This window comes from Cupriavidus sp. P-10, from assembly GCF_003402535.2.
GTDB lineage: Bacteria > Pseudomonadota > Gammaproteobacteria > Burkholderiales > Burkholderiaceae > Cupriavidus.
Map to the genome: position 1 here is coordinate 1,976,688 of NZ_AP025170.1, position 226,261 is coordinate 2,202,948.

Here is a 226,261-nt window from a genome sequence, read left to right on the forward strand (position 1 = left end):
AGGAAGCTCTCCTTGTCTTCGCCGTCGGCCACCAGTACCGGCCGGCCGAAGGTCACGGTGCACAGCAGCGGCACCGGCACGACCTCGCCCTTGGGCATGACGCGGTTGAGGTTGTCGATCCAGACCGGCACGAACTCCACCGCCGGGCAGGCGCGCGCCAGGTGGTAGATGCCGCTCTTGAACGGCAGCAGCCGCGCCTCGGTGGTATTTCGGGTGCCCTCGGGAAACAGGATCAGCGAATCGCCACCCTCCAGCGCGCCGCGCATCAGCGCCACCGGATCGCTGCCGGGATCGCTATGGGTGCGGTCGATCAGCAGCGCGCGGAACACGTCACGGCCGATAAAGCGCCGCAGCGGCGAGCAGTCCCAGTAGTCGGCTCCCGCCACCGGACGCGTGCCGGTGCGCAGGTCGGGCGGCAGGCAGCCCCAGATCAGCACGAAATCGCCATGGCTGCTGTGGTTGGCAAAGTACACACGCTGCACCGCGGCGGGAAAGCAGCCCTGCCAGTTGGCGCGCATGCCGGTCAGCAGGCGCGCGAAAGCGATGATGGCGTGCGCGGTGGCACGGGCGACCCACATGGTGTTTTTCACCTCAGCAGCAAGATCAACAGGGACAGGCACAGCTGGAGCGCGGCCAGTAGCGCGCTGGCGCGTACCAGCCGCATCGCGCCGCGTGCGCGTTCGCGCAACGGACGGCCAGCGCGGTCGGGCGTGATCCAGCCCAGTCCGGTCAGCGCGCCGTCGAGGCCGGCCAGGTCCGCCTGGCCGTCACGGTCGGCCGACGCGGCCAGCGCGTCGAACAGGCGCCGGTCGATCGCCACGCGCAGCAGCAACCATAGCTGAGCCAGCGCCACCAGCAGCGGCAGTGCAGACAGTGCGGGACTGGCAGACAGCCATGCGGAAGCCAGCGCGAAGGCCAGCCCGGCCACGCCGATCCAGAACGCACCGGACAGCGCGCCGGTGACGGCATGCGCGATCCAGGCATCGGTGGTACCGCAGCGGGCGGCGTCAGCGGCCATCGGCAGCCTCCGGTGCCGGATACTGGTCCAGCCACGCCTGCAGCGCCGCGGCGTGCTCGCGTCCCAGCACCACCGCAGGCCGGTGCGCGCGCAATGCGGCCAGCGCCGCCGGAGCGGCGCGCAGCCCCTGCCGGCGCGCCATCCACGCGGCGGCCACCAGCGCGCTGCGTGAATAGCCCAGGGCGCAACTCACCAGTATCCGGCGCCCCTGGACGTGCCACGCGTCGAGTTGCGCCACGGCCTGCTCCAGTTGCCGCGCGGTTGGCACGGTCAGGTCCAGCACCGGCACGCAGCAATAGGCCAGTCCGGGACCGGTCGCGGCGCGCGGCAGTTCGGCGCTGAGGTCGAGCACGGCATCGGCGCCCAACGCCCGCAACTCGGCATCGGTCGGGAAGCGGCCGACCCAGACGCCGTCGGCGATGCGGCTGGCCTGCGGCGCGCGCCGTGTCCACCAGCGCGAATTCAGGAAGGCGCCGAACAGGTAAGGCGCCAGCACCCAGCGTGCCGCCTGCGCCATGGTGCCGTCGGCGTTCTTCTGGAACCACGCCGGCGCGGCCAGCGCGTAGAGGCGGGCGACGCAGGCCAGCGCCAGCGCGGCCCACAGCAGCAGGAAGGCCAGCGTCACGGATGCTCCCACCGCCAGCACCGCGCACAGCAATGCGATGACGACGCCAAGTGCGTACCGCCGCGAAAGCTGCCGGGTGCGCGCATCGGGCAAGCCCGCCGCAACGCCCGGCAACTGCATCGGAAACAGGTAAACGCACAGCCAGCCAACCAGCGCCCCGGTCGGCACGTCGATCAAGTGGTGCTGCCACGTGGTCAGCACCGACACACCGATCAGCGCGAACCAGCCATGCAGCAGCCAGCGCCAGCCGCCGCGCAGGTGCGCCGCGTACGCTGTCCACAGGATCACCAGCAGGCTGATATGCAGCGACGGCGCCTGGTTGAACGGCAGGTCGAAGCCGCCCAGCAGCGCGAACAGCTGGCCAGGCAGCCCGTCCGCTTGCGGCCGCTCGAAGCTGAAGCGCAGCGGGAACGCGATGAAGCACGCGACCGACACCAGCTGCGCCAGCACCAGCCGCTTGACGTGCGTGACCAGCGCCGCGCGCGTGCGCCACAGGAAGAAGGAGATGCCATACAGCAGGTCGATCGACCAGTACGGGATGATGGTCCACGGCACGAACGGGATGCCGCGTTCCCAGCCGAAAAAGACCGACGGCACCTGCGCGCGCTGGCTCGCGAGCCAGTTGGCAAAACCGTAGCTGGAAAAGAAAAACGCGCCGGCCAGCGCCAGCAGCAGGAAGGCCAGCCCCCAGGGGCGCTCGCCCCGGGATGCCGCGGCAGCGGCTCCGGCGGGCAGCGTGCTCATGCTTCGCGCCTGCGCGCCAGGCTGACGGTGAAGATGCCCCACGGGTCGATGCGCTGGGTCACCTTGTCGAAGCCGGCGGCGCGCACCAGCTCGTCCATCTCGGCCTGCGAACGGCGGCGCATCACCCAGGCGGCGCCGCCACGGTGGCTGGTCAGCGCGCGGGCGATGAATTCGAGCTGCGGATGCCAGGGCTGGCCCGTGTAGACCAGATAACCGCCCGGCGGCACCGCGCGCGCCAGGCCTTCCAGCGAGCGCCGCACCATCGCGTTTTCCGGGAACAGCTCGTACAGGCCGGACACCACGGCCAGCGTCGGCGCCGGCATCAGCGCTGCCAGGCTGTCGGCGTCGAAGGCATCGCCCTGTTCGAAGCGGGCAACCCCTTGCAGTCCCTTGGCCGCGATCAGCGCCCTGCCCTGTTCGACATTGAGCTGGCTGTAGTCGCGCAGCAGGATCGATTCCACCGCGGCCGCACCACCGTCCAGCGCGCCCAGCGCCTCCAGCACATAGCGCCCGTGCCCGGCGGCGATATCGACCATGCGCACCGGCATGCCGGCCGCGCGTAGCCGCCGCACGGCCTCGGCGATCAGCGCTTCGGCGTGGACCTTGCGCTGGCGGATGCCGCGCCAGCCGATGGCGCCGAGGTATTGCTCGTCGGCCAGCCGGCCCAGCCGGCCTCGGCCCGAGGGGGTATTGCGGTAAACGTAGTCGAGCGTCGAACCCGAGTCGAAACCCGTCTCATGCCCCAGCCGCACGCCATCCGACAGCATGCCACCGAGCTTCAGGTTGGCGCGCGCCGCGCGCCAGTACCAGGCCGCCAGCCCACCCGGCGCCGACGCCAGCCGGTCCGATTCTTCCCGGAACGGGCCGATCTGGTCGGCATCCAGCAGCGAACGCGGCCGTGACGGCGTGTCGAACTCGCGCACGATAAAGCGTCGCGCCGCATCCACGGCCAGCTTGCGGTCGCGCTCGCCCAGCGTGTCGTGGAAGAAGCCGTCCAGCACGATGCGTTCCTTGGTGCGCGCGCCCAGCCGCTCGTAGAAGCGGTCCTGCGGCCCGCGGTGCACGACCCAGTCGGCGCCGGAGATCAGCAGCTGCGTCGGCACCGTGATCGCGGCGGCATCGGCGACGATGCGTTCCGCGGTCTCGTACAGGTCCAGCAGGATATTGACCGCGATCGGCCGCGTGATCAGCGGGTCGGTGTCATAGCCGGCAATGCGTTCGGGATCGTGCGTCAGGAACTTCGCCTTGACGTAGCTGTTGACGAAGAACCTGCCGCGCAGCCGGTGCATCAGCTTCAGCCCCGGCCGCGCGAACGGCACGTACAGCTTGACCTTGAACGCGGGCGAGGCCAGCACCAGCGCGCGGATCGGCGGCGCGTAGTCGTGCACCCAGGTGGCGGCCAGCACCGCGCCGACGCTTTGCGCGACCACCGCGGTGCGCTCCAGCGGGATGCCGTGTGCGTCGGCGATATGCTGGGTAAACGTCTGGATGTCGCGCACCGAATCCGCCAAGCTGGGGCTGTAGCCGCGCTCGCCGGGAGAGCGCCCGTGGCCGCGCGCGTCCCAGGCAAAGATGTCGTATCCGGGCAGGTTCAGTTCGTCGGCCAGGTGGGCGACACGGCCGGAATGCTCGTGGCCGCGGTGGAACAGCACCATGGCGCCGCGCGCCGGGCCCTCCACCGCCGGCCAGTGGCGGTAGAACAGCGCCTGGCCGTCATGGGTCTGGAAAAGCCGCTCCTGCGGCTGGCGGATAGCGGCTCGGTCCATGGGCTTAGCCTGCGGTGAGGGCACGCGCCTCGGCAACGCCGCGGCGCACGCGATTGGCGATGGTGTACATCGACAGCAAGGACAGCGCCAGCCACAGCCAGGAAGCGGCACCATTGAAGCCAAGGCCGAGCCCCGCCCACAGCGCGATGGCCCCGACCGCGAAGGCACGGTCGCTCTTGCCAAGCGGACCGTCGTAGCGCCGGCTGGCGCCGGCAAGCGGCCCGATCAGGCCGGCGGCCTCGACCATCACCGCCAGCAAGGCAAAGGTGCCGACCTGCGCCAGCCCGAAATCCGGCAGCGCCGCCAGCGGCAAGATCAGCGCCAGGTCCGAGACGATGTCGCCGAGTTCGTTGAGGTAGGCGCCAAGCGCGCTCTGCTGGCCGTGCTCGCGCGCCAGCATGCCGTCGATGGCGTTGAGCGCCATGCGCAGGAACAGCCAGAGGGGAAACAGCAGGAACAGCGCCGCGGTTTCGGCCACCAGCATGCCGGTGGCGGCAAGCACGCCGACCGCGAGCGAGCCGGCGGCCGCGGCCACGGTGACCTGGTTGGCGGTGGCGCCGCGATGGGCCAGGTCGTGCACCACCGGGCGCAGCCATGCCTGGAACCTGGGCTTGAGTTCGTAGAGCGTCATCGCGCCGGCCTCCCCGCCGAGCTGATGCCGGAAGCGGCGCCGCGCGCCTTGCCGGGCCCGGCGCGTGCGCTTTTGCCGCTGACCGGCCGGGATACCCCTTCCGTCTTGTTCTTGGTGGTCGTGTTGTCCTGCCTGCCCGGGGCCGCGGCTGGCAGACAGCTGTCGCTGCTGCCGCAGCGGTGCCTTTGACGGCACTCTACAGCCAAGCCCGAGACATTACCAGAAGCGGCTTACGCCCTGTATTGATGGATTTCGAATGCGAGATGCGCCCCGCTCAGGCCCGCCCAGGCCCCCTCAGGCCGCGGCCAGCGTGCTGCGCACGGCGTCGGTCACCTGCGTCACCACGCCGTCGCGCCAGTCGTCGGCATCGCCATAGAAGGCCTGCCACATCGCCTGGCGCACCAGCGCGCGCTGGTTCTCGTCCGCCTCGGGATGCTGGTGCAGCCAGTGGTCGCCGCGCAGCGCGTCCAGCACCTCGCCCACCGGCAGCGTGCCGAATTCCAGCGCGATGCCGGCATAGTCGACGCCCGGCAACGTCTGCGGCACCGACTGCCAGGCCAGTCCGGTCAGGTTGGCCGAGGTCGACGAACCGTCATAGATCGACGTCACCCGGCTGCCCCAGATCGCACGCGTGCGCGTCACGGACTCGGGCGTGTCCGGGCCCATGTGGATCGGCTCGCCATAGCCCCACGGCCCCAGGCCGGTGTGCACGTCGATCCAGCGCAGCGTCTCGCGCCCGGCGCCAAAGCGCGCCAGGATGCGGCACAGGGTGTAGTTGCTCCAGGTCGCCTTGGTGCCGCCGAAGAACATGCCCTCCGGGTCCTGGTACTGGCCGCCGCTCAGCGCGGCCTGGTACCACGCCATGCCGCGCTCGGCCACGGTCTTCATCAGCCGGGCCTGGTCCTCGCCCGAGGGCGGCCACTGCGCCGGCAGCAGCATCGGCGCGATCTCGGCATAGGGCGCGTTGTGCGGCAGCGGCTGCGTGAAATCCATGAAGTTGCGGTTCAGGTCGACGTTGTCTTCGTTGACCCGGCGCAGGTGCGAGAAGCCGTAAGGGTTGATGGCATGGACCAGCAGCAGGCTGGTGCCGGCGGCGGCGCAATCGGCCAGCAGCGCGGCGTCGTTCAGCATCGCAATCTGCGCACCCGAGCCGGCGAAGCCCTCGGCGCCATGCGTGCCGGAGGTGACCATCAGGCACTGGCGCGCGCCAGGCTGGCCCACCTGCGCCACGTCGATCGCCAGATCCTCGCCGGCGCTGCCGCGGCGGGTCGGGTGCGGGAACTGTGCCAGGTCAGCCCCGACCGCACGCGCGGCATCAAGGAATTTCTGGCGGGCTTCGGCGTAGCTGCGCGAAAAATGGCTCATGGCGTCACCGGCGGATGGCGATGCAGGCATTAGACGCCATTTCCGCCGGTCTTGCCAGCGGGGCTAGAACAGCGAGCCGGTCGGGTCGGAACTCGCCGGCGCCGGACTTGCCGCTTCCGCCTCCGGGCCCCAGATGCCGGGCGAAGTGAAGGCCTGCGGGTGCATCTCGATCCCCGCCGCGGCCAGCTGGCTGGCGGTCATCACCAGGTGGCGCGCCAGCCAGTCGTGCAGGCTGCGCAGGAAGCGGATGTTTTCAACGCTGTTGGACGCGGCGATCAGCCGCTCCAGCTTGACATGGGCGGTGTAGACGTCGAGCAGGTTGGTGGCACGCAGCCGCGGCGGCGTGCTGGGGGCACGCTCGATCGCCAGGATGCGGCGCACCTGGGCGCTGGCGAGGTCGCCGGTACGCAGGTATTGCTCGTAGATCGCCTCCAGCGCGGGAAAATGCACCGTGGGTTGCACGCGCGGCACGGCGGCCACCTTTTCCATGCGCAGCACCAGGTAGCGGATGGCGGCGAGGCGCTCGGCCGCCGCGGTTTCGGCCGCGCTGCGGCGTCCGCGCCGGGCGCCGGCGGGGATGGGGTCGGGCAAGGCCGTGCGCGGCACCACGTCGCGCTCGGTGTAGTCCGGCACCTGCTGCAGCAGCCCGGGATGCGCCACCGCGGCGCGCGCGCAGTCTTCGCCGAACGGGTACTCATGTCCGGCGGCGTCGCGCAGGATGTAGGCCTGTCCGTGGGGGAAACCGTGGTGCCGGCGGCTGTTGGCGCGCGCCTGGCAGCGGGTGTCCAAGTCGACGAAGTCCTTGCGTACGGGGATCCAGCCCCCGTCGTGTGCCTGGGTCATGCGGAATTGCGTAATGCTGGTTGGCTGCGGACCCGCTATTGTCGCCGATCCGCACGATCCGCCGCCCGCAGGCGCTACTTCAGCATGAACGACATCGCCGACAGGCAGTTGAGCATGCGCACCGCGGCCTGCACGGAATCGGCCTGGAAGCCCAATGTCACGCCGTCCAGGCGCTCCAGCGACGGCCACTGGCAGAACAGGTCGGCATGCGCCGGCGTCAACGTCTGCAGCCGGGCGCTCACCGGCGCGTCGAGCCGCAGGCATTGCGCCTGCGCGGCGGCGCGCACGCCCTCGGCCGCGGCCGCTTCGATCGCCTCGCGCGCAGCCGCCGGCGACAGCGTGGTGCCGCTGCCGAAGCCGCCGGCACGCTTGGTCTCGACAAAGCGCACCCACGGCATCAGCGGCCGGGTCTCGTGCACGAAGACATCGTCGCCACTGGCCATCAGCACCGGCACGCCCAGTTCCCCGGCCAGCGCGCCGTAGAGACCGGCCTCGCCCAGCTCCATGCCGTTGAGCCAGACCCGGGCAAAGGCGCTGCTGTTGATGGTGTGCGCCAGCACGCCGCGGCTCTGTGCGCGGCCGTGATAGCCGATCATCAGCACGCCGTCGGCGCCGTCCTCGATGCCGGCCATCATGCCGAGGTAGCGCGGCTTGCCGAGCACCAGCCGCGCGCGCGGGTCGATCTGGTCCGGCAGCAGGTTGCGAAAGCCGCCGTGCGAGTCGTTGACCAGCACTTCGGTGGCGCCGCCGGCAAAGGCGCCGGAGACGGCTGCGTTGGCCTCGGCGGTCATCCAGGCGCGGGCGCGCTCGTATTCGCCGTTGCCGGCACGGGTCTGCTCGGCGTGGAAGACGCCGGCGACGCCTTCGATATCGGTGGAAATCAGGATCTTCATCAGGCGGTCTGGCGCAGTTCTGGCATCACCTCCAGCAAGGCGCGGCGGGCATGGCCATCGCGGCCCTGCACCATCGCCGCATGCCAGAGCGCATGCACGATGGCCTGCTCGACACTATCCGCGGCGGCGCGGAACAGCGGATCAAGCAGCGCTTCGTGGAGCATGGCAACGGCGGGCATCGCGCGCCCAGCCTCATGCGGCACGGTATAAGCGGTCGAAAAAGCCAGCGCGATGTCGCCCGAGCCGTGCCCGAATACCGAGCCGGTACGGGCCAGCCCCGCTCCCGCGCGCAGCGACAGCCGGCGCAACTGGCGCGCGTCCAGCGGCGCGTCGGTGGCCACGACCATGATGATCGAGCCCTTTTCAGGCTGCGCCACCACGTCGGGCTGCGCCAGCCGCCGCACCAGTTCCGGCCCGACCAGCTTGCCCGCCAGCGTCAGCGACTCCGGCGTGCCGAAGTTGGCCAGCACCAGCGCGCCGACGCAATAGCCTTGCGCCATGCGCGATGCCGTGCCGATGCCGCCCTTGACGCCGAACGACGACATGCCGCGTCCTGCGCCGATTGCGCCCTGCGCGACATCCGCGCCGGCACCCGCCAACGCGGCGTCATGGTGGCTGCCGTCCAGCGCCATGCGCTGGATATCGTTCAGGTAGCCGTCATTGCATTCGAACACCAGCGGATTGACGGTAGGCCACGCGCGCCCGATCTCCGGGTTGGCGGCGACGGCGGCGCGGATCTGCGCCTGCGCGACGGCGCCGACCGAGAAGGTGTTGGTCAGCGCAACCGGCGTCTCCAGCACGCCCAGTTCGTCCACCTGCACCAGCCCCACGCTCTTGCCGAAGCCGTTGAGCACGGTAGCCGCCGCGGGCACCTTGTCGCGATACGGATCACCGCCGTGCGGGCGGATCACGGTCACGCCGGTCTGCACCGCATCCTGCGACAGCGTGCAGTGGCCCACGGTCACGCCCGGCACGTCGGCGATGCTGTCGCGCGGCCCTGCCGCCAGGCTGCCGATGCGCGGTATGCCCTGTGTCGGTGTCTGCATGGCTCAGCGGCGGTCGATCTTGGGATCCAGCGCGTCGCGCAGGCCGTCGCCAAGCAGGTTGAATGCGAGCACCGTCAGGAAGATCGCCAGGCTCGGAAAGATCGCCACGTGCGGTGCGGTCACCATGTCGGCGCGGGCCTCGTTCAGCATCGCGCCCCACTCCGGCGTGGGCGGCTGCGCGCCCAGCCCCAGGAAAGACAGGCTGGCCGCGGTGATGATCGAGGTGCCGATCCGCATCGAGAAATACACCACGATCGACGACACCGTGCCCGGCAGGATATGGCGCATCAGGATGGTCCAGTCCGACGCGCCGATGCTGCGCGCGGCTTCCACATAGGTCAGCCGCTTCAGCATCAGCGTATTGCCGCGAACCAGCCGCGCGAACGCCGGGATGCTGAAGATCGCCACGGCAAAGATCACGTTGGTCATGCCATTGCCCAGGATGGCGACGATGCCGATCGCCAGCAGGATCCCCGGGAAGGCGAACAGCACATCGGAGATGCGCATCACGATGCGGTCCCACCAGCCCTCGTAGTACCCCGCCAGCAGGCCCAGCACGGTGCCGATCAGCGCGCCGATGATGACCGACAGGAAGCCGGCCGCCAGCGAGATGCGCGCGCCGGCCAGGATACGGCTGAAGATATCGCGCCCGAGCGAATCGACGCCCATCCAGTGCGCAGCCGACGGGCCGGCGTTGAGCGCGTCGTAGTCAAAGAAGTTCTCGGGGTCGTACGGCACGATATGCGGCGCCAGGATGGCGACCAGCACCAGCAGCAGCACGAACACGCCGGCGCCGAGCGCCAGGTGCTGCTTGCGGAATTTGCGCCAGAACTCGGTCCATGGCGTGCGCACGGCCTCCACAATGGGAGCGGAGGGGGCGGTGGCGGGTGCCGCTTCGCTTGCGGCGGGCGTGGAAAGTTCAGTCATGCCGGCCTCACTTGTAGCGGATGGTTGGGTTGATCACGGTGTAGAGCATGTCCACCACCAGGTTGATCAGGATGAATTCGAGCGAGAACAGCAGCACCTCGGCCTGGATCACCGGGTAGTCGCGCATCTCGACGGCATCGACCAGCAGGCGCCCGAGGCCCGGCCAGTTGAACACCTTCTCGACCACGATCGAGCCGCCCAGCAGGAAGCCGAACTGCAGGCCCATCATCGTCACCACCGGGATCATGGCGTTGCGCAGGCCGTGCTTGGCCACCACCACCGTCTCGTGCACGCCCTTGGCGCGGGCGGTGCGGATAAAGTCTTCCTGCAGCACCTCGACGAACGAGGCGCGGGTAAAGCGCGCCATCACCGCCGCCACCGCGGCGCCCAGCGTGATCGACGGCAGCACGTAGTGCTTCCAGCTGTCGGCGCCGATCGACGGCAGCCAGCCCAGCTGCACGGAGAACACCTCCATCAGCAGCATGCCGAGCGCGAAGGCGGGGAAAGAAATGCCCGACACCGCCAGCGTCATGCCGAGCCGGTCCGGCCAACGGTTGCGCCACACCGCAGAACCGATGCCGATGGCCATGCCGAACACCACCGCCCACGCCATCGACGCCACCGTCAGCAGCAGCGTCGGCATGAAGCGGTCGCCGATCTCTTCGCTCACCGGGCGCTTGGTGCGCAGCGAATTGCCGAACTCGCCGCGGATCGCATTGGAGAAGAAGTTGACGAACTGCTCGGGCAGCGGCCGGTCCAGGCCCAGGTCCTTGCGCACCAGTTCGACCGTGGCCGAGTCGGCCTCGGGGCCCGCCGCCAGCCGCGCGGGATCGCCCGGCAGCAGGTGGACGAACAGGAACACCAGCACTGCCACGATCAGCAGCGTGGGGATCACGCCCAGCACTCGTTTGAGGAAGTAGTTCAGCATTGCACACCATGAAGAAGGGCCGCAGGCCGCCTGCCTGCGAACCCCGCGTCGCGGGCAGGCGGCCACCATCGGCTTACTGCTTTACTGCTTTGGTTGAGGGAGTTGTGGCGGAGTGAGGCTCAGCGGTGCTGCCACCGCCTGCCCTCTCCCCCGCCCCTCTCCCCGGAGGGACCGGATGGAGAGGGGAGAAAACCCTCGCGGCTCAAGACATCACCCGCTGTTTGCTCCCCTCTCCCGCACGCGGGAGAGGGGCCGGGGGAGAGGGCCGGAGCATCCACGAAGTCCGCCCCTCTCACACTCCATCACTGCTTGATATCGATCTCATCAAAGTTAAACGACCCATCCGGCATCACATACGCACCGGTCAGCCGCTTGCTGCGCGCGAACAGCACCTTCTCCGTCACCAGGAAGGCCCACGGCGCATCCTTCCAGATGCGTTCCTGCGCGTCCTTGTACAGGCGCGCCTTCTCGCTGCGGTCCGTGGTGCGCAGCGCGCCCGCGATGTCCGCATCGACCTGGTCGTTCTTGTAGTACGCGGTGTTCAGCAGCTTGGGCGGCATCGATTCCGAAGCCAGCAGCGGCCGCAGCGCCCAGTCCGATTCACCGGTCGACGACGACCAGCCCACGTAATAGATACGCACGCCGGCGTCTTCCGGCTTCTGCACGCTTTCGACCTTCTCCACGCGCTGGCCGGCTTCCAGCGCCTGCACCTGCGCCTTGATGCCGACCTGCTGCAGCTGCTGCTGCACGAACTGGATCACCTTCTGCGCGGTGGTGTGGTTGTAAGCCGACCACAGCGTGGTCTCGAAGCCGTTCGGGTAGCCGGCTTCCTTGAGCAGCGCGCGCGCCTTGGCCGGGTCATACGGCCACGGGCCCAGCTTCTCCGCAAAGTCAACGCCCGGCGGCACCACGCCCTCGGCCGGCACCGCGTAGCCAGCAAAGGCCACCTTGGCGAGCGCGTCCTTGTTGATCGCGTAGTTGATGGCCTGGCGCACCTTGGGGTCGTTGAACGGCTTGACCGTGGTGTTCAGGCTCAGGTAGCGCTGGATGATCGACGGCGACGAGATCAGCTCGACCTTGGGGCTGTTCTTCAGCACCGCGGCCTGCTCGAACGGGATGCTGAAGGCAAAGTCCGCCTCGCCGGTCTGCATGATGGCCGCGCGCGTGTTGTTGTCGACCACCGGCTTCCAGGTGATGGTGTCGATCTTCGGGTAGCCGGTCTTCCAGTAGCCGGCGAACTTCTTGCCCTTCAGGTGATCGGGCTGCTTCCACTCGACGAACTCGAACGGGCCGGTGCCGACCGGGTGGAAGGCAATCTCCTTGCCGTACTTCTGCAGTGCGGCCGGCGAGATCATCACTGCAGACGGATGCGCCAGCACGTTGATGAACGGCGAGAACGGCTCCTTCAGCGTGACCTTGACGGTATTGGCATCGACCACGTCGGTCTTGGCGACGCGGTTGAACAGCGTATAGCGCTTGAGCTTGTTGGCCGGGTTGGTGACGCGGTCCAGGTTGGCCTTGACGGCGGCGGCATCGAAGGTGGTGCCGTCGTGGAACTTGATGCCCTTCTTCAGCTTGATGGTGTAGACCAGCCCATCCTTGCTGACGTCATAGCTGTCGGCCAGCACGTTGACCAGCTTCATGTCCTTGTCCATGCCGAACAGGCCCTGGTAGAACGACTTGCTGGCCGCCTGCGACAGCGTGTCGTTCGCATCGTACGGGTCCAGCGTGGTGAAGGTGGAATACACCGCCATCACGGCATCCTTGGCCGCAAAGGCCGGGGCAGCGGCCAGCATGCCGAGCGCGCCGGCGGTAAAGGCGCCGGCCATCCATCGGGGCGAAACCATACGTGCAGACATCGTCGAATCTCCTTGGTAACTGCGGAATTTCCTGGACTTCAATAGGCGCCGCCGACGGCATGCCGGGCGACATAGTGGCCAAGCGCGCCGCTGCCGGCGACCTGCACCAGCGGCTGCACCACCGGCTCGTCGCCGACCGCGCGGATCGGGCTGGGAATCTCATCGTTCAGCGGCTCGCGCCGCAGGTGACGCCGCGCCGGATCGGCGATCGGCACCGCCGACATCAGCTTGCGCGTGTACGGGTGCTGCGGGTTCTCGAAGATCGCGCGGCGCGGGCCGATCTCGACGATCTGGCCCAGGTACATCACCGCCACGCGGTGGCTGACGCGCTCCACTACCGCCATGTCGTGCGAGATAAACAGGAAGGCGATGCCCAGCTCGCGCTGCAGGTCCAGCATCAGGTTGACGATCTGCGCCTGGATCGACACGTCGAGCGCGGAGACCGATTCGTCCGCCACCACCACCTTGGGGTTCAGCGCCAGCGCGCGTGCAATGCAGATGCGCTGGCGCTGGCCGCCGGAGAACTCGTGCGGGTAGCGTGCCGCGTGCGACGGGTCCAGCCCCACCTTGTCGAGCAGCCACGCCACGCGCTGCTCGGCTTCCTTGCCGCTGGCCGCCTTGTGCACCAGCAGCGGCTCCATGATCGAATAACCCACCGGCACGCGCGGATCGAGCGAGGCGAACGGGTCCTGGAAGATGAACTGGATATTGCGGCGCAGGGTCTGCAGCGCCGGGCCTTCCATCTTGCTGATGTTCTGGCCGTTGAACTCGATGGTGCCGCTCTGGCTTTCCACCAGCCGCAGCAGCGAGCGGCCCGTGGTGGACTTGCCGCAGCCGGACTCGCCCACCAGTGCCAGCGTTTCGCCGGGATAGAGATCGAAGCTGACCTGCTCGACCGCATGCACGCGGCGCGTGACGCGGCCGAACAGGCCGCCGGGCACGTCGAAGCGCGTGACCAGGTCCTGCACGCGCAGGATCGGCGCGACGCCGGGCCTGACCGTGTCCTGCGGCGCGGCCTGCTCCGCACGGGCGCTGTCCACGCGCAGCAGCGGGAACTTGGCCGGCAGGTCGGTGCCGCTCATCGCGCCCAGGCGCGGCACGGCCGACAGCAGTGCGCGCGTGTAGGGGTGCGCCGGCGCGCGGAACACATCGTCGGAACTGCCCTCTTCCACCTTCTCGCCGCGGTACATCACCAGCACGCGGTCGGCCACCTCCGCCACCACGCCCATGTCGTGGGTGATGAAGACCACGCCCATATGCATTTCCGCCTGCAGGCCGCGGATCAGCTGCAGAATCTCTGCCTGGATGGTGACATCCAGGGCGGTGGTCGGCTCGTCGGCGATCAGCAGTGCCGGCTTGCATGACAGCGCCATCGCGATCATCACGCGCTGGCGCATGCCGCCGGAGAGCTGGTGCGGGTAGCGCTCCAGCACGCGGCGCGCCTCGGGGATGCGCACCAGCTCAAGCATGCGCAGTGCCTCGGCACGCGCCGCGGCGCGGCTCTTGCCCTGGTGCAGCCGGATCGATTCGGCGATCTGCTCACCCACCGGGAACACCGGGTTGAGCGAGGTCATCGGCTCCTGGAAGATCATCGCCACGTCGGCGCCGCGCACGCCGCGCAGCGTCGCGTTATCGGCGCGCGCCAGGTCGATGACCTCGCCGCCGCGCCGGCGCAGCAGCATGCTGCCGCTGGCGATCTTGCCGCCGCCATGCTCGACCAGCCGCATCAGCGCCAGCGACGTGACCGACTTGCCCGAGCCCGACTCGCCCACCACCGCCAGCGTCTCGCCGCGGTCGACATGGAACGACAGGTTGCGCACGGCCTCGACGGTACGTTCGGAGGTGGCAAAGCGCACGCTCAGGCCGTTGACCGAGACGACGCGCTCGGGCGGCAGGACAATGCCGGAGGCGGAAGCGTGCGATTGCGCAGGGGTAGTGGCCACTGGAACTCCTTGTTTGCTGCGAGTGCTGAGACTTGCCGGTGCGGCGTGGGTCAGCCGTAGATGGAGACGTCGACCGCCTCGCCCACGCGGGCAAAGCCGCGGTACATGCCTTCGGTGTTGAACGGCAGCGTGACGTTGCCAGCACGGTCAACCGCGATCAGTCCGCCGCGGCCTTCGATGGCAACGAGTTTTTCCATCACCACGCGCCGTGCCGATTCTTCCAGCGACAAGCCGGCATAGCGCATCTGCGCCGAGACATCGTGCGCGGCCACGGTGCGGATGAACATCTCGCCGGTGCCGGTGGCGGACACCGCCACCACCTCGTCGGCATAGCAGCCCGCGCCGATGACCGGGGTATCGCCCACGCGTCCCACTTTCTTGTTGGTCACGCCGCCAGTGGAGGTCGCCGCAGCGAGGTTGCCGCGGCTGTCGCACGCCACCGCGCCGACGGTGCCGAACTTGCTGTCCGGATCGATCGGGTCGGCCGGCTCGGCTGGGTTCTTGCGTGCCGCCAGTGCGGCTGCGTCATGGTCGAGCAGCGCCATGCCGGCGGTACCGCGGGCGCGCTGCCATTGTTCATGGCGTGCCTGCGTGAAGTAGTAATCCTGTTCCACCAGCTCCAGCCCGTGTGCGGCGGCGAAGGCCTCCGCACCGGCACCGGCAAACAGCACGTGCTCGCTGTGGTCGAGCACCGCGCGCGCGGCCAGCACCGGATTGCGCAGGCGCGTGACACAGGCGACCGCGCCGGCGTCGCGGGTGGCACCGTCCATCACGGCCGCGTCGAGTTCATAGGTGCCGGCGTGGGTCAGCACGGCGCCCTTGCCCGCGTTGAACAGCGGGCATTCCTCCAGCAGGCGCACGGCCTCGGTCACGGCGTCGAGCGCGCTGCCGCCATCGGCCAGGATGCGCTGGCCGGCTTGCAGCACGTGTTCCAGCGCCTCGGTGTATTCGCGTTCGCGCGCGGGATCCATCGCCTCGCGTGTGATGGTGCCGGCGCCGCCGTGGATGGCAATGACTGCTTGTTGCATGGAATGGCTCAGGACTTCTTGAGGTTGGACACGCGGCGGCGCGTGGTGCCGGCCGCCTGGTCTTCGGTAGGCTGCGGCGCGGCTGGCCCGGCACGGCCGGCGCGTTCTGCGCCCGGCGTGCCATACAGCCACGGCAGCAGGAATTCGGTCATTTCGGCGGCGGCCTTGACCGGCCGCTCGGCGCGGTGCGCGACTGCGCCGCACAGCGCTTCGATCAGCGCCAGCACCGTCGCATCGGAGTTGGCCGAGAGCCGGTTGGCGGCCTGCGCGTACAGCGCGATATCGGCCAGCGGCGCCAGCGGCGAGGTCGGCCCGTCGGTCAGTGCCAGCACCCGGCCGCCGTGCGCCTTGACGCGCTGCGCCAGCTCGATGGTGTCGGTCACGTAGCGCGGGAAGGCGATCACGATCAGCAGGTCGCTCGGCTGCAGCTTGAACAGCTGGCGCGCCGCATGCGAGGCGCCGCCGGCGCCGGCCACCGAGGTCACCATGCGGCAATGCATCTCCAGCCCGTGCTGCAGCAGGCCGGCCAGGAAGCCGCTGGCGCCGAAGCCCGCCACGTAGACCCGCTGCGCGCCCAGGATCGCCGAGACCGCGCGCTCGCACGCCTGCGCGTCGATGCCGCGCCGCGTGGCTTCGGCATTGGCGGCCGCATCCTCAAGCGAGGCGGCGAACACCTCGGCCACGGTGGCGGGCCGCTCCAGCTCGCTGCGCAGCCGCTCGACCGGCGCCAGCGTGGCCTCGAAGCCGCGCACCAGCTCGGTACGGAACTGCGGGTAGCCGTCAAATCCCAGCGCCCGCGCAAAACGGTTGGCGGTTGCTACCGACACATCCACCGCCGCGGCGAACTCGTCGATGCGCATCGTGGCCGCGCGGAACAGGTTGGCCAGCACGTATTCCGCCATGCGGCGGTGCGCCGGCGTCAGCGTGGGCAGGCTGCGCGCAATACGGTCGGAAATCGAATGGCCTTGGGTCATGGGGGTCGGTATGGCGTTCGCACGGGCGACGCTGCCAGTTACATCGTGAAAAATTCGTGAAAATGAATTTACACTCAACCAACCCACAAGAAAATAGAGTTTTGTCCGATCAAGGGTAATCCCTAGCAGCTGCCGCCATGCGGCGCACCGGGGCGGTGCGCAATGTCGCGGCATTTCTGGCGTTTCGCCATTCGCGGGCATGCCCCGCACCGGAAACGCTACAATGCCGGCCAGCGCCGCCAACCCGCCTTGGCCGGCTTTTCCGCGTAGTTGCCCGTTCCCGTTCAGAAGTTTCCCCGCCCGTGATCCGAATCGACCAGCTTGTCCTCCAGCGCGGCACCAAGGTGCTGTTCGACCACACCACCGTGACGCTCAACCCGGGCGAGCGCGTGGGCCTTGTCGGCGCCAATGGCAGCGGCAAGTCGACGCTGTTCGCGCTGCTGCGGGGCGAGCTGCATCCGGACGGCGGCGATCTCAGCGTCCCGGCGCAATGGCGTATTGCGCACGTAGCGCAGGAAACGCCGGCGGTCAGCCGCAGCGCGGTGGAGTACGTGATCGACGGCGACACCCGCCTGCGCGAGATCGAAGCGGCCATCGCCGCCGCACAGGCCAGCGGCGACGGCACCGCCGAGGGCGCAGCCCACGCCGCCTATGCCGATGCCGACGGCTACACCGCCCCCGCCCGCGCCGAGGCGCTGCTGCTGGGGCTGGGCTTCACGCTGCCCCAGGTGTCGCAGCCGGTGTCGTCGTTCTCCGGCGGCTGGCGCATGCGCCTGAACCTGGCGCAGGCGCTGATGTGCCCGTCTGACCTGCTGCTGCTCGATGAACCGACCAACCACCTGGACCTGGACGCCATCGTCTGGCTGGAAGACTGGCTGGCGCGCTACCCGGGCACGCTGGTGATGATTTCGCACGACCGCGAATTCCTCGACGCGATCTGCAATGTCACCGTGCATATCGAGAACCAGCAGTTGCGCCGCTATGGCGGCAACTACACGCTGTTCGAGACCCTGCGGCTGCAGCAGATGGCGCAGCAGCAGTCCGCCTATGTGCGCCAGCAGAAGGAGATCGCGCACCTGGAGTCGTTCATCACGCGCTTCAAGGCCAAGGCGACCAAGGCGCGCCAGGCGCAGAGCCGGGTCAAGGCGCTGGAGAAGATGGAGCGGCTGGCGCCGGTGCATGTCGCCGCCGGCTTTGCCTTTGAATTCCGCGAGCCCGACGCCGCGCCCAATCCGATGATGGTGCTCGACGGCGTCGACTGCGGCTACGCCGAGGCCGAGCCCCCGGTCACCATCCTGCACAACCTGGCGCTGTCGATCCAGAACGGCCAGCGCATCGGCCTGCTGGGTGCCAACGGCCAGGGCAAGTCGACGCTGGTCAAGACGCTGGCCGGCACGCAGGATCCGATGACCGGCAAGCTGCGCCTGGGCAAGGGCCTGCAGATCGGCTACTTCGCGCAGCACCAGCTGGAGACGCTGCGCGACCATGACTCGCCGCTGCAGCACCTCGCGCGCCTGGCCCCGGATGTGCGCGAGCAGGAACTGCGCGACTTCCTCGGCAGCTTCAATTTCCGCGGCGACATGGCCACGTCACCGATCGAGCCTTTCTCCGGCGGCGAAAAGGCGCGGCTGGCGCTGTCGCTGATCGTCTGGCAGAAGCCCAACCTGCTGCTGCTCGACGAACCAACCAACCACCTGGACCTCGACACCCGCGAGGCGCTGACCATGGCGCTGGCGCAGTTCGAAGGCACGCTGATCCTGGTCTCGCACGACCGCCACCTGCTGCGCGCCACCGCCGACCAGTTCATGCTGGTCGCCGACGGCACCATCAAGCCTTTCGACGGGGACCTTGACGACTACCGCGACTGGCTGCTGCAGCAGGCCGCCGCCAAGCGCAACGCCGCCACGGCCGCGCACCTGGCGGAAAGCGGTGGCGACGCCGCCACGGTCAACCGCAAGGACCAGCGCCGCGCCGAGGCCGACGAGCGCCAGCGCTTGTCGGCATTGCGCAAGCCGCTGACGAAGGAACTGGAGAAGGTGGAGAAGCGGATGGCGGTGCTGCAAACCGCCAAGGAGGAGGTCGACCGCTTTATGGCCGATGAGAGCAGCTATGCCGAAGCCAACAAGGCGAAGCTGATGGAGATGCTCAAGCGCCAGGGCGAGGTCAATGGCGAGCTGGAGACGCTGGAAGAGAAGTGGCTGGAACTGCAGGAGCAGATCGAGCAGATTGCGTGAGGGCTGTCTGTTCAATGAAAAACCGGCGCACACAGCGCCGGTTTTTCATTTCAACTCCGCCATCCTTCAACGGAAATTCTTCTCCCGCCGGATCAACCCCACCGCCAGCGTCAGCGTCAGGATAAACAGCCAGATCAGCGACCACGCCGGCACCGACAGGCCCAGCACCGGCGGCAGCGGCGCCGCGCACAGGCCATCGGCATAGAACACCTGCGGCAGCACCTTGGCAGTCGGCAGCGCGTTGACCCAGTTCTCCAGCGGATCGATGCCGCAGGTTGCCTTCGGGTTCAGCAACAGCGAAACATGGTAAACGGCCACTGCAATGCCGGCGATGCCGGACAGCATGCCCAGCCCTTGCCACAGCGAACGCGTGTTCTGCGCCACCACGGCGAGCAGCGAGAAGATGCCGATGCCGATAAACGCAAAGCGCTGCATCACGCAAAGCGGACAGGGCTGGTAGCCCATTTCAAACTGCAGGTAGAGCGCAACGCCGACCAGGCCGAAGGAAACCAGGGCGATCAGCAAAAAATAGGCGCGGGAATTGGCTTGCATAGCGGTGATAGAGGGTGATCCGGTAAACAGTGCAGTGCCGTCAAGTGGCTTCAGTACGGGGAGCGGCATTGCTGCGCATTATTACCGATTTTTCCGCGCCCGCCTTGGGCGCCACATCGGCTGCGCATCCCCTGCCCTGTGGCGGATTGACGCAGGGCACTATGCCGCGCTCGCCTGCCACGTGGCGCGGGGCAATCGATACAGGCAATGGGGACGCAGCGGATGCCCCGGCGGCAGCGCCGGATGCTCGAACCCCAGCGCATCCTCGCGCATGCCCAGCCGTTCCATCATCGCGCGCGAGCGGCGGTTTTCCAGCGTGGTGAAGGAAACGATCTCGTCCAGGCCAAGCGTTCCGAAGCCATATTCCAGCGCCGCGCGCGCCGCTTCGGTGGCAAGACCGCTGCCCCACGCATCGCGTGCCAGGCGCCAGGCGATTTCGACACATGGCGAGAACGGCAGCGCGGCGGCCGGTTCGTGCAAGCCGACAAAGCCGATGAAGGCGCGGTCCAGCTTGCGCTCGACGGCCCACGGCCCCCATCCACGCCCGGCGATCAGCGCCCGGCAGCGGTCAGCCATCGCATCGCTTTCGGCGCGCGTCAGCGGCGCGGGGAAAAAACGCATCACCTCCGCATCGGCATTCAGCACGGAGAATGGCGAGTAGTCGGCATCGCACCACTGTCGCAGGCGCAGCCGCGGGGTTTCCATTTCCATGGCGATCGCGCCCGCATCCATGCATTACTCCAGGTGGCGCACGCGGTCGATGGCCTGCTCGATGCGCTCCACCGCGATCACTTCCAGGCCGTCGATCTTCTGCTTGGGCGCATTCGCCTTGGGGATCACGGCCAGCGTGAAGCCCAGCTTGGCGGCTTCCTTCAGGCGCTCCTGGCCTCGCGGACTGGGACGGATTTCGCCCGCCAGGCCGACTTCGCCAAAGACCACCAGGCCGCGCGGCAGCGGCTTGTTGCGCATCGACGAATGGATCGACAGCAGCACCGCCAGGTCGGCGGCCGGCTCGGTGATCTTGACCCCGCCCACCGCATTCAGGAACACATCCTGGTCAAAGCAGGCAATGCCCGCATGCCGGTGCAGCACCGCCAGCAGCAGCGCCAGCCGGTTCTGCTCAAGGCCCACCGCCAGCCGGCGCGGGTTGGGCACGTGCGCGGTATCGACCAGTGCCTGGATCTCCACCAGCAGCGGGCGCGAGCCCTCCTGAGTCACCAGCACGCAGGAGCCCGGCACGGTCTCTTCATGGTGCGACAGGAACAGCGCCGACGGGTTGCTGATGCCACGCAGCCCGCGCTCGGTCATGGCGAACACACCCAGTTCGTTGACCGCGCCAAAACGGTTCTTGAAAGCGCGGATCAGCCGGTGCGAGGAATGCGTATCGCCCTCGAAATACAGCACCGTGTCGACGATATGCTCCAGCACGCGCGGCCCGGCCAGGCTGCCTTCCTTGGTCACGTGGCCGACCAGGATGATGGTGATGCCGCTGCTCTTGGCGATGCGCGTCAGCTGCGCCGCGCATTCGCGCACCTGCGCGACCGAGCCCGGTGCCGAGGTCAGCGCCTCGGAGTACAGCGTCTGGATCGAGTCGATCACCGCCACTTCCGGCTTCTCGGCTTCGAGCGTGGCCTGGATCTTCTCGAGCTGGATTTCGGCCAGCAGCCCCAGCGCCGGGCTCTCCACGCCGAGCCGCTGCGCACGCAAGGCGATCTGCGCGCCCGATTCTTCGCCGCTGACATAGAGCACGCGGCGCTGTCCGGCCAGGTTGGCCAGCGCCTGCAGCAGCAGCGTGGACTTGCCGATGCCTGGATCGCCGCCGATCAGCACCACGCCGCCCGCCACGAGCCCGCCGCCCAGCACGCGGTCAAATTCGTCGATGCCGCTGGAAAAGCGCGGCACGTCGGCGGCGTCGATCTCCGACAGCTTGCGCACCATGGCCGACGCAGCCAGCGGCTGGAAGCGCTTGGAAGCGGCCGTCTCGGCCACCGTTTCCACCAGCGTGTTCCATTGCTGGCAATGCGGGCACTGGCCGGCCCAGCGCGGCGTGGTACCGCCGCATTCGGTACAGGTGTAGACGGTCTTGGTCTTGGCCAACGGAAAATCCTTGCGGGAAAGAACGAGCCGGGCGCACAAGTGGCCCGGCCCTCACAATAGCCGGCGGCAGCCGCTGCCGGCAGGTCTCGCTTTCAACCCTTTCAACCTTTCACACTACGGCCGGCGCGGCGCTGTCGGATGCCGTGATGGTCGCCACCGTGGTCGGCACGCGCGGCGCCAGCGCGCACATCAGCTCATAGCCGACCGTGCCGCTGGCCTGTGCCACCTCGTCGATCGGCAGGCCCTGGCCCCACAACGTCACCGGGCTGCCGACCCGTGCCTTCGGGCACGGCGTCAGGTCCACGCACAGCATGTCCATCGACACGCGGCCGATCAGCTCGGTACGCACGCCGTCGACCAGCACCGGCGCGCGCTGCTCGCCCCAGCCTGACGCATGGCGCGGGTAGCCATCGGCATAGCCGCAGGCGACCACGCCGATGCGCATCGGGCGGTCCGCCGTAAACAGCGAGCCGTAGCCGACCGTATCGCCCGGCTGCAGGTCCTGCACCGAGATCAGTTCGCTGTGCAGCGACATGGCCGGCTGCAGGCCCGTGCCGGCGATATCGGCCTCGCGGCCGGTCGGCGAGGCGCCGTACAGGATGATGCCCGGACGCACCCAGGCCCGGTGCGCCTGCGGATGCCACAGCACCGCGGCCGAGTTCGACAGGCTCGCCTCGCCCGGCAGGTTGGCCGTGGCGGCATCGAAGGCCTCGATCTGGTGGGCGATGCCTCGGGGACTATCCGCATCGGAAAAATGCGTCATATGGACGATACTGCCCACGCAGGGCATGGCGCGGGCGCGCTCCCAGGCGGCGCGGTACTGGGCCGGATGGAAGCCGAGCCGGTTCATGCCGGTGTTCAGCTTGAGCTGGATCGCCAACGGTCCCCTGGGGCGCGCGCTTTCCAGCATGCGCAACTGTTCGTCGCAGTGGATCGCGGTGGTCAGCCGGTATTGTTCGATCAGGGCAATGTCCTGCGGCTGGAAGAAGCCCTCCAGCAGCAGGATCGGCCCCTGCCAGCCCAGGTCGCGCAGCAGCACGGCTTCGTTCAGGTCCAGCAGGCCGAAACCGTCGGCGCCGCGCAGCGCGGCAAAGACGCGGCGGATGCCGTGGCCGTAGGCGTTGGCCTTGACGACCGCCCAGATGCGCGAGCTCGGCGCGCTGCGGCGGATGACGCCCAGGTTATTGGCCAGGGCGGGTTGGTGGATCACAGCGTTGATGGGTCTTGGCATGGAGTCACATCTCGTAAAGCGGGCAACGCGGGGCGTGCGGTAGCGCGGTGGCGCATCAGGCGCATCGGTCGCATCACCGGCGAGGACTGGAGGGACGGCTCTGTCTCTGTCTCAGTTTCAATGGCGCAAACGTCACCTGTCGGTAGGCGATGACACGTAGAAGTATGCGGAGTGCTTCATATAGCGGGCATGTCGCGCTAAGGTGACCGGCCATGGGTACTGCGTTCGCCTGGTCATGCGGATGTCGCCCGGCGGCGATAGTGTCGTGCCGTTGCACCAGATCAGGGAAGACCCGGTCCTCTGACCGGGATCGCAGCCGTTATTTGAACACATCCGGATGCCGCTGCCGGGGGTCTTCAGGGAATCGGCGCGGCAATTTGCAGTCAAAAAGGCACCTTGCCGGGGTTCGGGAATGTCATGTTTTCGTGATATAAAGCCGGACGCTCCGGCCATGTTCTAAAAGCGAAGCATTATGTCAATGACTGTCAGGCAAGCCGCACGACGCCGTAGTGCAGTGCACCCGAGACATTTCGACACGGCCGCGGCGCAAGGTTCCCTGCAAACCATAGCCTCCCCAGCCGGTGCCACCCTGACCGGCGTGACGGAAGTCCGCGATGGAGACAAAGTCGAAAGCATGAAGAAGGGTTTTTACACCATCATGGCCGCGCAGTTTTTTTCGTCGCTGGCCGACAATGCGTTACTGATCGCCGCCATCGCCCTTCTCACCGAATTGCATTCCCCGCAGTGGATGACCCCGCTGCTCAAGCTGTTCTTCGTTCTTTCTTACGTCATCCTCGCCGCCTTCGTCGGCGCCTTTGCCGACTCGATGCCCAAGGGGCGGGTGATGCTCATCACCAATGCCATCAAGGTGGTCGGCTGCGCGATCATGATGTTCGGGCTCCACCCGCTGCTGGCCTATGGCGTGGTGGGCTTCGGCGCGGCCGCCTACTCGCCGGCCAAGTACGGCATCCTGACCGAGCTGCTGCCGCCTGAGAAGCTGGTGTTGGCCAACGGCTGGATCGAAGGGTTGACGGTGGGCTCGATCATCCTTGGCACGGTGGTGGGGGGCGCACTCATTTCGGTGCACGTGTCGGAAATCCTGATGCGGCTCGACCTGCCCTACATCAATACCGGCATCGACACGCCGGCCGAGGCCGCGATGGTCGTGATCATGCTGTTCTACGTGATCGCGTCGGTGTTCAACCTGTTCATTCCGGATACCGGCGCCCGCTACCCGCAGCAGGAAAAGAACCCGATCAAGCTGATCGCCGAGTTCGGTGACTGCTTCCTGGCGCTGTGGCGCGACAAGCTGGGCCAGATCTCGCTGGCGGTGACGACCCTGTTCTGGGGTGTGGGCGCGACGCTGCAGTTCATCGTGCTGAAGTGGGCGGAGAAGTCCCTGGGCCTGAACCTGTCGCAAGGCGCGCTGCTGCAGGCGGTGGTAGCCGTCGGCGTGGCCGTGGGCGCGATCGGCGCCGCCGCGCGCATTCCGCTGCGCAAGTCGCTGTCGGTGCTGCCCTTCGGCGTGGCGATGGGCGCGACCGTGATGATCATGGCCTTCTACACCAAGGACGCCATGCCCCAGGTGACGCTGCACATCCTGGGCCTGCACATGCCGCTGTACATGGCCATCGCCTATGTGTTCCTGATGCTGGTGGGCGCAATGTCGGGCTACTTCGTGGTGCCGATGAACGCGCTGCTGCAGCACCGCGGGCACGTGCTGCTGTCGGCCGGCCACTCGATCGCGGTGCAGAACTTCAACGAGAACGTATCGGTGCTGCTGATGCTGTGCCTGTACGCGCTGCTGATCAAGCTGAACGTGCCGATCGGCGTGGTCATCATCGCGCTGGGCCTGTTTATCTGCGTGACCATGATGCTGGTGATCAAGCTGCACAAGTACAACGTGAGCACCTTCAACTCTCTGGCGATGATCGGCGAGGACAAGCACCACTGAGGTCCCCTGGCCGGCGCGACCCGTTCAGGGCCCGTCGGCCAGCGCTTGCGGACCCTGCCGCGGCGGCTCCGCCGCCCGCGCCATGGCCCGTGCCTCCCATCCCTGCGGCACCACGAACCCGCGCGAGCATTCGCGCCACCAGCCGTGGCCGGCCGGTTCCAGCTCGCATAGCATGACCGGCGCTTCGCGGCGCCAGCCGTGGTCGTGGCGCGGGTCGGCAAAGCGCTGCGCCAGCGCGGCATACAGCGCATCGACCTCCTCTATGCCGCTGTCAGGCACCAGCGCCCCCGACAACCATCCCGAACGCGGCAGCCGGCACCAGCGCAGGCCCGGCCGTGCCGCCGCGCGCGCCCGCCAGCCGTCCAGCGGCGACCACCAGCCGCGCAAGTGGTCCGGCGCGATGCCCAGCGCGTCAAGTCCCGCCGGCACTTGCCCGTCCCGGTAGAACAGCCAGCCAAGCAGGTAAACCTCGCTGCGGTCGACGACATGGCCGAGCAGCGCACGCGCTTCCGGCGTGCGTCCCAGCGGCAGCTGGCGCCCGACCACGTGGCCGAGCTTGTCGCCCAGCCGGTCGACCATGTTTGGCCCGACAAAATCGTGCAGGGTCGGCGCCGGCACCGCGCCGGCCATCAGATAGAACTTGGCGGCCATCTCCCAGTGCACCACTTCGCCGGAAGCCTGCTCGCGCCAGACGAAGTCCAGTTCGCCCAGCGTGCGGATGCCGTGCGCGCCGGCGCGCCGCACCGGCACATTGGCCGCCAGCAGCGACAGTCCCTGCATATGGCGCAGCGCAAAATGCAGCAGCCGCTCGGCATGGCGCCCGAGCCGCAGGCTGCGGCTGGCGGGGTCCTGCACATGCTGCATGGCGGCAGCCGGGCCGGGAGCGGGATTGGGAGCGGGATTGGGAACGGGATCGGAAGGAAAGGCGGCATGGCCGCCGGCCAGCTCGTCGATGGTGGCTGGCAGCGCCGCCGGGTCGGCGGTTTCCAGCCAGTGCTGCCAGGCCGCCAGCGTACCGGCGGGCCAGCGCGCGGGCGCGGCGCCCGTTACCGCGGACAGCAGCGGCGGCGACAGCGTGGTCCAGGCAAGGTCGCGCGTGCGCGGCGACAAGGCGCGGCGCCACAGCGGCGGCTCCGACGGCAGGTTGCCGTCGCCGCCGCGATGCAGCGAAAGGTCAGGCCCCAGCTCCCGCACGGTCATGTACCTCGCGGGCCAGGCACAGGTCTTCCCATGCGCGCGCCTTGTCGGTCAGCGTGCGCAGCAGGTAGGCCGGGTGGTAGGTCACCACCACCGGGATGCCTTCATAGGTATGCACGGTGCCGCGCAGCTTGCCGATCGGCGTGGTGGTGCGCAGCAGCGACTGGGCGGCGAAGCGGCCCAGCACCACGATGACCCGGGGGCGCACCAGCGCGATCTGGCGGCGCAGGAACGGCTCGCACTGCGCCACCTCGGCCGGCTCGGGATTGCGGTTGCCCGGCGGGCGGCACTTGAGCACGTTGGCGATAAAGACGTTGCGCCCACGCGCCAGGCCGAGCGCGCCCAGCATGTTGTCGAGCAGCTTGCCGGCCTGGCCGACAAAGGGCTCGCCCTGCAGGTCTTCGTTCTCGCCCGGGGCCTCGCCGACCAGCATCCATTCCGCTTGCCGGTCGCCAACGCCGAAGACGGTATTGGTGCGGGTCTGGCACAGTCCGCAAGCCGTGCAGCCGGCTACCGCGGCATCCAGCGCGGGCCATGCCATGGCGCCGATGGCAGCCTCGCGCCCGGCCCGCGCCGGGTCGGGGTCCGGGCCGGCCGGCACCAGCGAAGGTTCGGCTGGCGCCCGCGAGACAGGCGTCACCACAGGGGCGACAGGCACCGCCGGGATGGCGGTTTCGATAGCCGGCGCGGCTTCCAAGACTGGCGCAGCGGCCTGCGCGGCCACCGTGACGGGCTCGACAATGACCTCGGCAAGGGGCTCAGTAACGAGCCCAGTAACGGGCTCAGTAACGGGCTCATTAACCGCTACGGCCTCTGACACCACCTCGGCCTGCGGTGCGCCCTCGCGCGCCCGCGGCAGCCATTCGGCCGTGATGCCCAGCGCCTCCAGGAATCGTGCGCGGCGGCTCATGCGCGGCCCTCCCCGCTTTCCCTGCCATCCCTGCCTTCCCCGGCGACCTCGTCATGCCAGCTCCGGCGCAGCACCAGCGCGTCTTCGCGGGTCCGGCCCACCGCCGGGTAATAGCCCTTGCGGCGGCCGATCTCGGCAAACCCGGCGGCCTCGTACAGCTCGATCGCACCGGTATTGGACGGACGCACCTCCAGCAGCATGGTGTGGATGCGGTGCGCGTGCGAGGTCGCCAGCACGACCGACAGCATCAGCCGCCCCAGCCCCTGGCGCTGGCGCAGCGGCTCGACGGTGATATTGAGCAGGTGCATCTCGTCGACCACCGGCATCAGCACGGCATAGGCCACCAGCGTGCCGGCGGGATCGCGCAGCGTCAGGCCAAGATGCCCGGCCTTGACCGAGTTCTCGAAATTGCCGCGCGTCCACGGATGGCTGTAGGCGCGCGCCTCGATGCCGGCTACCGCCTCCAGGTCGAGCGCGCTCATCCGGCCGAGTGTGAAACCCTGGGGCAGAGGCGGCATGGCGGGCACGGCCGGCCAGTCGGCACGCTCTTCCAGAGGATAGGCGGCGCTCACGATGCGCTCCCGGCCGTGGCCGCGGCGCGCGCGGCGGCGGTAGCTTCGCGTTCGGCGATGGTTTGTGCCACCTTGTCGCGGAGGTAAATCGGCATGGCGCGGTCGGCGTCGATGGCATCGCCTCGCGCCAGCGCGCGCAGTGCGATGGCTACCATCGGCTGCGCATGGGGCATCGCTTCCGGCAGCACGCGTTGCGCGCGCGCCAGGCCCGCAAGGCGTTCGCCGAAGACCGTGGCGGCATTGCCCGCCAGCCAGAATTCGCCGTCCGGCAACTGCACGGTTTCCGGCGCGCTTACCAGCATCGGCGTGCGCTCCGCCCACTCCTGCGCGGCGGCATCCCAGCCGAAGGCGCCGGCATAGGCTTCGTCCATGCGTGCGTCGAGCGCGACCAGCACCGCGGTGCCAGCGGGCAGCGGCGGCTCGGCGGCGCGCACGCGTTCGGCACAGGCCATCAGGGTATTGACCGGCACCACCGGCAGGCCGGCACCGAAGGCCAGCCCTTGCGCCACGCCACAGGCGGTACGCAGACCGGTAAACGAGCCGGGACCGGCGCCGAAGGCGATCGCGGCGCAATCGGCCAGTGCGATGCCGGCCTCGGCCAGCAGCTCGCCGGCGGCGGGCAGCACGCGTGCAGAGGAGCGCGCACCGGTGTGCTCATGGCGCACCAGGCACTCGATGCCGGCGCCGGCCACGGCACGTCCGAGCGCGACCGAGCACCACTCAGTAGAGGTTTCAACAGCAAGAATCCAGGACATGGCGCGATTGTAGCCGCTGGCGCCCGGAACCGAGGGCTTCTTCGGTTTTATGCGACCGGTCCGGCGCGCTGGCGCGGCTATCATCGGGCTGCACTTTTACCTTGATCCAGCTTATCCCCACGGAGGAACCCATGAGCGACCTGCAGGCACGCTTCGACCAGGCCCAGATCGACGTCAAGCAACTGAGCGAGCGTCCCAGCAACATGACCCTGCTGCGCCTGTACGCGCTGTTCAAGCAAGGCAGCGAAGGCGATGCCCATGGCGACAAGCCGAGCATGACCGACTTTGTCGGCCGCTACAAGTTCGAAGCCTGGGAAGCGCTGCGCGGCACGGCGCGCGAGCAGGCGATGGAACAGTATGTCGCCCTGGTAGAAGAACTGCGCAGCGGCGCGACCAGCTAAGCCCCCCGCCCGCCACGCAAGCCGGCGGCCTCAGCCCGCCGGCAGCGGCCTGGGCCGGATCCGCCAGGCCGCGAACATGGCACTGGCGATCACCACCCCGACCGCCAGGAAGGTTTCATCGAAGGCGCGGATGCGCGCCGCCTGCAGCGCGGCGTCGCCCGCCTGGCCCAGCACCGCGCCGTGCTGGGCCAGGCGCCACTGCAGCCCCACGCCGGCCAGGCTCACGCCGATCGCGCCACCCAGCTGCCGGATAAAGTTGATGCAGCTCGATCCCTGCGCGATCAGCGAGAAATCCACGCCCCGCATCGATCCCAGCGTCAGCGACGGCAAAATGCAGCCGAGCCCGATCCGCCCCAGCACGGCCAGCGCGACCAGCATCAGGTAAGGCGTAGAGCGCGAGCCCAGCGCCATCAGCAGGAACGACAGCGCCAGCAGCGCCAGCCCGAACGATACCTGGACATGCGGCGCGATCCGATGCGTGAAGCGGCCCGCCACCGCGATGGTCAGCGCCAGCATCACGCCCGCCGGCAACAGCACCAGGCCAGCGCGCGAGGGCGTGTACTCCAGCGCCATTTGCATGTAGACCGGCAGCAGGTAGGTCGAGCCGAACAGTCCCGCGCCGTAGATAAACGCCACCACCGCACCCGCGGAAAACTGCCGGTAGCTGTACAGCCGCATGTTCATCAGCGGATGCGGCGCGCGCAACTGCCACAGCACGAACGCGGCCAGCATCAGCACGCCAAAGCCCGCCAGCGCCATGCCCGCGGCAACGCTGTTGCGCATCTCGACCACGCCGTTGAGCAGGCTGACGGTGGCCACGCCGGCCAGCGCCAGGCCGCGCCAGTCCAGCGGCTCGCGCTCGCCCATCATGATCGAGTCCACCGCCATGAAGCGCCGCGCCATGAACGCGCCGAGCAGCGTCAGCGGCACTACCACGAAGAAGATCGAGCGCCAGCCGAACGCCTCGACCAGGAAACCGCCCAGGCTGGGCCCCAGCGCCGGCGCCAGCACCACGCCGAAGCCGAACATGCTGATGGCCTTGCCCTGCTCGCGCTCCTCGAACACGCGCAGGATCAGGATATTGGGCAGCGGTTGCATGATGCCGGCGGCGGCGCCTTCGGCCACACGCATGGCGATCATCACGCCATAGGTCGGCGAGAACCCGCCGAACAATCCGCCGGCACCCAGCAGCAGCAGCGACCCCAGGAAGGTGCGGCGCAGCCCGTAGCGGTTGAGCAGCCACGGCGTCAGCAGCATCGACAGCGTCATCGCGATCATGAAGCTGGCTGCGACCCATTGCGCCCGCTCCTGCCCCAGCACGAAATGCCGGCTCAGGTCGGGGATGGCAACGTTGATGATGGTGGACGAGACGATCGACGAGACCGTGCCCAGCATCAGCGTCATCAGCACCAGCCAGCGCAGGCGGTCGCCGTAGCGGGCACGCAGCGCTGCCCGGGTCAGTGCGTCCGGCTGCTTGCCGGGACCCTTCGGCGTGCCGGGGCCCTCGCTCACCCGAGCCGTCCGGTGTCGGCGATCTCGCGGATCTTGCGGACGGTGTCGAGGTCGGCCTCGTGGTACGCGGACTTGACGATCTCGGCGTAGCGGTCGTCGCCGCTTGCGTCGACGGCCGGCATGGTGGTGTCGTAGATGAAGCGCAGCAGCAGCGCGCCCGGACCGGGGGTTTCGATCACCATGGTCAACGTGCCGCCAGCGTGCTCGGCCGTGGCGGCGGTTTCATAGCGTACCTGGCGGCGCGGCTCGAACACCACGCGGTCATGGATGGACGCCTGGCCAAAATGCAGCACGCGGTCGATCCAGTTGTCGCCCCGCGCCACCACTTCGGCGCTGTCCAGACCCAGCACGAACAGTTCGGGCGACTCGGTGCGCAACACCAGGCCTTGCCAAAGCTGGTCAGGTGTCAGCGGATCCAGTTGAGGGTTGCCTGGATCGTTGATTTCCACCAAGTGCTCGAAGCGCAACTTCTTTCTCCCTGTCTTCAATAAGTCGATATTATGAAGTCTCCGCGTGTTCGGGAGACGTTTTTGTCTGCGCAGTGCAACATTACTGTGACAGCCCTTCCCGCTGGATATCGACCGCCCGTCAACTTCCCTGGAGTCCGCGCATGCCCGCCGCGACGCTGGCCGACACCGATCCGCTGCAAGTCCTTGTCTATGCCGATTCACTGTCCTGGGGGATCGTCCCCGGCACGCGCCAGCGGCTGCCGTTCCCGGTGCGCTGGCCGGGCCGCCTGGAACTGGCACTGAATGCCGACGGCGGCACGCCGGTGCGCATCATCGAAGACTGCCTGAACGGCCGCCGCACGGTCTGGGATGATCCCTTCAAGCCCGGGCGCAACGGGCTGCAGGGGCTGGCGCAGCGTATCGAGATCCACTCCCCGCTGGCGCTGGTGGTCTTGATGCTCGGCAACAACGATTTCCAGTCGATGCATCCGCACAATGCCTGGCACGCCGCCCAGGGCATCGGCACCCTGGTGCAGGCAATCCGCACCGCGCCGATCGAACCGGGCATGCCGGTGCCGCCGGTGCTGGTAGTAGTGCCGCCGCCGATCCGCACGCCGCGGGGGCCGCTGGCGCCCAAGTTCGCCGGTGGCGAGCACAAATGGACCGGCCTGCCGCAAGCGGTTGCCGAGGTCTGTGCACAACTGGACTGCCCGATGTTCGATGCTGGCTCGCTCATCCAGAGCAGCGCCGTCGACGGCGTGCACCTCGACGCGGAGGCGCATCTGGCGCTTGGCGACGCGTTGGTCGCGGTCGTGCGCGAACTGCTGCCGCGCTGACCAATACGCCTGTCGGCATCCCAGCTGCGGCCGGCCGAAACATCACTCCTGACAGCAGTTGTCAGGAGGGCCGGCGCACAATGCGGCCGCTCTCACACGGAACGCCGCAAGGAGGCTGTCATGGAGTTGCTGATCAATATCGATGTCGACGACCTCGCGCGTGGCATCGCCTTTTACGAGCAAGGCCTGGGATTGAAGCTGCAACGCCGCTTGTTCGACGGCACCGTCGCAGAAATGCTGGGCGGCAATACCCCGATCTATTTGCTCGCCAAACCCGCCGGCACCCGCCCCACCAGCCGTTCCGATACCCGTCGCGATTACCGCCGGCACTGGACGCCGGTGCATCTCGACTTTGTCGTGGCCGACCTCGAAGCCGCAATTGAACGGGCGCTGGAAGCGGGCGCCGAGATCGAGGATTGGCCGCAGGATTTCGACTGGGGCAGGCAGGCCACCCTGTCGGATCCGTTTGGGCATGGGCTTTGTTTTATTGAGTGGAGGGGGGAGGGGTATGGAGCTGTAACCGGCTGAGGCCAACCTGCTGGGTTTCGGAAAAGTCGCCTGTCCGAGACCAAGCCCCGATGTCACATTCCCCTTCAGGCTTGCGCGGCCTATCCTTGACCCCGGCGACGTTATAACATTGTGCTACTTATCGCCGCAGCGATAGTGACAAGGACAGGCAATGAAAGCGACGATCCGAAAAATGGGCAACTCACAGGGGGTCCTGATCCCCAAGGCAATCCTGGCGCAACTGGGCCTGGAGGATGAAGTGGAAATGGATATCGTGAACGACACGCTGGTGATTCGGCGGCCGAGAAATACGCCACGCGAAGGCTGGGCCGAAGCGAGCCGCGCCATTGCCGAAGCCGGTGACGATGTGCTGGTTCTGGGCGAATTTCCCAACGCGGACGATGCGGAGCTGAAATGGTAGTGCGGGGTGAGGTCTGGCTTGTAGCCCTTGACCCAGCCGTAGGCAGCGAAATCAGGAAGGCGCGCCCGTGCGTCGTCGTCTCGCCGCCGGAGATGCATGACTACCTGCGAACAGTCACCGTTGCTCCCATGACTTCCGGTAGCCGGCCCGCACCCTTCCGGGTCGGCGTGACGTTCCAGCGCAGGCACGGGCTGATTCTCCTCGACCAGATTCGTGCCGTCGACAAATCTCGACTGATAAAGCGGGCTGGGGAACTCAATGAGAACACCCTGCGCGAAACCCTTCGCGTCTTGCGCGAGTGCTTCGCCGACCAGAACTGAAGCGGCAATTTATGCCGTCGAATCAGCCTACCCCGACTTCATAAGCATATGAAAAAGAAATAGACGCCAGATCTGTTCCCGCCGTTCCATTTACACGCAATTGCGCTAATCTGTGGCCTCGCTGGCGCAGGCGATCCCTGCCAAGGCGCAACTGTCTCACTCGCCACACAATCAAAAAACTACAGAACTCCTATGCGCAGCACGTCCCTTATCAAGCGCCTGGCGGTTGCCGTCTCCGCAATCGGCTTTATCGCCGCCGGCAGCGCCTCGGCCCAGGAACAGACCATCCGCGTCGGCACCGTCAGCGGCCCGGACGCCGAAGTCTGGCAAGTCGTCCAGAAGGTTGCCAAGCGCAACGGCCTGAACGTCAAGGTCGTGGAATTCAACGACTACGTGCAGCCTAATGCCGCACTGGACGCCGGCGACCTGGATGCCAACAGCTTCCAGCACCAGCCCTACCTGGACAGCCAGGTCAAGCAGCGTGGCTACAAGATGCAAAGCGTCGGCTACACCTATATCTCTCCGCTGGGCATCTACTCGAAGAACCTGAAGTCGCCCAAGGACCTGCCGCAAGGCGCCAAGGTGGCCGTGCCCAACGACCCGTCCAATGAGAACCGTGCGCTGTTGCTGCTGCAGTCGCAGGGCGTGATCAAGCTCAAGGCCGGCGCCGGCACCAATGGCAACAACGCCACGCCGCTGGACGTGGCCGAGAACCCCAGGAAGCTGAAGATCGTGGAACTGGACGCCGCCCAGCTGGCGCGCGCCCTGCCCGATGTCGGCGCCGCGGTGATCAACACCAACTACGCGCTGGCCGCCGGCCTGCAGCCGACCAAGGATGCGATCGCGCTGGAAGACATCCACAGCCCGTACGCCAATATCATCGTGGTGCGCACGCAGGACAAGGACAAGCCGTGGGTCAAGAAGCTGGTCGCTGCCTACCAGTCGGAAGACGTGCGCCAGTTCATGAAGGCCCAGTTCAAGGGCGCGATGGTGCCGTCGTTCTGATCGGACCCATCCAGCCACTGCAAAGTCGCGCTTGCAAATTCCGTCGCCTTCGGTAGAATGCGGCGCTCACCTTGCCCAGGTGGCGGAATTGGTAGACGCACTAGGTTCAGGTCCTAGCGGTGGCAACACTGTGGAGGTTCGAGTCCTCTCCTGGGCACCAAGGTTTTAAAGCGAGAAGCCCGCACGAAAGTGCGGGCTTTTTGTTTTTCCGAACCGTCCAGTCAATCCACCGGGGATCAGGGCTTCGCGACTTGCCCGAGCACTGGCGGCGCCGGGGGCGGCAACGGCGTGGCGACCGGCTCCAATCCGGTTGTCCGTACGATCGTGGCCGCTGCGGGTGAAGCCAGGAACCGCACAAACCGCGCGACCGCCGCGGTCTGCCGACCGGCGGCCGTTCCGGCGGAGAAGAACACCGCCTGCTGCAGTTCGGCGGGCAACGCCCCGACAAAATCCAGTTCCTTGAACGGCAGCAACTCGCTGATCTGCTGGAACCCGATTTCCGCATCGCCGCGCGCCACCACCGTGCCGACGCGCTCGCTGTAGATCTTGCGGGCTTTGTCCTTGACCTGGTCCGCCACGCCAAGCCGGTGGAACAACTCGGTGGAGAGATAGGTGCCACTGGCACTGGCGGAGTACGCAATCGACTTCGCGTCGAGCAAGGTCCGCTTCAGTGCCTCGGGCGTGCTGATATCCGGCTTCGGCGTGCCCTTGCGGACCGACATGCCGATCAGCGACCGGGCCAGGTCCACCCTGCTCCCGTTCGCCACCTTCCCTTCGGCGATCAGCTTGTCAAGGCCGGAGTCCGCAAGGATCACCACATCGAACGTCTCGCCGCGGGCAAGCCGGCTGGGAATGGAATCCGGGGCGTTGCCCATCGAAGCGCCATAGGCGGTGATGACCCGGTCCTGCGTAGCGGCCTCATACAGCGGCACCAGTTGCTGGTACGCAGCGGTGAAGCCGCCTGAGGTAATCACGCGGATATCGTCGGCCCAGGCCGGGCCGGCCAGCCATACCAGCAGAACGAAAGCGGCCTTCCTGGCGGCCATTGCGGTCAGGTACATGTGGTCTCCATGATCATGTTGCCGGCGTACGGTGCCGCCAGTCAGTCTTCTTTCATGTTGGCAGCGCGCGCGATCGGGCCGAGGCGCGCTTTCTCGTCTGCCAGGAAACCTGGTGTGTCCGCCCAGGTTTGTGCGCGCCGAACCGCCCCGCAGGGCGCAATGTTCGGCCATTGCAAGCGTACGTCCGTACCACTAATCTGTGAATTGCAACGTTCTGATGGATTCATGCATGTCACGCATCAATTTCGCACTGGAGGACTTGCAGGCCTTTGTCGCCACGGCGGACAAGGGCAGCTTCCGGATGGCGGCCGAAACGCTCCATATCTCGCAGCCCGCGCTGAGCCGCAGGATCGACAAGCTGGAAAAGACGCTCGGCTCGCGCTTGCTGGAGCGCACCACCCGGCGCGTGGAAACGACCGCAATCGGCAAGCAGTTCCTGGAGGAAGCGCGTGCCGCGCTGGATATCCTCGACAGCGCGGTATTCCGACTTGGCGACGAAGCCGCGCTGCAGCGCGGATTGGTGACAGTGGCCGCGATCCCGTCTGCCGCGATGCATCTGCTCTCTGATGCCATCGGCATATTTGCAGGCCGTCATCCGGGCGTACGCGTGCGGGTCATCGATGAAAGCGCAAACGTCGGGCTGGCCAGTGTGCTGTCGGGGGAATCGGATTTCGGCATCAACTTCATGGGCGCGCAGGAGCCGAATATCGAGTTCCGCACGATCCGCACCGAGCCCTACCGGCTGGTGCTGCAGCGCGACCATGCCTGGGCCCGTCGCCAGTCGGTGGCATGGCAGGAACTCGCCGGGCAGCGCATGGCCGGCGTATCGAAGCAAAGCGGCAATCGCGCCCTGATCGAACATGCCATCGCGCATCTCGAGCAGCGGCCGACCATTTACTATGAAGCCAACCATGTCGTGGGCGTGTTGGCGCTGGTCGAAGCGGGCCTCGGCATGGCGGTGCTGCCGGGCCTGGCGTTACCGCCCGATCATCCGCGGCTGCGCGCCATCCCGCTGGTCGAGCCTGCCGTGGACCGGATCCTGGCGCTGATTCGCCGCCGCGACAAGGCGCTGCAGCCCGCGGCCAAGGCGCTGTTTGAAATTCTTGCCGACGGCTCGCCGCCGGCCTGACCGGCGCCGTGTCCCGGCACAGGAATTTTTGCAAGGATTGCCTTGCAGGCCCTTGCAAAATCCGACGCGCCCTGTAGAATGCGGCGCTCACCTTGCCCAGGTGGCGGAATTGGTAGACGCACTAGGTTCAGGTCCTAGCGGTGGCAACACTGTGGAGGTTCGAGTCCTCTCCTGGGCACCAAGGTTTCAAAGCGAGAAGCCCGCACGAAAGTGCGGGCTTTTTGTTTTGGCGAGCGGATCCCGGCCAGCCATTCTCCTGTCCGCCCCCGACCCACCAAGCTTGCATCGCCTACAGTAAATCCCACAGGCGCCGTAGCGCCGCCGTCGGGAGACCTGCCGTGAGCAAACTGCAACAGCGTCGCCGTTTCCTGGGAGCCGCGCTGAGCGGCCTGGTCGCACCGGCCCTGCCCGCCTGCGGCGGCGATGACGATCCGGAGCCGACGCCCGCCCCCATCCCGGAAGCGCAGATCACCGCCGCCATCGCCCAGGTCGAAACGCTGGCCACCAACCTGATGGCCAGCTCGCGCGTGCCCGGCATGGCCATCGCAGTGGTGCGCGGCAACCAGGTCGTCTTCGCCAGGGGCTTTGGCCGCCGGCTGGTGACCGATCCCGCGCCGGTCGATGCCGATACCGTGTTCCAGCTGGCCTCCGTGTCGAAGTCCATCGGCGCCACGGTGGTGGCACGGCAGGTGGGGCGCGGCAGCATCGGCTGGGACACCCCGGTCATCCGGCACCTGCCATGGTTCGCGCTGGCCGATGCGGAAACGACTGAAGCCGTCACCGTCGGCGATCTCTATGCGCATCGTTCCGGCCTGCCCGACCACGCCGGCGACCGGCTCGAAGACATGGGCTACGATCGCCGCGAGGTGCTGACCCGCCTGCGCTTCCTGCCGCTGCATCCGTTGCGCGCGGTCTACGAGTACACCAACTTCGGCATGACCGCCGCGGCCGAGGCGGTGGCGAACGCCGCGGGCATCGACTGGGCCACGCTGTCCGAGCAGGCCATCTACCAGCCGCTGGGCATGACCCGCACCAGTTCGCGCTACGCGGACTTTGCCGCGCGCGACAACCGCGCGCTAGGCCACGTCAGGGTCAACGGCAGCTGGGTGCAGGGCATGGGCACCATGCCCGATGCGCAATCGCCCGCGGGTGGCGTCAGCGCCTCGGTCAACGACCTGGGGAAATGGCTGATCATGGTGCTGGCAAAAGGCGAGTTCGCCGGCCAGCGCGTCGTCGACGCCGCGGCGCTCGCCCCGGCGCTGTCCCAGCAGATGCAAAGCGGCCCGCCCGTGCAGGGCCGCCCCGCCAGCTACTACGGCTACGGCTTCAATATCGGCACGACCGAACTGGGCCTGACCAACTACAACCATTCCGGCGCCTTCGCGGTCGGCGCGGCCACCAGCTTCACCGCGGTGCCGTCGCTGAACCTGGCCATCGTCACACTGACCAATGGCTACCCCATTGGCATCCCGGAAACACTGAACGCGCAGTTCTTCGACCTGGTCCAGTACGGCGCTTTTCGCCGCGACTGGGGCGCGATCTTTGCCGATGCCTTCGCGCCCTTGCTGCTGCCCGAAGGCAGGCTGGTCGGCCAGTCGCCGCCGGCAAGCCCATTGCCCGCGCGCGCGTTGTCCACCTATGCCGGCACCTATCGCAACGACTACTACGGCCCGCTGCAGGTCGCCGAACAGGGCGGCGCGCTGGTAATGACGCTGGGCGCGAGGCCGCTGGTCCTGCCGCTGACACACTGGGACGGAGATGTCTTTACATTCACGCTCCATAACGAGAACGCCAACCCCGGCACGATCTCGCAGGCGGTATTTGCCAGCGACCGGGTATGGCTGGAGTACTACGACCATGAAGGGCTGGGCGTCTTTGTCCGCTGAGCCGTGCCGGCGCGCTGGGCAAGGGGAATGCCCGGCGCGGCCGCGTCAGGCCGCCTGCACGGCGGCGCCGCGCATCGCGGCACCGCTCTCGCCATTGCCCCCGCCCTCCCCTTCGATCCGCAGCCGCGGCAGATGCTGCGGATATTCGCGCTGCATGAAGTCGATCAGCCCTTCCCGCACGACGCAGCGCAGGTCCCACGCCAGCCCGGACGAGGCCGCGGTGCACAGCACGCGTAGCTGCATGGTGCGCTCCGTGGCGTCGGTCACCACCAGGTTGAAGAAGCGCCGGTCCCACTCCGGCGCCGCGTGGACGATGCGCTCCAGCTCCTTGCGCAACGGTGCCAGCGGCATGCCGTAGTCCACGTGGAAGAACACCGATCCCATCAGTTCTGAACTGCTGCGGGTCCAGTTCTGGAATGGCTTCTCGATGAAATACTGCAGCGGGATGATGAGGCGGCGATCGTCCCAGATCCGCAGCACGACGTAGGTGCCGGTGATCTCCTCCACGCGCCCCCACTCGCCTTCGACGATCAGCACATCGTCGAGCCGGATTGGCTGGGTCAGCGCCAGTTGCAGGCCGGCGATCAGGTTGCTGAACACCGGCTTGGCGGCAAAGCCCGCGATCAGGCCAACCACGCCTGCCGAGGCCAGCAGGCTGGCGCCGACCTGCCGCGCACCCGGAAAGGTCATCAGCAGCATCGCCGCGCCCATCACGATCACCAGGGACATGGCAATGCGCGACAGCACCCGCGTCTGCGTATGGATGCGCCGCGCGCCCATGTTGTCCGCCACGTCGACCGGGTGCCGTTCCAGCACGCCTTGCGCAAAGCCCGCGATGATGCGCGCCGCCAGCCAGGTGGTGGCAACGATCATCAGCAGCCCGTTGAGATGCCGCACATTGCCGATCCAGCGCAGGTCGTCCGGCGCCGCCTGCCACACCGTCTGCAATGCCAGCAGCGGCAGCACCGCCTTGGCCGGTGCGCGCGCCTTGATGACGATGGCATGCAGCACCGGCGCGGCGCGGGTAATGCGCAACAGCAGCAGGCCGCCAAGGCGATGCGCGATCAGCGCGACGATGACGGCGACCAGCGCCGCGGTCCATGTGCCAAACCAGGGATGATCGAGGAGGAGTTCAAGGTTCATGCGTCGTCCTGTGTCATTGCGGGTTGCACGGCCATGGAGCTAACGACACGGGGCGCCGGCAGAAGTTCGGCCCCGGCCGCCGGCACCGTTGCTGGCGCCAGCCATTTCGGCCACGCGTGCCGGGGCAACCACGCACTGCGCGCGGGCTATTCCGCCTGCACCTGGTTATCGTCCGCCCGCCATTGCCGGCGCTGCCGCCGCCAGCGGTTCATCGCGGCGAGGCCGAGCCGCCAGAACCGGCGCGGGTGCGCGTGCGCGTGCGGGTGCGGATGGGGATCGACCAGCAGGCTCAGGGCGCGCGCATAGTCGCGCACCAGCCCCGGCGTCCACGCCATGGTCTTGCCGCGCTTGCGGATCTGCGCGGCAAGCCATAGCTCGGGCATGCACAGCGTCTGCAGCAGCAGCGTCCACGACTGCCGCTGGCCGCGTATGCCGAGCCTTCCGCGCCTGCGCATCAGCGCGCCTTCCACGGCGGCTTCCAACGCACGCGCCACGCTGACGGCGCAATTGCGATAGGTCAGGTTGTAGGTGGTATCGGCACGCCAGGCATGCCAGAAGCGCTGCAGGCGTGCCGCGTCGTAGTTGCGCAGGTGCACGCGCACGGTGGAGTCGCCGCGGCGCGACGCCTCGGTGGCATAGTCGGGCTCGAACACGCCCGGCACATCGTTGTCGGCGGATGCGCGCAGCGCCTGCGTCACGCTTTCCGGCGTGCGGCTGAGCGGCTCGGCCGGATCGAAGCTGATGTAGACCCCTTCGGGCGCCTCGAGCGCCGTATGGCCGGTCCAGATCGCACCGTTGGCGTCAACGGCGGCGATGTAGCGGTCGAATACCGGGCGGCGCCGCAGCGGCTGCTGCACGGAACCGGATGGCGTCCAGACATGCACGGTCAGTCCGGGCGCGCCTTCGTCGGGCAGGTGTGCCGCGTGCTCGGCCGGCGCGAACAACAGCGTCTTGGTGACCCTTCTGGCCGGGGCATGCGATGCGTCCGTCCAGTGGGAACCGCCGTGGCTCGCGGCGTCGCCCCGGCGCCGGCGCGGCCCGTGCATCAGGCTTTCGATCGTGGCGGTCTCCGGCACGCGGATGGCGCGGTAGGCAAGCATGACCATGCTCCAGCCGCCGAACAACAGCCATAGCGACAGCGCATAGGGCACGGTGCCCTGGTAGTTGGTGGGATACGGCTGGTAGAAGAAGATCGCGATCAGCACTTCCAGCATGCCCGTGCCGACAGCCCAGCGCCAGCGCGGAAAGCGAACGACCGATGCCGACACGCATTGCAGCAACCCGTCGGCCAGGAACAGCGTGCCAAAGATCATCGACAGCCAGAAGTGCCCGTGATGATGCCCGGCCAGCACCAGGGACGCTGCCAGCACCAGCGCCAGGCCCTTGAACAGGCGCATCGTCTTCAGGCCGCCGGCGCCCACCAGGGCAACGACCAGCGTGCCGAGGCCGCCCGCCAGCAACAGGCCGGCGAACCATTCCAGCGGGAAGAAGCGCGCACTGTCCAGTCCGTCGACGAACAGCACGACCCCTGCCAGCAGGAACCCGATGCCGAGCCAGAACATGCCGCGCGCGCGCTGGCGCAGGTAGTCAAACCCCAACAGGATCAGGACAAGGCGGATCATCGTTTCGCAGCGAGATCGTGGATCGTCTTGGCGGATTCTAGCCACAACATGCGGTCAGCGCGAAATTATGGCGTGGTCGGCACATCGACGCTCCATGCGGTTGACGGCCCGGAAACCGGGCCTTCGCGGTGGTAAGCTACCAGACCCCATCCCCCTCGCCAATCCGCAGCGTCCCCGTCCCATGCGCCTGACCAAGGTCTCCGCCATCTCCTTCGATCTCGACGACACCCTGTGGCCGTTCGGCCCCGCCGTGGCCCGCGCCGAGGCAACGCTGCTGGCCTGGCTGCTGCAGCACGCGCCGAAGACGGCGGGAGTGCTGACCTCACCCGAGGTGCTGCGCGAGTTGCGCGCCAGCTATGAAGGCGAGAACCCGCATCTCGCGCATGACTACCGGGCCCTGCGCCTCGGCTCGATCCTGCTGGCGCTGGACATGGCCGGCGAGGACGCCAGCCTGGCCGAAGACGCGTACGACGCCTTCTTTGCCGCGCGGCAGCAGGTCGAATTCTTCGAGGACGCGCTGCCCGCGCTGGAATGGCTCAGCGAACGCTTCCCGCTGGTGGCCGTGTCCAACGGCAACGCCGACCTGAAGGTCACCGGCGGCCATCACTTCTTCCGTGCGGCGCTCAGCGCCGGGACGTTCGGCACGGCCAAGCCGGCGGCGGCGATCTTCCACGCGGCGGCGGCGGCAGTCGATACGCCGCCGGAACTGATGCTGCATGTCGGCGACGATCCCGACCTCGACGTCGTCGGCGCACTCGGCGCGGGACTGCAGGCCGCGTGGCTGGTGCGCCCGGACGGCCCGCACACCGCGCAATGGCAACGCAGCGGCGCGCACCCGCACCTGATCCTCAGTGACCTGCAATCGCTCTGCCGCGCGCTGGCTGGCTAATCGCGCCGCGCGCCAACGCGACCATACGCCCCGCCCGACGGCGATATCGGGCCAACGCATACCTAATATGCGAAAATGTCGTTTCGCGACCAGGGCCGAAGCCCTGCGCTTGCCTCGCCACCGCACGATCCAGACGTTCCCCGCCATCCGCTCCGGGCCGTTCCAGTGCCCGACACCGCCGCAATCCGCCAGGTTCACAGGCAGCAAGCCAGGGTCCGCCCCGCAAGATTTCGATCGAGGAGAAACAAGATGTTGAAGGCCCTCTTTGCCGCACTGCTGGTGGCATGCGGACTGACGAGCGCGCTCGCGCAAACCCCCGCCAGCTTTCCGACCAAGCCGATCCGGCTGGTAATTCCGTTCCCGCCCGGCGGCGGCACCGACATCCTGGCCCGGCTGGTGGCAACCCAGGTCAGCCAGGCCACCAAGTGGAATTTCGTGCCGGACAACAAGCCGGGCGCCGGCGGCACGCTGGGCATCGCCGAAGCGGTCCGGGCAGCGCCGACCGGCTACGAGCTGGTGATGGGCCAGAAGGACAACCTGGTGGTCGCGCCGTGGCTGTACAAGTCGGTCAACTATGTGCCGAACCGCGACCTGATCGCCATCAGCCATGTCGCCTACACCCCGATCGTGATCGTCACGTCGGCCAATTCGCGCTTCAAGACGCTGGCCGACGTGGTCACCGCCGCGCGCGGTGCGCCGGGCGCGGTGAAGTACGGCTCGCCGGGCAATGGCACGACCATCCACCTGGCCGCCGAGATCTTCAGCCATGCGGCGGGGATCAAGCTGCTGCACGTGCCCTACAAGGGCTCCAACGCGGCGATGATGGACGCGCTGGCCGGCAACGTGGACCTGATGGTGGCATCGGTGCCGTCGGCGCTGGCGCAGGTCAAGGCGGGCAAGCTGCGCGCGCTGGCCGTGACCTCGGCCACGCGCAGCACGTCGCTGCCTGACGTGCCCACCGTCGCGGAAAGCGGCTACAAGCAGGTGGACGTCAGCACCTGGTACGGCCTGTTCGCCCCGGCCAAGACGCCGCCCGAGGTGGTCAACCGCATCCATGCCGAAGTGAACAAAGTCCTCGCCACGCCGGCGATGATCCACGCGATCCAGGAGCAAGGCGCGGAAGCCAGGCTGATGACGACCAAGGAGTTCTCCGACCTGGTGCAGTCTGACTACAAGAAATGGAAGGACATCGTCGAGCGTTCGGGGGCGAAGCTGGAGTAAGCCCGGCGCTCCGCCACCGTTTTCGTTATCAGGGAATGCCCGCCGTTAATCACGGCGGGCATTTTTTTGGTCCATCGCCGAATTCGAAGGATTCGCCTGGGAACCCCGGAAGCGGGGAAGATCCTGAGGACGCAACGGCAGCCGTCGACTATATTATGCGCAGCACTTCAACCACCGAAGGAGCCTCCCGATGAGCAAGACACGAGTCTTCACCCTGACGGCGACAGCGGTCGTGCTGCTGGCCGCCTGCGCAACTGGGCCGACAACTGGGCCGACAAGCGGGCCGACAACCGGGCCGACCTCCGGGTCGACCTCCGGGCCGACCACCGGCCCGATGAGCTTCTTCGTCACCAGTGTCGGCACCGGCAAGGGCGGTGATCTCGGCGGTTTGAGCGGCGCAGACGCTCACTGCCAACGCCTGGCGGCTGCCGCTGGCGCCGGCGGCAAGACCTGGCGCGCCTACCTCAGCGCGCCGGGCACCATCGCGCAGGGCAGCACGCCGGCGGTGCAAGGCACGCACGCGCGCGACCGCATTGGCGCCGGCCCCTGGTACAACGCCAAGGGCACGCTGATCGCGCGTGACATAACCGCGCTGCACAACAATGCCAACATCACCAAGGACACCGCGCTCGACGAGAAGGGCAACACGGTGAAGGGCCGCAGTGATCAGCCCAACGAGCACGACATCCTGACCGGCTCGCGCGCCGACGGCACCGCGTTCGCGCCGCAGACTGACACCACGTGCAAGGCGTGGACCAGCAGCAGCGACGGCTCGGCGATCGTCGGTCACCACGACCGCTCTGGCCCGCTGCAGGACAACTGGTCAACGAGCTGGAACTTCTCGCATCAAACGGCCGGCTGCAGCCAGGAAGCGTTGGTGCGCACCGGCGGCGCCGGGAAGTTGTACTGCTTCGCGACCAGCAACTGACGGCGCAGCGGCATCGATTACTTGAGGGGCATCGGACGCATCCAGCGCCAGATGCCCGGCAAGCGCCGTCAGAAGATATGCTTCATCCCAAGCATGGCGCCAAACTGATTTCCGCCGGCTTTGGGATTCGCTCCCGTTGCGCCACTGCTCACCGACATCGCAAGCTGGCCGCCGTTGTCGATCAATCCCGCAGTGGCGTAGACGGAGCTGCGCTTGGAAAATGCGTACGTTCCTCGTAACGCCCAAAGCGTCGCCCTGTCGTCGCTATGATGGAAGCGCAGGTAATACATCTGATTCTCCTCCGGGCGCTTGGGGTGAAAGGCTTCGCCACCGCAGCAGGGCGCCGTTTTCTTATGTCGCAGGCAATAGCTGGGCGCCACACAGCGTGTGGAGCTTCAATGCAATGCGTATTCCAGCGTCTTGATTGCCGCGCGGCCGCAAACTGTGCTGGATCGCGCGGCAGTAACGAACCGTCTATGACTTCCCGACGGTCCCGCCATATGCTGGTGGTCGCTGGATTGCCGGTGCGCCGGCAGACAAGATGTCTTCCCGGTTGCCGGTTCTTGGCGGGTAGATACGTTCGCGGTTGATGACGATCTTCGTCTGCTTGGCCACTGCGCCCTCCGCCACCAGGCGCCGATCCCATCCTTCCGTGTAGACCGCTCCCCAAGGGCCGAGGTCGAGGATCGTCGTATACCAGTCGATGTTCAATGGCAGCATTGGCAGGCCCAGCAACTCGCTTGCCGCGTTGTGGCCCGCAAAACGTCCCATCGGCCGCGCGTGCTGGCACGACATGACGGAGGCATGTTCGCCATCGATTTTTGCGTTGGCGGCGTCGCCGGCGGCGAAGACGTTGCTGATCCCCTCGACGCGCATAAAGTGGTCGACAGGCACGCGTCCCAGCCTGTCCAGTTCCACGGCGAGGCGTTCATTCAACGGATGTGCGCGCATCCCGCCGCACCACACCACCGTCGACGCAGGCACCTGCTCGCCGCTGGCCAATATGACATCAGACTTGCCAATGGACATTCAGATTATTTATTTTAGGTTTTGCCTCCATTTTCAAAAATCCAGAGCGGAATCCGTCATAGCCATTTGCACTGATTTAATGTCCGCCCTTGAAAGGGGACCGAACTCGTCTGAGTCTCAACCTCGGAGATCTCATGGCTACGAGCGGGACATTGGCTGATCGCCTCTCATTCACTGCGGATGCGCACCTGGCGGCGTTGATATCGCCATTTGCCGCTGCCAGAAGGCGTCAGGCAGCCTTGATGTTGAGGCGGTTAATGAGCTGCTTGAACGTGGCGTTGTCGCGGGCGATCACGCGCTTGAAGTCCGGCTCGTCGAGGTAGCCCTCTCCCATGTTCTGCTTCGCCATGGTCTCGCGCAGCCCCGGCTCCTGCATGGTCTTGGCGATGGCGGCGCGCAATACGGCTACCACTTCCGGCGGCGTGCCCTTCGGGGCCGCGATGCCGCGCCAGCCGTTGATCACGAGGTCGATCTTCCGTTCCTTCAGCGTGGGCACGTTCTCCCAGCCCGACTTGATACGCGTCTCGGACATCACCGCCAGCGGACGCACCTTGCCTGCGGCCACATAGGTGGCAACTTCGACCGGCGTGACGGCCACGGCTTCGATATGGCCGCCCAGCAAGTCCAGCACTGCGGGGTTGGCGCCGCGGAACGGCACATGGTTGAACTGGACGCCGGCCTTTTCTTCCAGCGCTGCGGCCGAGAGGTGCCCAAGCGAGCCGGGACCGGCGTTGCCCACGCGTACCATGCCGGCCTGCTTCTTCGCGGCGGCCAGGAATTGTTCAATGGTCTGGTACGGCGAATCGGCGCGCACGGCGATGGTTGCCGGGTCGGCGTTCAGGCGCGCGATGGGGACCATGTCGTCGGCCGTGAATTTGATCAGACCCATGTGCGGGATCATGGTCAGTTCCACCGTGATGACGGCCAGCCGGTAACCGTCCGGCGGGGCGCTGACGAGGTCGGACCAGCCCACCCCGCCGCTGGCACCGGACTTGTTCAGGATGACAATGCTCTGCGGCAGGTGCTTGCGCGCGGCTTCGGCAAACGCGCGCGCCAGCACGTCAGTGCCGCCACCCGGCGCGAACGGTACGATCAGCTCGATCGGACGGGACGGATACGTGCCGCCCTGCGCGAAGGCGGGGCAAGCCGCCGTGGCGGCCATGGCAGCGATGCCGCGCAGTGCGGCGCGTCGTTGGAGATTCGGTCGGCTCATGAGTGGAACCCTGTTTTGCGAAAGAGGTAAGGAAAGGCGGGGGCGCTCGCGGAACGTCTTCGGGCGATTGGGGCGATTGGGGCGGCGTTGTCCGGGTGCCGGACGGCGGTCAGTCCAGCCGGATGCCAGCGGCCTTGATCACGCCTGCCCACAGCTTCTGCTCGCTGTGTGCGAACTGGGTGAACTCCTGCACGGTCATTGGCATCGGCTGGATGCCCAGTTCTTCCAGCCTGGAGCGGGTCTCAGGGTGCTGCAGCGCTGCCACAAGTTCCTTGTTCAGCCGGTTCACCACCGGTGCCGGCATCTTGGCGGGCCCGACGAACCCCTGCCAGGCGTAGGCTTCGAAGCCGGACAGGCCCGCCTCGGCCATGGTCGGCACGTCTGGCAGGATGGCGAGCCGCTTGGGCGTGGCCACCGCAAGCACGCGGATCTTGCCGGTACGAATCAGCGACAGGCTCGGCGGGAGGTCGACGAACATCGCCTGCACCTGTCCGGCCATCAGGTCCTGCAACGCGGGCGACGATCCCTTGTACGGAACGTGCAGGATGTCGAGTTTCGTGCGCTGCTTGAACAGTTCCAGCGCGACGTGCAGCGGCGAGCCGGGCCCGGACGAGGCCGACGTCACCTTGCCGGGCGTCTTGCGGGCCAGCGCCATGAATTCATTGAGGTCGCGCGCCGGGAACGACGGGTTGACCGCCAGCACCAGCGGCATGCGTCCCAGCCCGCCGATGAAGGTGAAGTCCTTGTCGGCGTTGTACGTGAGGGAGGCGTACATCGCCGGATTGAATGCCAGCGTGCCGGAATCGGCGGTGCCGACGGTATAGCCGTCTGCCGCCGAGCGGGCGATGGCAGTCGCGCCGATGATGCTGGCCGCACCCGGGCGGTTCTCCACGACCACAGGCTGGCCCAGGTCCTTGCCCATCTGTACCGCAAGACCGCGGGCGATCACGTCGGTGGTCCCGCCCGGGGCGTAGGGCACGATCCACTTGACCGGCTGGCTGGGGAACGTCTCGGCGTGCGCGGCGGCGCAGCCGGCGGCCAGCAGCGTGCAAGCCAGCACGCGGGCAAAGATGCGCTTCATGGTGTCTCCTTGATTGTGTACAGGTGGGAATCGTTGCGTTCCCTTGTGAAACAGCGTTGGCTTGTCAGCGGGTGAGCATCCACTCGTGGGCGGGATCGTTCCGGAATGCCCAGCGGCGCTCGGGCCCGGCCATCGTGTTCAGGTAATACAGGTCGTAGCCATACGGCGCGCAGCACGGGTGATAGCCGCGCGGCACCAGCACGGTGTCGCGGTGCTCGACGGCCATGGCCTCGTCCAGGCTGCGGTCGTCGGTGTACACGCGCTGGAAGGCAAAGCCCCGCGGCGGGTTGAGCTGGTGGTAATACGTCTCTTCCAGCGCCGTTTCCGCTGCGCCAGTGCTGTCATGCTTGTGCGGCGGGTAGCTGGAGGAATGGCCCGACGGCGTGATCACCTCCACCACCAGCAGCGACTCGGCCGGTTCGCTTTCCGGCAGGATGTCGCAGACGTAGCGCGTGTTGGCGCCCTCGCCTCGCACGCTGCGGCGCATCTGGCCGGGTTCGATGACCCGGGCCGGCAGACGGCCCTGGGCCGGGGCGGTGCTGAGTGCCACCTCCGCGCCACCGCGTGCGTCGATGCGGACCTCGCGCCCCGGCGGCACGTAGACGGCGTACGGCGACTGGTCCTCGAACACGGACTGGCGGCTCCCCAGCGCCGAATATCGCTGGTCGCCGACGTGGACGTCGACCTCACCGGACAGCACTGTCACGCACAGTTCGCGTGCCGCGGTCGCCAGGGATTCCGTTTCGCCATCGGCAAGGCGCAGCGCCTTGAAGCCGATATACGTCCATCCGGCCGACTGCGGCGTGACGTCGACGATCACGCGTTCAGCCTGCGCCCCCTTCACGAGGAGACTCGGCCGCGTGGCGGCCACGGCGCGAGGCGTCACGCTTGGGTCTGCGCGGTTCATTGCACCCCCTGTTCGATAGCTGCCTCGGTCGGTGCCACCGCACGGCTGGCCCGCCACCCGGCGATCAGGCGGCGGAAGTTCGCCGCCACCTGCCGGCGGAACGCGGCATCGTCGATCTCGTTGCGCAGCCAGGCCTGGCTGGCGTCGGCCCAGACCGTGCGGCCAATCATGAAGCCCTTTACCAGCGGCGACGTCGCCTGCGCGAAGCCCGCCACCAGCTGGTCGACCGGCTGGTTCAGGCCGAGGATCACGGCGCCACGGCACCAGGGATCGCGCGCCTGCACCAGGGCTTCGAGCGCCTGCCATTGGCGCCCGGACATCGCGCCGACCTTCCACCATTCCGGCTTCAGACCGATGTCGTAAAGGTGGCGGATCGCGCCGACCACGGCCTGGCCCTCGTCGTCGGCCGCCAGCGTGTCCTTGGGCGGGATGACTTCCAGCAACAGTTCGTGACCGCTGTGCCGGGTGGCTTCCCACACCACCTGCAAGGCTTCGTCCTGCTCGGCGCGCAGCGCGGCGGGATCGTCCGGGTGGTAGAACACCAGGCACTTGACCACCTGCTCGCGCGGCCAATGAGCCAGTTCCGAGGCAAGCGAGCGCGTGCCGTCGAAGCGCAGCGGCCGCGAGCCGGGCAATTCAATGGGGCGGCCCACCCACCAGCCGCGGCCGGTGGCGCCGTGCAGCGCGGCTTCGCCGAGACGGCCGTCTATCAGCACGCCGATCTTTCCGCGGCAGCCGTTGTCGCCTTCGACCTCCGCCACGACTTCATTGATGAGTGTCTTGAGAGCCGGAATCCGGCTGGGGTCGGCATCCGCCGCGCGGGCCAGGTCTTCGAACTGGGCGCGGTGATCGTAGGCGAGTACATATAGTTCCGGCCACGCTGGGCGGGCCACCGACACGCGGTGCAGGTGTGCAAGCTGCGCATCCTGGTCGGGGCGCGGATGGCGGTTCCCGGAGAACCAGTGTTCCAGCTCGGCCGGCGTCGGCATGGCGGGCGCGCAGCCATGGCGCGACACCACGATGGCGCCACAGGCGTTGGCGATGGCCGCAGACTCGCTCCAGCCGTTGCCACGCAGCAACCCGGACAGCAGGCCGGACGCGAACGCATCGCCGGCGCCCAGCACGTTGAGCACCTCGACGCGCTCGCCGTGGACGGTCAGCGCATCGTCGATGCGGGCCGGAATGTCGCCCTGCACGATGGTGCAGCCGAGCGGGCCGCGCTTGACCACCAGCGTGGCGCTGGTGCACGTGCGCACCTGGCTCAGGCTGGTCATCAGGTCATCGGAGCCCCCTGCGATCATCCACTCTTCCTCGGTGCCGATGATCAGCTCGAAGGCGCCGAGTTGCTCCTGCAGATGGCGGCTGACGCTGGCGTTGCCGATATAGCGCGTCTCGCCGTCGCCCTTGCCGGTCAGGCCCCACAGCACCGGGCGGTAGTCGATGTCGAGCACGCGCACAAGGCCATGGCGCCCGGCGATCTCCAGCGCACGCCGCGAAGCGGCCAGCACGCCCGGTGTGCTCAGGTGCGTGCCGGTGATGACAAGGCTGCGGCAGCGGGCAAGGAAGGCTTCGTCGATGCCATTGGCGTCCAGCGCCATGTCGGCACAATTCTCGCGGGCGAAGAGCAGCGGGAAGGTGTCCTGATCCTTGATGCCAAGGAGTACCATGCCGGTCAGCCGTTCGGCATCGACCTGCACCTGGCTCACGTCGCAGCCCTCCCGGCGCAGCGTGTCAAGCAGGAAGCGGCCGTTCTGCTCATTGCCGACCCGGGAGATCATGGCCGAGCGCAGGCCCAGCCGCGCGGTGCCGAACGCGATATTGGCCGACGAGCCGCCGAGGTACTTGGCAAAAGTGCTGGCCGATTCCAGGCTGCAACCGATCTGCTGGGCGTAGAGGTCGACGGCGAGCCGGCCGAGGCAGGCTACGTCGAAGTCGCGGTCGGCGGGAAAATTTGGAAGGTGCATGCTGGTTGTGGGTTCGACTCGGGCGTCAGCAAGGGGGTCGGAGGCGCTGCCAGGGCATGCGTTTGATATGCCGTTGTTCGCGCAGGGTGAGGCCATCATAGCCCAGACTTAGAAAATTTGTTCTGTTTTTTTGTTTGTGCGAAAATATTTTCTATTCCGCACTTCGACCAGCTTGCACCGCCGCCCCCAGCTACGCTTTTCTACATTCCGCCCGATGAACACTGCCCCATGAGCACTGAGCACCCCTTCCCCGACGCCGACGCCTTCCTTGCCGCGATGCAAAGCGGTTTCCCCGCGCTCAGCAAGCAACTGAGGGCGATTGCACAGTATGTGGAGGCCAATCGCGAGCGCCTGGCGCTGCAGGGCGTCAACGACATCGCCCGGCAATGCGAGGTCCAGCCGTCCGCGATCATCCGCTTCGCCAAGCACTTCGGCTTCTCCGGTTTCTCGCAGATGCAGCGGCTGTTCCGCGACAGCGCCGCGCGACAGCTCGCACCCAATGCCAACTACCAGGACCGGCTGCGCGACCTGATCCGTACCACCGGCGGGCCACTGACGGGCAGCGGGATCGCGCATGAGGTGATTGCGGGCAGCATCGAAAGCCTGGAGGCCCTGCAGCGCGGCGCGGCGGACATGCCGTTTGACCAGGCGGTGGAACTGCTGGTCCAGGCGCCTTCCGTGTGGCTGATGGCCTCGCGCCGCGCCTTCCCGGTGGGCGCGTACCTCGTCTACGCCCTGCAGCACACCGGCAAGCCAATCCAGTGGCTCAATGGCCTGGGTCAAATGCAGCAGGGACAACTGCGGGCGCTGCGGCCGGGCGATGTGATGGTGGCAGTGTCGTTCGAGCCGTATGCGCAAGAGACGCTGCTGGCGGTGCAGGACGCCGCCGCGCGCGGGGCCCGCATCGTTGCGATCAGCGACAGCCAGTTGAGTCCGCTGGCCGACCATGCCGAGGTGCTGCTGCCGGTGCAGGATGCCGCGACGTTCGGCTTTCGCTCGCTGACCAGCACGCTGTGCCTGGCGCAGTCGCTATTCCTGGCGCTGGCCTATCGACTGGAGATCGCGTACACGCAGCCGGAGTCGGCGCCGCTGTCCCCGTCATCGCCGTCATCGCCATCATCGCCTTCATCGGCACGCAAGGCATCAACGAAAGCTTCGTAACCCATCCTCCATGTCCGGGCCGCTGCGCCACGCTGTGCACCGTCAAGCCAAAGCCAATGAGCTACCCTCCCCTGCAACCCAAGCCCCCAAACCTCCTGACCTCCTATTTCTGGAGCGGCGACGCCATCCGCAGTCGGGGCGTCAGTGACATCGTGCTGTCAGGCAAGGTCGACGTGCCTGAGCCGCCGGCGCGTCTGCTCGCGGATTGGGCCAGGGAGATATCGTCCCGCATGACCTTGGAACCCGGAGATGTCGAGATGTTGCCTCTGGCACGGGCACGAGCGCGCTGGCCGGCCTACTCGCAATGCGTGCAGGCAGTGTCTGACTGGGCGAGCACGCTTGGACTGCCCGGAGTACTTGCCTCCGGTGACGTCGCCCTCATGGCTTGCCGCGGCGCGAGGTATCACCATGACGGAGAGCAGTACGGCGGTTCGGCCTTCTGCAATCTCTTCCTGAGCGAGGACAAGGGGCAGGACGTACATTTTCCGTCCTTGGATCTTCGAATCCCCCTGACCCGTGGTTCGGTCCTGATATTCGATACCTGCCAGCCTCATGGGGTCATTCAACGCGGCAGCAGCGGCTTTGATGTGGCCGACTTCCCGCCCGACCAGGATTGCACGCAGCTATTCCTCACCTGGGAGCTTCCCATTGAGGATGTCCATGTCATGCGGGCGCTCAATGTCGCCTTCGACATTGACCTTGCGACCTCGCCGAAGGTGAATGAGGAGCAAGTCCGGCTGAATGATGAAAGGGTCAGCGTGCGTCACGAGTCAGGTCAGTGGCACCGGGCTGACTAACCGTCGGGACTGGTCACGATCCCAGCTGGCGCACGACGGCCGGAACTCACTCGCTGCGGCGGGACCCGACCCTCGCCACGCGCGCCAACGGCGTCTGAGCTGCACTACAGTGATGGGCCGTCACGTTGAACTACATCTGGGCTTCGGTCCATAAGATCGTTACTTGCAGTCGCTATTCATCGTTCGATGAAGCGTTCGTCAAGGGCCTCTCTGGTATGCCTTGCAATCATCAGTTCCTCATTGGTCGGGATGACCCAGACCGGTACCCGGCCCGAGGCCGAACTGATGCGCGGTCCGTCGCCCGCGTTGGCTTCGGCATCGACACTCAAGCCGAGCCATGCCGCCAGCCGGCATACGCGTTCGCGGATGGGCGCCGCATGCTCGCCGATGCCTGCGGTGAAGACCAGCGCGTCCAGCCCCTGCGCGGCAGCGGCGAGCGAGCCAAGTTCGCGGGCAATGCGATACGTGTACAACTCGACCGCAAAGCGCGCCTGAGCATCGTCGCTGGCGAGCAGCGCGCGCATATCGCTCGACACACCGGAGACGCCAAGCAGGCCGGATTTGCGGTAGATCAGGTCCTCGATGGCGCGGGCATCCATGCCGAGTTCGCTGATCAGGTACAGGATCACGCCCGGGTCGAGGCTGCCGCAGCGGGTTCCCATCGGCAGGCCGTCCACCGCAGTGAAGCCCATGGTGCTGGCCACGCTGCGGCCCGCCACCAGCGCGCACATGCTGCTGCCATTGCCGAGGTGGGCCACAACGGTGCGGCCCGCGGCCGCGCCCGCATCCACGCCTGGGAGGACACTCGCGATGTACTCGTAGGACAGTCCGTGGAAGCCGTAGCGCCTGACGCCTCGCGCAGTTATCTCCGCTGGCAATGCAAATGCCTGTGCCACTTCCGGCTGCGCCCGGTGGAAGGCGGTGTCGAAACAGGCGACTTGCGGCAGTTCCGGACGCCGCTCGGCGAGGATGCGGATGGGCTTGAGGTTGTGGGGCTGGTGCAAGGGCGCGAGCGGGCAAAGCGTACCCAGTTCCGACAGTAACGCGTCGGTCACCCTTGCCGGCTGGGTGAAACGTACCCCGCCGTGCACCACCCGGTGCCCCACCGCGCTCAGCGTATGCCCTTCCCCATGGCCGCGCAGGAAGTCCGCCAGGAAGGTGATGGCACCTTCGTGCCCGAGTTCGGTGCCGGCGTCCCACCGCCTGGTCTCGATCTCGGCCCCCGCCGCATCGGTCGCGCGGAACGCCGGCGCCGTGTAAAGTCCGTCGAGGCTGCCGCGCAAGACAAGTTGCAGCGCATCGTCATGGGTATCGTAGGCGCAGTACTTGAGGCTCGACGAACCCGCATTCAGGACCAGGATCAGTTCGGCCATGGCATCACCCCGCCACCTTGCCGGACTCGCGGCGAGCCCTGGCCACCAGCGCGGCCACCGCGCACGACGCCAGCCGCGTCGTGACCGAGTCGGCGCGGCTGGTCAGGATGATCGGCACCCGCGCGCCCAGCACGATGCCCGCGGCGTCGGCCCCGGCCAGGAAGGTCAGGCTCTTGGCAAGCATGTTGCCGGCATCCAGGTCGGGCACCAGCAAGACATTGGCGCGCCCCGCCACCGGCGAATCGATCTTCTTGATCCGTGCGGCATCCAGGTTGATGGCGTTGTCCAGCGCAAGCGGCCCGTCGACCACCGCACCGGTGATCTGGTGGCGGTCGACCATCTTGCACAGCGCGGCAGCATCGAGCGTGGATGGCACCTTCGGGTTGACCGTCTCCATCGCCGACAGGATCGCCACGCGCACCTCCTCGACCCGCAAGGCATGGGCCAGGTCGATCGCGTTTTGCAGGATGTCGGCTTTCTCGGCCAGCGTCGGCGCGATGTTGACGGCAGCGTCGGTGACGATCAGGGCGTCCTCGTGCCCCGGCACGTCCATCACGAAGCAGTGGCTGACGCGTCGCGCGGTGCGCAAGCCGCTGTCGCTCCTGACCACGGCCCCCATCAACTCGTCGGTGTGCAGGCTGCCCTTCATCAGGGCCTCGGCCTTGCTTTCGCGAACGAGTTGCACGGCTGCCGCGGCTGCTGCGTGACTGTGCTCGGCATCGACGATCGGGTAATCGCGGATATCAAGGCTGGCTGCGCGGGCGGCGTCCTCGATGCGCGAACGTGGCCCGACCAGGATCGGCGCGATCAGGCCCAGCCGCGCGGCCTCCACCGCGCCTTGCAGCGACGACTGGTCGCACGGATGGACCACCGCAGTTGGTGTCGGCGGCATGGTCTTGCAAAAATCAATCAGACGCTGGTACTTCTCATGCTTGGCGTTCACGGCTTGCTCCGTCAGGGTCATCGGTGACGGTCGCCCGCGATGCAGGCGACCCACGGCGTGCTAGGACGCGCGCTTGATCGGAACGGCCGCGCCACGCACGCGTTCCGGCTTGGTGCCAAGCACCGTGCGGACCTGCTCAAGCATGGCTGCCTGCTCGGCGGTGGGCGTGGTGCCAAGCACGCGCTCATCGGTTCGCAGCTTCTCCGCCAGGGCCTGCAGCCGCTGCCGGTCGGCCTGGTGCCTGAGCAGCGCCGGCAGGGTCTCAAGCGCCTGCTCGGGTGCGTACCGCGTGATCAGTTCCTGCTGGCCGCGGAGCTTGCGCCAGGCGTCCGGCTCTAGTTCTGGCAGCAGATCCGCATAGTCCGTGACCAGTTCCTTGCGCAACTCCAGCCGGGACAGCGGCAGCGGCTCACCCTTGCGGCCCAGCAGGCAGGCCAGCCGGGCAATGGCCTCGGCGTATCCGCCTTGCCCGACCACGGCCAGCGCCGCTCTGACTTCCGGCAACTCCCTGGGGTCGGTCACCGTCGGGGTACCCGCGCGGGCGGAAGGCTCGCTCCCTGGCAGGAACGGGAACAGGTTGGCGTACACGTTGAAAAAGGTGTACTCGGTCATCGCATCGCGCACGGCACGATATGCATCCAGACCGGCGCTGAGCATTTCCGCGCCCGCCTGCTCTTGCTGGCGCAGCGGATGGTCCGGCTCCAGCGCCTGCCGGCTGGCCCGGACCGCGTCGGCGGCGGGCTTCAACCAGGCCATCCACGGATTCAGGTCGGAGAACAACCAGTTCTGCATGCGCAGCGGATGGAATTCGCGCAGCACCCGCGCAGTCATCTCGTTGGACAGCGCCTGGACGTAAGGCTGAGCAAACAGCTCGTAGGCGCGCTGGGTGAAGTCCGACAGGTTGGCGACCCTCTCGAACGGCCTTTCGTCGACGCGCTCGAAGCGGTTAAGCCTGCTGGCGATCTCTTCCAGCGAGTGCTCCTCGAACTCGACCTCATACTCCACGCCAGCGCTGCCCTTGCGCTCATGGATGACCATGGCGTAGAGCCCCGGCGGCAGCAGTTCGATGCTCTTGAGCACCGAGACGATCTGCGCGTGCTCCTTCTGCGCGACCTTGCCGGAGACGAAGATGCCGAGATGGCCGACGTTTCGATGCATCATGCCGACGATCACCTGGCCGCGCGCCTTGATCTCCTCGGTGCTGCCATAGATGTCCACGACCCAGTTGAAAGCCTGCTGCGGCGGCGTGATGTTGTCACCCATCGAGGCAAACAGCACGATGGGCGAGCGGATCTCGCGCAGATCGAACGCCTTGCCGCCGGCGTTCTTGACGTCACCGCTCCAGAGCTTGTTGCCGACGAACAAATTGCGCGTGATCCATTCGATCTCCTCGCGGTTCATCAGGTAGTAGCCACCCCACCAGCGTTCGAACTCCAGGAAGCGTGGCGGCTCGGTATCGGCCTTTTTGTACAGGTTGTAGTACTTGTCCCACAGACTGTTGGCCGGATTCAGGTTCTCGAAATTCTGGACTAACCAGGCGCCGTCAAACTTGCCGTTGCCGAGGTCAGCCGTATACGAGGCCAGCCAGGTCCCGCCCAGCAGTCCGCCGGAATAGCGCATCGGGTTGTCGCCCTCGCCCTCACTCCAGGCACCGCTCCAGTACGACATCGGCGCGCCGTTGATGACGATCGGCCCGGTGTCGTCCGGGTCCGAGGCGCCAAGCATCATCGCGGCCCAGCCGCCCTGGCAATTGCCGATGATGGCGGGCTTGGCACTGTGCGGATGCAGCGCACGCACTTTCTTGATGAACTGCTGCTCGGCCTCGCACACGTCCAGCAGGGTCTGTCCCGGCTCGGGATCGCGGAAGAAGATGACGAAATACACCGGATGGCCAGCACGCAGTGCCACCCCGACCTGCGAGTCGTCCTTGAAGCCGCCGATGCCGGGACCATGGCCGGCGCGCGGATCGATGATGACGTAAGGGCGGCGGCTATCATCGATCGCCACCCCGTCGGGCGGCGTGATCTTCAGCAGCGCATAGTTGACGGGCCGCTCAAACTCGCGCGCATCCAACACGGTCTCGTAGCCAAAATGCAGGACCGGCTTGAGCCCCTGCATGGTGTTTTCGACAAAGTTATTGCCCCGTTGCCTGAGCGTGTCCCAGAACAGGATGGCACGCTGCATGCTGTCGACGGCATAGGCATAGCCGCTCATCGGGTCCATCCCTGCCGTCGGGATGGCCGGGCCAGCGCCCGGATTCCCAACGGCTTGCTGCACGCGGCCGCTATAGGCCTCCTGCGCATTCTTCAGGCGCTTTTGCAGCACCATGCCGGTCTTGAGGCCAACTTCACGCGCGTGAACCAGTTGCTTTGCTGCATCCATGCCGTTCTCCGCTGGAAATTTTGTGACAGGGAAGTCAAGGAGGGCGCGGTCGGTTCACCGTGGCGATATCGTATCGACCGCGCCCCGACCGCAGACGTTGGCAATGTCATACCTTGATCTCATTGGCCAGTGCCTGGCCTGACTCGAATTCGGTGATGCTGCGCAAGGTCGTCTGGCAAATCGTAGTCATGGCTTCACGTGTGAAGAAGGCCTGATGTCCGGTCACGATGACGTTCGGGAAAGAAACCAGGCGCTGGAGCACATCGTCGGAAATGATGGTGCTGGAGAGATCACGGAAGAACAGATCCGCCTCCTGCTCGTACACGTCGAGGGCGAGGCCGCCCAATTGCCGGCTCTTCAGCGCATCGATCGCGGCCTCGGTATCGATCAGGCCGCCCCGGCTGGTGTTCACCAGCAACGCCCCCGGCTTTGCCCTTGCCAGCGTGTCGGCATTGATGATGTGATGCGTCTGCGGTGTCAGCGGACAGTGCAGCGAGATAATGTCCGCGCTGGCTCCGATTTCCCCCTCCCGGGCGTAGCGTGCCCCCAGGGCCTCGAACTCAGGCGAGTGATATACGTCGTAGCCAATGACATCGCATCCGAAGCCAAGCATGATCCGGGCGAACACGCGGCCGATCTTGCCGGTGCCGACCACGGCGACAGTCTTGCCGCAGAAGTCGAATCCCATCAACCCGTCAAGGGAAAAATTGAAGTCCCGGGTACGGTTGTAGGCCCGGTGAATCTTGCGATTGACCGCCAGCAGCAAGGCAACGGCATGCTCGGCCACCGAGTTCGGTGAGTAACTGACGACGCGAACCACCTTCATGTCAAAACTTGCCGCGGCTTTCAGGTCGACGTTGTTGAATCCGGTGCAGCGCAGCGCCACCAGGCCCGTTCCGCCGCGCTTCAGTGCGTCGAGCACTGACGCATCCACGGTATCGTTCACAAAGATGCAGATAGCGTCGTGGCCGGCGGCAAGGCCAACCGTTCCCATGCTCAGCAGGTCATCGAAATACCTGAGCTGATGCCCTTCGGCAACATTGGCGGCGTCAAGATACTCACGGTCGTAAGGCTTGGCGCTGAATACGGCTACTTTCATCGCTTGTCTCCCGGCATGATGGCGGGGCCCGGGCCTCTTGCTATCCGGCGGCCAGGGCCACGGCAATCTCTACGAACAGGATTTTTGCAATCGTCATCGAAGGAAAGATCATTGCATAGCCAAGGTCCGGCTGATCCGTGGGAGCGACGCGATTGGCAAATGCAAGAATCGCCGGGTTCCCTGTCGCGCCGCATATGACACCCGCGGTGACATCGAACGGCAGCCTGAAAATCAACAGGCATGCCAACGCGGTGATCAGCACCAGTGCCAGGACAATTGCAATGCTGTAAAGCAGGAACGAAATCCCGGTCATGCTGATGGTCGCGAAAAACTTAGGCCCGGAGGCAATGCCAACTTGTGCCAGAAAGATGGTCAGGCCAAAGTTTCGCAGTACCAGATTGGCCGACAGCGGCATGGTCCAGACGAACCTCCCGGAGCGACGAACCTTGCCAAGATAAAGCGCCACCAGCAGAAGCGCCGCCAGTCCGAGGGTCAGTTTGCCGACGCCCGGAATCGGTAGCGGGATCATCCCTGCCAACAGTCCCGCGGCAGCACCGATGCCGATCGAGATAAAGCTCAGCTCGGCGGTACCCTTGATGGAATCACCGAAGAAGCTGCGCATCGCCTTGGCGTGGGCACGGTTGACCAGCAGGCCGACACGGTCGCCGACCTCGAGGATCAGATCGGGCCTGGGCAGCATGTCGGCATCGCCCCTTCGCACCTGGACAATCGAACAGGCAACGCCGTCGGGAAAGCGGATGTCTTGCAGCGCCAGCCCGACCACCGCGCGGCTCGATGCAAATACCCGGGCATAGTCCAGGTCCTCCCGATGACTGCTGATTCGCCCTGGCTGCAACTCTCCCAGCAGTGCCGCTGCTTCCTGAAGCAGCGTCGGATCCGTGGCCGTCGCAAGCAGGACATCGTCTGCCCGCAGGACAAGATCCTCCGTGGGCAGCTGGTTATGGTGTTCGCGCCGCACCGCGGCAACCGACAGCCCGGCTGGCAGGCGCGCTTTCAGTTCGGCGATGGTGAGGCCAATGATTTCGCGATTCCGCAGCGAGATCTCCGCCAGTTCAATGACCTTTGCCGGCGGTGCCTCGACCTTTGCTTTCAGTACCGCGCCAAGGCAATAGAGACACAGAATCGGACCGGCGACACCGAACGGATAGGCTACGCTGTAGCCAACCGCAGCGCCGTCGCCTTTCGTGGCCGCAATGATCGCCTGCAAGGTCGCCGTGCTGGTCCCGGCCCCCGCGAAAATCCCAAGCGACGCATCCATGCCAACGCCGAACAACGGCGCCAGCGCCAGCGAAATCAATCCGGCGCCGACCACCCCCAAAGCGGCCGCCGCGTTGGCCTTCAGTCCGCGGGCACTTGTCAGGCCCTCGAAGAACTGCCCGCCGTACTGGATGCCGATGCCATAGAGGAATAGCAGCAGGCCGAGGGTCCCGATCAGGGCGGGTGGCGCTGCTTTGGGTGCAAATCCCCCGATTGCCAATCCGACAAAGAGAACGGCTCCGGACCCCAGCGAAACTCCTTTTATGCTCAGTTCGCCGACTACGTAGCCCAGCGCGATCGTGAGGAACAAGGTGAACAACGGCTGGGCTTCTAACAGCACCCTGACTGCATCCATTGCCGCTCCTTCGATTAGGAAGATCAGCAGGACAGGCCAGTCGCTCGTTGATCTGGCGCAGTTGCGGGTCCGCCTCTCCCCCGCGGGCCTGAGTTAGGAGGGTAGACCAATTACCGGGAACTTCAAATCGAACCTGCTGGAGGAAGTTGATCGTCGCTCACGCGAGATCAGAGCAGGCAAAGGACCTTTTGGCGCACATATGGCCTGTGCATGGCAGCCGCCAGTGTGCGGAGCGCAACAGTGCGCGCAGTACGTCGCATGTCAGAATCCCCGACACCTGTGCAGGCATCCGGCGATCCGGGCGTTGGTCCGACGCGGCCGCCGTGGATTTCCGCACTGATGACACGACACCCGCGGCCGGACGGCAGAAACTCCCTGCGGTCATGCCCGCGAAGCACTTACTGACACCATTCTCGGAGAGACCTGGCAATGCGTATGCAAATCGCCCGCAACATGCTCTGGCTGGTTCTTGAGCGTGGCTTGCAGGTCCTGCTTGGCATCGTCAGCATCGCCCTGATCGCACGCGCTGTCGGGCCTGAGGGCTTTGCCGAGTTTCAGTACGCGCAGTCGCTGGTATTGATTGCGTCAGCGATCGCCCTGATCTGTTGCGATGAAGAGGTCATCCCCCGTCTCGTTGCCAACCCGGCACCGGCCGCGCAGCACAAGCTGCTGGCCCATGTATTCGGCTTACGCATAATTGCCGCGGTGACCGGCTATCTGCTGCTCGTGGTTGTCGTGGCGACGACGGAAGAGGACAAGGCCATTGTCCTGGCCGCCATGATCTTTGGCATCCCCATGTTGCTGGGCGAACCCTTCAGCGCGGTCCGTGCCTGGCTGCAGGCGCGTACCGACAGTCGCCCCGCGGTCGTTTTCGGCATGATGGGCCTTGCCTTCCGGATGGTGGGTGTCTCGGTGCTCTATATGGCCGGCTCGGACTCTGCCCCGGTTTTTGCCTGGGCTTTCGCCGCGGAGGCCATGCTCGGTGCCGTGCTGCTTGCCCGCTATTACCGCCAGCGCGCCCCCCGCGTGGCGGTAAGCATCGACTGGTCACTGGCGAGGCGGCTGCTGCGCGACGGCACGGTCTTCTGGGCGAGCATGCTGCTGATGCTTTGCGCGAAGCGCGTCGACCAGCTCCTGCTCAGGCCACACATTTCCCTGTTCGAACTTGGCGGCTATGCCGCCTCGATGCAGATTCTGGACAACTTCATGATGCTCAGCACCATCGTCGCAAGTTCGGTGGCGCCATTGATGATCTATGCCCAGCCGACCCTGGCGCTGGTACGGCGCAATGTGCTTTACGTCGCCGCCGGCATGGTCGCCCTGGGGGCGGCGGGAGGCGCAGTGCTCGCCTACTGCGCACCCTGGGTCATTGCCTTGGTCTACGGCGACCACTATGAGGCAGCGGCAGACCTGCTGCGCCTTTCCGCGATGGCGGCCGGACTGGTGTTCGCGGATGCGGCACTGTCGTTGCTGGTGATCTATCTGCGCAAGCCGAACTGGCTGGTCGAGAAATGGATCCTCGTGCTGTTCACCATGATCGTGGTGGACCTCATCATGATCCCGCACCACGGAGCGCGCGGCGCCGTCTATGGCTATATCGCCGGTTATGCGGTAGCCGTGATTGCCGGCCTCGGGTACTTTGTCCGGTCCCGTGCGGCAGTTGCGCTGGCGCGGGCGGCGTGAGCGGGGCAGTCCACCGCCTTGACAGCGACAGACTGCCCCTCCCTGCGTCAGTCCATATGCTGACCGCCGTTGATGGCAAGATTCGCGCCAGTCAGGTAGGCCGCATCCTCGGAGCAAAGGAAAGCGACCAGCCCTGCCACTTCCTCCGGCTTGCCCAGGCGCCCCATCGGAATCTGCGGCAGGATCTTGCTGTCCATGATCTCCTTCGGCACGGCCGTCACCATCTTGGTGGCCAGATAGCCCGGCGATACCGTGTTGACCGTCACGCCTTTTCTGGCGACCTCCAGGGCCAGTGCCTTGGTGAATCCATGCATGCCGGCCTTGGCCGCGGAATAGTTGGTCTGGCCAAAGGCGCCCTTGGAACCGTTGACTGACGAGATGTTGATGATCCGGCCCCAGCCGCGCTCCACCATGCCTTCGCAAAGGGGCTTGGTAACGTTGAACACGGAGTCGAGATTGGTCCTGATCACCGCATCCCAGTTTGGCTTGTCCATCTTCTTGAACGCCATGTCCCGCGTGATGCCGGCGTTATTCACCAGGACGTCGACGCGGCCGAGCTCGGCCAGGATCCGTGCCATGCCTGCCTGGCAGCTCTCGTAGTCGGCCACGTCGACCTCGTACGCGCGGATCTCGCGACCGCCGGCAGCCATGGAGGCAAGCCACTCCTGGACTTTGGTGTTGCCCGGCGAATGCGTGACCGCCACCGTATAGCCCGCGTCATGCAAGCGGATGGAGATGGCCTCTCCCAGGCCACCCATGCCGCCGGTAACCAACGCGATTCGTTTCGTCATGCTGATTCTCTCTTTTGCAAAGTAAAAAGACCCCTGGCCTGCCGGAAATGGCAGGCCGACCGAAACGGCTTATCCCAACAGCTACAGCCCCTGCGCCATGCAGCAAGGGGGAGCCGTTCGATGACCGAACTTGTTCCTGGATGGATACCGGCTATGCCGGCCCAGCGCCGCTCTCGATTCGCAGACTAGCGCTGCGTTGGCTGGCGATCCGAACCCGTAGCCGCGCCGGGGTTTACGGTGAACGTGGCGGAAGCCAGGCCGGCCAACTGCTGGCTGATGGCTTGCGCGGCGCGGTAGGATTGCGTGGCGTTATCTAATGTCGCCTGCAGCGTGGCGGAAATTCCTTCGGCACCAGCCGGGGCGTTCTTCACGAAGGCGTCGACGAAGGCCTGCACATTGCGCTGCTGCTGCTCGAACTGCTCTTCAACTGCCTTGGCCAGGTCGGCCTGGGCCTGCGTTGCGATGTCGCACACGTGACGCGCGTACTCGATGGCTTTGTCTGCAGCAGGCTGCTGCACATTACCTTGGAATGAGAGGACATCCCCGAGATCTTTGTTGGCCGAAACGGCCTGCAGAATTGCCTGCCCATCGGCCATGGCTGCCTTGGCCGCCTGCAGGTTCAGTTCCGTCAGCTTCTGGATCCCTTCGAAGGTGGTGTTCGACAGCTTGGCCAGATTGTTCAGGTTGTTCTTATGGACTGCCGCAAACTGATCGGAGGTAAAAAAGGACATGGATTGGGTTCGCCTCTTGGTAGCCGCCGGGTGTCGCCTGCCGCAAGGCTACAAGGCACCGGTCGAGCGTGGTTTCCAAACGGTTATGGCCCCTGCTGCACCGCACAAAGACCAACGCTAAGATTAGAGGACTTGTTCTAATTCAGTCCCTAGGGACTTACCAGAAGTGGAGTGACGTTCACGCTTGAATGTGGTGTAAGCGTCATGTATATAACATCTACTTACAAGATAGCGTGGCGTTGGCAGGGCACGGCGTAGCTATGCCCCCTCCCCACCCCGCTCGCCGCCTGCCGCGGCACGCCGGAGGAGATTCATCGGGCCAAGCCTCTCGACCACCTGCATCTGCGCCGCATCCCGGACGAACAACGAGCCGGCAAACGCGAGGGCATTGAGCGAGATGCCTTCCACGCACTCCCTGGCTCTGCGCACCAGCAGCAGCCCGGCTGGCATGACCAGCAGGTTGTATGGCGCCGACTGAAGCCATGCGCCATCGACATGCAGCGTCCGCACGCCAACCGAGTCGAGCAAGGCGCGGTAGCGCTCGCAGGCCGTGCGCGCCAGCTCGTGCAGTGGCGCCGCAACCAGGTCCAGTGGGGTGAATGCGTGCGCAAAGGGAAGGCCCGGGACGGCGCGGATGGCGCCTGGGGCGCCGCTGATTCGCGCCGACTGCAGCAAGGAGTCGATCGGCAGCAACGGGCTGCCTTCGGCGAGAGGCAGCGGCACGAGCTGCAGATGTTTGTGGGCCTGGCTCGCTCCCGCGGCGGCCCCGCCGTTGTAGAAGCCCAGGCTCGGGAACTCCGCCATGCAGGCAAGCAGCGCGGCAAAATCCGGGACGGTCAGTAGTGATTCCTGCGGTTCGAAGCAGCGGGTGACGATCAGCAGGTGATGCTCGATGACGTTGAACTTGTTCAGCAGGGCCACATGGTCGTCGGAGATATCCGAGACAAACAGTTCAGCGTCATAGGGCAGGAACGGATTGCCGCCGGCATTGCGCGCCTTGCGCGCCTTGTCCTTGTTCCGCAGGCTCGACACCGCGCGCACCCGGAAGCGCACGCCGCCGTCCTCGATTACCGTCTGGATGGTTTCGATCGGACATAACGCCCCGCTCTGCAGGGCGTGCGCTGTCCGTTGGACGATAGCCGGCCGAAGCGTGCCGGGCTGAAGGTGTGGATGGTGCATGTCCGCTGGCGCTCCCACTTCAGCATAGCGCCGCCGGAGGCCCCGCTCAACTGGCGAGGCCCGCGCTTCAGGGATTCTCGAAGCCGTCGCTTGTAACCGTGCAAACCTTCGAGATCATGTATCCCACGCCGGCAATTCGGTGCTGGTGGCGTGGCGCGAAGGCGTTCAGATGGGCGGTGATGCAACGGTCGATCGCCTGGCAAGCCGCGGCGTCATCGAACTCTGGCAGGAATGAAATCGAAATACCGGGTAGCTGGTAGTCGAGCAAGCGCGCCTCTGCCAGACGGGTGTAGAGATTGCCGTTGCGGAAATCCGCCGGGATGTCTTCCCATCCCGGCAGCAATTTAAGGGTGCTGCATTTCACGTCGTCTTCGGTAATGCTGTCCACGTCGGCGCGCGAGAGCGAATAAGTCATGCTGGCTACATCCTTCCAAGAACATCGCGACACGAGACAATGCCGGCAACGCGGCCCGTCTGGACCTGCGTCAGTTTCGTCATGCCTACGTTGAGTAGCCTAACGGCGCCAGGGGGCTAACCGCCATGCAAAGGATGCCAACGACTTTGCATTACATGCCACCGTCTCGATCGATGGCCCATGAAGCACCCGGGACGCGCGAGCCGGCGCCCAAACTCGGCGGGGCCGATTGGGCAAACTAAAATGCCTGAAGAGGGTGGGTATCGGCTGTCCGTTGAGGATCAACGTCTTACGTCCGCCGCACTCACATACTAAAACGCCATTGGAAGGGCCAGCGTCGGCGTCGCTCGGGCGATGAATGATCCGCAAGAGGGGATGGGGAAGGAACCTCTTCATCGGGATGGGAGCGAGGAAGCGCTATCTATTCATCATTGGAGAGAACGTGATCTATCCTGCCACCGCGGCCAACGAAGCGACGTCGAAAGCCTTTCCGTTAGTGGGCATCGGCGCCTCGGCAGGCGGACTTGAGGCGATATCGGAACTGCTCGCCGAGATACCCGCTGGCAGCGGCATGGCATTTCTGGTCGTCCAGCATCTGGATCCCACCCGGCCCAGCCTGCTCCCGGAAATCCTGGCCAAGCGCGCATCCATGCCGGTGCTGGAAGGCGCCGAAGGGATGGAAGTGGAAGCCGACCATGTATATGTCATTCCTGCGAACGCAAGCATGTCGGTTGCGCAGCGCAGCATCCGCCTGCGCGCGCGTGAGGCATCAGTGCCACCGATGCCCATCGACGACCTGCTGAGCTCACTCGCGGATGACCAGGGTCCCAATGCCATTGGCGTGATCCTTTCTGGCAGCGGCTCCGATGGCGCGCTGGGGCTCCAGGCTATCCAGCGCGAAGGCGGCATCACTTTCGCCCAGGACGAAGCGTCGGCGCTCTTCAACAGCATGCCACGCGCAGCGATCAGCCTCGGCTGCGTCGATCGCGTGCTTACGCCACGCGATATTGGCAAAGAGATGATGTTGATCGGGCGGCATCCGCATCTGCGGGCGTCTGCGGACAAGGCGCCAGACGCTCCGACCGCTCCCAACGGCAGCCTGCGCCCGATATTCCGCCTGCTTCGAAATACCTGCAACGTCGATTTCAGCCGATATAAGCCCGGCACCATCCAGCGCAGGCTGACGCGCCGCATGGCATTGCGGCAACTCATGTCCGTGGAAGACTACATCTCGGTGCTCGAGTCCGATCCAGCCGAAACCCTGGCGCTCGGACGAGACCTGCTCATCCGGGTAACCGAGTTCTTCCGCGATCCGGAAACATTCGAAGCCCTGATGCAGACCGTGTTTCCCCGGCTCGTGGCTGCCAACGAGCCTGAAGGCTCGCTCAGGATCTGGGTGCCCGGATGCTCAACAGGCGAGGAAGTCTATTCGATTGCGATTTGTCTGCTGGAGTATCTGGGTGAGCGGTGGGCGACCATGCCGATTCAGCTTTTCGGTACTGACATCAGCGGGGAGGCGCTTGAGACCGCGCGTGCCGGCAGGTACATCGAAAACATCGCGCGAAACGTGTCGTCCGAGCGTCTGGCGCGATTCTTTGTGCGCGACGGCGAGTATTACTGTGTCGACAAATCGGTGAGAGAGGTCTGCACGTTCTCGCGTCATGACTTGCTGAGCGATCCGCCATTCTCGCGGATGGACCTGGTGAGCTGCCGCAACCTGCTGATCTACCTGAGTGCGCCAGCGCAACGAAGCGTGATGCCACTCTTTCACTACGCGCTGAAGCCGGAAGGCGTGCTGATGCTGGGTCCTTCCGAAACGGTGGGCTCTTTCTCTGACCTCTTTGGCACCATCGAGAACCAACGCAGCAAACTGTACAGCAAGAAACCCTGGCTGCGGCCGCCTGCGGAGGTGCGCCTGCCGTCAACGCAGGTCCGGTCGTCCCAGACACGTCCGGCGAACGTGTCCGACAGCCGAGCCAGGCCGGACGGCGTGTCGCCGCTTCGCGCCGAAGTCGATCGCATCACGCTTGCGCGGTTTGCGCCCGCCTCGGTGCTTTGCGATGACGATCTGAATATCATCGAATATAGCGGCGATACCTCGGCCTACCTGGTCAACCCCAGCGGCCCACCCGCCAGCAACCTCCAGCGACTTGCACGGCCCGAAGTTTTCCTGGCCATCAGCGAGGCAATCAGGCAGGTGCACCAGGAAGGCCTGGCGGTACGCAAGACCGGCTTGCGGCTCGGCGCTGGCGGGTCAACCGTCGCGAGCCTCGAAGTGCAACCCGTCCAGGCCACCGGCGTTGATGGGCGCTGGTTCCTGGTCTTCTTCGAGAGCACGGCGCAAGGGGACGGCGTAGCGGCAGACAGGCAGCAGACACTCATCACGCTACTGTTGCAGACGTTGAGGCAACGGCTGGGGCGCAAGGCTACCGCCCTTGGGGCCGACTCCAGAGATGAGGAGATCGCACGACTGAACGCCGAACTGAGCGCCATGCGCGTGCAGATTCGAACCATGCTCGAAGAACATGAAAGCGCGCGCGAAGAGCTTAAGTCCAGCGAAGAGGAGTTGCTCTCGAGCAACGAGGAATTCCAGAGCACCAACGAAGAGCTGGAAACGGCCAAGGAAGAACTCCAGTCGCTGAACGAGGAGCTGTCGACCACCAACGACGAGTTGCGCTATCGGAATCATGAACTCAAGACCCTGCACGACGAGGTGGTCCGCGCGCGCGACTATGCCGACGCGATCATCAACACCATGTCCGAGCCGCTACTCGTGCTGGAACCCGATCTGCGTGTGACTCGGGCCAATCGCGCTTTCTACCACACCTTCCAGACCATCGCCGACGATACCATCGGCACTTCCCTTTACACGCTGGGTAACGGACAGTGGAATATCCCCAGCCTGCGCGAGCTGCTCGAGAAGCTGCTGCCCGAGCGGATTGTCGTACGGGATTTTCAGATCACCCATGATTTCCCGCGCATTGGGACGCGCACAATGCGCCTGAACGCCGCACGGGTTCGCGGGCGCGCGCATGAACTGATCCTGCTGACCATCGAGGACATTACCCAGCATCAGCTCGCGGTGGAACGACTCGAGACCGCCGATCACCAGAAGGACGAGTTTCTTGCGATGCTGGCTCACGAACTGCGCAATCCGCTGGCGGCAATCGGCAATGGTCTCGAGATCTGGGGGCGTGACAATGTTGACCCGCAGACACAACGGCGGGCGCGGGCGGCGGCCAGGCGCCAGCTGGATCACGAGATCGGCCTGGTCGATGACCTGCTGGATGTTTCCCGCATAACGCACGGCATCATCAAGCTCAATCCAAAGCCCCTCGATCTGGCCGAGATTGTGCAACACGTCGTTGACACGATGCGCGCGGAAATAGACGCGCATCGGCACCAGCTGGTACTTTCCCTGCCCCCGTCAATGGCCCTTGTGATCGAAGGCGATGCCATACGGGTCGAGCAGATTGTGACCAATCTGCTGGGCAACGCCATCAAGTACACGCCACCTGGCGGCCTCATCAAGGTCTCGGTCGAACACGATGGCGACAACGCGGTGCTGACGGTTGCCGACAACGGCATCGGCATGACAGCGGACTTCCTGCCCACCATCTTTACCATCTTCGTGCAGGGAGATTCGTCGCTGGACCGCAAGTCTGCGGGTCTGGGGCTGGGTCTGGCACTGGTACACCAACTGGTTCAGTTGCATCATGGGACCGTGCAGGCTTCGAGCGATGGCCCTGGCCGGGGCAGCACGTTCGTGGTCCGGCTTCCGATGCTATCGCAAGCGATTACGCAGCAAGGCGCCCCAACGGGTGTGGAACCGGTCGTTCCCCAGGCCGCGCCGAAGCGGATTCTCGTGGTGGACGACAACTCCGATGCGGCCGACAGCACAGCGATGTTATTAAGGCTCGACGGACACGAGGTCGAGGTCGCCGGCGATGGTCCATCGGCCTTGCAAGGCGCAGCGCAATTCCGGCCGGACGTCATCCTGCTCGACATCGGGCTACCGGAGATGGACGGCTACGAAGTAGCCCGGAGGCTACGCACGATGCCGGATTTCGCCAATACGATGCTGATCGCGCTTAGCGGATACGCCGGGCAAGAATATCTTGACCGTGCAAGACAGGCAGGTTTCGACCACCACCTGGTTAAACCTGCGGACCTCGCCCGGTTGAACCAGTTGATCTCATCCGCCGCCACGTCTCAACATCGAGTGGACAACGCGTCGTAGCAACAAGAGGGACTTCACCTGCCCAGCGACGGGCGCCGGCGAAACAGTGATTCCGGCCCGCCGGCCGACGTTCATTCCCTGCTTGACGCCCGCAGGCGGTAACATGAGCACCCCGCCCTCAATTGGAAGTACCGCGATGCAAGTACTGGTTGACGCAGACGCCTGCCCGGTTGTCGTCAAGGATATGTTGTATCGGGCCGCGCAACGTGTCGAAGTGTGCGTCACGCTGGTTGCGAACCAGTATATGCGCACGCCGCCTTCCCGCTTTATCAAGTCACTGCAAGTCCCGGCTGGGTTCGACGTCGCCGATGACCGTATCCTCGAGCTGGTTGGCAGCGGTGACCTCGTCATTACGGCGGACATAGCTCTTGCCGCCGCTGCCCTGGACAAGGGCGCCCATGTGCTCGACCCACGAGGAAGCTGGTTTAGTCGTGAGAATATCCAGGAGCGCGTGACGATGCGCGAAGTGATGGACCAGCTCCGCGCCTCGGGCATCGATACCGGCGGACCGGCGCCGTATGCCCCACAGGACAGCAAGGCGTTCGCTGGCCAGCTGGACCGTTTCCTTGCACGCCATGTGCCACCAGGTGCCGTCCCCTGAGGCGTGCCAGCCACGGCAACGCAAAACTTCGCGTCAATAGATCGCGCACTGGCAGTCACGGGGTAAGGCCAATCAGCCTTTCGCCGCCAGCACGGACTCGGGGGCGCGGCGGAAGCTGATGGCGAGCCGGTTATAGGCGTTCATCAGGCCAATAGCCATCGTGAGGTCGGCGAGTTCCTTCTCGTTGAACGCCGCCGATGCGGCGTTGAAGTCCTCGTCTGGCACGTGGGTGTCCGCCACCCGGGTGACCGACTCGGTCCATGCCAGTGCAGCCTGTTCGCGGCTGCTGAACAACGGCCCCGCTTCACGCCACGCTTGCACGAGCGCCAGCTTCCCGGGCGTAATGCCCTTCTTGATCAGGTCACGGGTATGCATGTCCAGGCAATAGGCGCACCCATTGATCTGGCTCACGCGCAGATAGACCAGTTCGACGAGGACGTCTTCGAGGCCCGATTGCATGACATAGCCGTAGACCCCGCCAAATGCCTTCACACCGCCAGGCGATGCCTTGGTGTAATCCAGTCTCATTTCAAACTCCTACTTGTCGTTGATGGTCAGTTCCTTGTCGTCTGAATCGACGACAAACACGGCGAGCAGTTTTGCCGGCCTGGTCTTGCTCGCATTGCGGCTCACCGGATGGCGTGAGCCCGGCTCTTCGAAGAAGCTTTCACCCGCCCTGTACACGCGTTCCGGCTCGTCGTTCACCTTGCTGGCGACGCTGCCAGAGACGACGTATGCGTAGATGAATGACGACCTGGCATGGGTATGAGGATGCGAAGCGCCTCCGGGCGGATAGAGGACCTCCACGGCGATGAGCGACTTGCCCGGGATATTGGGAATCGCCCGGGAGAAATTCGGCTTGACCGTATCGCCGACGGTGTGAGCAGCGGCAGCCCCGGCAAAGGCCATGCTCGTAGCCGCCACGAGCGCGAGAAGAATGCGTTGAAGTTTCATGTTTACCTCCTGGGAGACTAGAATCATCCTCTCCCGCAGGTTCATAAAAAAGAACCAAAAATCCAAATTCTTTATGCACCAGACGCTATGAGAACCCTGGCCCTGAAGCTTGACCGTGCATCCAGGACTTCGCTGGCGGAGCAGATTCGGCTTGGCATCACGGGTGCCATTGAGAAGGGGGTACTCGTTCCCGGTGCCAGACTGCCCTCCTGGGTGGATCTAGCAGCACAGCTTGGGGTGGCTCGAGGCACCGTCAAGACTGCGTATGATCGGCTGACCGATGCACAACTGGTGGTTTCATCCCGCGCTGGCGGAACCAGAGTCTCTGAGCATGCTGCCGTGGCGAGCCCAATCACGGAACGTGCGCGTTCCATCGAGTCCGATCTGCGATCCGAGCTGTACCAGCATTTCCTGCCCGGCCCCGCCGTCTTTCAAATGGGCGTGCCGGCATCGGACTGCTTCCCGGCGACATTGTTCTCGCGGCTGCGAGCCCGTGCGGCACGCGATGAAGTCGAAGCGCCTGCAGCGTATCCAGACCCGAGAGGCGAACATGAACTCCGTCGAGAGATCGCAGCGCACCTGGCCCTGGCACGCGGCATTGAATGCCAGCCCTCGCAGGTTTTCATTACGGCGGGATGTTCGGGGGCGCTCGGTGTGGCGCTGCGAGTGATTCAGGCCGAAGGCCTGAAGGCATGGGTCGAGAACCCGGGTTTTCTCCCCAGCCGCAGGGCATTGGAGATTTCCCGGCTCACGACGGTGCCCATTCCGGTAGACGAAGACGGCATGGATGTCGGCTACGGCGAAGTGCTTGCACCGGATGCCGCCGTGGCTTTGGTCACCGCAGGACAACAGGCGCCGCTGGGTCCGACCTTGTCGCTCGCGCGTCGAGTGCAAATCCTCGAATGGGCCACACGCACGGGTGCCTGGATCATCGAAGATGATTACCTGGGTGAACTCCAACTGACACGCCGCGCGGCTCCCGCACTGGCGTCGCTCGATCGTGCGGGGCGGGTGATCCATATCGGGTCGTTCAGCAAGACGATCAGTCCGACGCTGCGGCTTGGATTTGCCGTGGTGCCGCCCGGCCTGTTAGCCAGGTTCGATGAAGCCGTGGCGTGCCTGGCTTCGGCACCCGGACCTGCAGTGCAAATGGCGACTGCCGAGTTCATGCGGGATGGACACTATATTCGACACCTGCGTCGCATGAAACGCATTTACGCGGGCCGCAGCCAGGCACTGCTGGCCGCGGTGAGATCCAGGGGATTCCACGCCTACGCGGCGGGGCTTGCCGTGGTGGCAAGGCTTCCCGATGGCGCCGACGACAAGAGGATCGCGCGGGAAGCCTACGCCTACGGGCTTGCGCCCGCCCCATTGTCGGGGTGGTATTGCTCGGCGGCTACGCAGCGATCGGGACTACTCCTCGGTGTTGCGACAGCGATCGAACATCAGCTGCCGGCCGCCTGTGATCGCTTGCAACACCTGGTCAGGAAATTCTCCTAGCGCCAGGTCACTGGCAACACGCTGGACGGGTGCTACACGATTGGGTGGTACACGATTTCTTCAGGTTTTTGGTACTTTTTTCAGGCCCAACGAACCGACACAATCCTGTTCACCGAATCGGAATCACGGAATGGTCCGCCCTGCCCGCGACCGAGATATTCCTGCGTGACAACCGCCACGATTCCGACTTTTCGGCGTTCATGAGCCTCTGGTTCTTCGAGGAGCCGGTGCAGGACCTGAACCGCTACCGCAGGGAGCTGCTAGCAAGCGCTCAGGCTGACTAGCAAATTGGCAGCCGCAGGAGGCCATCGTTCGCTTGGCGCGCGGCCGGCCTGCCGAAGGTGGTGCAAGTCGTCGAGCGCCATCGATCGCGAAGGCACGGACCATTTCTTACCGGCTTCGCTGATCCCTACCCCGCCGAGCGCTGCAAGCGCATCGAAACAGAAAAGCTGTCGGCGGGGTGCACGGTCACCGAGACTTCGAAGGTCTCGCCGGCGGCGTCCAGGTAGCGACGCACGATCTTCAACGCGGCCGCGCCCGCTTCCAGCCTGAGCGCTTCGGCCATACGCCGATCCGCGATCGCAAACGCGCGCACGTCCTGGTGGATCTCCGCGATCTGCCGGTCATAGCGCGACTCCATCAGCGTGCTGACGAGCATGTCCGGCGACGCGCGCACCAGTTCGCCAAGCTCGGCATAGACGGGATCCACGTAGATGTCGGTCCATGCCATCGGCGTGCCGTCCTCGCCGCCATCCATCCGCAGACTGGAAATCCGCAGCCAGCGCGCACCCGGCTCGCAGCCGATCTCGGCCGCCACCTCGGCGGTCACCGCGACCTCATCCACCGACTGCACCACGCGCAGGTGCTCGGCGGCGAACTGCATCAGGTCGTCCACCGACGCCAGCGAGGGCCGGAACACCGGCCGCGGCCGCGCCGATTCCACGCGCGTGCCCACGTTCTTGCGCCGCGACACCAGCCCTAGCTGCTGCAACTCCTGCAGCACCGCGCGAATGGTGTAGCGGCTGGCCTGGTACTGCTCGCACAGCTCGAATTCGGTGGGCAGCAGCGATCCGACCGCGTAGCGGCCGGATGTGATGCCCTCGATAAGTTGCCTGCTGATCTCTGCCGGATTGGTTTTGCTCATGACCGCCTGCCCGCGGCCTCGTCGGAAGCGGGTTTACCCTCCTTTTCTAAATATGTTCGAACATATTTAATGACGGATATGTTCGAACATATTAACGAACTGCCCTCTTCACCTCAAGGTAGCAACATGACCCTGTTCTCTGCCCCCACGGCCAGCACCGTTGTTGACTCGATCCTGTTCCGCGATGCCTTCGGTACCGCCGGGATGCGCCAGATTTTCTCCGATGTGGCCCTGATCCAGCGCTATATCGACGTCGAGGTCGGACTCGCCAAAGCCGAGGCCAGGGTGGGCGTCATCCCCGCGGAAGCGGCCGAGGTCATCGCCCGCGAGTCGCGCCTGGAGCGCATCGACTTCGACCACATGCGCGAGGAAACCGACATTGTCGGCTATCCGATCCTGCCCCTGGTACACCAGCTGGTGGCAATGTGCGGCGACGCCGGACGCTACGTGCACTGGGGCGCCACCACGCAGGACATCATGGACACCGCAGTCGCGCTGCAGGTGCGCGACGCGCTCGACAGCGTCGATGCCGATATCCGCGCGCTGCGCGGCATCCTGGCCGACCTGGCGGTCAAGCACCGCGACACGCCGATGGCCGGCCGCACCCACCTGCAGCAGGCGCTGCCGGTGACCTTCGGCTACAAGGCGGCGATCTGGCTGGCCATGTTCGACCGCCACCAGCAGCGCCTGGCCGAGTTGCGGCCGCGCGTGGCCGTGGTCGAGTTCGCCGGCGCAGCGGGCACGCTGGCATCGCTGGGCGCAGAAGGTGACGGCAAGGCGGGCGAAAACAAAGGCTTCGCCGTGCAGGAAGCCCTGGCGCAGGAACTGGGCCTGGGCGTGCCGGCCACCACCTGGCACGTGGCGCGCGACGGCTTTGCCGAAGCGGTCAACCTGCTCGCGCTCATCACCGGTTCGCTGGGCAAGATCGCGCTCGACATCATGATCATGGCGTCGACCGAGTTCGCCGAGGTGTACGAGCCCTTCGTCAAGGGCCGCGGCGCCAGCAGCACCATGCCGCAGAAGCGCAACCCGATATCCAGCGAGCTGATGCTGGCCGCTTCCAAGGCGGTGCGCCAGCACGCGGGCCTGATGGTCGACGCGATGGTGCAGGACTTCGAGCGCGCCACCGGGCCGTGGCATGCGGAATGGATCGCCATCCCGGAGAGCTTCATCCTGACCGCCGGCGCGCTGCACCAGGCCAGGTTCGCGCTGGGCGGCCTGATCGTCGACGCAGCGCGCATGAAGCACAACCTGGGTATCACCAACGGCCTGATCGTGGCCGAGGCCGTGATGATGGGGATGGCCCCGCATATCGGCCGCCAGCAGGCGCACGACGTGGTCTACGACGCCTGCCGCACGGTCAACGAGCACGGCGGCACGCTGGCCGACGCGCTGGCCGCATTGCCGGCCGTCACCAGGCATTTCGACCGCGCCGCCATCGACCGGATGACCGATCCGGCCAACTACCTCGGCCTCGCGCCGCAGATGGTCGACCGCGCCGTCGCGCTGTCCCGCGAGCAATCCGCGGCCTGAGGCAGCAGGCCGGCACACATCATCAAATTCAATCAAGGAGACAACCCATGAACCCCATCAGCAAAGTGGCCGCCTGCGCGGCCCTGGCATTCGCCACGGCCGTGGCCGCCACCCCGGCGCTGGCACAGGCCTGGCCCAGCAAGCCGATCACCTGGATCGTCCCGTTCGCCGCCGGCGGCCCAACCGACGCGCTGGCGCGCACCATTGCCGAGCGGGTCTCGCGCGAGGTCGGCCAGTCGATCATCATCGACAACTCGCCGGGCGCCGGCGGCACCGTCGGCACGGCGAAGGCAGCGCGCGCGCCGGCTGACGGCTACACCATGCTGGTGGGACACATGGGCTACATGGGCGCCGCGCCGGCGCTGTACAAGAAGCTGTCCTACGACCCGGTGAAGGACTTCGCGCCCGTGTTCCGCTTCCCGGATACGCCGATGGTGCTGATGGTGCGCAAGGACCATCCCGCCAAGACCGTGCGCGACCTGGTCGAGTTCGGCAAGAAGAACCCGGGCAAGCTCAACCTGAGCAACGCCGGCATGGGCTCCACCTCGCACCTGGTGGCCGCGCTGTTCGCGGCGTCGGCCGGCATGCAGGTATCGCTGGTGCCGTACAAGGGGGCCGGCCCGGCGCTGATCGACGTGATCGGTGGGCAGGTAGACGGCATGTTCGACCAGACCAATACGGCGCTGCCGCAGATCACCGAGTCCAAGGTGCGGCCGCTGGCGGTGACGTCCGCGACCCGCGTGGCGCAGCTCAAGGACGTGCCCACGCTTGCCGAATCGGGGTTGCCCGGCTTCGAGGCCAGCACCTGGTACGGCATCTACGCGCCCAGGGGCACGCCGCAGCCCGTCATCGACAAGATGCAGCAGGCCTACCTGAAGGTCATGGCCGACAAGGCCTTTACCGGCAAGATGACGGCGCAGGCGATCCAGATGCTGCCGCCCGAGCAGTACACCGCCAGCGCGCTCGGCAAGCACACCCAGGCCGAGATCACGCGCTGGAAGGCAGTGGCGGCCAAGGCCAATATCTCACTGGACTGAGCGCTGAAATGAACGCTGGACTGAACACCATGACAGCATATCGCGTAGAGCACGACGCCTTCGGTCCGGTCGACATCCCCGCCGACCGCTACTGGGGCGCCCAGACGCAGCGGGCGCTGGCGATCTTCGAGATCGGCGAAGAGCGCTTTCCCGACTGCCTGCTGCATGCCTTCGGCGTGCACAAGATCGCGGCGGCGCGGGCCAACCTGCGTTGCGGCGCGATCGACGCCGCCATCGCGGAGGCGATCGTCGACGCGGCCGCGGAGCTGCGCTGCGGCCGCTTCGACAGCCATTTCCCGCTGACCATCTGGCAGACCGGCTCGGGCACGCAGACCAACATGAACGCCAACGAGGTCATCGCCAACCGTGCCAACGAGCGGCTTGGCCAGCCGCTTGGCACGCGCGCGCCGGTGCATCCCAATGACCACGTCAACGCGTCGCAGTCCTCCAACGACAGCTTCCCGACGGTCATGCACCTGAGCGCGGTGCTGGAACTGGAAGACCGGCTGCTACCTGCCCTGGTGCTGCTGCGCGACACCCTGCGCGAGCGTGCCCTGGCCTTTGCCGATGTGCTCAAGATTGCGCGCACGCACCTGATGGACGCCGTGCCCATGACCATGGGGCAGGCGTTCGACGGCTTTGCCGCGCAGGTCGACAACGCCATCGAGCGCGTACGCGGCACCCTGCCGCGCCTGCTGGTGCTGCCGCAAGGCGGCACCGCCGCCGGCACCGGCCTGAACGCGCCGGCGGGCTTCGCCCAGGCCTTTTGCGAGGAAGCCAGCGAGCTGACGGGGCAGGCGTTCCGTCCCAATCCCTGCAAGGTCGAGGGCATGGCCGCGCACGATGCGCTGGTCGAACTGTCGGGCGTGCTTAACGTGGTCGCCGTTTCCTTCACCAAGATGGCCAACGACCTGCGCTGGCTGGGCTCGGGCCCGCGCTGCGGGCTGGGCGAGCTGGTGCTGCCCGACGATGGCCTGACTTCGTCGATCATGCCCGGCAAGCGCAATCCGACCATCGCCGAGGTCGTCGCGCAGGCCGCCATGCAGGTCGCCGGCAACCACGTCACCGTGACGATGGCGGGCGCCTCCGGCAGCTTCGAACTGAACGTGGCCAAGCCGGTACTGATCTACAACGTGCTGCAGTCGATCCGCGTACTGGCCGACGGCGCGCACGTCTTTGCGCTGCGGCTGGTGCAGGGACTGGCGGTGAACCCTGAACGGCTGGCCAGCAACCTGGACAACCCGCTGCTGGCGGTCACCGCGCTCAACCCGGTATTGGGCTATGACCGCGCGGCGCAGATCACCAGGCTCGCGCAGGCACAAGGGATCTCGCCGCGGGAAGCGGCGGTCGCGCTGGGACTGCTGAGCGGCGAAGCGTTCGACCGGCTGGTGGATCCGATGCGGCTGGCCAAGGGACATTCCAACGGGCAACAGTAGGCAGGCGACCGCCCATCCCCGCGGTCAGGCCACCGGCAGCCTGAGCACCTGCTCCGTCGTCAGCACATCGCCAAAGGTGTCCTCGATGCTCGCCAGCGCGGCCTGGTGCAGGTCGCGATGCCGCACCACGCCGCCGGCCCGGTCAAGGTCGCGCGTCGCGCAGGCGTCTTCCGCCACGATCACGCCGTAGCCCAGCGGCACCGCATCGCGCGCGGCACCCGCGACGCAGGCATGCGTCATCAGCCCCGTGATGACCGGCGTCTTGATGCCGGCGGCCTTGAGGCGCTGGTCCAGGTCGGTGGTAGGGAACACGCTGACCGAAGTCTTCTGCACCACGGTGTGGTGGCCCGCGGGCTGCAGGTCCTGATGGAACGCCGCGCTGGCGCCCTGCTCCGCGAAGACGGGGCTGCCCGCCGGCGCCAGGTGCTGGACGTGGAACACGGGAATGCCGGCGGCGTCCGCATGCGCCACCAGGCGCCGGGCGTTGCCTAGCGCGGCCGCGCCGTCCGGGATCGGCAGCTTGCCGTCGAAGTATTCGTTCTGGAAGTCGATCACCAGCAGCGCGGTGCTGGCGGCTGCGATCGCGGTCGGGGCGCTGGCACCGGCCAGGGTGCGGATCGTCGGGTGTGTCATCGTTGTCCTCGTTATCTCGTTGTCTGCTTCGTGATGGGAAGGAGAGCGCGCTTGCCTGGCGGGATTGCCGCCAGGGCCACATCGCTGCACGCAGTTTCCAACGACTGCCGCCGCCCGGAAAGCGTCCCGATGGACAACATCCGCTAGAATCGGGCCAACTTTCAGAGCCCTGCTTGCGAGGACGCGATGCACACCGTCGCCGTGATTGCCTTCGAAGGCATCAGCCCGTTCCACCTGTCGGTGCCCTGCATCGTGTTCGGCGACGATCTCGCCATGCTGGGGGTGCCGCGCTACCGGCTGCTGATCTGCGGCGAGCAGACCGGCCTGATCCGGACCATGTCGGGCTTCCGCATCGAGGTCGAGCACGACCTCCGCGCGCTGGAACAAGCCGATACCGTGATCATGCCGGCCTGGCGCGACCCGGCGGAACGCCCCTCGCCGGCCTTGCTGGCGGCACTGCAGGCGGCCAGCGCCCGCGGCGCGCGCATCGCCGGGCTGTGCCTGGGCACCTTCGTGATCGCCGAGGCCGGCCTGCTCGACGGCCGGCCGGCGGCCACCCACTGGGTCTGGGCCGATGACTTCGCCGCGCGCTATACCAGGGTCCGGCTCGACCGCCGTTCGCTGTATATCGACGATGGCAGCATCCTCACGTCGGCCGGCACCGCCGCCGCGCTGGACTGCTGCCTGCACCTGGTGCGCCGCGACCACGGCGCGGAAGTCGCGAACCGCGTGGCCCGCCGCATGGTGGTGGCGCCGCACCGGCATGGCGGGCAGGCGCAGTACATCGAGCAGCCGCTGCCGCAGGCGGCCGGCGCCGACAAGCTGAGCACCACGCTCGACTGGGCCATCGAGCACCTGGAACAGCCGCTGACGCTGGACCTGCTGGCCGACAAGGCAGGCATGAGCCGGCGCAATTTCACCCGGCGCTTCAAGGCCAAGACCGGCACCACGGTGACGCAGTGGGTGCTGAACCACCGGCTTACCGCGGCGCAGCGCCTGCTGGAGACCACCAGCAAGAGCGTCGACGTGATCGCCGGCCTGGTCGGGTTCGGCTCGGCGGTTTCCTTGCGCCAGCACTTTGCCCAGACCTTTGCCATTTCGCCCTCCGCCTACCGCAAGCAGTTCGGCACCACGGCGCCTTCAGGCCGTGCCGCGGCATAACTCGTCATGAACCGCTTTTTCCGCCTCCGCTTTATGCCCTGCTGCATCGGCGCCGTTGCCCTTGCGCTCGCCGGCACCGCCCATGCTGCGACCGATATCGACTGCGACCCGTCGGCAGCGCCCGCGGGCCGCGTGCCCTCGCAGCGGCTGATCTGCGAGTCGGCGCTGTTTTCGATGGGCTACCAGCGCATCCATGCCGATCAGCAGCGGCAACTGAAGGCCGGCACGATCACCGAGGCCGAAGTCGCCGCATTCCGCAAGAAGCGTGACAGCTGCGAGACCGCGGCGTGCCTCGACAACGTGTTCCGTGAATGGCGGACGTTCGCGGCGCAAGCCGGCGGCAAGCGCTGAAGGCCGCGACTGCCGGGGCCCTCAGAAGTTCGTCTCGATCGCCATCCTGGCGCCGTCCGGCACCTGGTTCGGAATGACCCGGTGTGCAAGGATCTCGTAGTCCCGGGCAGCCGCCACTGACGTGGGATTCACCAGCCGCTTCGGGCCGCCCAGCCAGGCGAAATGATCCTTGCCGTCGTCACTGCTGAACCAGGCAAAGTCGCCGATGCGGTCGAGGCCACGCTGCACCATCTTCAGCAGCGCCAGGGCTTCTTCTGAAACACCCAGGTGCCGTCCTGTGTCATGGATGACCGTGGCCAGGTTGCGGAGCTTGTTGGTGGTTGAGGTGCCTTCCCCGTTCGCCTGGTCAGGCACCAGTTCGACAACCAGAATCCCTTTGTGTGCGGTGATGCGTGCTTGATGCATGGCTTCTCCCAACGGATGCAGGTCCCCTGTCGGCCAGATGCAATCAACAAGCAAGTTTGCTGCCAGGCCTTGCGGGATGTGCAGCGTACCTGCCTTACATGACAATTCTGGGTGTGCGGCGCGGGAATCGACAGCCGGCGAGGTCGCCAGGCCACTCGCGCGCGGGTGTGGCGGAATGGGCGTGGTGTTGGTACCCGCCGTGGACTTCCCGGAAACCGTTGGGCCGCAAGCAACTTTGTCTGCGTTGGCTTGCCAGCACAACACAGGCACGGAACTGGTGCGCGCGTTGTTCGGGGTGAACCTTTCAGCCGACCTGGTAGCGCCGGATTACCTCCGGATCCGGATCGATACCCAGCCCCGGCCCGTCCGGCACCCGGATCATCCCGTCGCGCGGCACCACCGCATCGCCGAGCACCGGGGCCTCCATGTCAAAGTAGCGCCATTCGATCATGGCGCGCGCATCGCCCAGCGCCGCCGTGGCATGGATGCTGGCCAGCAGCCCGGGGCCGTCATAGAAGGTATGGACCATCACCTGCGTGTTGTGCGCCTCGGCCAGCGCGAACACCTTGCGCAGCGGGCTGATGCCGCCCATCTTGGCCGGGCTTGGCTGGATGACGTCGACCGCGCCAGCGCCAAGCATCTGGTGGAAGTCCGTCAGCGTCGAGGCATTCTCGCCTGCGGCAACGGGAATGCCGCATTGCCGGCGCAATGCCGCAAGGCCTGCGTAGTTCTCCGGCGGCCACAGCGGTTCTTCGAGCCAGCGCAGCGCCAGCGGCGCCAGTTCGCGCGCCATGTCGATGGCCTCCGCCAGAGACCAGGGGCAGTTTACATCCAGCGTGATTTCGATATCCGGCCCGGCCGCCTCGCGCGCGGCCCTGATGACGCCCAGGTCGACCTCGTGCAGCTTGACGCTGCGGTAGCCGTCGGCGATCGCGCGCTGCATGTTGGCAGCGATCGTCTCACGGTCGGCGTAGCGGATCAGGCTGGCATACGCCGGCAGGCGATCCCGCTGCGCGCCGCCCAGCAGCCGGTGCAACGGCATGCCGGCGGCCTTGCCGCAGATATCCCACAGCGCGATATCGAGCGCCGACAGCCCGTACATCAGGGCGCCGCTGCGCCCGAAGACGTGAAACCGGCGCTGCAGGTCCAGGCTCAGCGCCTCGGGCCGCGTGGCATCCCTGCCGATGCACGCCGGCGCCAGCAGTTCGTCGAGCGCCGCCTTGACCATCGGGATGCCGATAAAGCCGAAGGTTTCGCCCCAGCCCACGATGCCGTCGTCAGTGGTCACCCGGACCAGCAGCGAATCGGCGGCCTGCAGCCCCGCCCCGCCCCACACGCCGGCGGCGGAGACTCCGCCGACCGTGAACGGCACGCGCAGCACGATGGTGTCGATCGACGCAATCTGCATGGCTCGTCTCCCGCTGCCACTGCAGCCTTGGGGGACCAGCTGGCTGCATGGCTGCGTTCACTATAGGCAAGCGTACGTTAGCCCGCCCGCACCTGAGCGGAGGACTCAGGCGCTTGCCATCAGCCCTGGCATGAGGTGCGCGAGCTGCAGATCGCGCTCGGGCTGGTGGCGATGGGCGAAGGCATCTCGGTGGTGCCCAGCAGCGTCTACGGGCTGAAGCGGGGCGACGTGACCTACAAGGAACTGGAGAAGGCCTGGCTTACCTGCCCCCGCAGAAGGAATAAGGCGCCAGCGGCAACCCATACTTTTGAAGTATCAAATCAGACGCCAACGGTCTTGGACAGCTGAAAAACAGCCCTTCATACTCCGACGCAACGTTCAACTGCATCAGGAAGGTATGAAAGTGGCGACACAATCCGGCTCCACGGCCATCGAGTCGATCGAGGCTATCCTGGTCGACCTGCCGACCATCCGCCCGCACCAGCTCGCCATGGCGACCATGCAGCGGCAGACCCTCGTGATCGTCCGCCTGCGCTGCGCCGACGGCGTGGAAGGCATCGGCGAGGCCACCACCATCGGCGGCCTGTCCTATGGCGATGAAAGCCCCGAGGGCATCAAGCTGACCATCGACACTTACCTGGCGCCGGCGTTGCTGGGGCAGGACGCCACCAACGTGCACGCCGCCATGGCGCGGCTGAACAAGGTGGCGCGCGGCAACCGCTTTGCCAAGTCGGCGCTGGAGACCGCGCTGCTCGACGCACAGGGCAAGCGCCTGGGCGTGCCGCTGTCGACGCTGCTGGGCGGCGCGGTGCGCGACACGCTGCCGGTGCTGTGGACGCTGGCCAGCGGCGATACCGCGCGCGACATCGACGAGGCCGAACGCCTGCTGGCCGAGCGCCGCCACGACACCTTCAAGCTCAAGATCGGCCGGCGCAGCGTGCGCGAGGACGTGGCCCATGTGTCCGCGATCAAGCGCGCGCTGGGCGACCGTGCCCGCGTCACCGTCGACGTCAACCAGGCCTGGAACGAAGCGGATGCCGCCACCGGCATCGCCATGCTCGAAGCCGCCGGCATCGACCTGATCGAGCAGCCCACGCCGCGTGAGCAGCGCAACGCGCTGGCCCGGCTGGCGGCGCGCTTTGTCGTGCCCATCATGGCCGACGAAGCCGTGTGCGGCCCCGAGGACGCGATGGAACTGGCCCGCCTCGGCGCCGCCGACGTGTTCGCACTGAAGATCGCCAAGTCCGGCGGCATCTTCGGCATGCTGCGCACCGCCGCGGTCGGCGATGCGGCCGGCATCGCGCTGTATGGCGGCACCATGCTGGAAGGCAGCGTCGGCACCATCGCGGCCGCCCACGGCTTTGCCACGCTGCCGCAACTGGCGTGGGGCACCGAGCTGTTCGGCCCGCTGCTGCTGAAGGACGATATCGTGCTGGAGCGGCCGGTGTACCGCGACTTTGCGCTGCACCTGCCGCAAGGGCCCGGGCTGGGGATCGCGCTCGACGAAGACAAGCTGGCGCATTATCGACGCGACAGCGGCCGCGCCTGAATTTTCACCACCGGACTAATCAGACTGGAACAAGGAGAACCCGATGCTGTATCTGGTACGAATGGACGTGAACCTGCCGCACGACATGCCCGCCGCGCAGGCCGATGAGATCAAGGCGCGCGAGAAGGCTTACGCGCAGGACCTGCAGCGCCAGGGCAAGTGGCTGCACCTCTACCGCGTGGTTGGCGAGTATGCCAACTACAGCGTGTTCGACGTCGAGTCGAACGAGGCGCTGCACAACCTGCTGTCGGCCCTGCCGCTGTTCCCGTACATGAAGATCGCCGTCACGCCGCTGGCGCCGCATCCTTCTTCGATCCGCTGAGCGAGGCCCGCGTCATGAGCATCGCCACCCGTGACGGGCTTCGCCTGCACTACGAACTCCAGGGCCCCGCCGGCGCGCCGGTGCTGGTCATGTCCAACTCGCTCGGCACCAGCCTGTCAATGTGGGATCCGCAGATGCCGGCGCTGCGGGAACGCTTCCGCGTGCTGCGCTACGACACGCGCGGCCATGGCGCCTCCGGCGTGCCGGCCGCGCCGTTCGGCATGGCCGAGCTGGGCGCCGACGTGCTGGCGGTGATGGACCACGCCGGTGTCGAACGCGCGCATTTCTGCGGCCTGTCGATGGGCGGCATGACCGGCATCTGGCTGGCACGCCATCACCCCGAACGCTTCGGCCGCTTCGTGCTGGCCAATACCGCGGCGCTGATCGGCCCGCCGTCCGGCTGGAACACGCGCATCGAGCGCGTGCAGGCCGAAGGCATGGCAGCCATTGCCGAGGGCGTGCTGGCCCGCTGGTTCACCCCAGCGGCGCTCGCCGGCGATCCGGCGCGCCTGGCCCCGGTGCTGTCGATGCTCGCCTCGACCGATGCCGGCGGCTATGTCGCCAACTGCGCCGCGGTGCGCGATGCCGACCTGCGCGGCATGCTGGCCGGCATTGACGCGCGCGTGCTGGTGATCGCTGGCGTGCAGGATGCCGCCACCACGCCGGAACAGGGGCGCGAGCTGGCTGATGGCATTGCCAACGCCGAGTACCTCGCGCTCAATGCGGCGCATCTGTCGAACTGGGAATTGCCGGGGAAGTTCTCTGACGCGGTGATCAACTTCGTTTCACAGGCGTGACGCCTGCGCTGCTGGCGCGAGGCTGACCGGTTCAGACCACCATCTCCACCCCCGACGTTGGCCGGCGCTCCAGCAATGCCGCCAGTTTCCTTAGCGCCAGCGACAGCTGCGCGTGATTGTCCACGCCGCCGAGCGAGATGCGGATGGCATTGGGCGCATCGGGCCCGTCCCAGAACGCATCGGAAGGCGTGACCCGCAGGTCTTCCGCCAGCGCGGCCCGGGTGAGCTGCTGCGCCGACCACTGCGCGGGCAGCCGGTGCCAGACGTGGATGGCGCTGGGCGGCAGCTGGCCGATCCCGCTCAGCCATCGGCTTGCCAGTGCGCACCGCGCCAGCGCTTCGGTGCGGATGCCGTCGAGCAGTTGCATGGCCGAGCCGTCATGGATCCATTGCGTGGCCAGGGCCGCGGTCATCGGCGCGGCCATCAGCGCGAAGGCGCGCAGCGATGCCAGCAGGTCATCGCCACCCCTTTCTTCCGGCAGCAGGACATAGGCGGTGCGCAGGCCCGGACTGAGCGCCTTGGACAGCGTCGCGACGTAGTAGGTACGCTCGGGCGCAAAGCTGGCGAGCGGCGGCGGCGCTGACGGCGTCAGCAGCCAGTACGGATCATCCTCCAGCAAGGCGATATCGCATCGGTGCGCAGTCCTGGCGATCTCTGCCCGGCGCGAGGCCGGCATGGTGTGCGTGGTCGGATTCTGGGCGGTCGGGTTGAGGTAGGCGAGCGTGGCCCCCCCGGCGCGGGCCGCGGCGAGCGCGTCGGGCAGCATCCCGTCCGCGTCGCACGGCGCGATCACCACGCGCCGGCCCAGTTGCGCCGCCGCGGCGCGGATGCCCGGGTAGGCCAGCGGCTCGGTCACGATCGCCTCGCCGGGCCGGGTACGGCTCAGGATCACGGCGGCCAGCGCGGCCTGGGCGCCGGGGCACACCACCAGCCGCGCGGTGTCCACCTGCCCGAAGATCGGCGCCAGCCAGAGCGCCCCGGCCGACCGGTCCGAAGCGCTGCCGCCGCCAAGCTGGTAGGTCATCAGCAGGTGCGGGTCGCTGCGCAGCAGGACCTGGCTCAGGCCGCGCCGCAACAGGTCCTGGAAATCCACGCCCGCTGGCGGCGGCGGCACGTTCATGCTCATGTCGACCACCCGCGCCAGTTCCGCGCGCGGCGCCGCAATGAAGGTGCCAAGCGCGCCCCGGGCCTCGATCAGCTGGCGCCGCCGGGCCTCGTTATAGGCGCGGGTCACGGTGGTCAGGTCGACGCCGAGCGCCCGGGCAAGCCCGCGCTGCGGCGGCACGCGGTCACCGGCCACGAGGCTGCCCTCGCGGATCGCCCCTTCGATGAAATCCACGATCTGCAGGTAGCGCGCGCCGCCGCCTGTAGTGATCTGAAGATCCCATTTGTCCAGGATTTCGCTGCCTTGCATGGATTCTTTGCCCAAAATCTTCCTCGATGTATGGGTTTTGTCTTCAGCTAGCATGCCAGACATCACCGGAGGAATCCATACAAACCACGCCCGCGCGAGGCTGACGCAGCCCTTGAATCGGAGTGCGTGGCGGATGCTTTCGGTGATCCGTCACCAAGGTATCCGAAATGCTAAAAACAACCGCCGGGCCGGCAGACAGCGATCGACTAGGTCCCCAAGTCCCGCGCCAAGCCCCCCGACAAGCCACCTTCACCCGCCTCACCCGCGCCTTTCCAGGCCCGCAGGTCCGCCTGCCGACCTTGCTGCTGACCGCCTGCCTGAGCACCCTGCTCAGCGGCTGCAACCTCGAACTGCTCAATCCCAAGGGCAGCATCGGCGCACAGGAAAAATCGCTGATCCTGATCGCGCTGTTCGTCATGCTGATGGTCGTCATCCCGGTGATCTTCCTGACGCTGTGGTTTGCCTGGCGCTACCGCGAAAGCAACACGCGCGCGACCTACGCGCCCAAGTGGTCGCACTCGACCAAGATCGAGATCGTGGTGTGGGGCATCCCGTGCGTGATCGTGGCCTGCCTGGCCGTGCTGATCTGGGACTCGACGCACAAGCTCGACCCCTATCGTCCGCTTGAGTCCGAGGTCAGGCCGCTGCAGGTTGACGTCATCGCGCTGAACTGGAAATGGCTGTTCATCTATCCCGAGTACGGCGTCGCCTCGGTGAACCAGCTCGCCATCCCGGTCGGCACGCCGGTCAACTTCCGGCTGACCGCGGAATCGATGATGAATGCCTTCTTCATTCCGCAGCTTGGCAGCATGGTCTACACCATGGCCGGCATGCAGACCCGCCTGCACCTGATCGCCGACACGCCCGGCGTCTATCTCGGCCAGTCCGCGGCCTACAGCGGCGCTGGCTTCTCGGACATGCATTTCAAGACCCTGGCGACCTCGCGCGAGGACTTCGATGCCTGGATCGGCAAGGCCCGCGCGTCGGCGCAGGCGCTTGACGCGAACACCTACGGCACGCTGGAGCAGCCCAGCACCAAGGACCCCGTCACGCTCTATGCATCGGTGACCCCGAAGCTGTTCGACCAGGTCGTCGACAAGTACATGCAGGCCAACGGCGCGATCTGCCGCGCCAACACCCCCGAATCTCTGCAGGCCTTCCAACGCGTCCCGTCGGCGCTCCCCGGCCGCCTGGAGCAATGACATGCTAGGAAAACTCAACCTCGAAGCCATCCCCTACCACGAGCCGATCATCATGGTGACGCTGGCCGTGGTGCTGGTGCTGGGCGCCGCGCTGCTCGCCGCCATCACCAGATACGGCAAGTGGAAATACCTGTGGACCGAATGGATCTGCTCGGTCGACCACAAGAAGGTCGGCGTGATGTACATCATCCTGGCCCTGGTCATGCTGCTGCGCGGCTTCGCCGATGCGATCCTGATGCGCACGCAGCAAGCCGTCGCCTATGGCGATGCCGCCGGCTACCTGCCGCCGCACCACTACGACCAGATCTTCACCGCCCACGGCGTGATCATGATCTTCTACGTGGCCACGCCGCTGGTGGTGGGGCTGATGAACGTGATCGTGCCGCTGCAGATCGGCGCGCGCGACGTGGCCTTCCCGTTCGTCAATTCGCTGAGCTTCTGGCTGTCGGCCATGGGCGCGGTGCTGGTGATGCTGTCGATGTTCGTCGGCGACTTCGCCGCGACCGGCTGGGTCGCGTATCCGCCGTTGTCCGAACTCGGCTACAGCCCGACCGTCGGCGTGGATTACTACATCTGGTCATTGCAGATATCCGGGCTCGGCACCACGCTGACCGGCATCAACTTCATCGTCACGATCCTGCGCATGCGCGCACCGGGCCTGACCCTGATGAAGATGCCGGTGTTCACCTGGACCGCGCTGATCACCAACATCCTGATCGTCGCCATCTTCCCGGTCCTGACCGCCACGCTGGCCCTGCTCACCGCCGACCGCTACCTCGGCATGCACTTCTTCACCAACGAGCTGGGCGGCAACGCCATGATGTACGTGAACCTGATCTGGATCTGGGGGCACCCCGAGGTCTATGTGCTGATCCTGCCCGCGTTCGGCGCGTTCTCGGAAATCATCGCCACGTTCTCGCGCAAGCCCCTGTTCGGCTACAAGTCGATGGTCTATGCCACCTCGTCGATCGGCGTGCTGTCGTTCTTCGTCTGGCTGCACCACTTCTTCACCATGGGCTCGGGCGCCAACGTCAATGCCTTCTTCGGCATCATGACGTCGATCATCTCGATCCCCACCGGCGTGAAGCTGTTCAACTGGCTGTTCACCATGTACCGGGGGCGGATCCGCTTCCATACCTCGACCATGTGGACCATCGGCTTCATGGTGACGTTCGCGGTCGGCGGCATGACCGGCGTGCTGCTGGCGGTGCCGGGCGCCGACTTCGTGCTGCACAACAGCCTGTTCCTGGTTGCCCACTTCCATAACGTGATCATCGGCGGCGTGCTGTTCGGCTGCCTGGCGGCAATCAGCTTCTGGTTCCCGAAGGTGTTCGGCTTCAAGCTCGACGAGTTCTGGGGCAAGGTGTCGTTCTGGTGCTGGCTGACCGGCTTCTTCCTGGCCTTCATGCCGCTCTACGTGCTGGGCTTCAAGGGCATGACCCGCCGGATGAACCACTACGCCAATGTCGACTGGCATCCCTACCTGGTGGTGGCGATGATCGGCGCCTTCGTCATCGGCGCCGGCATCCTGGCCATGATCGTGCAACTGGCCGTCAGCATCCGCGACCGCAAGCAGAACCAGGACCTGACCGGCGACCCGTGGGACGGCCGCAGCCTGGAATGGTCGACGGCATCGCCGGCGCCGTTCTACAACTTCGCCAGGGTGCCGCACATCACCTCGCTGGAACAGCACTGGAACGACAAGGAAGCCGGACGGGCATGGCGCCAGCCGGCCCACTACGAGGACATCCACATGCCACGTCCCACCGCGGCCGGCTTCCTCGTGTCCGTGTTCGGGCTGGTGTCCTGCTTCGCGCTGGTCTGGCACATGTGGCTGGTCGCCGTCGCGGGGCTGGTCGGGGCGATCGCAACCTTCGTGCTGCGCAGCTACGACCGCAACGTGGACTACTACGTCCCGGCCGCCGAAGTCGAGCGCATCGAGCGCGCCCGCTACGCCCAACTGCAGCAAGCTGCCTGACCATGAACCCGACGCTATCCCCTACCCTGCACCACCCGGGCAACGACGCCGCACACGCGGCGGCACATACTGCGGCACACGCCGCCGACCACGGCCATCACGAAACCGGCGCGCATACCACGCTCGGCTTCTGGCTCTACCTGATGAGCGACTGCCTGATCTTCGCGGTGCTGTTCGCCACCTTTGGCGTCCTGTCCGGCAATACCGCGGGCGGGCCTGGCGGGCGGCAACTGTTCGAGCTGCCGTTCGTGTTCGCCGAGACCATGGTGCTGCTGCTCAGCAGCTACACCTTCGGCCTGGCCATGCTGCGGCAGGACGCGAATGCCGCGCCGCGCATGATCCGCTGGCTCGCGGCCACCTTCGTGCTGGGCGCGGTGTTTGTCGCCATGGAGGTCTACGAGTTCGCCCACCTGCTGCACCAGGGCGCCGGCCCGGGCGTAAGCGCCTACCTGTCGGCCTTCTTCACGCTGGTCGGCACCCACGGCCTGCACGTCACCGCGGGCCTGTGCTGGCTGGCGGTGATGATCCACCAGATCCGGCGTTTCGGCCTCGATGACATCGTGCGCCGCCGGCTGGCGTGCCTGAGCCTGTTCTGGCACTTCCTGGACCTGGTCTGGATCTGCGTCTTCACCTTCGTCTACCTGCGGGAGTTCGCATGAAGCCGTCCCATCTTCATTCCGTCCATCCGGGCGAGCACGCCGCCCACGGCAGCGTGCGCAGCTACACCATCGGCCTGCTGCTGTCGGTCGCGCTTACCGTGGCATCGTTTGCCGCGGTCATGACCGGCGCGTTGCCAAGCCACGCCGCGATCGCGCTGGTCGTGGGCCTCTGCGTTGCGCAGCTGCTGGTGCAGCTGGTGTATTTCCTGCACCTGGGCACCGGTCCCGGCCAGCGCGGCAATACCGCCATCTTCGCCTGCACCGGCTTCCTGATCGTCATCGTCGTCGCCGGCTCGTTGTGGGTGATGCACAACGCCGACCTCAACATGATGCCGACCGACATGTCCATCGAACGGGCACGGGCAAAAGACTAGCGCGCGGGCGCGAGGAGACCTTCACCATGTATGTCTATGACGAGATCGACCAGAGGCTGGTCGACGAACGGGTCGTGCAGTTCACCGGCCAGACCCGCCGCTTCCTGGACGGCGAGCTCGACGAGGAAGAGTTCCGCGTGCTGCGGCTGCAGAACGGCCTGTATATCCAGCGCCATGCGCCGATGCTGCGCGTGGCCATCCCCTACGGCATGCTGGCGTCGCGGCAGCTGCGCAAGCTGGCGGAGATCGCGCGCCGCTGGGACCGCGGCTACGGGCACTTCAGCACGCGGCAGAACCTGCAGTTCAACTGGCCGCGACTGGAAGACGCCCCTGCCATCCTCGCGGAACTCGCCACCGTGCAGATGCACGCCATCCAGACCAGCGGCAACTGCATCCGCAATACCACCACCGACCACTTTGCCGGCATCGCGCCCGACGAACTGGTGAACCCGCTGGTGTGGTGCGAGATCGTGCGGCAATGGTCGATGCTGCATCCCGAGTTCGCCTACCTGCCGCGCAAGTTCAAGATCGCGATCAGCGGCGCCACCACCGACCGGGCCGCGGTCGGCGTCCACGATATCGGGCTGCAGGCGGTCGAGGAAGACGGCCAGGTCGGCTTTCGCGTGTGGGTCGGCGGCGGCATGGGGCGCACGCCCATGGTCGGAAAGCTGATCAATCCCTTCGTGGCCTGGCAGGACCTGCTGACCTACCTGCAGGCCACGCTGCGCGTCTACAACCTGCATGGCAGGCGCGACAACAAGTACAAGGCGCGCATCAAGATCCTGGTGAAGGACCTCACGCCGGAGGTCTTCCGCGAACAGGTCGCGGAGCAGTGGCAGCGCATCCGGGGTGGCCCGGATACCGTCACCGAAGACTTTGTCGCGTCGGTGGCGGCGCGCTTCACGGTGCCGCCTTATGACCCCGCCGCGGCGCAGGATGCCGATGAAAGCGCCGATGAAAGCGCCGAACTCGCCCGCACCGACCGCGCGTTCCGGCTCTGGCTGCGCAGCAACGTTCATTCGCACCGCGTTCCGGGCTACGCCGCGGTGACCGCATCGCTCAAGGCAACCGGCCCCGCGCCGGGCGACATTACCGCCGACCAGATGGAGCTGATGGCCGACCTCGCCGAACGCCACGGCTTTGGCGAGCTGCGCGTCTCGCACGAGCAGAACCTGATCCTGGCCGACGTGCGGCGCAGCAGCCTGCCCGCGCTGTGGCGCGCGCTGGATGCGGCGGGCCTCGCCACGCCCAACGTCGGCAGGATCACCAACATCATCGCCTGCCCCGGCGGCGACTTCTGCTCGCTCGCCAACGCGGTATCGATTCCGCTGGCGCAGGCGATCCAGGAACGGTTCGAAGACCTCGACCACGTGCACGACATCGGCGAGCTAGACCTGAACATCTCGGGCTGCATCAACTCGTGCGGGCACCACCATGTCGGCCATATCGGCATCCTCGGCGTCGACAAGGCCGGAGAAGCCTGGTACCAGGTCACCATCGGCGGGCGCCAGAACGGCGCGGACAGCCGGGACGGCCACGCCGGCGGCGGCGCGGCGATCGGCCGCATCATCGGCCCGTCGTTCGCGCAGGAGCAGGTTCCGGACGTGGTCGAGCGGCTGATCGGCACCTACCTCGCGCACCGCGACAGCGACGCCGAGCGCTTCGTCGACGTGGTCGCGCGGATCGGGCTAGAACCGTTCCAGGCGGCCGTGTACCCGGACGGAAACAAGCGCAGCGCGGTGAACCGTCAGCCATCCATTGATGCACGTTGATCCACGTTGATTCACGCAGATCCACGCACATCCACGCAGATCCACGATTAGGACGCCCGATGTACGCCCTGTCCTGCGCCAGCCCTGACGACCTGTGGTCCGCGATTGCCGGCCTCTCCGCCGAGCAACTGCATACGATCATCGATATCGCAAGTGCCTCGCCTGAACCGACGACCGACCTCGATGCCTTCAGGCGCCGCATTGTCGGGATGTTCGGCAACGTCGCAGGCTTTGCATCGGCGCCACCGCCGGAGTCGATCCTGCGTCAGCTGTGGGAACGGTATCGGGCCTGAAAGGAAAAAAAAACCGCGCATCGTGACGATGCGCGGTCTGCTGCAACAGCACCGATGCTCACGGCGTGCCGAATGTCAGGCGATTCCCTTGGCCCGTGCCCTGGTACGCAGGTCGCTCACCAGCGGCCACACCAGCACGAAAACCGCCAGGCCCATGATCGTGCCGACCAGCCCGTTCGACCAGAACACATCCAGTTCGCCGGACGACACCAGCATGGTCTGCCGGAAGGCGTCTTCCGCGCGGTCGCCCAGCACCAGCGCCAGCACCATCGGCGCCAGCGGATAGTCCAGCTTCTTCAGCACGTAGCCGATCACGCCAAAGATCAGCATCAGCCAGACATCGAACAGCGCACCGTTCACCGTGTAGGCGCCGATCGCGCAGATCACCAGGATCAGCGGCGCGATGATCGAGAACGGGATGCGCAGGATCGCGGCAAAGAGCGGCACGGTCGACAGCACCACGATCAGGCCGACGATATTGCCCAGGTACATGCTGGCGATCAGCCCCCAGACGAACGGCCCCTGCTCGGCGAACAGCAGCGGTCCCGGCTGCAGGCCCCAGATCATCAGGCCGCCCAGCAGCACCGCGGCGGTCGCCGAACCCGGGATGCCTAGCGCCAGCATCGGCAGCAGCGCGCTGGTGCCGGCGGCGTGCGCGGCGGTTTCCGGAGCCACCACGCCTTCGACATTGCCCTTGCCGAACGAGTCCGGATCCTTGGCCATGCGCTTGGCGACACCGTAGCCCATGAACGAGGCCGCGGTGGCGCCGCCCGGGGTGATGCCAAGCCAGCAGCCGATCACGGATGAACGGACTACGGTCATCCAGTAGCGCGGCAGCTCCGCCCAGGTCTTGAGGACCACCTTCAGGTCGATGCGCGCCTGCTTGCCGCGGAACGCCACGCCCTCCTCCATCGTCATCAGGATCTCGCTGATGCCGAACAGGCCGATCACGGCGACCAGGAAGTCAAAGCCGCGCAGCAGCTCGTGCGAGCCGAAGGTCATGCGCAGCGTGCCCGAGACCGTATCCATGCCGACCGCCGCCAGGATAAAGCCCAGGCACATCGCGATCAGGATCTTCGGCTTGGATTCCTTGCCCATGCCGACGAAACTGCAGAACGTCAGCAGGTACACCGCGAAGAACTCCGGCGGGCCGAAGCGCAGCGCGAACTTCGCCACCATCGGCGCCAGGAAGGTGATCAGCAGCACCCCGGCCAGCGCGCCCAGGCAGGAGCCGGTGAAGGCGGAGGTCAGCGCCTTGCCGGCCTCGCCCCGCTGGGCCATCGGATAGCCGTCGAAGGTCGTCGCCACCGACCACGCCTCGCCCGGGATGTTGAACAGGATCGACGTGATCGCGCCGCCGAACAAGGCTCCCCAGTAGATGCAGGACAGCATGATGATGGCGGATACCGGATCCATCGAAAACGTCAGCGGCAGCAGGATCGCCACGCCGTTCGGGCCGCCCAGGCCCGGCAGCACGCCGACCACGATACCCAGCAGGATGCCGGCGAACATCAGGCCGACGTTCTGCCAGGACAGGGCGACCGCGAAGCCGCCCATCAATGCGTTCATTTCTTCCATTGCCACCTCCTCAATAGCCCAGCGCAGCTTCCAGCGGCCCCTTGGGCAGCGGCACACGGAACTGGATCTCGAAGATCCAGAAGAGCATCAGGTTGATGCCGACGCCAATCAGCATCGCCTTGGGCCAGCCCGACTTGCCGACCCACACCATGAAGCCGACGATAAAGACCGTCGACGCCACGTAGATGCCCAGCACGCCGATCAGGCCGACATACACCGTCAGCGGCAGCACGATCACGCTGACCTGCCGCAGTTGCTGCCAGGTCGCAAAGACCGCCTTGCCGTCGCTGCGCAGCGCCTGCATTGCCACCAGCGCGGCGCAGGCCAGCACGATGATGCCGACGCGCATCGGGAAATAGCCAGCTTCGGGCCCGTCCGGCGCCCAGCCCGCGCCAATGCTGTAGTTGCTCCAGATCACGACGAGCGCGCCTGCCAGCAGGCATAGCGCGACCATCAGCTCCACTGTCTTGACCGAGAGCCCGGCGCCCGCCGGCTCTCCCCCGTGATGTGAATCCATGTCTGCCCCCAGATATCCTTCAGCCATCGGCCCCGGCGCATGCACCGGAGCCTCGCGAATGCGGCCCGCCTGCGTCAGCGCGCGGCGACGAAGCCGGCCTCCTTGATGATGTCGCGATGCGCGGCCTCGTCCTTCGCCAGGAAGTCGGTCAGCGCCCTGGCGGTCAGGAACTCGTTCTTGAGCGCGTTCTTTTCCAGGTATTCCTTCCACTCGGGCGTGGCCACGATCTTCTGCATCAGGTCGACGTAGTACTTCTGCTGGTCGGGCGTGACGCCGCCGGGCAGCATGAAGACACGCAGCATCTGGTATTGCACGTCCAGGCCCTGCTCCTTGCAGGTCGGCACGTCGTTCCAGCTCTGGGCTTGCGTGACCCTGGCCTTGTAGCTCATACGCTCCGGCGCGAACACGCACAGCGCCTTGTGCTCGCCGGCGCGCCACTGGCCGATCGACTCGGAGGGATTGTTGACGTTGGCGTCGATATGCTGGCCCGACAGCTGCGTGGCCGCCTCGCCGCCGCCCTTGTACGGCACGTAGATAAACTTCGTGCCGGTCTTCTTCTGGACCAGCGAGGTGATGATCTGGTCTTCGCGCTTGGAACTGGTGCCGCCGATCTTGACCTTGCCGGCACTCGCTTTCGAGCCGTCGATAAACTCCGTCACCGACTTGTATGGCCCGGCGGCATTGGTCCACAGCACGAACTCGTCCTGGGCGATCATGGCCACCGGGGTCAGGTCGCGCCAGCTGAACGGCAGGTGGCTGACCATCGGCACGGTATAGAGCGCCGACGACGCGACCAGCAGCTTGTGCGGATTGCCCTGCGACGCCTTGGTGTCCATCAGCCCCTCGGCCCCGCTGGCGCCGGCCTTGTTCAGCACGATGACCGGCTGGCTCATCAGCTTGTGCCTGGCGATGATGCCCTGGATGGCGCGCGCCATCTGGTCCGACGCACCACCGGCGCTGAACGGCACGACGATCTCGACCGGCTTTGCCGGCTCCCAGGCCCATGCATTGGCGCCGAGGCAGGCGGTGGCGCAGGCCACGGCCGTGAGGGTGCTCCTGACGATCTTGCGTTGCATCTCTTGTCTCCTTTGGCTTTGGTATTCAGATCCGCCTTGATTGCGGCTTGTTTTGTTTATCCGCGCCGGCGATGCGCCGGCCGTCCTCCGCGCGTCATCGGCTCAGGCCGCGCGCTTCCACCTCCCATACATCGACGACGCGCTCGCCGCGGAAGCACACGAACTGCGCGTGCAAGTTCGCCGTGGGGTCGCAATGGCCCGGCACCAGCAGCAGCTTGTCGCCGAGCAGTTCCTGGCTGTCCGCGTTCAGCACTTCGAGCACGCCGTGTTCGTCGTTGGCCGCCACGTAGCGCAGCCAGCCGCTGCGGTCGCGGGACCACAGGTGCGGCAGGCCGGAATCGACCGCGACCGATTTCAGCCCGGCATCGCAGACCGCCACGCCCGGCCTTGCCGTGCTCATGACCGTGGCCGACAGGAACAGGCTGTGCCGCGGGTCAAACGCGCCGTGCCATTCGTTGGCGCCGTAGTGGCCGTCCAGGAACAGGTAGGTGCCCGGCTGGACTTCGGTATAGACACCGCTCTGGCAGTCGAACTCGGCCGTGCCGGTGCCACCGCCGGTGACGACCGGGCAGGCAATGCCCCGCGCTTCCAGGTGGCGGACATAGCCGGCGGCGGCTTGCGCCGCGCGCTGCGCAGCCTGCCGGCGTTGCACCCAGACCGGGATGTGCTGCGCGCCGCCGTGGTAAGCCTGCAGGCCGCCAAAGCGCAACGACGGCGCTTCGCCGATGGCATCGGCCAGCCGGCTCAAGGCATCGTGGGTGTTGACGCCGCAGCGCCCGTGCCCCACGTCCACCTCCGGCAGCACGCTGATGCGCACGCCGCCCGCCTCGGCCGCGGCGCCAATCGCGCTGACCTGGCGCACGTCGTCCACGCACAGGCTCAGCGCCGTGTGCCGCGCCAGCTCCACCGCCATGGCAAGCTTGTCCGCGCCGACGATCTCGTTGCTGATGTGGATGCTTGCGATCCCCGCGGCGGCGAACGGATAGGCTTCGCTCAGCTTCTGGCAGCAGACGCCGTTCGCCCCGGCAGCGATCTGGCGCCGGGCGACGGCGACCGACTTGTGCGCCTTGGCGTGCGGCCTCAAGGCCACGCCACCCGCATCGGCAAGGGCCTGCATCTGCGCAAGGTTGTGGTCGAAGGCCTCCAGGTCGACCAGCAGCGCCGGCGAGCCCACGTCCTCCACGCGATCGCCGATCCTGGCCGCTGCCGGGGGCCGCAGCGGCAGGCTGCCGCGCCGCGCCTCAGCCATGGCGGCTTCCTGCCAGCGCCATTTCCAGCACGCGTGCCACGTGGAGGGCCTGCGCATCGGCGCCGTCCAGGATCTGGTGCCGGCAACTGGTGCCGTCGGCGACCACGATGGCATCGGCGGCGCGCTTGCGCACCGCGGGCAGCAGCGACAGCTCGGCCATGGCTTTCGATGCCTCGAAGTGCTCGGCTTCGTAGCCAAAGCTGCCGGCCATGCCGCAGCACGACGACTCCACCGGCGCGACCTTCAGCCCGGGGATCCAGCCCAGCACGGTCTGCACCGGCGTGAAGGCATCGAACGCCTTCTGGTGGCAATGTCCGTGCACCACCGCTTCCGCTGCCTGCAGGGGCTGCAACGGCAATGCCAGCCGGCCTTCGCGCTGCTCGCGGACCAGGAACTCCTCGAACAGGAACGACAGGCTCGCAAGCTGCCTGGCCTCGTCGCCATAGCCGTAGCCGAGGAATTCGTCGCGCAGCGACAGCAGGCAGGACGGCTCCAGCCCCACCACCGGGACACCGCGCGCCACATAGGGACGGAATGCGTCCAGCATGCGCCGGGCCTCTTCCTTCGCCTGGTCGACCAGCCCCGCGGCGAGGAAGGTCCGGCCGCAGCACAGCGGACGCTCGCCCGCGCGGGTGTTGAAATGCACGGTATAGCCGGCCGCTTCGAGCACTGCCCGCGCGGCGCGCGCGTTTTCGGGCTCCATGTAGTTGCTGAAGGTGTCGACGAACAGCAGCACCTCGCGGGTGCCAGCCGGCTCGCCGGCGTCCATGCCCGTTGTGCCCGTTGTGCCCGTTGTGCCCGTTGTCAGGAATGGCTTGCGGAAGCGGGGCAGCGACCGTTCCGGCGCAAACCCCAGCGCGCGCTTCACCCAGCCCGAGACCAGCGGGATGCTGTCCGCCAGCGCCAGCAGTCCCGACACCCGGCTTGCCACCGGCGCATAGCGCGGCATGTACGCCACCATGCGCTCGCGCAGGCTGGTGCCGTGCCGCCGGGTCCACGCATGGCGCGCCTCGATCTTCAGCCGGGCCATGTCGACGCCGGTCGGGCAGTCACGCTTGCAGCCCTTGCACGACACGCACAGGTCCAGCACTTCCTTCACCTCGGGACTCGCCAGCCCTTCGCTGCCGAGCTGGCCGGAGACGGCCAGCCGCAGCGTATTGGCGCGGCCGCGCGTGGCGTGCTGCTCATCCTTGGTCACGCGATAGCTCGGGCACATGGTGCCGGCGTCGAACTTGCGGCAGTGGCCGTTGTTGTTGCACATCTCCACCGCCGAGGCCAGCCCGTGCGTGGCCGTGTCGGCGCCGGTGCCGGGCGCGGTCTCCTCGCCGGTCATCGGGTCGCGGCGCACGTTCCAGGCCGACCAGTCGAGCGCGGGCGTCAGCGGCAGCGCCGCGTAGCCGGGCGCGAAGCGGAAGTTCTCGCGCGCGTCCATCCTGGGCGGTCGCACGATCTTGTCGGGATTGAAGCGGTTGTCGGGGTCGAACAGCGCCTTGATCTCGCCGAACGCGGCATTGATGCGCGGTCCATACTGCCATGCCACCCATTCACCCCGGCACAGCCCGTCGCCATGCTCGCCGGAATAGGCGCCCTTGTACTCGCGCACCAGCTCGGCCGCTTCCCCGGCGATCTCGCGCATGCGCACCGCGCCGTCGCGGCGCATGTCCAGGATCGGGCGCACGTGCAGCGTGCCGACACTGGCGTGCGCGTACCACGTGCCCTCGGTCTCGTGCTTGTGGAAGACCTCGGTCAGCCGGCGCGTGTACTCGGCCAGGTGCTCCAGCGGTACGGCGCAATCTTCGATGAAGGACACCGGCTTGCCATCGCCCTTCATGCTCATCATGATGTTGAGCCCGGCCTTGCGCACGTCCCACAGCGCCTTCTGCGCCTTCTCTTCAGGCATCTGCACCACGGAACCCGGCAGCCCCAGGTCGCCCATCAGCTCGACCAGCTGTTCCAGTCGCGCCAGCAGCGCCTGGCGGTCTTCCCCGGCGAACTCGACCAGCAGGATGGCCTGCGGGTCGCCGGTCAGCGCGCGCTCGACGACCGGGCGAAAAGCCGGGTTCTCCATCGACAGGTCGATCATGGTCCGGTCGACCAGTTCCACCGCGACCGGGCGCAGCCTGACGATATGCTGCGTCATGTCCATGGCCTGGTAGAAGGTGGGAAAGTTCACCACGCCCAGCACCTTGTGCGCGGGCAGCGGCGAAAGCTTCAGCGTGACCTGCCTGCTGCAGGCCAGCGTTCCCTCGGACCCCACCAGGATGTGCGCCAGGTTGGCGTGGCCATCGTCGGTATAGGCCATCGGGTTCTGGCAATCGAACAGGTCGATGTTGTAGCCGGCCACGCGGCGCAGCACCTTCGGCATGCGTTCGGCGATCTCGCCGCGCTCGCGCGTGGCGATGCGCTCCAGCCCGCGCAGGATGCCTTCGGCGCGCCCCGCCGCCACCGGGTTGGCCAGCGAGCCGAAATGGCATTCGCTGCCGTCGGCCAGCACGGCGTCGATGGCCAGCACGTTATGCACCATGTTGCCGTAGGCAATCGAGCGCGAACCGCACGAGTTGTTGCCGGTCATGCCGCCGATGGTGCATTGCGCGCCGGTCGACACGTCCACCGGGAACCAGAGCCCGTGGGGCTTGAGCCAGGCATTGAGATGGTCGAGCACAATGCCCGGCTCCACCGTCACCGTGCGCGCCGCCGCGTCGAAGGCCACCACGTTGTTGAGCCACTTGCTGTTGTCGATCACCAGCGCCTCGCCCACGGTCTGCCCGCACTGGCTGGTACCGGCGCCGCGCGCCAGCACCGGCACCCGCTGGTCGCGGGCGATGTCGAGCGCGCGCAGCAGGTCGGCCTGGTCGCGCGGCACGACCACGCCGATCGGCATGATCTGGTAGATCGACGCATCGGTCGCATAGCGCCCACGGCCGGCCCGGTCGAACAGCACGTCGCCGCGCAGTTCCTTGCGCAGCAGCGCGGACAGCGGCGAAACGGCGCGATGCTGCGACGGCACCAGGTGGATCGGCTTGACCAGCGTGGGGGAAGTAAGGGTATTCATGGCAATCGGCAGGCTTGTGTTCGGCTGGACGAACATCGGTGGATGCATGCGGAAATCCGCAGGCAACAGGCAACAGGCGCCCCTGCCGATCACCCCGACGTGACGGCATGGACTTGAGACGCGTGGAGACGACCTTCAGGCCGGTCCGGACCTTTCCGGCGCCGGCCTATGCCGCAGGGTTCAGGCGGCCACCTTCAGCACCGGCGTATCCGCGTGCGCGGCCAGGTATTCCATGGCCGCCGCGACACCGCTCGCGGCGACGGGGACGCCGGCCAGCTTCAGCCCCATTTCGCAGCCAGCCAGCGTAGCCATCAGCGTCAGGTCATTGCAGTCGCCCAGATGGCCGATGCGGAACATGCGGCCGCGCATCTTGCCGAGCGCCTGGCCCAGCGACATGTTGAAGCGCTCATAGATGAGCTTGCGCACGGCGTCGGCGTCCACGCCCTCCGGCATCATCACGCCCGTCAGCACGGGGCTGTACACGGCCGGATCGGCACACTGGATTTCCAGGCCCCAGGCGCGCACGGCGCGGCGCGTGGCTTCCGCCAGGCGCTGGTGGCGGGCGAAGACGTTGTCCAGCCCCTCGCCCAGGATCATGTCGAGCGCCTCGGACAGGCCGTAGAGCAGGTTGGTGTTCGGGGTGTACGGCCAGTAGCCGTTCTGGTTGGCTTCGATGATTTCCGTCCAGCCCCAGAACGCGCGCGGCAGCCTGGCCTTCTGGCTGGCCGCGATCGCCTTCGGCGAGACTGCGTTGAAGCTGATGCCGGGCGGCAGCATCAAACCCTTCTGCGAACCCGACACCGTGACATCGGCGCCCCACTCGTCATGCCGGTAGTCGGCCGAGGCCAGCCCCGAGATCGTGTCCACCAGCAGCAAGGCCGGGTGGCCGGCCGCGTCGATGGCCTTGCGCACCGCGGCGATGTTCGAGGTCACGCCGGTCGACGTCTCGTTATGCACCACGCATACCGCCTTGATCGAGTGCGCCGTGTCCTGGCGCAGCCGCGCCTCGATCATGTCGGCCTGCACCCCGCGACGCCATCCTTCGATGCCCTGCAGGCCCAGGAACTCCGGCTTGAGGCCCAGCGCTTCGGCCATCTTCTTCCACAACGTGGCGAAGTGACCCGTCTCAAACATCAGCACATGGTCGCCCGGGCTCAGCGTGTTGGTCAGCGCGGCCTCCCAGGCGCCGGTACCCGACGCCGGGTAAATGATCACGGGTTGTTCGGTCTTGAAGATCTTCCTGATATCGGCCAGCACCTTGCGCCCCAGCGCGCCGAACTCGGGGCCGCGGTGGTCGATGGTCGGGTAGCTCATGGCGCGCAGGATGCGATCAGGCACCGGGCTCGGGCCGGGGATCTGCAGGAAATGGCGGCCAGCCGGATGGAAATCGAGGTGGATCATGGGAGGTCGTCTCCTTGGTTGAATTTTGAATTTTGAATGCAATCTACTGTAGCACCAGCTGCGGCGGCGCTTCAAGGCGAACTTTTTCCGCGTAAACCCTTAGCAACACTGGAGTTTTCGGCCTTGAGATACAATCGAGGCAAGTTTCCGAAGATGGGAAAATTGAATGCAAAATCCTCTGGACGACGAGAACAGACAATCCGAAGGGCTCATGCCCAAGGTCGAGCGCAAGCGCCTGCACGACATCGTGGTCGAGCACCTGCGCCGGTTCATCGTTGAAGGCGTGCTGTCGCCGGGCATGAAGCTGAACGAGCGCGAACTGTGCGAGACACTTGGCATCTCCCGCACGCCGCTGCGCGAGGCGCTCAAGGTGCTGGCCGCGGAAGGCCTGATCGACATCTGGCCGAACCGTGGCGCGAGCGTGTCGCGCATGAGCGAGACCGAAGTGTGGGAAATGTTCGAACTGATGAGCGGCCTGGAGGCCTTCGCGGGCGAGCTGGCATGCGAGCGCATCACGCCGGCTGAGCTCTCCGAGATCAAGGCGCTGCACTACTCCATGCTCGCCTGCCGCGTACAGAAGGACTTGCCCGGCTACTACGCCCGCAACCAGGAGATCCACAACCTGATCGTGGCCTCTGCGCGCAACTCGGCGCTAAGCCAGACCTACCTGGCGCTGAACCGGCGCATCCAGGCGCTGCGTTTCCGCTCCAACTACCTGTCGGACAAGTGGGACCGTGCGGTCGACGAGCACGAAGGCATGATGAGCGCCCTCGAGGCGCGCGATGGCCAGAAGCTGGCCGGCATCCTGCGGCACCACTTGCTGGACAAGCGGGATGCGGTCATGCAGATTCATCCCGATCCGGTGAAGGACAAGCCTGCGCAGAACGCGTGACGCCGGCGCGGCGTCCGGCGCCTCAGATCGATAGCTCGAAAAGCCTGCCCGAAAGGCCTGCCTTCGCCAGCACCTCCAGCGAAACCTGCTGGCGCGATGAGGTAATGAACAGGCTGCCAGAACCGGCCCCTCCGATGCAGACATCGGAAGGGCACGGCACCGGCATGCCCACGACCCGGTCCAGGGTCCCGTCCGCCAGGAAGCGCATCACGCTCCATCCCTCGCACATCGCGGTCCAGATGCCACCGCTGGCATCCAGCGCAACGCCTGCACGGTCTCGCCGAGGCTCCACTGCGTCACCAGTGCGCCGCCCGGCTTCAGCAGGCCGATATTGCAGCCCTCACCTGCCGCCGGCACCGCCACCCACAAATCGCGGTCCGCGCCTTCACAGTGCCCCGACCGCTTATCGCACACTGACTTCACGGAATGCGTTCCGGGGCAGCCTCATGGCAAGTACCCGCTTCGTCCGCTCCGGCATAATCGATCGGCGGATTCACCGCTGGAACCCGCCGCAAAGGCGGGGACAAAAATTGCCAAAGCAGGAGACGTAGTTGAGTATTTCGAATCACGCTGCGCGCAGCGCACGACTGGTAACGCTCGCCATCACGAGCCTGGTGATCGGTCATACCGCCTTCGCGGCCGACGCCTGGCCCACCAGGCCGATCAAGGTCATCGTTCCCTATACCCCCGGCGGGTCCACCGACACGGTAGCCCGGGTCGTGTTCGAAAGGGTCTCGCAAAGCCTCGGCCAGCCCATCATCATCGAGAACAAGCCTGGCGCGAACAGTACGCTTGGCGTTGGCGTTGCCGCACGCTCGGCGCCGGACGGCTATACCTTTGTCTCGGTGCTCGCGGCCTACAGCGCCAACATGTCGCTGTATTCCAAGCTGAGCTACAAGCCTTCGGACCTCGTGCCGGTGGCGCAGATGGCGGAACTGCCGCTGTTCCTGTTCGCCAGCAAGAAGGTACCGGCAAAGACCGTTGCCGAACTGGTCGACTATGGCAAGAAGCATCCCGATACGCTGACCTTCGGCTCTAGCGGCGTGGGCAGCTCGGCGCATTTGACGGGCGAACGGCTGGCCATGGAGTCCAAGGTCAGGATGACCCATGTGCCGTACAACGGCAGCGCACCGATCCTGCCGGCACTTGTCTCCGGCGAGGTGTCTGTGGCATTCGATCCCCTGCTGGTGCCGATGCCGCACGTGAAGTCGGGCAAGATCAATGTGCTGGCCGTGGCCTCGGCCAAGCGCTGGCCGGGCGAGCCGAATATCCCGACCATGGAAGAATCGGGCTTCCCGGGCTTCGTGATGAGTTCCTGGACCGGCCTGCTGGCGCCTGCCGGCACGCCCGCGCCCGTGGTTGAGCGCATGGCCAAGGAGATCGCCGCGGCGACGCGCAGCCCGGACGTGGCAAAGAAGCTGACCGAACTGGGATTCGTGCCGGTAGGCAGCTCCTCCGAAGAGTTCCGCAAGGTGATCGAGCGCGACATCACTCGATACGGTCAGATCGTCAAGGCGGGAAAGATCACCCTCGACTGAGACAGGCGCTGCGGCCCCAATACGCGATAAGCGATAAGAGATAAGCGACCACGCCCTGCCTCAAGGCCGCAGCCGCACCGTACACATCGCCCACAGGCCCAGCGCGCCCAGCAGCCATGGCAGCCCGATTGCCGCCAGCAGGTAAGCGCTGGCGACATGTGGCCGCGGTGTGGTCGCGGCAAAGGCCGGCCTGCCGGCGAAGTCCTCCGCACCGAAGGCAAGCCGGCCGAACAGGTAGGGATAGTGGAAGGTCCTGACCGACTGGTGGAATGCGCCAATACGGTCCTGGAAGGCCAGCTGGGCTTCCAGGTCAGTGTGCGCCAGCCGGTGCAGGAAGGCCTGCGCGGCCACGCCGGGCAGCAGCCAGCCGAGCCGGCCGGTCCACTGTTGCCGCGCATCGAGCCCGGCACGGTAGGCCTGCACCTGGCCCGCCACGCTCTCGTCGCCGACCTGGTGCAGCGCGTAGTACCAGGCCCAGTTGAATCCCGTGCGCGGCGGCGCGATGCCGGCCCATTGCGGGTGGCTGCGCACGAACTGGCGCATGGTGACTTCGCGCGGCACTTCCCAGCCCGCGTGGACGGCCTGCCGCTGCGCCAGCATCAGGTCGATACCCTGGTTGACGGGGATGGCGCGGGCCAGCCCGATATTGGCGACCACCGGCAACACCACGGTCAGCCCCACCCAGGTTCCCATCAGCACCGTGGCGTTGGTGCGCGAGCGCCAGCCGCGCGTGACCACCAGCAGCGCGGCGCCGAACCAGAAAGCGAGGTAGCTGGCCACCACCGCCACGGCGGCCGCGATCGCGGGCCATGGCATGCCGGCAACGGCTGCGCCCGCCAGCATCGGCAGCGCGACGCAAGCCAGCACCAGGCCATAGCGCAGCGCCACGCGCCGCAGCCACAGTTGCCGCAGCGACCCCGGCATCGACAATAGCAGCCGCAGCCGCCCGGCCTGGCGCTCGCCCGAGACCAGGTCATGCAGCAAGGCAATGACGAACAGCGGCGCCAGGTAGACCAGCACGAAGGCAAAGTCGAAGCGCCCCGGCAGCGCCAGCTCGGGATTGAAATGCTCGCCGTCATAGGCCTGCGACTGCAGGCCGAGCATGCGCACGCGCTGGATGAACGGCGCCACGTCGCGCAGCCCCAGCGCCAGGAACGCCGCGTCGGAAGGCGGATCCGCAGTGAAGTAGAAGCTGTAGTAGGCCACCATGCCGACGTCACCCACATGGCGTTCGTACACGTCCGCGGCGCGCTGTTCGTGCAGTGCCGCCGCGCGCGCGATGGTGTGCTGCTGCCGCGACACTTCGTGCAGCCCCGCCCCGACCGCCAGACAGGTCAGCAGGCACAGCAGCACCAGTGCGGCCACGGTCAGCCGCGCGCGCACGATCAGGCGCCATTCCTCGCGCATGCCCATTCGCCATCCGCTCATCGCGCCATGCCCTCCAGCCGGCGCGCCGCCACGCGCGCCAGCCACAGCCACGCCGCCAGCCATGCCAGCAGCACCAGTGCCGGCGCCAGCGCGCGCTGCACGGTGCCGGCAAGGGACGGCGGCACGTAGGCAAACGCCGGCAGGTCCTGCCAATGGTGATGGTCGATGCGGTTCTCCCTGGCCGGATCGACCGCATCGGCATAGCGGATCTGCTCGGCTTCCAGCCGGTTCAGAGCCTGCACCAGGCCGTAGCGATAGCGTTCGCCCTGCTGCAGGAAGTCGCGATAGCCATGCAGGTCGGTAGCGGCAACGGTCATCGACAGCCGGCGCAGCGCAAAGGCAGGACTGAGCCATCCGAGCGTATCGGTGAGCCGGCCTTGCCGGAACTGCAGCGCGAAGGCCGCCTTGGCGTGCCGGTCGAACAAGGCGCTGGTAAGGCGTTCGCCTTCGGTCTTGAGCAGGCCCTTGTAGTTCACCGGCAGGTCCTCGACGCGGCGCACGCCGTACTGCGCCAGGACCTGCTGCCGGAAGCCGTTGTAGTAGGGATCGTCGGGGTCATGGCTGTCGCCGATCGCCGCAAGCTCGCGCTCCACCGCGATGGTGCTTTCCAGCCGCGTCGGCAGCGCCACCACGGCGTTGACCAGGTCCGGCACCGCGCGCGGCAGCATGACCACCAGCACGGCCCACAGCGCCAGCAGCACCAGCAGCGCATCGCGGCTGCGCCGGCACCACGCCGACACCACGGTGACGAGCAGCGACCACAGCAGCAGCCAGCCGGCATATGCCGCCACCAGCAGCGCCGCCAGCAGCGCGGACAGCGGCGCATCGCCCGGCCGCGCCAGCGCCATCCAGGCCAGCACCGCCGCTGCAGGCAGCAGCACGGCCAGCGCCACGCCGGCGACGGCCAGCACCTTGCCCCGCACCAGTTCGCCGCCCCGCACGCCCTGCGCCAGCAACACGCGCAGCACGCCGCTCTCGCGCTCGCGCGCCAGCACGCCGTGGCCGGCAAAGATCAGCAGCAGTGGCGCCAGCACCTGCAGCACGAAGGCCGGCGACAACTGCCCGAAGCGCACCAGCAGCGACGACTGCCGCACCTCGCCGAAGTTGGCGCTGTTTTGCCGGTGCGCTTCGAGGTAGAGCGAGCGGCCGGTATAGAGATCGATGCCCGGATCGAACACCGCCAGCGGGCCCAGCGGCCGGAACAGGTAGTGGCCGTAGTGCGCCATCCGGTGCGGGTGCCGGTCGGGCTGGCTGGCGAATTCCCGGTCGGCCTGCTGCTGGTAGCGCGCCTGCTGCGCGCTGACATCGCGATGGTGCTCCCATGCGCTCAGGATGGCGGCGAAGGCAAGCAACAGCACCAGTGCCAGGCTGGCCACCGCCACTTTGTCGCGCCGCATCAGGCGCCATTCCTCGCGCGCGATCAGCCAGGATCTGCTCATGCCGCACCTTGCGCGTAGCGCTGGTGCAAGGCGCGCACGTCGAAGCCTTCCGGCCCCTGCGCGGCATACTCCACGGCGAGTCGGCCGGACTGGATAAAGCCAATGCGGTCGGCGATGCCGGCCGCGGACAGCAGGTCGTGCGTCACCATCAGCGTGGCCACGCCCCGCCCGCGCAGCAGGCCAAGCAAGCGGTTGAACTCGGCGGTCGCCTGCGGATCCAGGCCCGAGGTGGGCTCGTCCAGCAGCAGCGCCGCGACCTCGCGCCGCAGCGCCAGCGCGATCGCCACCTTCTGCCGCATGCCCTTGGAGAAGCCTGCCACGCGCCGCCCGAACGCAGCGGGGTCCAGTCCCGCGGCCTGCAACGCCTCGTCGATGGCCTGCGGGGTTTCCTTCTGCCCTGCCAGGCTCAGCAGGTAGGCGACGTTCTCGCGCGCGCTCAGGTGCTCGTAAAGGGCTACGTTTTCCGGGATATAGGCGATCTGCCGGCGCGCGCCGGCCGGGTCCCGCACCGGGTCGACGCGGTTGACCCGCACCTGCCCGCCACTGGGCCCGATGAAGCCCAGGAACAGGCTCAGCGTGGTGGTCTTGCCGGCGCCGTTGGCGCCCAGCAGCGCATAGATCTCGCCGGGCCAGACGCGCAACGTCAGCGCGGTCAGCACAGGCGCGGCGCCATAGCCGGCCTGGACGCCGTCGGCCTCGAGGATGGGAGCCGGGTGCGGCGAGGTTTCGATGAATGGCTGCGTGAGCGTCATGCCAGGTCGCCCGTGGGCGGGAAAGTGTCGTTGGCGATGTCTGGCGATGCTACGCGAGCTTTAATGATAATGCAATATCATTAGCAAGAGCCGCCGGCACGCCCTTCACGAGGCGCCACGCAGCGGCCCGAAGCGCTCGGCATAGACGGACGCCACCCAGTCGACGAAGACCCGCACGCGCGGCGCCAGCTGCCGGTGGAACGGATACAGGACCGACACCGGCAGCGTCGGGCATGGCCAGGCTTCCAGCACCGGCACCAGCCGCCCCGCGCGCAGGTGCTCTTCAACGCGGAAGCGCGGCACCTGGATCAGGCCGCAGCCGGCGAGCGCGGCACTGGTATAGCACTCGGCGTCGCTGACCGCGATCCATCCGCGCGCCTTGGCCTCCACCACCTCGCCATCGACCGTCAGCGTGAACGGGTAGCGGTAGTCATGGTTGCGCGAGAAAAAGCCCACGGCGGCATGGCCTTCGAGTTCGGACGGGTGTCGCGGCGTGCCATGCACAGCGAGGTAGGCGGGACTGGCGCACAGCACTTCCGGCATGTCGGCCAGCCGCCGCGCCACCAGCGACGAGTCGCGCGGACGGCCGGCGCGCACGACGCAGTCGATGCCCTCGCCCACCAGGTCGACCAGGCGGTCGCCGCTGCTGATCGCCAGTTCGATATTGGGGTAGCGGGCGCGGAACTCGCCGATGCGCGGCAGGATGACCTGCGTCGCGTGGGTGCCGTGCAGGTCCAGCCGCAGCGTCCCGCGCGGATTGGCCGCCTGCGTGCTGAGCGAGGTTTCGGCGTCTTCCAGCTCCAGCAACACGCGTTTGCTGCGCTCGTAAAACGCCTGGCCGTCCAGTGTCGGGCGCACCTGGCGCGTGGTGCGCTCGAGCAGCCGCGCGCCGACGCGGGCCTCCAGTTCCTTGATGGCGTGCGTGGCGGTAGCGCGCGGCATGTCGAGCGCACTGGCGGCGCCGGTGAACGAGCCTAGCTCCACGATCCGGGTGAAAAGTTGCAGCGCGTCGAAGCGGTCCATGGCGGTACGGTTGGAAGGCGGTAGCAGCGGTTGTAGCAGTTGCAGCGGTTGCAGGGTTCGTTTGTAGCCTTGGCTGCTTGTGCCAGCTTGTAGCGGGTTGGTCACCCCGCATTGAAAGCAGGTTCGGCGTTGCCGTCAACTCCGCACACCGCGCGCCGGCGCGAAAAAATTCGCGTGCCAGGGGAATGAAATCTGGACGGGCGTGGATTTTGCTGTCCTATATTTCATCCAGATTCTCCTGCTGGTCCGCTTTCGTTGCGGCGTCACGGATGCGCGCGGCAGCAGGGAATCCGTCAGCGCTGGAGAATCAGATGAGCGTTGTTCCCGAGCCGAGGGTCGCCGGCACCACTTCGGGCCGCAGGAAACGTCCGGGCGCCCCCACCCGCCATGTGTGGACCCGTTACTGGGCCATTGCCCGACCCTACTGGTTCTCGCAGGAGCGATGGAAGGCGTCCGGCCTGCTGCTCCTTTTGATCCTGCTGCTGCTTGGGCAGACGCAGGCCGAGGTCTGGATCAACGAACAAACCGGCGAATTCACTTCGGCCCTGGCGGCGCAAGATGCCGACCGCTTCTGGGACTCGATCCAAAAGTGCCTCTACATCCTGCTCGCCGCCGTTCCCATCTACTCCTCCTACTACTACCTGCGCAACAAACTCAGCCTGCTGTGGCGACGATGGCTCACCCGTCACTACCTCGACGGGTACTTCAAGGACCGGACTTACTACAAGCTCAACGCCAACGCGGCGATCGACAATCCGGACCAGCGGATCACCGAAGACATCAACACCTTCACCAAGCAATCGCTGTACTTCCTGTCTATCGGCATCGGCGCGCTGCTGCAGCTGATCGCCTTCAGCGCCGTCCTGTGGTCGATTTCCCAGATGCTGGTCTACTTCCTGGTGGTCTATGCCATCGCCGGCAGCTTTATCTCCATCTACTGCTTCGGGCGCGTGCTGATCGGGCTGAACTTCTTCCAGCTCAAGCGCGAGGCGGACTTCCGCTTCAGCCTGATCCGGGTGCGCGAGAACGCCGAATCGATCGCCTTCTACCGTGGCGAGGCGCTGGAGTCGTCGCACGTCAGCGGCCGCTTCGAGCATGCCTTCCGCAACTTCGACAAGCTCATCAAGTGGCAGTTGAGCCTGAATACGTTCCAGTACGGCTACGGCTTCCTCACCATCATGCTGCCAAGCGCCATCGTCGCCTCGCATGTGCTGTCCGGGGAAATGGAAGTCGGGCGCGCGATCCAGGCCGCGGGGGCGTTTGCCGCGGTGCTGAATGCGCTGACGGTAATCGTCGACAACTTCGAAGACCTGGCCCGCTTCGTCGCCGGGCTGGACCGGCTCGACACCTTCGCCGGCACGCTCGCGGCCACGCCGGCGAAAACCGCCGAACCGGCGCCGACGATCGAATCGGTGCAGGATTCGCGCCTGTCCCTGCTGCACGTGACGCTGCGCACGCCCAACCTGGAACGCACGCTGGTGCGTGACCTGACGGTGTCGGCCAATCCCGGCGAAGGGCTGCTGATCGTCGGTGCCAGCGGCGGCGGCAAGAGCTCGCTGATGCGCGCCATGGCCGGCTTGTGGACCAGCGGCAGCGGCTGCATCGTGCGGCCCAGGCCGCAGGACATGCTGTTCCTGCCGCAGCACCCGTACATGGTGGTCGGCAGCCTGCGCGGCCAGTTGCTGTACCCCAATCACATCGGGCAGCACATCCCCGACGACGAACTGATCCGGTTGCTTGAGCTTGTCAATCTGGGCAGCATCGTCGAGCGCTTCGGCGGGCTCGATACCGAAGTGGACTGGGGCAAGGTACTGTCGCTGGGCGAGCAGCAGCGGCTGACGATGGGGCGCGTGCTGCTGTCGCGGCCGCGCTATGTGATGCTCGACGAGGCCACCAGCGCGCTCGATATCGGCAACGAGGAAGGCATGTACCAGTTGCTGGCCGGCATGGATGCGACGCTGGTCAGCGTCAGCCACCGTCCCTCGCTGCTCAAGTACCACCACCAGGTGCTGGAGCTCGATGGCACTGGCGGCTGGAAGGTGCATCCGAGCCAGGGCTTCCGCTTCTGACGGCCCCGCGCGGGCGTGTTCGCATTCCGGCAACCGCCGGCTCGCGAATCGGCATTTGAGCCGCACGGCGGCTGCCCCTACCATCAGACCCGGTGGTATGGAAAACGCAGCGCACGCCCACGAGCTCCGATGACAAGTCCCGCGCCCATCACAATGACCTTGGAACGCGTCCTGCACGTGCTGCGGGCCTTCCGTTCCGAACGCACGTCTCAACGTCTCGGTCTCGCTGTCGGTGCCCGACCAGCTCGATATCCTTCGGAGAACTCGGCCAGTTCGCGGCGCCACGGTCTGGCTCAAGGCGTACTGCGCCTGTTATTGCACGCATGCGTATATCGACGCTGTGCGCCCGTTCGCGGCGCGCCGCGCCGAGATCGCCGGCATCCAGGCACGCATCCATCCGGCCTTCAACGTGGTGGTCGGCACCGCCAATGCCAATGCGTACGAGCCGAAGAACATCGAGCATGTCCAGTTCAGCCTGCCGACGCAGATGGCCTTCGCCGTGCTTGGCATGGGCAATGGCTGCAAGGTGCATCGCGACTACCTCGACGGCAAGCTCGACATGGCCCCGGTGCTGGACGTCGCGCGCGGCATCGCCATCACCGAGGCGCCCGAACTGGAGGCGCGCTATCCGGGCAAGTTCGTCGCCGACGTGACCGTGACCTTCCGCGATGGCAGCACCGAGCATGTGTTAGTGGAGGCTGGCGCGGCATGCCAGGTTCGTGCGTTCCTGACCAGTTCGTCGGACAAGCGTTCGACCACCGGCGCGGGCGTTGACACCGGTGCCAGCGCGCCGATCCACGAGGCCACCAGGTAGTCGGCGATGCCCGCCTGCGCCGTGGTCGGAACGTCCGGGATCTCGCCCCAGCGCCCGGCGCTGGCGATGTACGTCGATATCGCCGACCGCCGCCAGTTCCTCAGCCAGTTGCCGAAAGAAGATGCGCACTGGAAGCGCATCGCGCAACTGTCGAAGGAATCCTGACTGGCGGATTGCGCAAGCTCAGCGGTAGACGAGCACGGGGATCCTGCAGTGCGTCAGCACCTTCTGGGTTTCGCTACCGACCAGCAGCCCCTCCAGCCCGCGCCGGCCGTGCGACGCCATGAAGATCACGTCACAGCCGTGCTTGGCGGCGGCATCGATAATGCCCTTGTACGGCACCGACACGCTCATGTCGGTCTGGCAGGTCACGCCCGCCGCGGTGGCCGCCGCGACAACCTCGGCGAGTAGCGCGTTGGCCCGCTCGGCCTCATGTTCCTCATACGCCTTTCGCCGCGGATGACCGGCATCGCCCGAGGACAGGTAGGGATACTCCTCCATGCACGTATACGCCGTCAGCTTCGCATCGCCCGCCTTGACGAAATTGAGCGCCGCCGCCATGGCGACCTTGGAAAGCTCCGAGCCATCGGTGGCCAGCAAGATGTGCTTGAACACGATTCCCTCCATAGGCTGCTGATTCTTGCTTGCCGCGGCAGGGGCACCGCGGCAAGGTTCAGTATGGACAATAAATCGCCCCGCGGCAGAGCCCGTCGCTGGAGATCGGATGTCCGTGGCGGTTTCAATTCTCGATCTTGAACCCGATGTCCTTGATGAACTGGCCCCAACGCGCATGATCGGTCCGGATCTGCGCGGCAAACGCCTCGGGCGTGACCGCCTGCGCCGGCAGCACGCCAATGCCGGCCAGCCGCTTCTGGTACGCCGGATCCGCCAGCACCTTGCGCACGGCTTCGGAGACGGTATCGACCGTGGCCTTGGACATGCCCTTCGGCCCGAACAGCGCGAAATAGCCGCTAAGTTGCTCCATCTCCTGGAAACCCAGCTCGCGGAATGTCGGCGCACCGGGCGCCATGTCCGAGCGTTCCGGCATGGTGGTCGCCAGCACCTTGGTCTTGCCGGCCTGGTACAGCGGCACGCCGGTGGTCAGGCCGTCGATCATCAGCGGCACCACGCCACCCACCAGGTCTTGCGTGGCAGGCGCCGAGCCCTTGTACAGCACCGGCTCCAGGTTGGTGCCTGCCAGCCGGTTGAACAGCAGCGGGCCAAAGTGCGACGACGTGCCCGGGCCGTATGAGGCCGAGTGGATCGGCTTGCCCGGGTTGGCCCTGGAATACGCGATCAGTTCCTTCAGCGTGGAATATGGTGCGTCCTTGTTGGCGGCAAGCAGCACCGGGGCACGGCCGAGTTCGGCGAGCGCGGTGAGGTCGGTCAGCGGGTCATAGGGCACGCGGTTGATATGCGCGCCCGAGGTGGCGGACGAACCCAGCGTCACCAGCAGCGTCTGGCCGTCGTTCCTGGCACGGATGACGTCCTGGGTGGCGGGAATGGTGGCGCCGCCCGGCTTGTTCTCCACCACCACGGACTGGCCCGTCACGCGGGCCAGATAGTCGGCAAACAGCCGCGCCACCACGTCAGTACCGCCGCCGGGCGGATATGCCACCACCAGCCGGATCGGCCGCGCTGGCCACTGCTGCGCCATGGCGCAGGGCGCGATGCCGGCGGTTGCGGCAAGCACTGCGGTGCCCAGGAACTGTCGACGGTCCATGTCTGAAGTCTCCGCGTTGATGTTGTCCGGCCGCGCTGGCGGCGGGTACTACATATTAGGAAGTGTTGGGGCGCGGGACATGGGGGGTTTTCCATCATGCCGCGGACCGGGATTGCGCCCGCGCTGGGCTGTCCCCGTGACTTCTTGCTACGCTGCTATGTAAGCCGGCTGTCGTCCTCGCATGCGTGCGCGCGTGTGAACTCTGCGCACCACCGGCTCGGCGCGGCCAAAGGAGTGATCATGCAAGAGCTGGCTTTTCGCACCATGCTGTACCGCTACTTTTTCTTCAACTGGCTGTTCCGTGACGCCAGCCAGGGAAGCCGGGCCGAACGTGCCCACGCCTGGCATTTCAACAAGGCGCGTGCGCACTGGCTGCCGACGTATATGCGGCGCTGGCTGTGGTGCGGGGTCTTTTTCTATGCGCTGGGCAGCGTGGTGGAAGGCGTGCTGTGCGCGCCGGTGCTGTCGGCGCTGTTCTACGTGCCGGGCGCGCTCAGCGTGCCGGTCAATGTGATCATCATGGTGCTCTGGGTCGGGCTGAAGACGCTGCCCGGGCCGCTGTGAAGCGAGGCCGGAAACAAAAAAACCGCAGCCATCAGGCTGCGGTTCCTGGTCATGCCGGAGCAGTGCGGCCCGCTCAGACTTCTTCGTACAGCGGCAGCGTCAGGAACTCGGCGAAATCCTCCGAGGTCGACATCTGCTCGAAGATCTCGGCAGCGCGGTCATAGGTCTTGGTGTCGCCACCAACCAGTTCCTTTACCTTGGCCAGTTCTTCCGGAATCAGCTTGCGCACCAGCTCGGCCGTGACCTTGGTGCCGTCTTCCAGCTTGCCCTTCGGCGAACGGATCCACTGCCACACCTGCGAGCGCGAGATCTCGGCGGTGGCGGCGTCTTCCATCAGGTTGTGGATCGGCACGCAGCCGTTGCCATCCAGCCAGGCGCCCAGGTAGTGGATGCCGACGTTGATGTTCATGCGCAGGCCGTGCTCGGTGATCGGCGTTTCCGGCTTGAAGTCGAGCAGGTCGGCGCCCTTCACTTGCACGTCCGGACGTTGCTTCTCGAACTGGTTCGGCTTGTCGCCCAGCACCGCGACGAATTCCTTCATCGCCGGCTCGACCAGGCCCGGGTGCGCCACCCAGCCGCCGTCGTAGCCGTCGGTGGCATCGCGGCGCTTGTCGCTGATGATGCCTTCCATGGCGATGGCGTTCTTCTCCGGATCGTTCTTGATCGGGATCAGCGCGCTCATGCCGCCGATGGCGGGGGCGCCGCGGGAGTGGCAGGTCTTGAGCAGCAGCAGCGCGTAGGCGCGCATGAACGGCGCGGTCATGGTGACCTTGGCGCGGTCGGCCAGGCAGAAGTCCTTGTCGTTCTTGAACTTCTTGATGCACGAGAAGATGTAGTCCCAGCGGCCGGCGTTCAGGCCGGCGCTGTGCTCGCGCAGCTCATACAGGATCTCTTCCATCTCGAACGCGGCGAGGATGGTCTCGATCAGCACGGTGGCCTTGATGGTGCCTTGCGGCAGGCCGACTTCCTTCTGCGCCATCACGAAGATGTCGTTCCACAGGCGCGCTTCCAGATGGCTTTCCATCTTGGGCAGGTAGAAGAACGGGCCGGCGCCGCGGGCGATCTGCTCTTTCGCGTTGTGGAACAGGAACAGCGCGAAGTCGAAGATGCCGCCCGAGACGCGCTTGCCGTCGATGGTGACGTGCTTTTCGTCCAGGTGCCAGCCGCGCGGACGCACCTGCAGCGTGGCGATCTTGTCGTTCAGCTTGTATTGCTTGCCCTTCGACTCCAGGGTCAGCGTGCGGCGCACGGCGGCCTTCAGGTTGACCTGGCCCTGCAGCTGGTTGTGCCAGTTGGGGGTGTTGGAGTCCTCGAAGTCGGTCATGTAGCTGTCAGCGCCCGAGTTGAAGGCGTTGATCACCATCTTGGCTTCGACCGGGCCGGTGATTTCCACGCGGCGCAGTTCCAGTGCCTTGGGCACCGGGGCAACCTTCCAGTCGCCTTCGCGGATGTTCTTGGTTTCCGGCAGGAAATCGGGGACTTCGCCGGCGTCCAGGCGCTTGGCGCGCTCGACGCGCGCGGCCAGCAGCTCCTGACGGCGCGGCTCGAAGGCGCGGTGCAGCTTGTCTACCAGGGCCAGGGCTTCCGGCGTGAGGATATCTTCGTAGGCCGGCAGGATTTCGCCGGTAATCTTCATGCCCGCGGGCAGCGTGATAGCCATCAGTGTTCTCCTGTAAACGATAGCGATAGCTTGGTTATTGGGACGCCTGCTACACGGCCACGCCATGGGCGCGGACGAATTCGAGCAGGTCGTTCATGTCGTGCCCGGTGCCGGAGGGGGCTACGTCGAGCCGCTCCGCCGGGTGGCCGGCACGGTTGATCCAGAAGGTGGTGTAGCCAAACCAGGTGGCGCCGCAGGCGTCCCAGCCGTTGGACGAGACGAACAGCATCTCCTGCGCGTCCAGCCCGAAGGCCAGCGGCCCCAATGCATAGGCAGCCGGCGCGGTCTTGTACTGGCGCACCGCGTCGACCGACAGCACATGGTCGAACAGGCCGTTCATGCCGGCGCTCTTGACCGAGATGTCGAGCATCTCGGCATTGCCGTTGGACAGGATGCCCAGCGGCAGCCCCGCCTTGCGCAGGCGCTTGAGCGCGCCCAGGTTTTCCGGGAAGGCCGACAGGCAGGCGTATTCCTTGAGCAGCTGGGCTTCGGTGGCCTCGTCCAGCGGCAGGCCCAGGCGCTCGGCGGCGTATCGCAGCGCGTCCACGGTGATGGCCCAGAACGGCTTGTAGTGCGCGCCGTCGTGCCCGGCCATGGTGCGGATGCGCGTGTAGTCGATCTGGCGGTCGCGCCACAGCAGCGCCAACGCCTCGCCGCGGCCCGGGAACAATTGTTCCGCGCGCGCGGTGACGGAATACACGTCGAACAGCGTGCCGTAGGCATCGAAGACGACTGCGCGGATCTTGTTCATGGGGCGCTGGCAACCTGTATCTAGCAACGTGTGCCGGTGTCGGACCACAACTGCGTGGCCGTGTACACCGATGAATGCATCGCATTGTAGGGAGACGCTGCACTGCGGCAAAGGTGCCCCGGGTCACTTGATCTTTTACTTTTAGACCACTAATCTTGGCTGACTAAAACGATACTCCGCACTAAATCCTCGCGCATTGGACGCCAAGCAGCACGCCACCACGCATCGGGCGTGACCGCGCCGGCACAAAACGCGCGGGCTGGGCGTTACTCGGCGAACATTTGTGGACCATTTCAAACAGTTGGAGACTTTTGTATCCGTCGCGTCGCGCGGCAGCCTGTCGGCGGCAGCAGCGGCGGAGGGCGTGGCGCCGGCCATCATCGGGCGCCGCATCGATGCGCTGGAAGAGCGGCTGGGCGTGAAGTTACTGGTACGCACCACGCGCAAGATCAGCCTGACCTTCGAAGGCTCGGCCTTCCTGGAGGATTGCCAGCGCATCCTGAACGACCTGCACAACGCCGAGGCCAGCGTCTCGGCCGGCGGCGTCAAGGCCAGCGGCCACCTGCGCGTGACTGCGCCGGCCGGCTATGGCCGCAAGCACGTGGCGCCGCTGGTGCCGCTGTTCACTGAATCGCACCCGGACGTATCGATCACGCTCGACCTGTCCGATCGCGTGGTCGACCTGGTCAACGAAGGCTTCGACTGCGCGATCCGGCTGGGCGACCTGCCCGACTCCAGCCTGGTCTCGATCCGGCTGGCCGAGACCCGGCGCGTGGTGGTGGCCTCGCCTGACTACCTGGCCCGCGCCGGCCGCCCCAACACGCCGGAAGACCTGCAGCGGCACAACTGCCTGGCTTTCGGCGCCAGCGCCAACGTACAGCGCGGCTGGGTATTCACGGAAGACGGCCGCTCGGTGACGGTCAAGGTCGGCGGCACCATGGAATGCACCGACGGCGCGGTGCTGCATGAGTGGTGCCTGCAGGGCCACGGACTGGCGTGGCGCTCGTGGTGGGAGGTCGGCAACGAAATCGCCAGCGGCCGGCTGGTCACGGTGCTGGACGACTTCCAGGCGCCGCCGATCGGCATCCATGCGGTGTTCCCGCAGCGCAAGCACCTGCCGCTGCGGGTGCGGCTGTTTATCGACCACCTGAAGAACACCTACGGCAACCCGGCCTACTGGCGCCGGGCGGAGCAGGCTGCCGCCATGCCGGTGGCAGCGGCGCTGGCGGACTGACAGCCAGCGCAAGGGCTCCGGCTGGGACGGTTTTGTTGCAATTGATTTTGCACAATGCCGTACTCGGCACACTGACTACAATGGATTCAGACAGGCGCTTTCCACCGCCCCGGCATCGCCCCACCGGCGCAGGGCGGCCGCCCTGCCCCTTCCCTAGTCAGCAAAGGAGCCCCGCATGTTCCAACATATCCTGCTACCCACCGACGGCTCGGAACTCTCCAAGAAGGCCATCAACGGCGGGCTGGAACTCGCCAAGGCCATCGGCGCGCGCGTCACGGCCTATGTCTGCCTGGAGGAGTATCCCTACACCCCGTTCAGCGAAATCGTGGTCGAGGCGCCGCAGGCCTTCAAGGACCGCATCGAGAACCAGGCCAAGCTCTACCTGAAGGAAATCGAGAACCTGGCGACCGCGGCCGGCGTCACCTTCGACGCCGACATGTCGACCTTCGCCGTGCCCTACCTCGGCATCATCGACGCCGCCGAGCGCCATGGGTGCGACGTGATCTTCATGGCGTCGCATGGCCGGCGCGGGCTGTCCGGCCTGCTGCTCGGCAGCGAAACGCAGAAGGTGCTGACGCATACCGATATCCCGGTCATCGTGTATCGCTGACCCCCGGCCTGCTTCGGCAGAAAGCACAACGCCCGCACCGGGCTGTCCGGTGCGGGCGTTGTCATGGGTGCGCCCGGTAGCTTACGAAGCCTTGCGAATCCGCTCCTCCATATGCCTGGCGCGGTCATCCGACCCCGGGTGCGACGAGAACATGCCCGACTTGCCGCCATCGAGCTTGGCCAGCTTCTGGAACGCCGTCACCAGGCCGCGCGTGTTGGCCTTGTTTTTGGTCAGCAGGTCGAACGAGTAGTCATCGGCCGCGCTTTCCTGCGACTGCGAGAACTGCGCGTTGATCAGCTTCTCGCCCAGCTCGCCCAGTTGCGACGACGACAGCGCGGCAACCGCGTTGTTGCCTGCCGCCGCGGCCGCGCCACGCGCGGCCGTCGCCGTGTAGGCGACCTGCATGGCCTTCCGGGTGTGGCCCAGCGCCACATGACCCAGCTCGTGGCCCAGCACGCCACGCACTTCATCGTCGGTCATCATGTCCATCAGGCCGCTGTAGACACGCACGCAGCCGTTGGCCATGGCCCAGGCGTTGACGTCCTTGGTCATGTACACCTTGGCGTTGACGTTGGGCACGTTGCTGCCATTCAGGCCGCTCATGATCTTGGCCAGGCGCTTGCCGTACGTGGTATTAGCGCCGGCGATCTTGTTGGTCTTGTCCGACTCGGCGCAGGCCTGGTCGGACAGGCTCTTGACGTCCGCGTCGCTCAGTGTCGCGGCCTTGGCCAGCGAGGAGCCGGCGGACACCATGCCGTCGATATTGGTGGGCATGCCGCCGGAGCAGCCGGCCAGCAGTGCGGCCACGACGGCGCAGGTAGCGAGAGAGCGTGATGCTTTCATGATGTTGTTCTTGGGAGTGGCTCGGAAGGTGCCGACAATGGCCGGGGCACTTTATGGCATCCACTTGCCGCCTGCATCACCCAAATGCAATAAATCGTCAGATATGACAATTTATTGCATTTCGCACTTCCGGCATGCCCGGACCCTCCGCAGCGCATCCGGTGGCTTCGCATGGAATCTTCGCCAATGTCGCCTAATCTTGTGGCAGGGCGATCAGCGAGTGGAAATTCGCACAAAGTCGCAACGCGTACATGTTCGGCCGGGGCTGAAGGAAGGTGTCATCATGATGCGACTTTCACTACTAGCCAGCGGCGGCATCCTGGCGCTTTCGGCATGCACGACCCCGGCCGGAACAGGCGCCTTTACGGTCATGACGCCGGCCAGCTTCGATCGCACCTTCACCGCGGCAGCAGGGGCAATGCAGGACCAGGGACTGGCGATCAGCGTCGCGGACCCGGTTAGTGGCGTAGTGGTCGGCAGCCTGGAAAGCAGCACGGTGATGGCCGGTGTGGATCAGATGGCAGACGGCCACGTGCAGGTGTCGTTCGACAGCATGGGTGCAAGCGACCCAGCGTTGATGGCGCGCATTTCGCGCAGCTACAACCGCCGCATGGGGCGTTAAACGCATGGGGCAGCACCTCTGTTTAGAGGGATGCAAGACCCGGGCGCGTGTACGACCATGGTTATGGGCGGTTTCGTCGACTCGCCCACTCTTCAAGCCCTTCATGCCCTCGCCCACCCCTGGCCGAGGGCTTTTCTCTTTTTGTACGTCAACATCTCTGCCCGGAGCCGATCAAGGTGAGCATCGCATTGGAAACAAAAAAGCGCGCCGTCCCTGAGAGAGAACGGCGCGTCGCCTAAATTGAGGAGCGTGATGGTCTCACGCCCCCCGTTCCGCCGGACCCACTAGCCGGCGGAGGTGACCAGGAGAGTCAGGCCACTTTCTTGTCGTCGAAGAACTGCTCGTCTTCGGTCGAACCCTTCAGCGCAGTCGTCGAAGACTTGCCGCCTTCGATGGTCTGCGTCACGGCATCGAAGTAGCCGGTGCCGACTTCGCGCTGGTGCTTGACCGCGGTGAAGCCCTTCTCGGCTGCCTTGAACTCGGCTTCCTGCAGTTCCACGAATGCGCTCATCTGGTTGCGGGCGTAGCCGTAGGCCAGGTTGAACATCGAGTAGTTCAGCGAGTGGAAGCCGGCCAGCGTGATGAACTGGAACTTGTAGCCCATGGCGCCCAGTTCCTTCTGGAACTTAGCAATGGTGGCGTCGTCCAGGTTCTTCTTCCAGTTGAACGAGGGCGAGCAGTTGTAGGCCAGCATCTTGCCCGGGAACTTGGCGTGCACGGCTTCGGCAAACTTCTTGGCGAATTCGAGGTCCGGCTTGCCGGTTTCGCACCACACCAGGTCAGCCACTTCGGCGTAGGCCAGGGCGCGCGAAATCGACTGCTCCAGGCCGTTCCTGACGCGGTAGAAGCCTTCCACAGTGCGCTCGCCGGTGCAGAACGGCTTGTCGTTGTCGTCCACGTCCGAGGTCAGCAGGTCGGCGGCTTCCGCATCGGTACGGGCGATCACCAGGGTAGGCACGCCCGACACGTCGGCGGCCAGGCGGGCAGCGGTCAGCTTGGCGACGGCTTCGCGGGTCGGCACCAGCACCTTGCCGCCCATGTGGCCGCACTTCTTGACCGAAGCGAGCTGGTCTTCGAAGTGAACGCCGGCGGCGCCCGCTTCGATCATGGACTTCATCAGTTCGAAGGCGTTCAGCACGCCGCCGAAACCGGCTTCGGCGTCAGCCACGATCGGGGCAAAGAAGTCGGTGTCGCCCTTGCCTTCGCTCCACTGGATCTGGTCGGCGCGCTGGAAGGTGTTGTTGATGCGCTTGACGACTTGCGGCACCGAGTTGGCCGGGTACAGCGACTGGTCGGGGTACATTTCACCGGCCAGGTTGGCGTCGCCGGCGACTTGCCAGCCCGACAGGTAGATGGCCTTCAGGCCGGCCTTCACTTGCTGCATGGCCTGGTTGCCGGTCAGCGCGCCCAGCGAGTTGACGAACGGCTCGGTGTGCAGCAGGTTCCACAGCTTTTCAGAGCCGCGGCGTGCCAGGGTGTGCTCCACCTGAACCGAACCACGCAAGCGCACGACATCTTCGGCGGTGAAGTTGCGCGTGATGCCCTTCCAGCGGGGATTGGTATCCCAGTCTTTTTGCAGGGCCTGGATCTGTTCTTGGCGGTTCATGGTCACTCTCCTGAAGCTGCTTGGGGATGGCTGAGAATCTCTTGATTACCTGCCTTGGGGCGCCGCCATGCAGGGGCGTTGTTTGCGTCTCAAGTCATCTGTCTTATATAAGAGTTTAGGGAATGCTCCCGCGTCGCAACAACCCTTAACTGAAGTTGTTGCTTAGTTTTTTTCTTCAATTAATTCAACGACTTGCAAAATTTATTTCACGATACGGGACATAATCTTTCATCATGAGAAATGGAGTTGTGCTCCGCAAACCATGCATTTCTGCGGACCGCAACGACTTTCCACATCGTGAAAAATTGAAGGAAAAGTCATGCGGGCAAAGAAAAACGGCGCCGCAGGGGCGCCGTTGATCGGCTGTCATTGACCGGTACTGCTTTCAGGCTCCGGCAAGGTCGCGCGCGCGGCGATAGGCCACCCAGTCACCGCTGCCAATGTGCGGCAACGTGGCCACGGCGGCTTCCGCCACCGGATACAGCAGGCAGGCGACAGGCTTGCCATCCTGCTGCACCGCGCATTCCTCGCGCACGAACAGCGTAGCCTGCCCCGGATAGACCTCTTCGATCTCGTCCAGCACCGGCAGCAGCGCATCGGGGATGTCATAGATATCCCCGACAACCGGCCCGGCCGTCGCATCCAGCACCAGGCCAGGATAGGTCCCGAAGTCATAGAGCCGGCCCGCCAACGTGGCCGTGCCCAGCAACGTGGGCGCCGTGATGCCGTGCCGCTGCGCGGCCGCATTCAGGTCGTTGACCTCGCCGGCGCGCAGCGTGCCGTAGACAAAGACGCGCGGCATGCTCAGCCCTCCAGCTTGTCGTCCGAGACCAGCACGCCGTCGGCATCGACGTAGATCCAGTTGCCCGGACGCACGACCGCGCCAGGCATCTGCACCGTGACTTCGCTTTCACCGACATTGCGCTTCTGGCTCTTCTGCGGATGCGCGGCAAGCGCGCGGATGCCGATGTCGCACACATCCAGCTCGGCGCTGTCGCGCACGCAACCGTTGACGACGATGCCGGCCCACCCGTTCTTCTCGGCCAGCAGGCCGAGGTTGCCGCCGACCAGCGCGCAACGCAGCGAGCCGCCACCGTCGATCACCAGGACCCGGCCTTGGCCCGGCGCTTCCAGCACGGTGCGCACGAGTGAATTGTCTTCGAACACCTTCAGCGTCGCGGCCGGGCCGGCAAAGGCGCCCTGCTTGCCCCAGGCGCGGAACACCGGCGCCATTACGCGCAGGGTGCCGGCGGCGAGACGGTCTTCATGGGCGTCGCACAGGTCGGTGGTGACAGGCTTCATCAATGGTCTCCTGATGGATGGTAAGAATCCGTGGCGGCCCGCACCGCGCTCAGTTCGGCCGGCTGGCCAGCGCCTGCGCGCGGATCGCGCTGAGCGTGGTGCGCGGCGTGATCACGTCGGGATCGACGCGGATCTCGATCAGCGTCGACACCGGCGCCTCCAGCGCGGCGCGCAGCGCGGGGGCGAAGGCCTCGGTCTTGGTCACGGTTTCGCCGCGCGCACCATAGGCGCGCGCCAGCGCGGCAAAGTCTGGGTTGTGCAGCTCGGTGCCCGATACGCGGGTCGGGTATTCGCGTTCCTGGTGCATCCGGATAGTGCCGTACATGCCGTTATTGACGACGATGAACACCACCGGCGCCTGGTACTGCATGGCGGTAGCAAGTTCCTGGCCATTCATCAGGAAGCAGCCGTCGCCGGCCAGCGCCACCACGGTGCGCTGCGGGAAGGCGATCTTGGCGCCGACCGCGGCGGGCACGCCGTAGCCCATCGCGCCGCTGGTCGGCGCCAGCTGGCCGCGGCCGCCGTTGCGGAACGGGCGGTAGTGGAAATAGCGATGCAGCCAGCTGGCGTAGTTGCCGGCGCCGTTGGTGACCACCGCATCGTCCGGCAGCATCTGGTCGAGCGTGCGGATGACCTCGGCCATGTCGACGCCCTGCCCTGTAAATGCCGGTGGCTGCAGGTAACGCTCGTAGTCCGCGTGGGCCGCTTCGGTCCAGGCCTGCCAGCGCGGCACGGCGGCAGGCTGCAGCGCTGCCAGCCGCGCCGCGATGGCCGGCATCGAAGCGTGGATCATCAGGTCGGCCTGGTAGACGCTGCCCAGTTCCTCGGCACCGGCATGCACGTGCACCAGCGTTTGCGCGGGCCGCGGCGCGGCGATCAGCGCGTAGCCGCCGGTGGTCATCTCGCCCAGGCGCGGGCCGATCGCCAGCACCAGGTCGGATTGCCGGATACGCTCGGCCAGCGCCGGGTTGATGCCAATGCCGACATCGCCGGCATAGTTGGGATGGCGGTTGTCGAACAGGTCCTGCCCGCGGAAGGCGCAGCCGACCGGCAGCGCAAAGCGTTCGGCGAAGGCCTGCAGGTCGGCGCAGGCCTGCGGCGTCCAGCCGCTGCCGCCGGCCAGCACGAAGGGCCGCTCGGCGGCTTCGAGCATTTGCGCAAGGCGCGCCATCTCCGGGTCGCCCGGCCAGCTCAGCACGCGCTCGTAGCCGCGCAACTGCGGCACCGAGGCGGTCTGCGCCAGCATGTCCTCCGGCAGCGCCAGCACCACCGGGCCCGGCCGGCCCGAGGTAGCGGTCTGGTAGGCGCGCGCGATGTATTCCGGGATGCGCTCGACCCGGTCGATCTGCGCCACCCACTTGGCCATCTGGCCGAACATGCGGCGGTAGTCGATTTCCTGAAAGGCTTCGCGGTCCATGAAATCGGTGCCGACCTGGCCGATGAACAGGATCATCGGCGTCGAGTCCTGGAACGCCGTATGCACGCCGATGCTGGCATTGGTGGCGCCGGGGCCGCGCGTACAGAAGGCCAGCCCGGGGCGGCCGGTCAGCTTGCCGTAGGCTTCGGCCATGACCGCGGCGCCGCCTTCCTGGCGGCAGACGATAAAGCGCAACTGGTCGCGGCGGTGATGGAAGCCGTCGAGCACCGCCAGGTAGCTTTCGCCCGGCACGCCGAAGGCAAGCTCGGCGCCATGCGCCAGCAGCGCGTCAACGAGAATATGGCCGCCCAACATCGGCACCTCGCTGGCTTTGTGCGAATCGGGAGTGTCAGGGTTCGAATGGCCCGGCGTGGCAGTCATGGAAACATCCTCGAGGCAGGCTGGAACAATGCAGGACGCGCAGAAGGCAGGCAATGGTGGCCGGCTGCGCCGGCCCGGTTCAGGCTGCCGGCGCAGCAGCCCCGCGGCGCGAGCGGTTGCCGTTGCCCACCGTCACCGCGGTAAAGATCGAGATCAGCTGGAAGCCACCGATCATGAAGAACACCCAGGCCGGCAGGCGCGCGTCCATCAGCGCGCCGAAGAACAGCGGCCCGCAGGCCAGGCCGATGTCGAGGCCGGAATAGACCACGCCGTAGACGCGCCCGGTGGCGCCGGCGGGCGCGGCGGCGCGCACCAGCAGGTCGCGCGACGGTCCGGCGGTGCCGGCGCCAAACCCGATCACACCCATCAGCACCGGCACCAGCAGTGCGGGGAACAGGTTCAGCCCGACCAGGATGGCGATCAGGCCGGAGACCGTAAAGCTGACGGCGATCAGCCGGTCATGGTTGCTGGTGCGGCTGGCGGCAAAGCCGCCGACGACCATGCCGCCGGCGCTGCACAGCATGTAGATGGTGTACGACGCCGTGGCCAGCGTGAACGGCATGCCGTACAGGTAGGTCAGCGCGGTCGGGGCAAAGCTCTGGATGCCCGCAGCGGAGAACGTGGTCAGCAGGAAGAACGCCCAGCACACCCACACCTGCGGCAGCCTCAGGAAGCCCAGCAGGCTGCCGCCGGCGGCCTTGGCGCCAGGCCGGCCCACGGCGCCGCGCACCTCGCGCGGGTCCAGCACATGGCGCAGCACCACCAGTACGGCCAGCACCACGAAGGCCACCACCGAGGCCGACGCCAGCGCCACGCGCCAGCTGGCCAGGTTGGCGATGGTGACCAGGAACAGCGGCGCCGCGGCCCAGCCCAGGTTGCCGGAAATGCCGTGCACCGAGAACGCATGGCCCAGCCGCGGCTGCGACACGTGCTTGTTCAGCAGCGTGAAGTCGGCCGGGTGGAACACGCCGTTGCCCAGCCCCGCCACCGCCGCGCCGGCCAGCAGCGCGGCATAGCCATTGCTGGCCGACAGCAGCAACGCCGAGCTGCCCAGGAAGGCCAGGCCGGCGAACAGCACCGGCCGCGCACCGAAGCGGTCCACCACGAAGCCCGAGGCGGTCTGCACCACCGCCGACACGGCGAAAAACACCGTCATCAGCAGCCCCAGCTCCGCATAGCTCAATCCGAACTCGGTCTTGATCCATGGGAACAGCGGCGCCAGCAGCAGGTGATAGAAATGCGAGACCCCATGGGCCAGCCCGACCAGCCCGATCACCTGGGCGTCATGACGAAGCGGATTGCGGGCGGGATCGAGGGCGGCGGTGGACATGGCGCGGGCGGAAGGTGTTGTAGCGGACTGCGGCAGGAGTGATGCGCGCAGCGAATAAAAATGCGGGCCGAAGCCCGCATCATAGAGGAAAACCGCGCCACGCTGCAGCCGGGTGGCGGCTGCGCCGCTTGCCGCAATGCCTACATCTGCTTGAACAGATGCGCGTACTGGCGCGCCACCGGCAGCAGTTCGGGCCGGTCGCGCAGCCGCAGCGACAGCCGCCCCAGCGACTGGTTGACCGCGCTTGCCACGCAATCGATGTTGACCACCGTGCCGCGGTGGACCTGCCAGAAACGCTCCGGATCCAGTTGCTGGGTCAGTTCGCGCAGGCTGGTGCGGATCAGCGCCTCGCCGGCGCTGGAGACCACATTGACGTACTTGTCGGTCGCTTCCAGGTAAATCACCTCGTCGACCGGGATGATTCGCACCTCCTGCCCGACCAGCGCCTTGATAAAGCGCAGGTACTGGCGCTGCGTCGCGCCGCCGGCGCCGGGCGTGGCGTGCTCGAGGGACTCCAGCCGCGCCAGCAACTGCCCCAGACGGTCGGTGTCGAGCATGGCGGCCTCCGCCTCGGCGCTGTCGTCCGCTTCGCCATCCTCCTCGTCGTCCGCCATGTCGGCCATCGTCTGCAGCCGTTCCTTGAGGCGGCACACGGTCGCTTCCAGCCGCTCGCGCTGCACCGGCTTGAGCACATAATCGACAGCGGCACGCTCGAAGGCTTCCAGCGCAAACTGGTCATAGGCGGTCACAAAGACCACCAGCGGCGGGATATCAAATTCGATCAGCTCGCGCGCCACGTCCATGCCGCTCATGCCCGGCATGCGGATATCCAGGAAGGCCACGCGCGGCTGGAACTCGCGTGCGGCGGCGAGCGCGGCCATGCCGTCGTGCACGACCGAGACGATACGGGCCTCGGGCCACAGCGACTTCAGTTCGGATTCCAGCACGCGCGCGAGCAGCGCTTCGTCGTCGGCGATCAGAAGGGTCGGGGTCATGGGGGCGATGGTTGGGGGCAGTGAAGAAATCCGGGGCGATGCTGGCGGCGCCGCCCTGCGCAGCGCCTTGGGTTGTCTTCGTGCAGGCGATCCTTACAGGCGCGTTCAGGTCCGCTGGATGGCCGGTGACGACACCGGCATGCTCTCCGGCACCGTGACCGTCTGCGTCAGGGTCGGCGACTCGACCGGACGCACCAGCGGCAGCGTCAGCCGCACCACCACGCCGCGCGGCGTGTTTTCTTCCATCTGCATGCTGGCGGCGGCTCCGAAAATCCGCGCCAGCCGCTCGCGCACATGGGTGATGCCCAGCCCCGAGCCCTTGCCGGACGCATGGCCGAAGCCCACGCCGGTATCGGCAATGATCACCTGCACCGCATCGTCGCCGGCAGCGCGGGCCGACAGGCGGATATGGCCGCCGATCATGCAAGGCTCGATGCCGTGCGTCACCGCGTTTTCCACCAATGGCTGGATCAGCATCGGCGGGATCTCGACCTTGGCCAGCTCGCGCGGCAGGTCAACGTCATACGACAGCCGCTGGCCGAAGCGCATGCCCTGGATATCCAGGTAGCTGCGCAGCAGCTCGAACTCCTGCCGCAGCGTGCATTGCTCGGCGCGGGTATGGGCCAGCGACATGCGCAGGAAGCCGATCAGGCGCTGCAGCAGCTGGCGCGCGGCGGGCGGGTCGGTGGCGATCAGGCCGTCGAGGTTGGCCAGCGAGTTGAACAGGAAATGCGGCTCGATCTGTGCCTGCAGCGCCATCAGTTGCGCGCGTACCAGCTGCTTTTCCGCTTCCTCGCGCTGCAGCGCGTCAAGCGCGGCCTGGCGCTCCAGGTAGGCGAGCTTCTCGCGCGACCAGTAGAAGTAGATCATCGACGCCGATGCCAGCATGCCCACCACCAGGCACATGCGCAGCATGTCGCCGGTTTCGGCCACCGACTTGGGCGGCAGGTCCAGCGCCACGCGCGTGGCCCAGCCGCCGATCACCACGCCGGTCGGCACCGCGGCGGCGGCCAGCAGCAGGAACGGCCAGCGGCGCGGCCGGTCGTTCCACCAGATCACGACGCGGGGGATATCGATCAGCAACCAGATCGACAGTCCGATCAGCTGGCTGTAGACAAAGTTGTGCCAGAGCGTACCCCCGGTCTGGAAGCCGTAGTTGAGGCTGACGGCAATCACCGTGTTCATGCAGAGCACGAACAGCAGGTCGCGGCCGAGGATGGTGAGCCGCGACGGGGGCGCGGTGGCGACAGTCGAGAAGCAGCGTTCCATGGCGATATGTTAGCGTTGGCCGGTCTCGGCGCAATCCCGGGTGGTGACGGGCGTACCACACTGACCAATCAGCGTGCGCCACCACTGCCCCGACAGCACATAGCGCGGGAAGGTGATCCATTGCTCGGCGAAGATCCGTCCGGCGATGTCCGCCGGTCCGGCAAACGGCTCCGGCGCGCTGGCCTCCAGCCGGTGCCCGCGCCCCTGCAGCGCCAGCGACATGCCCATGCATACCAGCCCCAGCGCCACCGCAGGCAAGCTCAGCCGCAAGATGCCATAGGCGCCCAGCACCGTGCCCGCCATAAACATCGGCACGGCCACGATATGCAGCAGCAGGTTGCGGGGATGCTGGTGGTTGCGGCCATAGCCGCGCCACTGCCAGCGCAGTAGCGGTTCGTCGCGCATGATCGTCTCTCTCCCTTGCCCTCTTTCCTTGCCCACCTTCCTGGCCCAGGTACAGGCCGGACGGGCAGCCGCGCGCAATATCTGTTGCACTGCGGAAGACGCGCGGCGCAAGCCTGGCTGGCAATGCGCGGCACGTGCAAGGACTTTACCCTTCACCCGGGCGCGAAGAAAGCCTGTTGCGACGAACGGTGGGCACGGGGCGCGAACGGCACCGTGCGGGGGCAGACGGCGCGCGCGGAAGGCGGCAAGGTGCCGCCGGCGCCATCCGGGGCCGGGCCAGGCCCGGCGCGAGGACGCTGCGAGTGCCGCTCAGGCCGCCAGCGCCTGCCGGTCCTGTTCCGACAGCGCGCTGCTGACGGTGTCGCGCGACAGGTGCGGCGCGAACATATTGATGAAGGCGTGCGCGTAGCCGCGCAGGTAGGCGCCGCGGCGCAGGGCCACGCTGGTGGTGTTGGATGCGAACAGGTGGTCGGCGTTGATGCGCACCAGCCCCGAGTCCTTGCGCTCGTCATACGCCATCGAGGCGATGATGCCCACGCCCAGTTCCAGCTCGGCATAGGTCTTGATCACGTCGGCGTCCAGCGCGGTGAGCACGATCTCCGGCTGCAGCCCCGCTTCGGCGAAAGCGCTGTCGATCTTGCGGCGGCCGGTGAAGCCGGCGTCGTAGGTAATGAGCTGGAAGCCGGCCACGTCCTCGAGCGTCGGCTCGGGCAGGCGCGTGAGCGGATGGTCGGGCGACACCACCAGCACGTGCTGCCAGCTGTAGGCCTCGAACGAAGTCAGGCCGGCTTCTGTCGCCAGGGCTTCGGTGGCGATGCCGATATCGGCCTGCCCGGTCAGCAGCAGCTCGACGATATGCGTCGGCGACGCTTCCTGCAGCGCCAGCGTTACGTGCGGGTATTCGCGGCGGAAGGCCTGCACCACGCGCGGCAGCGCGTACCGTGCCTGCGTATGGGTGGTGGCCACGGTCAGGCGTCCGGTATGGCGGCCGGCAAACTCGTCGCCGGCCTGGCGCAGGTTCTCGGCCTCCAGCAGCAGGCGTTCGACGATGCGCACGATCTCGCGGCCCGGCTCGGTCAGCCCGGTCAGCCGCTTGCCATAGCGTTCGAAGATCTCGACGCCGAGTTCTTCTTCCAGCTCGCGGATCTGGCGCGACACGCCGGGCTGCGAGGTGTAGAGCGCGTTGGCGACCTCGGTCAGGTTGAACTGGCGGCGCACCGCCTCGCGGATCGATCGGAGTTGCTGGAAGTTCATCGTGCGGCCTCTTGTTTTTTGGTGGGGGCAGTGCCGTTGGATTGCGTAAAGACGCGCAGCTGGCGCGGCCGCACGGCGAGCAGTTCGCCCTCGCGGAAGCCCGCATGGCGGAAGCGCTCGAGCGGCAGCGCCACTTCGATCACGTCCTGGTTGTCTTCACGCTCGAGTTCGAGCTGGGCCACCGGGCCCAGCGTCAGCGCGCGGCGCAGCGTCACGGCGATGCCGTCGGCGCCGGGCGAATAGCGCTCCAGGTCCAGGTCATGCGGGCGCACATAGGCGACCGCATCGCCAGCGGTCTCGTGGCCGCTGCCGACCACCGGCAGCACCGCTTCGCCGGTATGCAGCAGGCCGCCGGTCTCGCCCACTTCCAGCCGCCCGTGGAACAGGTTCACGTTGCCGAGGAAGCCGAACACGAACGGCGTGGCCGGATGGTTGTAGACCGCCTCGGGCGAGCCGTACTGCTCGACGTGGCCGCGGTTCATCAGCACCACCTGGTCGGCCACTTCCAGCGCCTCTTCCTGGTCGTGCGTGACAAACACGCTGGTCACATGCAGTTCATCGTGCAGGCGGCGCAGCCAGCGGCGCAGTTCCTTGCGCACCTTGGCGTCGAGCGCGCCAAACGGTTCGTCGAGCAGCAGCACGCGCGGCTCCACCGCCAGCGCGCGCGCCAGCGCGATACGCTGGCGCTGGCCGCCGGACAGCTGCGACGGGTAGCGGTCGGCCAGCCAGTCAAGCTGGACCAGGTCGAGCAGCGAATGCACCTTCTCGCGGATCTGCGCTTCGCTCGGGCGTTCGGCGCGCGGCTTTACGCGCAGGCCGAAGGCCACGTTCTCGAACACGCTCATATGCTTGAACAGCGCGTAGTGCTGGAACACGAAGCCCACCTGGCGCTGGCGCACATGCTGGTCCGAGGCATCGCGCCCGGACAGCACGATCTGTCCCGCGTCGGCACGCTCCAGGCCGGCGATGATGCGCAGCAGCGTGGTCTTGCCGCAACCGGACGGCCCCAGCAGCGCGGTCAGCTCGCCTTCGTCGAAATCGAGCGAGACATTGTCCAGCGCGACGAAATCGCCAAAGCGCTTCTCTACGTTCTTGACCTGGATGCTCATGATGCCGTTCCTTACACGGATGCCTGCAGGGGGGTTCCAGCTGTTCCAGCCGTTGTTCCAATCGGCCGCTCGATCACGACCTCTTCCGTCTCTTTGCGCGCGCGCCATTCCACCAGCGTCTTGATGCCGAGGGTGACCAGCGCCAGCAGCGTCAGCAGCGAGGCCACCGCGAAGGCCGCCGCGAAGTTGTACTCGTTGTAGAGAATCTCTACGTGCAGCGGCATGGTGTTGGTCAGCCCGCGGATATGGCCCGACACCACCGACACCGCGCCGAACTCGCCCATCGCCCGCGCATTACAGAGGATCACGCCGTACAGCAGGCCCCAGCGGATATTGGGCAGCGTGATATGGCGGAAAGTCTGCCAGCCAGAGGCGCCCAGCACGATCGCGGCTTCTTCCTCTTCGCTGCCTTGCGCCTGCATCAGCGGGATCAACTCACGCGCGACGAAGGGGAAGGTCACGAAGATCGTCGCCAGCACGATGCCAGGCACCGCGAACATGATCTTGATGTCATGCGCTTCCAGCCACGGGCCGAACCAGCCCTGCGCGCCGAACAGCAGCACGTAGACCAGGCCCGAGATCACCGGCGACACCGAGAACGGCAGGTCGATCAGCGTGATCAGCAGGTTCTTGCCGCGGAACTCGAACTTGGCGATGGCCCATGCCGCCGCCACGCCGAACACCACGTTCAGCGGCACCGCGATCGCCGCCACCGTCAGCGTGAGCTGGATCGCGGCCACGGCATCGGGTTCGACCAGCGCTTCAAAGTAGGTCTGCACGCCCTTGCGCAGCGCTTCGTAGAAGACCGAAGCCAGCGGCACGAACAGGAACAGCGTGAGGAACAGCACCGCCAGCGTGATCAGCGTGTAGCGCACCCATGGTGCCTCGCCGGTGGCATCGAACTTGTGATGGGCCCGGTCCTGGCGCTGTGCGCCCAGGCGTCCCGAAACTGCGCCCGCCATGTCAGAACTCCTTGCCCGTCGCGGGCGCTTCCGGTGCAAGGGCAGCGCGCGCACCCGACTGGTGGCGGCGCGTCCAGGCCTGCAGCAGGTTGATCAACAGCAGCAGCCCGAACGAGATCACCAGCATCACCACGGCCACCGCGGTGGCGCCGGCATAGTCGTATTGCTCCAGCTTGGAATAGATCATCAGCGGCGCGATCTCCGACACCATCGGCATGTTGCCGGAGATAAACACCACCGAGCCGTACTCACCGGTGGCGCGCGCGAAGGACAGCGCAAAACCCGTCAGCAGCGCCGGCAGGATCGCCGGCAGGATCACGCGCTGGAACGTCTGCAGCCGGTTGGCGCCCAGGCTCGCGGCGGCCTCTTCCAGCTCCTGCTCCACGTCTTCCAGCACCGGCTGCACCGTGCGCACCACGAACGGCAGGCCGATGAAGGTCAGCGCCACTACCACGCCCAGCGGCGTGAACGCGACCTTGATGCCGAGCGGCTCCAGGTAGCGGCCGATCCAGCCGTTGCCGGCGAACAGCGCGGTCAGCGCGATACCGGCCACCGCGGTCGGCAGCGCGAACGGCAGGTCGACCAGCGCATCGATCAGGCGCTTGCCGAAAAAGCGGTAGCGCACCAGCACCCACGCGACGATCAGCCCGAACACCGTATTGACAATGGCCGCCACCAGCGACGCGCCAAAGCTCAGTTGCAGCGACGCCACCACGCGCGGCGACGAGATCGCGCTCCAGAACGCGTCCCACGTCATCGTGAACGTCTTCAGGAACGTCGCCGACAGCGGAATCAGGACGATCAGCGTGAGGTAGAACAGCGTGAAACCCAGCGACAGGCCAAAGCCGGGAAGCACCGTGAAGCGCTGCTTGGCGGGCCTGCGTGGCGCTCGCGAGGCCGGTGCATCGGGGGCGCCCGGCGTGGGGGCATCCGCCAGGGATAGGGATGGTGGCATGTCGTCTCGTCTGTGGTCGGCCGGCTTCGGGTGCCGCTGCGGGCTTGCGGCCGGTCCTTATGACGCTGGCGCATATTGCGCCGGCTTACGAGACAGATTCTGCAGACCCGCCTTTATAAAAAGAACGAATCTTTTTGAATTTTCTTAGACGGTTTAGATATATGGGGCGCCCGGCGCCACTTCCACACCGGCTTCCCATGGTGCTGGCGTCACCTCAGTGGCTCCCGCATCACCTGCATCCGCGATGCGTTGCACCAGCGTACCCAGCAATGCCAGACCCTCGGGCCAGTCACCCAGGCCGGAATCCGCGTTGATATGGCCCAGGATGCCAGCATCGATCAGTTCGCTGCCCCACAGCGTGCCCCAGCTGAAGGCGGTGCGCTGCGGCATCCAGGGATCGTTGCGGCTGGCCACCATGATGGTCGGGAACGGCAGGCGGTAGGTTGGCAGCAGGCCGGCGACGCCAAACTTGTCGGGATCGGCCGGCGCCACCAGCAGCGCGCCGGCGATACCCGCCGGGTCCAGCGACGCCTGCCGCAGAGCCGCCAGGCAGCCGAAGCTGTGCGCCACCAGCAGCGCGCCGCGCGAGGCGACGCGCTGCGCCCGCATCACGCCTTCGGAGACACGCTCGGCCCACAGCGGCAGGCTCGGGCGCGACCAGTCATGCTGCTCGACGCGCTGCCAGTCCGGGAAGCGCTGCTCCCAGCGGCTCTGCCAGTGCCCCGGGCCACTGCCATGCAGGCCCGGCACGGTCAGTACCTGCAGGTGCCGCGGGATTTCCAGGCGCGTAGCATGCGCCGCAGGAGATGGTCCTGCCGATGGCCCGATCGCTTGCGTCATACCGGCTCCTTGCTGAGTTCGTGTGCCGCTGGCGCGCCCGTGGCCGCCACTTGTGCCCGCAGTGCGGACGTGCTGACCAGCGCGCCGGCAAAGGCGCCCTGCCCCAGGTCGATACCAGCAGCCTGCAGCCGCTCAACGCTTTCGGCGTTCTGCAAGCGCCGGCCGATCAGCGTGACGCCGGCATTGGCGGCGCTGGCACGCAAGCCCGCCAGCTGGCGGTCGGTCCAGGTGCGGCGCATATCGAGCTTGAGCCATTCCGGCAATGCATGCGCCATCAGCGCGCCCGCCTCGGCCGGGTCCGACGCCTGCAGGCTGACCGCGAAGCCGTTGCGCCGGTAGTTGCCGACCACGTGCAGCAGCAGTGGCAAGTCGTCGTTGGCGCTGGCCGGCACCTGGATCACGAAGCGCTCCAGCGGCAACCCCAGCGATTGCAGCGCGCGCCGGAACGCGGCGCCATGGTCGTCGGCGACCGCTGCCAGCAGCCGGTTGTGCACGTTCAGCACCAGCTTGTGCGCGCCGTCGGCGGCAAAGTAGTTGATCGCGTGCAGCAGCCGCGACAGGCGGTCGAGCGACACCAGCGTGGTGTCGTCGGCGGCCATCGCGAACAGCTTCCACGCCGCCAGGCCCAGGCCATCGTCGGCATAGGTATGGATCGAGCCTTCGTGCGCCACGACCTGGCGGTCGGCCAGCGTCACCAGCGGCTCGAAGGCGCTGGTCAGCGAGCAATTGAAAAACTGTCCCTGCACCTGCCCGCGCGCGTCGCGCCACAGTTGCCGGTCGGCCAGCGGCTGGCGCGGCAGCGATTCCAGATAGCGTTGCAGCGGCTTGGCTGCGCTGGCGGGGTCATGCACGCCTGGCATGGCGAATTCCTTCGGTTGACCGGACCGCGTCGGGTCCCATGGTCGGATTGGTGATGGCAACGGCCTGCTGTCGCAGCGCGCGCCTGCCTGCTCATGATAGGAGTTCAACGGGCGCCGGCGAATGAAGATTCCGTCATGTCGATGTGCGTGCCGTCGTCGATGCGCTGCGCACGGCGCTTCGTGCCCGCATCGAGGGGCGAAGGCGCCGCCGGAGTCTGCCGCATCACGCGCTGCAGTACCGATGCTTCGAGTTGAGCGAAGCCGGCGGCGCCGCGCTCGCGCGGCCGCGCCAGCGCCACCGGCTCGTCCATGGCGATGTGGCCGTCCTCGATCAGCACGATGCGGTCGGCCAGTGCCACGGCCTCGGAGACGTCATGGGTCACCAGCAGCGCCGTGAAGCCAAGGCGCCGCCAAAGGCCTTCGATCAGGCCCTGCATTTCGATACGCGTGAGCGCGTCGAGCGCACCCAGCGGCTCGTCCAGCAACAATAGCTGCGGGTGATGCACCAGCGCGCGCGCCAGCGCCACGCGTTGCCGCTGGCCGCCGGACAGCCTTGCGGGCCACGCCTGTGCGCGGTCGGCCAGGCCCACCTGCGCCAGCACTTCGGCCGCCTCGCCACGCCGCGCGCGCGGCAGGCCCAGCGCCACGTTGTCCAGCACGCGCTTCCAAGGCAGCAGGCGCGCGTCCTGGAACATCACGCGCACGTCGGCGCCGCGCTTGCGGCTGCTTTTCGCGTGGTCTTGCGCGTCACCGTCGATCGCAATGGTGCCGGCATCGGCGCCTTCCAGCCCCGCCACCAGCCGCAGCAGCGTGCTCTTGCCGCAGCCGCTGCGCCCGACGATGGCGACGAATTCACCCGGCGCAACGTCGAGCGCCACATCGTGCAGCACCTCGCGGCCGTCGTAGCGCTTGACCACCTGGCGCAAGCGCAGCGCGACGCCACCAGTGCGGTGCGGAGCCTCTGCCTCGTGCCTGACTGCCTCGCGACGCGCGAGTCCCGCTTCCAGTTCGGCCAGCGCGGCCTGTTCCACCGGATACATCTGCATAACGATCTCCTTGCCGGACGTGCGGCATTGCGTGGTTCAGGCGGCTGCGTAGCCGGGGTGCCAGCGCAGCCAGTAGCGCTCCAGCCCGCGTGACAGCAGGTCGGCCAGCTTGCCCAGCAGCGCATAGAGCAGGATGCCGACCAGCACCACGTCGGTCTGCAGGAATTCACGCGCATTCATGGTCATGTAGCCGATGCCGGACTGCGCGGAGATGGTTTCCGCGACGATCAGGATCACCCACATCAAGCCAAGCGAGAAACGCACGCCTACCAGGATCCCGGGCAACGCGCCAGGGAGGATGACTTCACGGTACAGCTGCCAGCCCGACAGCCCGTAGCTGCGCGCCATTTCGACCAGCCCGGTGTCGACCGAGCGGATGCCGTGGTAGGTGTTCAGGTACACCGGGAAAAACACGCCCAGCGACACCAGGAACAGCTTGGCGGATTCATCGATGCCGAACCACAGGATCACCAGCGGGATCAGCGCCAGTGGCGGGATGTTGCGCACCATCTGCAGCGAGCTGTCGAGCAGCGTGGCCGCGCTGCGGAAGGTGCCCGTCAGGAGCCCCAGCAGCAGGCCCAGCCCGCCGCCGATGGCAAACCCGGCCAGCGCGCGCCAGGTGCTGACGCCCACGTGCTTCCACAATTCGCCCGAACGGGCCAGGTCCCAGGCGGCCTGCAGCACGGCCAGCGGGGCCGGCAGCACGCGGTTCGACAGCCAGCCGTACTGCGAGGCCGCCTGCCACACCACGATCAGCAGCACCGGCACGATCCACGGTGCCACGGCGCGCGCCAGCGCGGCGGGATGCCGGCGCGGCGGCGGAAGATGCGGAGCGCTCATGCCGCCCTCCCTCAACTCTGCGCGGCGCGCGGCACGATGCCGGTCGCCATGACTTCGCCGAACGGCCCGGACAGCACCTTGCCCGGCAACTTCTCGCGCACCGAGCGCGGCAGCAGCGGAAACACCTGTTCGGCAAAGCGGTAGGCTTCTTCCAGGTGCGGGTAGCCGGACAGCACGAACGTGTCGATGCCGAGTTCGGCGTACTCGCGCATGCGTTCGGCGACGGTGTGCGGGTCGCCCACCAGCGCGGTGCCGGCACCGCCGCGCACCAGGCCGACGCCGGCCCACAGGTTGGGGCTGATTTCCAGCGCCTCGCGCGTGCGGCGCGTGCGACGCTCAGCGCCCGCATGCAGCGCGGCCATGCGGCGCTGCCCTTCCGAATCCATCTTGGCGAACACCGCCTGCGCGCGCGCCACGGTCTCGTCGTCGAGGCGGCTGATCAGGTCTTCGGCGGCGGCCCACGCGGCGGCATCGGTCTCGCGCACGATCACGTGCAGGCGGATGCCGAACCTGACCGTGCGGCCGTGCTTCGCCGCGTGCCGGCGAACATCTTCCAGCTTCCGCGCGACGTCGGCCGGCGGTTCGCCCCAGGTCAGGTAGGTATCGACCTGCTCGCCCGCCAGCGCATGCGCCGGCGCCGACGAGCCGCCGAAATACACCGGCGGATGCGGCCGCTGCAGCGGCGGGTAGAGGACGCGCGCGCCCTTCACGCTCAGGTGCTTGCCCTGGTAATCGACCTGGCCGCTGTCATGGCTGGCCGCCAGCACGTCGCGCCAGATGCGCAGGAATTCTGCCGAGGCCTCGTAGCGCTCGCTGTGGTCGAGGAACAGTCCATCGCCTTCCAGCTCGGCGGTGTCGCCGCCGGTGACCAGGTTGATCAGCAGCCGTCCGTTGGAGAGGCGATCGAACGTTGCCGCCATGCGCGCCGCCAGCGTCGGCGCCATCAGGCCCGGGCGCACGGCCACGAGGAACTTCAGGCGCTGCGTCACGGCCGACAGGGCCGACGCCGCCACCCACGGGTCTTCGCAGGAACGCCCGGTGGGAATCAGCACCCCTTCATAGCCAAGCGTATCGGCAGCCACGGCGACCTGCTTCATGTAGTCGAAATTGACTTCGCGCGCACCTTCGGAGGTGCCGAGGTAGCGGCTGTCGCCGTGGGTGGGGATAAACCAGAATACGTGCATGTCGTTTTCCTTGTTGTTGTGCGAGGCCTAAGCGACGTCTTGGCGCTGCATTAGCGCTGCGCCTGCTGCTGCGGTACGTCCCACCGCGCGTCGGCCACCTTGACCGGCTTGGGGATCAGCTTGAGCGCGTGGAAGGCATCGGCGATGCGCTGCTGCTCGGCCAGCACGTCGGCGCTGACCGGGCGCGCGCCGTAAGAGAAGCGCGACACGGCCAGTTCCAGCACGTCGGCAGGCAGGCCGACTTCGCCGGTCAGCACGGCGGTCGCGTCCTTCGGATGCTTTTCGGCCCAGGTGCCCAGCGTGGCGAGTTCATCCAGGATCAGGCGCACGATCTCGGGCCTGGCCTGTGCGTAGGGACGCGACGCCAGGTAGAACTGGTGGTTGCTGACCACGTTCTTGCCATCCGCGCCACGGCCATCGGCCAGCACGCGCGCGCCAAGCTGCTTCTCGGCGGCTGCGAGGAACGGGTCCCAGATCACCCACGCATCGACCGAGCCGCGCTCGAAGGCGGCGCGCGCATCGGCGGGCGGCAGGTAGACCGGCTGGATATCGCCGTACTGCAGGCCGGCCTTCTCCAGCTGGCGCACCAGCAGGTAATGCACGTTCGAGCCCTTGTTGAAAGCCACGCGCTTGCCGCGCAGGTCGGCCACCGAGCGCAGCGCCGAGCCCTTGGGCACGACGATGGCCTCGGCGGTCGGCGCCGGCGGTTCGTTGCCGACGTAGACCAGTTGCGCCCCGGCGGCCTGTGCGAAGATCGGTGGGGCCTCGCCCACGGTGCCGAAGTCGACGGCGCCGACATTGAGGCCTTCCAGCAATTGCGGGCCGGCCGGGAATTCGGTCCACCTGACGGTGATGCCTTGCGGCGCCAGCCGCTTTTCCAGCGTGCCGCGCGCCTTCAGCAGCGTCAGCGTGCCGTACTTCTGGTAGCCGATGCGCAGCACCTTGGCGTCGATCTTCGACTGCGCTTCGGCGCGGCCGGGCAGCAGGCCGTAGGCCAGGCCGGTGGCGGCCACCAGCGCTGCGATAAACAGGCGGCGGCGCAGCGAGCCGGCCGGCTTGATAATGGTGGTCATGCGAATTCCTCCGTGGCCGGTCAACCGCCGGCGCATGTTCTGAAGTCGGGACAGCGTGAATACGCGGGCAGCAACCCGCCCTGCCTGCCCGGGTTGCCGGTGGCATGGTTGGCGGCGTTGCTGCCGCGGCGCCGGACTGGCCGGCGCCCAATGCATCAGGAATTCAGATCAGGCGGTACATCGCTCCGCCACCACGGCGGCAGCGGCGGCGCGCTGCACGAAGGCGCCGGGCATAACGTCGAGCGCGTCGAGCGGAACCTCGATGCGGGCATGGGCCAGTGCGTCGCGCACGCGCAGCAGGCCTTCGTCGAGGCGGGCGGACAGCGCGGCGTCAAAGCGCGCCTGGCGCACGCCGCCGGAGTCGGAATAGGCGGAGGTGTCGATCTGCTGGTCCACGGCAAAGATGCCGGGCAGGATCTGGCGCGAGCCCAGCGCGGACAGCACGGGGCGCAGCGCGTAGTCGATCGCCAGCGCATGGGCGAGGCTGCCGCCAGTGGCGATCGGCAGCACGATCTTGTCGCGCAGGCCGGTTTGCGGCAGCAAATCCAGGAAGGCCTTGAGCAGGCCGCTGTAGGCGGCCTTGTAGACCGGCGTGGCCAGCACTACCACCTGGGCCTCGGCCACCGCGCGGGTGGCGGCGGCAATCGCGTCATCGTCCACGCGCGCTGCCAGCAGCGGACCCGCCGGCAGGTCGCGCAGGTCCAGGTGGCGGGTGCGTTCGCCGGCAGCCTCCAGCGCGGTGCGCAGGTGCGCCAGCACGAAGCCGGAGCGGGACTGGACCGACGGGCTGCCGGAGAGCGTCAGGATGGACATCGGGGCTTCCTTCTTCTGTTGGGCCGGCTCGGTGCCGGGCCGCCCCACGCGGCCCCGCCCGCCGGCCTCATGGGTTATTTCTTGCCGGGCTGGTAGACCTGGTCGAACGAGCCGCCGTCGGCGAAGTGGGTCTTCTGGGCCTTTTGCCAGCCGCCAAACACTTCATCGATGGTGAACAGCTTGACCTTGGGGAAGTTGGCTGCGTACTTGGCCGCCACCTTCTGCGAGATCGGGCGGTAGTAGTTCTTCGCGGCGATCTCCTGGCCTTCGTCGGTGTACAGGAACTGCAGGTAGGCCTCGGCTGCCTTGCGCGTGCCCTTCTTGTCGACCACCTTGTCGACCACGGCCACCGGCGGCTCGGCCAGGATCGAGATCGACGGCGCGACGATCTCGAACTTGTCCGGACCCAGTTCCTTGATGGCCAGGATGGCTTCGTTTTCCCAGGCCAGCAGCACGTCGCCCAGGCCACGCTCGACGAACGTGGTGGTGGCGCCGCGCGCGCCGGAATCCAGCACCGGCACGTGCTTGAGCAGTTCGCCGACGAACTCGCGCGCCTTGGTTTCATTGCCGCCCGGCTGGCGCAGCGCATAGCCCCACGCGGCCAGGTAGTTCCAGCGCGCACCGCCCGAGGTCTTCGGGTTCGGCGTGATCACCTGCACGCCAGGCTTGACCAGGTCGCCCCAGTCCTTGATGCCCTTGGGGTTGCCTTTGCGCACCAGGAACACAATGGTCGAGGTGTACGGCGCGGCGTTATGCGGCAGGCGCTTTTGCCAGTCCGGCTTGATCAGGCCCTTCTCCGCAATGGCGTCGACGTCATAGCCCAGCGCCAGCGTCACCACGTCTGCGTCCAGCCCGTCGATCACCGAACGGGCCTGCTTGCCGGATCCGCCATGTGACTGGCGCACGGTCACGGCATCGCCGCCCTGGGCCTTCCAGGCCTTGGCGAAGGCGGCGTTGACGTCGACGTACAGTTCGCGCGTCGGGTCGTAGGAAACGTTGAGCAGGCTGGTCGCCGAAGCGGTCTGCGCCGCGCCCAGGGCGCCCAGGACTGCCAGGCCGATGGCCAGTTTGCGGATCATGTGTGTTGCTCCCGTCTGTCGTGAATGGGCGCCAGGCGCCTCTGGTTGCTTTGCCCGCCGTCGGGGGCGGGCTTGTGTCAGGAGCAAGACTACCGACGGGGCTATCTGAACGGAACGAATGGTTTCGCCGATCCTTTGCTGTTTTTTGCATAAGATCGGACGGAAATATCGGCATGCCGCCATATGGGGACGATGAGGGCTCCAGGTGGCCGGAGGTGGCGCAACCGGCACGCACAAAAGAAAACGCCCGCACCGGCAAACCGGTGCGGGCGAAGTTTCCATTCCGGAAACGGGTAGACAAGTCATGAAGAGCGCCCCCGCATCTCCATGACAAGACAAATGGTATCGGGTCGCCGCGGGATCCGGTTTGATCGCGGTCAAGTCCGGAACAACCCGCAGCGAATCGCCCCGTGGGGCTTCAGCCGCCCTGGCGCGCCAGCAGGTCCGCCATTTCGTCGGCGTGTTCTTCTTCCACCGCCAGGATCTCTTCCATCATCCGGCGCGAAGTGGGGTCGCGCTCGCCCAGGAACTTGATGATCTCGCGATAGCTGTCGATGGCGATGCGCTCGGCCACCAGGTCTTCCTTGATCATCTCGGTCAGGTTGTTGCCCGGCACATATTCGGCATGCGAGCGGCTGGTGAGGCCGTCCGGCGCGAAGTCGGGCTCGCCGCCAAGCTGGACGATGCGCTCGGCGATCTGGTCGGCATGGCCCTGCTCTTCATTGGAATGGGCCAGGAATTCTTCGGCGACGCTCTTCGAGTTCGGGCCCTGGGCCATGAAGTAGTGGCGGCGATAGCGCAGCACGCAGACGATTTCGGTGGCCAGCGCATCGTTCAGCAGCTTGAGCACCGTTTCGCGGTCCGCCGTATAGCCCGCGGTCACGGCACCCTCGTCGAGGTGCTTGCGGGCGCGCTCGCGCAGGGTCTTGACGTCTGTGAGGAAGGACTTGTCGGTCATGGATTGGCTCCTGTGGGGATGGCTGCATCGCGGCGCAGCGCTTTGTAAGGAAACTCAACCCTTTTGCAACGCGAAAAGTGTGCCACTTGGAAAACCGCATGCGGCCCGGCGGTTGGCGGGGCGGAACCGGGCAGCGCCGTGAAAAAATTGCACGGTACGGCACTCCCTTACATGGCGAGGGAACCGCGACATGAAAAAAGGCCCTTGCGGATCCGCAAGGGCCTGGCTATGGGATCGCCAGCCCGTGCCGGACTTAGTGGACGGACCGCCCGAACGTGAACTCGCCGTCCACGTAGTCCACCGGCACCACATCCTTTGCCGTGAACTTGCCTTCCAGGATGGCGCGCGCCACCGGATTTTCGATCTGCTGCTGGATCGCCCGCTTGAGCGGACGCGCCCCAAACACCGGGTCGTAGCCTGCGCTGGCGATCTTCTCCAGCGCATGCTCGCTGACCTCCAGCGTCATGTCCATGCGGGCCAGGCGGGCCTGCAGGCGTTGCAGCTGGATGCGCGCGATCGACTCGATGTTCTTCTGGTCCAGCGCGTGGAACACCACGACTTCATCGATCCGGTTCAGGAACTCTGGCCGGAAATGCGTGCGCACTTCCTGCCAGACCGCGCCCTTGATTGCTTCCTGCGGCTCGCCGCTCATCGCCTGGATGATCTGCGAACCCAGGTTGGACGTCATTACGATCACCGTGTTCTTGAAGTCCACCGTGCGGCCCTGGCCATCGGTCAGGCGGCCGTCGTCCAGCACTTGCAGCAGCACGTTGAAGACGTCCGGGTGGGCCTTCTCGACCTCATCGAGCAGCACCACGCTGTACGGCTTGCGGCGCACGGCCTCGGTCAGGTAGCCGCCTTCCTCGTAGCCCACGTATCCCGGCGGCGCGCCGATCAGGCGGCTGACGCTGTGCTTCTCCATGAATTCGCTCATGTCGATGCGGATCAGGTGCTCTTCGGAGTCGAACATGAACTCGGCCAGTGCCTTGCACAGCTCGGTCTTGCCGACGCCGGTCGGGCCCAGGAACAGGAACGAGCCATAGGGCTTGTTCTCGTCCGCCAGCCCGGCGCGCGAGCGTCGGATGGCATCGGACACCAGCCGCACCGCCTCGTCCTGCCCCACCACGCGCGCATGCAGGCGGTCTTCCATCTTCAGCAGCTTCTCGCGCTCGCCCTGCATCATCTTCGACACGGGAATGCCGGTCGCGCGGCTCACCACTTCGGCGATTTCCTCGGCGCCCACCTGCGTGCGCAGCAGCTTGTTGGGCTGCTTCTGCTCGCTGGCTTCGGCATCGGTCGCGGCCTTGAGCTTGCCTTCCAGGCCCGGCAGCTTGCCGTATTGCAGCTCGGCCACCTTGTCGAGCTTGCCTTCGCGCTGCAGCCTGGAGATCTCCAGCTTGATCTTCTCGATCTCTTCCTTCAGCGCGGCAGTGCCCTGCGCGGCGCCCTTCTCGGCCTTCCAGATCTCGTCGAGGTCGGCGTATTCCTTCTCCAGGCGCGCGATCTCCTGCTCGATCAGGTCCAGGCGCTTGAGCGAGGCTTCGTCGGTCTCTTTCTTGACCGCTTCGCGCTCGATCTTGAGCTGGATGGTGCGGCGCTCGAGCTTGTCCATCGCCTCCGGCTTGGAGTCGATTTCCATCTTGATGCGCGCGCCGGCCTCGTCGATCAGGTCGATCGCCTTGTCGGGCAGGAAGCGGTCGGTGATATAGCGATGCGAAAGCTCCGCCGCGGCGACAATGGCCGGGTCGGTGATCTCGACCCCGTGGTGCAGCTCATACTTCTCCTGCAGCCCGCGCAGGATGGCGATGGTGGCTTCCACCGTGGGCTCGTCGACCAGCACCTTCTGGAAGCGGCGTTCCAGCGCGGCGTCTTTCTCGATGTACTTGCGGTATTCGTCCAGCGTGGTCGCGCCGATGCAATGCAGCTCGCCGCGCGCCAGCGCCGGCTTGAGCATGTTGCCCGCGTCGATCGCGCCTTCGGCCTTGCCCGCGCCGACCATCGTGTGGATCTCGTCGATAAAGACGATCGTCTGGCCCTCGTCCTTGGCGACGTCGCTCAGCACCGCCTTCAGGCGCTCCTCGAACTCGCCGCGGTACTTGGCGCCAGCCAGCAGGCCGGCCATGTCGAGCACCAGCACGCGCTTGTTCTTCAGGCTCTCGGGCACTTCGCCGTTGACGATGCGCTGCGCCAGCCCTTCCACGATCGCGGTCTTGCCCACGCCGGGTTCGCCGATCAGCACCGGGTTGTTCTTGGTGCGGCGCTGCAGGATCTGGATCGCGCGGCGGATCTCGTCGTCGCGGCCTATCACGGGATCGAGCTTGCCGATGCGGGCACGCTCGGTCAGGTCGATGGTGTACTTCTTCAGCGCCTCGCGCTGGCCTTCGGCGTCGGCGCTGTTGACGGATTCGCCGCCGCGCACGGCCTGGATGGCCGATTCCAGCGACTTGCGGCTCAGGCCGTTTTCGCGCGCGATGCGGCCGGCGTCACCCTTGTCGTCGGACACGGCAAGCAGGAATAGCTCGCTGGCGATGAACTGGTCGCCGCGCTTGATCGCTTCTTTCTCCGTGGCGTTGAGCAGGTTGACCAGGTCGCGGCCGATCTGGACCTCGTTGGTGCCCTGCACCTGCGGCAGGCGCTTGATGGCGGCGTCCAGCGCCGTCTGCAGGCCCTGCACGTTGACGCCGGCGCGTGCGAGCAGCGCGCGGGCAGCGCCGTCGTCCTGCGACAGCAGCGCGCGCAGCACATGCTGCGGGTCGATATATTGGTTGTCGTTGGCCAGGGCCAGGCTTTGCGCTTCAGCCAGCGCTTCCTGGAACCGGGTGGTCAGCTTGTCAAGACGCATAGGATTCCCTCTCTCGGATAGGTCGTGTCCTGATGCGGGGGGCGCTGGCTCCGGGCTTCACCGCCGGGTTGCCTGGATGCCCTGCCGGACACTGGATATCCGAAAGATAAGGCTTTGTCGCGACATTTCAAGGACTGAGGCCGCATGTCGTCGAGTGCAGCAAACGATACGCGGCGGACTCCATAATGCAACTTGCTATGCCGCCCGGCTCTCGCTGCCTTTGTCCTCCAGGTTGCGCACCAGCACCAGCGACTCGCCCTGCACCAGCACGCGGCCATCCTCCCCGGTGACTACGCTGGCCAGGTTGACCAGGTCCTTGCCGGCGCGCAGGCGGACGATGCGCACCTGCGCCGTCAGCGGTTCGTCGAGCCGCGCGACCGACGCCAGCCGCAGCGACTGCTTCATCCAGCCGGTGCCGCGCCCGGGCAGGCGCGTTCCCAGCAGGTCAGAGAACATGCCAGCCAGCAGTGGCAGCGGCACCACCGCGCCGCCGAACCCGCGCCCGCGCGCGAAGGCAGGGTCGGCATGGTACGGGTTGGCATCGCCGGTCAGGGCCACGTACTCGTCGATATCGGCCGCGGAGAAAGCGCGGGTGGCACTGGCGCGCTGTCCGGGGCGCAGGCCGTAGAGCGTTGGGTCGCCCTCGCCCTCCGGCTGCGCCCCCGGCCACGATGGCAACCGGCCAGGTGCTGCATCGGCCAGCCACAACGATTCGCCTGCAGCCGCGACGCGCGGGGCCGCGCCAGAGATGCCCGCGCTGACCGTGGTGCCGAAGCCCGCCAGTCCCGCCTGAGGCTGCGGAACCAGCGCAAACGCCACCGCATCGCCGACGAAGGCCGGTGTCGGGAACATCAGCGTCTGCGCCACCGGCAGCGCGGGCGCGGCCAGTTCCCGCCAAGTATGGGCGCATAGCAACGAAAACAGGAACATGCCGTGCGCCACCGGGGCACCGAAATGCGTGCCGCGGGCAAAGGCCGGATCGCAGTGGATCGGGTTGTCATCGCGCGACAGCACGGCGAAGCGGTCAAAGTCGCGTTGCGTCAGCACGCGCGGCATGGCGTCGGTCATCAGTTGGGCACCTCTACGGTCGAAGCATTGACGGTAATCGCATTGCCCGGCGCGGGTGTGGCAGCGATCGGTGGGACATTGGACGGCAGCAGCGTGGGCGCGGGCGTGTTAAAGGTGCCGCCGCGCGGCGTGGTGCGCACTACCTGCGATGGCGGCAACGCCTTGCCGGAGGTCAGGTTGTCGTAGACAGCGTCGAGCGCCCGGTTCAGGTAGACATGGAGCGGCACATAGCGGTTGCTGTAGCCCGGCACCAGTCCGATGAAGGCATCGAAATGCTGGGCGTTCTCCACCTCGATGTACGACAGCTTGCTGGTCACGCCCTCCTTCTGCCGGTTCAGCCCCAGGTACGGGCGCGAGGTATGGTTCACCGGCAGCAGGCCGTCGCTGCGGCCATGCACGATCACCGCCGGCTTGCCGCGCAGGTTACCGTTGCGCAGCGTCAGCGCCTGGCCCGCCTGCAGTGCGCGCGCCGCGGCGTCGCTGCCGGCCAGCAGCTTGCGCAGGCAATCGGCGCCATCGTAGTTGAGATCGGTGCGGCCGTTCGATGCCGACACGGAAAACAGGTTCAGGTACGGGCCGTGCGTCGGGTCGAGGTCGTTGATCAGTTGCACCGTCGGCGGCTGCGGCGGGATGCCGTTGCCGGTGGCGAACATCGACGCCAGCGCCGCGGGTGCGATCGCAGCGGGCTTCAGGTCGGTCAGCGTATTGGCAAAGCTGTAGCCGCACAGCTTGTCGGTCACGCTCGCCTGCGCGTAGGCGTTGGCGTAGGTCACGGTAATCGCGGCAGCCGTGTCGAATGCGGCCAGCGACGGGTGCAGGTCATCGGATTCCGGCTCCCAGCCCGCAGCATGCAGGGCCTGCAATGCGCTGGCGCTCTGCTCGTTGGTATTGGCGCCGCTGACCAGCCCCTTTTCCGCGAGCGTGGTGCAGCGTGCGGCAAAGAATGGCTCCATGGTCGGGTTGTTGTAGAACGGGGACTGCGTCAGCGCGGTAGTCCGCGCGGCGCAATGCTGCAGCAGGTTCGCCGTGCTGGTGTAGTCATACAGCGTGCGGCCCGAGGACAGGACCTGCACGCCGCCGCGCTGCACCACGACGCCCGTGTCGGGCGGCATGTTGAGGTTGGGCTCGCCCACGGCCACGCCGTCGATCAGGCCATCGGCGTCCTGTTCGGCCGCGGCCACCGCGGCGCCGCCGCCGTTGGACACGCTCGAGGCAATCACCAGGATCTTGCCCTTGTCCATGCTGCGCTGGCGCGTGCCGTTGGCGGACACCGCACCGAAGCGGTCGTTGATTGCCCAGATCGCGAACTCCACCGCCTGCAGCGTGAACTTGCCCCAGTCCTTCTCCGGGTTGCGCTGAGAATGCGCGTGCTTGAACGCGAGCCGGTGCGGGCTGGCGGCGGTGAAGTCGGCCAGCGACGTGGCGCCGGCAGGCGCGGCGAACTGCGCATTCTTGCCGGCGGCAGCGCGCGTGGTGCGTGTGCCGTCGATCAGCGGCACGGTATCGGTGTCCAGGTCGTGCGGCGCGGCACCGGTGCCCTTGTCGGTGTAGGCCACTGCGCAGCCGCGCTTCAGCCCCCACTCACCGGTGGCGATGGCGCCGTACACGCCGCGCGATCCAGACGATGTGGCGGTGATCACGCAGGGCCTGGCGGAATCGAAGCTGGCCGGGATCTGCACCAGCATGGTCACGTTCTGCTGGCCCGAGCCGTCGTCCGAATACGCCAGGTATTCCACGCCGGCGATCTTGCCTTCCGACCCGGTGACATTGCCCTGCGCATCCACGTTGGGGCCATACAGCGAGCCATATCCGCCAGCCGCGGTGGTATCGACGATGGCGCGGTAGTTAGCGTAGATCGCATAGCGCCGCAACTCCGCCGCGGTCGGCGCGGTGGCATTGGTCGGCACCGGGGCTGTGGCGCTGGCGAGCCCGTCCTTGCCCAGCCCCGCGGTCAGCAGGTCGTCGCTGCTGCCGTTGTAGCTGTTGACGGTGACCGTGCCAATATATGCAGGCTTGGTGTTGGGGTTGTTTCCGTTGCCATTGTTGTCATCGCCCGAGCCGCAGGCAGCGGCCAGCATTGCGGCGGCGATGGCGAACACAGTGCGGCGCAGGCGGCTTTCTTGCAGCGGCGGAAACTGCTTGGAATGCATGTCACCCTCCTTCTGTCGCCCCGTGTCGGGGCGGTAGAGACGAACGTCAATGGAGAACAGCGGAGACTGCGGACAGCGGACAGCGGACAGCGGAACTGCAGGAAATGCAGGAGATGCGGGAGATGCGTATGGCGGGGTGCTGCGCGTCAGCCGGCGAACCTGGCGCGCAGCTTGTGCTTTTCCACCTTGCCGGATGGCGTGCGCGGCAAGGCATCGACAAAGCGCACGTGGCGCGGCACCTTGTAGCCGGCAAGCTGCGCCTTGCAATGGGCGATGACCTGCCCTGCATCGAGCGTGGCGCCGGCGCGCAGCACCACCAGCGCCATGCCGGTCTCGCCCCAGCGTTCGTCCGGCGTGCCGATCACGGCGGCCTCGGCCACGCCCGGCAGCTGGAACAGCACGTTCTCGACTTCGGCGGGGTAGACGTTCTCGCCGCCGGAGATGTACATGTCCTTGGCGCGGTCGACGATGTAATAGTCGCCCTCCTCGTCGTGCCAGGCGATGTCGCCGGAATGCAGCCAGCCGTCGCGGATCGCATTGGCAGTCGCTTCGGGCAGGTTCCAGTACCCGGGCGTGACGCCGGGCCCCTTGATCAGCAGTTCACCACGTTCGCCGGGCGCGACGTCGTTGCCTAGCGGGTCGACGATGCGCGTCAGCATCGATCCAACCGGCTTGCCGATGGTGCCGATCTTGCGGCGCGCGGTGGCTTCATCGCAGACAAAGACCGTGGGGCCGGTTTCCGTCATGCCAAAGCCGAAGCAGATGGTGACGCCCTTGGCCAGGTAGGTTTCCAGCAGCGGCCGCGGCACCGGCGAGCCGCCAGCCGACATGTTGCGCACACCGGAGAAGTCCGCTTGCGCGAAGCCTGCGTGCTGGCTCAGGAACAGGTAGACCGCGGGCACTGCGAAGAACATGGTGATGCCTTCGCCCGAGTTGCGGTCGAGCCGGTCCAGCACGACCTGCGGCTCGAACTGCCGCATGATGTGGACCGTGCCGCCGGCATGCAGCACCGGGTTGGCATACAGGTTCAGGCCGCCGGTATGGAAGAACGGCAGCACGTTCAGGAACACGTCGTCGCGCGTGATCTTGTTGGCCAGCATGGCATTGACGGCGTTGAAGAAAACCATGCCATAGGTCTGGATCACGCCCTTGGGCTTGCCGGTGGTGCCGGAGGTGTACAACAGGTGCCAGACCTCGGATTCGTCGCGGCACGGCATCTCGATGATGCGTCCGGAAGCAGCATCGAGCACGGCTTCGTATTCGGTCCAGCCACCTGGTACGTCGGCCGCCTCGTCATCGGCAAGATGCAGTACCGCGCGCAGCGGCACGGTGCGCGCCAGTTCGGCGGCAACGGCAAGGAAGCCGTCGCCGGCGACCAGCACCTCGGGCGTACAGTCCTGCAGGATCGGCAGCAACTCGGCCGCGGGCAGGCGCCAGTTCAGGCACACCATCACCATGCCGGCCTTGGCGCAGCCATACAGCATCTCGAAATAGTCGGAGCTGTTATGCGCGAGCACGGCGACGCGCGTGCCCGGCGCCAGTTGCAGGCCGTCGGTCAGGTATTCGGCGAAGCGGCTGGCGCGTTCGTCGAACTGGCGATAGGTCACCCGGCGTCCGCTCTCCACGTCCACCAGCGCGATCTTGCCGGGAGTGTGCTGCGCGTTCTTGTGCAGCCAGTCGATCACGTACATTGCGCGGGCCTCCGCTCAGGTTGCCACGTCCTGCACGGCACGATTGCCGCGCAGCCGTCCCACCACGCCCTGCGGGAAGTAGTAGACGCTCAGGATAAACAGCAGCCCCAGCCACAGCAGCCAGCGGTCCGGGTGCAGCAGCGACGACAGCAGCGGCAGCGCCGTGGTGGCGTCGCTGGCCAGCTTCATCACGTCCTGCAGGTAGGTCTGGGCCACCAGGAACAGCACCGTGCCGATCACCGAGCCGTAGATCGTGCCCATGCCGCCGATCACCACGATCAGCAGGATGTCGACCATGATCTCGAACGACAGCGAGGTATCAGGACCGTTATAGCGCAGCCACACCGCCATCAGCACCCCCGCCAGCGTGGCGAACATCGCAGACAAGACCGTCGACACCGTGCGGTAGACCACAGTGCGGTAGCCGATGGCCTCCGCGCGGAAGTCATTCTCGCGGATCGCCTGCAGCACGCGGCCGAAAGGCGAGTTGACGATGCGCAGCAGCAACAGGAACAGCACCAGCGCGCCGGCGAACACCAGGTAGTAGCTCAACAGCTTGCCGGTCAGCGGCACGCCCAGCAGTTCTGCGTCTCCGATCGAAAAGCCGGGGCGCAGCATCTCAGGCACCTTGAAGGTCAGCCCGTCCTCGCCGCCGGTCCACTCTGACAGCTGCGATACCAGCGTGGCGAACGCGGTCGCCACTGCCAGCGTGATCATCGCGAAGAAGATCGCGCGCACGCGCAGCGAAAACAGGCCGATCAGGAACGCCAGCAGCGCCGAGACCGCCAGCGCGCCGACGGCGCCCACGGCCAGCGCGCCCCAGCCCGGCTCCATCCGCGACATCGCGATGGCGACGCCGTAGCCGCCGATGCCGAAGAACATCGTATGCGCGAACGAGACGATGCCAGTGTAGCCCAGCAGCAGGTCATAGCTGGCCACCAGCACCACGAAGATGCAGATCTTGGCCGCCATGTTCAGCGCACGCGCGCCTGGAAAGGCAAACGGCGCGCAGGCCAGTGCCAGCAGGATCAGCAGCAGGATCACGGTCAGCACGCGGCTGCGCGGCAGGTCGCCGGAGAGAAGTCGGATCATGGTCGTGTCCTTCCGTTCAGCGCCGAGCCACCGGGAACAGCCCTTGGGGGCGCCACAACAGGATCAGCATCATCAGCAGGATGTTGGAGAACAGCGCAACCTTCGGGAACAGGAAGCCGGTGTAGTTCGCCATCAGGCCGACCAGCAACGCGCCGACAAAGCAGCCCGTGGTCGAGCCCAGCCCGCCGATGATGATGACGATAAAGATCAGCACGTTCACCTGCGCGCCGATCGCCGCGGTGATGTTCTGCTGGTACAGCCCCCACAGGACGCCGCCCAGTCCGGCCAGCCCGGCGCCGACCACGAACACGCCGATGAACAGCCGGCGGATGCGGTAGCCGAGCGCCTCGACCATCTCGCGGTTCTCCACGCCAGCACGGATCAGCAGGCCGATGCGGGTGCGGTTTAGCAGCAACAGCATCGCGATAAAGATCACCAGCCCGAGCGCCATCGCGATCAGCCGGTATTTCTCGATCGCGGCATCGCCCAGCAGCACCGCGCCACGGAACGTGGTGGGCACCTGCAGCGCGATGGTTTCCGGGCCCCAGATCGCCTTGATCAGTTGCTCGGCGACGATCATGCCGCCCATGGTGATCAGGATCTGCTTCAGGTGCTGTCCATAGACCGGACGCACCACCACGCGCTCGAAGAACAGGCCGACCGCGCCGGCGGCGACCATGGCGGCGGCGATCGCCAGCGCGAACACCGCCAGGTTCTGCACGAGGCTGTCCGCCTCCACCCAGCCCGCCATCGGCAGCAGCACCGATGCCGCCACGTAGGCACCCAGCGCGATGAAGGCGCCGTGGCCGAAGTTGAGCACGTCCATCAGGCCGAAGACCAGCGTCAGGCCGGAGGACACCACGAAGATGATCATCCCCATCGCCAGCCCGGCAATGGTCAGCGTGAGCCAGGTCGATGGACTGCCGACCAGCGGGAAGGCCAGCAGCATCAGCAGCGGCGCCAGGGCCAGCGGGGTCCAGTCGAGCCGGACCTTGGTCAGGGCTGCCGGCGCGGTGGCCGGCAAGGTCGTAGAAGTGGTCATTGGTCTCGTCCCGCGTTACTGGTGCGCTGCCAGCGACAGCCCCAGCAGTTGCTGCTGCAGCGCCTCATCGCCCGCCAGCGCCGCCATTGTCCCCGCATGCACGGTGCGCCCGTCATCCATCACCGCCACCGTATCCCCCACCGATTTCGCCATGTTGAAGTTCTGCTCCACCAGCAGGATCGACACGTCGGTCTGCTTCAGCTCGCGGAATACGTGGATCATGTTCTGGATGATCGCGGGTGCCAGCCCCTTGGTGGGCTCGTCAACGATCAGCAGCTTGCGCGGCTCGATGATGGCGCGCGCCACCGACAGCATCTGCTTCTGCCCGCCCGACAGCACGCCGGCGCGCTGGTGCCAGAACGTCTTCAGCGCCGGGAACATGCGGAACACCCAGTCCAGCCGCCGTTCGTCGATGGCGCCGTTGCGCGCGGCCAGGCGCATGTTCTCGGCCACCGTGAGGTCGGAGAACACGCTCATGTTCTCCGGCACGTAGGCAATGCCCGCCTGCGCGATCGACGGCGTGCTGTGGCGAGTGATGTCCGTGCCGTCGAAGGTCACCGTGCCCGCGCTCGCCTGCCACAAACCCATGATGGTGCGCAGCGTCGTAGTCTTGCCGGCGCCATTGCGTCCCAGCAGCATGGTCACGCCGCCGCGCGGCACGTCGAAGCTGACGCCGTGCAGGATGTGGTACGGGCCGATATGGGTCTGCACGCCCTGCAGCCGCAGGATAGGCGTGGCGTGTTGCGCGTCAGCCATGGTTGCCGCCCTCCTTCTCTTCCTCCGCCATGCCCAGGTAAGCCTGCTGCACTACCGGCGACGCGATCACCTCGGCGGGGTCGCCGTCAGCCACGAGCGTGCCGTTGTGCAGCACGATGATGCGGTCGGCCAGCGAGCGCACCACGTCCATCTTGTGCTCGACCAGCAGCACGGTCTTGCTGCGGTCCTGGCGGATCTCGCGGATCAGGTCCAGGATCACCGGCACCTCGTCCACGCTCATGCCCGCGGTGGGTTCGTCGAACATGAACACGCGCGGCTGCAGCGCCAGCAGGATGCCGACTTCCAGCTTGCGCTGGTCGCCATGCGGCAGCGACGCCACCGTCAGGTGCTGCTTGCCTGCCAGCGCCACGCGCTCCAGGATCGCCAGCGCCTGCGCGCGCACGTCGCGGTGGCTGGTCCACAGCGAGAACAGGTCGATGCCGCGCTGCTGCCGCGCCTGCACCGCCAGCCGCACGTTCTCCAGCACGGACAGCTGCGGGAACAGGCTGGTCAGCTGAAAGGCCCGGCCGATGCCACGCCGGGTCTTCTGCGACACCGGCAGGCGCGTCACGTCCTCGCCGTCGAGCAGGATCTGCCCGGCAGTGGGCGGCAACTGCCCCGAGACCAGGTTGAAGTACGTGGTCTTGCCGGCGCCGTTCGGGCCGACGATGCAGGTCAGCTCGCCCGGCCGGAACGCGCACGACACCGCATTGACCGCGACATGGCCGCCAAAGCGGATGGTCAGGTCGCGCGTCTCCAGCAGCGGCCGGACGCCGGCCGCCGCGGCCGTGCCGCGCTGGGCCGCGGGCGACTGCGACGCCGGCAGGCCCGCAGCGCGGGCGGAAGAGGCTGGCGCGTTCATCAGCGTTGGTTGCGCACGGGCACGTTCATTTCTTCGGGCTTGATCTCGCGCACGAGCTCAGGAACGCCCCAGGCAAAGGCCGGATCCACCTTGATCTTGAAGTGGTACATCGACTGCATCGCCTGGTGGTCTTCCTTGCGGAAGGTCATCTTGCCCTTGGGCGTCTCGAACGACATGCCTTCCATCGCCATGATCAGCTTGTCGGTGCCGGTGTCGCCGTTGGTCTTCTTCAGGGCCTCGACCAGCGCGATGCCCGCGGTCATGCCGCCGGCAGTGAAGAAATCGGGCGGCGCCTTGAACTTGCTGTAGTGGTTCGACACCAGCCATTCGTTGGCCTTGTTCTTGGGGATGCCGAAGTAGTAGTACGTGGCGCCCTCCATGCCCGGGAAATTCTTGTAGCTGGTCATCGCCGGCAGGATGTTGCCGCCGGTGGCGATCTCGATGCCGTAGCGCTTGGGATCGAGATCGGCGATCTTGAACGGGTTGCCGGCACCGGCCCAGATGATGAAGATCACCTTGCGGCCGGGCTTGTCCTTGAGCGCATCGAACAAGCGCTGCGCGCCGGCAGTGAAGTCCGTCGTGCTGGTGGGCAGGTATTCCTCATGGACGATCCTGGCATTCTTGAGCGCCCCCTTGAACGCCTTCACGCCGTCACGGCCGAACGCATAGTCCTGCGCCAGCGTGGCGATGGTCACGCCAGGCTTGTCCAGCGCCACGGCGTTGGAGATCGCGTCCTGCGACGAATTGCGGCCGGTGCGGAAGATATAGCGGTTCCACTTGTCGCCGGTGATCGAGTCGGCGACGGCGGGCTCGACCAGCAGCACCTTCTTGTATTCCTCCGCCACCGACAGCATCGCCAGCGCGGTGCCGGACGAGGTCGGGCCGACGGCGATATCGGCGCGGTCATCGCTGTAGGCGGCAGCAAGCTGCGCCTTGGCCACGTCAGGCTTGCCCTGCGTATCCTTTTCGATCACCACCAGCTTGTTGCCGTTGACGGTCATAGTGCCGTTGGTGGCGTATTCCAGGCCCATCAGCAGGCCGGTCTGGGTCTGCTTGGCATACGCTTCCAGCGCGCCGGTCTTGTCGTAGACGTGGGCGATGCGGATGTCCTTGGCCAGTGCGGCGCCGGTGGCCAGAAGGCCGGCGGCCATGACCAGGGCGCGTACTGCGAAGGGGTTGCTTTGCATGGCTGTCTCCTGTGTTCGGTTTCTTTTTGCGTCGGAAGGGCTGGAACCTGCTGCAACTGCGTGGAATGTCTGCTGCCCGGCTACTCTCGCGTTTGCCCGGCAAGAAAGCGGCGCATGCCGTCGGCGGTCTCCGCGCTGGCAATCTGCGCGACGAAGGCGGCGCGCTCGCGCTCCAGGCCCCCTGCCAGCGCTTCGGCGTCCCAGCGCAGCAGCGCGCGGGTACGCGCCACGCTGCCGGGAACCTTGTCCGCCACGCCGCGCGCCAGCGCGATCGCCTCGGCCTCTGCCGCACCGGGTGCCGACAGCGCGAAGGCCAGCCCGTGCGCGACGGCATCCGGCGCCGCGACGACCGTGTTGTTCAATTGCCAGCCACGCGCCCGTGCCGGACCGGCCAGCTGCGGCAGCATCGCCGTCCAGCCGCCATCCGGGCTGAAGCCCACCACCGTGTAGAACGGGGCGATGCGCGCATCCTGCGCCAGTACGGCCATGTCGCACGCCAGCACCAGCCCGAGCGAACCGCCGGTCAGCCAGCCCTCGACGGCCGCCACTACCGGGCAGCGCAGCGCCGCGAGACGCAGGATCGAACGGTTCAGCAGCGCGAGCAGCTCGCTGGCGTAAGCGGCAATGCCATCGCCTTGCGCCGCGAAGGCCGCCACGTCGCCACCGGTCGAGAAATTGCGCCCGGCATGCGTCAGCACCACGGCGCGGACCGACGTGTCGGCCTCGATCTCGTCCAGCGCGCCCAGCAGGGCTTCCAGCAGGGCCGGCACGAGACTGTTATGCCGCTGTGGCCGGTTCAGGCGCAGCAGCGCCACGCCGTCCCTGCGTTCGAGCAAGACCAGCGGATTTTCGGCCATGGTCATCGCAGCCATGATCATCGCGGCTGCAGGCCGTGGGCGATCAGGTCGAAGGCGGTATCGACCACCTTCTCCATGGAGGCCGGACGCTTCCAGCGCGCATAGCGCATGCCGAGGAAGTTGCTGATGCCGATCAGGCACCAGGCGCGCACCTCGGCATCGCCGGGGACGATCTCGCCCTGCTCTTCGGCGCGCTCCAGCCGCCGGCTGTAGAGCTCGGCAAAGACCTGGAAATAGCTGCTGTAGATGGTCTCGTCCACCGAATATGAGTCCAGCACGATGCGGTACAGGTTCTTGTGGCGCGAAACGAATGAGAGAAAGGCCTTCAGGCCCAGCCGCTCGGCCTCCATCTGGCTGGCGGCATTGGCCACGTGCTTGCGCAGGTGGGCGCGCACCAGTTCCAGCATATGGCTGACCAGCGCGCGGAAAATGTCTTCCTTGTCCTTGAAGTACAGGTAGAAGGTGCCCATGGCGACCTTGGCTTCCTGCGTGATCTCGGAGATCGAAGCGGCGTAGTAGCCCTTCTCGCCGAACACTTTCTCCGCGGCGCGCAGCAGTGCCGCGCGGGTCTTCTGCCCCCGCGCGGTCTTGGGCGGGCACATGCCGCCGGCGTGGGCCATGTCGTGTGTTTCGCGGGCTTCGCCGACTTCGCCAGTCTCGGTCTGGGACATCTTGTCTCCGGTGGCGCTGAGCGCCTTGTCATTGGAATGCCAGCCGCTTCGGGTCACGCCGCAGGCACCTCCTCGCGCCTGCCGCCACCCCGGAAACCGATATGCAGGCAAAACCTGATATCTGATTCATGTTTCATCGTATAAATTGACCGGCATGGATGTCAATAGAGGGGCACCCTGCCCTCCGTTGCATCGCTTCCCACCCTCTGCCTGGAGAGACACGCCGTTGGACGCTCCCGATTCGGCTTGTGTCAGTGCCGCCGCCCCGCCCTTTGCCACCCATCCGGCGCATGGCCCCTTGCCGGGCTGGCGCGAAGCCGGCGAAGGCCGGCCGCTGCTGCTACTGCACGGCTGGTCCGTCAACGGCGAAGCCTTCGACGGCCAGCGCGCGCTGGTGCAGGCGGGGTTCCGGGTGATTGCGCCCGACCATGCCGGCCACGGACTGTCGAGGCACGGCACCGGCACCACTATCGCAGCGCTCGCCCGCGATGCCGCGGCACTGGTCGGCCACCTTGGACTGGCCGATGTGGTCGTGGTGGGCTGGTCGATGGGCGCGATGGTGGCATGGACGCTGCTGCGTGACCATCCGGGTTGTCCACTGGCGGCGGTCGGCAGCATCGACATGACGCCACGGCTGGTCACCGACCGGCAATGGCCGCACGGCCTGCATGGCCATTACGACATGGACCTTGCGAGGCAGATGGCGGCACGCATCCGTGCCGACTGGCCGCGGCTGGCGCCATCGGTGGCATTGGGATTGTGGGCGGCAGGACGGCGCCCGGACGGCGCGGCGATGCGGCGCATTGCACGGATGGCAGAGAGCTGCGAGGCCGCCACGCTGGCATCGCTATGGGAAGACATGGCAAGGCAGGATTTCCGCGACACGTTGCGCGCCGCGCGCCTGCCGCTGTTCCACCTGTATGGCGAGGCCAGCCGGCTATATGCGCCGGCGGTAGGCATCGCCACCCGCGCCTTGCAGCCCGGCGCGGGCCTGAGCGTGGTCGCCGACGCCGGCCACAGTCCGCACATGGAGCAGCCGCAGGCATTCAATGCCGCGCTGCGCGCGCTTGTGGATCAGGCCAGCACGCGGTAAGTCCAGAGCCCCAGCGCGGTCAGCAGCAGCGAGCCGCCCAGGTGCAGCAGCAGGTGCATCGCTGCCCAGCCGTAATCGCCGGCAAGCAGGTTGGCGATCACCTCGCTGGAAAAGGTCGAGAACGTGGTCAGGCCGCCGAGGAAACCGGTGATTGCCAGCAGGCGCCATTCCGGCGGCAGGCCGGCGTGGGTATCGAAAAAGCCGACGGCCAGCCCGATCAGGTAGCCGCCCAGCAGGTTGGCAGCCAGCGTGCCGTACGGCAGCGCGGGGTTGAGCGCATTCCACAGCACCGAGAAGCCCCAGCGCAGCCATGCCCCCGCCGCGGCGCCGACGCCGACGGCAACAAACCCCATCGGACCCATCAGGGCTTGTCCTCGCTGACCTCGCCGCTGGCGTTGATCGACGCAATGCCCCAACGCTTCAGCGCGTCTTCATCGGTCACGCGCGCATCGACCCAGCGCGCGCCTTCCGGCGTTTCTTCCTTCTTCCAGAACGGCGCTTCGGACTTGAGGTAGTCCATGATGAATTCGCAAGCCGCGAACGCATTGCCGCGATGTTTCGAGGCAACCGCCACCAGCACGATCTGATCAAGCGGCAGCATCGGGCCGACGCGGTGGATGATGGTGACGCCCAGCAGTTCCCAGCGCGCGCACGCCGCCGCTTCGATCTGCGCCAGCGCCTTCTCGGTCATGCCCGGGTAGTGCTCCAGCTCCATCGCGCTGACGGCGCTGCCCTCGCTGACATCGCGCACGGTGCCGATAAAGCTGGCCACCGCGCCGACCTGCGGGTTGTCCGCGCGCAGTGCCGCCACCTCGGCGCCCAGGTCGAAATCCTCGCGCTGAACCCTGACGCTCATCTCAGCCTCCGGTAACGGGCGGGAAGAAGGCAACCTCACAGCCATCGGTGATCGCCGTATCAGGGCGCGCCACCGCGTGGTCGACGGCCATGCGCAGCGCGCGGCCTTCGGCCAGGGTCTCGGCCCAGGCCCCACCGCGCTGGCGCAGCCACTGGCGCAGTTCGCCCACGGTGCGCACCTCGGCCGGCACCTCGGCGCGCTCCTCGGCCACGCCGAGTTGTTCGCGCACGCTGGCGAAGAATCGTAGTTCGATGGTCATGACTGCCTCTTTGTACTGACTTTACTGACTTTACTGACGGGGTATTGCGGGCCGGCTACACGAGCAGGCCGTCAAACGGGATGAATTGCACGGTATCGCCGCGCGCGATGGCCTGGTTGGGCGGGTTGTCGATCAGCCCGTCGCCCCATACCGTGGAAGTGAGCACGCCGGAACTCTGGTTGGGGAACAGGTCCAGCCCGCCCTCGGCGTTGATGCGCGCACGCAGGAACTCATTGCGGCGGTCACCCTTGTTCAGCTCAAAATCGGCGCGCAGCGGCAGCCGGCGCGGCGCCACGTCGGTCACGCCCTGCTGGCGCAGGATGAACGGTCGTACGAACAGCAGGAAGGTGACGAAGCTCGACACCGGGTTGCCCGGCAAACCCAGGAAGAACGCCGGCTCGGCGCTCGCGCTGGTGACCTGGCCGAAGGCCAGCGGCTTGCCCGGCTTGATCGCGATCTGCCACATGTCGAGCCGGCCTTCGGCCTCGACCGCGGGCTTGATATGGTCTTCCTCGCCGACCGACACGCCGCCCGAAGTAATGATCAGGTCGTGGCCCTGAGCCGCGCGGCGCAGCGTTTCGCGCGTCGCCGCCAGCGTATCGGGCACGATGCCGAAGTCGCTGACCTCGCAGCCCAGGTTTTCCAGCAGGCCGCGCAGCGTGAAGCGATTGGAGTTGTAGATTGCACCCGGCTTGAGCGGCTCGCCCGGCATCGCCAGTTCGTCGCCGGTGAAAAACACCGCGACGCGCACACGTCGCACCACGTCGAGCTTTGCCTGGCCGACCGACGCGGCGAGCCCCAGCGCCTGCGGCGTCAGCCGCGTGCCGGCCGGCAAGATCACGCTGCCGGCCTCGATATCCTCACCTGCACGCCGGATCCATTCACCGGATTGCGGCACGTGGTTGACGATCACATCCTCGCCTTCAGCCGTGCATTGCTCCTGCATCACGACGGCGTCGGCACCCGGCGGAATCAGGCCGCCGGTAAAGATGCGCGCGGCGGTGCCGGGCTGCAGTTCGGTGCCGACGTGCCCCGCCGGAATACGCTGCGACACGCGCAGCCGCGCGCCCGCTGCCGGGACGTCGGCGGCACGCATGGCGTAGCCATCCATCGAGGTGTTGTCCGCCGGCGGCACGCGCAGCGTGCTGGTCACGGGCGCGGCCAGCACGCGGCCGTTGGCGTCTAGCGTGTCGAGCTGCTCCACCTGCGCCAGCGGGCGCGCGGCGGACAGCAGCGCGTCGAGCGCCTGGGCCATGGTCAGCATCGGAGGACGGGAAGGTGCTGCGGCTTGGGTCATGGTGCGATGTGCAGGAAGGGTTGGCCCATGCGGGTTGACCAAAAAGAAACGGCCCGCGCATTGCCATCCGCCTATGATGGGGAAAGCAATCCGGGGGCCGAGGATCGGGCCCGCAGCCTGATTGTAGCGAGTTGGCGCGGACACGGCACGCGGCGGTGCCGCAGCGTGCCCATGGCGCCAGCGTGCTTACAGGCCGGTGTGGCCGGCGATATAGGCCTTCACCTTGGCCGCGTCGGCCGGCATCACTTCAAAGCGCTGCGGCAGGCTCTCGATGCCTTCGAACTTGGCCGGACGCTCCGGCTCATGCCCAAGCGCCTCGCGGATGGTGTCGGCGAACTTGGCCGGCAGCGCGGTTTCCAGCACCACCATCGGCACGCCGGCGCTGAGATGCTCGCGCGCCACCTTGACGCCATCGGCGGTGTGGGTATCGATGGTGATGCCATAGCGCGACGACAGGTCGCGGATGGTCGCCACCCGGTCCTCGTGCGTGCTGCGCCCCGAGACAAAGCCGAACTCGCGGATGCGGTCGAATTCCGGCGTGCCCGACAGGTCGAAGCCGCCCTGCTCTTCCACGTCGCGGAACAGCGCCGCCAGCTTGCCGGCGTCCTGGCCCAGCAGGTCAAACACAAAGCGCTCGAAGTTCGAGGCCTTGGAGATGTCCATGCTCGGGCTGGAGGTGTGGTACGTCTCGGCCGACTTGCGCACACGGTAAGCGCCAGTGCGGAAGAACTCGTCGAGCACGTCGTTCTCGTTGGTGGCAACCACCAGCTTGTCGATCGGCAGGCCCATCATGCGCGCGATATGGCCGGCGCAGACGTTGCCGAAGTTGCCCGACGGAACGCAGAACGAGACCTTCTGGCCCGGGCCATCGGTGGCGAGCAGCCAGCCCTTGAAGTAGTACACCACCTGGGCCACCACGCGCGCCCAGTTGATCGAGTTGACCGTGCCGATCTTCTGGCGGGCCTTGAAATCGTGGTCGTTGGAGACGGCCTTGACAATGTCCTGGGCGTCGTCGAACACGCCTTCGATGGCAAGGTTGAAGATGTTCGGATCCTGCAGGCTGAACATCTGCGCGGTCTGGAACGCGCTCATCTTGCGGTGCGGGCTCAGCATGAATACGCGGATGCCGCGCTTGCCGCGCATCGCGTACTCGGCGGCGCTGCCGGTGTCGCCGGAGGTGGCGCCCAGGATGTTCAACTCCTGGCCGGCACGGGCGAGCGCGTACTCGAACAGGTTGCCGAGCAACTGCATCGCCATGTCCTTGAAGGCCAGCGTCGGGCCGTTGGACAGGCCCAGCAGTTGCAGCCTGGTGCCGCCTTCCTCGCCCAGCGTGCGCAGCGGCGTGATGTCGGCGGTGTTATCGCCTTCGCGCGCATTGCAGTACACCTCGGCGGTATAGGTCTTGCGCGTCAGCGCGCGCAGATCCTCGGCGGGAATATCATCGCAGAACTTGCGCAGGATCTCGTAGGCCAGGTCGGCGTACGGCAGCTTGCGCCAGGCCTCCAGCTCGTCGGCCGTGACTTGCGGATACTGCTTCGGCAGATACAGGCCGCCATCCGGGGCCAGACCGCCGAGCAGGATCTCGGAGAACGATTGCGGCATGTCATGGCCGCGGGTCGACTGGTATTTCATGTGGCTCTGCTGTGGCTATGCTGTGGCTATGCTGTGGCTGCGCTTAATTCAGTTCTTCCATGCGCAGGCGCGTCACGGCGGACAGTACGGTCGGCAGCGCCTCGATCTTGGCGATGGCGGCGTTGACGTGCTTCTCGCGCGTGATGTGCGTCAGGATGATGATGTCGGTCTGCGGCTCGCCTTCGCGCGATTCCTTTTGCAGCATGGCGTCGATCGAGATGCCGCCCTCGGCCAGGATGCGGGTGATCTCGGCCAGCACACCGGTCTCGTCGGCCACGCGCATGCGCAGGTAGTACGAACTGTTGATCTCTTCGATCGGCAGCACCGGCACGCTCGACAGCTCGTCCGGCTGGAACGCCAGGTGCGGCACGCGGTGGTTCGGGTCGGCGGTGTGCAGGCGGGTCACGTCGACCAGGTCGGCGATCACGGCCGAAGCGGTCGGCTCGGCGCCGGCGCCCTTGCCGTAGTACAGCGTCGCGCCCACGGCGTCGCCCTGCACCAGCACGGCGTTCATTGCGCCTTCAACGTTGGCGATCAGGCGGGCGGAGGGTACCAGGGTCGGATGCACGCGCAGCTCCACGCCGTCGTCGCGGCGGCGGGTGATGCCGAGCAGCTTGATGCGGTAGCCCAGTTCCTCGGCGTACTTGATGTCGGTGGCGGACAGCCTGGTGATGCCTTCCACGTGCGCGCGGTCGAACTGCACCGGCATGCCGAACGCGATCGCGCTCATCAGCGTGACCTTGTGCGCGGCATCGACGCCCTCGATGTCAAACGTGGGATCGGCCTCGGCGTAGCCCAGTTGCTGCGCTTCCTTCAGGACCACGTCGAAATCCAGGCCCTTGTCACGCATCTCCGACAGGATGAAGTTGGTGGTGCCGTTGATGATGCCGGCGATCCACTGGATGCGGTTGGCGGTCAGGCCTTCGCGCAGCGCCTTGATGATGGGGATGCCGCCGGCGACCGCGGCTTCGAAGGCCACGATCACGCCCTTCTTGCGCGCGGCTTCGAAGATCTCGTTGCCATGCACGGCCAGCAGCGCCTTGTTGGCGGTGACCACGTGCTTGCCGTTCTCGATCGCCTTGAGCACCAGTTCGCGGGCCACGCCGTAGCCGCCGATCAGCTCGATGACGATGTCGATGTCGGGGCGCGTCACCACCTGGTGCGCATCGCTGACGATCTCCACTTCCCCGTTGGTCAGTTCGCGCGCGCGTTCGGTGTTGAGATCGGCCACCACGGCAATCTCGATGCCGCGGCCGGCGCGGCGACGAATTTCTTCCTGATTGCGCTTGAGCACGTTGAACGTGCCGCTACCGACGGTACCGATGCCGAGCAGGCCAACTTTGATGGGGTTCATGGACAATCTTCTGAGTTGCTAAGGATGGGTTGCGGCGCGGCCCGCGAAATCAGGCCGCTGCCTTGCCGTGGCGTTTCCGGTACGCCTCGAGGAAACGCGCGATGCGGTTGATGGCCTCGCGCAGGTCTTCCTCATGCGGCAGGAACACGATGCGGAAATGGTCGGGCTTGGCCCAGTTGAAGCCGGAGCCTTGCACCAGCAGCACCTTGGACTCCTGCAGCAGTTCGTAAATGAACTCCTGGTCGTCCTGCACCGGATACATCGACAGGTCCAGCTTCGGGAACAGGTACAGCGCCGCCTTGGGCTTGACGCAGGTCACGCCCGGAATCGCGGTGATCAGTTCATAGGCCAGGTCGCGCTGGCGGCGCAGGCGCCCGCCTTCCGCGACCAGGTCGTTGATGCTCTGGTAGCCGCCCAGCGCGGTCTGGATCGCCCACTGGCCCGGCACGTTGGCGCACAGGCGCATCGACGACAGCATGTTCAGGCCTTCGATGTAGTCGATGGCCGGGCGCTTGTCGCCCGACACCACCATCCAGCCGGCGCGGTAGCCGCACGAGCGGTAGTTCTTGGACAGGCCGTTGAAGGTCACCGTCAGCACGTCGGTCGACAGCGACGCGATCGAGGTGTGGGTGACGCCGTCGTACAGGACCTTGTCGTAGATCTCGTCGGCGAAAATGATCAGGCCGTGCTCGCGCGCGATGGAAACGATTTCGAGCAGCAGTTCGTCCGAATACAGTGCCCCGGTGGGGTTGTTCGGGTTGATGATGACGATGGCCTTGGTATGCGGCGTGATGCGGGCACGGATATCGGCTGGATCCGGCATCCAGTCGTTGGCCTCGTCGCAGATATAGTGCACCGGCGTGCCGCCCGACAGGCTGACCGCGGCGGTCCACAGCGGGTAGTCAGGCGCCGGCACCAGCACCTCATCGCCGGTGTTGAGCAGAGCGTTGACCGCCATCACGATCAGTTCGGAGGCGCCGTTGCCAACATAAATATCGTCCAGGCCAACGCCTTCGATATTTTTTTGCTGGGTATAGTGCATGATCGCCTTACGCGCGGCGAAAATACCCTTGGAATCAGAATAACCTGCCGAATTCGGCAGGTTTCGCATCATGTCCTGCTGAATCTCTTCCGGCGCGTCAAAACCGAAAACGGCCAGGTTGCCGATATTCAGCTTGATGATCTTGTGCCCTTCTTCCTCCATCTGCTTGGCCTTTTCCAGCACCGGACCGCGGATGTCGTAGCAAACGTTATTGAGTTTGTTGGATTTCTGGATGGGTTTCACGGCGATGTCGGGGCAGGCTGTCGGGCAGGGATAGTGTGCCGCGTCGGCGGCACCGGGCAGAGCATCTGGCTAAATCTGAACGAACGCGGAGGCGCCGTCCGCTGCAATGCAACGCGGGTGTGGCACGGGCGTGGCAAACAGGGAGGCAAAAGCTATAATTTATCGGATTATGACAGACTTCGGCAGGGATTCTTGCATTGCAGCGTACGCCAGCGGCGCGTACGGCAATCGACCGCGGGCCATGGCCCGACCCTGCGCCTGTCCTGCCCGTCACACCACGACCGCCCGCGCTGCCGGCCATCCGCCCCACGGGCCGGCCAGACAATCCGCGGCGGCCGCCGCAGAGGCCTCCAAGTGAAACTCCACGCCGACCAGACCCCGTCGCTGAATACCGTCACGGCCTATGGGCCTGACTACATCGAGATCAACCTCGTCCGCCACACCACCTCGATCCTGGTCATGCCCGAAGGCGAGATCCGGCCCTGGCCGGTGAGCCGCTTCGAAGACCTGGAGCCCGCTCATTTCGAGCAACTGGCCGAACTCGGGCCCGAAGTGGTGCTGCTCGGGACAGGCTCCCGGCTGCGCTTCCCGCATCCGCGCCTGACTGCGTCGCTATCGCGCCGCCATGTGGGCGTCGATGCCATGGACATACAGGCCGCCTGCCGCACCTACAACATCCTGATGGCCGAGGGCCGCAAGGTGGCCGCGGTGCTGCTGCTCGAACCGGCTGCCGACGCTGCCTGACGCCGAAGCGGGCCCCCGTGGCGCCCACGCAAAGTTGAGCCCACGCCACGCTTGAAGTCCGGGTGCCCGCCCCAATCTGCTCCCGCTACGGTGGCAGCACCCCCTTCCCGAATCTCCCTGCCCCTTGCCCAGGAGCCACAAGAATGACGATCAGTCTCAACAAGGCCGTACCCGACTTCAGCGCGCCGATGACAGGCGACGCCACCTTCCGCCTTGCCGACTTCCGCGGCAAGACGGTGGTGCTGTACTTCTACCCGAAGGACAACACGCCGGGTTGCACCACGGAGGCCATGAACTTCCGCGACCAGTACGATGACTTCATCAAGGCCGGCGTGCAGGTGTTCGGCCTCTCTCGCGACAGCATCCGCTCGCACGAAAACTTCAAGGCCAAGCTCGAGCTTCCGTTCGAACTGATCTCCGACGCCGACGAAGCGGTGTGTTCACTGTTCGATGTCATCAAGATGAAAAAGCTTTATGGCAAGGAGCATCGGGGCATCGAGCGCAGCACCTTTGTCATCGACGGCAAGGGCATCCTGCGGCACGAGCTGCGCGGCATCAAGGTGCCGAACCATGTCGACGAAATCCTGGAACTGGTGCGCGCCATCTGAGCTATTGCGTGCGTGCACTCCGCGTACAGCCGGCGCCGCAAAGGGTTGGCAAACCCAATTGCCAAACCCGGGACCTTCGGATACATTGGCCCGTAATGAGTTCAGATTCCGGATGCCACGCTGATTCGACTTCCCGGCCCAGGCGGTTCGCGCCACAGGCCGGTCGCGGACCTGCCGTGTCGCCGGTCCGCAAAGAAGCCGCCAACCCTGTTATGCAGGCATGGCGGCTTTTTTGTTTGCACTCATGCCTGTCCGCGCCGGGTGCCTCGCGCATGCATGCCCCGGCCCCTGGCCACGACGCCGCCGCGCGTCGCGGCACGGACGCTTTCGCCCCTCTCTCGTCCCCCTGAAAGGAAAGCCAAGCATGCCGCTGCCTACCATGCCCGCCAAGCCTGCCCAATTGCTGGATCCGAGTGAATTCGCTCCGGTCTCCGCGGTGCCCAAGGCCAAGTCCGCTACACAGGCCAAGAAACCTGTGCCGGCACTCGAGCGCGTGGCATTGCTGGAAACCGGCGAGGCCAAGCAGCCTGCCGTGAAGGCACGCGCCGCCGGTGGCACCCGCGCCCGCAGCACCGAAACCCCGGCAGGGCCGGCACCGACGGTCAACGCCCCGCCGGTCAGCCTGGTCAAGCCCGTGGCCGGCACCTCGCGCCGCGCGCGCAAGGCCGAAGGCCCGAGCAAGCTGTTCGTGCTCGACACCAACGTGCTGATGCACGACCCGAGCTCGCTCTTCCGCTTCGAGGAACACGACATCTATCTGCCGATGATGACGCTCGAAGAACTGGACAACCACAAGAAGGGCATGAGCGAAGTCGCGCGCAACGCGCGCATGGTCAGCCGCACGCTCGATTCGCTGGTGGGCGGCACCGACGGCGTACTCGACGAAGGCTTGCCGCTGGAAAAACTCGGCAACCGCGACGCGCAGGGCAAGCTGTTCTTCCAGACGCGACTGAACGACATCAAGCTGCCCGAGGGCCTGCCGCAAGGCAAGGCCGACAACCAGATCCTGGGCGTGGTCAGCGCGCTGCAGCAGCAGTACCCCGAGCGCCAGGTCGTGCTGGTGTCCAAAGACATCAACATGCGCATCAAGGCGCGCGCACTGGGGCTGCCGGCTGAGGACTACTACAACGACCAGGTCCTGGAAGACAAGGACCTGCTCTACGCCGGCGTCATGCAGTTGCCCGGCGACTTCTGGGCCAAGCACGGCAAGGGCGTGGAAAGCTGGCAGGATCCCAAGTCCGGCGCAATGTTCTATCGCCTGACCGGGCCGCTGGTGCCGTCCTTCCTGGTCAACCAGTTCGTCTACCTGGAACCGGTCGACGGCAGCCTGCCGCTGTACGCGCAGGTCAAGGAAATCAATGGCAAGACCGCGCTGCTGCAGACGCTCAAGGACTACACGCACCACAAGAACAACGTGTGGAGCGTGACCGCGCGCAACCGCGAGCAGAACTTCGCGCTCAACCTGCTGATGAATCCGGACATCGACTTCGTCACGCTGCTGGGCCAGGCCGGTACCGGCAAGACGCTGCTGGCGCTGGCAGCGGGGCTGGAGCAGGTGCTCGACCAGAAGCTCTACAACGAGATCATCGTCACTCGCGCCACCGTGCCGGTCGGCGAGGACATCGGCTTCCTGCCCGGCACCGAGGAAGAGAAGATGCAGCCGTGGATGGGCGCCTTCGACGACAACCTGGAAGTGCTGCAGAAGAGCGACGACAGCGCCGGCGACTGGGGCCGCGCGGCCACGCAGGAGCTGATCCGCTCGCGCATCAAGGTCAAGAGCATGAACTTCATGCGCGGCCGCACCTTCGTCAACAAGTTCGTCATCATCGACGAGGCGCAGAACCTGACGCCCAAGCAGATGAAGACGCTGGTGACGCGAGCGGGCCCCGGCACCAAGATCATCTGCCTGGGCAATATCGCGCAGATCGACACGCCGTACCTGACCGAGGGCTCGTCTGGCCTGACCTACGTGGTGGACCGCTTCAAGGGCTGGAGCCACAGCGGGCATATCACGCTGGCGCGCGGCGAGCGCTCGCGCCTGGCGGACCACGCCGGCGACGTACTCTGACGCGGGCAGCGGGCCGGCGCGCCTACCCCTTGCGGGCGGGTGCGCCGGCCCGTTGTCGTGAATGGCAAGCGCATTGCGGCTATGATGTCCGCACATGCGCTTGTTGTCCCGCACCCCACTGGAGGCGTCGATGAACCAACAGCATCTCCGCCTGGCCGCGCTGATTGCCGCAGCCATGGCACTGGCCGGCAGCCCGCGCCCTGCGCGCGCCGCGGCTGACGACCTGGTGATCCGCACCATGGGCCCGGTGAGCTATGTCTGCGGCGGTGTCGCCGAAGACGAGCGCCAGGCGCTTGCCGCGCGCGAGAAGGATTTCAATATCGGCATCCTGTTCACCCAGGGCACCGCGGGCGAGTTCCTGTCCGATGTTGCCGTCAAGCTGGTACGCGACGAACAGGAGGTCGCAACCTTCCGCGCCGCCGGCCCCCGCTGCCTGATACGTGCGCCAGAAGGCAGCTACAATATCGAAGCCAGTTACAAGGGCCAGGCCAAGTCGATCAAGGTCAGCACCGGTACGCGCAACGCCCAGCTACGCTGGTAGTGGCAAGGTTTCCGGTGCGCCGGCAGGCCGGCGACCGGAATCCAAGGATGCCATTGCGCCGTACCCATAGTTCTTCCCATCCTCCCGCACCGCCACGCCTGCTTGCCCGGGCCGGCCTGCCGCTGCTCTGCGCCACCGCGCTGCTGCTGGCAGCGTGCGCCAGTTCCCCTCCCTCTCGCTATGGCAGCTTGCCACGCACGCCCGGCAAGCCCATGGTCGATCCGAGTGCCGGGCTGGAAGAAATCTCGATCCAGGCGATGTCGCTGGTCGGCACGCCTTACCGCTATGGCGGCAACACGCCGGATTCCGGCTTCGACTGCAGTGGACTGGTGCGCTATGTGGTATCCCGTGCCGCCAGCGTGAACCTGCCGCGCACCACCGAAGCCATGGGGACCCGCGGCAGCACGCTCGACCGCAGCGAAGTCGCTTCAGGCGATCTGGTGTTCTTCAACACCACCGGACGCGCCAACTCGCACGTCGGCATCTACGTCGGCCAGAACCGCTTTGTCCATGCGCCGTCGTCTGGCGGCACCGTGCGGCTGGAGGACATGGGCAAGCCCTACTGGGCCTCGCGCTACAACGGCGCACGGCGGGTGGTTTCCGGCGCGATCAACCTGCCCCCGCCAGCTACACCAGTCCCTGCGCCGGCCCCGCTGGTACCAGAACCGGCCCCACTGCCTGACGACGACGACCCCATCGCCGCCTTCGCCAACCGCTGAGCGCCCGGCACGCGGGCAAACAAAAAGCCAGGCAGCTGCCTGGCTTTTTGCATGACCGCACAATCCCGCGTTACAGGATATGGCGCCCGATCCACCATGCGATCGCCGCCATGAAGGCCGATGCCGGAATCGTCAACACCCAGGCCCACACGATATTGCCAGCCACGCCCCAGCGCACCGCGGACATCTTCTGCGCAGAACCGACGCCGACGATGGCCCCTGTGATCGTATGCGTGGTCGACACCGGCACGCCCAGCGCCGAGGCAAAGAACAGCGTCAGCGCCCCGCCGGTCTCGGCACAGAAGCCGCCCACCGGCTTGAGCTTGGTGATCTTCTGTCCCATGGTGCGCACGATGCGCCAGCCGCCGAACAGCGTGCCCATGCCGATGGCCACGTAGCAGCTCACGATCACCCAGGTCGGCGGCTGGCCGCCAGCCATCACGTGGCCACTGGCGATCAGCAGCATCCAGATGATGCCGATGGTCTTCTGCGCGTCATTGCCGCCATGGCCCAGGCTGTACAGCGAGGCCGACACCAGCTGCAGCCGGCGGAACCAGCGGTCTACACGCGACGGCGGAGTGCGGAAGAAGGTCCAGCCCACCATCACCATCATGATCGAGCCCAGCAGGAAGCCCAGGAACGGCGAGATCAGGATAAAGGCCACGGTCTTCAGCAGGCCGCTGCCGACCAGCGCACCGGTGCCGGCCTTGGCCACCGCCGCGCCCACCAGCCCGCCGATCAGTGCGTGCGACGACGACGACGGGATGCCGTAGTACCAGGTAATGACGTTCCAGGCGATCGCCCCGACCAGGGCGCCGAAGATGACGTAGTGGTCGACGATCCCGACATCGATGGTGCCGGTGCCTACGGTGGCCGCCACCTTCAGGTGAAAGACGAAGATCGCGACGACGTTGCACATCGCCGCCATCGCGACCGCATGGTGCGGCTTGAGCACGCCCGTGGACACCACCGTGGCGATCGAGTTGGCCGCGTCGTGGAAGCCGTTCATGAAGTCGAACAGCAGCGCGAGCGCCACCAGCAAGGCGATCACCCACAGGCTCATTTGAATGGTCTGCATGCCGATTGCCGCCTCAGGCGTTTTCCAGGACGATGCCTTCGATGATGTTGGCGACGTCCTCGCACTTGTCGGTGATCGTCTCGAGCTGTTCGTAGATGGCCTTCAGCTTGATCAGGCGCTTGACATCGGTCTCGTCGCGGAACAGCTTCGACATGGCCGAGCGCATCACGCGGTCGGCCTCGGACTCGAGCTGGTCGATCTGCTGGGCGGTCTTCAGGATGGTGCTGGCGTTGCCCATGTCCTCGAGCAGGCCTACCGCGATCTTGACCTGGTCGCAGCACTGCACGCAGATCGCGGCCAGGCGCAGCGCCTCGTCGGTCAGGTTGGTCACGTCGTACAGCGAGATGGTTTCGGCCACGTCTTCCATCAGGTCCAGGATGTCGTCCATGGTCGTGATGAGCTTGTGGATCTCGTCGCGGTCCAGCGGCGTGATGAAGGTCTTGTGCAGCAGGTCGATGGTGTCGTGCGTGATCCGGTCGGCCTTCTTCTCGGTGGCCTGGACGCGGCGGGCATGCGCCTCGGCGTTGGGCAAGTCGTTGACCAGGGCCTGGAGCTCGTGGGCGGCGGTCACCGCGCAGTCGGCATGCTGGTTGAAATATTCGAAGAACTTGCCCTCAGTGGGCATGAATCGGCCGAACATGGAATGTTCCTTAAGGCGGCGCGTGTAGCGCTGCTGATGTGTTACAGATTGAACGAACGCGTGTTATGACAGCCACCGGTTAGGCGGCTGTCATCAAAGCGCAATATTTTACAGGGTTACGCGGACATTGCCCGCCAATTTGGCACAGACGAGACGGTATACGCCGCGATCTCGCAGGCGGCTTGACTTCGTCAGGTGTCGTTGTCGAAGAAGGCCGGGCCGCCGGTGAAGTTGTCGAACTTGGTGAACTGGCCCAGGAAGGTCAGCCGCACCGTGCCGATCGGGCCGTTACGCTGCTTGCCGATAATGATTTCGGCGGTGCCCTTGTCCTGCGAATCCGAGTTGTAGACTTCGTCGCGGTAGATGAACAGGATTACGTCGGCATCCTGTTCGATAGCGCCGGATTCGCGCAAATCGGACATCACCGGGCGCTTGTTGGGGCGCTGTTCCAGGCTTCGGTTCAGCTGCGACAGCGCGATCACCGGGCAGTTGAGTTCCTTGGCCAGACCCTTCAGCGAACGTGAAATTTCTGAAATTTCCGTCGCGCGGTTCTCACCGCCGCCGGAGCCCGACATCAGCTGCAGGTAGTCGATGATGATCAGGCCGAGCTGGCCGCACTGCCGCGCCAGGCGGCGCGAGCGGGCCCGCAGTTCCATCGGGTTCAGCGCCGGGGTTTCGTCGATGAACAACTGCGCATCGTTCATGCGCTGGATGGAATGCGTCAGGCGCGGCCAGTCTTCATCCAGCAGCCGGCCGGTACGCAGCCGGTGCTGGTCCAGCCGGCCGACCGAGCCGAGCATACGCATGGCCAGCTGCGTGCCCGCCATTTCCATCGAGAACACCGCTACCGGCAGGCCCTGCTCCACCGCCACATGCTCGCCAATGTTCAGCGAGAACGCGGTCTTACCCATCGACGGGCGGCCCGCCACGATGATCAGGTCGCCGCCCTGCATGCCGCTGGTCATCCGGTCCAGGTCCACGAAGCCCGTGGGCACGCCGGTCACGTCGCTGGTGCTGTCGCGGTGGTACAACTCGTCGATACGCTCAACCACCTGCGTCAGCAGCGGCTGGATTTCCTGGAAGCCCTGCTGGCCACGCGAGCCTTCCTCGGCGATCGCAAAGACCTTGGACTCGGCTTCGTCCAGCAGCTCGCGCACTTCGCGGCCCTTGGGCGCGAAGGCGGCCGAGGCGATGTCGTCGGCCACGGTAACCAGCTTGCGCAGCACCGCACGCTCGCGCACGATTTCCGCATAGCGACGGATATTGGCCGCGCTGGGCGTGTTCTGCGCCAGCGAATTCAGGTACGCCAGCCCGCCCACCTCCTCGGCCTTGCCCGCAACCTGCAGCATTTCGTAGACCGTGATCACGTCGGCCGGTTTGGTGGCCGAGATCAACCGGGCGATGCTCTGGAAGATCATCCGGTGGTCGAAGCGGTAGAAATCCGCCTCCGAAAGGAAGTCCGCAATGCGGTCCCAGGCGGCGTTGTCCAGCAGCAGGCCACCGAGCACCGACTGTTCGGCTTCGATGGAGTGCGGCGGGACCTTGAGGTTGTCGAGTTGGGGGTCGGCGACGGGCGCGTTCATGGGGAGGGATTATAACGGCGGGACGCTGGCAGGAGGACGCACTACGCCGGACATTTGCCAGACACTTGCCTGACAACAGCCGGACATCTGCCAGCCAGCGCAAGCGGAAAACAAAAAAGGCAGGAGCCAGGGCTCCTGCCTTTTCTGCTTGCAGTGCTTCACGCGGCGCCGGGTCCGGCACCGCTGCAGCGGGTCTTCAGACCTGCTCGCCCAGCACCGACACGGTCACGTCGACCACCACGTCGGTGTGCAGCGCGACGCTGATCGGGTGGTCGCCCACCATCTTCAGCGGGCCGTTCGGCAGGCGAACCTGAGCCTTCTCGACCTTGAAGCCCTGGCCTTCCAGTGCCACGGCGATGTCGGCGTTGGTGACCGAGCCGAACAGACGGCCGTCGACACCCGACTTCTGGCTGATCTGGACGGTCAGGCCGTTCAGCTTCTCGCCTTCAGCTTGCGCAGCAGCCAGCTTCTCGGCGGCGGACTTTTCCAGCTCGGCGCGCTTGACTTCGAATTCGGCGATCGCGGTTTGCGTGGCGCGGCGCGCCTTCTTCGACGGGATCAGGAAGTTACGAGCGTAACCGTCCTTCACCTTGACGATGTCACCCAGGTTGCCCAGGTTGATGACTTTTTCCAGCAGAATGACTTGCATCGTGTTTTCTCCGTTACGGACCTAGGGCCTATCAGTTCTTGTGCAGGTCGGTGTACGGCAGCAGCGCGAGGAAACGCGCACGCTTGATTGCCGTATCCAGCTGACGCTGATAGTGGGCCTTGGTACCGGTCAGGCGGGCCGGCGTGATCTTGCCGTTGTCGCCGACGAAGTCCTTCAGGGTGTCCAGATCCTTGTAGTCGATCTGTTCCACGCCAGCCACGGTGAAGCGGCAGAAGCGCTTGCGCTTGAACAGCGGGTTCTGTTGCTGGAAGCGCTTCTTGTTCTTGTTGTCACGTTTGACGAATGCCATGATTCAATCCTTTACGAATGCTTTACATCCGGTGATGTGAAAGACGAGAGCCTTGCTGTTGCGGTGCTTGCGAGCGAGGAATCCTTCGCAGTCGAGCAGCGTGCCGAGCGGTAGCCGCTCAAGCCGCTGGCCGACCGGCCCGATCCCCATCGCTGCGATGGCAAACTCGACCTGGCGTGGCGTTTCCGCCTCGACGGCCTCGCCGCTGTACTGCAGGATGCAGTTCACGACGGGCACCCCGGCCGGGGTAAAGCGCAGGGCATCGCGTTCCGCCAGGGTGGCGGCAAGCCGAAGCTGATTCAACGCGGGGCCTCTCGCTGTTTGCCATCGATGCTGCCGTGGCCGACGCTGTCAGCCATGGCTCGCACCGCAGTCCGCACTCAGGCGGGCTGGCCTTCGGTGGTCGTTTGCGCGGCCTTGCGGGCTTCTTCGCGCTGCACTTCCTTCATCATCGGCGAAGGAGCGGTCTCGGCCTTCTTGGTCTGCACGATCAGGTGGCGCAGGACGGCGTCGTTGAACTTGAACGCGTGTTCCAGTTCAGCCAGGGTGTCCTTGCCGCATTCGATGTTCAGGCAAACGTAGTGAGCCTTGGCCAGCTTCTGGATCATGTAGGCCATCTGGCGACGGCCCCAGTCTTCCACGCGATGAACGTTGCCGTTCTGCGAGGTCACGAGCTGCTTGTAGCGCTCGATCATGGCCGGCACTTGTTCGCTCTGGTCCGGGTGGACGATGAAGACGATTTCGTAATGACGCATTGACGCTCCTTTTGGATTAGCCACCCGGGCGTCACGAGTCCGGTGTGGCAAGGTTGAATAGCCTTAAAGTATAGCTCGGCGACGGACTGGCGCGCAAGCGCACCACTGCATCAAGCCCTGGCAAAAGCCGCCTGCAGGCGCACGGGATCGCCGGCCAGGGCAGGATCCGCCGCCAGCGCCAGCGCCAGCAGCACCCTTGCCTTGTACGGATTCAGATCCGCCGCAGAGACGAAAACGCCATCTGACGGGCTGGGGTGCGGCGGGATCGCCACGTGACCCGCACCGGTACGCGAACTGCGGACCACCGCCACGCCAGCGGCGGCGGCATCCACCAGGGCCTCCGCCAGCACTTCATGGATCGAACCATTGCCGGCTGCGGCCACCACCAGGCCCGCCACGCCGGCCCGCACCAGCGCGTCGACGGCGATACGGCCCGGCTGAGCGTAGCTCGCCACGATCTCAACCACCGGCCATGCGCGCGGCATCGGCCCGATCGCCCAGGCCTGCCGGGGCGTGCGAGCGAACCGCACGAAATCGTCCTGCACCAAGCCAAGCGGCCCGCACTGGGACACAAAGGCATCCACCGCCGACGTATGCGCCTTTGCAATATCGCGCGCCGCGTGGATCTGCTGGTTCAGCACCACCAGCACGCCCTTGCCGCGCGCATCCGGATGTGCTGCCACCCGGACCGCATCAAGCAGGTTGAGCGGCCCGTCGGCTGACAGCGAGGTGGACGGCCGCATCGCCGCTGTCATCACCACCGGGATTGGACACGCCTGGGTCAGGTGCAGCGCCATTGCCGTCTCTTCCAGCGTATCCGTACCGTGCGTAATCACGATGCCCGCCACACCCGCCTGCGCCGACCAGTGCTCGACACGCGCCGCCAGCACGGCCCACAGCGCGAAGGTCATGTCCTTGCTGTCGACTTGCGCCACCTGCTCGGCTTCGATCCGCGCCACCGACTTCAGCGCCGGCACCGCCGCCAGCAACGACGACACGGGCACGGTTGCCGCCTGGTAGTGCGCGCTGCTGGCGGGGTTGCCGGAAGCGCCGGCAATGGTGCCGCCGGTAGCCAATACGACGATGCGAGGCAATTGGGTCATAGGTGCTGGGGGCTCAGGAGACAAGAAGGGAAACGCATGCGCTGGGCGATGGAATCGCGATTGTAATGGCGGACCTCCCCCGGCGGGCCCGCGCCACCGCGGCCGATCGGTCCACGCGCGCCACCAAAAAAATTCTGCTTGCGCTGCCGCCGATACTGTATAAAATCACAGCATACTGTTTAAACATACAGTGCCCGGCGCGCCGGATGCAGGATTTGCGGAAAGCCCCAGCTTGCGGGGCAGCCCTCCCAGCCCTGCCCCCAGCGCGCCCGCACGGAACGGCGATCCCATGGCGACCCTGACACCCCGGCAGCAGCAGATTTTCGATCTGATCCGCAATACGATCCGCCGCACCGGCTTCCCGCCAACGCGCGCCGAGATTGCCGCCGAGTTCGGCTTTTCCTCGCCAAATGCCGCGGAAGAACACCTGCGCGCGCTGGCCCGCAAAGGCGTGATCGAGCTGACGCCGGGCGCCTCGCGCGGCATTCGCCTGAAGGTCTCGCGCAGTGATTCAGAAATGCCGGACCAGTTCTCGCTGCCTATACCCGGCGTATTGCAGCTGACGCTGCCGCTGGTGGGCCGCGTCGCCGCCGGCAGCCCCATCCTTGCCGCCGAGCATATCGACCGCCAGTACCAGGTCGACGCCTCGGTCTTCGATGAACGCCCCGACTACCTGTTGCGCGTACGCGGCCTGAGCATGCGCGACGCCGGCATTCTCGACGGCGACCTGCTCGCAGTGCGCCGCGCCAGCGAAGCGCCCAACGGCAAGATCGTGGTGGCGCGACTGGGTGACGATGTCACGGTCAAGCGCCTGCAGCGGCGCGGCGGCCATATTGAGCTGATCGCCGAGAACCCGGACTTCGCCAACATCATCGTTGAACCCGGGCGCGAAGAGTTTTCGCTGGAAGGCATCGCGGTCGGCCTGATCCGATCCTCCGGCTTCTAGCCGGGCACGGCAGGCCTTGCGCCTGCGCGGACCCACCCGCTTCCATTGCTTTGCAGACGCCGCCCGGCTTGCCGGGTGTTGACCCCGCTTTTGCCTGAAAAAGAGGTGCAACCATGCCGCAAATCCACCACGTCGCCACCCGCCGCCCGGTCAAGCCGGTACCCTTCCGCCAGTGCAAGGGCGTACGCGTCTATCAGGGCGCGCAGCGCCGGACTATGGTAGGCAGCATGGCCGCGATCTGCAGGATGCTCGAACTGGAAACCATGGACAAGCTGGCCGTCTGAAGCGGTCCGGTTTCCCGACCAACGGCCTGCCCCGCGTCAGCTACGCGCGCACGCCTTGGTTTCCGTTTCCAGTTCCTGCGGCGTCAACTGCGGAAACCATGTATTGGTCTTGCGCAGCTCGACCGCCGTGCCATCCGGCTTCGCCGTCAGCGAAATCAGATAGGCATACGCAAACTCGCCGGCTCCGTTTAGCTGACCGATCCGAATTTCCGTCTGGTTCTGTGCCGGCAGGCTGACGACCGTGGCGTCATCGCCGAGATTGTTGCGCAGGCATTTGGCAACGTCGGCCATTTTTGCCGGCGTGAACAAGCGCATCGGCGGGCGCGCGCGAACATCTTTCTCCGACGTGCCGGTGGCGCATCCGGCCATCATCGCGGCCACTGCCACGCCAGCGCCAATTACCGCTGCTCGAAGGAACATACGACCTCTTTGGAATTCAAGGCGCGTATGGTACAGGAGCCACATCGATCGCGTGCGGGTCGACATGGAAAGTCACTGCTCCACTAGCGCCTAATGTCGAACATCGATGCTGAGCACCAGCGTTCAGCCAGCGCCGAAACAGCCTGGACCGCACCAGCCTCGCGTCGCACATGCCTACAAAGCAAAACAGCGCCCGTAAAGGCGCTGTTTGCAAAGCAATCTGGGGTGGCTGATGGGACTCGAACCCACGACGACAGGAATCACAATCCTGGACTCTACCAACTGAGCTACAGCCACCGTAGAGGTCATCAGCGAAGCGCTGATCGACGAAAACCAAGATTATACAAACACTTTTTCGAGATGGCTAGTATCCCGCACAAATTTTTTTCAGAATCTGCATCACGCCTTGGGCCGGTGCCACTTGGCCTCCAGCAACACCGCCTGCTTGATGGCTTCGATGGTCTCTGCCTCGGTGTCGAAGTGGCCCAGCAGCCGGCGTGACTTGCCATTGAGGACGGCTTCCTGCAGCGCCCTGCCCGCGCCTTCCGAGATACCGTGGTGCCAGCAGTAGCGCGCTGTCCATTTGCCGTCCTGCAGTTGCTCGGCGACCCAGACCAGCCTGAAGTCCTCAAACACCTCGCCGAATGACTCTTCGTTGTTTGCGTTCGCTTTTTCCACGCTTACTGCCGTCCCTTCGCCTGTGGCGATGCGAAGAATCGTAGCACGCAGGCCAGCTAGCCAGACGGGGCCACAGCGCGCAGGCGCGACAGACCATAGCGGCAAGTCACCAAGCGGCACAGCATATGGCGTGCAAAGCCCCTACCCCTGCAGGGCTCTTGCTTCCTTCCCCGCAGTTTGCTTGGTTTGACAGCAAGGTTCGCTGGAACCTCGCGCATTGGTCATGGCCAAACCATTTTCAGGAATATTGCGAGGATGGAGCATGAGAACAATGCCTGGACGTCTGGCGGGAGTCTTGGCGCTGCTGGGAATGGTGGCGGCGCTGGCAGCCTGTGCGGGCGGCGGAGCCGATGGACGGGAGTCGGGAATCACGACCTATGGAACGCTGGATGTGGGCATCAGCCATACATCGCGATAGCCCTCCCGCCGCAGCGTGACCGGTGGAACTCTTTTCCGGGCAGCCCGGTCAAACCGGCTCGACTGGCGCGATCGCGAAAGATCAAAAAAAGAGTCCGCAGCGCGGACTCTTAACTTTAGCGATCTCAAATGCCCTGAAGGCCGTTGCAATGTAACTGTCATCCGGCAATTGCACCATTCGGGTAAACGAAGAGCGCAAAACGCGCCGACGAAAAAAAGCCCGCCGAGGCGGGCTGAATAATCAGTTGAAGAAAGCCCTGTATTCGAGGGCAGGGCACAGTGTAAAAAAGTGCCCTGCCTCGGCGAATTAGGGGAATCCCTTTGCAGACGCCAGTTACCGGCCGAATTGGCATCGCAAGTGTCGCGCGCGCAACCCTCGGGAATCCCTGCACAATTTGACGATTCGGTGTTAGAGCAAGCACTCAAGCGCTATGTGGCGGCGTCGTTCAGCGCGGCTTGCTTTATGCCGCCAGCGGTTCTGACGCCAGGGGACGCAGGTGTGCGCGCGCCTCTTCAAACAGCGCATCGACATCGGCACGCGTGCGTGCGGCATGCATGCGCTTCGCATCGGACAACACACGGCGCCAGCCGCGCCCTCCGGCAATGCCGCGGTACAGCCCCAGCATATGCCGAGTGACCGCACCCATATACCCGCCGCGTTCGACCAGGTCGCCGATATAGCGCTGCATCGATAGCTCGGCATCCAGCCGCGACCGTACCGGCGCATCAGCATCGCCGTAGAAGCGCTTATCCATTTCGGCCAGGACATAGGGCTGGTGATACGCCTCGCGGCCGATCATCACGCCGTCGACGTGTTGCAGATGCCGCGCCATCTCGTCATGGGTGACGATGCCACCATTGATCAGGATCTCCAGTTGCGGAAATTCCTGCTTCAACTGATAGGCCACTTCATAACGCAGCGGCGGGATTTCGCGGTTTTCCTTCGGACTCAGGCCTTTCAGGATGGCATTGCGCGCATGAACGATAAATGTGTCGCACCCCGCCTCCGCGACCGTGCCGACAAAATCGCGCACAAAATCGTAGTGCTCGATGGTATCGATGCCGATGCGATGTTTCACCGTTACGGGGATGCTGACCGCATCGCGCATTGCCTTCACGCAATCGGCGACCAGTTGCGGCTCCGCCATCAGGCAGGCGCCGAAGGCGCCGCGCTGCACGCGCTCGGACGGACAGCCGCAATTCAGGTTGACCTCCTTGTAGCCCCATTGCTCGCCCAGCCTGGCTGCCTCGGCTAGGTCGGCCGGCTCGCTGCCGCCCAACTGAAGCGCGACCGGGTGCTCTGCCGCATCGAAATCCAGGTGGCGCGGCACGTCGCCATGCAGCAGCGCACCGGTGGTCACCATCTCGGTGTACAGCCAGGTATGGCGGCTGAGCTGGCGGTGGAAGGTGCGGCAATGGCGGTCAGTCCAATCCATCATCGGCGCCACGGATACGCGGCGCGGACTTGCCGCGGCAGGTTTACCTTGAAAATGGGTCATTTCGGAACGGATCGGCGTGGCCAATCCTCATGCTACTCGTAGATATCAACAGCGCCCGGTGGAGGCAGCTCCCGTGCGCCGGGGGCGTCGCACACAATGCAGCCGCAGCGGTATCGCGGCTTTTCGGAAGGCGCATCAGTTTACCACCCCGGCAGATCTTTCGCCGGGGGGCACCAACCTTCAGTAGCGCCCCGGGCCGGTTGCCCGCGAGATCATCGCGCGGCCGCAGTCTTGTCGATCCACGCGCCGAACGTGGTCAGGAATTTGTCGAGGAAGCCCCGCGTCGATTCGTTGGCAATGCCGCCCTGCTCGTCGAACAGCTTGTCGACGCCGCTGATATACGCCTCGGGCTGCTGCAGGATCGGCATATTGAGGAACACCAGCGACTGCCGCAGGTGATGATTGGCCCCAAACCCGCCGACTGCTCCCGGCGAGGCACTGATGATGGCGGCAGGCTTGCCGTCCCAGACGCTTTTGCCGTACGGACGCGAGCCCACGTCGATGGCATTCTTCAGTGGCGCGGGGACCGAGCGGTTGTATTCGGGTGTGACGAACAGCACCGCATCGGCGCGGCGCACGCGGTCGCGGAATGCGGCCCAGGTCTGGGGCGGCTTGTCGTCCAGGTCCTGGTTGTAGAGCTGCAGGTCGCCGATCTCGACGATCTCCAGCTTGAGTTGTGCCGGCGCTTGCGCGATCACCGCCTTGGCCAGCTTGCGGTTATATGACTCCTTGCGCAGGCTTCCCACCAGTACAACGACATCACGAGGATTGCTCATCACGGCTCCTTTGTCTGCGTGGACAGTTGAAGCGGACGGCGCAGGCGCCATGGTTGCCATGGCTGCCCGCGCCGGTCCAGCCACCACTCTACCCGAGTCGCGACTGGCCTGCCGTGAGGGGGGCGGCGCGCGCGGCCGCCGGCGGTTGGACGGACCGATCAGGCGCCCTTTCCCAACGCGGCGAGTGGATGGTCTTCCGTACGCCACGGGCTGTCGAAGAACGACTGGACTGTCTCGCGGCCAACCTCATCCAGCCGGGCATGCTGCCAGCGCGGGTTGTGGTCCTTGTCGATCGCCAGCGCTCGGATGCCCTCGACGCCGTCGCCCTTGCGGAACACGTAATACATCATGTCCAGTTCCATGCGCAGTTCATCTTCGAGCGACATGCCGCGCGCGCGGCGGATCTGCTCCAGCGACACGCACAGCATCAACGGCGAGCGGCTACGCAGCATGGCAGCGGTCTGCGCGGCCCAGTCGCCCGGCGCATCGCTGATGGCCGCCAGGATATCCTGCGCGGTATTGCCGGCGAACAGATCGTCGATCTGTGCGGACAGGCCCGCGAGCGTACTTTGCGCAGGCAGGCAGTCAGCGCGATGCGGCGCGGTGAAGCCTTCGATATGCGCGAGGACGGCATCGCAGCTGGCAAACTGCTGCGCGCGCAGCGAATCGACCAGCTCGGCCAGTCGGTTGCCCGGCAGGTAGGCATCGGCCAGGCCTGCGTACAGCGCATCGGCCGCGTTGATCGCAGTGCCGGTCAGCCCGAGGTATTCGCCGATATGGCCAGGCGTGCGTGCCAGGAACCAGCCGCCGCCGACATCGGGGAACAGGCCGATATTGGTTTCGGGCATGGCCATCCTGGTGCGCTCGGTGACCAGGCGCAACCGGGCCCCTTGCGAGATGCCCATGCCGCCGCCCATCACCACGCCGTCCATCAGCGCGATGTAAGGCTTGGCGTAGCGGTGGATCAGGAAATTGAGCGCGTACTCCTCGACAAAGAACCGGTCGAGCAGCGGATCGCCTTCATGCGCCGCCTTGTGGAAGTAGCGGATATCCCCGCCGGCGCAGAACGCCTTGCCGCCGGCCCCGGCGACCACGACTGCCACCACTTCGGGCGCCGAAGCCCACGCCTGCAGCGCCTGGGTGATGGCGCGGATCATGTCCAGCGACAGCGCGTTGAGCGCCTGCGGACGATTCAGCGTCAGGTATCCGATGCCACCATGGACCTCGGTCGTGACGAATTCAGTCATGTCTTACTCCTCCAATGCAACTGGCGATTTTACGCCAGTCGCACCGGCAGGCGTACCCCATGGGCAGCTTGCGGCGCATGCACAGGCGTTGCACGGGCGCCGCGGGCGGTCGCTCAGGCCAGCCTGAATGTCGCCACCAACGAGGTCAGGCGCTGGGCCTGGTCTTCCAGCGAGGCAGCCGCGGCGGCGGCCTGCTCCACCAGCGCCGCGTTCTGCTGGGTCATGCTGTCCATCTGGGACACCGCCACGTTGACCTGCTCGATGCCGTGCGACTGTTCGTCCGACGCCGCGCTGATATCGCCAATGATGCCGCTCACGCGCCGCACCGCGTCGACGATGTCCTGCATGGCACGGCCGGCATCGTCGACCAATCCCGATCCTTCGCGCACGTTCGCCACCGAAGTGCCGATCAGCGTCCGGATTTCCTTGGACGCGCTGGCGCAGCGCTGCGCCAGGTCGCGCACATCGCCCGCCACCACCGCGAAGCCGCGGCCGTGCTCGCCGGCGCGCGCCGCTTCGACAGCGGCATTGAGCGCCAGGATATTGGTCTGGAACGCGATCTTCTCGATCACGTCGATGATGTCGACGATCTTGCTCGAACTGCCGTCGATCGAGCGCATGGTATCGACCACGCGCGACACCGCCTCGCTGCCCCGCTCGGCCAGCGCGCTCGCGTCAGTGGCCAGCGTGCGCGCCTCGCGTGCGCTGTCGGCGTTCTGGCGCACGGTGCTGGTCAGCTCTTCCATGCTGGATGCGGTTTCTTCCAGCGATGCGGCCTGCTGCTCGGTACGCTGCGACAGGTCGGCATTGCCGCTGGCGATCTGCTTGCTGGCCGAGGCAATCGCGTCGGCGCCGCCGCGCACGTCACCCACCATCGCCACCAGGCTGTGTTGCATCCGGCCCAGCATGCCGAGCATGCGCGCCGTTTCGTTGCGCGCCGACTCATCGGCATGCGTGCCACCGCTGGTCGCTGCCTGGGCACTCAGGTCGCCGCCGGCGATCCTGTCGAAGCGCGTAATGGCAATGTCGAGCGGCCGCACGATCGAACCGCGCAGGCGCCACGCCACCACCGTACTGAACACCAGGCCCAGCACCAGTGCAATAACCGACGTCGTGAACAGGTTGCGATAGCGATGCTGCGACGCTTCGTAGACCTCCTTCGCGCCGGCGAGCTGCAGCTTGTTGAGTTCGGCATTGACCGCGGTGAAGGCGATGTCGCGCCTGGGGATTTCCTCGAGCACGTACCGCATCACCGCATCACGATCGGCCGCGTGCAGCGCTGCGATCATCGGGGCCACGCCTTGCTTGAACAATGCCTCGCGCTTGGCGGTGACATCATCGACCAGCTTGCTCTCTTCGGCCGAGCGCGGCAGCGCGAGGTAAGCCTTCCATGCCTTCTCGGAATCGCGCGCAAAGCCCTCGGCGGTCGCGGCGCGGGCCCTGGCATCGGCGGGGTCTGTGGCAAAGGTGGCCTGGTCGAGCAACACACGCACCAGCAGTTGGTTCGAGCGCGCTTCGGCAAGATGCACCGCGGCCGACAATTGCTGCGAATAGATCTGGCGCGTGGCATCGTTGCTGCGCGACATGCCGAGCCAACCGACTGCGCCGACAATCAGAATCAACAAGTTGGTAACGATCGTCAGGAACCACAATCTGGCTCCGATGGTTGTGTTCTTGAACATTGAAGCTCCGGGGTAAACGCGAAAAATAGCGGGTCGAAGAAGTTTGCGAAATCAGGGGACGCGTATGCCGCCGCCCTGCTCATCTACGGCGCTCACAAGGGTTCCTTAACCCGGATTAGTTGCCTTTCTATGCGCGACACAACTGCGTATCCGTGCAGGAATACGAGGATGGCCGGATGCAGCGCAGCCACATGATGGCGAACGTTTGGAGGAACCCCTCGTAGCAATTCCGGATGGAATGTGCAAACTTGCGGAATGACAACCGAATCGCTCGATCCCGGACTCGTGCTGCTGGCGTTTGCGCCGGTCTTCCTGCTGACCATTGCCGGCGAGGCCTGGTACTGGGCGCGCCGCGACCGGTCGGTGTACAGCCTGCGCGATACCGTCTCCAATGCAGCGCTCGCGCTGATGCACCAGGCCTCTGACGCGTTCTTCCTGTGGCTGATGATTCGGACGGTGTACGGCTGGTGTTACCAGCATGGACTGCGCGCCGTCCCGGAAACGGCGTGGTCGTTCACGTTATTGCTGTTGCTGCAGGACTTCCTCTACTACTGGTTTCACCGCGCCAGCCATCGCGTGCGCTGGCTATGGGCGTCGCACGTGACGCATCACTCGTCGGAAGGCATGAATTTCTCGACGGCGTTTCGGCAAAGCCTGACGTATCCGCTGTCCGGGATGTGGCTGTTCTGGATTCCGCTGGCGTATATCGGCTTTACGCCGGACTGGGTGATCCTGGCCGTCGGCCTGAATCTGGCATTCCAGTTCTTCGTCCATACGCGGCTGGGGCGGCGCTGGCCGTGGCTCGAATCGATGTTCAATACGCCTTCCGTCCATCGCGTGCATCACGCCAGGAACCCGCAGTACATCGACCGCAACTATGCCGGCGTGCTGACGGTGTGGGACAGGCTCTTCGGCACCTTCGTCCCCGAGCGGGAGGCGCCGGTCTACGGCATCACGCGCCAGGTGCGCACGCACAACCCGCTGACGCTGACCTTCCACGAGTGGCGCGACATGTTTGCGGACGCGTGGCGCGAGCGGGATCTCCGCTACCTGTGGAAGCCGCCGGAATGGCGCAGCCCGCGCTCGCCCGCGGCGGAGACGCTTCCGCGAACGTAGGTCGGTGCCAGGTGCGCGTGGTGACGCGGCAAAAAAAACCGCGCCCAAAGGCGCGGTTTTTCTGACACCGGGGACGCTTACGCGCCTTCGCGCGAAGCACGCTTGCGCTCGTGCTCCTTCAGGTGGCGCTTGCGCAGGCGGATGCTCTTGGGCGTGAGCTCGACCAGCTCGTCGTCGGCGATGAATTCCACCGCATATTCCAGCGACATCTGGATCGGCGGCACCAGGCGCACCGCTTCGTCGGTACCCGAAGCACGCACGTTGGTCAGCTGCTTGCCCTTGATCGGGTTGACCACCAAGTCGTTGTCGCGGCTGTGGATGCCGATGATCATGCCTTCATACAGCGCATCACCCGGCTTGACGAACATGCGGCCGCGGTCCTGCAGCTTCCACAGCGCGTAGGCCACGGCGTCGCCGTCATCCTGCGAGATCAGCACGCCGTTGTGGCGCTCGCCCAGGCCGCCTTCGCGCACCGGCGCGTAGTCGTCGAAGATATGGCTGATCAGGCCGGTGCCACGCGTCAGCGTCAGGAACTCGCCCTGGAAGCCGATCAGGCCGCGGGCCGGAATGCGGTATTCCAGGCGGGTACGGCCCTTGCCGTCCGAAGCCATGTCGAGCAGTTCGCCCTTGCGGCGGCCCAGCTCTTCCATCACGCCGCCCTGGTGGCTGTCTTCGACGTCCACGGTCAGCAGTTCGTACGGCTCGTTCTTGACGCCGTCGATTTCCTTGAACACCACGCGCGGACGCGACACGGCCAGCTCGTAGCCTTCACGGCGCATGTTTTCCAGCAGGATGGTCAGGTGCAGTTCACCGCGGCCCGACACTTCGAAGATGGTGTCGTCGCCGGTATCGGCCACGCGCAGCGCCACGTTCGACTTCAGTTCGCGGTCCAGGCGCTCGCGCAGCTGGCGGCTGGTCACGAACTTGCCTTCACGGCCCGCCAGCGGCGAGGTGTTGACGCAGAAGTTCATGGTCAGCGTCGGCTCATCCACCTTCAGCATCGGCAGCGCGTCCTGGGCGTCCGGCGCGCACACGGTGCAGCCGATACCCAGTTCTTCGATGCCGTTGATCAGCACGATGTCGCCGGCTTCGGCCTCGGACACGATCTCGCGCTCCAGGCCCTGGAACTTCAGCACCTGGTTGATACGGCCCTTGATGGGGTTGCCTTCCGGGCCGAACTTGACCACCACGTCCTGCAGCGGACGGGCGCGGCCACGCGAGATGCGGCCCACGCCGATCTTGCCGACGTAGCTGGAGTAGTCCAGCGAGATGATCTGCAGCTGCAGGGGGCCGTCCCGATCGTCGTCACGCACCGGCACCTTGTCCAGCACGGTTTCGAACAGCGGCTTCATGTCGCCGTCGCGCACGTCTTCGGTCAGGCCGGCAAAGCCGTTCAGGCCCGAGGCGTAGATCACCGGGAAGTCGAGTTGCTCGTCGGTGGCGCCCAGCTTGTCGAACAGGTCGAAGGTCTGGTTGATGACCCAGTCCGGACGCGCGCCCGGGCGGTCGATCTTGTTGACCACCACGATCGGCTTCAGGCCCAGCGCCAGCGCCTTGCGCGTGACGAAGCGGGTCTGGGGCATCGGGCCTTCCACGGCGTCGACCAGCAGCAGCACGCCGTCGACCATCGACAGCACGCGCTCCACTTCACCGCCGAAGTCGGCGTGACCCGGGGTGTCGACGATGTTGATATGGGTGCCGTTGTATTCGACGGCACAGTTCTTCGCGAGAATCGTGATCCCGCGTTCCTTTTCCAGGTCGTTCGAGTCCATCACCCGCTCGGCGACTTGCTGGTTGTCGCGGAAGGTGCCTGCCTGGCGCAGGAGCTGGTCGACCAGGGTGGTCTTGCCATGATCGACGTGGGCGATGATGGCGATGTTTCGGATGGCGCGGGTCATTGCTGCGTCTCGCTAAAAGCGACTCTCGCAAGGAGGGTCGGAGAATCTGAGGTAACCCAACATTCTAGCATGTTGCGGCGCAAGATGCGTTGACCTCAACCGTCACTCGCATAGCAATCATTATTGCCAAAAAAGAAATAACGAATTTCCGTTCTTGCGCATCTTTAAACGCGAACATATATTTGCCTCAGCAAAGATTGCAAAGGCAAAGATGTCAAAGGACGACCCTACCTCCGGCCCCCCGGCGCCGGATTCCGCACTGTTCGATCCCGCCAAGTACCAGATGTCCGACAGCGTCGGCTACCTGCTGCAACGCGCGAAGAACACGCTCGCACATAGCGTCGAGCAGGAGGTCAGCAGCCTGGACATCACACATGCGCAGGCCAGTTGCCTGATCATGATCGCCACCGGGCGTGCCGGCACCGTCACAGACCTGGGCCGTGAACTGAATACCGACATGGGTTCGGTCACGCGCCTGCTGAGCCGCATGGAAAAGCGCGGCCTGGTCGCACGCCAGCGCCGCGACGACGACCGCCGCGTGGTCGACCTGTTGCTGACCGAACAGGGCCAAGCTCTGGCAGACCGCCTGCCAACCATTTTCTGCAAAGTGCTGTCGCAGCACTTCAAAGGGTTTTCCGCCGACGAACTCCAGTTGCTGAAATCCATGCTGCGCAGGGTCATCGATAACTACAGCGGGTAGTGCGGCGCCGGCCAGGCTCCGGCAAAGCAGATCGTCCGGCACGCCGGACACACCTTACTACCCGTCACAAAGCATGGCTCCGTACCCGGAGCGACACCATGAAACACGCCCTCTCTTCACAAGCCCCCCTGTCGGCCCGCCCGCGCGAGCTGGCTCGCCGCGCGGGCACGCTGGCACTGACCGCCGTAGCCGTGGCGGTGCTGGCCGGCTGCGCCGCGCTCGGCAATTCGCACAGCACCCAGACCATGGCCGACCCGGCCGCGATGGCCACCTCGCAAACCCTGCCCGGCGAACACGGCCAGTGGCCCACGCAGGACTGGGTAGACCAGTTCAAGGACCCGCAACTGAGCGCGCTGGTCGACGAAGCGGTCAAGGACAATCCCAGCCTGCAGGCCGCCTTTGCCCGCGTGGAAGCCTCGCGCGCCATGGCCGAGGCCACGCGCAGCGCGCTCTACCCGCACCTGGAGTTCGAAGGCAGCCTGATCCGCCAGCGCTTCTCCAACAACGACCTGTTCATGGGCACGCCGCTGGCCGGCTCGTGGCAGAACCAGTCGCGCCTGCAGGTGGGCCTGTCCTATGACTTCGACTTCTGGGGCAAGAACCGCGACGCCCTTGAAGCCGCGCTGTCAGACGACCGCGCCGCCGAGGCGGAAAGCCAGGCCTCGCGCCTGATCCTGGCGACCTCGATCGCGCGCAACTACGCCCGCCTGGCCGCGCTGTATGCCCAGCGCGACGTCGCCGATCGCGCGATCGCGCAGCGCCGCGACCTGACCGATCTGTCGCGCCAGCGACTGGCCGCGGGCCTGGACACGCAGGTCGAGACCACGCAGGCACGCGGCACCGTGGCCGCATCGCAGACCGACCTGCAGCGCGTCGACGAAGAGATCGCGCTGGCCCGCAACCAGCTCGCCGCGCTGCTGGGCAAGGGCCCGGACCGCGGCCTGCAGATCCAGCCTCCGGTGCTGCTGGCACAGGCCACGCCCACCCTGCCCGACGACCTGACCATCGGCCTGCTCGGGCGTCGGCCCGACCTGGTGGCGGCGCGCTGGCGCGTCGAAGCGGCGTCCAAGGACATCAACGTCGCCAAGAAGGAGTTCCTGCCCGACGTCAGCCTGACCGCCTTTGCCGGCCTGGCCGCGCTGGACCCGTCCAAGCTGCTGATGGGCATCAGCCGCACCTTCGGCATCGGCCCGACCATCCGTCTGCCGATCTTCGAGGGCGGCAAGCTGCGCGCCAACCTGAAGGGCAAGTACGCCGGCTACGACATCGCCGTGGCCAACTACAACCAGGCGCTGGTCGATGCGCTGCGCGAAACCGCAGACACCATGACCAGCATCCGCAGCGTCGACAAGCAGATCCAGACCCAGCGCGAAGCCCTGGACCTGGCCGAGCACGCCTACGCGCTGGCGACCACGCGCTACAAGGCAGGCCTGGGCACGCAGCTGACCGTGCTCAATGCGGAAAGCAACGTGCTGCAGCAGCGCCGGCTCGCGACCGACCTGCAGGCGCGCCGCCTTGACTTGCAAATGGGCCTGATGAAGGCGCTCGGCGGCGGCTACCAGGAGCCCGCCGAAGGCGAGGAAGGCCATGCAGGCCACAGCCAGGCCGGCACCGCACAGCAACAGGACAAGACCCAGGCGGGCGCCCGCGGCTGATCCGCGCACCCAGTGATTGCAGACAAGATTCACCAGAGAACATCATGAGCAATAACCAGCAAGCGGCCGGCACCAATAATCCCCAGCAAGCCCCGGCCACCGACAACAACAGCAAGCGCAAGCGCCTGCTGCTGTCGCTGACCGCGGCGATCGTCGTCGCCGGCATTGGCTACGGCGTGTACTGGGGCATGTACGCCCGCCATTTCGAAAGCACCGACGATGCCTACGTTGCCGGCAACGTGGTGCAGGTAACCCCGCTGGTCGGCGGCACCGTGGTGTCGATCGCCGCCGACGACACGCAGCTCGTCACCGCCGGCCAGCCGCTGATCCAGCTTGACCGGGCCGATACCCAGGTGTCGATGGAACAGGCCGAGGCGCAACTGGCGCAGGCCGTGCGCGAGGTGCGCACGCTGTACGTCAACAACGGTTCGCTCGCCGCCAACGTGGCGCTGCGCGATGCCGATGTCGCCAAGGCGCGCGAAGACCTGCGCCGCCGCCAGGCCATCGCCGGCTCGGGCGCGGTCTCCAATGAAGAGATCTCGCACGCGCAGGCCGCGCTCAAGGCCGCGGAATCGGCACTGCTGGCCGCGCGCGAGCAACTCGCATCGAACAAGGCGCTGACCGACCAGACCACGGTGGAGAAGCACCCCAATGTGCAGCGCGCCGCGGCCAACCTGCGTTCGGCCTATCTGTCGTTCGCGCGCTCGACGCTGCCGGCGCCGGTGACCGGCTACGTGGCCAAGCGCTCGGTGCAGGTGGGTCAGCGCGTGGCCGCTGGCGCGCCGCTGATGGCAGTGGTGCCGCTGGACCAGGTCTGGGTCGACGCCAACTTCAAGGAAGTGCAGATCACCCATATGCGCATCGGCCAGCCGGTGACGCTGGAGGCCGACGTGTATGGCTCCAAGGTGGAGTACAAGGGCAAGGTCGCGGGCTTCTCGGCCGGCACCGGCTCGGCCTTCTCGCTGCTGCCGGCTCAGAACGCCACCGGCAACTGGATCAAGGTGGTGCAGCGCCTGCCGGTGCGTATCGCGCTGGATCCGCAGCAACTCAAGGACCACCCGCTGCGCGTGGGCCTGTCGATGACCGTGAAGGTCGATGTGCACCGCGAGGAAGGCGCCGCCATGGCCAACGCCGCGCCGGCCAGGCCGATGCAGACCGATGTCTATGACAAGGTCGCGCAGGACGCCGACCAGCTGATCTCGCAGATCATCACCGCCAACAACGGCGGCCGCGCAGCGGGGCTGCCCTCTGCTAACGGCGCCAACACCGCCAACGCGGCCAGCGCCGCGAACGCCAAGCCTGCCCATACCTGATCATGGCCAACTCCATCACCGCCGCGCAGTCCGGCGGCGCAACGGCGCGGCCTGCCGCGCCGCTGGCGCCGCAGCAGCCGCAGCCGCTGACCGGCGGCAAGCTGGTGATCGGCACCATCGCGCTGTCGCTGGCCACGTTCATGAACGTGCTCGACTCGTCGATCGCCAACGTGTCGATCCCGGCAATCTCGGGCGACCTCGGCGTGGCGCCGAACCAGGGCACCTGGGTCATCACCTCGTTCGCGGTGGCCAACGCGATCTCGGTGCCACTGACCGGCTGGCTGACCACGCGCTTCGGCGCGGTGCGGCTGTTCATCACGTCGATCCTGCTGTTCGTGGTGGCGTCATGGCTGTGCGGCGTCGCGCCCAACCTGGAAACGCTGCTGGCCGCGCGGGTCCTGCAAGGGGCGGTGGCGGGGCCGATGATCCCGCTGTCGCAGTCGCTGCTGCTGTCGAGCTATCCTCCCGCGAAAAGCACCATGGCGCTGGCGCTGTGGGGCATGACCACGCTGGTGGCGCCCATCATGGGTCCGCTGCTGGGCGGCTGGATCTCAGACAACATGACGTGGCCGTGGATCTTCTATATCAACGTGCCGGTGGGGATCATAACCGCCTACGCCACCTGGGCGATCTACAAGGACCGCGAGACGCCGACCAAGATGCTGCCGATCGACCGCATCGGCCTGGCGCTGCTGGTGATCTGGGTGGGGTCGATGCAGCTGATGCTCGACAAGGGCAAGGAGCTGGACTGGTTCCACTCCACCGAGATCGTCGTGCTGACGCTGGTCGCCATTGTCGGCTTCCTGTTCTTCCTGGCGTGGGAGACCTACGAGAAGCATCCGATCGTGGACATCAGCCTGTTCAAGGGCCGCAACTTCAGCTCCGGCGTGGTGGCCATCTCGGTGGCATACGGGTTGTTCTTCGGCAACCTGGTGATTTTGCCGCTATGGCTGCAGACCATCGTCGGCTATACCGCGACGGATGCGGGCATCGTGATGGCGCCGGTGGGGATCTTCGCGATCCTGCTGTCCCCGGTCATCGGGCGCAACCTGCCGAAGATGGATGCGCGCTGGGTCGCAACGGCCGCGTTCATCACCTTCGGCATCGTCAGTTTGATGCGTTCGGGCTTCACCACGCAGGTCGATACCTGGACGCTGATGGTGCCGACACTGATCCAGGGCGCGGCGATGGCGATGTTCTTCATCCCGCTGACGTCGATCATCCTGTCGGGACAGCCGGCCGAGAAGATTCCGGCGGCATCGGGCCTGTCGAACTTCGTGCGGATCACCTTCGGCGGCATCGGCGCCTCGATCTCGACCACGGTTTGGGAGAACCGCTCTGCCCTGCACCATGCGCAGCTGGTCGAGCAGGTGAATCCGTTCAACCCGGCCTACCACGACCAGCTCAACCACCTGATGCAGATGGGCATGAGCCAGGCGCAGGCGGTGGGCGTGATCGAGCGCAACATCACCCAGCAGGCGGCCATGCTGGGTGCCAACGATATCTTCTGGATCTCGGGGATGCTGTTCTTCGTGCTGATCGGCTTCGTCTGGCTGACGCGGCCTGCAAAGGGCGGTGGCGGCTCGGCGGACGCGATGGCGGCGCACTGAGGCACACGCCCGTTTATGGACAAAGGGACGCTTTCGAGCGTCCCTTTTTTTGCCTTCTCGCCGGACCCCTTGTATTCCGATCCCAGCCGTCCTATGATTTCCGAACCGATTTACGGAACTTAGGTTCCGAAAAACGGAACCTAACGGAAAGACAGCAAGACGGAGCGACGGTGTGAGCATTCTCGAAGGCGTGGAAAGCGTGCTGGCCATGTTCGAACAGGGCCGGCACGAGGTCACGTTTAACGACGTCATTGATGAACTCGGCCTGGCCAAGAGCTCGGCTTCGCGGTTGCTGGCGCAGATGGTGCGCTACCGGCTGCTGGAGCTGCAGCCATCCTCGCGACGCTACCGCCCCGGGACGCTGCTGATCCGCGCCGCCCAGGCGGCGACACAGGCGCATCCGTTCGACGAGCAATGCCGGGCGATCCTGGCCTCGCTGTCGGACTCCACCGGCTTCACCGCCTACCTGTCGATGCTCGACGGTACCGACACCGTGGTCCTGCAGCGCCTGAACGGCAGCAACCCGGTGCAAGTGCTGTCGCCGCCGGGCGCACGCCGGCCGGCATTCACCACCGCGATGGGCCGCGTCCTGCTCTCGCGCCTGCCGGAAGCTGAATTCAGCGCACGCTATGGCACCTCCGGTGCGCGCAAGTTGCCCGAAGCGCCCGCCGGCTGCCCCACTACCGTGGCCGAACTGGCCGAGCGCGTGGCAAGCGCCAGCCGCGAGCGCAGCGCGGTCGCGGTGAATGAAGGCATGCCGGGCATTGGCGCCGTGGCCACCACGCTGGCCGATCCGCTCTCCGGCGATGTGCGCGGCCTGTGCCTGTCCTTCACCGCGATGCAGGTCAGCCAGGCCCAGGCCCACGCGCTGCGCGAAACACTGGTGCAAGCGGTGGCGCCGGTCGGGCAGCGCATCGGCGATCCGCTCTGGCTCCACCCCCGCGACACCGCCTGACTTTAGCAATCCAGCCAGCCTATCCCCATGGAACTCCTGTTACTGAGCAATTCCACCAGCGACGCGGGCTACCTCGTCCATGCGCACGCCGCCATCCGCGAACTGGCCGGCGGGCGCACCCGTGCCTGCTTCCTCCCGTTCGCCGGCGTCACGCGCGACTGGGACAGCTACGAAACGCAGGTGCGCGACGCGCTGGCACCGGCTGGCATCGAAGCGCACTCGCCGCACTCGCCGCACCGGCTGTCCGATGCCGACTGCGTGCGGGCGGTGGAAGCGGCCGAACTGATCGTCATCGGTGGCGGCAATACCTTCCGCCTGCTGCAATGCCTGCGCGAGCGCGGCCTGCTGCCCGCCATTGCGCGCCAGGTGCGCTCGGGCGCCGCGCGCTTTATCGGCTGGAGCGCCGGCACCAACGTGGCCTGCCCGACCATCCGCACCACCAACGACATGCCCGTCGCCGATCCCGGCGGCCTCGATGCGCTCGCGCTGGTGCCCTTCCAGATCAACCCGCACTACTTCAACCTCGTGGTGCCGGGATTCCGCGGCGAAACGCGTGACCAGCGGCTCGCCGAGTTCACCGTGTTGCAGCCGCAGATGCCGGTGCTGGGCCTGCCCGAAGGCAACTGGTTGCGCGTATCCGGCGATCGCATGGAGATGGGCGGCGCACATGCCGCGCGCTGGTTCCTCGGCCCGGAGATCGTCGACGTCGCACCCGGCACCTTGTCCGTGCCGGACTGCGCCACCGCCATCTGACCCATCGCACCACAGGAAGCAAGCAAGATGTCCATCAAGCAGGTGATTGAATCGATCGAGCTGCTGTCCGCGGCCAATGTCGACGGCGAAGCCGTTGCCACTTTGCTGCGCGCACGCGGCATCAGCGACGTCACAGTGACGCGCGTGGAAGAAAACGGCCTCTACACCGACTTCCTCGCCTGCACCCTGCCCGGCCGCAACCCCGATGCGCCCGCGCTGGGCGTGGTCGGCCGCCTCGGCGGCGTGGGCGCGCGGCCGGCCGTCACCGGCCTGGTGTCCGATGCCGACGGTGCCATCGTCGCGGTCGCCACCGCACTCAAGCTGGCCGACATGGCCGCCGGCGGCGACGTGCTCGCCGGCCCGGTCCGCATCCACACCCACATCTGCCCGCATGCCGCCACGCGGCCGCATCAGCCGGTGCCGATGATGAAGTCGCCCTTCGCCATGCGCACGATGATGTCGCATGAGGTGCACCCGCAGATGGCGGCGATCCTGTCGGTCGACACCACGCGCGGCAACCGCTTCGTCAACCGGCGCGGCGTGGCGCTGACGCCGGTCGCCAGGGAAGGCTGGCTGCTGCGCCTGCCCGAACGCATGCTGGACCTGATCGGCTGGGTCAGCGGCGAGTTGCCGGTGGTGCTGCCGCTAACCACGCAAGACATCACGCCCTACGAGAACGGGCTGTGGCACGTCAACTCGATCATGCAGCCGGCCATCGTCACCGATGCACCGGTAGTCGGTGTCGCGCTGACCTCGCAGACCACGGTGCCGGGATGCGCGACCGGCGTGACCAACGCCCATGACCTGGACGTGGCCACGCGCTTCTGCATCGAGGTGGCAAAGCTGTTCGGCCAGGGCCAGTGCCCTTTCCATGACGTTGACGAGTGGGCCGAGCTGCAGCGGCGCTACGGCTCGCTGGCGCACCTGCAGACCGTAGGGGTAACGGCATGACTGACATGGCCGAACGCCTGCCGCGCGTGGCCTTCGTCACCATCGGCCAGGCGCCACGCACCGACGTGGTCCCGCAGATGCTGGCCGACCTGGGATTGCCGGTGGCGGCCGAAGAATTCGGCATCCTCGACGACCTCGACGCGGACCAGATCGCCGCACTCGCGCCTGCACGCGACGAATACCGCTTCGCCAGCCGACTGCGCGACGGCTCGCAGGCGGTGATGGGCAAGCCGGTGGCCGAGGCCATGCTCGCACGGCTGATGGCCTCGCTGGACGATGGCCGCTTCGACGCGCTGGTACCGCTGTGCACGGGCACCGCGCTGCCGCCGATGCGCACGCTGGTGATCGAGCCGCAGCAGGTGGTGGACCACCTGACCGTCGCGCTCGCACAGGGATGCAAGCGGCTTGGCATCGTGCTTCCGCTCGAAGGCCAGGTCGGCAGTTTCCATCTGATCGAGCCCGTGTCCTGCGAACTGCGCGTCACGCATGCGTCGCCCTATACCGACACGGGCACCGGCCGCTTCGCGCAGGCCGGCGAAGCCCTGCGCGGCTGCGACCTGGTGGTGATGCACTGCATGGGCTACACCGAAGCCATGCGGGCGGAAGTCGCGCGCCATGCCCGTGCGCCGGTGCTGCTCTCCAACCGGATGGTGGCCAGGCTGCTCGGCCAGGTATTGGCAGGCCGCAACGAATTTGGCCTGTGATGATTCTTTCGGGTAAGGGCAAGCCCGCTGACAGATTGCCCGTGACACTGCGGAGTGGAAGTAACGATGGAAAAGGTGGCGAAGTGGATGGGGCCGCTGGTGCGCGGCATGGTGTGCATGGGCCTGGGCGCTGTAGCCGCCACCGGCGCGCATGCGCAGGAGTGGAAACCGTCGAAACCGGTGCGGTTGCTGGTGGGCTTCGCGCCCGGCGGCTCCGCCGACCTGCTGGCGCGGCTGGTGCAAGGTCCGTTGTCGGAAAGCCTCGGCGTGCCGGTGGTGGTGGAAAACGTCCCCGGCGCGGGCGGCAATATCGCCGCCGACAAGCTGGCCAAGGCGCCGGCTGATGGCTACACCATCGGCATGGGCGCGGCCGGTGCGATGGCGGTGACGCATGTGCTCAACGCGAAGGGCACGCCCTACAAGGCGGACGATTTCACGCCCATCGCCATGCTGGCGACGCAGCCTAATGTGGTGATCATCAACCCGGCCTTGCCGGTCAAGTCGATGGCCGACTTCGCCGCGTACGTCAAGAAGACGCCGCAGGTCACCTATGGCACGGCCGGGGTTGGCACCTCCAACCACCTGATCGCCGAGACCATGCTGCATCGCCTCGGCGTCGACATGGTCCACGCGCCGTACAAGGGTGCCACGCAGGTAATCACCGACCTGATGGGTGGCCACATCGCCATGACCGTCGACAACATCACCACCGCGGCATCGCTGGTCAAGTCCGGCAAGGTGCGCGCCATCGCCGTCACGAGCAGCAAGCGCTCGCCGCTGTTGCCTGAGGTGCCGACGCTGGCCGAGAGCGGCCTGAAGGACTTCAATATGCCGACCTGGCAAGGCATTTTCGGCCCGAAGGACCTGCCCAAGCCAATTGTGGCCCGTTACAACCAGGCACTGGTGAAGGCGCTGGCGAATCCGGAAGTGAAGAAGAAGATGGCGGAATTCGGCTCCGAGCCGGTCGGCGACACGCCTGAGCATTTCGCCAGCTTCCTGGCGCAGGACCGCAAGATGTGGGCCGACGTGATCAAGGCGGCGAAGATCACGCTCGACTGATCCGGCTGCCGGCGCGGGGCGCGCTTACAGCTTGACCAGCCGCTCCGGGCGCAACGCCCCCTCGCGCATGCGCGCGACGCCGAGCAGGCGTACGGGCTCGCCGGCATAGACGCGTGCCAGCACGCCTTCCGCCACCTCGGTACCGCCCGGCAGGTCCCGGTGTGCAATGCGCTGTCCCTGCAGGAAGCGCCCGGCTGCGGCCTCGTCGAGGGTCACGGGCGGGCACTTCTGCAGCAACGCGTCGACCGGCGCCAGCATGCCCGGCCGCGCGGCATCGTCCTGTTGCTCGATCTGCCCGAGCGTCACGGCACCGTCCAGCGTCAGGTCGCCCACGGCAATGCGGCGCAGCCCGGTCAGGTGCGCGCCGCAACCCAGTGCCTCGCCGATATCCTCGGCCAGCGTGCGGATGTAGGTGCCCTTGCTGCAGGTCACGCGCATGGTGAAAGCAGGCGATTCGGGCAGAGCACAATCAATCAGTTCGATCGCATGGATGGTGACGCGGCGCGCGGCGCGCTCGACCGTCTGCCCGGCGCGCGCATACTCGTACAGCGGGCGGCCATCCTTCTTCAGCGCCGAATGCATCGGCGGCACCTGTTCGATCTCGCCGGCAAAGCGCGCCAGCGCCTGCTCCACCGCGGCGCGGTCGCAGGTCACTTCACGGATATCGAGCAACTCGCCCTCCGCGTCGCCGGTACTGGAGCGCGCACCCAGCCGCACCACGGCGTCATAGGTCTTGTCCGCTTCCAGCAGGTCCTGCGAGAACTTGGTGGCCTCGCCAAAGCACAGCGGCAGCAAGCCGGTGGCGAGCGGGTCGAGCGTGCCGGTGTGGCCGGCCTTGGTGGCGCGCAGCAGGCGCTTGGCGCGCACCAGCGCATCGTTGGACGACAGGCCCAGCGGCTTGTCGAGCAACAGCACACCATGGACGTCGCGGCGCGGCAGGCGCGGCGGGCGAGCGGCGTTGGAATCGGTCATCGGAGAAAACAGGAGCGACGCTGATGCGGCGCGGCGTGCGGCCCTGAGGACCGCGTTGCCCATGCCTGGCGGCACGGGCGCCGGCTCAGTCGTCTTTCGAACGCGTGGCGTTCGCTTCGTTGATCAGCTTGGACATCTCGATCGCGTGTTCGACCGAGGTATCGTGCAGGAAGCGCAGCGTCGGCACGGTATGGATGTGCAGGCGCTTGTACAGCAGCGAATGCAGGAAGCCAGCCTTCTCGTTGAGGATGGCTTCGGCCGTCGCCGGCTCGGCACCCAGCACGGTGAAGTGCACCTTGGCATGGGCGTAGTCCGGCGTCAGCGTGACCGACTGCAGCGTGACCAGGCCGAGGCGCGGGTCGCGCAGTTCGCGCTGGATCATCTCGGCCAGGTCCTTCTGGATCTGGTCGGAGATGCGGAGATTGCGGGAGGAGATATTGCCTTTCTTGGCCATTCAATACTGTTCTGCTGAGATGACAACGGCAGGCCGAAGCCTGCCGTTGCTTGCGACGCCTTACAGCGTACGCGCCACCTCGGTGATTTCGTACACCTCGAGTTGGTCGCCTTCCTGAACATCGTTGAAGTTCTTGATCGACAGACCGCACTCGAAGCCTTGCTTCACTTCCTTGACGTCGTCCTTGAAGCGCTTCAGTGAATCCAGCTCGCCATCGTGGATGACCACGTTGTTGCGCAGCACGCGCACCAGCGAATTGCGCTTGACCATGCCGTCGGTAACCATACAGCCGGCCACCGCGCCGATCTTCGGCACGCGGAACACCTGGCGCACCTCGACCTGGCCGATCGTGGTCTCGCGCTTCTCCGGCGCCAGCATGCCCGACATCGCCGCCTTGATCTCGTCTACCGCATCGTAAATGATGTTGTAGTAGCGGATATCGATGCCGTTGTGCTCGGCGAGCTTGCGCGCACCAGCGTCGGCACGAACGTTGAAGCCGATGATGACCGCCTTCGATGCCGTCGCCAGGTTGACGTCGGACTCGGAGATGCCACCCACGCCGCCGTGCACGATCTGCACGCGCACTTCCGCGGTCGACAGCTTCTGCAGCGACTGCACCAGCGCTTCCTGCGAACCCTGCACATCCGCCTTGACGATCAGCGGCAACGTCTGGACTTCGCCTTCGGCCATCTGCTCGAGCATGTTCTCCAGCTTGGCGGCCTGTTGCTTGGCCAGCTTCACATCGCGGAACTTGCCCTGGCGGAACAGCGCGATTTCGCGCGCCTTGCGCTCGTCCGGCAGCACCAGCACTTCTTCACCGGCGGCAGGCACTTCCGACAGACCCTGGATTTCCACCGGGATCGACGGGCCGGCTTCCTTGGTCGCCTTGCCGTTCTCGTCCAGCATGGCACGAACGCGGCCGTAGGCGCTGCCAGCCAGGACCACGTCGCCACGCTTGAGCGTGCCGCTGCTGACCAGGATGGTAGCGATCGGGCCCTTGCCCTTGTCCAGCTGGGCTTCCACCACCAGGCCCTTGGCCGGGGCGTCGACCGGCGCCTTCAGTTCCAGGATTTCCGCCTGCAGCGAAACCTGCTCGAGCAGCTCTTCGATGCCCGTGCCGGCCTTGGCCGACACCGGCACGAACGGCGAATCGCCGCCGTACTCTTCCGGCACCACCTGCTCGGCCACCAGTTCCTGCTTGACGCGGTCCGGATTGGCTTCGGGCTTGTCGATCTTGTTGATCGCCACCACGATGGGCACGCCGGCAGCCTTGGCATGCGCAATCGCTTCCTTGGTCTGCGGCATCACGCCGTCGTCGGCCGCGACCACCAGGATCACGATGTCGGTCGCCTTGGCACCGCGGGCACGCATGGCCGTAAAGGCCTCGTGACCCGGGGTGTCCAGGAAGGTGATCACGCCACGGTCGGTTTCCACGTGGTAGGCACCGATGTGCTGCGTAATGCCGCCGGCTTCGCCCGCGGCAACCTTGGTGCGGCGGATGTAGTCCAGCAGCGAGGTCTTGCCGTGGTCGACGTGACCCATCACGGTCACCACCGGCGGACGCGGCAGCTGTTCGGCGTCGGTGTGTTCTTCACCGCCCACCACCAGCAGCGCTTCCGGATCATCCAGCTTGGCGGCGAACGCCTTGTGGCCCATTTCTTCCACCACGATCATGGCGGTTTCCTGGTCCAGCACCTGGTTGATGGTCACCATCTGGCCGAGCTTCATCATCTGCTTGATGACCTCGGATGCCTTCACTGCCATCTTGTGGGCGAGATCGGCCACGGAGACGGTTTCCGGCACGTGCACTTCACGCACCACCGGTTCGGTCGGCGCCTGGAAGTTGCTACGGCTGTCGTCGTGCTGCTGCTGCCTGCCGCCGCGGCCACGCGGGCCACCGCGCCAGCCGCCCGTGCCGCCCGACGAATCGCCGCGCGTCTTCAGGCCGCTGCCCTTCTTGCGGCTGCCTTCGTCCTGCCACGTACCAGGCTTACCCACCTTGCCCTTCTTGTCGGCGGTGGTGGTAGTGGTCGTGGTCGTGGTGGCGGGCTTCTTGTCGCCAGTCTTGGCTTCGGTCGCGGTCGCGGAAGCCGGCTTGACCGGCTTGTGCAGCGTACCGGTCTGCTCGGCCTTCTTTTCCTCAGCCTTGCGCTCGGACGGCGCCTTCAGCACGCGTGCCGGCGCATTCAGCATCTGCTGGATGGCGCGGGCTTCGGCTTCGGCAGCCTCGCGGCGCTTGCGCGCGGCAATCTCTTGCTCGGCACGGGCCTTGTCGGCGGCAGCCTTGGCCTCGTCGGCGGCCTTCTGCGCCTCGGCGCGCTCGGCGGTCACACGGGCCTTCTCGTCCTCGGCCTTCTTGCGCGAGGAGTCTTCCGCGGCCTCGGTCACGGCACGCGACGCGGCAGCCTCTTCCTCCGCCTTCTTGGCGGCGAGTTCGGCCTGGCGGCGCTGTTCCGCTTCCAGTGCTTCCTGGCGGGCGCGGCGCTCGGCTTCCTCGCGCTCGGCAGCCTCGCGGGCGGCCTTGGCTTCGGCTTCCTGGCGCGCCAGCTGTTCGGCCTGGCGGCGTTCTTCCTCTTCGCGGCGTGCCTGCTCGGCAGCGTCGACGACCGGGGCCTGGGCCTCGGCTGTATCAGCGTGCGCCTCGGGGTGGGCCTCGTCGCGCTTGATCAGCACGCGCTTCTTACGCACTTCCACCTGGACCGTGCGGGTCTTGCCGGCGCCATCCGACTGGCGGATCTCGGAGGTTTCACGCTTCGTCAGCGTGATCTTCTTCCGGGAGCTGTCGTCGGCCTGGCCGTGCGAACGCTTCAGATAGTCCAGCAGCCTGGTCTTATCCGATTCCGTGATGATGTCTTCTGGCGCAGCTTTGCCCACCCCAGCCGCCTGCAATTGTTCCAGCAGGGCAGCTGCGCTGCGACTCAGTTCTGCGGCCAGTTGGGCAACTGTTGTGCTTGCCATTCAAACCCTTTCAATGCTTGGTGTCTTCGTCGGGACAAATCGTATGCGGAAAGCGCGCCCGGGCTGGTGTTGGCCGGCCCGGCCCCGTGTCCCTCAGTTGAACCAATGTTCCCGTGCTTTCATGATCAGCGCCTTGGCTTCTTCCTCGCTGACGCCGGTCATCTCGACCAGCTCGTCCACGGCCAGTTCGGCCAGGTCGTCACGCGTGTGGATATCACCTTCGGCCAGCTTGCCGATCAGTTCCGGGTTCAGGCCGTCGAGGGCGCGCAGATCCTGCGATACCTCTTCCACCTTTTCTTCCCGGGCCAGTTCCATCGTCAGGAGCGCATCACGCGCGCGGTTGCGCAGCTCGTTGACGGTGTCTTCGTCAAAGGCCTCGATCTCCATCATTTCACTGATGGGGACATAGGCCACTTCTTCCAGCGTGGAGAAGCCTTCCTCGATCAGGATGTCTGCCACTTCCTCATCCACGTCCAGCTTGGACATGAACAGCTTGCGCACGACACCACTCTCTTCGGCTTGCTTCTGCGCCGATTCTTCCTGCGTCATGATGTTGATCTGCCAGCCGGTCAGTTCGGACGCCAGGCGTACGTTCTGACCACTGCGGCCGATGGCGACGGCGAGATTTTCCTCGTCGACCACCACATCCATGCAGTGCTTCTCTTCATCAACCACGATCGACTGCACCTGTGCCGGTGCCAGCGCGCCGATGACGAACTGCGCCGGGTCTTCCGACCACAGCACAATGTCCACGGCCTCGCCGCCGATCTCGTTGCGCACCGCGGTCACGCGCGTACCGCGCACGCCCACACAGGTGCCGATCGGGTCGATGCGCTTGTCGTGCGCCACCACCGCGATCTTGGCACGCACGCCCGGATCACGCGCGGCGGCCTTGATTTCCAGCAGGCCCTGCTCCATTTCCGGCACTTCGTTTTCGAAGAGCTTGATCAGGAACTCAGGGGCGGTGCGCGACAGCTCGATCTGCGGGCCGCGCGCGGCGCGGTCCACGTTCAGGATATAAGCACGCACGCGGTCGCCGGTGCGCAGGTTTTCCTTCGGAATGATCTGGTCGCGGGTCAGCAGCGCTTCCACGCGGCCGGATTCCACGATCAGGCCCTTCTTGTCGGCGCGCTTGACCGTGCCGGTCATGATTTTCTCGCCGCGATCCAGGTAGTCGTTCAGGATCTGCTCGCGCTCGGCGTCGCGGATGCGCTGCAGGATCACCTGCTTGGCGGCCTGCGCGCCGATACGGCCGAATTCCACCGACTCGATCTGCTGCTCGATATAGTCGTCCAGTTCGATGCTGGGGTTCTCATCGCGGGCCTCGAACAGCAGGATCTGCTTGTCCGGCTCCTGCAGACCCTGCTCGTCGGGAACGACCAGCCAGCGGCGGAAGGTTTCATGCTCGCCCGACTCGCGATCGATCGCGACCCGGATATCCACGTCTTCTTCGAAACGCTTCTTGGTGGCCGAGGCGAGCGCCGCCTCCAGGGCACCGAATACCACATCCTTGTCGACGTTCTTCTCACGCGCAAGCGCATCGACGAGCAACAGAACTTCGCGGCTCATTGCTTGTTCCCTTTTCTTTGATTTCCTTTGAAGTCGAATACCGGCACCAGGCGTGCCTTGTCGACATCGGATACGGCAAATTCCAGCAGTGCCGGGCCATCCTTGCCCTCGAACTCCAGGCCGACCTTCTCCGCGCCCGTCTCGCCGGTCGGTTCGCGCAGGATGCCCGTGAAGTTCTTTTGCCCGTTGACCGGCAGGCGCAGCGTCACGCGCGCCTCGGCGCCGGTAAAGCGGACATAGTCGGCCAGCTTCTTCAGCGGCCGGTCCAGTCCGGGCGACGAGACCTCGAGGCGTTCATAGTCGACGTTCTCGACCGTAAACACGTGGGTGAGCTGGCGGCTCACCTTTTCACAATCCTCGATGGCAATGCCGGTTTCAGGCTGATCGATATAGACACGCAGCAATCCGGCCGGGGCACGCTCGAGCTCAACCAGCTCATATCCCATGCCGTTAAGGGTGGTTTCGATCAAATCTGCCAGATGCACTGTTATCCCGAGTAATGGCCATCAACACCGTGGCAGGCAAACCCGCCGCTGCCGTCCGGGACGACCCTGCTGCAGTGCTGCCTGTCCGCCATCCGCCCGCGCCAGGGCGCAGGACCGAAATCGGGCGAACCAAAAAAAAATGGGCGCAATGCCCATCATTCGCCCACCCTCGGCGAGGATGGCTTTTTGAATAGACTTGAATTATACGCGGATTATGTCGAAAAGGCAAAAGCCAGACATACTCGCAGATTACTTGCCGCGCCGGCGGGCCTTCCACCCGCCATGCGCAGCATCTGACACTCAGCGGTTGCCGCCGCGATTGCCCCCACGGTTCCCACCGCGGTTGCCACCACCACCACCGGCGCCGCCGCCGCCGCCGCCGCCGCGCTGGGTGCGGTTTCCGCCCGGCTTCGCGGCCTTCGGCATGACATTTCCGTTTGCTTCGCCACCGCCACGACGTGGCGGCTTGCCCTGTCCGCCGAGGCCGGTGCCACCGCCCCCGCGCGCCTGGCGCGTGCCGGGGCCGCGGCCGCCGCCGAGATTGGCCGCATGCGAGGTCAGCAGCGTGGGGCCGTGGCTGATATAGCCCATCGACGTCTTCATCGGGTCCGGCTGGCCGCCCCGGCTGCCGCCACGGGCGCCGCCCTGTTCGTAGCGCGGCAGGCCATCCATCCCGGTGTGCATCGGCATGCCGGCAATCGCGGCTTCGGTTCGCTGCTTGCGTCCGCCGACCTTGGTCGCGCCCTTGCCCGACTGCTCGGCCTTGCCCGGTACCTTCAGGCCGACCGCAGTCATCAGCGCCTTGACGTCATTGGGCTCGACTTCCTGCCAGCGGCCACGCTTAAGGCCGCGCGGCAGCAGGAACTGGCCGTAGCGCGTGCGGATCAGGCGCGACACGGTCAGGCCGACCGCCTCGAACATGCGCCGCACTTCGCGGTTGCGGCCTTCGGTCAGCGCCACGTGGTACCACTGGTTGACACCCTCGCCGCCGCCATCGGCAATGCGCAGGAAGTTGGCCTCGCCGTCGTCCAGCTTGATGCCGTGCAGCAGGCGCTGGCGGTCGGCTTCGGCCAGTTCGCCGAGCGTGCGCACGGCGTATTCACGCTCGACGCCGTAGCGCGGATGCATGAAGCGGTTGGCGATATCGCCCGAAGTGGTGAAGATCAGCAGGCCTTCGGTATTGAAGTCCAGCCGGCCGACGGCCACCCACTTGCCGGACTTGATGCGCGGCAGGCTGTCGAATACGGTCGGACGGCCTTCGGGGTCCGACTGGCTGACGATTTCACCGGCCGGCTTGTGGTACAGCAGCACGCGCGGCGGCTTGGTCGACACCTTGCGGTGGATCAGCTTGCCGTTGACCCGCACCTGGTCGGCCGGCAGGATGCGCTGGCCGATATGCGCCGGCAGGCCGTTGACCGAGACCCGACCCTGCAGGATCAGTTCTTCCATTTCGCGGCGCGAGCCCAGGCCGCCTTCAGCCAGCACCTTGTGCAGCTTGGGCGCATCGTCCTCGGCCGACAGTTCGCGCACCGGCTTGGCCTTGGTGCGCGGGATGACCGTGTCTTCGTTGTCGTACTGCTCGGAAATCACGAAGCGGAACAGGTCCTCGCTGCTGGACGCGGCCTTGTCGGCGCCGCCGCCCTGGCCCTTGCGCTGGCCTTGCGGCCTGGCACCATCCTTGCGGCGGCCCTGCGGCTGGCGGCCGGCAGCGCCCTGCCCCTCGACCGGCGCGGCAGGCTTGACGCCACGCGGGCTGGGCTTACGCTTGCGGCCCGCCTGTTCACCCTTGTCTGCCTTCTCGGCTCTTTCGGCCTTCTCGGTCCTTTCAGCCCGTTCAGCCCGCTCAGCCTTGTGCGCCTTGTCCACCGGAGCCTGCACCGGCTGGCCGCCATCGCCCTGCGCCGGCTTGCGCTTGCCGCGGCCACGCTGGGCACCGCGCCCGCCGGCCGCCGCCGGCGCGGCGGTCGCTTCCGCGGCCTCGCCGGGCGTACCGACCTCGGCGCCTTCGGCGCGACCGGCATCGCGGTCTTGCGCCGCCTGGCGGCGGGACGCCACCAGGTTCCTCAGCCCGCGGCGCAGCCCCTTGCGGCGGGGCGCGGCTTCGCTGCCCGATCCGGGTTCTGCGGCGCCGGAATCGGCGGGTGCGCCCGCGTTGCGGGCGTCTTGCTCAACGGAATCAGACAAGGTATTCACTATCGGATGTTGCATGTTGTTCAGTTCGGCACGCGCTCGTCGTGCTCGCTCGGGTGCGGCGGGGCGCTGTCTTCCAACAGCTCTCCCCGCGCCCCGTCCGGATCGGATTCGGCCGGGTCGGCAGGTTCGTTCGGTTCGCCTTCGGCGCCCATTTCCTCAGCCCCATGCTGGTGCGGCTGCAGGTCGAATCCGTTGGCGATTTCGCCGTTTGTGGATGCCTGGCCGGCGTCCGTGACTTCGGGCTCGCCGGCGGCGGATGCTTCGCCCCCCGCCGGCTCGGCAAACGCCTCTTCATCGGCGCTACCGTGCTTGCCTGCCGCCAGCGCCTCGAAATCGATGGCCTGCTGATCCAGCAGCGTTGCCTGCGCCTGCGCCTGGGCATCTTCAAGCGGCGGCAACTCGTCCAGCGTGCGCAGCCCGAGGTCGTCCAGGAAGGCCTTGGTGGTGGCATACAGGGCCGGCCGGCCCGGCACGTCGCGGTGGCCGATCACCTCGATCCAGCTACGGTCTTCCAGCTTCTTAATGACTTCCGTACTAACCGTCACGCCGCGGATTTCCTCGATATCGCCGCGCGTCACCGGCTGGCGATAAGCGATGATCGCCAGCGTCTCCATCACGGCGCGCGAATATTTCGGCGGCTTTTCAGGATTCAGGCGGTCGAGGTATTCGCGCATTTCGGGGCGGCTCTGGAAGCGCCAGCCGCTGGCCAGCGACACTAGCTCCACGCCGCGCGGGCGCCAGTCCTGGCGCAACTCCTCCAGCAGCACGCGGACGGTGTCCGCGCCGACATCGTCGGCGAACAGCCGTCGCAGATCATTGACGCGCAAAGGTTCCTGCGCGCAGATCAGCGCCGTCTCGAGGACGATCTTCGCCTCTTGGGTATTCATGTTGATGGTGTGCAGCCTGTCTTTGCACCTGCTCCCGGACGGATCCGGGGCACCGGAGATTTTGGATACAGCGACGCCAATGCCATCGCCATCTCATTGCGCAGCTCACCCGGATACCTGCTGCATCCAAGCCGTGCACTTCCATTCTTTGCATCGAGTTGCCGGGTCACTCCGGCAGGAGATCGTTCGCATGCCGCCATGGGCCGGTCAGCGAACCTCTTGCGTGGCACATCCGAAAACCGGACGCTGCTGTCGGCGAACTGAACGCCTCGGACGCAAGAAAAACGGGTATCGGGAGCAAGGCCGGCATCTCCAACACCGCAGTGCCAGCCGGGCTTTGATCTTTTGAACCGGATGGACCGCGGGCCGGGCCGGGCATCGAACCACCAACGCTTCCCGCCGCCGTGGGCGTGCCTTCTGGTAGGAAGGCCGCTTGGCGCTGCTCGCCGTTGCTTACAAAACACCGCGCGATACCGCAATGTTGGCGATTGTATGGCATTCCCGCCCTTGCCCGCAACCATCATTCGCTGCGCCGCGCGCCCCATGCGCCTCAAAAGACCAGGCAGAAACCCTGCTCTGCCAGCGAATGTGGCAGCAACACCGCGCGCGCCAGGCCAAGGGCCCCGAACGCCATGACCGCCACGCCCGCGCCCACCCGCACCGCGCGCCGCCGCGACAGGCTGCGCAGGTAGCCGGACAGCCCCGACAGCACCAGCAGGTTGGGCAGCGTGCCGACGCCGAACACGCCCATCACCAGTGCGCCGGAACCGGCATTGCCGGCGAGCAGCGCAAGCGTCAGCGCACCATAGACCATGCCGCACGGCACCAGCCCCCAGGCCAGTCCAACCCCGTAGCGCCTGGCAAGGCCCCCATGCGCACGCACGAACGCGGGCATGTTGCCGCCTAGCCGGCCCAACTGCCGCGCCACGCCACTGCCAGCCCGCGCCGCCAGCCGCTCCAGCCATGCCACGGTAAAGGCATTGCCGCGCAGCAGGCGCCAGCCCGACCACAGCAGCATGGCGCTGCCGGCACCGAACAGCCAGCGCTGCAACGGCAGGTAATCCTGCTTCCACGCGCCGGCGCCGATCGCGCCCAGCAGCGCGCCTAGCATCATGTAGGTCGAAATCCTGCCCAGGTGCATTGCCAGCAACTCGCCGACCCAGGCAGCACGGCTGCGCACGAAGGTCATGGCCGCAACGCTGCCACGTGGTTGTTCGACTGCCAGCGCGATGCCGCCACACATTGCTGCACAGTGCACGCCGCCCAGCAATGCCAGCATAAAAACGCTAATTAGCACACCAAATGTCAAATCTGGCTCCCTGCCGCATCACATCGCACGGTAAAATGTCCTGATCGCGCCCTCGCATCCAATCTTGCAGGTTCCAATTGCTTACCTCCATTCCAATCACCGAAATGTCGCCCCGTTGCTCCACATGCGCGATGGGGCAACTGTGCCTTCCGGTTGGCATGTCCCAGCAAGACCTTACCAAGATGGACACGCTGGTGCAGGAACGCATCCGGGTCCATAAGGGTGAGACCTTGTATCGCATGGGCGATCCCCTCACCGCGGTTTATGCCGTTCGCTTCGGCACGCTCAAGACGCACGTCACGACCGAAGACGGCCGTTCACAGATTACCGGTTTCCATCTGCCAGGCGAGATCGTCGGACTCGACGGCCTGGGGGAAATGCAGCATGCCTCTGACGCGACCGCGCTGGAAGATACCGAAGTCTGCGTAGTCCGCCTTGGTGACCTCCAGACCCTGTCCGCAGACCTGCCTTCGCTGCAGCACCAGTTCCTGCGGCTGATGGGCAAGGAAATCACGCACGACCAGCTGATGCTGGTGACACTCGGCTCGATGCGCGCCGAAGAGCGCCTGGCCGCGTTCCTGATCAACCTGTCGGAGCGCCTTTCGGCACGCGGGTACTCGTCGACCGAATTCGTGATGCGCATGAGCCGCGAGGAAATCGGCAGCTACCTGGGCCTGAAACTGGAAACCGTCAGCCGCCTGTTCTCGCGCTTCGCTGAAGCCGGCCTGATCCAGATTCGCCAGCGCCACGTGAAGCTGGTGGATCTCGCCGGCATCAAGCAGCTCTACAGCCGTAGCTGCTGACCCTTCCCCACGCCACACCACACCGCATTGCGCTTGCGCCGCACAGGGCGGCGCAAGCATCGCCCTTCACTCCAGCTCGTCGGTATCGCTAAGCCGCGTCGGCATCGTGTACAGCGTCAGGCCGCTGGACAGCGCGCAGAATATCCACGCCAGCAGGAAGCTCATCGTATAGATCGATTCGCGCGACGCCTCGATCGGATGCCCGAAGAACTTCAGGTCACCGGGATCCACGACCGAGAACACCGTCGCGGTGGCGAAGCCCGCCATCAGGAACCCCGGCCACAAGACCCACATCAGCCAGCGCAACCTCATGGCTGCCTCGCTGCGCTCGGCTGAGGCCGCACTGCCTCCGCCTTCTCGACCACCAGTCCATGACGCGCCGCGCCCTGCACCGGCATGTCAGGATGCGACGACGCAAGCCAGATGGTGACGCCGCACGCCACCATCGCGACCAGCGGGCCGCTCATCAACAGCCACGGCCACGGCTCCTTCCACCACGGATTGCCTTGCTGATTCATCATGCCCCCTTAAGTTCTGCACCGAGCGCCTGGCGTCACAGGTCGCGCGGCACGATAAAGCTGGTGGTTTGCCGGATCTCGGCGCTGCCCCGCTCAGTTGCTTCGCTGGTCACCGTCACGCGGATCTTGTGCGTGCCTTGCGCGGCGTATTCGATCGGCACGCGTATGCGGATCGGCAACAGCCGGTTCGACGTCGGCGCCAGCGACTCGGCCTGCTTGTCGTATTCGACCGTCAGGTTTTTCAACTCGTCGCTGTCGGCTCGCACGCTGATGTGCATCGGCCCTTCAGTCGTGTTGATCAGCTGCAGGCGATAGACGTTCTCGATCCAGCGGCCCTCGACTTCCCGGCCCAACGCGCCGCGGTCGCGGATGATGTCCACCTTCAGCGGCGTGCGCAGCGCGATCGAAGCGACGAAGCCCGCAAGCAGCGCAACCCACACCACCGAATAGATGATGACACGCGGGCGCATCAAGCGCTTGCGCGACGCTGCCGCCGACAGCGCCTTGCGCATGGCATTTTCCGACGTGTACCGGATCAGGCCGCGCGGATAGGACATCTTGTCCATGACCTGGTCGCAGGCGTCGATGCAGGCACCGCAGCCGATGCATTCATACTGCAGGCCGTCGCGGATGTCGATGCCGGTCGGGCACACCTGGACGCAAATGCTGCAGTTGACGCAATCGCCCAGGCCCGCCTGGCGATGATCGGTCTTGCGCGAACGGCTGCCACGCGGCTCGCCCCGGCCGATGTCGTAGGTAACGACATAGGTGTCGCGGTCGACCATCACGCTCTGGAAACGCGCGTACGGGCACATGTACTTGCATACCTGCTCGCGCATGAAGCCCGCGTTGCCCCAGGTGGCAAACGCGTAGAACAGCATCCAGAACGTCTGCCACGGGCCCAGCGACAAACTCGCCAGCTCGCCGCCAAGTTCACGAATCGGCGCGAAGTAGCCGATGAAGGTGAACCCAGTCCACAGGGCGATCAGTACCCACAGGAAGTGCTTGGTGGCCTTGAGGCGCAGCTTGCGCAGGCTCCAGGGATCGCCATCCAGGCGGATGCGCGCGATCCGGTCGCCCTCGATCCGCCGCTCGATCCACATGAATATCTCGGTATAGACCGTCTGTGGACAGGCATAGCCGCAAAACAGCCGCCCGGCAATTGCCGTGAACAAGAACAGCGCCAGCGCCGAAATGACCAGCAGCACGGCGAGGTAGATGACATCCTGCGGCCACAGCACCAGCCCGAAGATATAGAACTTGCGTTCGCCAAGGTCGAACAGCACGGCCTGGCGTCCGTTCCACTGGAGCCAGGGCGTGCCGTAGTAAATCAGCTGGGTGAAGAGGACCAGCCAGACACGCCAACTGGAGAATGCGCCCGTGACCGAGCGCGGATAGATCTTGCGGCGGACCTCGTACAGTGTTTCATCCGAGGTCTCGGCAGGCGCAGCGGCCGACCGCTGGGGGTCGGCCGCCCGGGCCACTTCTTCGGTCCCGGGTGCGTTCATGGATGGTTTCTCCTGCGGGCGGCCCGCGCCCGCGCAGATGAGTCGCCTGTCATTGGCCGGCACCCCCGCCGGTATTGGACAGGCCCCAGACATAAGCCGTCAGCATGCGGATCCGCTCTGGCGTCAGGATCTCTTCATGTGCCGGCATATGGTTGTTGTGCCCCTTCAGGATCGCGTCGACGATGCTGCCTTCCGAACTGCCATACAGCCACACGTTGTCGGAGAGGTTCGGCGCGCCCAGTGCCTGGTTGCCCTTGCCGCCGGCACCGTGGCAAGCCGCGCACGTCGACTTGAAGGTGCTCTCGCCACGCGAGGCGCGGATGGGGTCCGATGAAAGTCCCGACAGCGCGCGGACATACTGTGCCACGTCGCCTGCCAGCTTGCCGTCGATGGTGGATGCGAACGGCGGCATCACACCATTCCGGCCCTTGGAAATTGTCTGCTGGATGGTTTCGGGTTCGCCGCCATACAGCCAGTCACCGTCGGTCAGGTTGGGGAACCCGCGGCTGCCGCGCGCATCCGAACCATGACATTGCGCGCAGTAGTTAAGGAAAAGACGCTGGCCGATCTCGCGCGCCTGCGGATCGCCCGCCACCTGCTTGACGTCCATCTTCAGGTACTTGGCGTAGATCTCGTTCTGCATCTTCTCCTGCGCGGCACGGTGCGCCGCCAGTTCGTCTTGCGTCGAGAACTTCAGCACGCCGGCGTAGGAACCCAGGCCCGGATACAACACCAGGTAGACCAGCCCGAAGATGCAGGTCAGCAGGAACATCCACATCCACCATCGCGGCAGCGGGTTATTCAGTTCGCGCAGGTCGCCGTCCCAAACGTGGCCGGTGTCGCCGCCAGCGTTGGCGGTCTTGGTGATCTTGCGTTGCGAGAACAGCAGCCAGACACACCAGACGATGCCCACGAGCGCGATCGCGGCAATGTAGTAACTCCAGTAATCGGAAAAGAAATCGCTCATGGCTAGGTGTTCCGGCTCGATGTTGTCGTGGTTTCGTCAGGCAGCGCGAACGGCAGCATGGCGGATTCCCGGTTGGCGTTCCGCCGGCCGGCCGACCAGGCCCACCAGCAAATCCCGAGGAAGACGACCATCGACACGACGGTCGCAATTGCGGTGATCATGGCTGCCATGGCTTACTCCTTGGCCGGTGCGGCCGCTTCCGCGGCGGGTGCCGCCGGCGTAGCCGTTGCAGCAGTGTCCACGCGCACGTTGCGGCGGTTGGTGCCCAGCGCCTGGAGATAAGCCACCAGCGCATCTTCCTCGGTCTTGCCCTTGAGTTCGTCCGGCGCCTTGGCGATATCGGCGTCGGTGTATGGCACCCCAAGCCTTACCAGTGCCCGCATGCGAGCCTGGATATCGTTGGTCGGCAATGCAGCCTTCTCCAGCCACGGGTAGGAAGGCATCACCGACTCGGGCACCACGTCGCGCGGATTGCGCAAGTGGATACGCTGCCAGTCGTCCGAATAGCGGCCGCCGACGCGCGCCAGGTCGGGGCCGGTACGCTTCGAGCCCCACAGGAACGGGTGGTCGTAGACCGACTCGCCCGCGGTCGAGAAGTGGCCGTAGCGCTCGGTTTCGGCCTGCAGCGTACGCACCTGCTGCGAGTGGCAGCCGACGCAGCCTTCACGGATGTAGACATCGCGGCCCATCAGCCGCAGCGGCGAATACGGCGTGATACCCGGATCCGGCTTGGTGGTGGAGTGCTGGAAGAACAGCGGCACGATCTGCACCAGACCCGCGATGCTGACCACGAGGATCGTGCAGATGATCAGCCAGCCGATGTTCTTCTCCAGCGTTTCGTGGGAAAAGAATCTTTGTTTTTCCGACATCTTTCTATCCTGGAATGATCAGTGTGCGGAGGCAGGGATGCTGGCCGGGATCGGCGCATCCACGGCACGCTTGCCGACGATGGTCTTGGCGACGTTGTAGGCCATCAGCAGCATGCCGGACAGGAAGCAGATGCCACCCAGCAGACGGATCAGGTAGAACGGATACTTGGCCTTGACCGCCTCGACGAAGGCATAGGTCAGCGTGCCGTCGGGTTGCGTGGCGCGCCACATCAGACCTTCCATCACGCCGGCGATCCACATCGAGGCGATATACAGCACCACGCCGATGGTCGCGATCCAGAAGTGCCATTCGATCAGGCGCACGCTGTACATCTGCTTCTCGCCGAACAGTCGCGGGATCAGGTAATAGAGGGAACCGATGGAGATCATCGCGACCCAACCCAGCGCGCCGGAGTGCACATGGCCAATGGTCCAGTCGGTGTAGTGCGACAGCGCGTTGACGGTCTTGATCGACATCATCGAGCCTTCGAACGTGGCCATGCCGTAGAACGACAGCGCCACCACCAGGAACTTCAGGATCGGATCCGTGCGCAGCTTGTGCCAGGCGCCCGACAGGGTCATGATGCCGTTGATCATCCCACCCCACGAAGGCGCCAGCAGGATCAGCGAGAACACCATGCCGAGCGACTGCGCCCAGTCCGGCAGCGCGGTGTACTGCAGATGGTGCGGGCCGGCCCACATGTAGGTGAAGTTGAGCGCCCAGAAGTGAACGATGGACAGGCGGTAGGAATAGATCGGACGCTCGGCCTGCTTGGGAATGAAGTAGTACATCATCCCCAGGAAGCTGGTGGTCAGGAAGAAGCCCACCGCGTTATGGCCGTACCACCACTGGATCATCGCATCCTGCACGCCGGCATAGGCCGAGTAGGACTTCCACAGCGACACCGGCATCTCGATATTGTTGACGATGTGCAGCAGCGCGATGGTCAGGATGTAGGCACCGAAGAACCAGTTGGCGACGTAGATATGCCGCGTCTTGCGCTTGACGATGGTGCCGAAGAACACGACCGCGTAGGCCACCCAGACCGCGGTGATCAACAGGTCGATCGGCCACTCGAGCTCGGCGTATTCCTTCGACGAGGTGATGCCCAGCGGCAGCGTGATGGCCGCGGCGACGATGACCAGTTGCCAGCCCCAGAACGTGAACGCAGCCAGCGGGCCGCAGAACAGGCGAGCCTGGCAGGTCCGCTGGACCACGTAGTACGAGGTCGCGAACAGCGCGCTGCCGCCGAAGGCGAAGATCACCGCATTGGTATGCAGCGGCCGCAGGCGGCCGAACGACAGCCAGGGCGTGTTGAAGTTAAGTTCAGGCCAGATCAGCTGTGCTGCCAGCAGCACGCCGACGGCCATGCCGACGATCCCCCAGACTACCGTCATGACAGCGAACTGTCTTACGACGCCGTAATTGAAGGTGTCGACGCGTGAAGACGCGGCAGTGACATCCATTCAGACCCCCAAAGCTTAGAGAAGAGAAAAAACCTACTGACGTTGTGACTTTAGAAAAACCCCAGCTTCGGTGCGTTGATCTTTATCAAGTCGCTGAGGACCGGCAATGAACCTCGTGGCGCGGCGCCGGTCCGAAGCCCACGGCGTGCCAGGACATGCGTGCATCAAGGCTTGTCGTTGTCCAGCAGGATCGATTCCGCGGGCCGGTCAAGGTCGTTGTACTGTCCCGCATGCAGCGCCCACCACAGCGCGGCCGCAATCACGACGACCAGCACCAGGCTCATCGGCACAAGCAGGTAAAGCGTTTCCATGAAGCTCCTAGGCTGACTTGCGGCCGGCGCTCAGCAAACGCCAGGCATTGGCCACCACCAGCAGCGACGACAGCGACATGCCGATGCCGGCCATCCACGCCGTCACCAGCCCGGTCGCCGCCAGCGGGATTGCCACCACGTTGTAGAGGAAGGACCAGCCCAGGTTCTGCCGCACCACGCGCCGCGCCTTGCGCGACACCGCCAGCGCGGTCGCGATCTCGTCGATGCCGCCGTGCGTGAGCACGGCATCCGCGCCGGCCTGGGCCAGCGGCGCGCCGCTGCCGATCGCGATCGAGACCTGCGCCTGCGCCAGCACCGGGGCGTCGTTGATGCCGTCGCCCACGGCCAGCACCACCGCCCCGCCCTGCTGCAGCCGCGCGACGTAGTCGCGCTTGCCTTCGGGAGTGACCTCGCCGGCGACGTGGGCGATGCCGAAGTGCTTTGCCCACCAGTGCACGGCCGCGGCGTTGTCGCCGGAGACGAGGTGGTAGCGCACGCCCAGCTCACCGAGCCGCGCCAGCAGCGCGGACGTCTGCGCGCGCTCGACATCGGCCAGCATGAAGCTCGCGAGCACGCCGTCCCGTGCTGCCAGCCACACGACCGTGGCACCGGGATGGGTCGGGTCCGCAACCGCCGGCTCCAGCACGGGGGTGTCGCGGGCAACGAGGCCGCGCGCGAAATCCAGCCGGCCGAGCCGCAGGCGGCGCCCATCGACCGTGGCCTCAAGGCCCTGCCCGGGCACGTTGCGGATCTCGGTGACCGTCCCCGCATGGCCCCCGCCGTCAGGCGCCGCCGCGAGCAGCGCGCGTGCGATGGGGTGCTCGCCGCCGCGTTCCATCGCCGCGGCCAGTGCGAGGCATTGCGATGCGCTCAGGTCGGCCTGCGGCCGCACCGCGGCCACGGCAAAACGCCCTTCTGTCAGCGTGCCGGTCTTGTCCAGCACCACGTCGGTCACGCGCGCCAGGGTCTCGAGTGCATGGCCGCGCGTCAGCAGCACGCCGCGCCGCGACAGCGCGGCGCCCGCGGCGGCCAGCGCGGCCGGGGTGGCCAGCGACAGCGCGCACGGGCAGCTGACCACCAGCACCGCGATCGTCACCAGCAGCGCGCGTGATGGATCGATCCACAGCCCCCACACCAGCCCGGTCAGCGCCGCAAGCACCAGCAGCGTCGCCACGAACCAGCCGGCGACGCGGTCGGCCAGCGTGGCCAGGCGAGGCTTCTCGGCCAGCGCGCGATCGAGCACCGCGACGATCTCGGCCAGGCGGGTTCCGGCACCCACGCGCGACACGCGCAGCTCCAGCGGGCTGGAGGTATTGAAACAGCCGGCCAGCACGGTGTCGCCGGCACTGCGGCGCACCGGCCGGCTTTCGCCGGTCAGCATGGACTCGTCCAGTTCGCTGGCGCCGGCGACGACGGTGCCGTCGGCGGGAACGATCTCGCCCGCCTTCACCCGGATCAGGTCGCCCTGGCGCAAACGTGCCACCGGGATGCGTTCACCCGTGGCCCCTACTCCGCCAAGGCGCTCGCAGGTGGCGGGCAGCTGGCGGGCGAGCATCTCGGCGCCGCTGCGCGATGCCTGGCGCACGCGCAGTTCGAGGTAGCGGGCAAGCAGCAGGAAGGCGACAAACATCGTCACCGAATCGAAATAGACCTCGCCGATGCCGCGCACGGTGGCCAGCGCGCTGGCGAGAAACCCGGCGCCGATGCCGATGGCGACCGGCACGTCCATGCCCATATGGCGCTGGCGCAGGCTGCGCCAGGCGCCGGCAAAGATCGGCGATGCGGAATAGAAGACCACCGGCAACGTCAGCGCAAAGCTGGCCCAGCGCATCAGCTGCAGCTGGCCGGGGTCGATGGTGGCCTCGTGGGTGTAGATGGGCCACGCGTACATCATCACCTGCATCATGCCGAGCATGGCCACGGCCATGCGCATCAGCAGGCCGCGGCGCGCGCGGCGGTCCTGCTGGTCGCTGCGCGAGACCTCGAACGGCCATGCCATGTAGCCAATGCCGGCGAGTGCCGCCAGCAGCCCGGCCACGGACTGCGTGCCTTCGCGCCAGCGCACCACCACGCGGCGGGTGGCGACATTGGCAACCGCGGACTCCACGCCAGGCTGGCGCGTCAGGTGCTGCTCGATCAGCCAGGCGCAGGCGGCACAGCGGATGTTTTCTGGCGCCAGCGTGATTTCGGCGCGGCCGTTGTCGAGCGGGCGCACGAACTGGCTGCGCAATTCGGGGGTGTCGTAGGCGGCCCAGACCGGCTCGGCCTCGCGCCGCGCCGCGTCGTCGATCGGGCGGGCAAAGCGGGCCTCGTCGCCGTAGAGATGGGCAAAGCCGGCGGCATGGAGGGTCTGCGCCAGCGCCTGGCAGCCGCCGCAGCAGAAGACCCTGCGCGCGCCGTCCAGTTCGGCGGCCAGAGGTTCGGCCAGCGTGACCGGCAGGCCGCAATGGAAACACGCGAGCCGCGCCCCGGCTACGGCCGCGCCAGCGTTGGCGGCAGGCGCCGCGGACGTTGCATGCGAGGCCAGCAGGCTGGCGGAAGGAATGATGACTGGGGACGACATGAGGACCTTTTTCTACCCACTGCAGGGTATAGGGCGGTCCCGGCATCGACCTTGATCTAGGTCAATGCGGCCCGGCTCTCGTCATGCCGGGCCGAAATACAACACTCGGCAACCCTCAGGTGAGCGACGTGTCCATGGTGCGGCGCTCGGATTCCAGGTACTCGCGCGACTGCATCTCGATGATGCGTGACACGGTCCGGTGGAACTCGTTGGCCATCTGCCCCTCTGTGTAGAGTTCGTCAGCCGGCACTTCCGCCGACATCAGCAGCTTGACCTTGTGGTCGTAGAAGACGTCGATCAGCCAGGTAAAGCGCCGTGCTTCCGACGACATGCGCGGCGTCATGCGCGGCACGTCGGACAGGATCACGGTATGGAACTGCGAAGCCAGCTCCAGGTAATCGTTCTGCGAGCGCGGCCCGCCGCACAGCGTGGCGAAGTCGAACCACACCACGCCATTGGCCTTGCGCAGCGAGCGCAATTCGCGGTGCTCGATATGCAGCAGCGGGGACTCGTCGGCCACGCCGGCAATCGACGTAAAGGCATCGCGCAGCGCCGAGTTCGCCTTGGCGTCGAGCGGCGTGTGGTAGGCCTGTACCTGTTCCAGTGCGCGCTTGCGGTAGTCGATGCCGGCATCGACATTGAGCACGTCCATCTTCTGCTGGATCAGCGCGATGGCTGGCAGCACACGGTCGCGATGCAGGCCATCCGTGTAAAGCAGGTCGGGCCGGTAGTTCGAAGTCATCACGAACTGCACGCCGTTGTCGAACAGCTGCTGCAGCAGGCGGTGCAGCATCATCGCATCGGCGACGTCGCTGACGTGGAACTCATCGAAGCAGATCAGGCGGAACCGGCGCGCGATGCGCTTGGCCAGTTCGTCGAGCGGGTCCGGGCGGCCGCGCAACTCTTCGAGCTGGCGATGGACCTCGCGCATGAATTCGTGGAAATGCAGCCGCGTCTTGCGCACCACCGGCACGCAGGTATAGAAGCTGTCCATCAGGAAGGACTTGCCCCGCCCTACCCCGCCCCACATGTAAACGCCCTTGGGCACGTCGGGACGGACCAGCAGCTTCTTCAGCGCGTTGTTGCGGCGGCTCTTGTAGGCCACCCATTCGTCGTAGCACTGCTGCAGCCGCGCCACGGCCCGCAACTGCGCCTCGTCGGACGTGTAGCCACGCTCCTTCAGTTCCTTCTCGTAGTACTCAGTGACGTTCATGCTGGGGGCTCACGCGGCACGCGCCGCAAGTGAAAACGGCGCGCCGCTGGTGCGGCGCGCCGGTACTCAAACAATGCGAGGCATGCGCCTTACATATTGAGCTGACGCTTGTCGACAGCCAGCGCGGCTTCGCGCATGACTTCCGACATCGACGGGTGCGGATGGCAGACGCGGCCGATATCTTCGCTGGCGGCCTTGAACTCCATTGCCACCACGGCTTCGGCGATCAGGTCCGACGCATTGGCGGCAACGATGTGCACGCCGAGGATCTCGTCGGTCTTGGCGTCGGCCAGCATCTTGACGAAGCCTTCCGGATGGCCCATGCCCAGCGCACGGCCGTTGGCCATGAACGGGAACTGGCCAGCCTTGAACTCGCGGCCTTCGGCCTTGAGCTGGGCTTCGGTCTTGCCAACCCATGCGATTTCCGGGAAGGTGTAGATCACCCACGGCACGCAGTTGTAGTCGATGTGCGGCTTCTGGCCGGCGATGCGTTCGGCCACGGCCACGCCTTCGTCTTCGGCCTTGTGCGCCAGCATCGGGCCGCGCACCACGTCGCCGATGGCCCACAGGCCCGGCACCTTGGTAGCGCAGTGGTCGTCAACCTCGATGAAGCCGCGCTGATCGGCGGCCAGGCCGACAGCGTCCAGGCCCAGGTTGTCGGTATTGGGCACGCGGCCGACCGACACGATCAGGCGATCGACTTCCAGGGTCTGGGCGGCGCCATCCTTGTCGGTGTACTTGACGGTGACGCCATTCTTGCCGGTGGTCACTTCGTTCACGTTCACGCCGAGGCTGAACTTCAGGCCCTGCTTGGTCAGCTGCTTCTGGGCTTCCTTGGCCACGCCTTCGTCGGCGGCGCCCAGGAACGCGGGCAGCGCTTCCAGCACGGTCACGTCGGCACCCAGGCGGCGCCATACCGAGCCCAGCTCCAGGCCGATCACGCCGGCGCCGATCACGCCCAGCTTCTTCGGCACGGAAGGGAACTTGAGCGCGCCCTCGTTATCGCTGACGAGGTCGTTGTCGACCGTGATACCCGGCAGGTGGCGAGCCTTCGAACCGGTGGCGATGATGACCTGCTTGGCGGTCACGACCTCACCGGCGACCTCGACCTGGAAGCCCTCGGCGGTTTTGCCGACGAACTTGCCGTAGCCCTTGAGCAGCGTCACCTTGTTCTTGCGGAACAGGAACTCGATGCCCTTGGTCATCTTGCCAACGACATCGTCCTTGCGCTTGAGCATCTTGGACACGTCGACCTTAACGTCGCCCACGGTGATGCCGTGGTCGGCCAGGTGGTGCTGGACGTTCTCGAACTCTTCCGAGGAAGCCAGCAGTGCCTTGGAGGGGATGCAGCCCACGTTCAGGCAGGTGCCGCCCAGGCGCGGTTCGTTCTTGGGATCGTCGTAGGCGTTGCCTTCGCAGCAGGCCACGTTCAGGCCGAGCTGGCCGGCGCGGATCGCGGCGATATAGCCGCCGGGGCCGGCGCCGATCACCAGCACGTCGAATTGTTTGCTCATGGGAATTCCTTTGTGGCGCCGGCAGCGTGTGCCGGCGCGCGATCAACACTGGAGATGCGCACCGCGCGCGTCGGCGTTGACCGACGCGCGCGCGGGGACCGTCGATTACAGGTCCAGCAGCAGGCGGGCCGGATCTTCCAGCGCGTCTTTCATGGCGACCAGGCCCAGCACGGCTTCGCGGCCGTCGATGATGCGGTGGTCATAGGACATCGCCAGGTAGTTCATCGGGCGGATCACGATCTGGCCGTCTTCCACCACCGGGCGATCCTTGGTGGCGTGCACGCCCAGGATGGCCGATTGCGGCGGGTTGATGATCGGGGTCGACAGCATCGAGCCGAACACGCCACCGTTGGAGATCGAGAAGGTGCCGCCGCTCAGTTCTTCCAGCGACAGCTTGCCGTCACGGGCCTTCACGCCGAATTCAGCGATCTTCTTTTCGATGTCAGCCAGGCTCATCTGGTCGGCATTGCGCAGGATGGGCACCACCAGGCCGCGCGGCGAGCCCACGGCGATACCGATGTCGAAGTAGCCGTGGTAGACGATGTCGTTGCCGTCGATCGAGGCGTTGATCAGCGGGAACTTCTTCAGCGCGTGCACCGCTGCCTTGACGAAGAACGACATGAAGCCCAGCTTCACGCCGTGTTCCTTCTCGAAGCGGTCCTTGTACTTGTTGCGCAGGTCCATCACCGGCTTCATGTTGACTTCATTGAAGGTGGTGAGGATGGCGTTGGTCGCTTGCGATTGCAGCAGGCGCTCGGCGATACGGGCGCGCAGGCGGCTCATCGGCACGCGCTCTTCCGGACGGTCGCCCAATGCGGCGAAGTCGACCGGAGCGGAAACCTGCTGCAGGGCCGGCTTGGCCGCGGCCGGAGCCGGGGCAGCCTTGGCGGCAGGTGCGGGAGCAGCGGCGGCGCCCAGCACGTCGCCCTTGGTGATGCGGCCGTCCTTGCCGGTGCCGGCAACCTGGCCAGCCGACAGGCCGGCTTCGGCCATCAGCTTGGCAGCCGACGGCATGGCCACGGCGCCAGCGGCGGCCGGGGCAGCTGCAGCGGCCGGTGCCGGGGCGGCAGCAGCGGGAGCCGGGGCGGCGGCTGCGGGGGCAGCGGCGCCGGCGGTGGCATCGGTGTCGATCCTGGCGATGATTTCGTCGGCCACGACGGTGTCGCCATCGTTCTTGACGATAATCGACAGGACACCAGCCGACGGGGCCGGCACTTCCAGCACGACCTTGTCGGTTTCGATCTCGATCAGGATTTCGTCCTGAGCAACGGCTTCGCCCGGTTTCTTCTTCCAGTTGAGCATGGTCGCTTCGGCGACCGACTCGGACAGCTGCGGAACCTTGACGTCAACAATAGCCATGGTTGTGAATTCCTCGTGTTATGCGTGTTGTCTTGATGCCGGCCAGCCACGGCGCACCTGCGCGCGCCACCGTGGCTGCCGCTTGATTTACTTGGTCAGAACAAAGCCCTTGAGCTTGGCGAAGGCAGCGTCCAGCAGCGCCTTCTGTTGCTCGTTGTGCTTTGCGTAGTAGCCCACCGCCGGCGAAGCCGAGGCGGGACGACCGGCATAACCGAGCTTCTGGCCATCCGTCATGTTTTCCATGATGTAGTGCTGCACGAAGAACCATGCGCCCTGGTTCTGCGGCTCGTCCTGGCACCACACGATCTCGGTGGCGTTCGGATACTTCTTCAGCTCCGCGGCAACAGCCTTGTGCGGGAACGGGTACAGCTGTTCCAGGCGGATGATCGCGGCATCGTTGGCCTCGCGTTCCTTGCGCGTGTTGACCAGGTCGTAGTAGACCTTGCCCGAGCACATGATGACGCGCTTGACCTTGCTGGCGTTCAGTTCTTCCTGGTCGGCGATCACGGTCTCGAAGTGACCCTTGGCCAGTTCCGACAGCGACGACACGGCGTCCTTGTTACGCAGCAGCGACTTCGGCGTCATGATCACCAGCGGCTTGCGGAACAGACGGATCATCTGGCGGCGCAGCAGGTGGAAGATCTGGGCCGGCGTAGTCGGCTGGCAGACCTGCATGTTGTGGTCCGCGCAAAGCTGCAGGAAACGCTCGATACGGGCCGAGCTGTGTTCCGGACCCTGGCCTTCGTAGCCGTGCGGCAGCATCAGGGTCAGGCCCGAGGCGCGGCCCCACTTCACTTCACCCGACGAGATGAACTGATCGATCACGACCTGCGCGCCGTTGACGAAGTCGCCGAACTGGGCTTCCCAGATCACCAGCGCGTTCGGTTCGGCGGCCGAGTAGCCGTATTCGAAGCCGAGCACGGCTTCTTCCGACAGCACCGAGTCGATCACCGTGAACGGTGCCTGGTTTTCCGACACGTTCTGCAGCGGCACGTAGCTGCCGGCATCCCAGCGCTCGCGGGCCTGGTCGTGCAGCACGGAGTGACGGTGGGTGAAGGTGCCGCGGCCGGCATCCTGGCCCGTGATACGCACCGGGTAGCCCGAGGACACCAGCGAAGCGAAGGCCAGGTGCTCACCCATGCCCCAGTCCAGCGGCTGGTCGCCGCGGCCCATGTTGGCGCGGTCCTTGACGACCTTCTCCACCAGCGGGTGCAACTTCAGCGTCTCAGGCGTGGTGGTGATGCGTTCAGCCAGGCGCTTCAGTTCGGTCACCGGCACGGCGGTGTCGGCGGCGTCGGTCCACTTGCGGTTCAGGAACGGCATCCAGTCCACGGCGAACTTGTTCTTGAAGTTCGACAGGACGGGGTCGGCGGTGTGCTTGCCGGCGTCCATCGCGGCGCGGTACTCCTTGACCTTCTCGTCGCCGAACTCGGCCGGGACCAGCTTCTGCGCGGCCAGCTTTTCGGCGTACACCTTGCGCGTGCCGGGGTGCTGGCTGATCTTCTTGTACATCAGCGGCTGCGTGACCGCCGGGGTGTCCTGCTCGTTGTGGCCCAGCTTGCGGAAGCAGATGATGTCGACCACGACGTCCTTGTTGAATTCCATGCGGAAATCAACGGCCAGCTGCATGGCGTACACCACGGCTTCGGGATCGTCGCCGTTCACGTGCAGCACCGGGGCCTCGATCATCTTGACCACGTCCGTGCAGTACAGCGTCGAGCGGGCGTCGCGCGGGTCGGAGGTGGTGAAGCCGATCTGGTTGTTGATGACGATGTGCATCGTGCCGCCCGTGCCGTAGCCGCGGGTCTGCGCGAGGTTCAGCGTCTCCATCACCACGCCCTGGCCGGCAAAGGCGGCGTCGCCGTGCACCTGCACCGGCAGCACTTCCTTGTGGCCGACTTCGCCGCGGCGTTCCTGGCGGGCCTTGGCCGAGCCTTCCACTACCGGGTTGACGATTTCCAGGTGCGACGGGTTGAACGCCAGCGACAGGTGAACCGGGCCGCCTTCGGTCGAGACATCGCTCGAGAAGCCCTTGTGGTACTTGACGTCACCGGCCGGCAGGTCGTCGACGTGCTTGCCTTCGAATTCGGCGAACAGGTCGGCGGGCATCTTGCCCAGGGTGTTGACCAGCACGTTCAGGCGGCCGCGGTGGGCCATGCCGATCACGATTTCCTGCACGCCCTTGGTGCCGGCGCGCTGGATCAGTTCGTCCATCGCGGCGATGAAGCTTTCGCCGCCTTCCAGCGAGAAGCGCTTCTGGCCGACGTACTTGGTGTGGAGGAAGCGCTCCAGGCCTTCGGCCGCGGTCAGGCGGTCGAGGATGTGCTTCTTCTTCTCCAGCGTGAAGACCGGCTTGGAACGCGTGGTTTCCAGGCGCTCCTGCCACCAGCGCTTTTGCGCCTGGTCGCTCACGTACATGAATTCGGCGCCGATGGTGCCGCAGTAGGTTTCGCGCAGGTTGTTCAGCAGCTCGCGCAGGCTCATCGACTCCTTGCCAAAGTACGTATTGCTGGCATTGAAGACGATGTCGAGGTCAGCTTCGGAAAAACCGTAGAACGCGGGGTCCAGATCCGGCAGGGGCGGACGCTCCTGGCGCTTGAGCGGGTCCAGGTCGGCCCAGTGCGAACCGATGTTGCGGTAGGCGGCGATCAGCTGGGTGGCAGCGACGCGCTTGCGGCCCATGTCGGAATCGGCCGAGGCAACGATGGTCTTGATGGGGCCTTGCTTGGCGCGCTCGGCGAACGAGGCAACGATGGGAGCGTGGGCGACATCCCGGCCGTTCGAGCCGTCGACGGCAGGAACGTTCTGCATGGCGTCGAAATACGAACGCCAGTTGTCGGGAACCGAGGCGGGATTCTGGAGGTAGGCTTCGTACAGTTCTTCGACATACGGGGCGTTACCGCCGAAGAGGTACGAATTGCTCTGATACTGCTGCATCATGGGACGCTCACTATTCTCCGGGTATGCCGGAGTTCAGCGGGTTATTCAACCTTCCGCGACACGGCTTGACCGGTTAGCGGATCGCAAACAACTCTTGGGAGCCCAACGGAGGAGATCCTGCGCAAACGGCACCACAGGGATGCCGCATGTGCTGGCTTCCTCACAAGGCCCGAAAGGGCAAGTTGTGCGGGGAAGGACCTAAGTCTTCACGGCGGTAAGAATAGCATGTTTGCCTACACGGGATGTGGACTTTTCGCGATGCGAAACTTCATCGCACGGCAATTCACATCGTCATCGGCGTTTTAGCAACAACCGCACAACAACTAGACGCGCGGCTCTATCTGATCGACGGCATCGGTAATCAGCCCGTCCAGTCCCCAGCCTAGTAATTGCGCTGCCTTTGCCGGGTCGTTCACGGTATAGCTGAGGACTCGGTAGCCAGCCGCGTGCGCGGCCGCAATGACGCCCTCGTCCAGCTCGCGGTAGTTCGTATCGAGTGCCACGCAGCCCAACCGGCGCAGCCGCTCAAGCCAGTCGCCCGGCAGCTTGTCGAGCAGCAGCGCGCGCGGCAGCGCGGGCGCCACGCGCGCGGCCGCGGCCAGCGCCTCTTCCGAGAACGACGACAGCAGCGGCGGCACCGCGGCGCCAGCCCAGAGCGCCACGGCATCGAGCGCCACCGCGGCGCCGGTGCGGACTTCGGTGCCGGGCACCGGCTTGATCTCGATATTGACCAGGAAGCCATTGGCCTGCGTATAGCGGGCGATGGCTGCCAGCGTCGGCACCGGCTCGCCGGCCCAGGCCGGGCTATGCCAGCTGCCTGCATCCAGCAGCGCCAGTTCGCCCAGCGTCAGCGCATCGACCCTGCCCTTGCCGCTGGTGGTGCGGTCGAGCGTCGCGTCGTGCATCAGCACCGGCTTGCCATCGGCCGACAGCTTGACGTCGAATTCGAACATCCGGTATCCGAAGCCCGCGCCGTGGCGAAACGCGGCGAGCGTGTTCTCGGGCGCCAGCTTGCCCGCGCCGCGGTGCGCGATGTGGCGCGGGTACGGCCAGGTCTTGGTATCTGCGATGTCTGCCATGTCAGGCCTCGATGCGCTTGCCGGTATCCGACGCGAAGAAATGCAGGTGGTCGGGCGATGAGGTCACTGGCAGGCGGTCCCCGGCGCTCACCCTGGCATGGCTCTCCAGCCGCACCACCACTGGCTGGCCGCCGAGCGAGCCGTACGCGAACGAATCGGCGCCGAGCGCCTCCACCACGCGCACATCGACTTCGGCGATGGCTTCGTGCGCGGCGCACGGCTCGATATGTTCCGGCCGCAGCCCCAGCAGGGCCTGTTCGGGCAGGTGCAGCCCCATCGGCAGGTGACCCAGCGTGGCGGTGGCGCTATCGGCGCCCTCCTTTGCCACCACGCGCATCTGCGCGGCACCATTGCCCCCGTTATTGCGCACCACCGGGATCAGGTTCATCGGCGGCGAGCCGATAAAGCCTGCCACAAAGGTGCTGGCCGGCCTGGAATAGACTTCCAGCGGCGTGCCGATCTGCTCCACGCGGCCGGCGTTGAGCACCATCATGCGGTCGGCCAGCGTCATCGCCTCGACCTGATCGTGCGTCACATACAGGCTGGTAGTGCCGAGGCGGCGATGCAACTCCTTCAGCTCCAGCCGCATCTGCACGCGCAGCTTCGCGTCCAGGTTGGACAACGGCTCGTCGAACAGGAACACCGCCGGCTCGCGCACGATCGCCCGGCCCATGGCCACGCGCTGGCGCTGCCCGCCCGACAGCTGGCGCGGCTTGCGGTCGAGCAGTGGCGACAACTCCAGGATGCCGGCGGCATGCTCCACCCGCTGCTGGATCTCGGCCTTGGCCATGCCGCGGATCTTCAGCCCGTAGGCCATGTTGTCGTACACGCTCATGTGCGGGTAGAGCGCGTAGTTCTGGAACACCATGGCGATGTCCCGCTCGGCAGGCTCCAGGTTGTTGACGACCTTGTCGCCGATATGGATTTCGCCGCCGGTGATGGTTTCCAGCCCCGCCACCATGCGCAGCAGCGTGGACTTGCCGCAGCCCGAAGGGCCGACGATGACGATGAATTCGCCGTCGGCGATTTCCATGTCGATGCCGTGTACCACCTGGGTACCGCCGGCGTAGGTTTTCTGAACGTTGCGAAGCGACAGTTTTGCCATTGCTGTTGTCCTGCGCGCGCGCGGGTAGCGCGCCACGCCTTATTTTTCGGTTTCGACCAGGCCCTTGACGAACCACTTCTGCATCAGCACCACCACCACCGCCGGCGGGACCATCGCCAGCATTACCGTGGCCATCACCAGGTTCCAGTCGGTGGCGGCATCGCCCGAGCGCGAGATCATCTGCGTCACGCCCACCACCACCGGCGTCATCGACTTCTGCGTGGTGATCAGCAGCGGCCACAGGTACTGGTTCCAGCCGTAGATGAACTGGATCACGAACAGTGCGGCGATGCTGGTGCGCGACAGCGGCAGCACCACGTCCCAGAAAAAGCGCAGCGGTCCGGCGCCGTCGATGCGCGCGGCCTCCGCCAGTTCATCGGGAATCGTCAGGAAGAACTGGCGGAACAGGAAGGTCGCCGTCGCCGAGGCGATGATCGGGATGGTCAGCCCGAAATAACTGTCGAGCAGCCCGAGGTCCGACACCACCTTGTAGGTCGGCAGGATCCGCACCTCCACCGGCAGCATCAGCGTGATAAAGATCAGCCAGAAGAAGGTCTTGCGCAGCGGGAACTTGAAATAGACGATGGCAAAGGCCGAGATGATCGAGATCGCGATCTTGCCCAGCGCGATGCCCAGCGCCATGATCAGGCTGTTCTTCATCATGGTCGTGACCGGCGAGGCGGCCTCGCCCACGCCCTGGAACAACACGGTGCGATAGTTCTCGATCAGGTGGCTGCCGGGGATCAGCGTCATCGGCGCATCCAGCACTTCTTCCGCGGTCAGTGTCGACGCCACGAAGGTCAGGTACACCGGGAACACCACCACCACGATGCCGAAGATCAGCACCACATGGGTCAGGAAATCAAGGAAAGGACGTCGTTCTACCATGGCTGCCTCCGTCAGTACTGGACCTTGCGTTCCACGTAGCGGAACTGCACCACGGTCAGCGCGATCACGATCACCATCAGCACCACCGACTGCGCGGCCGAGCCACCGATATCCATGCCGCGGAAGCCGTCATGGAAGACCTTGTACACCAGCGTGTTGGTCGAGTTGAATGGCCCACCGTGCGTGACCGCATCGATGATTGCGAAGGTATCGAAGAACGCGTAGACCACGTTGATCACCATCAGGAAGAAGGTGGTCGGCGACAGCAGCGGGAAAATGATCGACCAGAAGCGGCGCCACGGCCCGGCGCCGTCGATGGCGGCGGCCTCGATCAGCGAGCGCGGAATGCTCTGCAGGCCGGCCAGGAAGAACAGGAAGTTGTAGCTGATCTGCTTCCATGCCGCGGCCAGCACCACCAGCAGCAGCGCCTGGTTGCCGTTCAGCAGGAAGTTCCATTCCACGCCCATCTTGCGCAGCGCGTACGAGACCACGCCCAGCGTCGGGTTGAACATGAACATCCACAGCACGCCTGCCACCGCCGGCGCGACCGCGTATGGCCAGATCAGCAAGGTCTTGTAGCCGACCGCGCCACGGATCACGCGGTCTGCAAAATACGCCAGTGCCAGCGCGGTGCTCAGGCCCACCACCGTGACGCCGATGGCGAAGATCGCCGTGGTCTGGAAGGACTCCACGTACAGCGGGTCGTTCCACAGCATGCGGAAGTTATCGAGGCCGACAAATTCCAGGTTGATGCCAAAGGCATCCTGCTGCAGCATCGACTGGTACAGCGCCTGCCCGGCGGGCAGGAAGAAGAAGATCAGCGTGATCGCGATCTGCGGCAATACCAGCAGATACGGCAGCCACGGCGAGCGAAAAACGACGCGTTTTTCCATAAACGGATTCCGGCGGATGCCGCGGGTCGCGGCATCGTTCTAGGTATGGCGTTGCGGCCCGTCCGATGGGTCTGGCCACAATGCAAGCGGGCGGAGGTTTCGCCGCCGCCCGCCCTTTCCATCAGCCTGCTGTCAGGCCGCGCTTATTCGCGCGCGGTCTTCTGGAAGCGCTCCAGCAGATCGTTGCCACGGGCCACGGCCGAATCCAGCGCCGCCTTGGGCTCCTTCTTGCCGGCCCAGACGGCTTCCAGTTCCTCGTCTACCACGGTGCGAATCTGCACCATGTTGCCCAGGCGCACGCCGCGCGACTTGTCGGTGGTCTTGACGACCATCTGCTGCACGGACACATCGGCACCCGGATTCTTGTCGTAATAGCCGGACTTCTTGGTCAGCTCGTACGCGGCCATGGTCACAGGCAGGTAACCGGTGGCCTGGTGCCAGTCGGACTGGATATCTGCACGCGACAGGAAGTTGAAGAACTTGGCCACACCCTTGTACTCTTCAGGCTTCTTACCGCCCATCACCCACAGCGAGGCGCCGCCAATGATGGTGTTCTGCGGAGCGCCCTGCACTTCCGGGTAGTACGGCAGCTGCGCCACGGCAAACCCGAACTTCGCGTTCTTGCGGATATTGGCCAGCGACGCCGACGAGCCGGTGAACATCGCGCACTCGCCGTTATAGAACTTGGCCTGCGATTCCGCCTTGCGGCCGCCATAGCTGAAGTAGCCCTTCTTCACCATGTCCTGCAGGTTGGTGATGTGCTTGACGTGCAGCGGGCTGTTGAAGACCAGGCGTGTGTCGGTGCCGCCAAAACCGTTGTTCTTGGTGGCGTACAGCGTGTTATGCCAGGCCGAGAAGCTTTCCAGGTGGACCCAGCCCTGCCAGTCGGTGGTGTACGCGCAGTTGGTGCCCGACGCCTTGAGCTTGGCCGAGTACTGCATCACCTCCGGCCAGGTCTTGGGCGCCTTTTCCGGGTCCAGGCCGGCCTTCTTGAAGGCGTCCTTGTTGTAGTAGAAGACCGTGGTAGAGCTGTTGAACGGGAACGACAGCATCTCGCCCTTGGACGAGGTGTAGTAGCCAGCCACCGCCGGGATGTAGGCCTTCTGGTCGAATTTCTCGCCGGCGTCCTTCATCACCGTCGACACCGGCTTGATCGCGCCCTTGGCACTCATCATGGTGGCGGTGCCAACTTCAAACACCTGCAGGATCGCCGGGGCGCCGCCGGCACGGAACGCGGCGATGCCGGCCGCCATGGTTTCGTCGTAGTTGCCCTTGTTGACCGGCACGATCTTGTATTCGGCCTGGCTCGCGTTGAACTTATTGGCGATCTCGTTCACCTTGTCGTTCAGCGCGCCCTGCATGGCGTGCCACCACTGGATTTCAACGGCGGCATGCGCGCTGCCGGGCCCGGTCAGGGCGGCCAGCGCGACGAGTTTGAGCGCGGTACGGGATACGGACATCGATGCTCTCCTTGGTCTGTCTGTTTCTGTGCGGTCGAAAACCCGCCAGCATGTGATTATTTTGTGACAGCGGCATGTTACGCCGGTCGCACCCGGGCAAGCAAATCAGCAACTTCACCGAGTCTCGCCGTTTTGCAGTGCAATAACCGACGAAGGCGGCAGGACGGCGGTTACAATGGCCCGCCATGCAATCCCTGAACAAGCTCTCTAATTCCGTGCTGCAGCGCGTGCGCGGCGTGCTGACCGATATCGACGGCACGCTGACGACCGACGGGCGGCTGCCCGCCTCCACTTATCTGGCGCTGGACGGGCTGCGCCAGGCCGGCCTGCACGTAATTCCGGTGACGGGGCGCTGCATTGCGTGGGCCGAGATCCTGACCCGCCTGTGGCCGGTGGACGCGATCATCGGCGAAAACGGTGCCTTCTATTCGCACTTGCGCGATGGCCGGCTGCATACCCGCTTCCTGGACGATGCGCCCACCAGGGCGCGCAACCTCGAGCGCATCCATGCGCTTGGCCAGCGCATCCTGCTTGAGGTGCCGGGCTGCGCGCTGGCGTCGGACCAGGCCTGGCACGCCGCCGACCTGGCGATCGACCATGCCGAAGACGTGCCGCCCCTGCCGCAGGAAGCGGTGGACCGCATCGCCGCGCTGATGCGCGAGGCCGGTATGACCGCCACGGTCAGTTCAATCCACGTTAACGGCTGGTTCGGACAGCATGACAAGCTGTCGATGAGCAAGCTGTGCGTGGCGGAGCTGCTGGGCGAAGACCTGGAGGCGCGCCACGACGAATGGCTGTTTATCGGCGATTCGGCCAACGATGCCAGCATGTTCGCGCATTTTCCGCTGTCGGTCGGGGTGGCCAACGTGCGGGATATCCTGCCGCAGTTGCCGGTGCCGCCGGCCTATATCACCGCGGCGTCGGGTGGCGAAGGATTCGCGGAGATGGCGCAGCGGCTGGTGCAGGCGCGCGGCTGAGAGCCGGGCCAGGCCTGAAACGCAAAACGGCCGGGCATATGCCCGGCCGTTTTTTTTGCTGCGCTGCCCGCTCAGTCGAATCCCAGCTCCTGCAGCTTGCGGGTAATGGTATTGCGTCCGATCCCCAGCCGTGTCGCGGCCTCGACCCGGCGCCCGCGCGTGACGCCGAGCGCGGCCTCCAGCACCGCCTTTTCGAACCGGCGTGTCAGCACATCCATGACCTCCGGCTGGCCAGCCTCGAGCATGGCGCGGGCTTCCCCGGCCAGCAAATGCTCCCAGCCGGCGGCGGTACCGACCGGCGCGGCGCTGACGGCCGGTGCGGGCCGCACCACGGTAGCCGTGTCCGCGTCCGCCACCGGCATGGCAAAGCCGCCGTAGTCGGCCAGTTCATGGCCGGTTTCGTACTCAGCGGCACGCGCCTCGACCACGCGCTCGGGCCGCGGCGCATTGATCGGCTCGCTGGTGC

Annotated in this window: 208 protein-coding genes, 3 tRNA genes and 4 pseudogenes (2 of these 215 only partly in view); 66 read left to right on the plus strand and 149 right to left on the minus strand. The window is 66.2% G+C overall.

All coding sequences use genetic code 11. The features are described from left to right. The 15 genes from CTP10_RS09075 to CTP10_RS09145 all read right to left on the minus strand — a co-directional run. Window positions 1-578, minus strand: the 5' portion of a protein-coding gene (locus tag CTP10_RS09075) for a lysophospholipid acyltransferase family protein (protein ID WP_116320609.1). The gene continues 49 nt to the left of window position 1, outside the view; the window shows 578 of its 627 coding nt (coding positions 1-578); its start codon is at window positions 576-578; its stop codon lies beyond the left edge, outside the window. A gap of 8 nt (window positions 579-586) precedes the next feature. Then, entirely contained in the window at window positions 587-1,018 is a 432-nt protein-coding gene (locus tag CTP10_RS09080) for a hypothetical protein (protein WP_116320608.1), read from the minus strand. Beyond that, window positions 1,008-2,387 (minus strand): phosphatase PAP2/dual specificity phosphatase family protein, encoded by a 1,380-nt coding sequence (locus CTP10_RS09085; RefSeq protein WP_116320607.1) that lies wholly within the window; start codon window positions 2,385-2,387, stop codon window positions 1,008-1,010. Before CTP10_RS09085 ends, CTP10_RS09080 begins: the two co-directional genes overlap by 11 nt. Beyond that, window positions 2,384-4,153, minus strand: coding sequence for a bifunctional alpha/beta hydrolase/class I SAM-dependent methyltransferase (locus CTP10_RS09090; protein ID WP_116320606.1), 1,770 nt, complete (start codon window positions 4,151-4,153; stop codon window positions 2,384-2,386). Before CTP10_RS09090 ends, CTP10_RS09085 begins: the two co-directional genes overlap by 4 nt. Before the next feature lie 4 nt (window positions 4,154-4,157). Beyond that, window positions 4,158-4,784, minus strand: coding sequence for a CDP-alcohol phosphatidyltransferase family protein (locus CTP10_RS09095; RefSeq protein ID WP_116320605.1), 627 nt, complete (start codon window positions 4,782-4,784; stop codon window positions 4,158-4,160). A gap of 294 nt (window positions 4,785-5,078) precedes the next feature. Continuing rightward, a complete protein-coding gene (locus CTP10_RS09100; RefSeq protein WP_116320748.1) occupies window positions 5,079-6,149 on the minus strand; it encodes a M14 family metallopeptidase in 1,071 nt (356 codons plus the stop codon). Between the two features lie 63 nt (window positions 6,150-6,212). Beyond that, window positions 6,213-6,992 (minus strand): hypothetical protein, encoded by a 780-nt coding sequence (locus tag CTP10_RS09105; protein ID WP_116320604.1) that lies wholly within the window; start codon window positions 6,990-6,992, stop codon window positions 6,213-6,215. Between the two features lie 74 nt (window positions 6,993-7,066). Then, window positions 7,067-7,885: a M55 family metallopeptidase gene (locus CTP10_RS09110; protein ID WP_116320603.1), complete on the minus strand. Its 819-nt coding sequence runs from the start codon at window positions 7,883-7,885 to the stop codon at window positions 7,067-7,069. Further along, window positions 7,885-8,931 carry a DmpA family aminopeptidase gene (locus tag CTP10_RS09115; protein WP_116320602.1) on the minus strand — a complete coding sequence of 349 codons (1,047 nt, stop codon included), beginning with the start codon at window positions 8,929-8,931 and terminating at the stop codon, window positions 7,885-7,887. Before CTP10_RS09115 ends, CTP10_RS09110 begins: the two co-directional genes overlap by 1 nt. A 3-nt stretch (window positions 8,932-8,934) precedes the next feature. After that, on the minus strand, window positions 8,935-9,858 hold the full coding sequence (gsiD, locus tag CTP10_RS09120; RefSeq protein ID WP_116320601.1) for a glutathione ABC transporter permease GsiD: 924 nt from the start codon (window positions 9,856-9,858) through the stop codon (window positions 8,935-8,937). A 7-nt stretch (window positions 9,859-9,865) separates the two neighbouring features. Beyond that, complete coding sequence (gene gsiC, locus CTP10_RS09125) at window positions 9,866-10,786, minus strand: glutathione ABC transporter permease GsiC (protein WP_116320600.1); 921 nt, start codon at window positions 10,784-10,786, stop codon at window positions 9,866-9,868. Between the two features lie 302 nt (window positions 10,787-11,088). After that, window positions 11,089-12,633, minus strand: a complete 1,545-nt coding sequence (gene gsiB, locus CTP10_RS09130; protein WP_442875124.1) for a glutathione ABC transporter substrate-binding protein GsiB — start codon at window positions 12,631-12,633, stop codon at window positions 11,089-11,091. A 50-nt stretch (window positions 12,634-12,683) separates the two neighbouring features. Further along, a complete protein-coding gene (locus CTP10_RS09135; protein WP_116320598.1) occupies window positions 12,684-14,588 on the minus strand; it encodes a dipeptide ABC transporter ATP-binding protein in 1,905 nt (634 codons plus the stop codon). A gap of 50 nt (window positions 14,589-14,638) precedes the next feature. Further along, the gene (locus tag CTP10_RS09140; protein WP_116320597.1) at window positions 14,639-15,616 is read right to left on the minus strand and encodes an isoaspartyl peptidase/L-asparaginase family protein; all 978 of its coding nucleotides are present in this window, start codon (window positions 15,614-15,616) and stop codon (window positions 14,639-14,641) included. A gap of 8 nt (window positions 15,617-15,624) precedes the next feature. Further along, window positions 15,625-16,590 (minus strand): MurR/RpiR family transcriptional regulator, encoded by a 966-nt coding sequence (locus CTP10_RS09145; RefSeq protein ID WP_116320596.1) that lies wholly within the window; start codon window positions 16,588-16,590, stop codon window positions 15,625-15,627. Window positions 16,591-16,892: 302 nt separating this feature from the next. Between CTP10_RS09145 and CTP10_RS09150 the strand changes: the two genes are divergently transcribed. Beyond that, window positions 16,893-18,824 carry an ATP-binding cassette domain-containing protein gene (locus CTP10_RS09150; RefSeq protein ID WP_116320595.1) on the plus strand — a complete coding sequence of 644 codons (1,932 nt, stop codon included), beginning with the start codon at window positions 16,893-16,895 and terminating at the stop codon, window positions 18,822-18,824. Window positions 18,825-18,890: 66 nt separating this feature from the next. On the opposite strand, the gene CTP10_RS09155 is transcribed toward CTP10_RS09150, so the two are convergent. From CTP10_RS09155 to alr, 4 genes are all read right to left on the minus strand, one after another. Continuing rightward, entirely contained in the window at window positions 18,891-19,376 is a 486-nt protein-coding gene (locus CTP10_RS09155) for a disulfide bond formation protein B (RefSeq protein ID WP_116320594.1), read from the minus strand. Window positions 19,377-19,535: 159 nt separating this feature from the next. After that, window positions 19,536-20,108 (minus strand): GNAT family N-acetyltransferase, encoded by a 573-nt coding sequence (locus tag CTP10_RS09160; protein WP_116320593.1) that lies wholly within the window; start codon window positions 20,106-20,108, stop codon window positions 19,536-19,538. Window positions 20,109-20,111: 3 nt separating this feature from the next. After that, window positions 20,112-21,473 carry a DNA repair protein RadA gene (radA, locus tag CTP10_RS09165; RefSeq protein WP_116320592.1) on the minus strand — a complete coding sequence of 454 codons (1,362 nt, stop codon included), beginning with the start codon at window positions 21,471-21,473 and terminating at the stop codon, window positions 20,112-20,114. A gap of 109 nt (window positions 21,474-21,582) precedes the next feature. Further along, window positions 21,583-22,704 carry an alanine racemase gene (alr, locus tag CTP10_RS09170; RefSeq protein ID WP_116320591.1) on the minus strand — a complete coding sequence of 374 codons (1,122 nt, stop codon included), beginning with the start codon at window positions 22,702-22,704 and terminating at the stop codon, window positions 21,583-21,585. Between the two features lie 634 nt (window positions 22,705-23,338). Here alr and lplT point away from each other — a divergent pair. Further along, window positions 23,339-24,658, plus strand: a complete 1,320-nt coding sequence (gene lplT, locus CTP10_RS09175; RefSeq protein ID WP_116320590.1) for a lysophospholipid transporter LplT — start codon at window positions 23,339-23,341, stop codon at window positions 24,656-24,658. Between the two features lie 24 nt (window positions 24,659-24,682). On the opposite strand, the gene CTP10_RS09180 is transcribed toward lplT, so the two are convergent. The 4 genes from CTP10_RS09180 to tsaB are packed head-to-tail and all read right to left on the minus strand — an operon-like array spanning window position 24,683 to window position 28,092. Then, the gene (locus CTP10_RS09180) at window positions 24,683-25,858 is read right to left on the minus strand and encodes a DUF1853 family protein (RefSeq protein ID WP_116320589.1); all 1,176 of its coding nucleotides are present in this window, start codon (window positions 25,856-25,858) and stop codon (window positions 24,683-24,685) included. Next, a complete protein-coding gene (locus tag CTP10_RS09185) occupies window positions 25,833-26,765 on the minus strand; it encodes a uracil-DNA glycosylase (protein WP_116320588.1) in 933 nt (310 codons plus the stop codon). The genes CTP10_RS09180 and CTP10_RS09185 overlap by 26 nt, the downstream gene beginning before the upstream one ends. Further along, a complete protein-coding gene (gene rimI, locus CTP10_RS09190) occupies window positions 26,762-27,337 on the minus strand; it encodes a ribosomal protein S18-alanine N-acetyltransferase (RefSeq protein WP_116320587.1) in 576 nt (191 codons plus the stop codon). Before rimI ends, CTP10_RS09185 begins: the two co-directional genes overlap by 4 nt. After that, window positions 27,334-28,092, minus strand: a complete 759-nt coding sequence (gene tsaB / locus CTP10_RS09195) for a tRNA (adenosine(37)-N6)-threonylcarbamoyltransferase complex dimerization subunit type 1 TsaB (RefSeq protein ID WP_199414618.1) — start codon at window positions 28,090-28,092, stop codon at window positions 27,334-27,336. Before tsaB ends, rimI begins: the two co-directional genes overlap by 4 nt. Window positions 28,093-28,223: 131 nt before the next feature. Here tsaB and CTP10_RS09200 point away from each other — a divergent pair, with 131 nt between their 5' ends. Beyond that, window positions 28,224-28,493, plus strand: a complete 270-nt coding sequence (locus CTP10_RS09200; RefSeq protein WP_116320585.1) for an acyl-CoA-binding protein — start codon at window positions 28,224-28,226, stop codon at window positions 28,491-28,493. A 30-nt stretch (window positions 28,494-28,523) separates the two neighbouring features. On the opposite strand, the gene CTP10_RS09205 is transcribed toward CTP10_RS09200, so the two are convergent. Continuing rightward, window positions 28,524-30,005, minus strand: a complete 1,482-nt coding sequence (locus tag CTP10_RS09205; protein ID WP_116320584.1) for a DHA2 family efflux MFS transporter permease subunit — start codon at window positions 30,003-30,005, stop codon at window positions 28,524-28,526. Beyond that, window positions 30,002-30,472 (minus strand): SRPBCC family protein, encoded by a 471-nt coding sequence (locus CTP10_RS09210; RefSeq protein ID WP_116320583.1) that lies wholly within the window; start codon window positions 30,470-30,472, stop codon window positions 30,002-30,004. The genes CTP10_RS09205 and CTP10_RS09210 overlap by 4 nt, the downstream gene beginning before the upstream one ends. 143 nt (window positions 30,473-30,615) lie before the next feature. Between CTP10_RS09210 and CTP10_RS09215 the strand changes: the two genes are divergently transcribed. From CTP10_RS09215 to CTP10_RS09240, 6 genes are all read left to right on the plus strand, one after another. After that, window positions 30,616-31,290, plus strand: a complete 675-nt coding sequence (locus CTP10_RS09215) for an SGNH/GDSL hydrolase family protein (protein WP_116320582.1) — start codon at window positions 30,616-30,618, stop codon at window positions 31,288-31,290. 120 nt (window positions 31,291-31,410) lie between these two features. Next, window positions 31,411-31,818, plus strand: a complete 408-nt coding sequence (locus CTP10_RS09220; RefSeq protein ID WP_116320581.1) for a VOC family protein — start codon at window positions 31,411-31,413, stop codon at window positions 31,816-31,818. A gap of 151 nt (window positions 31,819-31,969) precedes the next feature. Further along, the gene (locus tag CTP10_RS09225; protein WP_116320580.1) at window positions 31,970-32,218 is read left to right on the plus strand and encodes an AbrB/MazE/SpoVT family DNA-binding domain-containing protein; all 249 of its coding nucleotides are present in this window, start codon (window positions 31,970-31,972) and stop codon (window positions 32,216-32,218) included. Then, window positions 32,212-32,538: a type II toxin-antitoxin system PemK/MazF family toxin gene (locus tag CTP10_RS09230; protein ID WP_116320579.1), complete on the plus strand. Its 327-nt coding sequence runs from the start codon at window positions 32,212-32,214 to the stop codon at window positions 32,536-32,538. The genes CTP10_RS09225 and CTP10_RS09230 overlap by 7 nt, the downstream gene beginning before the upstream one ends. A gap of 192 nt (window positions 32,539-32,730) precedes the next feature. Continuing rightward, on the plus strand, window positions 32,731-33,543 hold the full coding sequence (locus CTP10_RS09235) for a MetQ/NlpA family ABC transporter substrate-binding protein (RefSeq protein ID WP_116320578.1): 813 nt from the start codon (window positions 32,731-32,733) through the stop codon (window positions 33,541-33,543). Window positions 33,544-33,616: 73 nt separating this feature from the next. Then, a tRNA-Leu gene (locus CTP10_RS09240) sits at window positions 33,617-33,703 on the plus strand. A gap of 76 nt (window positions 33,704-33,779) precedes the next feature. On the opposite strand, the gene CTP10_RS09245 is transcribed toward CTP10_RS09240, so the two are convergent. Then, window positions 33,780-34,589 carry a substrate-binding domain-containing protein gene (locus CTP10_RS09245; protein ID WP_233528192.1) on the minus strand — a complete coding sequence of 270 codons (810 nt, stop codon included), beginning with the start codon at window positions 34,587-34,589 and terminating at the stop codon, window positions 33,780-33,782. A 244-nt stretch (window positions 34,590-34,833) separates the two neighbouring features. Here CTP10_RS09245 and CTP10_RS09250 point away from each other — a divergent pair, with 244 nt between their 5' ends. The 3 genes from CTP10_RS09250 to CTP10_RS09260 all read left to right on the plus strand — a co-directional run bounded on the left by CTP10_RS09250 (window position 34,834) and on the right by CTP10_RS09260 (window position 37,619). Beyond that, the gene (locus tag CTP10_RS09250) at window positions 34,834-35,733 is read left to right on the plus strand and encodes a LysR family transcriptional regulator (RefSeq protein WP_116320747.1); all 900 of its coding nucleotides are present in this window, start codon (window positions 34,834-34,836) and stop codon (window positions 35,731-35,733) included. Between the two features lie 94 nt (window positions 35,734-35,827). Beyond that, a tRNA-Leu gene (locus CTP10_RS09255) sits at window positions 35,828-35,914 on the plus strand. Window positions 35,915-36,071: 157 nt separating this feature from the next. Then, on the plus strand, window positions 36,072-37,619 hold the full coding sequence (locus tag CTP10_RS09260; RefSeq protein ID WP_116320576.1) for a serine hydrolase: 1,548 nt from the start codon (window positions 36,072-36,074) through the stop codon (window positions 37,617-37,619). Window positions 37,620-37,664: 45 nt separating this feature from the next. Here CTP10_RS09260 and CTP10_RS09265 read toward each other — a convergent pair whose 3' ends face one another. Both CTP10_RS09265 and CTP10_RS09270 read right to left on the minus strand, forming a co-directional pair. Next, window positions 37,665-38,762, minus strand: coding sequence for a mechanosensitive ion channel family protein (locus tag CTP10_RS09265; protein ID WP_116320575.1), 1,098 nt, complete (start codon window positions 38,760-38,762; stop codon window positions 37,665-37,667). A gap of 146 nt (window positions 38,763-38,908) precedes the next feature. Beyond that, window positions 38,909-40,384, minus strand: a complete 1,476-nt coding sequence (locus CTP10_RS09270; protein ID WP_116320574.1) for an HdeD family acid-resistance protein — start codon at window positions 40,382-40,384, stop codon at window positions 38,909-38,911. Window positions 40,385-40,565: 181 nt separating this feature from the next. Here CTP10_RS09270 and CTP10_RS09275 point away from each other — a divergent pair, with 181 nt between their 5' ends. From CTP10_RS09275 to CTP10_RS09285, 3 genes are all read left to right on the plus strand, one after another. Next, window positions 40,566-41,273 carry an HAD-IA family hydrolase gene (locus CTP10_RS09275; RefSeq protein ID WP_116320573.1) on the plus strand — a complete coding sequence of 236 codons (708 nt, stop codon included), beginning with the start codon at window positions 40,566-40,568 and terminating at the stop codon, window positions 41,271-41,273. Window positions 41,274-41,522: 249 nt separating this feature from the next. Further along, entirely contained in the window at window positions 41,523-42,494 is a 972-nt protein-coding gene (locus CTP10_RS09280) for a Bug family tripartite tricarboxylate transporter substrate binding protein (protein ID WP_116320572.1), read from the plus strand. Window positions 42,495-42,684: 190 nt separating this feature from the next. After that, entirely contained in the window at window positions 42,685-43,422 is a 738-nt protein-coding gene (locus tag CTP10_RS09285) for a hypothetical protein (protein ID WP_116320571.1), read from the plus strand. Between the two features lie 68 nt (window positions 43,423-43,490). Here the strand turns inward: CTP10_RS09285 and CTP10_RS09290 are convergent. The 6 genes and pseudogenes from CTP10_RS09290 to CTP10_RS09315 form a co-directional block, all read right to left on the minus strand. After that, window positions 43,491-43,715: pseudogene (locus tag CTP10_RS09290) on the minus strand (porin); the annotation flags it as partial. Window positions 43,716-43,896: 181 nt separating this feature from the next. Continuing rightward, window positions 43,897-44,451 carry an FAD-dependent oxidoreductase gene (locus CTP10_RS09295; RefSeq protein ID WP_116320570.1) on the minus strand — a complete coding sequence of 185 codons (555 nt, stop codon included), beginning with the start codon at window positions 44,449-44,451 and terminating at the stop codon, window positions 43,897-43,899. 229 nt (window positions 44,452-44,680) lie between these two features. Next, a complete protein-coding gene (locus tag CTP10_RS09300; protein WP_116320569.1) occupies window positions 44,681-45,664 on the minus strand; it encodes a tripartite tricarboxylate transporter substrate binding protein in 984 nt (327 codons plus the stop codon). A 109-nt stretch (window positions 45,665-45,773) separates the two neighbouring features. Beyond that, the gene (locus CTP10_RS09305) at window positions 45,774-46,745 is read right to left on the minus strand and encodes a Bug family tripartite tricarboxylate transporter substrate binding protein (RefSeq protein ID WP_116320568.1); all 972 of its coding nucleotides are present in this window, start codon (window positions 46,743-46,745) and stop codon (window positions 45,774-45,776) included. A gap of 64 nt (window positions 46,746-46,809) precedes the next feature. Beyond that, window positions 46,810-47,652 carry a 5-deoxy-glucuronate isomerase gene (gene iolB, locus CTP10_RS09310; protein ID WP_116320567.1) on the minus strand — a complete coding sequence of 281 codons (843 nt, stop codon included), beginning with the start codon at window positions 47,650-47,652 and terminating at the stop codon, window positions 46,810-46,812. After that, entirely contained in the window at window positions 47,649-49,616 is a 1,968-nt protein-coding gene (locus tag CTP10_RS09315; protein ID WP_116320566.1) for a bifunctional 5-dehydro-2-deoxygluconokinase/5-dehydro-2-deoxyphosphogluconate aldolase, read from the minus strand. The genes iolB and CTP10_RS09315 overlap by 4 nt, the downstream gene beginning before the upstream one ends. A 228-nt stretch (window positions 49,617-49,844) precedes the next feature. On the opposite strand from CTP10_RS09315, the gene CTP10_RS09320 reads away from it, so the two are divergent. Together CTP10_RS09320 and CTP10_RS09325 are read left to right on the plus strand one after the other, a co-directional pair. Then, a complete protein-coding gene (locus CTP10_RS09320; RefSeq protein WP_116320565.1) occupies window positions 49,845-50,777 on the plus strand; it encodes a MurR/RpiR family transcriptional regulator in 933 nt (310 codons plus the stop codon). A gap of 56 nt (window positions 50,778-50,833) precedes the next feature. After that, window positions 50,834-51,574, plus strand: a complete 741-nt coding sequence (locus CTP10_RS09325; protein WP_116320564.1) for a hypothetical protein — start codon at window positions 50,834-50,836, stop codon at window positions 51,572-51,574. Between the two features lie 176 nt (window positions 51,575-51,750). Here CTP10_RS09325 and CTP10_RS09330 read toward each other — a convergent pair whose 3' ends face one another. From CTP10_RS09330 to CTP10_RS09350, 5 genes are all read right to left on the minus strand, one after another. Next, window positions 51,751-52,947: an acetate/propionate family kinase gene (locus CTP10_RS09330; RefSeq protein WP_271815147.1), complete on the minus strand. Its 1,197-nt coding sequence runs from the start codon at window positions 52,945-52,947 to the stop codon at window positions 51,751-51,753. Window positions 52,948-52,951: 4 nt separating this feature from the next. Beyond that, complete coding sequence (locus CTP10_RS09335; protein WP_116324084.1) at window positions 52,952-53,911, minus strand: phosphate acetyltransferase; 960 nt, start codon at window positions 53,909-53,911, stop codon at window positions 52,952-52,954. A gap of 39 nt (window positions 53,912-53,950) precedes the next feature. Next, window positions 53,951-56,272 carry a DUF3141 domain-containing protein gene (locus CTP10_RS09340; protein WP_271815148.1) on the minus strand — a complete coding sequence of 774 codons (2,322 nt, stop codon included), beginning with the start codon at window positions 56,270-56,272 and terminating at the stop codon, window positions 53,951-53,953. Between the two features lie 106 nt (window positions 56,273-56,378). Further along, window positions 56,379-57,371: a 2-hydroxyacid dehydrogenase gene (locus tag CTP10_RS09345; protein ID WP_116320544.1), complete on the minus strand. Its 993-nt coding sequence runs from the start codon at window positions 57,369-57,371 to the stop codon at window positions 56,379-56,381. Between the two features lie 40 nt (window positions 57,372-57,411). Further along, on the minus strand, window positions 57,412-59,004 hold the full coding sequence (locus tag CTP10_RS09350; protein ID WP_116320543.1) for an aspartate:alanine exchanger family transporter: 1,593 nt from the start codon (window positions 59,002-59,004) through the stop codon (window positions 57,412-57,414). A 435-nt stretch (window positions 59,005-59,439) separates the two neighbouring features. On the opposite strand from CTP10_RS09350, the gene CTP10_RS09355 reads away from it, so the two are divergent. Continuing rightward, window positions 59,440-60,687 (plus strand): oligosaccharide flippase family protein, encoded by a 1,248-nt coding sequence (locus tag CTP10_RS09355; RefSeq protein ID WP_233528178.1) that lies wholly within the window; start codon window positions 59,440-59,442, stop codon window positions 60,685-60,687. Between the two features lie 47 nt (window positions 60,688-60,734). On the opposite strand, the gene phbB is transcribed toward CTP10_RS09355, so the two are convergent. From phbB to CTP10_RS09375, 4 genes are all read right to left on the minus strand, one after another. Next, window positions 60,735-61,478, minus strand: coding sequence for an acetoacetyl-CoA reductase (phbB, locus tag CTP10_RS09360; RefSeq protein ID WP_116320541.1), 744 nt, complete (start codon window positions 61,476-61,478; stop codon window positions 60,735-60,737). A 185-nt stretch (window positions 61,479-61,663) separates the two neighbouring features. Next, window positions 61,664-62,209, minus strand: a complete 546-nt coding sequence (gene phaP, locus CTP10_RS09365) for a TIGR01841 family phasin (protein WP_116320540.1) — start codon at window positions 62,207-62,209, stop codon at window positions 61,664-61,666. Window positions 62,210-62,467: 258 nt separating this feature from the next. Beyond that, a complete protein-coding gene (locus CTP10_RS09370) occupies window positions 62,468-63,388 on the minus strand; it encodes an ATP adenylyltransferase family protein (protein ID WP_116320539.1) in 921 nt (306 codons plus the stop codon). A 67-nt stretch (window positions 63,389-63,455) separates the two neighbouring features. Beyond that, window positions 63,456-63,803: a hypothetical protein gene (locus CTP10_RS09375; RefSeq protein WP_199414615.1), complete on the minus strand. Its 348-nt coding sequence runs from the start codon at window positions 63,801-63,803 to the stop codon at window positions 63,456-63,458. A 442-nt stretch (window positions 63,804-64,245) separates the two neighbouring features. Between CTP10_RS09375 and CTP10_RS09380 the strand changes: the two genes are divergently transcribed. Together CTP10_RS09380 and CTP10_RS09385 are read left to right on the plus strand one after the other, a co-directional pair. Beyond that, a complete protein-coding gene (locus tag CTP10_RS09380) occupies window positions 64,246-68,043 on the plus strand; it encodes a chemotaxis protein CheB (RefSeq protein ID WP_158577673.1) in 3,798 nt (1,265 codons plus the stop codon). A gap of 136 nt (window positions 68,044-68,179) precedes the next feature. Next, complete coding sequence (locus CTP10_RS09385; protein WP_116320537.1) at window positions 68,180-68,644, plus strand: YaiI/YqxD family protein; 465 nt, start codon at window positions 68,180-68,182, stop codon at window positions 68,642-68,644. A gap of 72 nt (window positions 68,645-68,716) precedes the next feature. Here the strand turns inward: CTP10_RS09385 and CTP10_RS09390 are convergent, their stop codons facing one another. Beyond that, window positions 68,717-69,172 carry a carboxymuconolactone decarboxylase family protein gene (locus tag CTP10_RS09390; RefSeq protein ID WP_116320536.1) on the minus strand — a complete coding sequence of 152 codons (456 nt, stop codon included), beginning with the start codon at window positions 69,170-69,172 and terminating at the stop codon, window positions 68,717-68,719. A 9-nt stretch (window positions 69,173-69,181) separates the two neighbouring features. Continuing rightward, entirely contained in the window at window positions 69,182-69,598 is a 417-nt protein-coding gene (locus tag CTP10_RS09395; protein ID WP_116320535.1) for a cupin domain-containing protein, read from the minus strand. A gap of 87 nt (window positions 69,599-69,685) precedes the next feature. Here CTP10_RS09395 and pdxR point away from each other — a divergent pair, with 87 nt between their 5' ends. Both pdxR and CTP10_RS09405 read left to right on the plus strand, forming a co-directional pair. Next, on the plus strand, window positions 69,686-71,098 hold the full coding sequence (gene pdxR / locus CTP10_RS09400; RefSeq protein WP_116320534.1) for a MocR-like pyridoxine biosynthesis transcription factor PdxR: 1,413 nt from the start codon (window positions 69,686-69,688) through the stop codon (window positions 71,096-71,098). A gap of 122 nt (window positions 71,099-71,220) precedes the next feature. Further along, window positions 71,221-71,322, plus strand: a pseudogene (locus CTP10_RS09405) (ferritin-like domain-containing protein); the annotation flags it as partial. 185 nt (window positions 71,323-71,507) lie between these two features. Here the strand turns inward: CTP10_RS09405 and CTP10_RS09410 are convergent. Continuing rightward, on the minus strand, window positions 71,508-72,242 hold the full coding sequence (locus CTP10_RS09410) for a GntR family transcriptional regulator (RefSeq protein WP_116320533.1): 735 nt from the start codon (window positions 72,240-72,242) through the stop codon (window positions 71,508-71,510). 126 nt (window positions 72,243-72,368) lie between these two features. Here CTP10_RS09410 and CTP10_RS09415 point away from each other — a divergent pair, with 126 nt between their 5' ends. Genes CTP10_RS09415 through CTP10_RS09425 form a run of 3 tightly spaced genes read left to right on the plus strand, consistent with a single transcriptional unit; the run spans window position 72,369 to window position 76,248 of the window. Then, complete coding sequence (locus CTP10_RS09415; protein WP_116320532.1) at window positions 72,369-73,775, plus strand: class-II fumarase/aspartase family protein; 1,407 nt, start codon at window positions 72,369-72,371, stop codon at window positions 73,773-73,775. Window positions 73,776-73,822: 47 nt separating this feature from the next. After that, window positions 73,823-74,812: a tripartite tricarboxylate transporter substrate binding protein BugD gene (locus CTP10_RS09420; RefSeq protein WP_116320531.1), complete on the plus strand. Its 990-nt coding sequence runs from the start codon at window positions 73,823-73,825 to the stop codon at window positions 74,810-74,812. Window positions 74,813-74,841: 29 nt separating this feature from the next. Then, window positions 74,842-76,248 (plus strand): class II fumarate hydratase, encoded by a 1,407-nt coding sequence (locus CTP10_RS09425; protein ID WP_116320562.1) that lies wholly within the window; start codon window positions 74,842-74,844, stop codon window positions 76,246-76,248. A 24-nt stretch (window positions 76,249-76,272) separates the two neighbouring features. On the opposite strand, the gene CTP10_RS09430 is transcribed toward CTP10_RS09425, so the two are convergent. Next, complete coding sequence (locus CTP10_RS09430) at window positions 76,273-76,881, minus strand: cysteine hydrolase family protein (protein ID WP_116320530.1); 609 nt, start codon at window positions 76,879-76,881, stop codon at window positions 76,273-76,275. Between the two features lie 186 nt (window positions 76,882-77,067). Between CTP10_RS09430 and CTP10_RS09435 the strand changes: the two genes are divergently transcribed. Further along, entirely contained in the window at window positions 77,068-78,042 is a 975-nt protein-coding gene (locus CTP10_RS09435; protein WP_116320529.1) for a GlxA family transcriptional regulator, read from the plus strand. A gap of 6 nt (window positions 78,043-78,048) precedes the next feature. Then, window positions 78,049-78,393 carry a hypothetical protein gene (locus CTP10_RS09440; protein ID WP_442875075.1) on the plus strand — a complete coding sequence of 115 codons (345 nt, stop codon included), beginning with the start codon at window positions 78,049-78,051 and terminating at the stop codon, window positions 78,391-78,393. Between the two features lie 21 nt (window positions 78,394-78,414). Here the strand turns inward: CTP10_RS09440 and CTP10_RS09445 are convergent, their stop codons facing one another. Together CTP10_RS09445 and CTP10_RS09450 are read right to left on the minus strand one after the other, a co-directional pair. Further along, window positions 78,415-78,798, minus strand: a complete 384-nt coding sequence (locus CTP10_RS09445; RefSeq protein WP_116320528.1) for a hypothetical protein — start codon at window positions 78,796-78,798, stop codon at window positions 78,415-78,417. 304 nt (window positions 78,799-79,102) lie between these two features. Beyond that, window positions 79,103-80,206: a mandelate racemase/muconate lactonizing enzyme family protein gene (locus CTP10_RS09450; protein ID WP_116320527.1), complete on the minus strand. Its 1,104-nt coding sequence runs from the start codon at window positions 80,204-80,206 to the stop codon at window positions 79,103-79,105. Window positions 80,207-80,335: 129 nt separating this feature from the next. Here CTP10_RS09450 and CTP10_RS09455 point away from each other — a divergent pair. The 4 genes and pseudogenes from CTP10_RS09455 to pcaD all read left to right on the plus strand — a co-directional run. After that, window positions 80,336-80,476, plus strand: a pseudogene (locus CTP10_RS09455) (LysR family transcriptional regulator); the annotation flags it as partial. A gap of 127 nt (window positions 80,477-80,603) precedes the next feature. After that, on the plus strand, window positions 80,604-81,755 hold the full coding sequence (locus tag CTP10_RS09460; RefSeq protein WP_116320526.1) for a muconate/chloromuconate family cycloisomerase: 1,152 nt from the start codon (window positions 80,604-80,606) through the stop codon (window positions 81,753-81,755). Between the two features lie 43 nt (window positions 81,756-81,798). Continuing rightward, window positions 81,799-82,077, plus strand: a complete 279-nt coding sequence (gene catC, locus CTP10_RS09465) for a muconolactone Delta-isomerase (RefSeq protein ID WP_029048466.1) — start codon at window positions 81,799-81,801, stop codon at window positions 82,075-82,077. 14 nt (window positions 82,078-82,091) lie between these two features. After that, window positions 82,092-82,874, plus strand: coding sequence for a 3-oxoadipate enol-lactonase (pcaD, locus tag CTP10_RS09470; protein ID WP_116320525.1), 783 nt, complete (start codon window positions 82,092-82,094; stop codon window positions 82,872-82,874). 31 nt (window positions 82,875-82,905) lie between these two features. Here pcaD and CTP10_RS09475 read toward each other — a convergent pair whose 3' ends face one another. After that, window positions 82,906-84,288: an aminotransferase-like domain-containing protein gene (locus CTP10_RS09475; RefSeq protein ID WP_116320524.1), complete on the minus strand. Its 1,383-nt coding sequence runs from the start codon at window positions 84,286-84,288 to the stop codon at window positions 82,906-82,908. 167 nt (window positions 84,289-84,455) lie between these two features. Between CTP10_RS09475 and cyoA the strand changes: the two genes are divergently transcribed. From cyoA to CTP10_RS09505, 6 genes are read left to right on the plus strand one after another with little or no spacing between them, the layout of a single operon-like run. Beyond that, the gene (gene cyoA / locus CTP10_RS09480; protein WP_116320523.1) at window positions 84,456-85,490 is read left to right on the plus strand and encodes a ubiquinol oxidase subunit II; all 1,035 of its coding nucleotides are present in this window, start codon (window positions 84,456-84,458) and stop codon (window positions 85,488-85,490) included. A 1-nt stretch (window position 85,491) separates the two neighbouring features. After that, window positions 85,492-87,468 carry a cytochrome o ubiquinol oxidase subunit I gene (cyoB, locus tag CTP10_RS09485; RefSeq protein WP_116320522.1) on the plus strand — a complete coding sequence of 659 codons (1,977 nt, stop codon included), beginning with the start codon at window positions 85,492-85,494 and terminating at the stop codon, window positions 87,466-87,468. 2 nt (window positions 87,469-87,470) lie between these two features. Next, complete coding sequence (cyoC, locus tag CTP10_RS09490; RefSeq protein WP_199414614.1) at window positions 87,471-88,127, plus strand: cytochrome o ubiquinol oxidase subunit III; 657 nt, start codon at window positions 87,471-87,473, stop codon at window positions 88,125-88,127. Then, window positions 88,124-88,501 carry a cytochrome o ubiquinol oxidase subunit IV gene (gene cyoD / locus CTP10_RS09495; RefSeq protein WP_116320521.1) on the plus strand — a complete coding sequence of 126 codons (378 nt, stop codon included), beginning with the start codon at window positions 88,124-88,126 and terminating at the stop codon, window positions 88,499-88,501. The genes cyoC and cyoD overlap by 4 nt, the downstream gene beginning before the upstream one ends. Window positions 88,502-88,527: 26 nt before the next feature. After that, entirely contained in the window at window positions 88,528-90,273 is a 1,746-nt protein-coding gene (locus tag CTP10_RS09500) for a nitrite/sulfite reductase (protein WP_116320520.1), read from the plus strand. Window positions 90,274-90,332: 59 nt separating this feature from the next. Next, complete coding sequence (locus CTP10_RS09505) at window positions 90,333-90,566, plus strand: hypothetical protein (RefSeq protein WP_116320519.1); 234 nt, start codon at window positions 90,333-90,335, stop codon at window positions 90,564-90,566. A gap of 75 nt (window positions 90,567-90,641) precedes the next feature. On the opposite strand, the gene CTP10_RS09510 is transcribed toward CTP10_RS09505, so the two are convergent. From CTP10_RS09510 to CTP10_RS09535, 6 genes are all read right to left on the minus strand, one after another. Beyond that, window positions 90,642-92,144 carry a tripartite tricarboxylate transporter permease gene (locus CTP10_RS09510; protein WP_116320518.1) on the minus strand — a complete coding sequence of 501 codons (1,503 nt, stop codon included), beginning with the start codon at window positions 92,142-92,144 and terminating at the stop codon, window positions 90,642-90,644. A 10-nt stretch (window positions 92,145-92,154) separates the two neighbouring features. Next, a complete protein-coding gene (locus CTP10_RS09515; RefSeq protein WP_116320517.1) occupies window positions 92,155-92,661 on the minus strand; it encodes a tripartite tricarboxylate transporter TctB family protein in 507 nt (168 codons plus the stop codon). A 74-nt stretch (window positions 92,662-92,735) separates the two neighbouring features. Continuing rightward, on the minus strand, window positions 92,736-93,737 hold the full coding sequence (locus CTP10_RS09520) for a Bug family tripartite tricarboxylate transporter substrate binding protein (RefSeq protein WP_116320516.1): 1,002 nt from the start codon (window positions 93,735-93,737) through the stop codon (window positions 92,736-92,738). Window positions 93,738-93,831: 94 nt separating this feature from the next. Continuing rightward, window positions 93,832-94,986, minus strand: a complete 1,155-nt coding sequence (locus tag CTP10_RS09525; protein WP_199414613.1) for a DSD1 family PLP-dependent enzyme — start codon at window positions 94,984-94,986, stop codon at window positions 93,832-93,834. Next, entirely contained in the window at window positions 94,979-98,038 is a 3,060-nt protein-coding gene (locus CTP10_RS09530) for an FAD-binding and (Fe-S)-binding domain-containing protein (protein ID WP_116320558.1), read from the minus strand. Before CTP10_RS09530 ends, CTP10_RS09525 begins: the two co-directional genes overlap by 8 nt. Window positions 98,039-98,218: 180 nt before the next feature. After that, a complete protein-coding gene (locus tag CTP10_RS09535; RefSeq protein ID WP_116320515.1) occupies window positions 98,219-99,439 on the minus strand; it encodes a pyridoxal-phosphate-dependent aminotransferase family protein in 1,221 nt (406 codons plus the stop codon). A 166-nt stretch (window positions 99,440-99,605) separates the two neighbouring features. On the opposite strand from CTP10_RS09535, the gene CTP10_RS09540 reads away from it, so the two are divergent. Beyond that, a complete protein-coding gene (locus CTP10_RS09540; protein WP_116320514.1) occupies window positions 99,606-100,331 on the plus strand; it encodes a GntR family transcriptional regulator in 726 nt (241 codons plus the stop codon). Window positions 100,332-100,353: 22 nt separating this feature from the next. Here CTP10_RS09540 and CTP10_RS09545 read toward each other — a convergent pair whose 3' ends face one another. Beyond that, entirely contained in the window at window positions 100,354-100,623 is a 270-nt protein-coding gene (locus CTP10_RS09545; protein ID WP_147316216.1) for an SMP-30/gluconolactonase/LRE family protein, read from the minus strand. Window positions 100,624-100,882: 259 nt separating this feature from the next. Here CTP10_RS09545 and CTP10_RS09550 point away from each other — a divergent pair, with 259 nt between their 5' ends. Further along, a complete protein-coding gene (locus CTP10_RS09550; protein WP_116320512.1) occupies window positions 100,883-101,869 on the plus strand; it encodes a Bug family tripartite tricarboxylate transporter substrate binding protein in 987 nt (328 codons plus the stop codon). A 60-nt stretch (window positions 101,870-101,929) separates the two neighbouring features. Here the strand turns inward: CTP10_RS09550 and CTP10_RS09555 are convergent, their stop codons facing one another. The 4 genes from CTP10_RS09555 to CTP10_RS09570 form a co-directional block, all read right to left on the minus strand. Beyond that, window positions 101,930-103,297, minus strand: coding sequence for an ABC transporter permease (locus CTP10_RS09555; protein ID WP_233528177.1), 1,368 nt, complete (start codon window positions 103,295-103,297; stop codon window positions 101,930-101,932). After that, window positions 103,294-104,736 carry an ABC transporter permease gene (locus CTP10_RS09560; RefSeq protein WP_116320511.1) on the minus strand — a complete coding sequence of 481 codons (1,443 nt, stop codon included), beginning with the start codon at window positions 104,734-104,736 and terminating at the stop codon, window positions 103,294-103,296. The genes CTP10_RS09555 and CTP10_RS09560 overlap by 4 nt, the downstream gene beginning before the upstream one ends. Next, window positions 104,733-105,488 (minus strand): ABC transporter ATP-binding protein, encoded by a 756-nt coding sequence (locus CTP10_RS09565; RefSeq protein ID WP_116320510.1) that lies wholly within the window; start codon window positions 105,486-105,488, stop codon window positions 104,733-104,735. Before CTP10_RS09565 ends, CTP10_RS09560 begins: the two co-directional genes overlap by 4 nt. 105 nt (window positions 105,489-105,593) lie before the next feature. Continuing rightward, entirely contained in the window at window positions 105,594-106,511 is a 918-nt protein-coding gene (locus tag CTP10_RS09570) for a LysR family transcriptional regulator (protein ID WP_116320509.1), read from the minus strand. A 311-nt stretch (window positions 106,512-106,822) separates the two neighbouring features. Here CTP10_RS09570 and CTP10_RS09575 point away from each other — a divergent pair, with 311 nt between their 5' ends. Then, window positions 106,823-108,580 carry an ABC transporter ATP-binding protein/permease gene (locus CTP10_RS09575; RefSeq protein ID WP_116320508.1) on the plus strand — a complete coding sequence of 586 codons (1,758 nt, stop codon included), beginning with the start codon at window positions 106,823-106,825 and terminating at the stop codon, window positions 108,578-108,580. 268 nt (window positions 108,581-108,848) lie between these two features. Continuing rightward, window positions 108,849-109,274, plus strand: a pseudogene (locus CTP10_RS09580) (MmgE/PrpD family protein); the annotation flags it as partial. Here CTP10_RS09580 and CTP10_RS09585 read toward each other — a convergent pair. Beyond that, entirely contained in the window at window positions 109,205-109,474 is a 270-nt protein-coding gene (locus CTP10_RS09585; protein ID WP_271815686.1) for a tripartite tricarboxylate transporter substrate-binding protein, read from the minus strand. The pseudogene CTP10_RS09580 and the gene CTP10_RS09585 sit on opposite strands and share 70 nt — an antisense overlap. Here CTP10_RS09585 and CTP10_RS09590 point away from each other — a divergent pair. Then, window positions 109,401-109,559, plus strand: coding sequence for a hypothetical protein (locus CTP10_RS09590; RefSeq protein WP_233528182.1), 159 nt, complete (start codon window positions 109,401-109,403; stop codon window positions 109,557-109,559). The genes CTP10_RS09585 and CTP10_RS09590 overlap by 74 nt on opposite strands. Window positions 109,560-109,577: 18 nt before the next feature. Here the strand turns inward: CTP10_RS09590 and CTP10_RS09595 are convergent, their stop codons facing one another. Then, a complete protein-coding gene (locus CTP10_RS09595; protein ID WP_116320555.1) occupies window positions 109,578-110,009 on the minus strand; it encodes a universal stress protein in 432 nt (143 codons plus the stop codon). 124 nt (window positions 110,010-110,133) lie between these two features. Beyond that, window positions 110,134-111,117, minus strand: a complete 984-nt coding sequence (locus CTP10_RS09600) for a Bug family tripartite tricarboxylate transporter substrate binding protein (RefSeq protein ID WP_116320506.1) — start codon at window positions 111,115-111,117, stop codon at window positions 110,134-110,136. Between the two features lie 240 nt (window positions 111,118-111,357). Between CTP10_RS09600 and CTP10_RS09605 the strand changes: the two genes are divergently transcribed. Further along, window positions 111,358-111,681, plus strand: coding sequence for a hypothetical protein (locus CTP10_RS09605; RefSeq protein ID WP_116320505.1), 324 nt, complete (start codon window positions 111,358-111,360; stop codon window positions 111,679-111,681). Window positions 111,682-111,754: 73 nt separating this feature from the next. On the opposite strand, the gene aceB is transcribed toward CTP10_RS09605, so the two are convergent. Next, complete coding sequence (gene aceB, locus CTP10_RS09610; protein ID WP_116320504.1) at window positions 111,755-113,341, minus strand: malate synthase A; 1,587 nt, start codon at window positions 113,339-113,341, stop codon at window positions 111,755-111,757. Window positions 113,342-113,390: 49 nt separating this feature from the next. After that, the gene (locus tag CTP10_RS09615) at window positions 113,391-114,092 is read right to left on the minus strand and encodes a haloacid dehalogenase type II (protein WP_116320503.1); all 702 of its coding nucleotides are present in this window, start codon (window positions 114,090-114,092) and stop codon (window positions 113,391-113,393) included. A gap of 283 nt (window positions 114,093-114,375) precedes the next feature. Between CTP10_RS09615 and CTP10_RS09620 the strand changes: the two genes are divergently transcribed. Together CTP10_RS09620 and CTP10_RS09625 are read left to right on the plus strand one after the other, a co-directional pair. Further along, a complete protein-coding gene (locus CTP10_RS09620; protein WP_116320502.1) occupies window positions 114,376-115,326 on the plus strand; it encodes a LysR family transcriptional regulator in 951 nt (316 codons plus the stop codon). A gap of 175 nt (window positions 115,327-115,501) precedes the next feature. Further along, the gene (locus tag CTP10_RS09625; RefSeq protein WP_092308857.1) at window positions 115,502-115,936 is read left to right on the plus strand and encodes a universal stress protein; all 435 of its coding nucleotides are present in this window, start codon (window positions 115,502-115,504) and stop codon (window positions 115,934-115,936) included. A gap of 81 nt (window positions 115,937-116,017) precedes the next feature. Here CTP10_RS09625 and CTP10_RS09630 read toward each other — a convergent pair whose 3' ends face one another. After that, window positions 116,018-116,779 carry a M48 family metalloprotease gene (locus tag CTP10_RS09630; RefSeq protein WP_116320501.1) on the minus strand — a complete coding sequence of 254 codons (762 nt, stop codon included), beginning with the start codon at window positions 116,777-116,779 and terminating at the stop codon, window positions 116,018-116,020. 283 nt (window positions 116,780-117,062) lie between these two features. Here CTP10_RS09630 and CTP10_RS09635 point away from each other — a divergent pair, with 283 nt between their 5' ends. Further along, on the plus strand, window positions 117,063-117,401 hold the full coding sequence (locus CTP10_RS09635) for a penicillin-binding protein (protein WP_233528176.1): 339 nt from the start codon (window positions 117,063-117,065) through the stop codon (window positions 117,399-117,401). A 310-nt stretch (window positions 117,402-117,711) separates the two neighbouring features. On the opposite strand, the gene aceA is transcribed toward CTP10_RS09635, so the two are convergent. The 32 genes from aceA to CTP10_RS09795 all read right to left on the minus strand — a co-directional run bounded on the left by aceA (window position 117,712) and on the right by CTP10_RS09795 (window position 153,297). Further along, window positions 117,712-119,007 (minus strand): isocitrate lyase, encoded by a 1,296-nt coding sequence (gene aceA / locus CTP10_RS09640; protein ID WP_116320500.1) that lies wholly within the window; start codon window positions 119,005-119,007, stop codon window positions 117,712-117,714. Window positions 119,008-119,392: 385 nt separating this feature from the next. Further along, a complete protein-coding gene (locus CTP10_RS09645) occupies window positions 119,393-119,809 on the minus strand; it encodes a gamma-glutamylcyclotransferase family protein (RefSeq protein WP_116320499.1) in 417 nt (138 codons plus the stop codon). A 2-nt stretch (window positions 119,810-119,811) separates the two neighbouring features. Continuing rightward, on the minus strand, window positions 119,812-120,309 hold the full coding sequence (rraA, locus tag CTP10_RS09650; protein WP_116320498.1) for a ribonuclease E activity regulator RraA: 498 nt from the start codon (window positions 120,307-120,309) through the stop codon (window positions 119,812-119,814). Between the two features lie 49 nt (window positions 120,310-120,358). Further along, complete coding sequence (locus tag CTP10_RS09655) at window positions 120,359-122,041, minus strand: thiamine pyrophosphate-dependent enzyme (protein WP_116320553.1); 1,683 nt, start codon at window positions 122,039-122,041, stop codon at window positions 120,359-120,361. A 145-nt stretch (window positions 122,042-122,186) separates the two neighbouring features. Then, window positions 122,187-123,437, minus strand: a complete 1,251-nt coding sequence (locus tag CTP10_RS09660) for an MFS transporter (protein ID WP_116320497.1) — start codon at window positions 123,435-123,437, stop codon at window positions 122,187-122,189. 140 nt (window positions 123,438-123,577) lie between these two features. Continuing rightward, window positions 123,578-124,432 (minus strand): LytR/AlgR family response regulator transcription factor, encoded by an 855-nt coding sequence (locus CTP10_RS09665; RefSeq protein WP_116320496.1) that lies wholly within the window; start codon window positions 124,430-124,432, stop codon window positions 123,578-123,580. A gap of 105 nt (window positions 124,433-124,537) precedes the next feature. After that, window positions 124,538-125,701: a sensor histidine kinase gene (locus CTP10_RS09670; RefSeq protein WP_116320495.1), complete on the minus strand. Its 1,164-nt coding sequence runs from the start codon at window positions 125,699-125,701 to the stop codon at window positions 124,538-124,540. Window positions 125,702-125,710: 9 nt separating this feature from the next. Next, window positions 125,711-126,106, minus strand: a complete 396-nt coding sequence (locus tag CTP10_RS09675) for a terminase (RefSeq protein WP_116320494.1) — start codon at window positions 126,104-126,106, stop codon at window positions 125,711-125,713. A 309-nt stretch (window positions 126,107-126,415) separates the two neighbouring features. Further along, entirely contained in the window at window positions 126,416-127,360 is a 945-nt protein-coding gene (locus CTP10_RS09680) for a CysB family HTH-type transcriptional regulator (RefSeq protein ID WP_116320493.1), read from the minus strand. After that, entirely contained in the window at window positions 127,357-128,469 is a 1,113-nt protein-coding gene (locus CTP10_RS09685; RefSeq protein ID WP_116320492.1) for a sulfate/molybdate ABC transporter ATP-binding protein, read from the minus strand. The genes CTP10_RS09680 and CTP10_RS09685 overlap by 4 nt, the downstream gene beginning before the upstream one ends. Before the next feature lie 11 nt (window positions 128,470-128,480). Beyond that, window positions 128,481-129,431 carry a sulfate ABC transporter permease subunit CysW gene (cysW, locus tag CTP10_RS09690; RefSeq protein WP_233528175.1) on the minus strand — a complete coding sequence of 317 codons (951 nt, stop codon included), beginning with the start codon at window positions 129,429-129,431 and terminating at the stop codon, window positions 128,481-128,483. A gap of 1 nt (window position 129,432) precedes the next feature. Next, on the minus strand, window positions 129,433-130,386 hold the full coding sequence (cysT, locus tag CTP10_RS09695; RefSeq protein WP_116320491.1) for a sulfate ABC transporter permease subunit CysT: 954 nt from the start codon (window positions 130,384-130,386) through the stop codon (window positions 129,433-129,435). A 153-nt stretch (window positions 130,387-130,539) separates the two neighbouring features. Then, complete coding sequence (locus CTP10_RS09700; RefSeq protein WP_116320490.1) at window positions 130,540-131,226, minus strand: RBBP9/YdeN family alpha/beta hydrolase; 687 nt, start codon at window positions 131,224-131,226, stop codon at window positions 130,540-130,542. Then, complete coding sequence (locus CTP10_RS09705; protein WP_116320489.1) at window positions 131,223-132,086, minus strand: EAL domain-containing protein; 864 nt, start codon at window positions 132,084-132,086, stop codon at window positions 131,223-131,225. The genes CTP10_RS09700 and CTP10_RS09705 overlap by 4 nt, the downstream gene beginning before the upstream one ends. Before the next feature lie 104 nt (window positions 132,087-132,190). Beyond that, a complete protein-coding gene (locus tag CTP10_RS09710) occupies window positions 132,191-133,132 on the minus strand; it encodes an ATP-binding cassette domain-containing protein (RefSeq protein ID WP_116320488.1) in 942 nt (313 codons plus the stop codon). Window positions 133,133-133,168: 36 nt separating this feature from the next. Then, a complete protein-coding gene (gene ssuC / locus CTP10_RS09715; RefSeq protein ID WP_116320487.1) occupies window positions 133,169-133,972 on the minus strand; it encodes an aliphatic sulfonate ABC transporter permease SsuC in 804 nt (267 codons plus the stop codon). Between the two features lie 11 nt (window positions 133,973-133,983). Next, on the minus strand, window positions 133,984-135,156 hold the full coding sequence (ssuD, locus tag CTP10_RS09720; RefSeq protein WP_116320486.1) for an FMNH2-dependent alkanesulfonate monooxygenase: 1,173 nt from the start codon (window positions 135,154-135,156) through the stop codon (window positions 133,984-133,986). Window positions 135,157-135,206: 50 nt separating this feature from the next. Beyond that, a complete protein-coding gene (locus tag CTP10_RS09725) occupies window positions 135,207-136,229 on the minus strand; it encodes a sulfonate ABC transporter substrate-binding protein (RefSeq protein WP_116320485.1) in 1,023 nt (340 codons plus the stop codon). Window positions 136,230-136,397: 168 nt separating this feature from the next. Beyond that, on the minus strand, window positions 136,398-137,042 hold the full coding sequence (ssuE, locus tag CTP10_RS09730) for an NADPH-dependent FMN reductase (protein ID WP_116320484.1): 645 nt from the start codon (window positions 137,040-137,042) through the stop codon (window positions 136,398-136,400). A 74-nt stretch (window positions 137,043-137,116) separates the two neighbouring features. Continuing rightward, a complete protein-coding gene (locus tag CTP10_RS09735; RefSeq protein ID WP_116320483.1) occupies window positions 137,117-138,121 on the minus strand; it encodes a sulfate ABC transporter substrate-binding protein in 1,005 nt (334 codons plus the stop codon). A gap of 418 nt (window positions 138,122-138,539) precedes the next feature. Continuing rightward, entirely contained in the window at window positions 138,540-139,079 is a 540-nt protein-coding gene (locus tag CTP10_RS09740) for a ferritin-like domain-containing protein (protein WP_116320482.1), read from the minus strand. A gap of 253 nt (window positions 139,080-139,332) precedes the next feature. After that, complete coding sequence (gene clpB, locus CTP10_RS09745) at window positions 139,333-141,921, minus strand: ATP-dependent chaperone ClpB (protein WP_116320481.1); 2,589 nt, start codon at window positions 141,919-141,921, stop codon at window positions 139,333-139,335. A gap of 195 nt (window positions 141,922-142,116) precedes the next feature. Continuing rightward, a complete protein-coding gene (locus CTP10_RS09750) occupies window positions 142,117-142,989 on the minus strand; it encodes a MaoC/PaaZ C-terminal domain-containing protein (RefSeq protein WP_116320480.1) in 873 nt (290 codons plus the stop codon). Next, window positions 142,989-145,139: a D-(-)-3-hydroxybutyrate oligomer hydrolase gene (locus CTP10_RS09755; RefSeq protein WP_116320479.1), complete on the minus strand. Its 2,151-nt coding sequence runs from the start codon at window positions 145,137-145,139 to the stop codon at window positions 142,989-142,991. The genes CTP10_RS09750 and CTP10_RS09755 overlap by 1 nt, the downstream gene beginning before the upstream one ends. A 146-nt stretch (window positions 145,140-145,285) precedes the next feature. Beyond that, window positions 145,286-146,830 carry an acyl-CoA synthetase gene (locus CTP10_RS09760; protein WP_116320478.1) on the minus strand — a complete coding sequence of 515 codons (1,545 nt, stop codon included), beginning with the start codon at window positions 146,828-146,830 and terminating at the stop codon, window positions 145,286-145,288. A gap of 15 nt (window positions 146,831-146,845) precedes the next feature. Next, window positions 146,846-147,922, minus strand: coding sequence for a branched-chain amino acid ABC transporter permease (locus CTP10_RS09765; protein ID WP_116320477.1), 1,077 nt, complete (start codon window positions 147,920-147,922; stop codon window positions 146,846-146,848). 16 nt (window positions 147,923-147,938) lie between these two features. Continuing rightward, window positions 147,939-148,964: a branched-chain amino acid ABC transporter permease gene (locus CTP10_RS09770; protein ID WP_116320476.1), complete on the minus strand. Its 1,026-nt coding sequence runs from the start codon at window positions 148,962-148,964 to the stop codon at window positions 147,939-147,941. 15 nt (window positions 148,965-148,979) lie between these two features. Continuing rightward, the gene (locus CTP10_RS09775) at window positions 148,980-149,720 is read right to left on the minus strand and encodes a branched-chain amino acid ABC transporter ATP-binding protein (RefSeq protein WP_116320475.1); all 741 of its coding nucleotides are present in this window, start codon (window positions 149,718-149,720) and stop codon (window positions 148,980-148,982) included. After that, a complete protein-coding gene (locus CTP10_RS09780) occupies window positions 149,713-150,483 on the minus strand; it encodes an ABC transporter ATP-binding protein (protein WP_116320552.1) in 771 nt (256 codons plus the stop codon). Before CTP10_RS09780 ends, CTP10_RS09775 begins: the two co-directional genes overlap by 8 nt. Before the next feature lie 98 nt (window positions 150,484-150,581). Continuing rightward, window positions 150,582-151,769, minus strand: a complete 1,188-nt coding sequence (locus CTP10_RS09785) for a substrate-binding domain-containing protein (RefSeq protein WP_116320474.1) — start codon at window positions 151,767-151,769, stop codon at window positions 150,582-150,584. Window positions 151,770-151,849: 80 nt separating this feature from the next. Further along, window positions 151,850-152,641, minus strand: a complete 792-nt coding sequence (locus tag CTP10_RS09790; protein WP_233528174.1) for an enoyl-CoA hydratase/isomerase family protein — start codon at window positions 152,639-152,641, stop codon at window positions 151,850-151,852. A gap of 2 nt (window positions 152,642-152,643) precedes the next feature. Beyond that, the gene (locus CTP10_RS09795; protein WP_116320550.1) at window positions 152,644-153,297 is read right to left on the minus strand and encodes a TetR/AcrR family transcriptional regulator; all 654 of its coding nucleotides are present in this window, start codon (window positions 153,295-153,297) and stop codon (window positions 152,644-152,646) included. Window positions 153,298-153,523: 226 nt separating this feature from the next. Here CTP10_RS09795 and CTP10_RS09800 point away from each other — a divergent pair, with 226 nt between their 5' ends. After that, entirely contained in the window at window positions 153,524-154,390 is an 867-nt protein-coding gene (locus CTP10_RS09800; RefSeq protein WP_233528173.1) for an alpha/beta fold hydrolase, read from the plus strand. On the opposite strand, the gene crcB is transcribed toward CTP10_RS09800, so the two are convergent. From crcB to CTP10_RS09835, 7 genes are all read right to left on the minus strand, one after another. After that, on the minus strand, window positions 154,372-154,752 hold the full coding sequence (gene crcB, locus CTP10_RS09805) for a fluoride efflux transporter CrcB (RefSeq protein WP_116320473.1): 381 nt from the start codon (window positions 154,750-154,752) through the stop codon (window positions 154,372-154,374). The two genes, CTP10_RS09800 and crcB, sit on opposite strands and share 19 nt — an antisense overlap. Further along, complete coding sequence (moaE, locus tag CTP10_RS09810) at window positions 154,752-155,246, minus strand: molybdopterin synthase catalytic subunit MoaE (RefSeq protein ID WP_116320472.1); 495 nt, start codon at window positions 155,244-155,246, stop codon at window positions 154,752-154,754. Before moaE ends, crcB begins: the two co-directional genes overlap by 1 nt. 1 nt (window position 155,247) lies before the next feature. Continuing rightward, window positions 155,248-155,505: a molybdopterin converting factor subunit 1 gene (gene moaD, locus CTP10_RS09815; protein ID WP_029048714.1), complete on the minus strand. Its 258-nt coding sequence runs from the start codon at window positions 155,503-155,505 to the stop codon at window positions 155,248-155,250. Window positions 155,506-155,560: 55 nt separating this feature from the next. After that, window positions 155,561-156,802, minus strand: a complete 1,242-nt coding sequence (locus CTP10_RS09820) for a molybdopterin molybdotransferase MoeA (protein WP_116320471.1) — start codon at window positions 156,800-156,802, stop codon at window positions 155,561-155,563. 186 nt (window positions 156,803-156,988) lie between these two features. Further along, window positions 156,989-158,434 carry a threonine synthase gene (gene thrC / locus CTP10_RS09825; RefSeq protein WP_116320470.1) on the minus strand — a complete coding sequence of 482 codons (1,446 nt, stop codon included), beginning with the start codon at window positions 158,432-158,434 and terminating at the stop codon, window positions 156,989-156,991. Between the two features lie 43 nt (window positions 158,435-158,477). Then, window positions 158,478-159,788, minus strand: a complete 1,311-nt coding sequence (locus CTP10_RS09830; RefSeq protein WP_116320469.1) for a homoserine dehydrogenase — start codon at window positions 159,786-159,788, stop codon at window positions 158,478-158,480. 49 nt (window positions 159,789-159,837) lie between these two features. Further along, window positions 159,838-161,073, minus strand: coding sequence for a pyridoxal phosphate-dependent aminotransferase (locus tag CTP10_RS09835; RefSeq protein ID WP_116320468.1), 1,236 nt, complete (start codon window positions 161,071-161,073; stop codon window positions 159,838-159,840). Between the two features lie 354 nt (window positions 161,074-161,427). Between CTP10_RS09835 and CTP10_RS09840 the strand changes: the two genes are divergently transcribed. The 5 genes from CTP10_RS09840 to CTP10_RS09860 all read left to right on the plus strand — a co-directional run bounded on the left by CTP10_RS09840 (window position 161,428) and on the right by CTP10_RS09860 (window position 165,753). After that, complete coding sequence (locus CTP10_RS09840) at window positions 161,428-161,817, plus strand: Mth938-like domain-containing protein (RefSeq protein ID WP_116320467.1); 390 nt, start codon at window positions 161,428-161,430, stop codon at window positions 161,815-161,817. 143 nt (window positions 161,818-161,960) lie between these two features. Next, a complete protein-coding gene (locus tag CTP10_RS09845; RefSeq protein ID WP_116320466.1) occupies window positions 161,961-162,425 on the plus strand; it encodes a peroxiredoxin in 465 nt (154 codons plus the stop codon). A gap of 364 nt (window positions 162,426-162,789) precedes the next feature. Further along, window positions 162,790-164,493 (plus strand): PhoH family protein, encoded by a 1,704-nt coding sequence (locus CTP10_RS09850; RefSeq protein ID WP_116320465.1) that lies wholly within the window; start codon window positions 162,790-162,792, stop codon window positions 164,491-164,493. 130 nt (window positions 164,494-164,623) lie between these two features. After that, on the plus strand, window positions 164,624-165,034 hold the full coding sequence (locus CTP10_RS09855; protein ID WP_116320464.1) for a hypothetical protein: 411 nt from the start codon (window positions 164,624-164,626) through the stop codon (window positions 165,032-165,034). A 47-nt stretch (window positions 165,035-165,081) separates the two neighbouring features. After that, on the plus strand, window positions 165,082-165,753 hold the full coding sequence (locus CTP10_RS09860; protein ID WP_116320463.1) for a C40 family peptidase: 672 nt from the start codon (window positions 165,082-165,084) through the stop codon (window positions 165,751-165,753). Between the two features lie 70 nt (window positions 165,754-165,823). Here the strand turns inward: CTP10_RS09860 and CTP10_RS09865 are convergent, their stop codons facing one another. The 8 genes from CTP10_RS09865 to CTP10_RS09900 all read right to left on the minus strand — a co-directional run bounded on the left by CTP10_RS09865 (window position 165,824) and on the right by CTP10_RS09900 (window position 171,871). After that, the gene (locus CTP10_RS09865; protein ID WP_029048704.1) at window positions 165,824-166,831 is read right to left on the minus strand and encodes an inorganic phosphate transporter; all 1,008 of its coding nucleotides are present in this window, start codon (window positions 166,829-166,831) and stop codon (window positions 165,824-165,826) included. Between the two features lie 13 nt (window positions 166,832-166,844). Continuing rightward, window positions 166,845-167,471: a DUF47 domain-containing protein gene (locus CTP10_RS09870; RefSeq protein WP_010809517.1), complete on the minus strand. Its 627-nt coding sequence runs from the start codon at window positions 167,469-167,471 to the stop codon at window positions 166,845-166,847. A 191-nt stretch (window positions 167,472-167,662) separates the two neighbouring features. Beyond that, window positions 167,663-169,054, minus strand: coding sequence for a replicative DNA helicase (locus CTP10_RS09875; protein WP_116320462.1), 1,392 nt, complete (start codon window positions 169,052-169,054; stop codon window positions 167,663-167,665). A 196-nt stretch (window positions 169,055-169,250) separates the two neighbouring features. Then, window positions 169,251-169,703: a 50S ribosomal protein L9 gene (gene rplI, locus CTP10_RS09880; protein ID WP_116320461.1), complete on the minus strand. Its 453-nt coding sequence runs from the start codon at window positions 169,701-169,703 to the stop codon at window positions 169,251-169,253. 31 nt (window positions 169,704-169,734) lie between these two features. Continuing rightward, the gene (gene rpsR / locus CTP10_RS09885; protein WP_116320460.1) at window positions 169,735-170,013 is read right to left on the minus strand and encodes a 30S ribosomal protein S18; all 279 of its coding nucleotides are present in this window, start codon (window positions 170,011-170,013) and stop codon (window positions 169,735-169,737) included. A gap of 3 nt (window positions 170,014-170,016) precedes the next feature. Continuing rightward, complete coding sequence (gene priB, locus CTP10_RS09890) at window positions 170,017-170,316, minus strand: primosomal replication protein N (protein WP_116320459.1); 300 nt, start codon at window positions 170,314-170,316, stop codon at window positions 170,017-170,019. Window positions 170,317-170,393: 77 nt separating this feature from the next. Beyond that, window positions 170,394-170,768 (minus strand): 30S ribosomal protein S6, encoded by a 375-nt coding sequence (gene rpsF, locus CTP10_RS09895; protein ID WP_042886264.1) that lies wholly within the window; start codon window positions 170,766-170,768, stop codon window positions 170,394-170,396. Between the two features lie 110 nt (window positions 170,769-170,878). Beyond that, complete coding sequence (locus CTP10_RS09900; RefSeq protein WP_116320458.1) at window positions 170,879-171,871, minus strand: asparaginase; 993 nt, start codon at window positions 171,869-171,871, stop codon at window positions 170,879-170,881. A 289-nt stretch (window positions 171,872-172,160) separates the two neighbouring features. Here CTP10_RS09900 and lexA point away from each other — a divergent pair, with 289 nt between their 5' ends. Together lexA and CTP10_RS09910 are read left to right on the plus strand one after the other, a co-directional pair. Next, complete coding sequence (gene lexA / locus CTP10_RS09905; protein WP_029048697.1) at window positions 172,161-172,817, plus strand: transcriptional repressor LexA; 657 nt, start codon at window positions 172,161-172,163, stop codon at window positions 172,815-172,817. 113 nt (window positions 172,818-172,930) lie between these two features. Next, window positions 172,931-173,101 (plus strand): hypothetical protein, encoded by a 171-nt coding sequence (locus CTP10_RS09910; protein ID WP_199414611.1) that lies wholly within the window; start codon window positions 172,931-172,933, stop codon window positions 173,099-173,101. Between the two features lie 36 nt (window positions 173,102-173,137). On the opposite strand, the gene CTP10_RS09915 is transcribed toward CTP10_RS09910, so the two are convergent. The 7 genes from CTP10_RS09915 to CTP10_RS09945 all read right to left on the minus strand — a co-directional run bounded on the left by CTP10_RS09915 (window position 173,138) and on the right by CTP10_RS09945 (window position 179,820). Next, a complete protein-coding gene (locus tag CTP10_RS09915; protein WP_233528172.1) occupies window positions 173,138-173,587 on the minus strand; it encodes a hypothetical protein in 450 nt (149 codons plus the stop codon). A 155-nt stretch (window positions 173,588-173,742) separates the two neighbouring features. Further along, a tRNA-His gene (locus CTP10_RS09920) sits at window positions 173,743-173,818 on the minus strand. 102 nt (window positions 173,819-173,920) lie between these two features. Beyond that, the gene (locus CTP10_RS09925) at window positions 173,921-174,199 is read right to left on the minus strand and encodes a hypothetical protein (protein ID WP_116320456.1); all 279 of its coding nucleotides are present in this window, start codon (window positions 174,197-174,199) and stop codon (window positions 173,921-173,923) included. 878 nt (window positions 174,200-175,077) lie between these two features. Then, window positions 175,078-176,115 carry a tRNA dihydrouridine(20/20a) synthase DusA gene (dusA, locus tag CTP10_RS09930; RefSeq protein WP_116320455.1) on the minus strand — a complete coding sequence of 346 codons (1,038 nt, stop codon included), beginning with the start codon at window positions 176,113-176,115 and terminating at the stop codon, window positions 175,078-175,080. 212 nt (window positions 176,116-176,327) lie between these two features. After that, window positions 176,328-176,891: an NADPH-dependent FMN reductase gene (locus CTP10_RS09935; protein ID WP_116320454.1), complete on the minus strand. Its 564-nt coding sequence runs from the start codon at window positions 176,889-176,891 to the stop codon at window positions 176,328-176,330. A gap of 158 nt (window positions 176,892-177,049) precedes the next feature. Beyond that, the gene (locus CTP10_RS09940) at window positions 177,050-178,138 is read right to left on the minus strand and encodes an enoyl-CoA hydratase/isomerase family protein (protein ID WP_116320453.1); all 1,089 of its coding nucleotides are present in this window, start codon (window positions 178,136-178,138) and stop codon (window positions 177,050-177,052) included. A 113-nt stretch (window positions 178,139-178,251) separates the two neighbouring features. Next, window positions 178,252-179,820 carry a methyl-accepting chemotaxis protein gene (locus CTP10_RS09945; protein WP_116320452.1) on the minus strand — a complete coding sequence of 523 codons (1,569 nt, stop codon included), beginning with the start codon at window positions 179,818-179,820 and terminating at the stop codon, window positions 178,252-178,254. Between the two features lie 255 nt (window positions 179,821-180,075). Between CTP10_RS09945 and CTP10_RS09950 the strand changes: the two genes are divergently transcribed. Further along, a complete protein-coding gene (locus CTP10_RS09950; protein ID WP_116320451.1) occupies window positions 180,076-180,936 on the plus strand; it encodes a sterol desaturase family protein in 861 nt (286 codons plus the stop codon). A gap of 77 nt (window positions 180,937-181,013) precedes the next feature. Here CTP10_RS09950 and typA read toward each other — a convergent pair whose 3' ends face one another. Beyond that, window positions 181,014-182,834, minus strand: coding sequence for a translational GTPase TypA (gene typA / locus CTP10_RS09955; RefSeq protein ID WP_018309183.1), 1,821 nt, complete (start codon window positions 182,832-182,834; stop codon window positions 181,014-181,016). 211 nt (window positions 182,835-183,045) lie between these two features. Between typA and CTP10_RS09960 the strand changes: the two genes are divergently transcribed. The 9 genes from CTP10_RS09960 (at window position 183,046) to CTP10_RS10000 (ending at window position 192,534) form a co-directional block, all read left to right on the plus strand. Beyond that, a complete protein-coding gene (locus CTP10_RS09960; protein WP_116320450.1) occupies window positions 183,046-183,534 on the plus strand; it encodes a MarR family winged helix-turn-helix transcriptional regulator in 489 nt (162 codons plus the stop codon). Window positions 183,535-183,632: 98 nt separating this feature from the next. Beyond that, entirely contained in the window at window positions 183,633-185,189 is a 1,557-nt protein-coding gene (locus tag CTP10_RS09965) for an efflux transporter outer membrane subunit (RefSeq protein WP_116320449.1), read from the plus strand. A 44-nt stretch (window positions 185,190-185,233) separates the two neighbouring features. Continuing rightward, a complete protein-coding gene (locus tag CTP10_RS09970) occupies window positions 185,234-186,502 on the plus strand; it encodes an HlyD family secretion protein (protein ID WP_116320448.1) in 1,269 nt (422 codons plus the stop codon). 2 nt (window positions 186,503-186,504) lie between these two features. Next, entirely contained in the window at window positions 186,505-188,112 is a 1,608-nt protein-coding gene (locus CTP10_RS09975) for a DHA2 family efflux MFS transporter permease subunit (protein WP_116320447.1), read from the plus strand. 172 nt (window positions 188,113-188,284) lie between these two features. Beyond that, window positions 188,285-189,067: an IclR family transcriptional regulator gene (locus CTP10_RS09980; protein ID WP_116320446.1), complete on the plus strand. Its 783-nt coding sequence runs from the start codon at window positions 188,285-188,287 to the stop codon at window positions 189,065-189,067. Window positions 189,068-189,094: 27 nt separating this feature from the next. Further along, window positions 189,095-189,820, plus strand: a complete 726-nt coding sequence (gene pepE / locus CTP10_RS09985) for a dipeptidase PepE (RefSeq protein ID WP_116320445.1) — start codon at window positions 189,095-189,097, stop codon at window positions 189,818-189,820. Window positions 189,821-189,847: 27 nt separating this feature from the next. After that, the gene (locus tag CTP10_RS09990; protein WP_116320444.1) at window positions 189,848-190,771 is read left to right on the plus strand and encodes a DUF1177 domain-containing protein; all 924 of its coding nucleotides are present in this window, start codon (window positions 189,848-189,850) and stop codon (window positions 190,769-190,771) included. Next, a complete protein-coding gene (locus CTP10_RS09995) occupies window positions 190,768-191,475 on the plus strand; it encodes an AroM family protein (protein ID WP_116320443.1) in 708 nt (235 codons plus the stop codon). The genes CTP10_RS09990 and CTP10_RS09995 overlap by 4 nt, the downstream gene beginning before the upstream one ends. A gap of 66 nt (window positions 191,476-191,541) precedes the next feature. Then, entirely contained in the window at window positions 191,542-192,534 is a 993-nt protein-coding gene (locus CTP10_RS10000) for a Bug family tripartite tricarboxylate transporter substrate binding protein (protein ID WP_116320442.1), read from the plus strand. Window positions 192,535-192,558: 24 nt separating this feature from the next. On the opposite strand, the gene truB is transcribed toward CTP10_RS10000, so the two are convergent. The 8 genes from truB to CTP10_RS10040 all read right to left on the minus strand — a co-directional run bounded on the left by truB (window position 192,559) and on the right by CTP10_RS10040 (window position 203,361). Beyond that, entirely contained in the window at window positions 192,559-193,506 is a 948-nt protein-coding gene (truB, locus tag CTP10_RS10005) for a tRNA pseudouridine(55) synthase TruB (RefSeq protein ID WP_116320548.1), read from the minus strand. Window positions 193,507-193,591: 85 nt separating this feature from the next. Continuing rightward, window positions 193,592-193,960 (minus strand): 30S ribosome-binding factor RbfA, encoded by a 369-nt coding sequence (gene rbfA, locus CTP10_RS10010; RefSeq protein ID WP_029046201.1) that lies wholly within the window; start codon window positions 193,958-193,960, stop codon window positions 193,592-193,594. A 60-nt stretch (window positions 193,961-194,020) separates the two neighbouring features. Beyond that, the gene (gene infB / locus CTP10_RS10015) at window positions 194,021-196,918 is read right to left on the minus strand and encodes a translation initiation factor IF-2 (RefSeq protein WP_116320441.1); all 2,898 of its coding nucleotides are present in this window, start codon (window positions 196,916-196,918) and stop codon (window positions 194,021-194,023) included. 93 nt (window positions 196,919-197,011) lie between these two features. Further along, window positions 197,012-198,487, minus strand: coding sequence for a transcription termination factor NusA (nusA, locus tag CTP10_RS10020; protein WP_116320440.1), 1,476 nt, complete (start codon window positions 198,485-198,487; stop codon window positions 197,012-197,014). Beyond that, on the minus strand, window positions 198,484-198,972 hold the full coding sequence (gene rimP / locus CTP10_RS10025) for a ribosome maturation factor RimP (protein WP_116320439.1): 489 nt from the start codon (window positions 198,970-198,972) through the stop codon (window positions 198,484-198,486). Before rimP ends, nusA begins: the two co-directional genes overlap by 4 nt. A 300-nt stretch (window positions 198,973-199,272) precedes the next feature. After that, window positions 199,273-201,180: a 23S rRNA pseudouridine(2605) synthase RluB gene (gene rluB, locus CTP10_RS10030; RefSeq protein WP_116320438.1), complete on the minus strand. Its 1,908-nt coding sequence runs from the start codon at window positions 201,178-201,180 to the stop codon at window positions 199,273-199,275. Window positions 201,181-201,185: 5 nt separating this feature from the next. Continuing rightward, entirely contained in the window at window positions 201,186-202,052 is an 867-nt protein-coding gene (gene scpB / locus CTP10_RS10035) for an SMC-Scp complex subunit ScpB (RefSeq protein WP_116320437.1), read from the minus strand. A gap of 550 nt (window positions 202,053-202,602) precedes the next feature. Further along, a complete protein-coding gene (locus tag CTP10_RS10040) occupies window positions 202,603-203,361 on the minus strand; it encodes an urease accessory protein UreH domain-containing protein (protein ID WP_116320436.1) in 759 nt (252 codons plus the stop codon). Window positions 203,362-203,438: 77 nt separating this feature from the next. On the opposite strand from CTP10_RS10040, the gene fnr reads away from it, so the two are divergent. Continuing rightward, on the plus strand, window positions 203,439-204,164 hold the full coding sequence (gene fnr, locus CTP10_RS10045) for a fumarate/nitrate reduction transcriptional regulator Fnr (protein ID WP_116320435.1): 726 nt from the start codon (window positions 203,439-203,441) through the stop codon (window positions 204,162-204,164). Between the two features lie 66 nt (window positions 204,165-204,230). Here fnr and CTP10_RS10050 read toward each other — a convergent pair whose 3' ends face one another. The 18 genes from CTP10_RS10050 to ugpB all read right to left on the minus strand — a co-directional run bounded on the left by CTP10_RS10050 (window position 204,231) and on the right by ugpB (window position 224,818). Next, window positions 204,231-204,476 (minus strand): hypothetical protein, encoded by a 246-nt coding sequence (locus CTP10_RS10050; protein ID WP_029046193.1) that lies wholly within the window; start codon window positions 204,474-204,476, stop codon window positions 204,231-204,233. Next, window positions 204,473-204,682: a FixH family protein gene (locus tag CTP10_RS10055; RefSeq protein WP_116320547.1), complete on the minus strand. Its 210-nt coding sequence runs from the start codon at window positions 204,680-204,682 to the stop codon at window positions 204,473-204,475. Before CTP10_RS10055 ends, CTP10_RS10050 begins: the two co-directional genes overlap by 4 nt. A 35-nt stretch (window positions 204,683-204,717) precedes the next feature. Continuing rightward, window positions 204,718-206,190: a cytochrome c oxidase accessory protein CcoG gene (gene ccoG, locus CTP10_RS10060; RefSeq protein WP_116320434.1), complete on the minus strand. Its 1,473-nt coding sequence runs from the start codon at window positions 206,188-206,190 to the stop codon at window positions 204,718-204,720. 49 nt (window positions 206,191-206,239) lie between these two features. After that, the gene (gene ccoP / locus CTP10_RS10065) at window positions 206,240-207,157 is read right to left on the minus strand and encodes a cytochrome-c oxidase, cbb3-type subunit III (RefSeq protein ID WP_116320433.1); all 918 of its coding nucleotides are present in this window, start codon (window positions 207,155-207,157) and stop codon (window positions 206,240-206,242) included. A 2-nt stretch (window positions 207,158-207,159) separates the two neighbouring features. Then, on the minus strand, window positions 207,160-207,327 hold the full coding sequence (locus CTP10_RS10070; protein WP_116320432.1) for a cbb3-type cytochrome oxidase subunit 3: 168 nt from the start codon (window positions 207,325-207,327) through the stop codon (window positions 207,160-207,162). Window positions 207,328-207,330: 3 nt separating this feature from the next. Continuing rightward, window positions 207,331-208,026, minus strand: a complete 696-nt coding sequence (gene ccoO, locus CTP10_RS10075) for a cytochrome-c oxidase, cbb3-type subunit II (RefSeq protein WP_116320431.1) — start codon at window positions 208,024-208,026, stop codon at window positions 207,331-207,333. A gap of 18 nt (window positions 208,027-208,044) precedes the next feature. Beyond that, window positions 208,045-209,493 carry a cytochrome-c oxidase, cbb3-type subunit I gene (gene ccoN / locus CTP10_RS10080; RefSeq protein WP_116320430.1) on the minus strand — a complete coding sequence of 483 codons (1,449 nt, stop codon included), beginning with the start codon at window positions 209,491-209,493 and terminating at the stop codon, window positions 208,045-208,047. Between the two features lie 164 nt (window positions 209,494-209,657). After that, window positions 209,658-209,804, minus strand: coding sequence for a cbb3-type cytochrome oxidase assembly protein CcoS (ccoS, locus tag CTP10_RS10085; RefSeq protein ID WP_116320429.1), 147 nt, complete (start codon window positions 209,802-209,804; stop codon window positions 209,658-209,660). A gap of 7 nt (window positions 209,805-209,811) precedes the next feature. Next, entirely contained in the window at window positions 209,812-212,367 is a 2,556-nt protein-coding gene (locus tag CTP10_RS10090) for a heavy metal translocating P-type ATPase (protein WP_116320428.1), read from the minus strand. A gap of 115 nt (window positions 212,368-212,482) precedes the next feature. Continuing rightward, a complete protein-coding gene (gene zapE, locus CTP10_RS10095) occupies window positions 212,483-213,580 on the minus strand; it encodes a cell division protein ZapE (protein ID WP_116320427.1) in 1,098 nt (365 codons plus the stop codon). 89 nt (window positions 213,581-213,669) lie between these two features. After that, the gene (lpdA, locus tag CTP10_RS10100) at window positions 213,670-215,094 is read right to left on the minus strand and encodes a dihydrolipoyl dehydrogenase (RefSeq protein WP_116320426.1); all 1,425 of its coding nucleotides are present in this window, start codon (window positions 215,092-215,094) and stop codon (window positions 213,670-213,672) included. A gap of 105 nt (window positions 215,095-215,199) precedes the next feature. Next, a complete protein-coding gene (odhB, locus tag CTP10_RS10105) occupies window positions 215,200-216,453 on the minus strand; it encodes a 2-oxoglutarate dehydrogenase complex dihydrolipoyllysine-residue succinyltransferase (protein ID WP_116320425.1) in 1,254 nt (417 codons plus the stop codon). An 87-nt stretch (window positions 216,454-216,540) separates the two neighbouring features. Then, window positions 216,541-219,393 carry a 2-oxoglutarate dehydrogenase E1 component gene (locus CTP10_RS10110; RefSeq protein WP_116320424.1) on the minus strand — a complete coding sequence of 951 codons (2,853 nt, stop codon included), beginning with the start codon at window positions 219,391-219,393 and terminating at the stop codon, window positions 216,541-216,543. A 323-nt stretch (window positions 219,394-219,716) separates the two neighbouring features. Further along, window positions 219,717-220,472, minus strand: coding sequence for a glycerophosphodiester phosphodiesterase (ugpQ, locus tag CTP10_RS10115; protein WP_116320423.1), 756 nt, complete (start codon window positions 220,470-220,472; stop codon window positions 219,717-219,719). A 1-nt stretch (window position 220,473) separates the two neighbouring features. Beyond that, window positions 220,474-221,577 carry a sn-glycerol-3-phosphate import ATP-binding protein UgpC gene (locus tag CTP10_RS10120; protein ID WP_116320422.1) on the minus strand — a complete coding sequence of 368 codons (1,104 nt, stop codon included), beginning with the start codon at window positions 221,575-221,577 and terminating at the stop codon, window positions 220,474-220,476. A 39-nt stretch (window positions 221,578-221,616) separates the two neighbouring features. Beyond that, the gene (ugpE, locus tag CTP10_RS10125; RefSeq protein ID WP_116320421.1) at window positions 221,617-222,465 is read right to left on the minus strand and encodes a sn-glycerol-3-phosphate ABC transporter permease UgpE; all 849 of its coding nucleotides are present in this window, start codon (window positions 222,463-222,465) and stop codon (window positions 221,617-221,619) included. Between the two features lie 11 nt (window positions 222,466-222,476). Beyond that, complete coding sequence (gene ugpA, locus CTP10_RS10130; RefSeq protein ID WP_116320420.1) at window positions 222,477-223,358, minus strand: sn-glycerol-3-phosphate ABC transporter permease UgpA; 882 nt, start codon at window positions 223,356-223,358, stop codon at window positions 222,477-222,479. A 143-nt stretch (window positions 223,359-223,501) separates the two neighbouring features. Continuing rightward, window positions 223,502-224,818, minus strand: coding sequence for a sn-glycerol-3-phosphate ABC transporter substrate-binding protein UgpB (gene ugpB, locus CTP10_RS10135; RefSeq protein WP_116320419.1), 1,317 nt, complete (start codon window positions 224,816-224,818; stop codon window positions 223,502-223,504). A 185-nt stretch (window positions 224,819-225,003) separates the two neighbouring features. Here ugpB and CTP10_RS10140 point away from each other — a divergent pair, with 185 nt between their 5' ends. After that, the gene (locus tag CTP10_RS10140; protein ID WP_116320418.1) at window positions 225,004-225,795 is read left to right on the plus strand and encodes an HAD-IIB family hydrolase; all 792 of its coding nucleotides are present in this window, start codon (window positions 225,004-225,006) and stop codon (window positions 225,793-225,795) included. Window positions 225,796-225,866: 71 nt separating this feature from the next. Here CTP10_RS10140 and ntrC read toward each other — a convergent pair whose 3' ends face one another. Then, window positions 225,867-226,261: the 3' portion of a nitrogen regulation protein NR(I) gene (ntrC, locus tag CTP10_RS10145; protein ID WP_116320417.1), read on the minus strand. 1,153 nt of this gene lie beyond the right edge of the window; the window shows 395 of its 1,548 coding nt (coding positions 1,154-1,548); its start codon lies beyond the right edge, outside the window — the gene reads right to left on this strand; the stop codon is at window positions 225,867-225,869.

Excerpts from the sequence above, each read along its gene's own strand:
- CTP10_RS09080 (WP_116320608.1), bottom strand. The coding sequence starts at position 1,018 with ATGGCCGCTGACGCCGCCCGCTGCGGTACCACCGATGCCTGGATCGCG.
- CTP10_RS09085 (WP_116320607.1), bottom strand. The coding sequence starts at position 2,387 with ATGAGCACGCTGCCCGCCGGAGCCGCTGCCGCGGCATCCCGGGGCGAG.
- CTP10_RS09090 (WP_116320606.1), bottom strand. The coding sequence starts at position 4,153 with ATGGACCGAGCCGCTATCCGCCAGCCGCAGGAGCGGCTTTTCCAGACC.
- CTP10_RS09095 (WP_116320605.1), bottom strand. The coding sequence starts at position 4,784 with ATGACGCTCTACGAACTCAAGCCCAGGTTCCAGGCATGGCTGCGCCCG.
- CTP10_RS09100 (WP_116320748.1), bottom strand. The coding sequence starts at position 6,149 with ATGAGCCATTTTTCGCGCAGCTACGCCGAAGCCCGCCAGAAATTCCTT.
- CTP10_RS09105 (WP_116320604.1), bottom strand. The coding sequence starts at position 6,992 with ATGACCCAGGCACACGACGGGGGCTGGATCCCCGTACGCAAGGACTTC.
- CTP10_RS09110 (WP_116320603.1), bottom strand. The coding sequence starts at position 7,885 with ATGAAGATCCTGATTTCCACCGATATCGAAGGCGTCGCCGGCGTCTTC.
- CTP10_RS09115 (WP_116320602.1), bottom strand. The coding sequence starts at position 8,931 with ATGCAGACACCGACACAGGGCATACCGCGCATCGGCAGCCTGGCGGCA.
- gsiD (WP_116320601.1), bottom strand. The coding sequence starts at position 9,858 with ATGACTGAACTTTCCACGCCCGCCGCAAGCGAAGCGGCACCCGCCACC.
- gsiC (WP_116320600.1), bottom strand. The coding sequence starts at position 10,786 with ATGCTGAACTACTTCCTCAAACGAGTGCTGGGCGTGATCCCCACGCTG.
- gsiB (WP_442875124.1), bottom strand. The coding sequence starts at position 12,633 with ATGGTTTCGCCCCGATGGATGGCCGGCGCCTTTACCGCCGGCGCGCTC.
- CTP10_RS09140 (WP_116320597.1), bottom strand. The coding sequence starts at position 15,616 with ATGCAACAAGCAGTCATTGCCATCCACGGCGGCGCCGGCACCATCACA.
- CTP10_RS09145 (WP_116320596.1), bottom strand. The coding sequence starts at position 16,590 with ATGACCCAAGGCCATTCGATTTCCGACCGTATTGCGCGCAGCCTGCCC.
- CTP10_RS09155 (WP_116320594.1), bottom strand. The coding sequence starts at position 19,376 with ATGCAAGCCAATTCCCGCGCCTATTTTTTGCTGATCGCCCTGGTTTCC.
- CTP10_RS09160 (WP_116320593.1), bottom strand. The coding sequence starts at position 20,108 with ATGGATGCGGGCGCGATCGCCATGGAAATGGAAACCCCGCGGCTGCGC.
- alr (WP_116320591.1), bottom strand. The coding sequence starts at position 22,704 with ATGCCAAGACCCATCAACGCTGTGATCCACCAACCCGCCCTGGCCAAT.
- lplT (WP_116320590.1), top strand. The coding sequence starts at position 23,339 with ATGAAGAAGGGTTTTTACACCATCATGGCCGCGCAGTTTTTTTCGTCG.
- CTP10_RS09180 (WP_116320589.1), bottom strand. The coding sequence starts at position 25,858 with ATGACCGTGCGGGAGCTGGGGCCTGACCTTTCGCTGCATCGCGGCGGC.
- CTP10_RS09185 (WP_116320588.1), bottom strand. The coding sequence starts at position 26,765 with ATGAGCCGCCGCGCACGATTCCTGGAGGCGCTGGGCATCACGGCCGAA.
- tsaB (WP_199414618.1), bottom strand. The coding sequence starts at position 28,092 with ATGTCCTGGATTCTTGCTGTTGAAACCTCTACTGAGTGGTGCTCGGTC.
- CTP10_RS09200 (WP_116320585.1), top strand. The coding sequence starts at position 28,224 with ATGAGCGACCTGCAGGCACGCTTCGACCAGGCCCAGATCGACGTCAAG.
- CTP10_RS09215 (WP_116320582.1), top strand. The coding sequence starts at position 30,616 with ATGCCCGCCGCGACGCTGGCCGACACCGATCCGCTGCAAGTCCTTGTC.
- CTP10_RS09220 (WP_116320581.1), top strand. The coding sequence starts at position 31,411 with ATGGAGTTGCTGATCAATATCGATGTCGACGACCTCGCGCGTGGCATC.
- CTP10_RS09225 (WP_116320580.1), top strand. The coding sequence starts at position 31,970 with ATGAAAGCGACGATCCGAAAAATGGGCAACTCACAGGGGGTCCTGATC.
- CTP10_RS09230 (WP_116320579.1), top strand. The coding sequence starts at position 32,212 with ATGGTAGTGCGGGGTGAGGTCTGGCTTGTAGCCCTTGACCCAGCCGTA.
- CTP10_RS09235 (WP_116320578.1), top strand. The coding sequence starts at position 32,731 with ATGCGCAGCACGTCCCTTATCAAGCGCCTGGCGGTTGCCGTCTCCGCA.
- CTP10_RS09245 (WP_233528192.1), bottom strand. The coding sequence starts at position 34,589 with ATGGCCGCCAGGAAGGCCGCTTTCGTTCTGCTGGTATGGCTGGCCGGC.
- CTP10_RS09250 (WP_116320747.1), top strand. The coding sequence starts at position 34,834 with ATGTCACGCATCAATTTCGCACTGGAGGACTTGCAGGCCTTTGTCGCC.
- CTP10_RS09265 (WP_116320575.1), bottom strand. The coding sequence starts at position 38,762 with ATGAACCTTGAACTCCTCCTCGATCATCCCTGGTTTGGCACATGGACC.
- CTP10_RS09270 (WP_116320574.1), bottom strand. The coding sequence starts at position 40,384 with ATGATCCGCCTTGTCCTGATCCTGTTGGGGTTTGACTACCTGCGCCAG.
- CTP10_RS09275 (WP_116320573.1), top strand. The coding sequence starts at position 40,566 with ATGCGCCTGACCAAGGTCTCCGCCATCTCCTTCGATCTCGACGACACC.
- CTP10_RS09280 (WP_116320572.1), top strand. The coding sequence starts at position 41,523 with ATGTTGAAGGCCCTCTTTGCCGCACTGCTGGTGGCATGCGGACTGACG.
- CTP10_RS09285 (WP_116320571.1), top strand. The coding sequence starts at position 42,685 with ATGAGCAAGACACGAGTCTTCACCCTGACGGCGACAGCGGTCGTGCTG.
- CTP10_RS09295 (WP_116320570.1), bottom strand. The coding sequence starts at position 44,451 with ATGTCCATTGGCAAGTCTGATGTCATATTGGCCAGCGGCGAGCAGGTG.
- CTP10_RS09300 (WP_116320569.1), bottom strand. The coding sequence starts at position 45,664 with ATGAGCCGACCGAATCTCCAACGACGCGCCGCACTGCGCGGCATCGCT.
- CTP10_RS09305 (WP_116320568.1), bottom strand. The coding sequence starts at position 46,745 with ATGAAGCGCATCTTTGCCCGCGTGCTGGCTTGCACGCTGCTGGCCGCC.
- iolB (WP_116320567.1), bottom strand. The coding sequence starts at position 47,652 with ATGAACCGCGCAGACCCAAGCGTGACGCCTCGCGCCGTGGCCGCCACG.
- CTP10_RS09315 (WP_116320566.1), bottom strand. The coding sequence starts at position 49,616 with ATGCACCTTCCAAATTTTCCCGCCGACCGCGACTTCGACGTAGCCTGC.
- CTP10_RS09320 (WP_116320565.1), top strand. The coding sequence starts at position 49,845 with ATGAGCACTGAGCACCCCTTCCCCGACGCCGACGCCTTCCTTGCCGCG.
- CTP10_RS09325 (WP_116320564.1), top strand. The coding sequence starts at position 50,834 with ATGAGCTACCCTCCCCTGCAACCCAAGCCCCCAAACCTCCTGACCTCC.
- CTP10_RS09330 (WP_271815147.1), bottom strand. The coding sequence starts at position 52,947 with ATGGCCGAACTGATCCTGGTCCTGAATGCGGGTTCGTCGAGCCTCAAG.
- CTP10_RS09335 (WP_116324084.1), bottom strand. The coding sequence starts at position 53,911 with ATGACCCTGACGGAGCAAGCCGTGAACGCCAAGCATGAGAAGTACCAG.
- CTP10_RS09340 (WP_271815148.1), bottom strand. The coding sequence starts at position 56,272 with ATGGATGCAGCAAAGCAACTGGTTCACGCGCGTGAAGTTGGCCTCAAG.
- CTP10_RS09345 (WP_116320544.1), bottom strand. The coding sequence starts at position 57,371 with ATGAAAGTAGCCGTATTCAGCGCCAAGCCTTACGACCGTGAGTATCTT.
- CTP10_RS09350 (WP_116320543.1), bottom strand. The coding sequence starts at position 59,004 with ATGGATGCAGTCAGGGTGCTGTTAGAAGCCCAGCCGTTGTTCACCTTG.
- CTP10_RS09355 (WP_233528178.1), top strand. The coding sequence starts at position 59,440 with ATGCAAATCGCCCGCAACATGCTCTGGCTGGTTCTTGAGCGTGGCTTG.
- phbB (WP_116320541.1), bottom strand. The coding sequence starts at position 61,478 with ATGACGAAACGAATCGCGTTGGTTACCGGCGGCATGGGTGGCCTGGGA.
- phaP (WP_116320540.1), bottom strand. The coding sequence starts at position 62,209 with ATGTCCTTTTTTACCTCCGATCAGTTTGCGGCAGTCCATAAGAACAAC.
- CTP10_RS09370 (WP_116320539.1), bottom strand. The coding sequence starts at position 63,388 with ATGCACCATCCACACCTTCAGCCCGGCACGCTTCGGCCGGCTATCGTC.
- CTP10_RS09375 (WP_199414615.1), bottom strand. The coding sequence starts at position 63,803 with ATGACTTATTCGCTCTCGCGCGCCGACGTGGACAGCATTACCGAAGAC.
- CTP10_RS09385 (WP_116320537.1), top strand. The coding sequence starts at position 68,180 with ATGCAAGTACTGGTTGACGCAGACGCCTGCCCGGTTGTCGTCAAGGAT.
- CTP10_RS09390 (WP_116320536.1), bottom strand. The coding sequence starts at position 69,172 with ATGAGACTGGATTACACCAAGGCATCGCCTGGCGGTGTGAAGGCATTT.
- CTP10_RS09395 (WP_116320535.1), bottom strand. The coding sequence starts at position 69,598 with ATGAAACTTCAACGCATTCTTCTCGCGCTCGTGGCGGCTACGAGCATG.
- pdxR (WP_116320534.1), top strand. The coding sequence starts at position 69,686 with ATGAGAACCCTGGCCCTGAAGCTTGACCGTGCATCCAGGACTTCGCTG.
- CTP10_RS09410 (WP_116320533.1), bottom strand. The coding sequence starts at position 72,242 with ATGAGCAAAACCAATCCGGCAGAGATCAGCAGGCAACTTATCGAGGGC.
- CTP10_RS09415 (WP_116320532.1), top strand. The coding sequence starts at position 72,369 with ATGACCCTGTTCTCTGCCCCCACGGCCAGCACCGTTGTTGACTCGATC.
- CTP10_RS09420 (WP_116320531.1), top strand. The coding sequence starts at position 73,823 with ATGAACCCCATCAGCAAAGTGGCCGCCTGCGCGGCCCTGGCATTCGCC.
- CTP10_RS09425 (WP_116320562.1), top strand. The coding sequence starts at position 74,842 with ATGACAGCATATCGCGTAGAGCACGACGCCTTCGGTCCGGTCGACATC.
- CTP10_RS09430 (WP_116320530.1), bottom strand. The coding sequence starts at position 76,881 with ATGACACACCCGACGATCCGCACCCTGGCCGGTGCCAGCGCCCCGACC.
- CTP10_RS09435 (WP_116320529.1), top strand. The coding sequence starts at position 77,068 with ATGCACACCGTCGCCGTGATTGCCTTCGAAGGCATCAGCCCGTTCCAC.
- CTP10_RS09440 (WP_442875075.1), top strand. The coding sequence starts at position 78,049 with ATGAACCGCTTTTTCCGCCTCCGCTTTATGCCCTGCTGCATCGGCGCC.
- CTP10_RS09445 (WP_116320528.1), bottom strand. The coding sequence starts at position 78,798 with ATGCATCAAGCACGCATCACCGCACACAAAGGGATTCTGGTTGTCGAA.
- CTP10_RS09450 (WP_116320527.1), bottom strand. The coding sequence starts at position 80,206 with ATGCAGATTGCGTCGATCGACACCATCGTGCTGCGCGTGCCGTTCACG.
- CTP10_RS09460 (WP_116320526.1), top strand. The coding sequence starts at position 80,604 with ATGAAAGTGGCGACACAATCCGGCTCCACGGCCATCGAGTCGATCGAG.
- catC (WP_029048466.1), top strand. The coding sequence starts at position 81,799 with ATGCTGTATCTGGTACGAATGGACGTGAACCTGCCGCACGACATGCCC.
- pcaD (WP_116320525.1), top strand. The coding sequence starts at position 82,092 with ATGAGCATCGCCACCCGTGACGGGCTTCGCCTGCACTACGAACTCCAG.
- CTP10_RS09475 (WP_116320524.1), bottom strand. The coding sequence starts at position 84,288 with ATGCAAGGCAGCGAAATCCTGGACAAATGGGATCTTCAGATCACTACA.
- cyoA (WP_116320523.1), top strand. The coding sequence starts at position 84,456 with ATGCTAAAAACAACCGCCGGGCCGGCAGACAGCGATCGACTAGGTCCC.
- cyoB (WP_116320522.1), top strand. The coding sequence starts at position 85,492 with ATGCTAGGAAAACTCAACCTCGAAGCCATCCCCTACCACGAGCCGATC.
- cyoC (WP_199414614.1), top strand. The coding sequence starts at position 87,471 with ATGAACCCGACGCTATCCCCTACCCTGCACCACCCGGGCAACGACGCC.
- cyoD (WP_116320521.1), top strand. The coding sequence starts at position 88,124 with ATGAAGCCGTCCCATCTTCATTCCGTCCATCCGGGCGAGCACGCCGCC.
- CTP10_RS09500 (WP_116320520.1), top strand. The coding sequence starts at position 88,528 with ATGTATGTCTATGACGAGATCGACCAGAGGCTGGTCGACGAACGGGTC.
- CTP10_RS09505 (WP_116320519.1), top strand. The coding sequence starts at position 90,333 with ATGTACGCCCTGTCCTGCGCCAGCCCTGACGACCTGTGGTCCGCGATT.
- CTP10_RS09510 (WP_116320518.1), bottom strand. The coding sequence starts at position 92,144 with ATGGAAGAAATGAACGCATTGATGGGCGGCTTCGCGGTCGCCCTGTCC.
- CTP10_RS09515 (WP_116320517.1), bottom strand. The coding sequence starts at position 92,661 with ATGGATTCACATCACGGGGGAGAGCCGGCGGGCGCCGGGCTCTCGGTC.
- CTP10_RS09520 (WP_116320516.1), bottom strand. The coding sequence starts at position 93,737 with ATGCAACGCAAGATCGTCAGGAGCACCCTCACGGCCGTGGCCTGCGCC.
- CTP10_RS09525 (WP_199414613.1), bottom strand. The coding sequence starts at position 94,986 with ATGGCTGAGGCGCGGCGCGGCAGCCTGCCGCTGCGGCCCCCGGCAGCG.
- CTP10_RS09530 (WP_116320558.1), bottom strand. The coding sequence starts at position 98,038 with ATGAATACCCTTACTTCCCCCACGCTGGTCAAGCCGATCCACCTGGTG.
- CTP10_RS09535 (WP_116320515.1), bottom strand. The coding sequence starts at position 99,439 with ATGATCCACCTCGATTTCCATCCGGCTGGCCGCCATTTCCTGCAGATC.
- CTP10_RS09540 (WP_116320514.1), top strand. The coding sequence starts at position 99,606 with ATGCAAAATCCTCTGGACGACGAGAACAGACAATCCGAAGGGCTCATG.
- CTP10_RS09555 (WP_233528177.1), bottom strand. The coding sequence starts at position 103,297 with ATGAGCGGATGGCGAATGGGCATGCGCGAGGAATGGCGCCTGATCGTG.
- CTP10_RS09560 (WP_116320511.1), bottom strand. The coding sequence starts at position 104,736 with ATGAGCAGATCCTGGCTGATCGCGCGCGAGGAATGGCGCCTGATGCGG.
- CTP10_RS09565 (WP_116320510.1), bottom strand. The coding sequence starts at position 105,488 with ATGACGCTCACGCAGCCATTCATCGAAACCTCGCCGCACCCGGCTCCC.
- CTP10_RS09570 (WP_116320509.1), bottom strand. The coding sequence starts at position 106,511 with ATGGACCGCTTCGACGCGCTGCAACTTTTCACCCGGATCGTGGAGCTA.
- CTP10_RS09575 (WP_116320508.1), top strand. The coding sequence starts at position 106,823 with ATGAGCGTTGTTCCCGAGCCGAGGGTCGCCGGCACCACTTCGGGCCGC.
- CTP10_RS09590 (WP_233528182.1), top strand. The coding sequence starts at position 109,401 with ATGCCCGCCTGCGCCGTGGTCGGAACGTCCGGGATCTCGCCCCAGCGC.
- CTP10_RS09600 (WP_116320506.1), bottom strand. The coding sequence starts at position 111,117 with ATGGACCGTCGACAGTTCCTGGGCACCGCAGTGCTTGCCGCAACCGCC.
- CTP10_RS09605 (WP_116320505.1), top strand. The coding sequence starts at position 111,358 with ATGCAAGAGCTGGCTTTTCGCACCATGCTGTACCGCTACTTTTTCTTC.
- aceB (WP_116320504.1), bottom strand. The coding sequence starts at position 113,341 with ATGGCTATCACGCTGCCCGCGGGCATGAAGATTACCGGCGAAATCCTG.
- CTP10_RS09615 (WP_116320503.1), bottom strand. The coding sequence starts at position 114,092 with ATGAACAAGATCCGCGCAGTCGTCTTCGATGCCTACGGCACGCTGTTC.
- CTP10_RS09625 (WP_092308857.1), top strand. The coding sequence starts at position 115,502 with ATGTTCCAACATATCCTGCTACCCACCGACGGCTCGGAACTCTCCAAG.
- CTP10_RS09630 (WP_116320501.1), bottom strand. The coding sequence starts at position 116,779 with ATGAAAGCATCACGCTCTCTCGCTACCTGCGCCGTCGTGGCCGCACTG.
- CTP10_RS09635 (WP_233528176.1), top strand. The coding sequence starts at position 117,063 with ATGATGCGACTTTCACTACTAGCCAGCGGCGGCATCCTGGCGCTTTCG.
- aceA (WP_116320500.1), bottom strand. The coding sequence starts at position 119,007 with ATGAACCGCCAAGAACAGATCCAGGCCCTGCAAAAAGACTGGGATACC.
- CTP10_RS09645 (WP_116320499.1), bottom strand. The coding sequence starts at position 119,809 with ATGCCGCGCGTCTTTGTCTACGGCACGCTGCGCGCCGGCGAGGTCAAC.
- rraA (WP_116320498.1), bottom strand. The coding sequence starts at position 120,309 with ATGAAGCCTGTCACCACCGACCTGTGCGACGCCCATGAAGACCGTCTC.
- CTP10_RS09655 (WP_116320553.1), bottom strand. The coding sequence starts at position 122,041 with ATGTTGGGCGGCCATATTCTCGTTGACGCGCTGCTGGCGCATGGCGCC.
- CTP10_RS09660 (WP_116320497.1), bottom strand. The coding sequence starts at position 123,437 with ATGTCCACCGCCGCCCTCGATCCCGCCCGCAATCCGCTTCGTCATGAC.
- CTP10_RS09665 (WP_116320496.1), bottom strand. The coding sequence starts at position 124,432 with ATGACCCCGACCCTTCTGATCGCCGACGACGAAGCGCTGCTCGCGCGC.
- CTP10_RS09670 (WP_116320495.1), bottom strand. The coding sequence starts at position 125,701 with ATGGAACGCTGCTTCTCGACTGTCGCCACCGCGCCCCCGTCGCGGCTC.
- CTP10_RS09675 (WP_116320494.1), bottom strand. The coding sequence starts at position 126,106 with ATGCGCGACGAACCGCTACTGCGCTGGCAGTGGCGCGGCTATGGCCGC.
- CTP10_RS09680 (WP_116320493.1), bottom strand. The coding sequence starts at position 127,360 with ATGAACTTCCAGCAACTCCGATCGATCCGCGAGGCGGTGCGCCGCCAG.
- CTP10_RS09685 (WP_116320492.1), bottom strand. The coding sequence starts at position 128,469 with ATGAGCATCCAGGTCAAGAACGTAGAGAAGCGCTTTGGCGATTTCGTC.
- cysW (WP_233528175.1), bottom strand. The coding sequence starts at position 129,431 with ATGGCGGGCGCAGTTTCGGGACGCCTGGGCGCACAGCGCCAGGACCGG.
- cysT (WP_116320491.1), bottom strand. The coding sequence starts at position 130,386 with ATGCCACCATCCCTATCCCTGGCGGATGCCCCCACGCCGGGCGCCCCC.
- CTP10_RS09700 (WP_116320490.1), bottom strand. The coding sequence starts at position 131,226 with ATGACGCAAGCGATCGGGCCATCGGCAGGACCATCTCCTGCGGCGCAT.
- CTP10_RS09705 (WP_116320489.1), bottom strand. The coding sequence starts at position 132,086 with ATGCCAGGCGTGCATGACCCCGCCAGCGCAGCCAAGCCGCTGCAACGC.
- CTP10_RS09710 (WP_116320488.1), bottom strand. The coding sequence starts at position 133,132 with ATGCAGATGTATCCGGTGGAACAGGCCGCGCTGGCCGAACTGGAAGCG.
- ssuC (WP_116320487.1), bottom strand. The coding sequence starts at position 133,972 with ATGAGCGCTCCGCATCTTCCGCCGCCGCGCCGGCATCCCGCCGCGCTG.
- ssuD (WP_116320486.1), bottom strand. The coding sequence starts at position 135,156 with ATGCACGTATTCTGGTTTATCCCCACCCACGGCGACAGCCGCTACCTC.
- CTP10_RS09725 (WP_116320485.1), bottom strand. The coding sequence starts at position 136,229 with ATGACCACCATTATCAAGCCGGCCGGCTCGCTGCGCCGCCGCCTGTTT.
- ssuE (WP_116320484.1), bottom strand. The coding sequence starts at position 137,042 with ATGTCCATCCTGACGCTCTCCGGCAGCCCGTCGGTCCAGTCCCGCTCC.
- CTP10_RS09735 (WP_116320483.1), bottom strand. The coding sequence starts at position 138,121 with ATGATCCGCAAACTGGCCATCGGCCTGGCAGTCCTGGGCGCCCTGGGC.
- CTP10_RS09740 (WP_116320482.1), bottom strand. The coding sequence starts at position 139,079 with ATGACCGACAAGTCCTTCCTCACAGACGTCAAGACCCTGCGCGAGCGC.
- clpB (WP_116320481.1), bottom strand. The coding sequence starts at position 141,921 with ATGCGTCTTGACAAGCTGACCACCCGGTTCCAGGAAGCGCTGGCTGAA.
- CTP10_RS09750 (WP_116320480.1), bottom strand. The coding sequence starts at position 142,989 with ATGACCGACGCCATGCCGCGCGTGCTGACGCAACGCGACTTTGACCGC.
- CTP10_RS09755 (WP_116320479.1), bottom strand. The coding sequence starts at position 145,139 with ATGCATTCCAAGCAGTTTCCGCCGCTGCAAGAAAGCCGCCTGCGCCGC.
- CTP10_RS09760 (WP_116320478.1), bottom strand. The coding sequence starts at position 146,830 with ATGTACGTGATCGACTGGCTGCACAAGAACGCGCAGCACACTCCCGGC.
- CTP10_RS09765 (WP_116320477.1), bottom strand. The coding sequence starts at position 147,922 with ATGATCCGACTTCTCTCCGGCGACCTGCCGCGCAGCCGCGTGCTGACC.
- CTP10_RS09770 (WP_116320476.1), bottom strand. The coding sequence starts at position 148,964 with ATGACCACTTCTACGACCTTGCCGGCCACCGCGCCGGCAGCCCTGACC.
- CTP10_RS09775 (WP_116320475.1), bottom strand. The coding sequence starts at position 149,720 with ATGGCTGACGCGCAACACGCCACGCCTATCCTGCGGCTGCAGGGCGTG.
- CTP10_RS09785 (WP_116320474.1), bottom strand. The coding sequence starts at position 151,769 with ATGCAAAGCAACCCCTTCGCAGTACGCGCCCTGGTCATGGCCGCCGGC.
- CTP10_RS09790 (WP_233528174.1), bottom strand. The coding sequence starts at position 152,641 with ATGGCTGCGATGACCATGGCCGAAAATCCGCTGGTCTTGCTCGAACGC.
- CTP10_RS09795 (WP_116320550.1), bottom strand. The coding sequence starts at position 153,297 with ATGTCCCAGACCGAGACTGGCGAAGTCGGCGAAGCCCGCGAAACACAC.
- crcB (WP_116320473.1), bottom strand. The coding sequence starts at position 154,752 with ATGGGTCCGATGGGGTTTGTTGCCGTCGGCGTCGGCGCCGCGGCGGGG.
- moaE (WP_116320472.1), bottom strand. The coding sequence starts at position 155,246 with ATGAGCGTCAGGGTTCAGCGCGAGGATTTCGACCTGGGCGCCGAGGTG.
- moaD (WP_029048714.1), bottom strand. The coding sequence starts at position 155,505 with ATGACCATCGAACTACGATTCTTCGCCAGCGTGCGCGAACAACTCGGC.
- CTP10_RS09820 (WP_116320471.1), bottom strand. The coding sequence starts at position 156,802 with ATGACCCAAGCCGCAGCACCTTCCCGTCCTCCGATGCTGACCATGGCC.
- thrC (WP_116320470.1), bottom strand. The coding sequence starts at position 158,434 with ATGAAATACCAGTCGACCCGCGGCCATGACATGCCGCAATCGTTCTCC.
- CTP10_RS09830 (WP_116320469.1), bottom strand. The coding sequence starts at position 159,788 with ATGAACCCCATCAAAGTTGGCCTGCTCGGCATCGGTACCGTCGGTAGC.
- CTP10_RS09845 (WP_116320466.1), top strand. The coding sequence starts at position 161,961 with ATGACGATCAGTCTCAACAAGGCCGTACCCGACTTCAGCGCGCCGATG.
- CTP10_RS09850 (WP_116320465.1), top strand. The coding sequence starts at position 162,790 with ATGCCGCTGCCTACCATGCCCGCCAAGCCTGCCCAATTGCTGGATCCG.
- CTP10_RS09855 (WP_116320464.1), top strand. The coding sequence starts at position 164,624 with ATGAACCAACAGCATCTCCGCCTGGCCGCGCTGATTGCCGCAGCCATG.
- CTP10_RS09860 (WP_116320463.1), top strand. The coding sequence starts at position 165,082 with ATGCCATTGCGCCGTACCCATAGTTCTTCCCATCCTCCCGCACCGCCA.
- CTP10_RS09865 (WP_029048704.1), bottom strand. The coding sequence starts at position 166,831 with ATGCAGACCATTCAAATGAGCCTGTGGGTGATCGCCTTGCTGGTGGCG.
- CTP10_RS09870 (WP_010809517.1), bottom strand. The coding sequence starts at position 167,471 with ATGTTCGGCCGATTCATGCCCACTGAGGGCAAGTTCTTCGAATATTTC.
- CTP10_RS09875 (WP_116320462.1), bottom strand. The coding sequence starts at position 169,054 with ATGAACGCGCCCGTCGCCGACCCCCAACTCGACAACCTCAAGGTCCCG.
- rplI (WP_116320461.1), bottom strand. The coding sequence starts at position 169,703 with ATGCAAGTCATTCTGCTGGAAAAAGTCATCAACCTGGGCAACCTGGGT.
- rpsR (WP_116320460.1), bottom strand. The coding sequence starts at position 170,013 with ATGGCATTCGTCAAACGTGACAACAAGAACAAGAAGCGCTTCCAGCAA.
- rpsF (WP_042886264.1), bottom strand. The coding sequence starts at position 170,768 with ATGCGTCATTACGAAATCGTCTTCATCGTCCACCCGGACCAGAGCGAA.
- CTP10_RS09900 (WP_116320458.1), bottom strand. The coding sequence starts at position 171,871 with ATGACCCAATTGCCTCGCATCGTCGTATTGGCTACCGGCGGCACCATT.
- lexA (WP_029048697.1), top strand. The coding sequence starts at position 172,161 with ATGGCGACCCTGACACCCCGGCAGCAGCAGATTTTCGATCTGATCCGC.
- CTP10_RS09910 (WP_199414611.1), top strand. The coding sequence starts at position 172,931 with ATGCCGCAAATCCACCACGTCGCCACCCGCCGCCCGGTCAAGCCGGTA.
- CTP10_RS09915 (WP_233528172.1), bottom strand. The coding sequence starts at position 173,587 with ATGTCGACCCGCACGCGATCGATGTGGCTCCTGTACCATACGCGCCTT.
- dusA (WP_116320455.1), bottom strand. The coding sequence starts at position 176,115 with ATGACCCATTTTCAAGGTAAACCTGCCGCGGCAAGTCCGCGCCGCGTA.
- CTP10_RS09935 (WP_116320454.1), bottom strand. The coding sequence starts at position 176,891 with ATGAGCAATCCTCGTGATGTCGTTGTACTGGTGGGAAGCCTGCGCAAG.
- CTP10_RS09940 (WP_116320453.1), bottom strand. The coding sequence starts at position 178,138 with ATGACTGAATTCGTCACGACCGAGGTCCATGGTGGCATCGGATACCTG.
- CTP10_RS09945 (WP_116320452.1), bottom strand. The coding sequence starts at position 179,820 with ATGTTCAAGAACACAACCATCGGAGCCAGATTGTGGTTCCTGACGATC.
- CTP10_RS09950 (WP_116320451.1), top strand. The coding sequence starts at position 180,076 with ATGACAACCGAATCGCTCGATCCCGGACTCGTGCTGCTGGCGTTTGCG.
- typA (WP_018309183.1), bottom strand. The coding sequence starts at position 182,834 with ATGACCCGCGCCATCCGAAACATCGCCATCATCGCCCACGTCGATCAT.
- CTP10_RS09960 (WP_116320450.1), top strand. The coding sequence starts at position 183,046 with ATGTCAAAGGACGACCCTACCTCCGGCCCCCCGGCGCCGGATTCCGCA.
- CTP10_RS09965 (WP_116320449.1), top strand. The coding sequence starts at position 183,633 with ATGAAACACGCCCTCTCTTCACAAGCCCCCCTGTCGGCCCGCCCGCGC.
- CTP10_RS09970 (WP_116320448.1), top strand. The coding sequence starts at position 185,234 with ATGAGCAATAACCAGCAAGCGGCCGGCACCAATAATCCCCAGCAAGCC.
- CTP10_RS09975 (WP_116320447.1), top strand. The coding sequence starts at position 186,505 with ATGGCCAACTCCATCACCGCCGCGCAGTCCGGCGGCGCAACGGCGCGG.
- pepE (WP_116320445.1), top strand. The coding sequence starts at position 189,095 with ATGGAACTCCTGTTACTGAGCAATTCCACCAGCGACGCGGGCTACCTC.
- CTP10_RS09990 (WP_116320444.1), top strand. The coding sequence starts at position 189,848 with ATGTCCATCAAGCAGGTGATTGAATCGATCGAGCTGCTGTCCGCGGCC.
- CTP10_RS09995 (WP_116320443.1), top strand. The coding sequence starts at position 190,768 with ATGACTGACATGGCCGAACGCCTGCCGCGCGTGGCCTTCGTCACCATC.
- CTP10_RS10000 (WP_116320442.1), top strand. The coding sequence starts at position 191,542 with ATGGAAAAGGTGGCGAAGTGGATGGGGCCGCTGGTGCGCGGCATGGTG.
- truB (WP_116320548.1), bottom strand. The coding sequence starts at position 193,506 with ATGACCGATTCCAACGCCGCTCGCCCGCCGCGCCTGCCGCGCCGCGAC.
- rbfA (WP_029046201.1), bottom strand. The coding sequence starts at position 193,960 with ATGGCCAAGAAAGGCAATATCTCCTCCCGCAATCTCCGCATCTCCGAC.
- infB (WP_116320441.1), bottom strand. The coding sequence starts at position 196,918 with ATGGCAAGCACAACAGTTGCCCAACTGGCCGCAGAACTGAGTCGCAGC.
- nusA (WP_116320440.1), bottom strand. The coding sequence starts at position 198,487 with ATGAGCCGCGAAGTTCTGTTGCTCGTCGATGCGCTTGCGCGTGAGAAG.
- rluB (WP_116320438.1), bottom strand. The coding sequence starts at position 201,180 with ATGCAACATCCGATAGTGAATACCTTGTCTGATTCCGTTGAGCAAGAC.
- scpB (WP_116320437.1), bottom strand. The coding sequence starts at position 202,052 with ATGAATACCCAAGAGGCGAAGATCGTCCTCGAGACGGCGCTGATCTGC.
- CTP10_RS10050 (WP_029046193.1), bottom strand. The coding sequence starts at position 204,476 with ATGAGGTTGCGCTGGCTGATGTGGGTCTTGTGGCCGGGGTTCCTGATG.
- CTP10_RS10055 (WP_116320547.1), bottom strand. The coding sequence starts at position 204,682 with ATGAATCAGCAAGGCAATCCGTGGTGGAAGGAGCCGTGGCCGTGGCTG.
- ccoG (WP_116320434.1), bottom strand. The coding sequence starts at position 206,190 with ATGAACGCACCCGGGACCGAAGAAGTGGCCCGGGCGGCCGACCCCCAG.
- ccoP (WP_116320433.1), bottom strand. The coding sequence starts at position 207,157 with ATGAGCGATTTCTTTTCCGATTACTGGAGTTACTACATTGCCGCGATC.
- CTP10_RS10070 (WP_116320432.1), bottom strand. The coding sequence starts at position 207,327 with ATGGCAGCCATGATCACCGCAATTGCGACCGTCGTGTCGATGGTCGTC.
- ccoO (WP_116320431.1), bottom strand. The coding sequence starts at position 208,026 with ATGTCGGAAAAACAAAGATTCTTTTCCCACGAAACGCTGGAGAAGAAC.
- ccoN (WP_116320430.1), bottom strand. The coding sequence starts at position 209,493 with ATGGATGTCACTGCCGCGTCTTCACGCGTCGACACCTTCAATTACGGC.
- ccoS (WP_116320429.1), bottom strand. The coding sequence starts at position 209,804 with ATGGAAACGCTTTACCTGCTTGTGCCGATGAGCCTGGTGCTGGTCGTC.
- CTP10_RS10090 (WP_116320428.1), bottom strand. The coding sequence starts at position 212,367 with ATGTCGTCCCCAGTCATCATTCCTTCCGCCAGCCTGCTGGCCTCGCAT.
- zapE (WP_116320427.1), bottom strand. The coding sequence starts at position 213,580 with ATGAACGTCACTGAGTACTACGAGAAGGAACTGAAGGAGCGTGGCTAC.
- lpdA (WP_116320426.1), bottom strand. The coding sequence starts at position 215,094 with ATGAGCAAACAATTCGACGTGCTGGTGATCGGCGCCGGCCCCGGCGGC.
- odhB (WP_116320425.1), bottom strand. The coding sequence starts at position 216,453 with ATGGCTATTGTTGACGTCAAGGTTCCGCAGCTGTCCGAGTCGGTCGCC.
- CTP10_RS10110 (WP_116320424.1), bottom strand. The coding sequence starts at position 219,393 with ATGATGCAGCAGTATCAGAGCAATTCGTACCTCTTCGGCGGTAACGCC.
- ugpQ (WP_116320423.1), bottom strand. The coding sequence starts at position 220,472 with ATGGCAGACATCGCAGATACCAAGACCTGGCCGTACCCGCGCCACATC.
- CTP10_RS10120 (WP_116320422.1), bottom strand. The coding sequence starts at position 221,577 with ATGGCAAAACTGTCGCTTCGCAACGTTCAGAAAACCTACGCCGGCGGT.
- ugpE (WP_116320421.1), bottom strand. The coding sequence starts at position 222,465 with ATGGTAGAACGACGTCCTTTCCTTGATTTCCTGACCCATGTGGTGCTG.
- ugpA (WP_116320420.1), bottom strand. The coding sequence starts at position 223,358 with ATGGAAAAACGCGTCGTTTTTCGCTCGCCGTGGCTGCCGTATCTGCTG.
- ugpB (WP_116320419.1), bottom strand. The coding sequence starts at position 224,818 with ATGTCCGTATCCCGTACCGCGCTCAAACTCGTCGCGCTGGCCGCCCTG.
- CTP10_RS10140 (WP_116320418.1), top strand. The coding sequence starts at position 225,004 with ATGCAATCCCTGAACAAGCTCTCTAATTCCGTGCTGCAGCGCGTGCGC.